This is a genomic window from Aliirhizobium wenxiniae, from assembly GCF_014201355.1.
Lineage (GTDB): Bacteria > Pseudomonadota > Alphaproteobacteria > Rhizobiales > Rhizobiaceae > Neorhizobium > Neorhizobium wenxiniae.
The window spans coordinates 1-212,051 of sequence record NZ_JACHEG010000008.1; the positions used below are offsets into that span (position 1 = coordinate 1).

Sequence of the window (212,051 nt, forward strand, 5' to 3'; positions counted from 1 at the left end):
GCTCCGTCCGACTGCCCAACTTCGCCATGCCGCCGCTGATGAACAACCACGGTAAGTATATCGTCTCGCTCGGCAATGTCTGTCGGTGGCTTGCGGGTAAGGCGGAAGAACTCGGTGTCGAGATCTATCCGGGCTTTGCCGCAAGCGAAGTGCTTTATGATGATGCAGGCAACGTTATCGGCGTCGCGACCGGCGACATGGGCATCGAGAAGAACGGCGAGCCGGGCCCGAATTATACCCGCGGCATGGCGCTCTTGGGCAAATATACGCTGATCGGCGAGGGCGTGCGCGGCTCGCTTGCCAAGCAGCTGATCGAGAAGTTCGAGCTGTCGAAGGATCGTGACTTCCAGAAATTCGGCATCGGCATCAAGGAACTCTGGGAGGTCAAGCCCGAGAACCATAAGCAGGGTCTGGTCCAGCACTCCTTCGGCTGGCCGCTCGACATGAAGACCGGCGGTGGTTCCTTCCTCTATCACCTGGAAGACAATCTTGTTGCCGTCGGCTTCGTCCTGCACCTGAACTACAAGAACCCCTATCTCTTTCCCTTCGAGGAGTTCCAGCGGTTCAAGACCCATCCGGCAATCGCGCCTACCTTCGAGGGCGCCAAGCGCATTTCTTACGGCGCCCGTGCAATCACCGAGGGCGGTTACCAGTCGGTGCCAAAACTGTCCTTCCCCGGTGGCGCGCTGATCGGCTGCTCGGCAGGCTTCGTCAACGTGCCGCGCATCAAGGGATCGCATAATGCCGTTCTCTCCGGCATGCTCGCCGCAGACAAGCTTGCTGCCGCGATTGCCGACGGCCGCGCCAACGACGAGCCGGTCGAGATCGAAAATGAATGGCGTTCGGGCCCGATCGGCAAGGACCTGAAGCTGGTCCGCAACGTCAAGCCGCTCTGGTCGAAATTCGGCACCGTCATCGGCATCCCGCTCGGCGGGCTGGACATGTGGACCAACCAGCTGTTCGGCTTCTCTTTGTTCGGCACGCTGAAACACGGAAAGACCGACGCCCAGTCGCTCGAACCGGCGGCAAAGCATAAACCTATCGACTATCCCAAGCCGGATGGCGTGTTGACCTTCGACCGCCTGTCGTCCGTCTTCCGGTCCAACACAAATCACGAGGAGGATCAGCCGGTCCATCTCAAGGTGAAGGACCTGGAGCTTCAGAAGCGCTCCGAGCACGACATCTATGCCGGTCCGTCTACGCGTTACTGTCCGGCAGGCGTCTACGAGTGGCGCGAGCAGAATGGCGAGGAGGTCTATGTGATCAACGCGCAGAACTGCGTCCATTGCAAGACCTGCGATATCAAGGACCCCAACCAGAATATTAACTGGGTACCGCCGCAGGGCGGTGAAGGACCTGTCTATCCGAATATGTGAGCTTGCCGGGAGTGCTGCCGTCAGGTTTCGGGATCGGCAGGCTCGTCCAGCATGACGCCGTAGCGGGTGAGGCTCTCTTCGAGATGCTGGCTCATGGCGCTGCGTGCCGCTTTTACATCCCCTTGCGTGATGGCCGACAGAATGGAGGCATGCTCCTTGTTGACCTGGCGGAGATAGGTGGAATAGGCGCGCGCCGACTGGCGGTGCTTCAGTAGCAGGTCGAAATTGATGCTGTCCATGACGGCTTCGAGGAAGCTCGGGAAATGCGGATTGCGGGTGGCGCGGGCGATGGCGAGATGGAACTCGAAATCGGCGCGGGCCTCTATTTGGGCATCGTCCGTCTGCAGGGCTTCGAGATTATCGTAGGCCCGGGCGATTTCCGCCAGAGCCTCCGGCGTGCGCCTTGCGGCCGCAAGCGCGACCGATTGCAACTCGACACCCAGACGCAGTTCGAGGATCTGCATGGCCGAGCGGATGTCCTCGGTGCGGCCGATCTCGTAAGCGATCGGCCGGGTTTCCTTCTCCGTGACGAACACGCCGGCGCCCTGCCGTGCCGTAACCCGTCCGGCGAATTTGAGCGAGGTCAGCGCTTCGCGAATGACGGTACGCGAGACGCCGAATTCCTCGCACAGCATGGCGCTTGACGGGATTTTCTCGCCGGCCGCGTAAAGCCCACTCTCGATCCGTTCGTTCAGCTTGGCAGTGACGATCTCGGCCAGATTGCCGCGTTGGGTAATGATCGACAACATATCCTCCAGCGAAATTCGCCTGATTAAATGGGTAAAGTCACATGTCACATATCATGTAATCCGGGGGCGACCATGTCATTCAAGGAGCGCTGCCAGGATTTCGAACGGATGAGGGATGCGTCTGCCCGCCATTTCCTTGACCTGTGACCGACAGGAATAGCCGGTCGCCATCGGCACATCGTCGGATCCCGCATTTTCCAGAGCCGGTTGCCAGCTCATGGCATAGAGCGTTTCCGATGTGCCGCGGTTCTGTGCCTGATGGCCGAACGTGCCGGACATGCCGCAGCATCCGACGTTGTCGGTGACATAATCCAGCCCGAGAGCCGCGAATATCGACCGCCATTGCCCGGCAGCGGCCGGCGCATTCGTCTGTTCGGTACAATGCGCCATCATCCGGTATCGCTTGCCTGTGCTGGGGGAGGTGCTGGTCGGCAGATGGTCGAGCCGGGCGGCGAGCCATTCCTGCGGCAGAAGGACGGCAGGTGTCTTCTCTGCGCCGGGAATGCCCTTGTATTCGCTGCGATAGGCAAGCGTCATTGAAGGATCGATCCCGACGATCGGAATGCCGGAACGGGCGATATCTGCGAGCAGGCTCGCGCCGCGCCGGGCAAGGCGGGCGAAGGGGCCGAGATAGCCATGCACATGCAGCGCCTTGCCATTGGCAAGCGGCGGCGCGAGTAGGGGATGAAAGCCCAGCCGCCGGGCAAGCCGAAGCGCGGCAAGCACGACTGAGGGATCGAAATAGCCGGTGAATATATCGGGCAGGAAAACCACCGCGCGGCGGCGATCCTTTTCCGAGAGGATCGCGATGGATGCGGCGCTGGCCACAGGAATGCCGAGCCTTTCTGCTTCCCGATAGAGGCGGGTCGAGGGCAGGGGCGGCAATGCGGTGAGGCCGACAAGCCGCGTCAGCCTTCGGCCGATCGCCGTGCCGACCAGAAGGTTGTAGGCGGGCCGCAGGCGAGACATCCACGGCAGTGTCGTCTCGATCGAAGCGACCAGTGGATCCCGCAGCGGCCGCAGATAGCGTCCGTAATAGAGTTCGAGGAATTTCGAGCGGAAGGCCGGCACGCTGACCTTGACCGGACATTGCCCGGCGCAGGCCTTGCAGGCGAGACAGCTATCCATGGCCTCCCGCACCTCATGGGAGAAGTCGTTGCGGTTGGCCGGGTTGAGGCTGTTGAACAGTCGCACGGGCAAGGTCGCAAGACCGTTCTTGCGGCGGAGGCTTTCTGCTTCGTGGCGCGCATCGACATTACGTTCCGCCAGAAGCCGCAGCCATTCGCGCATCAGCGATGCACGCCCCTTGGGCGAGAAGCGCCGGTCGCGCGTCGCCTTGTAGGAAGGGCACATCGGGCTCTGGGCGTCGAAATCGAAACAGGCGCCATTGCCGTTGCAGTAGGCGGCATTGTCGAACGCGCCACGTATTTCGTTGCCGAGGATCAGGTCATGGTTGCCACGTAGCGGCACCTCGTCGATCCTGAGAAGGGCGCCGCCTTCCGGTGAGGCGATCTTGCCGGGATTGAGGCGATTTTCCGGGTCGAAGGCGCGCTTGATATCCTGCAGGCAGGGATAGAGATCGCCGAAATAATCCGGCACATATTCCGACCGGACACCCTTGCCATGCTCGCCCCAGAGCACACCGCCATATTTGCGCGTGAGCGCCACGACGGCATCGGAGATATCGCGCACGAGCGGAACGTGATCGTCGCGGGTAAGATCCAGCGCCGGGCGGACATGCAGCACGCCGGCATCGACATGGCCGAACATGCCGTAAGACACGCCGGCATCATCGAGAAGCGCACGGAACTCGCGAATATAGGCCGCAAGGTTTTGCGGCGGAACGGCGGTATCCTCGACGAAAGGCACGGGCCGCACCGGTCCATCGACATTGCCGAGAAGGCCGACGGCGCGCTTGCGCATCGACCAGATCCTCTCGGCGTCGGCATGGCCTCGCGCAATCGTATAGCCCCTGTGCCGCCCGATGCCATCGGTATCGAGCGCATGGCTGACCTCAGCGAGCTTGCGGTCCAGCGTTTCGGCTTCATCGGCAAGGATCTCGACGATATTGATGCCGTTGGTGGCGCCGTCGGCATCCTCGGGGAAAAAGCGGGAAATGCCGCTCCAGACGATATCGTTCTTGGCAAGCCCGAGGACTTTCTCGTCCACCGTTTCGACCGAGGCGACTTTCAGTGCGGTGAGATAGCGGGCATCCTCCAGGGCGGTGTTGAAGTCGCTGTAGCGGATATTGATCAGCGCCACATGGGCCGGGATCGGCAGGAGATTGACCTCGACCTCGGCCAGCATGGCAAGCGTGCCTTCCGAGCCGCAGAGAATGGCGTTGAGATCGAAGAGCCCATCCTCGCGGCGGATATGGGCGAGGTCGTAGCCGGTCATGTAGCGGTTGAGTTTTGGAAAGACCTCGGCGATGCGTTCGCTCTTCCCGTCTGCGATGGAGGCGACCGTGCGGTGGATATCGCCGATACGGTCTCGGCGTTGCATGATGGTGGCAAGCGTATTGTCATCCATGGCGCGCGACCACCAGTCCGTGCCGTCGGAAAGCACGATCCGCAGGCCAAGCACATGGTTCGATGTCTTGCCGTAGAGACAGGAGCCCTGGCCGCAGGCGTCCGTCGAAACCATGCCGCCGATCGTTGCGCGGTTCGAAGTGGAGAGTTCGGGGGCAAAGAACAGGCCGTGAGCTTTGAGTGCCTTGTTGAGCTGATCCTTGACGACGCCGGACTGCACCCGCGCCACGCGCCGCACCGGGTCGATCTCGATAATTCGGTCCATGTGGCGGGAACAATCCACCCCAAGCCCGGATGTCAGGGACTGGCCGTTGGTTCCCGTTCCGCCGCCCCGCGGCGTGACTGGCAGATGAGCGAAGGCCGGTTCGGAAAGTACCCTTGCGACGATCTTGAGATCCTCGATGTCGCGCGGGAAAACCACTCCCGCAGGCTCGAACTGATAGATGGAATTGTCGGTGGAAAATACCGTCCGCGTGCCGGGTGTGGCGCCAATATCTCCGGTGAAACCCGCTTCGACCAGGCGCTCGAAAAGGCCCGCCGGCGGCAGCCTGGCAGGGTCATCGGAAGGGGCTTGTGGCAGAAGACGCGGAATCATGATTGCGACTTTCAGAAAGTGCTTGAGCTTCGCCAAACTTGGCATATAAGTGATAACATACAAATTGAATGGTGCAACGTTCATAAAGAGGTGGAACTTGAAGAACCAAACGACAGTCATCGTCGGTGGAGCATCCGGCCTTGGTCTCACCACGGCTAAGCTTATGATTTCCTACGGCGCGACGAAGATCGGCCTGATCGATCGCAACGAGGCGGCGCTTGCTGCCGCAGCGGAAACCCTGCGTGGCCTCGGTGCCGAAGTGGCGACCGCTTCGGCCGATATTTCACGGGCAGAGACGGCGCATGCGGGCTTCGCCACCGTCGCGGAACAGCTCGGCCGTATTCATGTTCTGGTCAACAGCGCCGCCATCTATCCCCGCCGTCCGATCCTCGAGATCACCGACGAAGAGTGGGATCTGGAAAACGCGATCAACGTCAAGGGCACCTATCACATGATGGTGGCTGCCATTCTGCACATGCGCCAGTTCGTCAATGCGCCGGAAGTCACCGGCCGCATCGTCAACGTGACTTCGGTTGACGCCTTCAAGGCGCATCCGCAGAACGCCCATTACGCCGCGACGAAGGCCGCCGTCGTCAGCCTCACCAAGTCCTTCGCGCAGGAATGCGCCAAGGATCAGATCCTCGTGAACTCTGTCGCGCCTGCCGGCTTTGCGACGGACCGCGCCAAGGAACTCGGCTTCCTGCCGGAACTTGCCAAGGCAAGCGCTCTCGGACGCGCCGCAGAACCAGTCGAAATGGCCGAGTGGATCGTCATGATGGCATCGAGCCGCAACTCCTATGCGACCGGCGAAAACGTCGTCGTCAGCGGAGGCTATATCTATGTCTGATGCATCGCGGGTGGCGGTCGTTACCGGTGCCACGAGCGGCATCGGCAAGGCGACCGTACAGGCCCTTCGCGGCAAGGGCCTGACCGTCTATGCGGTCGGCCGCAACGAAGAAGCGCTTTCCGAACTGGCGACGACATGCGGTGCCAAGACGATCCGCGCGGATGTGCGGGATACGGCGGCCATCGTCGCGGTGTTGAACGGCGTAGAGGTCGATATTCTCGTCAATAATGCCGGTATTCTCTCGACCCGCGCCGTCTTCCAGGACATCGATCCGGCAGAGATCGACGCGATGATCGACGTCAATCTCAAGGCGCCGATGCATCTGACGCGGGCGCTTTTGCCGGGCATGGTCGCACGCCGCCGCGGCCACCTGATCTTCATCGGCTCGATCGGCGGCCAATCGGCTTTCCCGAACTCTTCGGCCTATGGCGCATCGAAGGCCGGCCTCTCGCTGTTCTGTGACAATCTTCGCCTCGACTTGCTCGGTTCATCCGTGCGCGTCAGCGAGATCGTTCCGGGGCGTGTCGAGACCTCGCTCTATCGCACTTCGATCCCGGACAATCAGGCGAGCGCCGTGCTCTATGATGGCTACCGCTCGCTCCAGCCGGAAAACATTGCCCGCGTGATCGAAAACGTCATCGACCTCCCGGTCTTCGTCGATGTCGCACGCGTCGAAGTCTACCCGACGGACCAGGCGTCGGGCGGTGGCACGATGGTGAAGTTTCAAGCCTGATTAGCGGTTGCTGGACAAGCAATGGCCCGGGCAAGGAATACCTGCCCGGGCCATTTCTCGTTTTTATGTTGTGGCGATTAAATCAGCCCATCCAGGCGCTGACCGGCACGGCCGTGTCTTCGAGCGGCTGCGACAAGATATCGACGAGGACCGGGCCATCATGCTCGATAGCCTGCTTGAAGACCTTCGCGAGGTCGGCAGGATCGGCAACGGTAAAGCTCTTGACGCCGTATGCGGAAGCCACCTTGGCGTGGTCCGTGCGGTGGAAGTCCACCGAGTAATAACGCTCGTTGTAGCCGAATTTCTGGCTTGCCTTGATCCAGCCGAACACGGAATTGGAGAAGACGATCATCAAAAGCGGGATCTTCTTGCGGACGATCGTCTCCAGCTCGCCGAAGCTGCCGTCACCCATGACCGACACGACCTTGGAGGACTGCCGACCATACCATGCGCCCATGGCGGCCGACACCGAATAGCCGAGCGCCCCGTGGGCGCGGTTGGTGATGAAATGCCGGCCGGGCTCGAGGAAGTCGTAATAGCCGGAAAAATAGGGGCAGGGCGTGCCGGGATCGGCGACCACAACGGCGTCACGCGGCAGGAGCTTGTGCAATTCTTCGAGTACCCGTTCCGGGCGGATCGGGGTGTCGTTGCTGAAGGCAAGCAGTTCGAATTCCGCCCGACGCTTCGCCTTGGCTGCTGCCGTTACCGCGCGCCCGTCGATATCCGTTCACTTGGATCAGGTATTTTCAAACTCGACATGGACGACTGAAGCTGAGGTACGGCCAGAACGCGAACGGTAATGAGGCCATTGCTAAAACGGAAGGGTCCAGGCCGTACGTCGCTCGGCGAAGCGATGAGGCGGCAGATTGAAGGCATTTGGGAGATAATGCGTGGCGTCCGAGGCGAGCACAGAAGCTCACCGTGCGGCGTCTTTACCCGAACAAGTTCGGCCGGTGGCCAGGCAATTTGTGCATCGTAACGAGACTGACGGAGTTCCATAATTGTTATTATGACACTAAGTATCTGATTTAATTATCCTTTTTCAAACTTCGCTGTCATCCAGTTTAGAGATTAAGGTTGAACCACACACGCCTCTTCCCGCCGTTCTCGTCTGGGATATCGAAATAATAAGGATCTGCCCTGCGAGGGCGCGGTTGAGAGACTTTCACCTCGCAGCCACCTCCTGTCCAGTTGTCGCGATTGTTTTGTATCGGCGTGATGGTAATGCCATTAGGCGCATTCGCATTCTGATCGCCGTACTGGCTTTGGAATGCGGATCGATCCTGGCATTGGTTGACCACCTTGATACACTGGCTTAGCTCGGTGCCAGCAAAGCCATCACTGCCACGCCCATTCGGTGTTGCGGCCGGCGTCATGCCCGCGGGGCAATCCTCATATTCCTGATGACCGGGTTTTCCGGAATTGGCGGCATGGCATACCGGCCAGGAGAAATGCGGCTTCGACATTGCCGTGATCAGTCGCTTCATCGGCGGAACGCAGTAAGGGACACCGTGCCACGACGGGGACTGCGATGCGGCACACAGCAAGATCTGGCAGCCCCACTCCGCGTCTTCTGCATAGGTCGGTTGCGACATCGAGGCGAGGCCGGCGATAATGCCGGCGGCGAATGCCATCTGCTTCAAAGGAGCTCCCCTTCCATTCAAGTTCAAAATTCTGCAGACCGGGCCAACGGGGTCCCGATCTCCCGATCACCGCTCTATCGATCTGTTCTTTTCGGCTTGCTGCGTGCGTCGGCGAAGGGCGGCGAGATCTCGGTTTCCCGTTCGGCAAGCAAATTAAAGTCTGCCGGCGGATGCCGAGAGAGCGTCTTATACACGGCCTTGCGGCGCCACTCGTTCATATCAAGCACGTAAGTGGCCCACATGCCGTAGCGAGACGCCATGGCGTGGCTCTGAAGTGCCGCATACCGAGAATTGGAGCCGGTTTCCGCTACCCGCGCCCAGCCGACCCGAAGCATCTCCTCCGCAATGTCCCGGCCTCGAACCACGCACCGTCCTTGGGCGACGCCGTCTGCGCCATATCCAACGACACTGCATATCGTTGACCGGTTTCCGACCGTTCGCTTCAGCCACGCCTTCGCCAATGGCCCGCAAGGCACCGGTGACGGAGCCAACTGCTTGGCGCGGTCAACCCATTTTGGATCGAGCGCCCATTGCGGCAGTTCACAGGCATCGATACCCGCGAGGCGCAGCCTGACGCCCCCGCCAAGCCATCCGAACCACAGAGTTCGTCCGTCGATCACCGCGACCGGTCCCTTAAATGTCGGATATTGGACGCCAGAACTCGTATGCAATTTCTCGGCTACCCCAATTTTTCCTATAGGATCGGCAGCCATGACCGGCTGCACGAGTGTCATGCCGACTGCTGCAACGGCAAGGCGCTTGATCATCACTGATCTCCCTTCGCACGGTGATTGGCCTCGCGGCTTAGAAGTATGGCGGGGTGCTGGACGTCCGTGAATTGCCAAAGGCCAGCTTTCCTTCGCTGGGCCAGCTGCTCGGAAACGGAGTACGGCAGATGATAGGGCATCCCCCTGTTGTCGAGAGATGCGAAGGCATAACCGCTTGTCACCATCATGTTGGCGAGATCGAGCCGCTTCCCTCCGACGCTGGCGTAGCAGACGACATAGGAGAGGCCACCGGACTTCGCGACAGGTGCGCAGACTGGATTGGTGTCTTTGATGAAGGCGGCGAGCATCGCAAGAGATGCCTCCCCGCAATCGCGCGCGCGTCCACCCGCGCCCGTGTAGTTCGTCCCGCGCAAGCACGATTGGATCCCGTAGAGGCGAAACCGTTCGCCGTTTGACGTCCAGGTGTCCCCTGTCTCAAGCGTCACGCGTGCAGCGAGATCGAAGTACCCGGCGGGCGCGGCCTGCGCTCCACTTGTCACCAGCATCCCGATCACCAGCGCGGCCGCTCTCATTGGCCTTTGATCCGGGGATCGGCCCACATCCCATAAGAGCCTTTTCTGCCGATTTTTTCTGCCTCAGCCAGGTCGGGGCGATCGAGAGAGCCATCTGCCTTCTTTGCAAGGCGAACGGCACCAAGGGACAGCAGCTGCTCTTCGAGCATATCGACTGAATCCAGGCTTCCTGGGAAATTATAATAGCCGAAGCAAGTGACGTTCTGAGTGGGCGCATTCTGCTCGCTCAGGAAAGCCCGGCAGAACAGCACTTTCGGATTTTGCAGCATCACCTGCAGCTGACGCTGTGCGAAGTCAGAACAAGCGCCGGCGTAGTCTTCAGACCTGTTGACCATTTCACCCTTGCAAGCCTCGACGCCGTAAAGACGGAGCGTTGTCTTGTCGTCGACACGAAACTCGGTTGGCGAGATGGCCTTGAACCCGGATGCGCTGGCATAGCCCTTCCTATCCACGGGTTTCCCGCCACCGTCGTAATACTCGACCACAAGGACCGTCTTTCCGGGCGCAGCAAGCGATCGAATGTAATCCTTGTCGATCCCAGAAGCCGAAAGCGCCGGCGACGCGAACGCTGAGCCCACAATCCCCACCCCCACAATTCGCATCAGCATCGCAAACGACATCATATTGATTCCGCCCTTCAATTACAAAAATGGCTTTACACCGATTCAAAACCCTGTAAGCCTGCATCAAATCGGTAACATATTTGAACCAGCCTAATTGCTTTTTGCGGCGACCACAACAGCGTTTGTGAGACGGGGACAATGCTATCAGTGGGTAAAACTCATCGGGGCAGCGGTGCAAGGGTGATCGTTATCGCCTCTGTGGCGATACTGGAAAGCCTCCACCCCTCTATCGCGCAAGAAGTCGCCAAAACTCAGATAATTCCGAATATTTCGTCGGAAGATAGCAGCTCTGCGCACGGAGATCTGGCGCACAACTTCACCGAACGACGGCTCGGAAACAAGGGGCCTGTAGCAGAATTCACGATCGGATCCGATGGCGTCGCCAAGGAAAGCGAGCTAAGCGAAGCGGTACGTATCAACACAGACAATCAGAATCATTTTGATGCATTTTCCGATGAGGCGCGAACACAAGCAGCAGCCATCGACGCACCGACAGATCCAGAAATATCGCATCAATTTGATTCTATAAATGGGTTAGTATCGACAGATTTTTCCGGCCAAGAGGTCAGCGTGGCAAGATGCGGCCCCTCGCCTCTGGATCCAGAGGCTGTTCGATCGCTCGTCGCAACAACCGCTAAAGCCCAGGGGGTAGATGAAACGTTTGCTGTCGCCATCGCATGGGCAGAGAGCGATTTCGACCGTTCACGCAATTCACCCAAAGGTGCGCGAGGACCGATGCAGCTCATGCCCGCTACGGCAAGGCGGTTCGGCGTGACCGACGTCTGCGACCCAGCGCAGAATATCGCGGGCGGCATCAGGTATCTGCGGGTTCTCCTCGACCAATTCAAAAATCCCCTGCTCGCGGCTGCCGCTTACAACAGCGGCGAACAGCGCATCTATGAGTATGGCGGTGTTCCCCCCTTTGCGGAGACGGTCGGCTACGTCGCCAAGGTCGTCAATTTCCAGATGGGCCTGCCAATGCCGGCCCGAGGTCGGAAGGCGCCGTCAAGCAACAGCACGGCCCCCCTCATCACCAGCAGCAGAGGCGTCATTGCCGTCAGAAAAACCGCCGGGTTCGGCGGCGGCGTCATGCATTTTTAAAGGAGAGAGAAATGGACACACTGAATTCGGGTCGAAAGGGCCAGGTGCTCAAGACCGCAGTCGTTATCGGCACGCTCGCAGCCCTTCAGATCGCTGGAGCAGATTTTGCCGCGGCGGCGACCGGCGACGCAAGTGGCGCCTTTGCTCCGCTTCAGACAGCCGTTCAGATGATCGTCGACTTCATCACCGGTCCGTTTGGGCGTTTGCTGGCGATCATCGCTGTGATCAGCCTCGGCTTTCTTGCGTTCGCCGGCAGGCTCTCATGGTTTGCAGCCGGCGGCATCATCCTCGGCATAGGTCTCGTCTTCGGAGCGCCGACGATCGTGGACGAAATGATCTCCTCGGTTAGCGGCTGATGAGCGAGTTTTCGGACGAGAAGCCCGCGATGACGCCACTGGTGATCGGTCTCACCCGGTCACCCACCCTATGGGGCGTCCCGTATATGGCGGTGGTGCTGATCATCGGCGCCACGATCATCGGCTGGTTGGCGACGAACAGTCTGCTGGCCCTGCTGACCGCGCCGATCGCCTACGTGTTTCTATTCTCGCTCTGCACCTGGGACGCCAAAATCCTTGAGGTCCTTCAGGTCACGTCGCGCAAGACACCCCGCACTCGCAACAAGCGCTTTTGGGGCACAAACTCCTACGGACCCTGATCATGTTGAATGTCGTCAAGGAAGAACTGGGGTTCGGAAAGCAGGCTGCGAATGAGCGGCCGATGGCGGTCCATATTCCTTATCTCCGCCACGTTGCCGATACCATCGTGGGGCTTGAAAACGGCTCTCTCGTCAGCGTCATCAAGCTGGACGGGCTATTTTTCCAGACTGAAGATCAAGCCGAACTCAACATGCGATCCGTGGTCCAGAACACGATGATCCGCGCGCTTGGCTCAAGCCGGTACTCGCTCTGGTCGACCGTCATCCGCAGAGAGGTCGATCCGATCATAGGCGGCGAGTTTGACGAGCCCTTCTGCGACATCCTCAATTCCCGGTATATGGAGCAACTGCGCCGCAAGCGCATGTTCACCAACGAGATCTACCTGACGATTGTGCGGTCGGGCATGCGTGGTGCCCTTGGCATCAGCGACAGCCTGAAACGTTTGCTTGAGCGCGCCAACAAGGATGGCAGGGCCCAGGCCGCCCGGGAAGATATCACCGAGCTCGAAGAGCTTGTCGGAAACGTGGTCCGCGATCTGCACAAATATGGCGCCCGCCCACTCGGCATCACCTATCGCGGTCAGAGCGATCTCGCCGCAACCGATGATGGCCTGCCGAAGGGCGAGCCATATTCAGAGCCTTGCGAATTCTTCAATGCCATCCTGACAGGCGGAATATCCCGCAAGATGCGCCTCCCGCGTATGGCGATCCGCAATTACATCGGCACCTCACGTCTCCATTTTTCGAAGCGCACAATGCAGGCTCGGGCAGCCGTAGACGAAGAGACGCGCTACGGCGCGCTTCTCTCCATCAAGGAATATCCGCCCTTTACTGGACCGGGCATGCTCGACGGGCTTTTGCAGGTGAACCACGAGTTCATCCTGACCCAGTCCTTCACCATCGCCGACAAGCCGATCGCTCAAGAGCGGATCAGCCGCCTGCAACGACAGATCCGCGCCTCGGACGAGGCCGGCAGTTCCGTCGAGCAGGATATCGATTTCGCGCTGAACAGCCTCATGAACCAGGAGGCTGTGTTCGGATTTCATCATCTGACGCTGCTGTGCCTATCGCGCGATCTCGACGGGAACAGCCGCACCGTTTCAGAGCTTGGAGCCTGCCTGACCGACATGAATATCAACTGGCTGCGGGAAGATCTCAATCTCGAGGCCGGTTTTTGGGCGCAGCTGCCGGGCAATCATTCCTACATATCGCGCAAAGCAATGCTGTCGAGCGCGAACTTTTCCGGCCTGTCGTCCATGCACAATTTTGCATCTGGACAGGCCGACCGCACTCATTGGGGCGTGCCGATCACGCTCCTGGAGACGACGTCACAGACCCCCTATTCGTTCAATTTTCATCGCCGGGACATCGGCCACTTCCTGGTCACAGGTCCAACCGGATCTGGCAAGACCGTCGCATTGACGTTCCTTCTTGCGCAGGCGCGCCGCGTCTCTCCAGCGCCGAAGGCCGTCTTCTTCGACAAGGATCGCGGCGCCGAGATCTTCGTTCGCGCCATTGGCGGCGCCTATGAAGTTCTGTCGCCAGGAACACCGACGGGCTTCAATCCGCTGCAACTCGACAACACCGGCCCAAACCGCGAGTTTCTGGTGCGGCTGCTCAAGGCCATGCTTGGCAGCGATCGTCGTGACTTCACTCAAGAGGACGAGGACATCCTTGAGAGGGCGATCGTTCGGCTGATGCAAGAGCCGGTCTCCGAGCGCAACCTACCGAACTTTGCGGGTCTGCTGGTCGGTCGCTCACGGGCCGATGCAAACGACCTGCACTCCCGGTTACGCCCCTGGATCGATGGCGAGAAGGCCTGGCTGTTCAATGCGCCTCACGACGTGCTGTCGTTTTCCGGCAGGTCCGTCTTCGGCTTCGACATGACCAACATCCTCGGGAATGATGAGCTTCGAACACCGGCCCTGATGTATCTCTACCACCGCCTCGACGAGTTGCTGGACGGCAATCCCGTGATGTTCTTCATGGACGAGGGCTGGCAGTTGCTGATGGACGAGACCTTCAGCGCTTTCATTGTCGATAAGATGAAGACCATCCGAAAGCTGAACGGGATTGTCGGTTTCGGCACCCAGTCGGCCGCCGACATTGCAAAGGCGAAGGCCTCCCATACCCTGATCGAGCAGTCCTCGACCAACATCCACTTTCCGAATCCCCGCGCGGATGAGGAAAGCTACATCAAGCGGTTCGGCCTGACCGTCAAGGAATTTGGCTTCATCAAGAACACACCGCCGGAAAAGCGGACCTTCCTTATCAAACACGGCAACGATTCCGTCATCGCCCGGCTCGACCTCTCCGCAATGCCGGATCTCGTCAAAGTGCTGTCGGGCCGCAAGGAGACGATCGAGGAATGTGCCGCCTTGCGTGCCGAGCATGGGGATGAGCCGGAAAACTGGCTGGCCAAGTTCTGCGGCTGGGAGCCGGCCCAATGAGGAGGACCCCGACTTTCTGGCTTGTTGCTGCCTCCTTGTCCCTTTGCCTTCGGGCTCCGGCATTTTCCCAAGTGCCGGTTAAAGACGACAATCTCACCAATTCGGACGACGAGCGTGACACGACGACCTCCGAGATCAAGAAGACGGACAGCGATCGGTTCACCGTCTCGAAAAGCGTCACCTGCTCGATGTATCGGCCAGGCCGCAGCGGCGACGCGGCCTCGGCGGCAGAAGCGAACCCGGAGATCGTCGGCCTCGTGAAGCGCGTGGCCCAGGAAGAAGGCGTCGACGAGCAACTGTTCATGGCGCTGGTCTACCAGGAGAGCCGGTTTAATCCCTGCGCGCGCTCACCAGTCGGGGCTATCGGCCTATCGCAGCTGATGCCGGGCACTGCCTCTGGTCTTGGCGTCGATCCGCATAACATTGAACAAAATCTCCGGGGTGGAGCGCGCTATCTCAAGCAGCAGCTTCGCCGCTTCAACGGCGACACCAATCTCGCGCTTGCCGCCTACAATTCCGGCCCCGGCAACGTGCAGAAGTATGGTGGCATCCCTCCTTTCAAGGAGACGCAAGGCTATGTCGCCAACATTACGCAGAAATGGTTGCCGGCCTTCGGCGGGTCCGATGTCGCCAGTATTCCGGTCAATTATGGCGGCGGGTCTTCCTCCTATACCGGTATGCGGGATGCCACGATCAACTCGATTGCCACCACACAAGCCGTCAGCGAAAGCAGCGGAAATGTCTCGTCGTGGCTCCAACAGCTCGGCCAGATGCAGAGCGGCACCATTCAGGACAGCTGGGATCACAATTCCGGCGCGCGCAACGCCAATCTCGAAATGATGAACCAGGTCATTCGCCTCGGCAACACGATGGCCGAACTGATGAACACGAGAAACTCCGTAAACCTCAGCGCATTGTCGGGATCCTCCCAATCGAGCGACGTCAAGACTGGCGATGGTAGCGATCAGCCCCGCCAGACCACAGGCCTGTGCGATCCCCGAGAGGGTCTTGAATGGAGCGAGGTTGAGAAAGCCTGCGTTCAGAAGCGCGATAGCACCGCTGATGCCGGCCTATTGCTAACCCCTCAATGAGGAATGCTCCCATGAGAAAGCTGCTTGCAACATGCGCGTTTCTAGGTCTGGCGCCGGGGGCCTACGCCCAGGTTCCGACGATCGACAAAGCCAACCTGAAGGTTGCCGAGGAGACATCCAAGACCACCGACGAGATCCTCGACACCAATAAGAACGTGCTGAAGACGGTAGAGGAAACCTTGAAGGCCGTCACCGGCGACCGCGGGAGCGATGCCAACCAGATGCAGAACCTCGCGGTCGGCAATGGTTTCAGCGTGTCCTCGATGCCTTCTTTCGACAGCCTGATGAGTGGCGGTGTCCCGAACTTTGGCAGCATGGGCGGCGACGTCGGCAAAATCGCGACAACCTTCATCAACGGCTTGCAACTGGTCAAAAACCTGTCCGGGAAGGCTGATAGCGCTTTCTCTGGCGACAAATCCTACGAGGACATGGTCAACACGGTCCTCGGCGTCGCAGCACTCGTGACCGGATCGCAGCAGGCAGTCCAAACCCGCAAAACCTCCTTCGAACAGGCCGGACAGAACATCGGCCAGGCCAAGGACATCAAGGGCTCTATCGATCAGAACACCCAGCTGCAGGTCCAGTCGGGTCTGACGATCAACGAGCTGATCGGTGTGATGAACGGGGCGGTCTCCTCCATGCAGACGGAAAACCAGCGCCGCCTGACCGACATTTCCAATACCCAGAAGGCCCTCGATTACGATGACTGATAGCCAATCACTCGCCGTGAAGGCCGTTATCGCAGTGGCGCTGGCCATCAGTCTTACCGGCTGTGGAACTGCGGCCAAGGAAAAGACCGCACCCTGCAAGCGGCCGGCCAATCTCACGGCCTATGGGCCGGATCCCCGGCGCGACTGCCCATCGATGACCAGCGTCAACGGAAATCCGCCGCAAGCGCTGGCGGCGATCAATGCGCTGACGGCTCAATGAAGGCGGTTCCGTAGATGGAAGACTTCCTCGGCAAGCTGCTCGATCGGATCGAAGAAACCGGCACGAACTTTTCGGAGCGGGCATACCAGATCGTCGGCGATCAGGTATCGCCTTTGCTCAAGATCATGTTGGTGGCGTTTGTCGCCTATTATGGCCTGCAGCTTGTCATGGGCACCGCTCGCTTGAGCATCGGCGAGATAATCGGGCGCGTCGTCCGCATGATGCTGATCGTCGCCTTGGTCAGCAACTGGAGCTATTTCGACACGCTCGTCTATGCCTGGCTGAACAACACGCCTGAGGACGTCGGCCGAGCGATCCTGACCGCAACCGGGACCGGGATCACCGAACCGACAAATGGTCTTTCGATGATCTGGAATACCGCCAACAAGGCTGCCTCGGCCTTCGCTGCCCAGTCGGGATACCTCACCATCCTGCCATCTATGGTCGGCTTTCTCATCATGTTTGCGGTCGGCGTCTTCATTGCCGTAGCACTTGCGATCCTGCTCCTTGCGAAAGTAATGATGTGGGTTCTGGTCGGAACGGCCCCGATCTTCATTTCATGCTTGCTGTTTCAGCCGACGCGGCAAATCGGCATGGCCTGGTTTCAGCAAGTCCTGATGTATGCGCTCATTCCGATGTTCGTTTACGTCGTGGCGGCCTTTCTCATTTCCGCGATGGATCCCGAGCTGACAAAGGTCGCCAACGCGGCAGATGCCAAGCTCCTCAAGCTGAGCGACGTCTCCGCCTTCATCCTGATCTGCGGCGCCGGCGCCTTCGTTCTCTTCAACATCCAGGTCCTCGCGCAGGGCATCACCGGCGGGGTTGCTGCCGGTATTGGCCATGCCGCCAAGTTGGTTGGCGGAGCTGCGGGTGTCGCACTTCCGGCATTAGCAGTTTCGGGCGGCCGTACTGTAGCTGGCAAGGCCGGCACTCTCGGCATGGCGCTTCGGACCCGCACCCACGAGGGCATGAACGAAAACATCCGCAATGCCAGTGCCGAGGCCATGCAGAACCGCATCAGCAACAACAGCACACCCCGATGATTTCACCGATCGTCGATATTTAAGGGCTAGTTTGAATGGCAGATACCAAGGACGCCGCGCTCCGCAGCTATTTCCAGGATGGGGATCGTTGGGAACAGGAGATCGTCAAGAAAGCGAAGCGGTCCCGGACGTTTGCATGGTTCGTCACCATGATATTCGGGGTTATCACCCTTTTGTCCCTCACGGCGCTTGTCATGCTCGTGCCCCTGAAGAGCTTCGAACCCTACATCGTCGAGGTCGACCGGAATACGGGCTATATCGAAGTGAAAACCGGCCTCACCCGCCCGGCAAAGCTGACGGATCAGCAGGCAGTCACCCAGGCCAACGTCGTCCGCTACATCCGTTCGCGCGAAGGATATGATCCCTTTGCAATTCAGGAGAACTTTGGCATTGCCGCTCTCCTGTCGACCGGGGACGCAGCGCGAGAGCTTCAGGAACTCTACAGTGCCGCAAATTCACAAAATCCGGCACGCGTGTTGGGCAAGAACAAGCGCGTCACCGTCGACGTGAAGTCGGTGACTTTCTCCAATGCCAGCACAGCGCTAGTCCGTTTCTCCACCACCGAGAAATCTGATACCGACGCCGTCACCCGGCATTTCATCTCTGTCGTGCGATATCGATACACCGAGACACCTGCCACGAACGACTGGCGGTTCGAGAACCCCTTGGGCTTCCAAGTCTATAATTATCGCCGCGATCAGGAAACCGTGGCGCCGGGGGATGCGGGATGATCAGGCGCCTTTCGATAGCGGTCACTGCGGTGGCGACATTGATGACTCACGCCCATGCCGCACAGGCCCCTCGCCCCGGCAGTCTCGATGCACGCGTCACAAGTGTGGTTTACCAGCCGAACAACGTCGTAAAAGTGTCTGCGACCTATGGCATTTCGACCATGGTTATCTTTGACGAGGACGAGAAATTCGAAACGATCTCGCTCGGCGACACAGACAGCTGGCAGGTCGCCCCCTCCGAAAAGGGCAATATCCTGTTCATCAAGCCGATCGCCAAAGGCGTGTCGACGAACATGAACATCGTCACGTCGAAACGAATTTACTTCCTCGAGCTCAACGATTTCGCACCGACCGACGGTAAGGAGGTTTTCGGAATCCGTTTCGTCTATCCGGAGAAGGACCTCAATGCTTCGCTTCGCAAGGAGGCCGAACAGCGAGCCGCCAATCCGAACATGGCCAGCATCGACAAGGCCAATGTGAACATCGACTACTCCTTTTCCGGCGATCCGGAACTGAAGCCGACGATGATTTTCGATGACGGGAAGAAGACGTTCTTTAAGTTTCGGAGCCGTGCGCCTGCGATTTTCGCGGTGCAGTCGGACTTCTCGGAGACGCTCCGGAATTTTCGGAAAGAAGGCGAGTACATTGTCGTCGATGGGACGGCCACGCAGTTCACGCTTCGAGATGGCGACCGCTGGACCTGCATCTTCAATCTTCGGAAGCCCGACTTCGGCGCCCCCGATCCCGATATCATGGCGCCCAAACCGGACCCCGACGCCACAAAGCGTAGAAGGAGCGGCAACTGATGAAGCGCGCACCTGAGCTCGACGCAATGCTGTCCGCTGACGAGACCGATGTCAGCAACAAGAATACCAGGCGCAACCAGACAGCCGGAATGGTGGCCCTGCTCGCAGGCGGTGCTTTCGCTGCCTACCTCGTGCTCACCACGTCCGGCCAGCGTCCGCACGACAATCCTCAAACTGATGAGGAGTTTCGGACAACGACGTTCCGTCCGCCGTCATTTTTGCGCGATGGACAACAAGAAACTCCGCCGCCCGCGCAACCGGTCATCAACCTGCCACCGCCACCTCCCCCTCCTCCGGTCGAACAGAAGGCCGACACGACGACCTTTGAAGTTCCACCGCCCCCGGAGGTCGTTCAGCCCCCGCCCGAGGCTGCAGCACCGGAGGAGGAATTTCCGAAGCGCTTCCGCTCAAAGTTGCTCACCATGGACAGCAATCGGAACTCTGCAGGTGCAGGTAGCCTTGATGGGAGCGGCACTTCCACTGCGACGGTCGCCAGCGAAGACCGCAACAGCCAATACCTCTCCGCTGCGAGCGGGCTCGGCGACCGAAGTGCTAAGGCCCGCAAGATTGAGCGTATCGACGCGATGATCCCGGAAGGAACGTTGATCGCCGGCATCCTGGAAACCGCAATCGTCAGCGACCTCCCCGGACAGATCCGCGCGATCACATCGCAGGACGTCTATTCGTTCGACGGTCGGCGCGTCCTGATCCCGACTGGCACGCGTCTCATCGGCGAATATCAGTCGGAGGTTACGCGCGGGCAGAAGCGTATCTTCGTTGTCTGGACTCGCCTCATCCGTGATGATGGCGTGACGATCCGCCTGAATTCGATTGGTGCCGACAGTCTCGGTCGCTCAGGGTTGACCGGGCATGTCGACAATAAGTTCCGCGAGCGGTTCGGCGCATCCATCCTCTTGTCGATCGTGGGAGGTGGTGCGAGCTACCTCAGTGGCTACGGCAGCGATTCTTCCGGCTCGTCGAACAGCTCCAATTCAGATCGCGCTTCGGAACTGGCTCGAGAGACGATAGCCCGGACCTTCAGCGACATGGCCAACACTGTGCTGTCGGAGAACCTTAAAATTCCCCCGACGATCAGTGTGCCCCAGGGGGAACGCATTTTCATCTTCGTCCGCCAGGACCTGGATTTCAGCGCCATGTATGACGACCCGGTCACCGAAGCGATGAAGGAGATCAAGCGTGAACGCAGCGGCAGGTAAAGTGGCGGCCGCGCCGCGAAACCCACACTATTTTCTCGATCGCGCTCTCGAACCGCTACGGGGTTTTCTGGAAGATCCTCGCGTGGTCGAGATCGCCGTCAACAAGCCGGGTCACGTCTATGTCGAGCGGTTCGGCGCCGACCACATGGAGCACCATAGGGTGAACGCGCTGACCGGCGAGGAGATTCAGAATATCGGCGAGCGAGTGGCGGCGGCAACCAGCCAGTTCATCAGCCGAGCCGAGCCGATCTTAAGCGCCGCCCTTCCCACCGGGGAGCGGATCCAGATTGTGCTCCCGCCAGCTTCCGCCGACGGCGGATCGATCTCGATCCGAAAGCAGGTCGTGAACAACTTCACATTAGAGGAATATCGCGACAACGGTTCCCTGGATAAGGTCTCCGTTGCTGTCGGAGGCCTGAGTGATATCGATCGCGAGCTCATTACCCATCTTCGCGCCGGTCGGATTTATGAGTTCATCCACACCGCAATCATCAAACGCGTGTCGATCCTTATCAGCGGCGGCACCTCGTCAGGCAAGACCACGTTCCTGAACGCTTGCCTCAAGAGCATCGATCGGCACGAGCGCATCCTCACCCTGGAAGATACACGCGAACTGTTTCCGACCCAAGAAAACACCGTGCATCTCATCGCCTCCAAAGGTGACCAAGGCACCGCCAATGTCACGATCCAGAAGCTCCTCGAGTCTGCTCTGCGCATGCGGCCCGACCGACTGTTCGTTGGTGAAATCCGTGGCAGCGAGGCCTTCTCGTTTCTTCGGGCCATCAACACGGGTCACCCAGGCAGCATGTCGACCGTTCACGCCGACACCCCGATGGGCGCCTACGAACAGCTGGCCATGATGATGCAGCAGTCCGGGCTCTCAGCTGGCTTTTCCAAGCAGGATCTCATGTCGTATATCCAGATGGTCATTCCGATCGTCATCCAGCTACGGCGTGACGGCGGGACGCGCGGAGTTTCCGAAATCTATTTCGCGCGAGACGAGGCATGACCAAAGGGCTTGCCGCCTTCTACCTTATCTTTTGCCTGACGATTGCCTTTGCTGTCTGGATGCTCTGCTACGGCCTCGGCCTGCAGCTATTCTTCAAAGACGGCCGGATCCTGAAGACGACCATCACGAGCAATCCTTTCGCACCGGTCCAGCAGTTTTGGGCCTACAGCTCAAGCCCCGCCTTGCAGAAGGTCGCACTTGGTTCGATTGTTCCCTCAATACTGATCGCGGGTGTCGTAGCCTATATCGGGCTGAAGCCTGCCAGCAATCCTCTGGGTGACGCCTCTTTTCAAGACACGGCTACCCTCCGGCGAGGGAAGTGGTTTCGAGAACAGGGCCACATCTTCGGCCGCGTCGGCGGGAATGTCCTGCGGGCGAGCGATGATCGTCACCATCTCATCATCGGCCCGACCCGATCCGGCAAGGGAGCCGGCTATGTCATTCCCAACGCATTGATGCATTCAGGTTCGATGATTGTCACCGATCTCAAGGGTGAGGTATTCCGGGCGACCGCAGGTTTTCGGAAGCACAGCGGCAGTCAGGTCTTCCTGTTCGCGCCTGGCTCCGAAAAGACCAATCGATATAATCCCTTGGATTTTGTTCGCGCCGAACGCGGCAACCGCACGACCGACATCCAGAACATCGCGGGCATTCTGGTACCGGAGACGGCGGGCTCCGACAACTCGGTCTGGCAGGCGACCGCTCAGCAGGTGATGGCCGGCGCCATCAGTTACATCCTCGAAAGTCCCTTTTACAAGGATCGCCGCAATCTTGGCGAGATCAATTCCTTCTTCAACAGCGGGGCCGACCTCCAGGCACTGATGAAGCTGATCAAGGAGCGAGAGCCTTACCTTTCAAAGTTCACGCTCGACAGCTTCAATTCCTATCTGGCTCTATCCGAGCGAGCGGCCGCCTCTGCCTTGCTCGATATTCAAAAAGCCATGCGGCCTTTCAAGAATGAGCGAATTGTTGCGGCGACCAATGTGACAGACATGGACCTTCGCGCCATGAAACGGCGACCGATAACCGTCTATCTGGCCCCGAACATCACTGACATCACGCTGCTGCGCCCGCTCCTTACCCTGTTCGTGCAGCAGGTCATGGACATCCTGACCCTCGAACATGATCCCAATGCCCTCCCCGTCTTCTTCCTCCTCGATGAATTTCGGCAGCTGAAGCGGATGGACGAAATAATGACGAAGCTGCCCTATGTTGCCGGCTACAAGATCAAGCTCGCGTTCATCATCCAGGATCTAAAAAATCTCGACGAGATCTATGGTGAGACCTCGCGCCATTCGCTTCTCGGCAATTGTGGCTACCAGCTGGTGCTCGGGGCCAACGACCAGGCAACCGCCGAATATGCCTCACGCGCCCTTGGCAAACGGACAATCCGCTATCAGTCCGAGTCCCGGACCATAGAACTGCTTGGCCTGCCTCGCCGCACGAAGGTGGAGCAGATCCGCGAGCGGGATCTCATGATGCCTCAGGAAGTCCGGCAGATGCCCGAGAGCAAGATGATCCTCCTCGTCGAAGGGCAGCGTCCGATCTTTGCCGACAAGTTGCGGTTTTTCAACACGCAGCCGTTCAAGCAGGCGGAGGCATATGCGCAGGCTCACATCCCGTCAGTCCCCGAGATCGAGTACCTGCTATCGGCAGCCGTCCCGGCAACCACGCCAGAATATGAGCGAGCTTGCCGGATCGCTGAAAAAGAAGCGCACGAGCCTGGTCCGAAACAACCCAAGATACAATCTGCTGTGGAGGCACCAACAGCACCTGTCGCCAAGCCCAATTCAGAGGCCGGTGCCAGGCGCGTTGTGAATAGTGTCGCAATCGCACGGGTTGGTGCAGCAGTGCCGTTCAGAGCCACGAAAGATCGGGAACGGCTAAAGGAACTTGAGGGTGACCATTCCGCGGCAGCCGACCGACTGAAGGAAATCGTCGAGAAAACCGCAACCGGCAAATCGCCGGCCAAACGGAAGAACGTCATGGACGTGTTTCTGGCAACCGTTCCAGACTCGGAACCGGCTTCAACACCGAAAGACGCTTAATTGGACTCGGATGGCGGAAATAGCGCGTGGTCAGAATGGCCAGAAGCTTGTCAGGTAGTCCGCGGCATGGACCATCCAAGCCCCAGCAGCGTGATACCATCCAATGACTGTCGTATAGGCATAGGAAATTGCCGCCAAACCAGCGATCAGCGCCATTCCAGCCGCTATGAGCTTGCCCGCGGCTGCGTCGGCCTTCGAATTATCAGTCTGGATAACGAACTTGTTTTCAAACATGGTCACCGCTCCCGATCGTCCCGGTCGCGCTCCTTCTGCTCTTGCTGCTCACGCTCCAGCTCCTCCAACCGAGGAATATGCTGCTGAGCCGGATCGCTTCTCGTGGTATCGCCATTCCGCCCTGCAGTATCTCTTTCTCGGTTCGAACGATCAAGATGTCGATTGGTAGCATCGGCGGCGGCTGCCAGATCATGAGCCTCGCGTTCGCTAAGATCGTCCGCGCTTAGCTCGTCTGAGGCCTCTGCGGGGTTGCGCTGCTGCTCACCGACGGTATCGACGTCTGCCGAATTCGTCTGGTTGCTATCGTTAGTCTGGCTCTGCGGCTCTGCAGCCGCCTCACTTCGGTCGATGGCTGCTCGAAGGTCACGATCCTCCTCCGCCACTTCGCGCAGATAGCTATTGCCTTGCGCTACGAGCTTCGCAGCTTCTTCCAACGCGTGGGTTAGCCCGGCGCGATAAGCGTCCTCACTATCATTCGAGAAAGTCCCTGCTTCGACCTGATCAAGGGCCTCGCGATAATGCTCGATCGTTAGCATCGCCTCATTACCTGCATCGACGACCGCCTCGCCATGCCGCTCGACAGCGGCAGCCCACCGGTCGTTGGCACCATCGCGAGCCTGATCGCCTTGCCCTGATGCCGGACGATCGCTCGCCTCACGGTCGCTATCTCTTTCGTGGATTTCCAGAAGCTCGCGTCGAATATCCACGATGTCGCGGGCCGCACCCGAAACCTCTTCAAAGCTCGCACGCTCGCCAGCTTCGGCGCTCCGCTCAAGTTTGAACAGAGCGGACTCTACCGACTTTTCATAGGCCTCGAATTCTGAACGGGACTGTTGACGCAAATCTTGACCCTCCAAAAGCATGTTCTGGAGCGACATCATATTGGTTCGGAAACTAGATGTAAAATCGGGACGCGCCATTTCGGCATTTTCTGCCGATAAAGGCCTGGAAATGCCTTTTGATAGCGCGGCGTATCGGGATTCGGCAAAAGCCGTAATGTTTCCGTCTCCACCGACGGAAGCAATCTTCTGCCAAGTTTCCTGCACCATTTTGGTGTAGATAACGCTACGTTCACTGGATGCCACTGTCCGTCGCTCCCGACGTTTGGCGCCATATCGCGCCTGGGCGGGCAAGCTCGTGCCGACATGCTCGGTGCGACCGTCGAGGTTTACTGCCCGGACCTGGTTGCGAGTAAACGCCGGTGCGCTCGCGAATTCGCGTCTATCGGTCATCTCCATCTCGATGCCGTGTTCACGCGCCTTCTCCGCCATGACAGCCCGCCAGTGCCGAAACACCGCAGGTGTCGTTTCGATCCGATCACCAGCCTCCGATCGCATGGTGATGATCGCATGCGCATGCACGTGCGGCCGCTTTCCACCATCCGTCGCCTCTTTTGGGTCATGCTCTGCATCGTGCATGGCAAAGACATACCGGTGGCTTGCAAACTGCTGGGCGAGGAAATCCCGGACTGCGCCCTCAAATGCGGTTGCATCCGTGCCAGCCCTAGCCGACATGATCACATGCATCAGATCGCGGCCTTTTCGGCTATGCATCTCGCGGCGCCACTCCTTTTGCACCAGATCGCCGGCATCAGTGCCATTGGCAATAAGGCGCCCCTTCTCATCCTTCACCTCGGAGCCAACCTCCACGAGATCACGCAGCCGACTAACGCCATATTCGACGCCGTTCCCGTGTCCGGTAAATGTGAACATCGCCGACTTCGCGACACCGGCATCGCTTGCATCGTAACGGGCTTGCACGATCTCCGATGCCTTGGCATCCGCTGTCATACGCTCGCCCTTTCCGCTCCTAAGAACCACCACGCCCGACACCTTAGCCGAGCCATCCGGCCGCGAAGCGACCGCATAGGCGTATCGACGATCGCCAAACCCGCTCTGCAACACGTCATTGATATGGCCGTGCATATCGGCACCCGACGGCATTGCGGCAAATTCCACGGCAAAACTGCCGATATCTCGGCTCTCGGTTCGGTTTTGGAAGAGGTGATCCCAGTCATCCCGCACGCGAGCAAGCTCGTCGCGGCCACGCAGCGTCTCGCCGTTTTCGGTTTCGACTTTCAACTCGCCGCTTCGCGCCACATAGTTCAGCATCGCGCCCAGCCGAGCGCCGCCCCCGTATGAGGCCATCTTCACGACCGCCGGCTGGCTACCCTTGGCGATGCCCGTCAATCGAGCTTCCATCGAGCGACCAGCACCGCCCGAGAACATCCCGGCTGATGGCGGACCCTTTAAGCCGCGACCGAAATCCATCCAGATGGACCGGCCTTGGCCGCCGCCGCCGCCTCCGGAGCCGCCAAGCTGCTCAGCCCGGTTCAGGCGTTTCTCCAGATCATCGAACGCGGACCCTCGGCCGTTCGCCATATCCTGCAGCAAAGCTGCTCGTCGCTGCTCCCACTCACTGGTGAATGCCCCGAAAAAGAGCTCCATTCCTCAACCTTCCCCACGCCGTTGATGGCCAGCTCGCCGAGCGAGCGAACTTAGTTCGCTCATTACCGCTGCCTGAACGCGCTGAACATTGGCAAGGTTTATGTCGAGTTCGCTCGGATGAACGCCCTTTCCACTGTTCAGGGTACGGGCGACCTGGTTCAGGTTTATGCCGATCATTCGCATGTCTTCGAGCAACGCAGCCATGATCAGGCGATCCTCGCGGGTCAATACCGGCCGCACGCCAGCCCCCTCCAACAAGAGTGAGCGGAAGAAGCCAGAGACGCTCATTCCAGCGGCAGCAGCTGCTGTCTCGATTGCATCATGCTCGGCTTCGGTGACCCTAACGTGGACCGTTTTGCCTTTTCTGCCGGGCGCCTTTGGCGTCGCTGATGCTTTTTCATCCATTGGCCAAAAGGCCCTTTCGGAGCGTTGCGACGAAGATCGAGGACGCGTTCCTCGATCGCAGATAAAAATGTAGCACATTTTTACGTATCCTGCCATCCTTAACGTCTAGAAACTAACCTCACTTCAACCCAATGCGTCGAAAAACTTAAAGTTGAAAACGCTCACCAAGTTTCTCATCCAAGGCCGCTCGCGACTGCCCTTTCAGCCCTTCGTCCTCGCTCCCTAGAGACGCTCTCCTCTTCACCCTTGCGGTCTCCGGGCGACCGGCAAATTCGCCCGCACGCGGCTCCGCGGTTCACCGTCAAGCCCGACAGCGTGGGTCGAAGACACACCAAAAGTCCGTGTGCTCCCACGAGGTGAAATTCAGCCGTCATTGTTTCACACGACGAAAACCACCGCCCGAGACGATGGCAATCTCACACCATCTTCGCATATCTGCGATCGATGACTTCAATTCGTGTGATCGATCTTTCACACGCGCTAATCACACGACACGTTCCTACGATGTGATCGATTGGTCAGGGCGTTTGAAAAAGAGTGCAATCACGATGCCCCAAGTGCCGCCGGCACTTGCCGTTCAACCAGTGTTTGATTGCGCGAGTCCCGGCGGTTAGAACTGTCAGCGATATTTTTGAGGATTGAACACGGGATTATTCGATGACGATTTGCATTTCCGCCGTTAGCGGCAAAGGTGGTGCGGGAAAGACGACTGCAGTCATCCTGCTTGCTGGTGAACTCGCGCTCCAAGACAAGCGGGTCCTGCTGATAGACGCAGATGGCCGTCAGAATTTGCGAGAATGGTGGAAGCGCTCGTCTGACAAAGATAACCAGCCGGTCGGCATCGATCTCGTCACGGCCGCGCGGCAGCAGTCAATTCAGCAAATCCTCGAAAATGACGCTGAGAAATACGACGTCGTCATTATGGACTCCCCGGGACAAGACACCGTTCTCCGCGACACGATTATCGCAGGGTCCGACGTCGTGCTGACACCGATTCAGCCAAACCAGGACGAAATCCTTGCAGCTGGCCAGGCAGCGCAGGATATCGCGGACACGGCAGATAGGACCGGTCGGGCAATCCCTCATGTGAACTTTGTCACTCGGATCACGGTTCCGGCGCGCGCACTGGAGGCCTATCGGCTGATCCGGCCGTTCATCGCGAACTTGCAGGAAGGAGGATACGACTCTCACCTGCTGGAGACCGAGCTCTACGAGCGCAACTGCTACAGGGAGGTCCGCAATGGTTACGGAACAGTCCAGATGCTGGAGGTGACCGAGCCAGTCCGCAAAGCTCGGGTCGAGATCTTGAATCTGACCCAGGAGATCGGAAAATTTCTACCTCAATCTGCAAGGAGCTAAACCATGGCGAAAGGCCAGACGACGATCTCGGATTTCGCGGTCGCCCCACGTCGGGCACGCATCGATCCCGTTACGGAAACGCTGACACCCGAGAGGGAGACTCCTCCGCCAGACGAAGCCGAGCAGACAAGCGGCCCCAGCTTGATCGCGCCAGATTCTGAGACGCGCAAACGGCGCGCGACCGCGAGAGCGCTCGAACAGGAAGAGTCACGCGTCCGGCTGAGTGATCTCAAACGAGCCAAGGCGCGTGAGAGCAAGCACTATGTGAACTGCCCGCTCGATTACGATACGAAGAAGCGGCTCGAGCGCGCCGCCTCTGAAAATGACTTGAAAATGACGGTGATCATCAAGGCAGCGATTGATCAGTACCTTCGCGACAACGGTTATTGAGCTTGCGTCAGGGAGGATCAAGGTAACGGATCCTACGGAATCACACCCAGCGCGGCACAACTCCGCGCACCACGGCCTCGATCAACGTTACTCTCTTTGCTTGCATCCGAGGCGACTATACCTATTCATCGCAACCGGAGGGGCCATTGTCAGCCACGACCCCAAATAGGTTATAAAAGGCAAAAGAATCGCACGAAACGAATGATGCCAAAGTGAACCGATTTGGTGCATAGTATCCACCTAAGGGTGGGATAGGGAAAAAGACTGAAAATGCCGAAGTTGAAGGACCTTGATAAGTTCAAGAATGCCAAAGGCCTTGTAGAGACGACGGATTCCCAGTCTGAAAAGCCGCTATATCGCCGATCTGGTTTCGAAGGGATCGTCAGCTTCGAGACAATGGATGAGAGGATTTCATCCTATCTCACCAACGCCCGCGAACACGCTGGTATTTCGCGGGCCGATTTCGCGGCCATGATTGGGCTTGCGACTGCCGTCTACGGCCGTTACGAGCGCGCCGAATCTCGCATGACCGTCACGCGAATGATTCATCTATGCGAGTTGCTGGACATTCTCCCGATCGACATCATCAGCGTTGTGGCACCGCACCTTTACGGCCGAACACCGGAAGAGGCGAAAGACTACGTCGAACTGACGCACATCATCAGAAATCTGCCACACGACACCGTGCGCGATCTCATGGGTTTGTTAAAGCGGATGACCCCAGACACGACGGCCAGCGATCAAGCTTCCAACGGCTAAGAACCTCGTCAGCCCCCGGTGCGCCCATGCAAAAGGGGATCGCTTGGGCCTTGGCAGTCTCGGAGGAAAACCCGAGACTTGAGATTCAGCCTATAGGGCCGAAGCTCACCTGCTCATACCGAGCTTGTGGCCTTTGCACGGCACTTTAGGTGGCGTAGAAGAGCCGCAGCTCGACCGCAAATAACGGACATCCGTGAAGGCAGTCGTCCCGCTTCGGTTTACCACAAGACTTCGGCCGGCACTTCGGCGCAATTTGAATAAGCGCGTTCTGGCCTTCGTCTGCTGCGCCCACCCCTAAGGGTGGGCTACGGCCCTACGGGCTGGAAACCAAACCGGGCCAAAACCCGGTTCTTGTAGCCGCCCTTAAAACGGGGCGGCCCTGCGCTGATGATTGCGTCGAATGCAGCTTCTTCCGCGGCGTTCTGCTGCTCAGCTGCCGCTGACAGCGGGGACAAGTCCCCAATCGTCACAATCTCCTTAACGTTTTTTTGTTGAACTGTCAGGATGACGAAGCCTCCGAGACCCAGACCACTCCTTCGCGATACCGAGGCCCCGATCCGTTCGCGGCCGCGCGGTCATGCTGATCTGTGCGATGAACACAAGAAACTTAGCGCGCTTATGCACAATAACGCCTTGATATGATCCGTTTGGGGCTGGCACCGCCGGCAACACGAGGCCAGCCGCCTGAAGTCTCTGTCTAACGATACACATTTTCAGACCCTACGAGTGCGAAATGCTCATTTGAACGTCGCCTCCGATGAGGCACCCTATGGGCTTCCCTCCCGAGAACCCGAGCCGAGTAGTTCCGAAGACTTCGAGCTAGCGCATCGTCAAAGCCTCGCTGTTCGCTTTGTCAGATCCGGATGTCAAAGACCGCAATGTGCTTGAAGCCATCTATGGCCTTGCCATTACTTATAGGCTCTCGTCGCTCGGCGTCGAGGCGGACGCCCACGAGGTCGATGACGAGGATGATTCAGCGCCCTCCATATCTCAGGCGCTCAAAAAGAGGCTGGAGACAACTGCCTCGACAATCTCGTCTACAAATGCGGATAGGGCTCTGGCTGAGATGCCCAAAGGCGTTCACTGACAAGATTGCTGGAGCACTACTGCGGTCAGCCCTCATCTCGCGTGTCCATTGCAATGTGCCGGGCGGTTAATCCCCGCCGCTGCATCTTCTTCAACAGGCACTGAGCGCCCAGGCGATCTTGCCGACAACCACTGGTTCGAGGCCGGCCGCGACGAAGCATCGATGCCCTCCACCTACCACACCGGTCGTTTCGTCCTCCGGCTGACGGCTGACGTCATCCTCCGCATTTGTCGGCATCGTGTTAACATATGTGGTGGAGCGCCCTCGCCACGAGCATAGCTTGGACATGGCCGTGTGCTCGGCCAGGAGGAGCATATGCAGACTCACGCGCCCCTATGTCTTGTCGCCAAATGATCTCTCCAACGTGGCTCTCGCTCATCGCGGGGGCGATGGCGAGCCCAGCTGCGCCGATCTCGACCCCCGACGATGTCGCCAGGACTGCGCTCCGCTTTTACCAGATGGGACTCGACGACAGGAAAGTGGCCGACGCGAACAGGTCCCCCGCCCTCTCGCGGGTTGTACCAAGCTGAACCCCACTTTTAGCCAACGCCATCCATGCTCGAGAGGGGATGTCATGAGAAGCATCGGAACAGACGACGCCATCCAGGCAGAGATGGTCCAGACCATCCCCGCGCTGCGCAACTTCGCGACGAGATTCGTTCGTGATCGCAGCGAAGTTGATGACCTCGTCCAGGAAACGCTCACGCGCGGTCTTGCCAATATCGACAAATTCCAGCCGGGGACCCGGTTGCGATCATGGATGTTCACGATCATGCGAAACACGTTCTGTACCGGATATCATCGGGGACGTCGTGAGGTTGCCGGGTTGGACGACTGCGTCTCGTTGCAGGCCTCCGTGCCGCCCGCGCAGGAATGGGGCGTGCGGATGCAGGAGTTCTCGGAGGCTGTAGCTCGGCTTTCTCCCGAGCACCGCAAAGCTTTCAATATGGTCTTGATGGACGGCTTGTCCTACGAGACCGCCGCAAGCTGCTGCGGGTGCCCCGTGGGCACGATTAAAAGCCGCGTCAGCCGCATACGTCTTGCACTCGCCCAGCAAACGGGAGGCGTCTGGTAGAAGGACAGCAGCTCTTCCAATTGATGCACGGCGGTGCCGGTTAACTTATGTGCTGGCGTGGAGGAGTGTTGTCATGTCTAAGCGAGCGATCGACGGCATCCTTTAAGGCCAGCCGTTGACCGAGAGACGGTGCGCTCCCGCCAGGATCAGGAGCAACGCCACATGGCGCAGTATTTCTTTCATGTCATGAATGGCAAAGCCATCATTGACGACGTCGGTATAGAGCTACACGATATGGACCAGGTCCGCACTGAAGCAATCCGGGCCTCAGGTCAGATGGTTAGCAACGGGGAACACGCCTGGAAAGGTCAGGCCTGGCAGATGATCGTGACTGACTCGGTCGGTACGATTGTCTTCGGCGTCAATTTTTCGGTCGACCGTCACGGGCTTTGAACCGCTGGTAGCCCGTCATTTCGAACTGCCACCGTTCGCAAGACCTGGCCATCGGAGATGCAGGTAGGATGGATCGAAGTCGGAGTATTCCGCTAAACGTCGCACGTTCGGTATTACGATTCGCTCGTTTTTTAATGTCACCAAACCCGCTTCGCGTAATTCCTTCAGGCTTCGGTTGGCGTGAACGATCGACAGGCCCATCGTGTCGCTCAGTTCGGCTTGAGTCAGCGGGAGTTCAAATGAACCGTCGTTGGTCAGGCCGACGGCTTTCATCCTTTCATGCAGTTCGCAGAAAAGGTGCGAAATGCGGTGTGGCGCGGAGCGTTGGCCGAGGTTGACAAGCCATTCCCGCAACGTCGCCTCGTCCACCAGGGAACACATCCAAAGGGCACGGGCGAGCGACGGTCTGCGCTCGGTGAGTTCGAGTATCGTGGCGGGCGACAGGTAGGCGACGCGGCACGGGCTCAGCGTTGCGATGCTGTGGTCCATCTTCTTCAGCAAGGCGACGTGCGGGTCGCAGAAATCTCCTGGGATCAGATAGGCGAAGATGTGCCTCCGACCGTCCGAGGTCACCTTGTAGCGCATCGCGAACCCCTCGAGGATCAGCAACACGTTCTCGGGATTGTCTCCCTCACTGATGAGGTCCTTATCAGCATCCACGTCCCTCGTTCGGCTGGAGATCGACTTTAGCCACTCGCGATCATCGGAGTGCAAGGGTTCGAAACTGTCTAGCTTTCGCAGGAATGCGTTCGGCACGTTCAGCCTTTCCTCGGGTTGCATGACAGGCGAGCGGATGCACACTGCCACGTCCCGCTCTGGCAGCTCGCCAAGCCAGCCAGACCACCTCAAAATCCGATTGAATATAAACTATGTAAACCCGTGCGGCGGTTTCGACAATTATATCGTTTGAAGCTGCTTCTCAAAAATCAACGCCTCCGGTTTGTCCGAAACCGTACCAACCGCCTTATCTTCGATAGTCGTCGCAAGTCAGCTGGAACCAAGTCGTCCGCCTTCGACTTTCCTGGTCATCACAACCCGATGGAGGATAACGAATTGGCTGCGACCAAAACGCTCGATGACCTGTTTCTTGATACCCTCAAGGACATTTACTTTGCCGAAAAGCAGATCCTGAGGGCTCTCCCGAAGATGGCGCGTGCGGCGCAATCGGAAGAGGGAAAGGCGGGCTTCCTGCAGCACCGCGATGAGACTCAGGGCCAGATCGAACGCCTCGAACAGGTCTTCGAATTGCTGGGCAAAGCTGCTCGAGGCAAAACCTGTGAAGCGATCCAGGGGATCATCGCCGAGGGCGAGGAGATCATGGAGGAATTCAAGGGCTCTCCTGCACTCGACGCCGGTTTGATTTCGTCGGCTCAGGCAGTCGAACATTATGAGATTGCCCGTTACGGCACGCTGATTGAATGGGCAGGTCAGCTCGGACTTGCCGATGCTGTCCCGCTGCTGCAGGCCAACCTGCAGGAAGAAGAAGCAACGGACCAGAAGCTCACGCAGCTCGCCAAGGCGTCGGCGAACGACAAAGCAAAGGCCAAGAAATCCGCCTGAGATTCAAACGTTCAGACAACAAAGGTCGCCCAAGAGGCGGCCTTTTTGCGTCGCCTCGTTACCTCCGGCAGAGCTGGATGACCTAGAGCCCGCTGCAACGTAGCATCATCACCTCCACATCCCATCACAGGGTTCACTGCGCAATTCGCCTCTGTTAGTCGTGTCCCCGAAACCCTCACGCGGTTCCGAGTGCGTCGTGGGCTAGATGGTCACGAGAAAACTCTCGCACCGCGACCAAGACAGGCATGAGCGCGTGTCCCGCACGCGAAAGCCTGTACTCAACGCGCGGACGCTGCTCAGCGTAATCCTGTCGCTCGACAAGCCCGTCCTTCTCGAGGTCTCGCAGATGCTGTGTTAGCATTTTTTGCGAGATCCCTGGCATGTCTCGAAGGAGTTGCGAGCTGCGCATCGAGTGTGTCGCGAAGAGCCGGAACAGGATCGGTAACTTCCACCGTCCGCTCAATACCCTGAAAGCACGGCCAACGTGAGCAACAGAGCCATCTGGTCCAAGGCATATGGCTCGATCCTCATCTGCTATGGGCACTTTTAAGTGCGTAATTGTCTCGGCCATCACCCTTCCTCCATAACATTCTCGGCTCTTAACATGGGAATACCGCGATGGATTTGAAACTGGATGGAAAGATCGCGCTGGTGACGGGCAGCAGCAAGGGCATCGGCGAAGGAATTGCGCACGGTTTGGCACGCGAGGGCGTCGTCATCATTGTCCACGGACGTGATAAAGCGAAAACCGAAGCGGTGGCGCACAACATCATTGCAGAAGGAGGGCGCGCGCACGTGGTCCTTGGTGACCTGACGCGCGAGGAAGAAGTGCAGCGTCTGGTCGATGAGACCAAAGCCTTGGGAGCCGTCGAGATCGTCATCAACAATGCGGGCGGCTCCGGCGAAACGCAGACCTGGGAGACGACGCGACCCGAGATTTGGGCGGAAGGATATGATCGCAATGTGCTTGCAGCCGTCAGGATTACTACTCCCCTGCTGCCTGCCATGCGTGCGGCCAAGTGGGGCAGGATCATCAATGTTTCCAGCCTCGCGGGATTGATGCCCCCTGCTGGACGCCCTGACTACGCTGCCGCGAAAGCGGCAATGATCGCCATGACCGCGTCGCTCGCCAAAGCCGTCGCCCTCGATGGCATTACCGCAAATACCGTATCGCCAGGAACGATCCGCAGCATCAGCCTCGATGAGGCTTTTCGCAAGGCGGCGGTAGGACAGGGCTTGGCCCCCGACGCACCTTGGTCGGAAGTGGAGCGGCAAGTCCTGCCTCTTTTTGCTCAAGTCCCCGTAGGGCGCGTCGGCACGCTCGAGGAGATCGCTGACGCTGTCGTCTTTCTCGCAAGTCCCCGCGCCGGCTACATCACCGGCGTCAATCTGAGGCTGGATGGCGGCCTTTGGCCCGGGCTTTAGGAGTAGGCCAGCTGGTAGGCTTCCAGCAGAGCTTCCTCCAGATGCCGTCCCTCGCGGTAGGATTCAAGGGTGGTGGCCCGCTCGACGCCGGGTATGATGCGAGGACAGGGTTCGGGTGTGCCGATCACTGTGCGGATCGGCAGGCGTTCGGCATAGATAGGCAGCTCATAATCTTCCTCGTCATCGACGACGCCTCTAGCGCGAATTTTGGCTGAGGCCTTTTCGATCTCCATCGCAATTACGGCCGTCGCCTTCGTCTCCTGTCCAGTGGTTGGGCGCAGCAGAGCAGTCCTGTCTGGAAAGAAACGGTCCACCATCATCGTCAGCGCGCGGTCTTTCTCCACCAGATCCGTCACCAGCCGTGCTGTTCCGAAAGCCATGACCGAACGGTAGTCGGCGGAATGGTTGAAGCCGGACCGGGCTAGGACGATGCTGTCGAAATGTGTGACGGTAAGACAGGCGGGCTCCCCCTTTGAAAGATTGCGCAACATTCTGCTTGCGCTGCTGCCATGCCAATACAGCCGCGTACCTTCCCGCCAGAAGAGTGTTGGCGTGCAGAACGGGCGCTCATCGATCACGTAGGCTACATGCGCGAGCGCGGCAGAATCCAGCAGTGCATGCACGGTGTCATGATCATAAAAGCCGCGATCATGGCGACGCTTGACCTTGTTCGTCGCATCGACAGGATATTGATCTGAAGAGTGGTCGGGCATGATCTGGCTTCCTTCATAACTTGTTGTCATCATCTTCCACCAGTAACGTGGTCGCGAGTAGGTCCAGTTTTGAGCGATTTATGCCAACCACTTTTCAGGCCGAAAAATCTTCCATGTCGCTTGTGGCCGAAGGTGTTGGGCAGCTTCGTCTAGATACCTCGATCCGCAATCAGGCACAGCGAGTGCACAGTGCGCTTCGCCTGGCCATCCTCGATGGACTTCTGCCTTCTGGCACGGCTCTACCGTCCAGCCGGACACTGTCGCATCAGATCGGCATTGGCCGTAACACCATCGTAACCGCCTACGAGCAGTTATTGAGCGACGGGCTGGTCGAGGCCCGGCATGGGTCCGGCACCTTTGTTGCCGCCATTCCGCCGCCCCTGGCAAAGACCACAGCGCAGTTCGGTATCGGGGCTAAAGTACCTCCAGGCCCTAAAAGACCCTTCGCGCTTGGCCAGCCACGCGTCGAGGCGGCGCTACTCGCCCGCCTTGCATCTGCCAGCCGCCGCCGCATCTCTGAGGCCGACCCGTTGGATCTGGGATATGGTGATCCCCGCGGCAGCCTACATCTTCGTCGTCAGATCGCTGCCGCACTCGCAGTGGACCGCGGTTTACGTTGCGATCCCGACTGCATCGTCGTCGTCAGCGGAACGCAGCACGGTCTACGTCTTTGCGCCGACGCACTTCTTAAGCCAGGAGACAAGATCTGGATGGAAGAACCCGGATATGCGGCGGCACGCGCCACGCTTGCTGCTGCGGGAGCCGCCCCGGTTCCGGTTGTCGTCGACGACGAAGGACTGGACATTCGAGCCGCTCGCGAACGCGCGCCCGAAGCGAAGGCTGCCTATGTTACTCCCTCGCATCAGTTCCCGTCCGGCGTCACGATGTCTATGAGGCGCCGGGTAGAACTCCTCGAATGGGCAGAGAATGCGGGCGCCTGGGTGTTGGAAGACGATTACGATAGCGAGTTCCGGTATACCGGACGACCGCTGACCCCGCTTGCTGGCCTATCAACCACCCGGGTAATCTATCTCGGCACTTTTGCAAAAACTTTGTTTCCGGCATTGCGCATTGGCTACATGGTGGTGCCGCCAGACGCTCTCGGCCACATCCTGTCTGCCCGGGCCGCGATTGATCGTTTCCCGCCGGCCTTCATGCAGGACGCAGTCGCAGATCTCATGTCCGATGGCACCGTTTCCGCGCATCTGCGGCGAATGCGAAAACACTATTGCAACGCGCGCAATCAGATTGCGAAAATCATCACCGAAGACGCTGCTGGCGTTCTTATACCCGCCGTGCCGGCGCAGGGTCTGCATATGATAGTTCGCTTAGCGTCAGGCCTCGATCGTGATGCTGGGCAAGCGATCCGAGCTGCCGCCGAGGTGGACGCGATGCTGCTGTCTGAGACGCGAACGGAATCCGCAGGAACGGAAGGGTTCATCCTTGGTTTTTCCGGTTTTTCACCCGAACTCCTGTCGGAAGCGGCTATATCGTTAGCGCAAGCGGCGAGGAGATATGTGAGATGAGGCCCTGACCCAGGCTCGGCCAATGCACAGCACTCAGACTTCGCCGGAGGAAAATTTCCGCTACACAGGGTAAGGTAAGCTCTTGAACGGATACGAACCTAAAACCCGCGGCAGTAGATACTAAAGCTTTGGATTGTATTAATTTTTTAACACATCGGCGGCCGATACCCGATCGTCCACCTTACTGGGCCAAAGCGGGCGTCTGAGCATGTCAAGGAGTCCGCGTATCGGACTCTTCGCCTTGAGCGAAGCGATCATCCAGACGCATACATGAACACGGATCGTTCACGGTGGGAACGTTAGCGCCCCTAAGGGCGCTTGTAGGACAAACGCACACTTGGCAGTTAAGGCGTCGGCCCTATTGCGGCGAGAGATGTTATCTCAGAGAGAACCGCTTAACGCGCTGCGGTCGGTGAAGAATTTCGAGAAAACTCATTCTTCTCGCCCGCAATTTCCTTATGCCGCTCCACGACGGTACCGACAATCAAATGCATAAGATTTTCCACGAACTGTTGGTCTAAGTCTAAATTAGCAGCGATGTCTCGCAGCCGAACCATTTGTCGCCGCTCGCGCTCATTGTCAGTCGCCGGCATCTCGTGTCTTGCTTTTAACTCGCCAACCTGCTCGGTACACCGAAAGCGTTCAGCTAAAATATAGAGAAGAGCTGAATCCAGATTATCGATGGTCTTTCGATAGAATCCAAGTTGCTCCACCGCATTATATGTGGTCATAGGGCATCTTCCAAGTTGCCGTCGGCGATCGGACGCAGGGCTGAAAACTGGCAGCGGTAAACGAAGCCGCTGCCCCCGCTCCCTGCCTGTTAAGGGATGGTGCTAAGTTTTTTTGGTTGAACATGGAGCCATAATGCTCCCTGCGTTCAACGTACTTCAGTCCAAGATGGGGTCACTATTAAAGGTTACCATACAGCCGCCGTAAGCCACGACTGAGCGCTGCGCCCATGATCGATTCGTGGCTTTCTTCGGGAAAAACATGTGCTTCGATTGAAAACTGAGTGCCAACCCAAGGCTGCAGCAGGCGCTGCATGACGAACATGTCGCCCATCATATCGGCTTTTTGCATTGCGCTGGGTAGCTGGCTTTTGACAGCAGCGAATTGCGCTCCAAACCGGGCTTTGTTTTCGAGTTCGCCAATGCACATGTAAACAGTTGCGGATGGCGCCGGAAAAGTAACCGCGGCTCTCTCTGCCATTCGAAGCACAGCGCCGTCATCCCACCACAAGGATGGGCTGACGGCGAGATAACGTCGAAATGCATTCGGACGTCGAACCAGGGCACTGAGCACAAACAAGCCGCCAAAAGATTGGCCAGTCAAGGTGACGTCATCGGGATCAATAGGAAAATGTTCGGCGAGCGCAGGCCGAAGCTCTTCATCGATAAAGGCGAGAAATGCCTCGCCTTCACCTGTGGCGAAAGTTTCACTAAGACCTGTCAGACAAGGAGTTGCCGATGCAAAGGCAGGCCAGGCGGTCGGCGTCAAATCCCTGTTTCGTCTCAATACGAATGGGGGAGCTGCGTCCAGAGGGTAGCCGATGCTCACGGCCAATAAAGGAGGCAGATCAAGGCCCACGGCACAGCTACGTATAGTGCTGATCAATGCGCCTGCGCTGAGTTCTGCATCGGTCGCGATAACTGCACCGCAGCGCTTTCCCTCGGGCAAATAGCGGGGAGACGTGATGCAAATTCGCAGGATGTCATCAATGTGTTCCGGCTTGACCATCCATACTTCACTGCCGGCAACCAGAGAATCTTTGTGTCTTGAAACGATCAACATTTGTAGCTCTTGATGAATTAATTAAAGGTTGGGGCCGCAGCCGCATTCAATTAAAAACGGCGGCTACGGCGGGGCTCCGTTGCCATAGTGGCACTTGATTTCGGATCTTGATCGCAAGGGGACGATGCTCGTTAGTCAAATGAAGATGACGACGGGCGGAGATCGTTCAAACTTCTGATCCACTCTCGCGCCGTCGCGAGAGCGTCACGCTCAGCCATATTGCCGAAACCAGAAAATAGAATGCCCCGACACCAGCGTAACCGGCCACAGTTGAGATCGACGGTTCTTGAGGCATCTGCGCCTGAAGCAGGAAGAGCGCTCCCGCGACAGTTGACTGGCCACCGCTCAAGATCATCGCCCACTGACCGCCACTTGTTTTCCAGCGCCGGAGAGCGGTGCCAAGTTGAAGCAGACCCGAAAAGATCGCCCATAGGCCGAATGCGCGGAGAACCCAGTTCATGCTCATCGTCAGTGCCAAAATCACGGCAATCGTCATCACCGCGCTTGTTGTAACGTTGATCCCCTGGCTCCGGTTGACCGCCAGACCTCCGCTCCTTGCCGCATCGACCACATTGGCGGCAGCGTCCCAAGCCGGATAAATGATTAGCAGCGTGGCAGCCACCGGAAACGAATGCTGGCCGGCTGTCAGTGCAGCTGCGACCCACACTATCGAGAATGCTGCCCGGGCAAAATAATATTGCTTCAGCCATTGTTCGTTGCCGCTCGCGGCATAGGCATTTTGGTTGTCTGACATTGTTATCTTCCACATTCTTCAATGATGAAATTGCTTGCTCGGATTATTCAGAAGAAACCGACATGTTCGCCAAATGGCGTATTGTTGTTCCATTCACGTCGGCCGATCCGCTCGCTCTCGCCAGACAGTCTGCCGGATACCTCGTGTGAGGAGCCATCCTGTGTGCCGCCGCAAGACGCTGTCTTCGATCCACCCTGTTGGTTGCTCACTGATCGCATGCGTTCCTCGAAACCTTCATTGATCGCATCCTGCCGCTTCGCGACCCATCTGCCGTCCGGGTCGGAAAAGATCGAATTGGTTTGATCGATCTCGACCCGGCGTGGAGACGCTGTCGCTGAAATCGGCATGATTTTCTGAACTTTGCGACTGCTCATGAACTGTCCCGCTCGGTTCACCGGTCGACCGAATTAAATGCCGGCGTACCATTCGTATCCGCGGTCTTCCCAGTAACCGCCGTTTCCGCCCCAAAGGCCTGTGAAGCTGTCGACCAGTTCGACGCGCATGATGTATTTTGCTTGCTTGTAACCCAGCTGCCGCTCCACCCTGAGACGCAAGGGTGCGCCGTGGCCGACACTGAGGTCATCGCCATTCATCTGGTAGGCGAGGATGGTTTGAGGATGGACGGCGTCGATGAGATCGATGCTCTCGTAATAACGGCCGCTCCCATCGAGCGTCTGTTCCAGTTCATCGGCGCAATGCAGCACGACATAGCGCGCGGTCGGCTTGAGCCCGGTCAGACGTAACAGGCTCGCAAGTGGCACACCCTTCCATTTGCCGATGGCGCTCCAACCCTCGACACAGTCATGGCGGGTGATCTGGGTACGCGCTGGTAGCCCCTTCAGATCGGCAAGCGAAAACTCTCGTGGACGCTCAACAAGGCCGTCTACCTTCAATCGCCAGGCGGAAAAATTACCTTCGGCCAGTTCAAGATAGTCTTCGCTGTCAGGAGCGCTCGTTCCATTCACCCGAAACGAGGGGGATATGTCTTTTTCGTCAAACTCCCGCGCGAGGGCATCGCGACCCTGAAGAAATCTCTGTGCCTTCATGGTCAAGTGTTCGGCTGAGCGAAGGACGTTGGCGACATCTGCGTTTTGATCCAGCACATCACAACCGGAAAGAGCCAAGGCGCTAGCGCCCAGTGTGCCGCCGACCAGAAAGCGGCGTCTCGTAAAAAGCGTGCTCATGATTTCGGGCCCTTTAGCTGGATTGCATAGCGCCCGGTAATCATCGAACGGATGTTGTTCCAAGTACCGGACAGGACGACCATTGCCACATGAACGACGACGAAGATGACAAGCGCTGACGCCGTGATGAAATGGATGGTGCGCGCGGACTGGCGTCCGCCAAAGAGATCAACAAGGGCCGGAAACGCAGCATCCACTCCGGGTGACATGGTCAAACCCGTCAGGACCATAAGAGGCAGCAAAATAACGATGACGGCCAGATAGGTCAGTTTCTGAAGTGCATTGTAATGCCTGGCCTCATCCCCTTCAGGGAAGCGGAGCCTGGCGTGGTCAAGGACTTCACGACCAAGATGACGGGGTGAAAGCTCGTGCGTCGCTGGAGCGAGATCGCGCCGGAAATGCCCAGTCAGCAGGCTGAAGCCAAGGTAGAGAATGCCGTTGATGACAAACAACCAGGCAAAAAAGAAATGCCAGCGACGTCCGGCCGCGAGATCCTGGAACGACGGGATGGTAGCCCAGGACGGAAAAGCTCGTGCAAATGGTTCCCCATCGACATCAGAAACGCCCAGAACGCCGGTCGTAGGGATCTGAACCCCTCCGACACGCACGAAGCCGCTAGGCGTGCCACGATCATCGTCAGAGCCGATCGTCAGGACAGCAGGGTCGCCATTGGCGCCGTAGTGACCCCAGTAGAGCTCCGGGTGGGCATTGAATATCTGGAGTCCACTCAGAAGGAGGAAGCTCAGGCAAAGGACGTTTAGCCAGTGGGTAAGCCTGGTGACAACAGAGTGGCGGCGGATGAAGATCGTCCGGGGATATTGGACATTGTCATTGGAGGCGGATTCGCTCATCTCAGTGTCTCGTGTCTATGACGTCTCATGGCTGCAGAGCAGCAAGGATCCAGTTCCTGGCCGAAGCAGTGGGGCGGCTACTCCGGCCAGTGGCGACGTGGTTTACATCGGTGGAACCACGCCATCCTTGCCAACGACCACCTGGTGAGCGATCGGACCTGCTTCGGACTTCTCGGCGGTGATAAAGACCACGGCGCCTGGAATGAGGTCATCCTTGCTGGCCGCAGCAATGGTCACGACAGGGGTGCCATCAGGAATGGCGATTTTCTTTTCCTTGCCGTGATAGCTGACTGTGACGTTGCGGCCATCGACGCCTTTGACCGCATCTGCAACAGTCGCATTGGTCATGCTGCTTTCGGGTTTTAGATCCCAGCTATAGCTACCCTCTCCCGTGCCCTTCATTGCCGGAGGGAAAATCAGAACCTCCAGCGCACCATCACCACCATCAGCCTTCGGCAAGGACGCAATGCCGACGAAATCACCCGGCTTGATGTCGGTCACCTTGGCATTTGCTACGCCCGCCACCTTCCAGTCATCAGCAAGCGCAACATCGACGGTCTCACCTTCGCGTGTCTTCACCTTTAGCGTGGATCCGGCGTAGGTGACGATACTTCCGCGAACGTGGATCGGCGCGGCCTTCTTATCTTCAGCATGAACAGGCGCCGACAGGACGGCCGTAAGTCCGAAAGCGAAGGCAGTGATAATTCTTTTCATCGTATTCTTCCTACTAGTTGGTAGTTTCCAAAGGTGCAATATGACGCCGGTGGCGTAGCCATCGGCGGATTAATGAGAGATGGAGGGCGTTAGTCGGCTGAGGGCGGGCTGTAGTATTACTGCGAACACTTCAGGTTTGCCGTAGGCTCTTGCTGAGAGCATTGCTCCGTAGACTGTCGCCAAAAATGCCTCGGCCTCGATCTCAGGCGCGTTTGCAAGAATGAGCGTGCCCTGCTGGGAGCCCCGATCCATTACTGACGTGAGCCAAGACGAAATGAAGCGAAAGAATGCCGTGACCTCTGTTGCGACTTCCGCCGGAAGGGATGGCAGTTCGCTGGCGAGCAGCGCGCACACACAGTATGGCCTGCTGGCATCCTCGATACATTTTGCCCAATGGTTTGCATAGACGCTGAGGATGCCCAAAGCATCTGGCACATTTTGCTCAAGGGTGGCGACGTTCGTCTCGCCGTCTTCACGGTAACGCTTGACCAGCTCACGCACCAAATCGACCTTGCTCGGGAAATGGTGGTGGATACTTGCCTTGCGGATTCCAACGACTTCCGAGATGTCAGCGTAGCTAAATCCATTGTAGCCTCCGCTCATGATCAGGTTGCGGGCGGAGGCCAAGATTTCGTCAGAAGTGCTCGAAAGATTGCTCATAAATCTCATCTACCTTCTAGTAGGCAGAACGTCAATGGCAATCTTTTCGGAATTTTCAGATTAGCCGTCGGTGGAAACTGTAAGGGCCCTCCAAGCGTCGATCTCCTGCTGTAGACGATCGATCCGTGCCGTCACATGCTTGAGAGCATCGCTCCCGAGCAAAAGTTGCGGTGGAGGATTTTCGGACGCGATCAGCGTCAGTAACGCCGTAGCCAATTTTTGCGGATCGCCCAGTTGCTTTCCGCTGACTGCCTGGCGCGCCTCGCGGATCGGATCAAAAAGACTATCGTAGTCTGTAATCGAACGCTCTGTGCGCACCATAGAGCGCCCTGCCCAGTCTGTCCGAAACGAGCCAGGGCACAGCGTCGTCACATGAACCCCAAAGGGAGCCATTTCAGAACGCATGACCTCGGAGATACCCTGAAGCGCAAATTTGCTACCGCAATAATAAGCTATTCCAGGCATCGTGATCATGCCGCCCATCGACGTAACATTCACGATAAACCCGCGGCGGCGCTCTCGAAACCGTGGAAGAAAGGCCTTGGCCACCGCGACCGCGCCGAATACGTTCACGTCGAATTGGCGACGCATCTCCTCGATCGGCGATTCCTCAAGCACGCCCTCGTGCCCATATCCTGCATTGTTGATCAAAACATCGACTGGCCCATGTTCCTCTTCCGCCTGTTGGACCACCTCCGGAATGCGATCGAATTCGGTGACATCAGCAAGAACGGTATGAAGCGCGGGAAGCATTTTGGACAGCATGTCTCGCGAGGCTTCGGAGCGGACAGTCCCGATGACGGTGTGGCCCGCGTATGCCGCAGCCGTGGCAATGGCGAGGCCGAAACCGGAATTCGCACCGGTGATGAAGAAGGTTTTGCTCGACATCTCTGAAACTCCTTGATCAATCTTGCATATGACAGATATTCTAGGAGTGACGCTCGTTCGATTGCAGTTCCTCTCAGATCATTGCCAAATCCTATGAATGATAAGAAAAATCGATCCACGCGCGAACAGCTTTCCGCCTTCGCCGGGCAACTAGCTCCTCGTCTCGGCTACAATCACACCGCCCTCGAGAGCGTCCGTATTCTGCGGACAGAAGCGGTGCTCAATGACATTCCGGTTCTTTACCGACCGGGGGCAGTCTTCGTATTGCAGGGAAGCAAGCACGGCATTCTCGATGGGGAAATCTACCTCTATGATGAGGACCACTATCTTGCCGTGTCGGTACCCGTTCCCTTCCGGATGACGTCTACGGCCAGTCCACAGCGACCACTGCTGGCGGTGTACCTCCAATTCGACATGCAGATGGCCGCCGAGATTGCTTTGCAGCTCGAACAACACACCGATCCCAAAACGACCGAGCCGAGAGGCCTCTTCTCGAGCAGAATGGACAGCGATATCGAAGACGTCTTGCTGCGCCTCCTAAAGGCGTTCGGGCGCTCGGTCGATGTCGCCGTGCTCGGCGCTTCGATCCTGCGCGAATTGCACTACCGCATCATGGTCGGTCCGCAAGGCGGAGCGGTGATTGCGGCGCTTCAGCGCAAAGGAACGTCCGGGAAAATTACTGATAGCGTGACGTGGCTGCGAGACAACTTCGGCTCCGAAATTGCGGTCGCGGATTTGGCCCGAGATGCTGGCATGAGTGTTCCTTCCTACCACGTTCATTTCAAAAACCTGACCGGCTCAAGCCCGATGCAATATGTGAAGGCGATGCGCCTCCATCAGGCAAGACTTATGCTCGCCGGCCAAAGCGGGACCATCGCAACGGTGGCCGCTTCAGTCGGCTATGCCAGTCCGGCACAGTTCAGTCGCGACTTTAGGCGGCATTTCGGGCGCACGGCCTCGGAAGAAGTGAAATGGGTTCGACAGCACCTTGGAGAACAGATCTGATGCTGCCCCTTCGGCATTCTCGAGAGCGGAGCGCACGATCGCAATGGCTGGCTTCTCATTGCAAAGCAGCCTGAAGCGCAGCTTTGCAATGAACAAGGGTCGTGTCGAAGACGGGGACGCTCACATTATCCTGGCTTAGCAGCATGCCCACCTCGGTGCACCCGAGGATGAGACAATCGCACCCCCGGGCGATCAGCCGCTGCGCAATTCGTTCATACGCCAAGCGGCTTTCCTCTCGGATAATATCGCAGCAGAGTTCATCATAGATGATGCGATGGGTTTCCACACGATCGTCATCCTCTGGGATTAACGGCAAAAGTCCTTGAGCGACCAGTCGGTCGACATAAAAGTTCTGCTCCATCGTGAATGCGGTGGCCATCAGTCCTGGCCTCCGGAATCCGCGCTCAAGGATCGCTGTCGCGGTTGCATCCGCAATATGCAAGAACGGGATCGACACCCCGCTCAAGATCTGGTCGGCGACCTTGTGCATGGTATTCGTCGCCATGATCAGGATGTCGGCACCTCCCCGCTCCAGAGCGATGGCCTTTTCATTCAGGATGTTTGCCGCAGCGCCCCACTCAGAGGACGCCTGTAACCGTTCAATTTCGTCGAAATCGACAGAGCGTATGAGCAGCTCAGGAGAATGAAGTCCACCGAGGCTGTCGCGGGTAAGCCTGCACAATTCACGATAATAAATTTGGGTCGAGGCAGCAGACATTCCGCCCAATATTCCGATCGTCTTCAAATTCCAGGTCCGTCTTCAGATGTTTCAGTTTGCCGTCGCCAGCTCTGTCGTCAGGAGAACCCGACGACAGGGTGAGGAATGTAACTGATTTCAAGATCTCTGATTTCAGCAGCACTGAACCTGATGGTAAGCGCTGCGACAGCGTCATCCAAGTGATGCAATTTGGTCGCGCCGATAATAGGCGCCGACACTTCGGATTTCGCGAGAAGCCAAGCGAGTGCAATCTGCGCTCTGGGAACCCCTCTCTCCTTCGAGATCTTTGCCACAGCCTCAACCACGTGCCTATCGGCATCCTCGGTCATCGATGTGTAGAGGCCTTTTCCAATATCGTCGGTCTCAGAGCGATCACTTCGTGCATCCCAGTCGCGGGTCAGACGGCCACGTGCGAGGGGGCTCCACGGGATGACACCAATACCCTCGGCTTTGCAGAGTGGAAGCATTTCTCTCTCCTCCTCGCGGTATAGCAGATTTACGTGGTTTTGCATGGAGACGAAGCGCGTCCATCCATTAGCCGCGGAAATCGCGAGCATTTTCGAAAACTGCCACGCGTACATGGACGACGCTCCGATGTAACAGGCTTTTCCGGCTTTGACGACGTCGTGCAAAGCTTCGAGTGTCTCCTCGATCGGTGTGTGATGGTCAAACCGATGGATCTGATAGAGATCCACATAGTCGGTCCCCAAACGCTTCAGGCTTGCATCGATTTCCGAAAAAATGGCTTTTCGGGATAGCCCGGCGCCGTTTGGTCCTGGCTTCATCCGACCATTGACCTTGGTGGCAATGACGACGTCATCTCTCTTTGAGTGATCCTTGATGGCGCGGCCGAGAATTTCCTCGCTCGTCCCATCCGAGTAGACATTGGCGGTATCGAAAAAGTTGATACCCATTTCGATCGCTTGGCGGATGAATGGTCGACTTTGATCTTCCGTTAGTGTCCATGGATGACTTCCCCGATCGGGCTCGCCATAGCTCATGCACCCAAGGCAGAGCCGGGAAACCTCAAGGCCAGTGTTTCCAAGGCGCGTGTATTCCATGACTATCTCCAATTCTGCGGCGACTTTGTATGTTTTGGGGTCCTTTCAGACGGCGGATTGTCCCGCTCAAGCACTTATGCCGCCATCCACGAGAATGCCCGACCCGGTAATGTATGCTGCGCCCGGTCCGGCAAGGAAGGCTACGGCCTCTGCGACCTCGCGGGTCTGACCATAGCGGGCAATTGACAGACTTGGCAGGATCGCCGGTGCGAGAGCGCCATCGGCGGGGTTCATGTCGGTATCAATTGGGCCTGGTCGGACCAGATTGACGGTAATGTCCCGCGGGCCCAGTTCGCGCGCGAGACCACGGGTAAAGCTTTCCAGAGCGGATTTCGTTGCCGCATAGACAGCAATCCCCGCGAACGGAACAGCCAGACCCGCATTGCTGCCGGTACTGATGATGCGGCCGCCGTTCGGGATATGCTTTAGCGCCGCCTGCGTAATTAAAAACACGCCGCGCACATTGACGTTCAGCTGCAGGTCGATTTCCTCCAGTGGCTGTGTGGAAAAATCACCTGCGAACAAGACGCCGGCATTGTTGACCAGAATGTCGAGGCCGCCGAGGTCAGCCGCAGTCCGCTCAACCGAAGCTTTTGCGGCCTCTAGGTTCGCGGCATCAGCTTGAATGGCAATGGCATTGCGGCCCATCCCTCGAATCTCGGTGACGAGGGCTTCTGCCTTTTCTGCCGACTTATCATAGGTGATTGCGACGTCGGCGCCATCTTCGGCCAGTTTCAGAGCAATGGCCGCACCAATGCCGCGCGCCGCACCGGTGACAAGCGCTCGCTTACCAGCAAGCGGAGGAGTTTGAACTTTGCTCATGAGGTTACCTCAAAATGTTGCAATTCGATCAGCAGTGAAATGGATAGTCTGAGGGTGGGCCGACGAGAGGGAAATGTCACACCGTCAACGGACGAGCCGATGTCCAGGACTCACAACGTTTGCACTCATCGGTGGACGCCGTTGTTGAACGGAAGGTCGGCAGAAAGCCAACCTGCAACGAGAAGACAAAGACCAATCGCGACGGCCGCGACGCTATAGGCATGACCGATGGATCCCACATCGGATGATGAGCCCAGGATTGAGAAGAACAATCCGCCGATCAGCGCTGTTGCCAATGCGCCCCCTATCTGGAGCATCGAATTGACCAGGCCGGAGGCCAGACCGGATTTGGCCGGATCAACCCGCGCAACGACAGTCTTCACGAGATTTGGGAGCGCAATTCCCTGCCCGGCGCCAATGAAGAACAGGGCAACGAACAGGTACTCTGGTGCCCCGAATGAGATCAGGGCAGCGGTCGCGAACAACCCGGCCGCTTCCAGGGTCATGCCCGCGGCGGCAGAATATCTGCCGAAAAGGCGAAGGATGCTCCCGCTCGCGAATGGTCCCAGGACGAAACCGACCGCCGCAGGCAGGATTGCAACCCCGGCCTCGAAGGGCGTGCGCCCAAGGCCGCCCTGTTGGTAGACAGAGAATGTCAGCCAGAAAGCGGCAAACGCATAGAAGAACAGTGCTGAGAGTAGACCGCGCTTCAATCCCGGAACCTGGAGCAGTCTAGGTTCGACGATCGGATCTCCCCCGGCGGCCCCCACCTTCTGCTCATAGCGCCAAAACAGGAGAAGAAGCGGCACGGAAGCCGAAAGCATCAGGATAGACCAGTTCGGCCAGCCGTGCTCCCGGCCCTCGATCAGCGGCGAGATCAACGCAAACAGCGCAAGCGCGATCAGCGTTGCTCCACCCAGATCCAGTTTCCTCGCGTTCTCCGACCGGGTCTCACGCAACAATACAAGCGCGGCCGGCGCGGCTATCGCGATCACGGGCAGGTTGATGAGGAATATGGATCTCCATCCGAGACTGAAGACATTCAGTGCAATCAGCGTCCCACCGAGAAACAGGCCTGCCATCGATGCCACGCCAAATGTTAAGGCATAAAAGCTGAGTGCCTTCGACTTTTCGTGCTCGGGAAAAATTGCATTGATGGACGCCAAAGCTTGCGGCGCCATGATCGCTGCTGCGAACCCTTGGAGGATACGACCCGCAATCAGGACCGCGGGGGACCAGGCAAAGCCGCATAAGGCAGAGGCAGCGGCAAACGCGACCATCCCAGCCAGAAACACGTTTCGTCGACCATAGAGATCTCCAAGCCTGCCGCCTGTGATCAGCATGACCGCGTAGGTGGTGGCGTAGCCTGAAATAATCAGCTGCATGGTCGAGGCGGAGGCATGAAAGTCCTCCCGGATCGAAGGCAGCGCCACGTTGACGATGAAAAAATCCAAAGGCGGCAGAAAAGCGCCCGTTAGCAAGATGGCCAACGCCGTCCATCTGCGCGGATCAAGACTACCCTTGGCCTGATGGGAATGTGTCAAATCTCTCTCCATCTCGAGAAGTGAAACCGCTCAAGCGGGTTTCAAAAAGCGCTTATTTGGAACCTATTGGTTCCTAATTAAAGTCAGCCGAGCGGTTTTAGCGCGAAGTCGACCATTGCCTTGGTGGCGTCGCGAGCGGCTCCTGCCTTCCCTAGGACCCTCATGCCCTGGATCTGACACACGAGAAACCTTGCCAGCGTTCGCTCATCCAGATCAGGATCAATCTCACCCAACGCTTGGGCTCGTATTATTGCTGCCGCGTATAGGTCCTGCAGTCGCCGAAACAGGCGCGAAATTCGAGCGGAAACCTCTTCGTCCGCTGGAAGCATTTCGACAGCCGACAACACGACAAAACATCCACGCAGCCCCTCCTTGCCAGAGGACTCTTCCACCTGCCGCGAGAAGGCTTTTTTGATCGCGGCTTTGGGCGACGGGTTGGAATGCAAGATTTCGCCGAGCTTGCGAATGGCATCGTCGATGTAGACATCAAGCGCACGGAGATAGACTCCCCGCTTGTCCACGAAAGCTTTGTAAAAACTGCCTCTCGATAGCTCCATGCCTTCGAGAAGGTCGGGCAAAGACGCGTCGTGATACCCACGATCCCAGAAGACACCCATCGCCTTGCGAACTGCATCGTCAAGTTCGAATTCACGAGGACGGCCGGCCGATGGAGATGTCTGAGTGCTTTTTGCCATAACGGTAATATGGAACCATTCAGTTCCTATTGCAAGTGATATTTCCTGACGCTACGTAAATGGCCGTGATGTCGTGGCGACGCCCTTCTCGAATTGGGCCGCCTCTCTTTCAGGAAAAGGTGCAGTATTATGGATCGCGAAGTCATTATTCCGGAGGAAATGCGCGAAATTGTTGTCCGCGCTGGATATGCCCCGGCAGTTAAGGTCGGCGACACAATCTACGTCGTTGGGCAAGTTGGCCGCACGAAGGACTTGCAGGTGATCCAGGATCCGCACGAACAGTTCACGGCCATGTGGGAGAACCTCCGCATCGTCCTTGAAGCGGCGAACTGCACCTTCGACGACATCGTCGAGATGACCAGCTATCATGTGGAGATGTCGAAGCACATGGATGTCTTCCGGACGGCGAAGAACGAAGTGTTTCCAAAAGGAACATACGCATGGACACGCATAGGCGTTTCCGAGCTCGCACATCCTGGTTTGCTTGCCGAGGTGAAATGCGTCGCGGTGAAGCGATGAGAGATGGGCAACACTTATCTAGCAATGAGCGATGCACTCGATGAGCCGCGCCAGGGCGATAACGAACCGGAAGAGCCGGTCCCGAAGGTCTTGAAGGGATCAGGACCTTCGACCCGGTTATTTGAGGAGCGCTAACGCGCTGAATTCGCTCAGCGGCGCGAAGGTGATCAATGCTCTGAAAGACGCCGGCTTCGAAGTCATGTAGGCCAGGACGGCGGACGAAGCTTTAGATATTCAGCGAGCAAGCCATCCACTTCCTGTTCACTAACGTCCAGATGCGGGTTATGGCGACCGCGGTAGATCTTGCCCATGAGGTTGCCGCTCGATTTTTGGAGGCTGGCATCATCGGCGCTTCTGGCCGCATCCCACCAACGGAAATCGAGCTCCCGTTCTCGGCAGACGCCGATGCAAGACGGATGAATGACGATTAGATCGTCAGTCAGACGGAGAGACGGTTCCCATCGATGGTCAGCGTAACCTGAGCTCCGCTCAGTGTCCAGTTGTATGCTATCGTCCCACCTAGATGAGCGGACATCGTTCGCTTGAGCAGTCGGCTGCCATAACCGCCGTCCCCATCAGGAGCGACGACCTCCGGACCGCCCTGCTCTGTCCATGTCAAAACCACGTCCTCGCCGGCATTTTTGCCCGAGAGATCCAGCGTCCCAGTCGCTGACGATAATGCACCGTACTTCAGCGAATTGGTCGCGAGCTCGTGAATGACCAACGCCAGCCCTGTTGCCGCGCCTTCACCGACGCCCATGCGCGGAACCGCCACTCTGATGCGCCCAGAAAACGCAGCGGTCTCGTCGTATGGCGCAAGCAGGATCGTGATTAGATCTCCAAGCAGCGCCGCCTTCCCCTGACCGCCAGGTAATGGGCGGACAAGGTCATGGGCGCGCCCTAGCGCGGTCAGGCGCTGGGTTAGCTGGAAGGTCATATCCGTTATCGAGCTCGCGGACCGCGAGGTAATCTGTGTGAGCCCGGTTGCGATGGCGAGCAGGTTCTTCACACGGTGGCTCATTTCACCTGCAAGAAGCTCGTGTCCTTCTTCGGCCTGCTTGCGAGATGTCACGTCGAGAAAAATCCCGGTCATTGATCGGGCCAAGATGTCTTCGTCGTTTCCTTGTCCGCGCGCCGATACCCAGCGGATATCGAGGCCACATAGTATCCGAAAATCGATCTCATAAAGTCCAACGACCGCACGTGTTGCGATGAATGCCGCTCTTACCCGGTCACGGTCAGCCGGGTGTATTTTGTCCGACAGATCCTCAAAGGACAGGGTGCCATCAATCCTGACGTCCCAAAGTTCGTACCCGCGTCGATCCATCACGAACGCGTCGGTATCGACATTCCATGTCCACAAAGCCACCCCCGCAGCCTTTATGGCGCGCTGGAGTTGACTTGAATTCCACTCTGCGTTTTCGTCGTGATTGAGCAATGCCTAAACCTTGTAACTCCGTTCTGACGGCCGCGCTTCGCTGCCAAACCATCGGGAACAATTGCAATTTCGTATGCTTCCTTCGCCAGGCCTGCTTCCCGCAGCCGCACGGTATTTTGCCTCGCGATCCTGGACAATGGAGTCCAATTTCTCGATTGCTTAGTTACGTGCGAAAAACCGCGATTAAGTGTGGCTGAAGGCGATTTCTGCCTGATGCCCTGGATTTCAAATTGGTCTGTGCCATGGACAGAATCCTAGAGAGTACGCACTGAGTGTGAGCAACAAAAAAGGCCAGGCTATTCGCCCGGCCTCGTAGATAACTCGGTCTCGTCAGTGCCAGTACATCCGTGGTCACGGACGAGCCCAGTTATGATTAGGCGGCCTGAAGGTTGCAGGCCGACATTTTGCCCGACTTCACGTCGCGCTCGAGTTCGTAGCCAAGCTTCTGACCTTCAACGATTTCGCGCATTCCGGCGCGTTCGACGGCCGAGATATGGACGAAAGCGTCAGCGCCGCCGTTGTCAGGCTGAATGAAGCCAAAGCCCTTGGTGGAGTTGAACCATTTTACTGTGCCTGTGGTCATGATGATATAGCCTTTCACAGCATGATCGATTGACCGCGCAACAGGTGCGACGCGGATGGTGACAACGATGTTTTTGAAAGGAGGGTTCGCTCAAGACGCGGTGCCAATCGCGCGGTAACCAAAGCTCAGCAAGCAAAATATCGATAACCATAAATAGAGACGTCAAACATCAAAGTCAACCTTTAGTTTTAGCAGGTAGCTAGTGGGGCTTTTCCCCGCGCTATAACATCCGAACGAAAAAATGCAGATCGACGACCGCTACGAGAGGCATCGCTCGACTGTGGCAGCCTCTCATCGATCAAAGTACCCGATAAATTGCGATATCCGTCACGACTGCCAACCCTCTATAAAGGGTGAAGCCTTGCAATCGGATAAATTAGCACGACCTAGGGCTACACGAACTGGTTGTTTCCATGTCGCTGTAGCCAAGGACGCAGAACCTTGCTCTAGGCGAGGAGGACGGCATGTCTTCCAATCCAGCTGTTTAGTACAGATCGATTATGCCGGCTGCATGTTGGTCAGGTACGCCCTCAGGCCGGCGGTCTTCAGCAGTAGATGCCGATGCGAGTCCCGACATGGAACGTGACGCGTTAGCTGCCGTTGGCAGACAAAACGGTTAACGACCACATATTCGCCCTTCAAAACGAAAGGATTAGCAACATGATGTCAGTGAACGAGTGGCTAGACGATAAGTATGATGAAATGGCCACCACTCCAGGATTCTCCAGCGAGTTTGTTGATTTCGAGGAGCAGGCTCGCATCTTAGTTAGTAAGGCCCAGACAGACGGCTACACTGCTCGAGACCTTGCGGATCATTGTGGGGGCAATGTCACCGCTTACATTATGAACAGGGTCAACACGATGAACCGTGCCGAGGACCGCCGCGCAGTGGAGAACGCTCCTTACGGAGGGTGAGCATTGCAGCTGACTTAGGTCCCATTGCTTTTCTGACAGCGCCCGACGTCGGGTATAGCCCAACGATAACAGCAAACCATTCGGTGTTGTTCACATCAGCGACCGATGCTCGGGCTCAGTTCTGATGACTTCAGGTATCGCTTAACCTTTTGACAGGAGCAATCATGAGTAAAGACAAAATTGCGCAGGAAGCCATTGAGGAGACGGGAAAAGAGGTACCGATTGCCTCGCATAACCCCGCCGCAGGTCCTCATGCCAAGCAGCATTTGATGGACAAAAGCAAAACGCCGGGAACTGGTTCGTTGCCGGACGTTGAAGACGATAGCGTTTCGCCTGGCGGTGGTTGACGTTGAAGTGTCTCCTAAACACGAGAACGGGATCACTCAGCACATACAGCGAGCGCACCGCGCTTCTATTTTTTGACTGAATACAATTATTGTTCTCGGCGAACTTGGTCGGCTTCCTGCAGTTTGTCATGCGACCAATTAGCGACGGTCGTGACATCACAAGATATCGAGTCGGTGTCGTACTTCGGGACCTGCCAAGGGCTCGGAGGTCTGGCAATCAAAATGGCTTGGCAAACGGGGGGCTAAGCCCCCCGGTCTTTAGCGTGATGCTTTGTAAAGTTTCTCAGCAATCTCGAACATTTCTTCCGGGGCATAGTCAGGCGTAAACGCCGATGGAACCCCGATAAGCTGCTGGATTTTTCCGCCTTCAGGCATGCCATCGACGACCTCGAGCTCACCTGGTGGATCCGTAGGCAAAGCTACTTCGCCATTACCCCAGATTCCCGACATCTCCCTGTAATCGCCTGGGCTGAACGTATAAAGACGGCGGTGAGAGCCCTCATCCAAATATTTCTGGCACTCGGGAATCTTATCGAGCGGAATGTTCGGTGTCGGGAGGAATTTCTTCACGTCGACGCCGGTGATCTTTTCAAGCGCCAGTGCGTATGCGTGTGCGTGGACGGACCCACGCACAAGAAGATAGCCGCAGACTTCACGACCGGTCGGATCAGAGAGTGTCTCGTAGACCCGCAGCTTGTGAAGGCGCGCGCCGCATTCGAGGTGAAAGTTGTGCAGGAGGTCGACCACCACGTTGCCCGTGGTTGTGATGAAATCGTTATTCCATGAAACGCCGTTGCTATTGACGGGCATCGCACCGCCGCCACCAGACAGGAATGCCGCAGCGAGGCGAATATCTTTCATCCCTTCCCACGGAGCGCCAGAGATATCGCCTCCATCGCCTTCGTCACCGCCCGGAATGTCCGGACCATTATTGAGCATGGCAACGCCATTGCTAACGAGCTCGACGTGGCCAAGCTCCTCCGCCGTAATGCTGGCGACGAGGCTATAAAACGGCTTGAGCTTTTCCTTGCTGCGGAAATTGAAGCTTTGGAACATGTAGTTTCCGAGCGTGGACATTTCTCCGTACTTACCGCCGAGAAGCTCCTGTAGAGCGGCGGCGGCATTTGGGTCCGCGCGTGCTGGAGCTGGCAGGTTGGCCTGCAGCTGGTCTACTCTCATGAACATGTGCTGTTCCTTCTTGGTTGGATGAAGCCAACGAACAAGGCGACGTGGATCGAGTTCCCTAGCGCCAAAAAGAAAAAGGAAGGGTGGGCAACCATTGACGATCGGCGAACGCGCGCCTGCATCTCGTCAAATTGCACCAAAAAAGCGTGCGTTGGCATCCCATGCATATGGGCCTGGCGGCAAAATAGCATCGCGAACGTCCGTTTATCCTGGACAGCTCTCCGAATGGCCGACAAGTCTCGTCTCCGGTCGGAAAAGAAAGGACTTAAAGAAATAATGCAGGAACTCTTCCTGAGATCTCTTGTTCAGAATCCTCGGCTTGGACAGACGGGTCAGACCACCGACTCCTCGGTAACCAAGAAAATAACCGCAACGCCTGAGAGGCTGTCCGAGAATTGAGTTGAGTGATCGGGTCGATGATGATTCCAAGATGGTGTTTAAAGCCAGAATGGAAGAGCCATGTGGAACCCGACCACCCGGCGGCAGTATAGTCGCAAACAACCCCGATATGAAACCGATCTGACGGACAGCGAATGGGAGGTGCTCTCGCCGCTGTTTCCTCCGCCCGCGCGCAGAGGTCGCAAGCCAGTTTGGCCTGTGCGTGAGATCGTCAATGCCATCTTCTATGTTTTGCGCGGCGGCATCCCCTGGCGGCTTATCCCGAAAGACCTGCCGCCCAAGAGCACCGTGTTTGGTTATTTCTTCCGATGGCGCGATACTGGGCTGTTCACGCGGATCAACCGTCGCCTCGTCACAATGGATCGCGAGCGGATCGGACGGCAGGCCTCGCCGAGCGCCGCTGTTCTGGACAGCCAGAGCGTCAAGACCACCGAGAGCGGTGGCCCGCGCGGCTATGATGCAGGCAAGAAGATCAAGGGCCGCAAACGGCAAGCAATGGTGGACATGGATGGCCGTGCACTTATTCTCGATCCTCATCCTGCCGACATTCAGGACCGCGACGGAGCGATTCCTGTTCTGCGGGTATCCCGCAGGTCCTTTCCCTTCGTGGAGAAGGCGTTCGCCGACATGGGATATTCAGGCGACAGGCCGCAGAATGCGACGCTTGTCGATGTCGAGATCGTCCGCAAGCCCAAGGATCAGGTCGGCTTTGCCGTTCATCCCAAGCGCTGGGTCGTAGAACGCTTCTTCGCCTGGATCAGTCGAAATCGGCGACTGTGGAAAGACCCGGAGGCGACGATAAAGTCCGCCGAAGCCTTCCTCTATGCTGCATCCATCATGACGCTGACCAGACGCATCGCACGGTCATAATGAACTCTCGGACGGACTCTGAGTTTACCGCGAAACTGCAAATCCGCGAGACCATCGCATTCGAAACGAAGAAAGCGGAATTTGTGGAAAAATTGCTCATCCTGACAATTGGCCCGAACACGTTCGTTGACCGCGAAACGGTCTATGCGTGGCGGGAAGCAGGAGTCGAACTGATTGGTCCCGTTCTGTCTATTAGTCAGATCTCTCCTGTAGCAGTTGCCTTAGTCGTGGGCGCGATAATCGACCTAGACCTGGACATTGACGCGCTCATCCTCCTTACCGATCAATTGGATGGGCTGGGAATCCCGGCCATCTTTGCGGGATCGCAGACAGGGAAGGCACAAACTAGCGGCTTCTGCATGTCACGCGAGCGCGAGGCGATCGCGGCGATTATGGCTGCGCTTCTCGCTCAGCATAAAGTGACAAAGCATTAACATATGTAATTGAGCGGCCAATAGGAGAATATACGCTGAGTTGTACCGACCGCAAAGCCGAACAGGAGGAGCGATCAGTGCAGGCAAATCCCGAATTATTTCCAACGGTCTTTTACCCCTCGGATATCCGGGCAATGGCGGCCGCGTATCGAGTGGCCGTGACTCGTCCGATTTGCGCGGATGTCGACCCTGTATTTCTTGCAAGGGCGGTGTTGCATTTCTACGGCCGAGGCCTGGTAGACCCTGATCGCCTCAGCGAACTGACGTGCAGCCTTGTAGGCAAACGCCGCGATGAGGGCCGGGAGGCTCATCGCACAAGCACACCAAAGGCATCCGGTCTAGCACAGCCCGGGTCCCTTCCTGTCAAGGACGGCGCAACACGTGGAGGTGGTTCCAATGGATCGTAATACAGACGATGTTATACGCGCCGACATGATCAGGCTCATTCCTGAAATCCGGAATTTTGCGAAACGCTTCTCAAACAATCCCAACGACGTCGATGATCTCGTCCAGGAAACGCTCCTGCGCGGCCTCGCCAATCTCGACAAGTTCCAGCCGGGCACCCGCCTCAGATCGTGGCTGTTTACGATCCTTCGCAACTCGTTCTGCACTCGCTACCAACGAGGCGTGAGAGAAGCGCCCGGTCGTGAAGATTGTGTCTCGGTACAATCATCTGTTCCTCCCGCGCAGGAATGGGCAATCCGGATGCAGGAATTCAACAGGGCTGTCGCAAACCTTTCTCCCGAGCACCGAGGGGCATTTAATGCGGTTCTTGTCGACGGCGACAGCTACGAGGCTGCGGCTAAGAGATGTGGATGCCCGGTCGGCACTATAAAAAGCCGGGTGAACCGGGCTCGACTAGTGCTCGCGCAGCAAACGGGTGGCGCCACATGATTCTAGCCCCGTATTCTGCCCGACCTATCATATGTGCTGGTGTCCGCCGGGGTTCGCATATCTAATCATCGCATCACCCGCACCTTGTTGGCCAGCTCGTGACAGAGAGACAATGCGCTCCCGCCATAGCACGGGAGCCTAGCCATATGCCGCGATACTTTTTTCACATTCTTAACGGCAAAGCGGTCATTGATGAAATCGGCCTTGAACTTACGAACTTGGACCAGATGCGCACTGAAGCGATTCGAGCCGCTGGGCAAATGCTGAGTGACGGCCAGCACAGCTGGAAAGGTCAAGCTTGGCAGATGGTCGTAACTGATCTCGACGCAACGATCGTTTTTGGCGTGAACTTCTCAATAGACCGCCACGGTCTTTAGGTTGTCGGATAGGCTAAGAGGAGTTCCTGGCACCTTGTAGTGGCCATTTCAGATGAAGGTAGCTTGCATCGAACTCGGCGTAGTCCTTGAGAACCGCGACGTCCGGAATGATGATCCTCTCATTTCGAAGTGTGACAAGTCCTGCTTCTCTCAGCTCTTTCAAGCTTCTGTTAACATGCACAATTGAAAGGCCCATGGTGTCGCTCAATTCCGATTGCGTGAGCGGCAATTCAAACGAACCATCGTCAGTTAGACCGACGGCCAGCATTCTCTCGTGAAGCTCACAGAATAAATGAGAGATCCTATGGGGAGCTGATCTCTGGCCGAGATTTACCAGCCATTCTCGAAGCGTAGCCCCATCGACAAGCGAACACATCCACAGGGCGCGCGTCAGAGAAGGACTGCGCTCCGTCAGTTCAACGATCATTGCGGGCGTGAAGTGAGCGACGCGGCAAGGGCTGAGGGTGCCTATGCTGTGGTCCATCTTCTTCAGTAAAGCAACATGTAGATCACAAAAATCGCCAGGTATGAGATAGGCAAATATCTGTCTCCGACCGTTGGAAGTCAGCTTGTACCGCATTGCAAATCCGTCGATGATTACCAACACATTTTCAGGGTTGTCGCCTTCACGAATGAGGTCGCAATCTGCACTGACCTGCTTCGCTCTAACGGAAATCTCAAGAAGCCACGCCCTATCATCTGGGGTTAGCTGCTCAAATCGGTCCAATTTCCTGACAAACGCGTTCGACAACGAATGCTCTCCCTCAATTTCTGGCGCGACCGATCGTGACGCTCGACTGATCAGAAATCTCGATCTGTATTAACTATGTAAAGGTGGGACAAAGGTTCCAGAACTAAGGTGCGCCATATGCCCCTCGCAAGGGGCTGTACCGGCTAGAACTCGGGCAGGTCCCATTCTAGCAGATAAGGAACCTGCCGTATCCGCCGCAAGGACTGTTCGTCGTCTCGGCGTTGGGGTGGAGGAGCAGTGGGTCGCCTCGGGCGCGAGATGGCAGTCCAAGTCGTCATGAGAGATCGTCGCCGCTCTGAAGGAGATTGGGTTTGTGAGCAACCTCGCGGAGTACCGCGGAGACACAATGTCTCCCGACTTCAACTAACCATCGTGCCAGGTTCCGACTGTCACTGCTGATAAGGATTGAACGATGCATTACCCCCGTATACCAATGATAGCTGCTTTCGCCATCACCTACTCCTTCACAACCATTAGCATAATTCCGGCCTATGCTCAGGACGCTGCGAGCACAGCGTTCGCTCAAAAGGCTGCGCAGTCCGACATGTTCGAAATCGAAGCGGGCAAAGTCGCTATTGCGCGTGGCAAGGATGATGCCGCCAAACAGTTTGCCCGCGACATGGTGATGGATCACACCAAGTCTTCAACGGATTTGAAATCGGCTGTCGAGGCCGAGAAAATCGAGCTCCCAACGGGCCTGACACAGGAAAACACCGACAAGCTCGCCGCCCTCGAAGCGGCGTCAGATGTGGATTTCGACCAAGCGTATCTGGCAACCCAGGTCGCGGCCCACGAGGAGGCTGTCGCCATGTTTACCTCGTATGTCAAGGATGGCCCTGACGGTCCTATTAAAAACTTTGCGACCGCAACGCTTGGGACGTTGAGGACACATGCGATCAAGGTTCACGGTTTGACCGATAACAAATAATCGCGCTCAAAGAGGTGGAACTTATTACGCGGCTACGTGTTCGATGGCCGCAATTTCAACCCCAGCAACAATGGAGCCTATGATGGCAGAGAAGACTTTGGACGATCTGTTCCTTGATACGCTCAAGGATATATATTTTGCCGAGAAGCAGATCTTGAAGGCATTGCCCAAGATGGCACGTGCCGCCCAATCCACTGAGGGCAAGCAAGCTTTTCTGACCCACAAAGACCAGACAGAAGGTCAAATCGAACGCCTCCAACAGGTGTTTGAGCTGATCGGCAAGCCGGCGCGTGGCAAAACCTGCGAGGCGATCCAGGGCATTCTTGCTGAAGGCGAGGAAATCATGGAAGAATTCAAAGGATCGTCCGCCCTTGACGCAGGATTGATCGCATCGGCGCAAGCCGTCGAGCACTACGAAATCGCGCGCTATGGCACGTTGAAAAGCTGGGCCAATCAGCTGGGCCTCGCGGACGCAGTCCCGCTGCTGGATGCCAATCTGCAGGAAGAATTGCAGACCGACGAGCTGCTTACCCAATTGGGGGAGGCCTCAGCCAATCCCAAGGGCGCCAAGAAAGTCGCTTAGATACTCTTCCGACCTCACTGATCAAAGGCCGCCGCACGGCGGCCTCTCTTTTTTCTGAAGTGCGTTCGCTCAGAATCAAACTTGATTTCGAGGGCATGGAACTCCTTACTTGGCTGCATGTTAGCGAGCTCCGAATATCGATAGCGATCCAGGAGAATTCTTATGACAGTTCCCATTTCAGCCCATGATAACGATAGCGGCTTCGGCTCTGGCGTAGCGTTGTATAAAATATCCTGGGGAGCGGTTCTCGCCGGTGTTGCGATCGCTCTTGCCGCCCAGTTCTTGCTCAACCTCCTGGGCGTTGGTATCGGCGCTGCCGTACTCGACCCGACCACCTCCGATAACCCGGAAGCGTCCACTTTTTCGATAGCAGGGGGCATTTGGTTCGTGCTTGCCGGGATCGTTTCAGCCTTCATTGGTGGCTATATAGCCAGCAGGCTATCAGGGCGACCCAACAAGTCGACTGGTGGTTTCCATGGTCTGACGACCTGGGCTGTGACCACGCTAGTCGTCTTATTCATGTTGACCACGTCAATTGGCGCTTTGATCGGCGGCGCGTTTTCAGGGCTTTCGAGCGTTATCAGCGGAGCCGGACAATCGGCTGCGACCGCTGTGGCAGCAAGTGCCCCGGCGATTTCCAGCGCAAACGGTCCGATGGCCGGAATAGAACGGCAGGTCCGCGGATCGACTGGAAATGATCCCAAGGCCCTGCAAGACGCAGCAGTTGCTGCTGTCCAGGCGGCCATAACGGGAGATCAATCAGCGGGTGAGGACGCCCGGACACGCGCTGCCGATGCCGTCTCACGCGCCCAAGGTATCCCTGTGGATCAGGCCCGACTGCAAGTTGAACAGTATGAGAAGACCTACCACGACAACATTGAAGCCGCCAAAAAGCAGGCCGCGGAGGCCGCCGATATCGCTGCCACGACGGTAGCAACAGGCGCAATCCTTGGATTCCTTGCCTTGGCACTCGGTGCTGCCACGTCATGGTTTGGCGGGGTTTCCGGCACGAGGGCCATTTTGCGGACCGACGAAAAGCGTCACATCGCAGGCGTCTAATAGCAGGTTTCGATGCGAAGCATGGTTCTGCAGATGGCGCCGATCATTTGGCACATCCCCGACTTCCCGTCGGGTCTCCGCTTGCCAAACTCCACCATTCACTTGGTCGCACTCTCGTACCCACCCCGTAAATCCGCGCATTGGGCGCCGTTGGATCCAATGCTCAAAAGGAGACATTCAAATGAAGGCACTTTGCTGGCACGGTAAGGGCGATATACGCTGCGACAGCGTCCCTGATCCCAAAATTGAGGATGGCCGAGATGTTATCATCAAGATGACTGCTTGTGCGATTTGCGGCTCGGATCTCCATCTCATGGACGGATACATTCCATTTATGGAAAAAGGCGACATACTTCGCCACGAATTCATGGGTGAAGTTGTCGATGTCGGTCGGGACAACAAGAAGCTGAAGGTCGGCGATCGCGTCGTTGTACCTTTCACGATCTGCTGCGGCGAATGCCAGCAGTGCTTGAAAGGCAACTGGTCGGTTTGCGAACGGACCAATCGAAACGCCGACAATGCTACGAAGGCCTTCGGATATCCAACGGCCGGCCTCTTTGGTTACTCCCATCTCACAGGCGCATATCCCGGCGGCCAGGCGGAGTACGTCCGCGTTCCCTATGCAGATGTCTCGCCGATTATCATTCCAAACGGTATGAGCGATGAGCAGGCTTTATTCCTCGGCGATATCTTTCCGACAGGTTGGATGGCGGCAGCCAACTGCGAAATCGAACCGTCAGATATCGTTGCCATCTGGGGCTGCGGACCCGTGGGTCAGTTCTGCATCAAGAGTGCTCTGATGCAAGGTGCCGCTCGCGTGATTGCGATCGACAATGTCCCCGAGCGACTTGCAATGGCTCAGGAAGCTGGCGCCGAGATCATCAATTTCGACGATGAGGATGCGACCATTCCAGACAGGATCAAGGAATTGACCGGCGGCCACGGCGCCGACAAGTGCATCGACGCTGTCGGCGCTGAATCCCATGCCACAGCATCTTTCGACGCCGTGATCGATAAGGTAAAAGCCGCGACACTGCTTGGGACCGATCGTCCTCACGCACTGCGCGCCGCGATCATGGCCTGCCGTCCGGGTGGTATCGTCTCGGTCCCTGGCGTTTATGGTGGGTTTCTAGACAAAATTCCCTTTGGAGCAGCAATGAACAAAGGGCTGACCATTCGAACCGGGCAGACGCATGTCAATCGTTACTCGCTCGATCTCCTACGGCGCATCGAGGAAGGCGAGATCGATCCGAGTTTTATTATAACCCACCGTGCCAAACTTGAGGACGGTCCAGCCCTCTACGAAACGTTCCGGGATAAGAAGGATAACTGCATAAAAGTGGTTCTAACAGCATGAGCCGCGGTTCATGATGTATGATTGCCTGGTCATCGGCGGGGGACCAGCCGGTCTTACCGCCGCAATCTATCTCGCGCGTTTTCACTTACGTGTCCTGGTCATTGATCGTGGCCAGGGACGCGCCATGTCTATTCCGATGACACATAATCAGGCAGGTTATCCCGACGGGATCGCCGGCCGCGACCTCGTCATGATGATGCGCAGGCAGGCAACACGCTATGGCGCGGAGTTTCGGATAGGAAACGTTACCTCTCTCACGGCCGGTCCTTCTGGCTTCTCGGCCTTAACCGGCGGAAGACTTATCCATGCGCAATCGGTTCTTCTGGCGACGGGTGTCGTAAACCACAGGCCGGCCCTGGCGGAAAGCCTTCACGAAGAAGCTTTGTCGCGAGGATTGCTCCGATACTGCCCCGTCTGCGATGGATACGAAGTGACTGACACGGTCGTTGGTGTCATCGGTACCGGAGAGAACGGCTTCACTGAGGCGACCTTCCTTCGAAGCTACACTCAGCACGTCACATTGATCTCGCCGGAGGAGAACCATCTCCTATCCGACGAGCAGCTTTCGAGACTAGTTGCCTATAAAGTTAGACATGTGATCGGACCGATCAGTACGCTTGAGATCGAGGCCGACAGGATAGTCGCTGAAGTGTCAGGTCGAAAGCTGCCGTTTTCGTCGATATACGCGGCAATGGGATCGATGGCGCAATCTCAGTTGGCGAAAACTCTAGACGCTAGCCTCACCGATGCAGGCTGCATTCAGGTCGACTCTCATCAAAGGACGACCGTTGCTGGGCTTTATGCTGCCGGAGATGTGGTGCCCGGCCTTGATCAGATAGCCAGCGCCATGGGGCAGGCGGCGATTGCGGCAACAACCATTCGAAACGATATGAGCGCCTCGCGTACGCTGTTGAGGTAGATGACGAGACGCGGTTTTATCCGCTTTCGACCCCCGGAGTTCATGACCTGCGATCGAGCAAAGATATTTTCGGAAGCCGCGGAACTCGTGAACCAATGGGATGTTCGACGTCTCTAACGTGGAGATCGAAATATGAGCAACCCAAAAGACGATGCCAAGGGCCAGTACGCGCCCTCACAGGCAGACCGTAAAGCGACCGGCGTTCACAGTGCAAAACCTACCGTGATCACGGGTTCGGAAGATGCGACAGTTCATCGTGACCCACCCGGGAAAAAGCCTGAGAAGGATTTCGATCTGAACTACGATCCCGCCGAGCCAAACGAGCAGAATTCTCGCGGCTAGCAGTCATCATGAGCGGGAGCGAGAGCTCCCTTCTCTCCCCAATACCGTCGCAAGCCGTTACGGCGCTTCGCGCATGCCGCATGCGAACACGAGACGGGATGTAACACTGGCATCGTTGCGTATCGTAGTTGGACTAAACCGCACCATCTTTCGCACCGAGTAAAGTCTTGCGCGCTAAACGGAATTTCGTCCACAAACTGAGGCAATTTAATAATGAGTGCGACTAGCACATCAGATCTACAGTCAGGCTCAAATGAAAAAGCTTGGCTGAAGATCCTCGCAAAATATCGACAGCCGGATGTAGGTCGCGCCGTCTATGAGCTTGCAGTCACAGTCGTACCGTTCCTGCTGCTTTGGCTCGGGACCTGGTTTGCCTTCTATTTTGAGTTCTGGCCAGGCATGGTTCTGATCGTGCCGGCGGCCGGATTTCTGCTGAGGCTTTTCATGCTCCAACACGACTGCGGCCATGGCTCCCTCTTCGGTCGTCGTCGCTGGGACGACTGGACCGGAAGAGTGATCGGCGTCCTGACGTTGACACCTTACGATTACTGGCGTCGAGCCCACGCCGAGCACCACGCCTCGGCCGGCAATCTCGACGAACGCGGGGTTGGCGATATTACGACCCTCACTGTTCGCGAATATCATTCCCTGTCTGCACGGGGAAAGGTCGGTTATCGGCTCTATCGGCATCCTGCCGTAATGTTTGGTCTGGGCCCAGCATTCCTGTTTCTGTTCAAACAAAGATTACCTTTCGGACTGATGCGCTCAGGCGCCCTTCCCTGGGTGTCGACACTCGCCACGAACGCCGCTGTTGCAGTGGTCGCTGTCGTGGTGATCTGGGCGGTGGGACTTATACCTTTCCTCTTGGTTCATCTGCCAATCGTGTTGATTGCCAGTTCCGCCGGTGTCTGGCTTTTTTACGTTCAGCATCAGTTCGAGGATACGCACTGGTCGAGGCCGCCGGATTGGAATTTCCCTTACGCAGCTATGCATGGAGCGTCCTACTACAATCTCCCCGCGCCACTGCGATGGATCACCGGAAACATCGGAATGCATCATATCCACCATCTGTCGAGCAAAGTGCCCTTCTACAGATTGCCCGAAATTCTTCGGGATTACCCCGAACTGGCGAATGTGGGGCGGATCAGCGTTCGTGACAGCCTTGCCTGCGTAAAACTCGTCTTGTGGGACGAGAGAACACAGCGACTAATCTCTTTGAATGAAGCTCGCGCACAACAGACAGGTGCGCCAACAGCGTCGCCGCCTGAAGCTCCACGTCCCGTGAAAGGATGATAGCAATGCACAATCTGAAAGAATTTGCCACGAGTTCCAACGGTGACCGATGGTTCCTCGGACGTAACGAGCAGAGCAGTGCAGCATTTGTTCTCCATCGAGGCAATCCTGCGTCGGGGGGGCATGAAACACGAAGCACTGTCGATTCATTCTTGGCGCAAGAGCCGAGGGGACCACAACACGACAGGCTCGCCGCAGTTCTTGCAGCTATCGAAGCGCCAGAAACTGCGGACGGCGGGGAGGAGGAAAAGACTCCATCACTGAAATTGGCCGAGGAATATCTCCGGCTAGGCGGCAAACGGCGAGCTAAGGTCGACGACAACATCGTCAACACGCGGCTATGGGAGGACGAACCCAAGGAGGCTTCGGAATTCTGGGATATCAAGGTTGAGCCGATGGAGGAGAAGCAGCGCCGCGAGGTCGAACTCCATCTGCCCTCGATCAGCGATGACTGACGTCTCTATCCTGCTTTCTCGTTTAACATCTCCGCAAGGCGTTGCGCGTTCCTGATGGAATGGCCGTCGCGATCATTGTTGAAATACACCCAGACGGTTTTCGCAGACGAGCTCAATATTCGGTCCGACCAGACCAGCAGCTCTTGATCACTGTAGTCGTGCCGATACCACTGGCTCACACCGTGAAAGCGGACATAGATGTCATCGGCGGTTTTCACGAGTTCGTCCGGCAACCTCGGACCACTGCAGGAGCAGAAGATTACACCCGCGGACGAGAAGGCTTCGTACACCGTCGCATTCCACCAGCTTTTATGACGAAATTCCACGACATTGCGACGCCGCGGATCAAGCTGAGAAAGGATCGAGTGAAGAGTTTCGGCTGAATATCGAACGCTCGGCGGGAGTTGGAACAGGAAACACCCCATTTGAGGCCCGAGTATATCGGCGATGTAACCAAAATCCTGGATCAGGGTTTCCGTTTCATCGAAACGCTTGATGTGGGTAATGAGCTCACAGACCTTGATCGAGTAAACGAATCCCGGATCGGCCTGGCGGATCCACGTCTTAACCGCACCCACGGTCGGCCAGGAATAAAACGGCGCGTTCAGCTCGACCGTTTTGAAACGGCCCTGGTAGATCGAAAACCATTGGCTTGATGGCACGTCGGAGGGATACATGGCCCCTTTCCAATGCCAGTAATACCATCCGGAGCAGCCGATATGGACGCATCCGGATACCGGGTCAGACGCCACTGGTTCGAGCGTTGGCCGCAATATGCGAAGTTCGTGCATTCTGGCTGCGCGCGTGACATTGGCATCGCGCTGTTTTTGACGGCGCTCGGCTCGTCGGATGCGGCGCGCAGCGATCTCGTCTTCCGATAGTTCACTCACCGTGCTTCTCGCGGTCCGACAAGGCAAGAGCGGTCATTCGATATGATGACCCAGTGGGGAGTTGGCGTAATCCGACAACAACGCAGCGACGTCATCGTAGATGGCAATCGCGCCAGCATTCCGCAGGAGCACATCCGCAAATCCTCCGGACCGCAACGCCACTGTGGAAATGCCAATTTTGCGAGCCGCCTCGACGTCGTAGGGCGAATCTCCCACCACCATCACTTCCTCGGTCGTTACATCCTTCAATTTCGCCAGCGCGGTCGAAAAGATATCGGGAGACGGTTTGGTGTTTTCCACTTCGCCGCCACTTGTCGTGGCGGCCACGAGCTCCCTGATATTCAGTTCGTCCATATAGTGGCTGAGATCATCCTGCGAAGCCGAAGAGGCCAGCACGACCTGCTGCTGACACTCACTGGAATGTGCAAGCAGCTCGAAAGCGTGCCGGAACGGTTTGACAGACGCGCGATACTTGCGACGGAAAATCCCGCCCTGCAACTTTCCCAGTTCCTGACATGTCGCGGCATCAAGGTCCGGCTTGAGCGCGGGTATCAGCATATCGGCACCCTTGCCGATCTGAGCATGAATTTCCGGTTCTGAGAAGGTTATTCCGATGCTCTCAAATGCCTCGCGCCAGGCAAGCACGTGCAGGTCGTTGCTGTCCACGAGCGTGCCATCGATATCGAAAAGGATTGCCTTGACCAGCACTTGAGATCCCTATCATCTAATTTGTTTCAGATATCCGCGACGGTTGGCGTGACGGTTTCGCAACTGCGCAGACGGCTAGGCATGGCCGGCGCAAAAGTCGTCATCTTCAACGCCAGTGGAATATTTTGTCTTCGCTTGCCGTATTGAAGCGAGATGGACGGAGAGCGCTGATCTAAAAGCCAGTATCTCTTGCCGTCGTATGTGGGCCGCAGCAGCACGCAACAGCATTTTCGAACTTTCGTCGACCATGAGACCTTCTTGTCCACCAATCACGAGGGTAAATTTGAGCAGAGCTGTTCGTCTCAGGTGTGCATAGCCGTGGACAAATAACTTTGGCGGAGGGTTGATACCCATCTCGATACTAAGAAGATGAGGGTGGCTTTCTGCCCATTGCCCTGTCGATGCCCTTCTTCGCCTCCTCTGCGAGTTTTTTGCGATTTTCGTCAGCGTTCTCGCCAGTCCGGCCGGCATCACTTTCCGCGTCAGGCTTTTTATCGGTCATTGGTCCACCTTTCATTGCGGTGCGAACCGCCGCGGGCAGCCATAGTTCCACAAGGGCTCATGATATTTTGAGTTGAGGCGAGAAGTTTCGGCTGTTGAACACACATCGCGGAATCACAACAGCAGGTTGCTGAGCGTCTCGACCGGCTAGTGACTATCGGTCGGATCAACCCTCCAGCGAAAGTGACAACACCTCACGAGCTGCGGGTCAACTCTTGGGGAAGGTGAATATTGATATGAAGTCCACTGTCACGCCAGTTCCAGGCCACCTGCCCATGAAGTTGTCGTTCGACGAGAGTTCGTACAATCTTGGTCCCAAACCCTTCATTGGGTTTATCGCCGCTAAAAGGCTGGGTTTGCTCGGCCCAAGTTATATCGACGCTCCCACCCGGCTGAATGTCCCATGCGACGGCAACAGACCCCCTACCGACGGCCGCGGTCCCATGCGTCAGTGCGTTGGTTGCCAATTCATGGAAAGCGAGAGAGAGCGGCTGTACCGTGTCCGGCGTTATAAAAAGGACGGGCCCTTTGAATTCACAGAAATTCTGCTGGGGATCCGGAAACTGCGCCAGGATCAGTCTACGAAGGTCGACAGCTACCCAACCCGCTTCAGAAAGGAGAGTGTGCGCCGCTGAAATCGCATGAACGCGGCGCTGCACCGCCAGCGCATAAGCCGCCGGCTCAGTGGCTCGCCTCAGACGCACAATGCTTTCGACGATCGCGAGGGCATTTCGCGCTCGATGATCTACCTCCATGAGCAACCGACGCTCGGATGCCTCAAGTTCCTTCATCTTCCGGAAATCACTCACATCCAGCTGAGAGGCGAAGTAGTAGGCAAGCTGCTGATCGTCATCTCTGATCGGGCTGATATGCAGCTCGTTCCAGAACGACGTCCCGTCTTTCTTATAGTTCAGAATGTCGACCGTAGCCTCAAGCTCATCGGCTATGGCGTATCGAAGTTGGTCGACAACAGCTCGATCCGTATTCTCTCCCTGCAGAAACCTGCAGTTACGTCCAAGTACCTCTCTACTCTCATACCCCGTCAGATTGAGAAACGCCTTGTTGGCAAGAATGATCGGGTGATCGGGGTGGCGGGCATCAGTGAGCACAAGCGGCATACGCGTTCGCTCAAATGCAGAAGCGGATAGCTCCTTATAGTCACGAATCCCCTGTGGGGCAGCGGCCGTCGGCTTGTCGCCATGGACTGGGATATCTGGCACATGCAACCTCATTCAAATGCTGAGCGAGTAACTCCACAACGAGGTTATTGTTTCATGGGATATTTTAGGCCCACATCACCAGGAGTACCATTGCTCCAGCAAGACCCTTGGCCCAGGAATCAGCGTTGACTGCCAGTTAGGATCTGGTTGATGGCTTCGGCTCATGAGGATCGCAGCGTCACCGCCGACGCAACTGACTTGCTCTTGAACAGATTCGGGCCACTGTTATCCTTTAGAAAAGTCTAAGCGTCTGAGTTTGCAGGAATATATACCGCGTCAGTGGACTCGACGGTTGAAAGCTCCCGAGCACCTAAGGCTACTGTACGGTTTTAAAGGCTCGCGAGGCCTGAATTGCACCTGCAAAAATTATCCGGGAAATAAAAAGAAAGGGAGACATGAACGGACAAGCGGAACTTGCGGGTAGTAATCAGAACCGCGTCTATGTTAGCCGCATAGGAGATTGCGAACTTGTCGTAACCTGGATTTTCAACGCGCCGCCGAGCTTGGTTTACAGGGCTTGGAGCCAGCCTGATCTTTTCCAGCTCTGGTGGGTACCGAAATCCGCTTCCGGCGTTTCGCTTGTATCGTGCGCTATGGATGTCCGTACCGGGGGAAAGTACCGGCTGGAATTCGGCGCCGGTGGTTCGGACACCATGGCTTTCTACGGTAAGTATCTCGACGTGACGCCGAATGAGCGCATCGTCTGGACTAACGACGAAGGCGGAGAAGGTGCGGTCACCACCGTGTCCTTCTCGGACCAGGGCGACAAGACGCTACTGAGCTTCCACGAAGTCTACCCATCCAAAGAGACGCTTGAGAAAGCCATGCTCGGTTCTGCTTCAGCACTACCGGAACAGCTCGAACAACTCGCAGCATTGCTTTCAATCAATGCCGGGTAGCTGGCGACAAACAGACCCGCGAATTCCATGTTGTTGAAAGCCCAGCCCCACCTGCTCTCCGGCAGGTCAGATGCGTGAGGCTGCAATTCGAATGCGACGAGCGACCCAGCCTCCTTCTTATCGCGGTTTCGCTGGCGATCAATTACCACGACCCAGCCTTGTAATCGAATATAAATGCACGACTTACAGTGTAGTGACGGCATGTCTTCAGGGCGCTGTCGCCAAGGGTGCAGAACCTTGCCCCAACAAAGGAGGACAGCATGTCTTCCAATCCAGCAGCAATCACGCAGATCGAAAAAGCCGGCTTCAAGCTGATCCGGGACGTCTTGAGGACCGCCGGCCTTCGGGGTGTGGAAGCCGAGGCGAGTTCCGACATGAAGCGCGACGCACTGATTTTTCTCACCTCCGAATTTCGCGATGGGGTCAGGACCAAAGCCAGCCTTTTGGAAGCGCTCACGCGGCGGAGCCGACCTTCAACGGTCGGCGCCCGGTTCGGACGCTCGTCGAAGGAATACGCCATCGACCGGTGGCGGGATGAAGGTGGCCGTTGATGGGCGTCAGGTTTCCAAATGAAGCTCGGAGTTTTGATGACAAGAACCGATGCGTCCGATTCAGTGGCTATGACGGAATGTTCGAGGTAAAGTTCTATCTGGCGACCGAGGTATTCGCCTGTGAGAAATCGCACCGGAATGCCAGCGAGTGCGACTATCTGACCTCCTTCGACGCGTTGCGGCCCAGAATTCTGAAAGTGGCCGCGAGTGCTTACTCGAAAGCGCAAACAAGTGCCATCTCCCTGAGCTTACAGGATTTCCGTTGAGCAGACCGTCTTCTTAAAGGATATGATCATGCGTCAGCCAAGCATTCCAGGAACCAGAGTACCGAGCACAGGAAAAATGGTTCTCGTCAGCGACTTCGCCAGACGGTTTCGGCTCGATCGGGTCGAGGAGAATAGATTGCGGAAGCTCCTCGGTCCGATCGCCAAGGAAATTGACCTCCTCAGAAACGCAGGCCGATAGGCGAGGAGCGGTGGTTTCGCCCTTTCGGGATCAGTCGCATGTCCACTCTGGTAGCCGTGGGCTTTGATGACCCTACAGTGCCTCGTTACTGTTATCGCCCCTCCGACCCGATGGGTTGTCCGTGTTGTCGAAAAGGATCACGGTCATGAAAACCACTACGAAAAGCATCACCATCCTTCAACCTTTCCAGCTTGCAGGCATGCGTGAACCGCATGCGCCTGGTACGTTCGAGCTGCAGATCGATGAATATCCGATCGATGTTGTGTGGGAGGCCTACCATCGGACGATGACGCTAGTCTTGAGCTCGAATGGCCTGACCGAAATGTGGCCGATATCTGACGAGGAACTTCAAAGAATTTCAGGTGTCATTTCGCCGCCTTGATGAGGTATGAACCGAAGCACGTATATCGATGGCGAAGTGTCTGATTCTTTTCGATCCCCTGGTGGCGCTGGAGAATAGCGCTCTCCGTCACTTCAGAGTAGGTCGATCTGCCCCTGTTAAGCAGGCTTTGGCGTCACTGTTTGTTCTGCAGTTCGCTGAGAGGAACTGCAGCAGTGCATCGAAGGCCTGTCGGTTCGTAGTTAAGGCTCACCTGACTTCCCACGCCGAGGCCTGCCATGATTAGGCGGGACCCTGCGCCCCGCCGGCTCGGCTCGGCCACTTGTGGCCCGCCGATTTCCTGCCAAACAATTTCGAACACTGGCTCAGCCTCATCCGACACAGTCCACCGGATTCCGACCATACCTTCACAGGTCGATAAGGCACCGTACTTGGCTGCATTCGTTCCGAGCTCGTGAAGGATAAGCGAAAGGGACAGTGCTGAGCGCGGCGCGATCTCCACTTTTGGACCAGAAATCTTTAAGCGAGTATCGTCATAAAGAGCGAGCGTGTCGCCGACAATGTCCTCAACGTATGCATGTCCGGTGGCACCATGGATCAACATGTCATGCGCCTTACCCAAAGCACTAATGCGGCCATTGAGGGTCGTCGCTAGGGTTTCCATGTCGGTCGCGGATCGTAGAGTCTGGGACACGATCGCCTGAACCAGTGCAAGCTGGTTCTTCATGCGATGGGCGAGCTCCAGGCTCATCTCTTTCTGATAAGCATCGTTTTCAAGTAGCTGGACATTTTCGCGCTCCTTTGTGGCCGCAAGTGCTGCTAGCGCCTGTCGCTCCTGCCTTAGCGAAATCGATGTGACGCTGATCGTGTGGATAATGAATATGTCAACGCTGACGATGAACGCATAAAACAGCAGGGCCAATACAGACCCCGGGGTAAGTTCAAAGGTGTAGGCTGGCGCGATGAAGAAATACCATGACGCAAAACCACTGAGGATGGCGCTTATTATGCCGGGCCACAATCCACAAATGAGAGTCGCGATAATGACTGCTGGAAAAAACGTCAGATAAGGAAACCCAGAGGGAAGGTCGTCGTTTATGATCAGTCTCACGATGAGCGCCACTGCGAACAAGGTCAGGGCGAGCGTCCACCGAAACGGCGCAGACCTCTCGCGCGTCACGAGATCCTGCAGACGAACGATCAGTGACCTTCGCTGCAGTAGTTGGCTGACTTCGTTCAATCCATCACTCAAAACAACAATGTCTTTCTTATTGACCTGACTTTAATATGATCGCCTAGGGGTCATACCATGTGCCTGAGTGCCCTCTTGCAATTCATGCTCGGTTTCCGACGGGCTCACGTAGAGGCCCTGCTCTCGAGCTAGTCGCCGTCGACCAGAAATTGCGACGCGATTGTGTCTTGACCGTTCTGGCTTGCGCTCAAGCGGGACACATTTTCTTTCGGCAGACCGCCGCCCAGAATTATCGAGACCAACAACGCCCAATTCGCCTTTTCACGCATTGCCTTTGACTTCTTTTTAACGGATATCGGATCACGGTGGGCATCGCTTGATCTCAAGTATGACTTAAACGAACGGCTAGACCTCTTCGCCCTCGTTATTCTTCTCACTGCAGCCCTGCACCTTCATTCGGTCATCGGTTTGCGCGTCGGCGATAGCCTCGGCAAGGTTAGCCGCGTCGTAGGGCTTGGAAACAACAATCGCATCCTGTTCACCACGAACGGAGGACGGATCACCAGTGGCGTAGACGATCAGAGTGGATGGTCTAAGCTTCCTGGCCTCCGCAGCAAGCTCGGAGCCGGACGCACCGGGCAAGTTGAGGTCGGTTACAAGAACATCGATTGCCATAGTCTGAAGAGCGGCTTTGGCCTCCTCGGCACTGCCCGCTTCCACAACAATCAGCCCGGCATCCTGCAGCATCTCAGCGGTGTTCAAGCGGATGAGCGCGTCGTCTTCCACCAGCAGCACGGTCTGGCGTCCGACTTTCTCGGTACCAGGTGTCGCTGTCACTTCGAGCGACACATTGCGTGAGTGTGGCTCAGCAGGTGGAGCCACCGACGGACGTCTGATTATGGGACTCGAACGCTGTGCCTGATTGCCGAGGACGTGACGGAATTTCCGCGCCAGGGCTTCCCGCGTGTAAGGCTTCGACAGGAGTTCGACGCCGGCATCCAGCTTGCCGCCGTGAACAATCGAGTTTTCCGTGTAACCCGACGTGAACAGCACTGCGATATTCGGCAGCCGCTCTTTGGCTTTGCGCGCAAGCTCGGGGCTTTTCAGCGTGCCCGGCATGACGACGTCGGTGAAGAGGATGTCGATCGGTATCCCACTATCGATCACGGTCAGCGCGCTTCCCGCATCAACGGCTTTCAGCGTGCGGTATCCAAGATCGGTCAGTAGCGCGATGACGGTTTCGCGCACTTCCGCATCGTCCTCGACGACGAGTACCGTTTCCGTGCCACCGACGATGGGACCGTTATCGACGGCAACTTCGACGTCTTCCGCTTCGATTGCTCGTGGTAGGTAGAGCTTGATCGTCGTACCATGACCGACTTCCGAGTAGATTTTCACATGGCCGCCAGATTGTTTGACGAAGCCATAGACCATTGACAAGCCGAGACCGGAACCCTTGCCTTCAGCCTTGGTCGAGAAGAACGGCTCGAACACCTTTTCGATGATTTCTGGAGCCATGCCAGTCCCCGTATCGGTTACCGCCATCATTACATATTGACCGGGTATCACCTCGTCATGCGTGCGGGCGTAGGCGTCATCGAGATGGGCATTTGACAGCTCGATCGTCAGCTTGCCCTGCCCTTCCATCGCATCGCGGGCGTTGATGGCAAGGTTCAGCAACGCATTCTCGATCTGCGTCGGGTCGATAAAAGTATTCCAAAGTCCGCCGCCAACGACGGTCTCGACCTCGATTGCTTCGCCAATCGCACGGTGGATCATCTCGTCCATGTCACGGACAAAGCGACTGATGTTGACCACCTTCGGCTCCAGCGCCTGGCGCCGGCCGAATGCCAGTAGCTGGCTGGCGAGCTTGGAGCCGCGCGACACCCCTGCCATAGCATTATTGATCTTGGCCTCAGCCCGTAGGTTGCCGGCGACTTCCTTCGACAGAAGCTGGAGATTGCCGGATACCACCTGCAACAGGTTGTTGAAGTCGTGCGCCACCCCGCCGGTCAACTTGCCGACGGTTTCCATCTTCTGCGCCTGGGCCAATTTGATCTCGGCCTGGCGACGCTCTGCGATCTCCGAGATAACCCTCGTCTCCAGGTTCTCGTTGAGCAGCTTGAGTTGTTCTTCGGCGCGTTCACGATGGCGGACCTGCCTCGAAAGGTTCTCCGCCTGCTCACGCAGGGCTGCCTCGGCGGCGCGCTGATGAGTGATATCAGTGTGCACACCCACCCACTCGACGATGTCACCCTTCGAGCCGATGATCGGCAATGCCCGGATGGCGAACTGACGCCAGACACCGTCATCCCGACGAACCCGGTGCTCGTGCACATACATGGATTTTGCCTCGACAGCGGCATTCCAGGTTACGACAGACGCTTCCATGTCGTCGGGATGCACCGCTTCTGCCCAGCCAAAGCCTTGATACTGATCGAAGCTCTGACCGGTCAAAGCGGCCCAGCCCGGTTGCTCGCCGACCATTCGTCCATCGGCACTGTTTGTCCAAAGGACGCCGTGGACCGCGTTCATGGCAGTGTGGAAGCGGCTGTTGCTCATTTCGAGCTCGGCTTCGCGCACCGCTCGCTCTTCGATATCGATGCCAAGGATGTAGACACCGGGCACTGATCCATCTGCCTCGACGTGCGGTACGTAACGAATTTCCAGGCGCCTCGGCGCGCCACCTAGGACCGGCATATCGGTCTCAGCGGTAACGACCTCACCGGTGAGCGCAAGATCGATATCGGGTCGGCGGTTTTCGTACGGCCCATCACCGATCACCGCGGCGATGTGTTTACCGATCATGTCATCTGGGTTCATACCAAACCATGACTCGTAGGCGCCATTGGCAAAGCGGTAGACGTGGCTGCGATCAACATACGAGATCAGCATCGGCACGGCATCTGTCACCCGCCGGAGTTCACCCTCGCTGTCGCTGACACGCTTTTCCATCGCGACGCGGTCGCTGTTATCGACGACAGTGCACATCACGCCGCCAATCTTTCCGTCGGCCTCGTATACCGGCGTGTAGAAAAGATCGAAGATGAACTCCTCGGAACGACCATCCCGGATGAGCGTCATGCTTTGATCGTGGTATGAGCGAAGCTCGCCGCGGAGGGCGGCTTCGATCATCTCACGGTTCCAATCCCAGATCTCCGGCCAGACTTCTGCAACATTGCTGCCAAGAGCGCTTGGGTGTTTTTCTCCCGCGATCTTGGCATAGATATCGTTGTAAACCATGACATGGCCCGGTCCCCACATCAGCACCTTCGCGACGGGCGAATTGACGATGTTGGCGACCGTGGTGCGTAATTCGACGGACCATCCGATCATCGATCCGAGCGCCGTCTCCGACCAATCCTTTTCGCGGATGATCCTGCCGCATTCTCCGCCCCCGATCGGCCAGGCTTGCGCCTGCATCGTGGCTGGCTTCACCCCGTCACGCAGCATACGAAGCCCCGACCGAACTACCTCGCTGGCGTTACCGTAGTCGCCGGAGATCAGGCAGTCGGAGATGAAACCCTCAAGTTCAGGGGTCAGCGAAAAATTGCGTGTGAGACGTTTGGCCATGGCCGCTCGTCCCACAGAATAAGGCCTGTGTCAATCTGTGTCACACCGCGAGCAATGGCTCGGTCAATGCCGGCTCATACGGCATTAAAGAAAGGCTTAGGCGTCCCTGATCTTCACTTTCGACAATGGAGCGGCCAAGGTCCATGTCAAAACGTCATCGATGATCTTCCACTCGCTGACACCCCCAAGAGAAGAGGCTACGATCCGTCTCAACACGAGCGACCCGAAGCCATTGCCTTGCGCCAGGAGATCAGGATTTCGGATCGCTGTTTCTCTCCAGGCGAGTTGGAAGGTCGGCTCGTCGAGTGTGTCGCCCTGACAGGCTTCCCAAGTCACATCGACGCTTGATCGATCAATATCTGCGAATTGAACCCGGTTGATGATCAGCTCGTGAAGCGCCATCCCAATGTTGAGCACGGCGTTGGCATCGAGAAGCATATCGGGGCCGGACAGCCTGAACTCGCCGGCACCATTGAACGGCTTCACTTGATGGGAAAGCAGAGACCGCAACTCAACACCCGCCCAGTCGACGGAGGACAAAAGGTCGTGGGAATGCGAAAGTCCCATGATGCGCTCTCGCACACGTCTCTCAAACCCCTGGATATCATGGCTCCGAGCCGCGGTCTGAGAGATCACTGACAAGATCACGGCGTATTGGTTTTTGACCCGGTGATTGATCTCGCGCATCAGCAGGCGCAGCCGGCGTTCGTTTTCCTTGGCCTCGGAAAGATCTCTGGCGATCTTCGAGGCACCGACGATTTTCCCGCGCTTATCGGAGATAGGCGAGACCGTGATGGAGACCTGAACGGGTTCGCCGGTGCTCTTCATCCTCACGGTTTCAAAGGTGTCGATCTTTTCTCCCAACTTCAGTCGCCGGACGATGTCGACTTCTTCATTGTAACGGTCTTCCGGGATGATAATGTGGATCGACTGTCCGATAGCTTCATCAGCAGACAGCCCGAAAAGGCGTTCAGCTGCCTTGTTCCAACTTGCGATTGTCCCGTCAAGATCGTTACTGATGATAGCATCAAATGATGAGTCGACGATCGCCGCGAGCCGTGCGGCGCTATGGTTTTTCTGCCGACGCTTCGAAAGCTTCCTCTCAGACATTCACTCGACCCGCACTCCGTAAGCGGCTTCCTCCCCGCTGAATCGCATCTGCCGCGCAGATACCGCTCCAAAGAACTGATAATCGTTAAGAATGTTTCCTTGGCACGACGATGATCTCAGGTCAGATTAGACCTTATGCAGCGTGAGCCAGCTTTCTGATCGACGCCGAGACCTCTTCGAGATCGTACGGCTTCTCGTAGAAAACGGCGTTGCTCGGTAGCGTCGATCGCGCAACCCGCACCATGCCCGAGGCAATGATAATGCCGATCTCAGACTGCAATTCTCTCACCCGCTCGGCAAGTTGCAACCCATCCATAGATCCGGGCATGTTTACGTCTGTGAAAATGACGTCAACGTCGCTTCGCTCGGAAAGGATTTGCAACGCCTCATCAGCATTCGCAGCCTCCAAGGTGGTGATATCCGGCCTGGAGATATAATCCGCCACGTCCATGCGTATCAACGCATCGTCCTCGACGATGAGGACCACGATTGGCTTTTCATGCGTGTTCTGCTGCAATCGCTCTGCTCCTCAGTGTCCGACCGTGAGCTTTCTAGCTGCGCGTCAAAGGTCATAAAGAAAAGGCTCACCAACGGCGAGCCTTAGTTCGTGCTCAATTAGGAGGCTTCCTCCAGTTGTCCATAGCCAGGAAAGACGTTGGAGAACGAGATTCTCCGCGAAGTTCTTCCAAAGCCCACTCGATCCGAAGCGGTCATTTCTGGCGGCCGTAAACAAAGGTCGCTACCGCAACAAGTTGGATCGCCGCCGCCAGTATAAAAACGCCAGGTTCGGAGATTGTCCTGACGATGCCGAACACGGCGGGTGCAAGGGCATACGTCGCTTGACTAAGAGCCACGATCAGCGGCACGACTCGTGAAACATCAGCCTTGTCAAATTCCACCTGTGCGATGAGAGGCGGGAGCGAAGTAGCGTTGCCAATGCCCAGTCCGAAAAGCAGGACCCCGGCAATCATCGCCGCATGGTCTCCACCTGCCAGCAGAAGCGTGATGGAGCCGATCACCTGGACGCCGTAACTTGCGGAAGCGATAAGACGGCGGTCCGCCGAAATCGGCATGAACCAGCCGATGCCAGTGCGCCCCGCAACTGCAGCAGCGGTTGCGCCACCCATCATTACGCCCGCGCCTTGCGCACCAAAGACCGGAACAACAATCGAAAACAGATGTGCCAACAGTCCTATCTGCGCAAACAGTCCGGCGGCCATACCCGCTGAGAGCGTTATGAAGCGACGATCGCGCCACAGTAAACTGCGTGGCAGGGATGGAGCCGGCGAAGACGCTGCCAACGTCTCCACTTGGTTTGACTTCGCTCCGTCTGGAGACTGCCCCAAGGCTTCAGGCGATTTGGAAAACACCAGAGCAGACAGGACGGCGACTGTGGCGGTCATGGAAATCCCGATAATCATCGCAGCCTGTGGAAACCCGCTCCAAGCGATGAGAACGACCCACAAGGGCGAAAAAACTACGCCACCCACGCTCGCTCCATTGTAAGCCACGGACAATGCTGCCGGACGTTTGCGGATAAACCATGGAGCGACAATTGCATTCACCGCCGCAGCTCCCATGGCAACCCAACCTGACCCACTCAGGAGAGCGGCCGCAAAAAGGTGCCAGGGCTGGCTGGCCAGCGACCACCCGCCGACACCGATGGCAAGCACAACCGCTCCGGCAAACGTTGTCACTGGAACGCCCCAACGCCGATAAAGTCGAGGCAGGTTTGCGACGACGACCGCTCCAATGAGAAAATGCATCGTGACAGCGGCGGATACGAACGCGACCGGCCATCCAGTCCGCTGAACCACCATCAGCAAGTAGATGGGCGGTCCATAAAAACCGACACCCCAGCCAAACATGGCGACGAGGAATGTGGCGGCGACCACATGCCAGCCGAAAAATGATGAGGCTTTAGATGTCATGAAAGCGTTCCATTGGTTATTGAGCCCTTATCGCAGGCTCAACGACCAGAAGCTTCGGTCATGATCGAAGCGTTCGCGTTGATTCGCCATTGGCGCGATGACGAATGAAGACGCTTAACCGACATCCGAGGTTATGGTCTGGCGTGCCCTCTTCCAAAGTTGCGCAGGCCGACCTACTCAGCCGTCCGCTCTTACGCGAACGGAACAAACTCCCGTCAACACGAGGCCCGCTCTCAAGTCGGTCGCGGCGGCTTGACTGACCGACTCGGCCGCCCAGAGCGTAAGACGCCTTTTCAGAGCTTGCCTGTTGGCAGCAATTGGGCTCTCTAGGAACTAACCGCTTTGCAGGGGATGTGCTGAGCAAGTCCGCTAGTCGTCGTAAGGAGACACCGTTGCAGAGTCTTGAAAATGGACGGTGGCTCAATGAGCCCACAAAAGCAGAAGCGTCGAATACCGAACTTTCCGTAACGACCGACGCCAACACGGACTTTTGGCGAGAGACCCACTATGGCTTTGTGCGCGACAGCGGCCACTTCTACGCATTCCAGGCTCAACGCGATTTCACCGCCCAGGTTCGGATCCAGGCACATTTCAAACATCTTTACGACCAAGCTGGCCTCATGGTCAGGCTCGACGAAAGACGGTGGGTAAAGACCGGGATCGAGTTCTCGGACGGATATGGCTTACTCGGCAGTGTGCTGACTAATGAAACCTCCGACTGGGCAACGGGGCGATATGACGGCGACCCATCAGATTTTTGGATCAGGGTAACAGTCCAGAGCGGCGTTCTGAGAATACAAGCCTCATACGATGGGCAAGCTTGGCCATTGGTCCGCCTCTGCCCATTCCCAAAAGCGGATCATTACCTGGTTGGCCCAATGTGCTGCACTCCAGAACGTGCAGGTTTGGAGGTGAGATTTAGTGAGTGGCAATTGGGGCGGGCTTTGGGCAAAGACCTCCACGATCTGACGTAGCCACCAGAGCGCTCTATACTGAAGCCGAGCGTCTACTTATGTTGCGAAACCGACGATACTTAGCCGAGAATGATGACGGCTCTCAGAAACGGCAAAGGACGGCGTGTGCAGCTGGTGTGGAGGTGGAAAGCCACCGTCCAGCGTGAACGCCAGAGAAGCTTAAGCCATTTGCCCGGCGGGCGCCTTCGCCTTGAATTAGTGCGAACCAAAGGTCCGTTGTTTCTCAGCACCGAGAACAAAGTTTAGCTCGTTCACAAAGTGTTTGGCCATTCCGCACAAAACACTCTCCCGAACTTTTCATCGGATCGTGGATATCGATGGGATAGCGAGCTTCAGGCAGCGTCCGACCGAGACCCCGCCCAGATGCGGCACTGGATTTCATCACGGAGCACACCATCCATCTGCTGTTTACCGCATCCAGATGCCCGGCGAAAACACCGGTCGATTTCTCCCACGCAGTTGCCGAGCGATTTCCACGTGTCGGCATAATCGGCGCATCAGGCCGCCTGACGCCGCCGCATCGAACTGCCTGCTTCAGCGGACCTCTTTGCCAAGCTTCTATGATTTCTCGGCCATTATTCGTCGCCTTAACAACATGCCAGAGAGCCGCGGATAGACTTCAATCATGCGCGATCGTATGTGAAGGATGTTAGAAGCGTGGTTACGAAGCTGCTCGCCCGTTCCTTTACCAGAATCTCTGTCCACTCGGACGTACCTCGAAGCCTCAAATCCGTGTAGATGCTGTCGACGGCAGCCTCTTCTATCCGCTTGACGTGGGCGTTGAATGCAGTCTCCCCACTACCGTGGTACATGTCGCGGATGACCATCCGCAGTATTTCCTGGATCGCGATCTGCCAAGCCGTATTGATGACTTGCAGGTCTTTGGTGTCCGGTTCCATGATCGCGCTCCTGAGTATGTATAATCGAATGACGGGTGCGCTCTGATTAAGAGAGCAGCTGGATCGGCCGGTGGATAATCAGGCATCTTAAGGCCTAGGCCTGCTTCGCCTTGCGGTTGGCGTAGCGACGGTCACGTTCGGCCTTGCGGGCAGCCTCGTCTTCGACCACACGTGAGATACGGGCGTTCTCGGCTGTCATGCGTGCCTCTGTTTCCACCTTCGCTGCCGCCTCGATAGCTGCCTGCTTTTCAGCCACTTCCCTCTCGTGCCGGGTGCTCTCTTCAACCTTGAGACGCTCCCGTTCGACACGACGGGCTTCTCGCGCTTCAACCTGTGAGACGCGCTCCGCTTGCCTGGCGATGCGAAAAGGCTCGGCGGCCGTTTTCGCGGCTCGATAGGCGTCGAGAAGAGCCGCTTTTGCGCCCAGCGCGTCGGACTGTCGGTCGGCGAGTTCTTTATTTCTAAGTTTTTTCAATTGTGCATCCTTACAGTGGTAGACGGCAGTGATCAGCGGAACTTGATGCGCTTGGAAGCAAGCGTTGCGGTTGCAGTCGCTTGGTCAGCATGCTCCTTCGCAAGCCGCGCTTCGCGAAGCCGTAAGGTCTTGGCATCACGCGCCTTCTCGACCGACTGAAGTTCTTCCCGTGCGTTGTTTTTGGAAAAGAACTCGGTCCGGACCATGCCGAAAGCGGTCTCTGCGTCCTGACGAGTTTTGCTGTATTTTTCTGTCATTGTGCACCTCGATATTGGCGATGAGGCCGAAATGAAAAAGGCCAGGCAAACTGCCTGGCCTCAAACTGATAGCGTGCTTCCGGCGATGCCAGTACATCCGTGGTCAAAGGGAAGCAGATATCGATTACGCGGACTGCAGATTGCAGGCCGACATCTTGCCCGACTTCATGTCGCGCTCGAGTTCGAAGCCGATCTTCTGGCCTTCGACGAGCTCGCGCATCCCTGCGCGCTCAACAGCCGAGATGTGTACGAAGGCGTCAGCGCCGCCGTTGTCAGGCTCGATAAAGCCAAAACCTTTGGTGGAATTGAACCATTTTACTGTGCCTGTGGTCATGATGAACCCTTTCAAAGCATAGAGTGAGGAGCCGCGCAGCAGACGCCACGCGGATGAAAACCGACTATTTTTGAAAGAAAAGTTCGCTTAAAGCGCGGTGCCAATCGCGCGGTAGACAAAGCTCGGCAACAAAAGATCGATGACGCAGATCTACCGAGTAAAGAGCGCTGCGTCAACGTTTAGTTTTCAGAATGGCGCATTTACACCTTCAGGTTGCGCGATCTTTATCTCGGTCTCGTCAGTGCCAGTACATCCTTGGTCACGGAGGGACCCAGTTATGATCAGGCGACTTGAAGGTTGCAGGCCGACATTTTGCCCGACTTCACGTCGCGCTCGAGTTCGTAGCCAAGCTTCTGGCCTTCAACAATTTCGCGCATTCCGGCGCGCTCGACGGCCGAGATGTGGACGAACGCGTCAGCGCCGCCATTGTCAGGCTCGATGAAGCCAAAACCTTTGGTGGAGTTGAACAGATTCGAACCGTTGCGCTGACTTAGAAATAACTAAGCATCTGAATTGCGTACGAGTAACTGCCGACTATGATTTGAATTGCGCCGAGCAACCGGGCCTCCTTTTCATTCGCGGTTTCGAGGGCGATCAATTACCACGAGCCAGCCTTGTAATCGAATATATTAGCACGACTTATAGTGCAGCGACGGCTTGTCTTCAGGGCGCTGTCGCCAAGGGCGCAAATCCTTGCCCCAACTAAAGGAGGACAGCATGTCTTCCAATCCACCAGCAGCAGCGCAGATCGACAACGACGGCTTCAAGCTGATCCGGGACGTCTTGAGGACCGCCGGTCTTCGTGGCGTCGAAACCGATGCGAGTTCCGATATGAAGCGCGACGCACTGATCTTTCTCACCTCCGAATTTCGCGACGGGGTCAGGACCAAAGCCAGCCTATTGGACGCGCTCACTCGGCGCAGCCGGTCTTCAACGGTCGGCGCCCGGTTCGGCCGTTTTTCGAAAGAAGATGCCATCGACCGGTGGCGGGACGAAGGTGGGCGTTGATGGGTATCAGGTTTCCGAATGAAGCTCGAAGTTTCGATGACAAGAACCGCTGTGTTCGATTTAGCGGGTACGACGGGATGTTCGAGATCAAATTCTATCTCGCGACTGAAGTACTCGCCTGTGGGAAAGCGCACAGACACGCCAGCGAGAGCGACTACCTGACCTCGTTCGATGCGTTACGACCGAGAATTATAAAAGTGGCCACAAATGCTTACTTGAAAGCGCAATCGAGTTCTATCTCCCTGAGTTTGCGGGATTTCAGTTGAGCAGACTGTCTTCTAAAGGATATGATCATGCGCCAGCCAACCATTCCAGGAACCAGCTCACCCGGCACAGCGAAAATGGTTCTGGTCAGCGACTTCGCAACACGGTTTCGACTTGATCGGGTTGAGGAGAACAGATTGCGGAAGCTTCTCGGACCAATCGCCAGAGAGACAGATCTTCTCAGAAACGCGGGCCGATAGGCGCGGATTGTGATGGATTGGTTTGCCGTTACAGGACGGATCGCATTTTCACTTTGACAGCGGCGACTGCGATGACCTTGCAGGACTTCGTGATTGTCACGTATCGGGCTGGAAATAATTCCAATAAACCGGGCGCCTTGCAAACCATGAAGGCGCGATGCGGATCACGGCTTCACTAGACAGTTCCATCTCAAAACGGATCGCAGCCATGAAGACCACTGTAAAAACGGTTACCATCGATCGACCGTTCCAACTGCCTCGGATGGCCGAACCACATCTGCCAGGGACGTTCGAGCTTCAGATCGATGAGGAACCTCTCGATGTGGTGTGGGAAGGCTATCACCGAACGGTGACGCTTTTCCTGACCTCGGATGGCCTGACCGAGGCATGGCCGGTGTCTGAAGAAAAACTCGCCAAGGCGATGGCGTCGCATTGATTCTGACCCTCTGTTTTGGCCGCCTCGCACGAGACCTTTCGGTCGGCAGACCGAACCCGGCAAGCTGCGCGTCTGGGGTCGCGAACCGTCTCTGAAACTCTGGAAGGCATCCACGCCGTTCAGGTGAATTAATGGGGCGAGGCGTGGACGCCCGGTGCACTCTGCAAACAATACAAGCCGAACCTGGAAGGAAGTATGTCGGGCATTCCGACAGCGCTCTGACGGGCGCTGGCAGTCATTTTCTTAAACTCGTCGCGAATGAGTTAAGCGCAACAGATAATCATCTGCCGTGGGAGTTTAGTGTCGTTGGGCGGCCACAACATTAAGCCGCAATGAGAGCTTAGTCTCTTCAGCTCATGACGCCGCGCCGATGCGGCTGTGTCATTGGCGCGTTCGCCGGCATTCGTGGCACTCAATCATTCTCAGAAATAATTCCGTTTAAGAGGCAAGCCTTGTGAGGCTTGAAGTGTTCTTTTGAATTCATCACACCGAAATTCCCGCCCATCGACAATCAGGCCTGCAAAGGCTCGCCTGACCGCAACCGAAACTCCTAACTGGCAGAGCCTGACCAAGCGATATGAGCAATACCTCGCTCTGGCGCGGGAAACTGCCCAGGCGGGAGACAGAATCGAGGCGGAGAATCTCTATCAGCACGCAGAACACTTCTATCGGACGGCAGCCCTACAGAAAGCGCGTAAGCAACGATTAACGTGAAGTCAGCTGAAACCGGCCCGCAGGACTTTCAAGAAAAAGCTTGGCTACAGGTCCTCACGAGACATCGCAATCCGTATGCTGGCAACGGCATACACGAGGTAATTGTTACAGCTGCCCCTTTCGTCAGCCCCTGGACGCTGACTTAGCTGACGGTTGATTTCGTCTTCTGGTGGGGCATGACTTTGATCATTCCGGCGGCGGGGTTTCTGCTTCGGCTACTTATGATCCACTTGCGACCACTGTGAACTGCGCCTTCTTCGACCGCCGGCGCGTCAATGATTAAACAGGCTAAGTTCTCGGTATCGTCGTTCTCACGGCTTATGACTACGGATTGAGAGCCAAGGATGTTTATGGTGGCCAGAAACGCGAATATTAGGCTGCAAAGGCAGGTATTTCAGCGCACAAGCCTAGTCAAAACCGCCTGTCGCTCCATGTACTGTTTACGCTGTTCTTGTGCATTAGCAACGCCCTCGTGAGCGGATGCTGGCGGTCCTACGAAATATCTTGCTGGACTGGTGCTTAGCACAACAGAGAACGATCCAATGCGTATAGCGCAAGTCGCACCACTAGCGGAATCAGTTCCGCCCAAACTCTATGGCGGCACCGAGCGCGTCGTCTCCTGGCTCACGGAAGAACTTGTCGAGCAGGGTCACGATGTTACCTTGTTTGCCAGCGCAGACTCAGAAACCTCTGCTGAACTCGTGCGGGCCGTGCCTCAGGGCTTGCGCCTGGCGGGCATACGGGATCACACCGCAAGTCTCCTCGTGATGCTGGAAGAGGTTCGCCGCCGGGCTTCGTCATTCGACGTCATCCACTTCCATGTCGATTTGCTTCAGTTTCCCAGCTTTCGAGATTCTTCGACACGGTGTTTGACGACGTTACACGGGAGGCTTGATCTGCCGGATTTTCATCCGGTCTACCGCGCTTTTCCGGAGATGCCGCTGGTCTCCATCTCCAATGATCAGCGTTTGCCGCTGCCAAACGCAAACTGGCTTGCCACCATTCAGCATGGACTTCCACAAGGACCTGCGCCGAAAAATATGCCAAAGCGTGATTATCTCGCCTTTCTGGGCCGAGTAGCGCCTGAGAAACGGCCGGACCGCGCAATCGAAATTGCAAAGCGAACCGGAATTCCGCTGAAGATTGCAGCAAAGGTCGATCCAACGGACCAAGACTACTTCGATCACGTCATTCGTCCGCAGCTCGACCACCCACTGATCGAGTTCATCGGCGAGATCGGTGATCATGAGAAACGTGATTTCCTTGGAAACGCCATTGCCCTTCTCTTCCCAATTGATTGGCCTGAGCCATTCGGATTGGTTATGATCGAGGCAATGAGAGAAGGCACGCCGACCATTGCTTGGCGGCGAGGGTCAGTTCCAGAGGTTATGGATGAGGGTGTCACTGGGTTTATCGTCGAGACGATCGAAGAAGCTGTCACAGCAGTTCATATGTCCATAACTCTTGACCGCACGGCGGTGCGGAAGCGGTTTGAACAGCGGTTCACATCTACCCGGATGGCATCGAACTACGTCGCCGAATACGAACGCCTGTCGAAACCGTCGCCCACTATGTTTCCAAATCACCGTCCACCGGAATATGGTCTTCCGACACCCGTAGGGCCACTGACTGCCGCGACAAATCTTTCCGCTGGCGCTAGCTTGGCTTCTATTTACCGGTCCGTCTCATGACGATGGATAGTGAAGCATCGAAGAATTTAGCGGAGGAGCTCGACACCGCTCGGTACGATCTCGTTGTGGAAACCTCTCTTGTCGGTGAGTCGCTCCAAAACCTGAAGGATGGGGATAGCTTTGTTGTTTTAAACAGCCACGGAGATATTGGCAGCACAAATACCGCAGAAGGGCTATTCTATCGGGATACGAGATTCCTCTCGAAATTAGAGCTTCGCTTTCAGGGGCGTAAGCTTTTGCTGCTCAATTCGTCCAGTCATGATGACAAGGCGGCGCTCTCCGTTGATCTTACAAACCCCGAGATCCAAGATGATTTGGGGACGCTTCCCCGAGAAACGATATTCCTGCAACGCACAAAATTCCTGTTCAAAGGCGTCTTTTACGAGCGGCTCAGCTTACGGAACTTCACGACCTGCGATCGCAAGTTGACGATTGATTATAGGTTCGATGCTGACTTCCGCGACTTGTTCGAAGTCCGCGGCCTAAACCGGGAGAAGCGGGGACACGAGACGTCCCGTATAAGTCCGCCTGACAGAGTTGAGTTTCTGTACACGGGCCTTGATGACGTTGAACGGCAAACCTCGATCGCCTTCGCTCCTGTTCCGAAATTCCTTGAGGCAAACCGGGCAACTTTTGAGCTCGTACTAAGACCGGGCGAGAAGACTTCGATATTTTTGACGGTTGCCTGCATTGAAGGGGAACAGGCGCTTGTGCTGGATTTCTTCCGCGCCTACCGTGCGAGCCGTCGCGCCAGGCGAGCCCAAACACGTGATATTGCGACCGTGGAGAGTTCAAGCGAGCTCTTCAACGAGGTCGCATGTCGTGCAACCTCTGACGTCTATATGCTAACCACCTCAACCTCATTCGGCTCCTATCCATATGCGGGGGTTCCTTGGTTCAGCACGATTTTTGGACGCGACGGAATTCTCACTGCAATGTTCATGCTGTGGATGGATCCCTCAATTGCGCGGGGCGTCCTGCGCACCCTAGCTTTGATGCAGGCCAGTGAAGTGGACCGCTCGTCGGATGCGCAGCCGGGCAAGATCCTTCACGAGATGCGCCGTGGCGAGATGGCCAATCTTGGCGAGGTTCCATTCGGCCGCTACTACGGAAGTGTCGATTCAACGCCTCTTTTTATAATGCTGGCGGGAATGTATCTGGACGCCACGGGCGATTTGGAGACCGTAATCGAGTTGTGGCCCAACATCTGCGCTGCGTTGCGTTGGATGGACGACTATGGAGACCGTGACGGCGACGGTTATGTTGAATATCAAGCCGAGAGCAACGGTAGCCTTAAGAATCAAGGCTGGAAGGACTCCCACGACTCAATCTTCCACGAAGATGGTACCGACGCAGTTGGATCAATCGCTTTGTGCGAGGTTCAGGGCTATGTATTCGCGGCCAAGCGGTTTGCAGCTCAGATGGCTGCACGGCTCGGGCACCACGATATGGCTGCCGAACTAAAAGAAGCAGCTTCAAAACTGCGTCTCCGTTTTGAAGCTGACTTCTGGGACGAGGACCTTGGGACTTACGTTATGGCACTTGACGGGATGAAGCGGCCCTGTCGAGTGCGAAGCTCTAACGCCGGACATGCACTGTTTTCCGGGATCGCTTCGCTAGAACATGCCAAGCGAGTGGCGGCAACACTTTTGAGCAGGGATGGATTTAGCGGTTGGGGGATCCGGACGCTTGCTCAGGGTGAAGCACGATATAATCCTATGTCATACCATAACGGGTCCATATGGCCGCATGACAATGCCGCGATCGCAATCGGCTTTGCGCAATACGACCTTAAGGAGGAGGCGGCGCGCGTGTTCGAAGGTCTTTTTGACGCTGCCAAAGGGCAGGAGATGCGGCGTCTGCCTGAGTTATTTTGTGGCTTTATCCGGAAACCAGGTCGAGGTCCGACGCCATATCCGGTTGCCTGCTCTCCGCAGGCATGGGCCGCTTCAGCCACCTTCGGAATTCTGGGGGCGTGTCTTGGTCTCGAGCAGGCCCACAGTGAGAATGAAATCCGCTTCCGTAGACCGACCATGCCACGATTCTTGGATGAGATTGTCCTGCGGAACGTTAAGATCGGTTCATCTTCAGCCGATTTTCGAATGCATCGGTACGGAAACGACGTGGCAACCAATGTTCTGGATCGAAGGGGAGATGCTAAGATCCACATCGTTAAGTAGCGCGTTGGTAGTGGCATACTTTGGATCGTATTCTACCGGTCAGTGTGGTGCTGCTATCAAATGTAGCGGCAAGCGTGCAATCCTGATCACGGTAGAGCGATAAAAGCTGCCCCCTCCGTGAGGGGGGCGGGCAGCCCTTTGCGCAGACAATGCTGCAAGCTCTGGTCGCGACGGCAAGCACAATTCCCGGTTTATTTCGGAACGAAACTGCTCGGCAGAGGTTAGATGCTCACGGGTCTGTGAATACGGATTCGATACGAGAGGAAACTTCAGTGAAAAACATAATTCTTGCCGCGGCGCTCATCAGCGCGTCCGCTTTGTCTGCGCATTCCCAGACGACACCGGCCGCTAACTCCAGCGGTGACACCCCGGCCGTAGCAACGCCCGATACCAAGAATGCGACCGCACCCGTCGAGGGCGCCAATAGCTTCACCCAGGATCAGGCGAAATCCCGCATTGAGAAGGCAGGCTTCTCCGACGTCAAGAACCTGATGAAGGACGACAAGGGCATCTGGATGGCCACCGGCATGAAGGACGGAAAGTCCGTCAACGTCGCGCTCGACTACCAGGGCAACGTCGTTGCCAAATAATTCAACACATTCAATAGGAGATTTTGATCATGAAACCTGTAACAGGACTCTTCGATGACTATTCCGACGCTAGTGCCGCTGTCAGCGCGCTGGAATCCGCCGGCGTGCCATCCAAGGATATCAGCATTGTTTCCAACAATGTCGACAACCGCCATGCGGACACGTCGAACGCGGCAGAAAGTGCCGGCACGGGCGCTGGTATCGGCGCAGCCGTCGGCGGTGCGGGCGGTCTGCTGGCAGGTCTCGGCCTGATGGCCATTCCCGGTGTAGGCCCCGTTGTGGCGGCAGGTTGGTTGGCGGCAACCGCCGCGGGCGCTGTCGCGGGTGCGGTTGCCGGAGGTGCGACGGGCGGTATCATCGGCGCCATGACGAACTCGGGCGTGTCTGAAGAGGATGCGCATGTCTACGCCGAAGGTGTTCGCCGCGGCGGTTCGCTGGTAACCGCAAAGGTGGACGATGCACTCGCTCCCGACGCCGAGGTAATCCTAGAGCGGTCGAACTGGGTTGATCCGGCTGAGCGCCGCGCGTCCTATAAAGAGCACGGCTGGACCCGGTTTGACGATACGCTCGATCCTTACAAAGCCGACGAAGTCGAAGAGGAACGCGGTCGTTACCGCAACGCTGCACTCTGATCCAGATCGCGCCCCTTACGGGCGCGACATCTAGCATTCGTATAGATTTTCAACCTAAGGATACTCAAATGGCTACCGAAAAGACATTGAACGATCTCTTCCTTGATACGCTCAAGGACATCTATTTCGCCGAGAAGCAGATCCTGAAGGCTCTGCCGAAGATGGCGCGAGCCGCTCAGTCGGAAGAAGGCAAGGCCGGTTTCCTTACGCACCGCGACGAAACCCAGGGCCAGATCGAACGTCTCGAGCAGATCTTTGAACTCATTGGCAAGCCGGCCCGCGGCAAGACCTGCGAAGCCATCCAGGGCATCCTCGCTGAAGGCGAAGAGATCATGGAAGAATACAAGGGCACAGCGGCGCTCGATGCCGGCCTCATCTCTTCGGCTCAGGCCGTCGAGCACTACGAGATCGCTCGCTACGGCACTCTGAAATCCTGGGCCAAGCAGCTCGGCATGAAGGAGGCTGTCACCTTGCTGGACGCAACACTGCAGGAAGAGATCGCCACTGACCAGAAGCTGACGGTCCTCGGTGAAGGGAAAGCCAATGCCAAGCGCGAAGGCTCGTCCAGCGCCAAACCTGCGCTGAAGAAGGCCAGCTAAACTCCCTCCGCAAATGATCAGGCCGCTTTTCGAGGCGGCCTTTTTTGCTTTCGAAGTCGCCGTTTACCCCCTATCCGGGAGCTTGACCCATGGCCAAAAAACCAGCGACTGCGTCGGCAGAGCCGAAGCTTGTCACCCCGGCTATCCGCGATCAGACACGGAAACGTGGTGCGGGTGCCGGCTCAGACTACGTCCGAGCCAACCTCGTCGTTTTGCTCTAGAACCGCTGTGAACCGACGACCCGGCTGTTGCAAGTATTACCCAGCAGGCGGTTCTGAAGCAGCCATGCGTCCATCGCGGGAAGGAGCTCCGTGGGGGTGGTCTCCGACATCTTCAATTACATGCCAAGCCAGTGAGCTTTATTGCGAGATGACTTTTGATCTAGAATTTGGCTTTCAATATTCCGCATCGAAGCGGGTACCGCCGTCTTTACTGTCGAATCGGGCTGGGAACGTTCTCATAACCGCGGCGGAAAGACGGCAAAGCTATTGGTCCGATTTCGGACAGAAGCCCGTTTCCGGCACATCATACAAGTCTCAGCTTTTTTTAGCCTAGCACCTGCAGCGCAATATTAGCATTCACAAATACTCGCGTGAGTTGTTGCGAATGGACAGAGAACAAGAAACAAACAAACGGTGGATTAGGTGTTGTGCGATGTGCTTAACGTCGATTAATCCACGCCGGGCAACCTAGATCACCAACGTGCCGCCTGAACCAAATTTATTCTTTTGGCCGTCACCCTTCAATGTCCGTTATCGGACATTGAAGGGTTAGACCTTGCGTGCCTTTCTCTTCAGTGGACATACATCCGCCACGCTGGGAGCAAACGATGCGAGATCGTTCGTAACTGCGTGGCGCGAACGGCTAGGAGATTATCATTGCTCTTGCCCTCACTGAGGTTGAGAGAATGACCATCGTCCCACAATTAATAATCCGGAACAGACTTCTTTCCTCACTCGAGCCGCATGATTTTGCTCGGCTGGCACCGCACTTGGAAGCAGTGGAGTTGCCAAGGCTCTATGAACTGTCATCTCCTGGGAAGATCACTAATTACTGCTATTTTCTCGATACCGGCATAGGTTCGATCGTTGCTGAAACGAGTGGTGGGCACAAAGCCGAGATAGGTATTTTCGGGCACGAAGGAATGTCACCGACCTCTATCGTGATGCAAGTGCCCACGACACCCTTCGCAGCATTCATGCAGGTTTCGGGACGCGGCTACAGGATACAAAGCATCCAGCTGTCGCACGCAATCGAGGAGAGTTTCAATCTTCGCTCTTTACTGCTGCGATTTGCCCAAGTTATGTCTGTCCAGACATCCTATACGGCACTCTCTAACGCCACTGACAACATCGAGCAGCGTCTCGCCCGCTGGCTCCTGATGTGTGACGACAGATCAAACGGAGAGACGATCGATCTGACCCACGCGTTTCTCTCAGTTATGCTTGCGGTGCGCAGACAAAGTATCACTACATCGCTCCATGTCTTGGAAGGGAAACATCTCATATCATCGGGACGAAATCGTATAAGGGTCCGCGATCGAAAGGGCTTGGAAGGCTTCGCCAGCGGCACGTATGGTCCTGCTGAGGACGAATATCGTAGGCTGATAGGTTCATTCGGCAATTAGAAAGATTTGCCGCAGACATGAACAAGACCTATGGCTCCAAATTCGCAAATGTCCGGTACCGGACAAATATAATAGACGTTTCTAATTTTATGACGTATAAGAACTGGATCGTCAGCAAATCGTTTCAACAGGGCGCTGGCGGCTGAGAGCAACGCTCCCGCCTGCGAAAAACTGGCGGTCCTATGTCATCCAACATAACGAACACCCAATCCGCCTTGATATACCTTATGGTCCAGCTGCGCGGGCTAAAGCGGAACCCGAAAACTGAAAATTCAATACCGGCTCCCGACAAAATTCGTTAGCTTCGGCAATGGGCGAGGTTGTTGCGATATCCTTCTCATTGACGTGGACAAGGCCAGTCTATGTAGGCGAAGCGGATTTGCTTGACACCACAATCACCGGCCCAGCCGACGCGCTCCGATGGATGAACAGTCACTTCAAATCCAAGCACGGGCCAGCTCACTGGCGCGCACGTACTCTTTGTCACCACGCGCTTTTGAAGCAAGTAGACGTTGAATTCGCACGCCAGCCATTCCTGGACGCTTGGCTCGAAGAAAGTAACTTCTAAAGATTGGAAGTCACCAACACGCCCATTTGAATGTGCCGGATCAGCGCCCCTGAGACAGATTTGGTTTAATTGAGAAGAGAGGATTTTAGGCTCATCGTAGCTCCATCGAAGGAAGCGAAGATGAGACAGAAAACCAGGCCGCAGACATCGGCGGCTGAGAAGACGATCAAGGACATTCGCCGCGCGACGCGCAAGCAACATTCTGCGGAAGACAAAATCCGCATCGTGCTGGAAGGGCTGCGTTGCGAAGACAGCATAGCTGCGATCTGCCGCCGTAAGGGGATCCCCGAGAGCCTGTATGATAGCTGATCAAAGGAATTCCTCGAAGCGGGCAAGAAGCGGCTCGCGGGCGATACCGCTCGCTCGGCGACCAGCGACGAGGTCAAGGCGCTGCGCCGTGAAAGCCGCGCCCTGAAAGAGGCGCTGGCTGATCTTACCCTAGAAAACCGCCTACTCAAAAAAAGCATGTTCGCGGATGGGGGCGACGACGAATGAGATATCCCGCCACCTAGAAGCTTGAGATCATCCGGTTGGTCGAGCAATCGCACCTGTCGGCCAGACAAACCCTCGACCGGCTCGGCATTTCAAGGCCGACATTCTATCGCTGGTATGATCGTTTCCTGACCCATGTGTCAATCGGCGCGGAATATTGACCCCTTGGGGGTGCGGACGAAAACTTGGACTCACAGGAGATAGTTCATGTATTCGTACGAAGACCGCATGAGGGCTGTGCAGCTTTATATCAAGCTCGGCAAACGGGCGAATGCCACCATCCGTCAGTTAGGCTAACCGGACCAGTCCTGCAGCTATCCGAATGATCTTGTCGCGCAATCGCGGCTACATCGGCAACCTGCAGCAGCTCGGTCGATGGCGGGAAATTCAGATCCCGGAAGCGTTCGTCCGGTTTCGAAAGAGCTAGCCAGATCAATCAGCTCACTGTTCGATCGCAAGAGCGGCCTCCCCCTTACCAGATTGCCGCTGAGGCAAATGCGGATTGACGTCGGATGGCGGTAATTTAGGGGCCTCCTAAGCGCTTGTAACGAATGCCGCATTGCGTGCGACGGCAACTTCAGAAAGTCCCCCATGCCCGAAACCTCCCCCTCCCCGTCATCTCGCGCAGGCCGAGCTCCGTCACGATCCGCCGCGCCGCCTGCGGCGTGACGTCGAGCGTTTTCGCCACCATCCCGGCCGAGACGAGGGGACGTGCCATGACGAGCTCGACCAGTCCCGGCAGTTTTGAAGACGTTCGCCGTCCTTCGAGCTTTCTGTCCATCATCGTCTTCGCCAGCATCAGCCGGTCATGCTCTTTCATGCCGATCTCGGCGGCCGCCAGCAAACCATGGGCGATGGCGAGCAGCCGGGTTTCGTGGTCACGATGCCGGCGCCGATCGACGGGTATGGTTTTGAGGCCAAGGTTAATGGCAACGAGATGCGCGCCGGTGGTGAGGCCGGCCTGCCGAAGGATCGACGCGGCAAACAGCCGGCCAAGCCACGACGCGTGCTGCAGCACGGACAATTCGTTCCAAGCATCGAGGGCAATGATCGCCCGCGACACCGCTGGCAGATTTTCGGCCTGGCGCAGTACGCCACGCCATTCGTCGAGTCGGGTATCCTCGTCCCATTCCAGATCATAGATCATCGGGTCCTTTTCCGGACGGATGGCCGTCGCGCGGCCGCCGGCTCGGCCGGGACGTGTTGCGTCCGCGATCGCGGCCGACGATCGCGCCAGCGTCGCATCGATGGCGACATAGTCGACGCCCGGCAGATTTTTTTCGCTGTCATCATCATCGTCACCCTCCCCTTCCTGCCCGACCGGGACCGCGGTCCGAGAGACGCCGGCCGGCTTCATCGCCTCTATGCCAACCAGGTTGACGTCCGATGTCTGCCGGAGCGCGCGCAAACCGTCCGGCGATAGTGCCCAGTCCGGCGACTGCCCAGAAATCCGCCGACGGGTGCGCAGCACGTCGTGGGCGATGGTGAGTTCGTGGGTTGGGATGCGGGTATCGCGAAGGGCGTCGTGGAGGACGAGGTCTTCGAGATGGACGAGTTCGCCGTCGATCCACAGCGAGCCGCAGGCATCGGCGAAATTTTGCCGTTCGAGAAAGCCGGCGCCGACCGGCGAACGAGCAATGCGCTCATCGAGACGGGTGAGCGCAATGCCGGCGTCGAAAGCCGGCCGCATCAGGGCTGTCATGCTGATTTTCGCGAGATCGTAAGCCATTGAAATTATGGTAAACGATCTCCTAAGCGAACGCCATATCGATATTGCAGTTCGTCACATCCGACAAAGCTGCCCGCGGTGGCTCACCGCCGATAAGTATCGCTTATCGGAAGTGATTGATCTGGAGTCGCAAATCAGCGAGAATCGACCCACGACATGGCCTCAGCGCCGTTTGAAACCGCTCGATTTGGCCTCGGAAACGCACGATGGATCCCACCGTTCAACTCGCTACCTATCCCGTGCTCGACGAACGCATCATCATCCTGCGGGCGGGTGACGAGGTGGATGCGGTCTTCATCCGAACTGCGCGCTACAACGTGTTGGTCGATACGCTCGCAACGCCCGCCTTGTGCCGGCAGGCGCTTGGCCTGCTCGCCGAACACATGGCAGCCCGCCCTCTCCTGGTGATCAACTCGCATATGGACTGGGATCATTTTTGGGGCAACGCGGCGCTCGACCGGGGCGTGCCGATCATCGCGCATGCCACAGCTTCGGACCGGCTTCGCCAGCCGACAGCACGAAAAACCCTCGAAGAGAAAAAGCGGAAGCGGCGCTTTCAGGACGTCGAGATTTTTGCCCCGACGATGACCTTCACGGGTGAGATCATGACAGTTCATGGTGGCGACCTGACCCTGGAGCTCATTCATACACCGGGGCACACACCGGACCACGTCGCCGTCTGGATCCCTGAACTGCGCACCTGCCTGGCGGTCGACGCTGTCGAATTCCCGATTCCGGAAGTCTGGAGCAGCGATCCTGCCGACCTGCGCGCCCTTTGCGCTTCGCTGACGCGGATCCGTGACCTGCAGGCGGATTACGTCGTTCTCGCCCACGGCCAAAGCGCTGCCCCCGCTGTCGTCGATGCGAACCTCCGCTATTTTGCCCGGCTACGCGGCCGCGTTGCCGGCCTCTCGGATGTTCGGACCGATGCGTCGGTTCTTGCCGGCAGAGAAGGCTTTCGGCTGCAGGATATGGTCACCATGCCGACAGATATGCCGGACGAGACCCGCGCCTTCTACGAAGCCTGCCATCGATCAAACCTTGCAGCCGTCCTGCAGGCATGCAGGGCCGGTGTCGCATTTATCGGAGACGATTTTGATGCGTAAAAAGCTGACCGGGGTCGAGGCCCGCGCTGAAGAGCTTGATACCATCGCCGCCGTTCTGCCGATGGAGCGGCGTGACGAACTCGCCGAGTTGCTCACTGACCAGGATGTCGAAACGCTACGCCATCTCGTCAACGAAGGCATGGGCGCAAATACCCTTCGGGCACTCACGTCTGATCTCGCTTATCTCCAGGCCTGGTCGCTGGCGTCGACAGGAAAGTCTTTGCCGTGGCCGGCGCCCGAGGCGCTGCTGCTAAAGTTCGTTGCGCATCATCTGTGGGATCCGGCAAAGCGCGAAACCGATCCAGAGCATGGCATGCCCTCGGCCGTGGAGCAAAACCTCCGTGGCCAGGGGTTTCTAAAAGTGACCGGCCCGCATGCGCCCGATACGGTGCGCCGACGGTTGGCCACCTGGTCGACCCTGACGAAATGGCGCGGGCTGACCGGCGCCTTCGCCTCCCCTGCCCTCAAGTCCGCGATACGGCTCGCCGTTCGGGCCACGCCGCGGCCGCGAAAGCGAAAGAGCGCCAAGGCGGTCACCGGCGATGTTATGGCCAAAATGCTGGCGACCTGTGCGAGCGACAGTCTGCGCGATCTCCGCGACCGGGCGATCCTGATGGTGGCGTTTGCCTCTGGCGGCCGTCGGCGCAGCGAGATTGCCGGTTTGCGCCGGGAACAGCTGACCGTCGAACCGCCGATCGTTGTCGACGGTTCCCCTCCCCTCCCCTCTCTCGCCATTCATCTTGGCCGCACCAAAACCTCGGGCTCCGATCATGACGAGGTCGTCTATCTCACTGGGCGGCCGGTTGAGGCACTCGATGCCTGGATGACCGCAGCAAGGATCGAGATGGGTTCCGTGTTCCGAAAGGTCGATCGATGGGGCAATGTATCGAAGCGGGTGCTCGATCCGAAATCGGTCAATGATATCGTCAAGCAGCGCGCCGCGCTGGCCGGGTTGGAGCCTGGGGAGTTTTCGGCGCACGGGCTGCGTTCGGGATACCTGACCGAGGCTGCCAATCGCGGCATTCCCCTCCCCGAGGCTATGGAGCAATCTCGTCATCGCTCGGTGCAGCAGGCGTCGAGCTATTACAATAACGCGACGCGGCGAAGTGGGCGTGCGGCACGCCTTCTGTGATACGCGCCAAACGCTGCACTTTTGACCATGGGGCGGGGCAGCCGGAGAATAATTCTGCTCTTTTGATGCAGCGTAGAGAACGATAACTTCGAATTCTGGAGGCCCCGCCCTGGAGATCGGCGGGTTTCTGAAATCTACACAAAACTCCGCGCAATGTCGCGAACGTGCTTTCACGATCAAGGATAGCTGTCATTGGAAGAAATCATCGGTTCAACTGCGGTGTTTTTCATTTTGATCAGTGCGGCGTTCGGTGTCATGTGGCTTTGCCCGCGGCTTCCGGCTCACCACAGAGACGACGAGACAAACACCATCGTCAGGCTGATCGCGAATATTTTTGCGATTATGACGTCGCTGGTGTTCGGACTGATGATCAATTCATCGAAGGCGACCTACGAAACGATTGACCGCAATGTCCATTCCTACGCCACCCAGATTATCCTCCTCGATCGTAGCTTGCGGACGTATGGCTTGGGTGCTGTCCAAGCACGGCAAAGCCTGAAAGACTATTTAGCCGCGGCAATCGATGCGCCCGAGCGTGCCAACCAAGCACCGGGCTCCAGATCGGCTGAACAACGACTTGCAACGATTGGCGATCATCTCGCCATGCTCCAACCGACCGACGGGTATCACCTTTCCCTTGTAACCGATGCGCAGCGCCAGTATCGGCAGATCGTCGAGCAACGCTGGTCCCTAGTAGAGCAATCCGAGGGGATCATTCCTACACCGTTGGTCGTCATGCTGATCGCCTGGTTGACGTTGATCTTTGCGTCCTTTGGATATCGCGCACCATTCAACCCAGTGATAGCGGGCATGTTCGTGGTCTCTGCCGGTCTCATGGCGGCGTCAATCTATCTTGTCCTGGACATGGACGTTCCCTTTGCTGGCGCGATTCAGATTTCAGATGCTCCCCTCAAAAGAGCGCTTGTCCAGCTCGAGCTCTAATCGACGAGATTGCCGCGGAAATTGTCGCAGTGGGCCGGCAGCGATGCTCCGCTGGCGGGCGACCGGAACAATCAGTGTCCTACCGCTGTTTAGCTTATGTGCCGCTACAGCTGCCGTAGATTTCACATCATAGACGATTGAAAGAGGAGCCAACTAACGCGTTCATGCTGCCGTTGGACCCAAGCGCGTCAACCGCAGCACTGCATTGCCTCTGTCCTCAGCACCCTGTTGGGGCAGCTCTCACCGATAAGGAAGCCGGAATATGACTGACGGCAAAACATTTTCGCTCAGCGCCAATGGAGACAGCTGGTCGCTTGAAACCGATCCATCGACCGGTGAGGCGATGGTTCTTCACAGAGCGAACGCATCGTCTGGCGGACATGAGACCAGGAGCTCTATAGATCGGTTTCTCGAAGTCAGCGTCGGCAAGCCCTAGTATTACTCCCTCCTCCAAATCCTGGGCAAAACGGACGATCATGACCCGCAGCCGCTCGCCGACGAGGACCGACGGACACCATCTTACGATACGGCGATGCGATATCTGGAGTTAGGTGGCCGACGGTTGGCGAAAGTGGACGACAACATCGTCAATATTCGTGAGTGGGAAACGGACCCGATGGATGCGGAAGCATTCTGGCAAGCGAACGTCGAGGCCTTGGCCGAACGCGAGAAGCGTGAGGTCTTTCTGCATTTGCCGTCTATCAGCGATGCTGACATCGACGAAGGGCGTCACACGGAGCAAGGCCGTACGCAGCAGACACCCGACACATCAGCCGGCGGTGTGCAGCGACAGACGCAGTCCAGCGGCGGAGATGACAAGGCCCTCAAGAGAAGCGGTGAAGCGAGCGGGCCAGCCCGCGGGCGGCCCTGAAGCCGCCGAGCCTTCGCCCGAGTGACATAAAAATGGCCCGCATTTGCGGGCCATATCTCATTCTCCGGCTGTAACTATCAGGTCTTGTCGACGACCTTTTTCACCGCGTCCTTGGCTTCACCCTTGGACTGCTGTGCATCACCCTTTGCTTCCTGGGCGGCACCCTTTACCTGGAGCTTGTTGTTGTCGGTGGCGCCGCCGACGGCCTGCTTTGCCTTGCCGGTCATTTCATTCGCCTTGCCGGAAACTTTATCTGCTGTGGAACCCATAATGGGATCTCCTGTATCGAGCGGGCACGCACGGTCTTCCAAATCGCTATCCGGTCATATGCCGGGGAAGTCCATTGCCAGACAGTTTAACGATCCGCTTGATGAGAGAACCCTCGGGGAGACACATCGTTCCCGATTGAGCGGGCTATGCCGCCAAAGGCCGTCGGTTGGCGAGCTGCCGCCCATTGTTTGTTTACATGGACGAGCAACCCGAAACGCAATAGTCTGAGGAGACTTTCCATCCGAACGTCGAGAGGTGGCAAGATCCTCTTGATGGAAAGCCAGTGTCAGTTCTCAGCAGAAACAACGTAAAAGTCGCCGGCTCAGGCGATCGCACCATGGTCTTCGCCCACGGGTTTGGCTGTGACCAGGCCATGTGGCGGTTCGTGGCGCCTCATTTCAAGAAGAATTTCACAGTCGTAACCATAGATCATGTCGGTGCTGGCCAATCCGATCTGACAGCTTACGATCCTGCGAAATATGCATCTCTGGATGGCTACGCCGCAGACATCGTCGATCTCTGTCGTGAGCTCGAGATCCGAAATGGAATCTTCGTCGGACACTCGGTGAGCGCGATGATCGGCGCGCTAGCATCGCTCAAGGCCCCTGAAATCTTCGATACGCTGATCATGGTTTGCCCCTCCCCGCGATACATCAACGACGGTGAGTATGTTGGTGGGTTCGAGCGATCCGACATCGACGAGCTGTTGGCCTCGTTTGCCGACAATCCTCTCGCGTGGTCTGCGACCATGGCTCCCGCGATCATGGGTAACGCCGAGCGGCCGGAGCTTGGCCAGGAACTCACACAGAGCTTCTGCCGGACCGACCCGCAGATCGCGCTCCAGTTTGCGCGCGCCACGTTCACGTCCGACAATCGTGCCGATTTGCCGAATGTCACGGCGAAAACTTTGATCCTTCAATGTCGCGACGACATCATCGCCGGGGAAAACGTTGGCGAGTATGTTCGAGCCCACGTCGCGGGCAGCAAGCTCGTCCTTCTCGACGCCACCGGACATTGTCCTAATCTAAGCGCACCCAACGAGGTCACGAGGGCGATCATGGACTTCGTTGAAACACCGGCATGACGGAGCAGCTGGCTAAACTGAATTATAAGCAACTGTTCGACGATGCGCCATGCGGCTACCTTCTGGTCGCCCCAAATGGGGAGATTATCCATGCCAACAACTGGATATCGACACTCCTCGGATATCAATCCGGTGGGATAGATGGGAAGCGCCTGCGCGATATTCTCAGCATTGCCGCGCGCATTCTTTACGAGACCAATCTCGCACCGCTGCTGAGGCTGCAGCAGGCGGTAAGTGAGGTCACCATTGATCTCAAGAGACGCGATGGCAAGGCCATTCCCGTGATCATGTCTGCCTCGCAGACATATGATGCGGCCGGTCTGCCGGACACGACGCGTATTGCTTTCGTGCTGGCTGCCGAGCGCCGGTTGTATGAACGAGAGCTGGTCAGCCAGAGAGACAGTGCTGAGGAAGGATTTCGGCAGGAGCAAGCAGATGGAGTTCTTCGGGAGCAGTTCGTAGCCATTCTCAGTCACGACCTTCGAAATCCTGTTGCGTCGATCACTGCCGCGACACGTATGCTGGCCAAGGAAGCGCTCAGCGACCGCGGCAAGCAGGTCCTTGGACTGATGCAAGGCAGCGCGCTGCGGATGTCGAGCCTGATTGAAAACATCCTCGACTTTGCACGTGCCCGGCTAGGAAGCGGTATCGGCCTGAGCCTGCATACCGAACAGTCGCTGCAGCCCTTGATCGATCAGGTCGTTTTGGAACTGCGAGCAGTTCATCCTGACCATGGAATTCTCACGTCCTACGAGTTCCTCCAGCCGCTGACCTGCGATCCCCTGAAAATTGGACAGTTGGTATCGAACCTTCTCGGCAATGCCTTGACCCATGGGGACGAGACCAAACCCATTCGCCTTGATTGTCAAACGCGAGATGGCCAACTGCGCCTGTCCGTCACCAACGGCGGCAAGCCGATCCCGGATGCCGTGATCCCAACTCTCTTCGATCCCTTTGTTCGCGGGCAGCCTAACAGTTACACGAACGGCCTCGGCCTCGGACTTTTCATCGCCAAACAGATCGCAACGGCGCATGGCGGCGCTTTGGACGTATCCTCTGGAAAGGACGAGACCAGGTTTACCTTTACAATGCCGTTGGGAGGACCTGGCGGGTCGGTTGGGGAGAGATAACAATCTGCGGCAGTGAGCTCACCAAAAGGATTCAGGATTATTCCGGAACAAACACGCGGATGTCAGCTTATGACTCTACACAACCGAGGTCAAAGAGGACATTCAATGTACTCATCCTAGAAGATCAGGCACGGATAGCGATGGAGATTGAAGATTCCGTCCACTCTCTCGGCTATCATGTGGCAGCCGTCGCGGCTTCTAGGGCCGATGTCGCACGCGTGTCAGGGGTGCCGGACATCGCCCTCGTCGACGTCAATTTGCTTGACGGCGCGACGGGCCCGGAAATTGGAAGAAATCTCGTGCTCAATGGGTCCACCGTTGTATTCATGACCGCTAATCCCGAGGTCGTCGTGACGGCATAGAAGGCGCTGTCGGAGTGATGACCAAGCCTGTGAGGGATTTTGATCTGGTAATCGTCATCCAGTTCGCTGCCGATCTCCGCGCAGGGAGGGCAGCCACGCCACCGTTGGCTCTTCTGCCCTTCGCCTAACCGAGACAGCGAGCGGCGATGGCGCCATCCATATGTAATCATTGGCAAAAGTACGCCTTTGTACGGCTGACAACCTAATTTTACGGTAGCGTTTGGGTGCCGTCCTACTCGAAGCGGTCATGCCAACCTCCGCCCGCTGGTCTCATTTGCCCGAAGCAGCGCCATCAACATCGGGCCGAGAGAAAACTCCGCTCGTTCCGTGCGCCTTGTCAGGTCGCGCAGGTATCCCCCTGGTGAGTTGATGTGCCCTGCCCGCTCTAGTACACAGGCCATCGCGACCGCGGCGTTCTCCGGCCCCATCGCCTCGCAGGCCTCCTGATATGCCGACGGACTGACCCCGAGCATGCTGCGCACGACAACCGCAGCCGTCATCAGGTCGCGCCAATTCGATATTACGCCCCCCGACGCGTAATCGGAAATCTGCGGGCAAGCCCGAAGCACCATGCCCAATGGGAAAGCCTTTATCGGCACGGCAGGCGCCCTCGGCTTTTGCACCGCCCTCTCGCCCTGCTCTTTTCCAGAGCTAGGTTCAAGTTCATTTAAGGATTCGGTATTTGAATTCTGTATGTGATGACGATTTCCGCTATCATTGGTGTCGGATTCTTGAGGAATAAGCTGAACTTCCAGCATGTTGACGGCTTCTTCGCTCAGCAACGTCAGTTCGTCGAGGCAAGCCTCCAGCGAAACAGCGGTCTTTGCTGTCTTGAGGCGCGCTATGGCGGACACAAGGGCATCTTCGACCGACTGCCAGTTGCCCGCCGCACCCTCCTCCATTGCTGCTGAGATGAGCTTGCGGATATCACGACGCGTGATGGTGATCCGCTCTTTGATGACGCGTAGCCGCCGGCTCTCCTCGGCAACCTGGTGAGCCATGACCGCGAGTTCCTCTGAACGCGCAAGGAGCGGCGCCAGACTAAACCCGTATGCAGTTTCGATTCCGCCATCGTTGCTTTTGCGAGCGTAACGCTTGCCGTTGGGACTGTCGTTGCGCTGGATTAGTCCAGCCTGAACAAGGAGAGCCAGGTTTTCACGCAGGGTCGTGCCTGCGATACCGTTGGCACGGATCGCCAGCTGCGCATTTGACGGGAAGACAATGAGGTTGCTCTCCTCGCTCAGCTCTTGTTCGGGGTAGAACGTCAGCAAGGCGTTCAGGACCGCAAGCGCGCGATCACGTAGACCGAGCATCGCCCTCGCCTCGCAAGCGCTACGATAAACCTTCCACTTGTCGACGGATTTTCCCGCCTTGATGTTGGCCGTCGCTAGTTGACCTTTGACCAAGGCAAGCGTCATCGGCCGCCGCCCGAACGGCGTCGTCACATTTCCTGTTTGCATGTCCCTCTCACCTTTCTAAAGGCAAAAGAAATCCGCTCACCAAACTGGCGCCAAAGACTCTTGACTGCGATTCATGGAAATGCGATTCTCAAGCTGCTTAGGAATGAGGAAGGCTTCCACGACGGTGACGTTTGGGGGCCTTTTTCTTTGCCGCTATTTTCCTTCTGTTTCAGTTGCTTTCAGAAACTCCTGATGCAAACGATCAAGGTTTTCGGCAATGAACCGACCAAACCTTCCCGCATCATTTGCCTTCAGCGCGATCGAGTAGCTTTTACCGCTACCCTTGAACTCTGCCCGCACGCTCGAATCATCTGCGCGCCATTCGCTCGCGTTGCTCGGGCGCTTTGCGGGCTTCGCTGCTTTTTTGAACGCCTTCGCCAAAAGTTCGAAACGCGCATCGGACGTGAGCGAAGGGAATGCCGGATCGTCAACAAGGGTCCGCGCCAGTTCAAGCGTTGCCGGCCTCTCGATGTGCTGTGCGAATTCGGTCCAACGATCACGGCCGACGGATTTGGCCGCCCCGATCGCAGTTGCGATTTCCGCCGGAACACGACCCGACACCGACAGCATTCGCGTCAACATTGGTGCATCGACGGATAGCGCGGTTTGAATCGTCGAGCGATCGTAAGACAGCTCTACCAGCCGCTGAGCGAACATTGCCCGCTCGATAAACGAGAGGTTCTCACGCGCGGAATTTTCCTGCCCCTGGGCAATGACATGGTCTGCATCTGAGATTGCTTTGACCACAGCGCGGACCGGCCGGCCGAGATCCTTTGCCGCGCGCGCGCGACGATGCCCAAAGACAATTTGATAGCGGCCGTCGGCCGTCGGGTGAGGGCGGACCTGTATTGGCGAATCCTGACCGCGCTCCCGGATGGCTTCGAGCAGCTCGGCGTACGCGATGTCATCAACCCCCATTCTGTCCGAGACGAACGAGGAGTCGAGAAGCTCAGGATCGAGCTCGATGATCGTTTCGCCAGGAACATGTTGTTCCGCTTGCGCAACCTTATCCCGAAGCTCACTCAGCGAACTGATCATGGACCGCGAGGCACCGTGGGTAGCATAGCCTGGTGTGGCCTTGCGCTCGGTCACTTCGTTCGAAGGAGAAGTGATGTTGGCAAATACGTTTTTACGCGCCATGGGAGCATACTCCGTGTTCGACAACACAGCTGTTTTCGTTGGGAAATCTCGCGATCTGTACGGCTGACAATTGATTAGCCAATACGCCGCCCCCAAGCTTTCTGAAGCTGCTCGATAACTTCGTTGTTAACAGCATCCATCGACTCTCGGGCTCGATCATATGTCGTAGCCGTAAATTGGGCGCGCTCGACTTCATACAGGCTCTGCTTGGTCAGGCCCGCATCCGAAACCGCGGTCGACTTCACCATATGGTTCTTCATCATATGCTGAGCGAACATCGACTGCATGAACCCGACCATCTGCTGTTGCGGAATGTCAGTCGGTTCGTAGCGCGTAACCAGATAACGAAACCAATCAAGCGAAACGTCGACGCCCACGGCCTCGACGCTTTTCAGGATCTCGCCGAGCATCAAAAGAAACTGAGACATCGACATGATGTCGAGCATCTGCGGATGCACCGTGATGAGCACGGATGTCGCTGCAGTCAACGCGGTCAGTGTGAGATAGCCAAGCTGGGGAGGGCAGTCGACGACAACGACGTCATAGCGATCATCGACTTCCGCCAGCGCATCGCCAATACGGGTGTAGAACATTTTGCCGGCCGTGGAGTCCTTGCGCTGCATAGCGATCGGTGTCTCGTACTCATATTCCTGCAGTTCGAGATTGGCAGGCACGACATCGAGATTGGGGAAATTGGTGGGCTGGATCACGTCCTTGATCGACTTGCGCTCGTCGTCATATCGCAATGCCTCGTAAAAGGACTTCTTCTCGTCCAACTCTGGCTGGATACCGTAGAGCGCGGTGAGCGATGCCTGAGGGTCGAGATCAACGGCAAGCACCCGATAGCCCTTCAGGGCGAGGAACTGGGCAAGATGGGCCGAGGTTGTGGTCTTACCAGAGCCACCTTTGAAGTTGACAACTGCGATGACCTGAAGCTTCTCGTGGCCTTGTCGATGCGGCACGCGATCGAGAAGATGGCGAAGCTCGTTGACTTGGTCGGCGGTGTAATAGCGCCGGCCAGTCGAGGTCGTACTGGGCTCGACGCCTTTGCCCTGGAGGTGCAGCTTCTTGAGGTAGCTCTGCGACACGCCGACAAAATCAGCGACCTCCGCCAGTGAAAATTGGCGAAGCGTCTTCTGCGCGTTCGGCGGGAATTTTTCCAGCCGCAGCATGTCGAGCTTTGAGGATATGTCCCCGCCCTGTGCGAGGATTGTATCCGCGAAACTCGTCACTTTCTCCGAAGCGGCCATTTTCACGTTCATTGAGCTATTCGCCTTCAGTCACGATAATTCTGAGAATTTGATCTAATTATCGTGACAATTGCCCGATTCCCAGAGCGTGGCAAGGAATTTAGGGTAAACGAACCCTTAACAAGCGCTTGTTTCTGCAGCACTTCTCGGCCTTCCGCGATCGTAAAACCCAAGCGGAACAAGCGATTGCGGGGAATCGTCGCGAGCACCAAGGTATCACGAAAAAAGAGTCGAGAACTTTTAAGGCCGACGGATTCGCTTATCCCCTCGCGCTGCAGGAGCAGGAATCATACGACTCACCCCGTGGTGAGTCGTCTATTGCGACAGGGATTTGCGTCATGGGTAGGCCGCTGACCAAGGGCCATGCAACCCGAAGTGAGAGGCCGCTAAGCGGCCTCCACCCGATCCCCGCCAACGAGGCTTTGGAGGTAATCCGCCACGGCCTGAGCCTTTGCTGCGGCCGTGACGATCGCACGCTTGTCCGCCTTGAGGATCTTCAGCCAGCTGTCGATATAGCTGGCTGTATTGTCGCGTGGATCGTGAGCGATCCCAAGGTCTGCGCAGACGAAGGCAGCAGACATTTCTGCAACGAGCTCCTCGGCTGCGTAAGCTGCACTTCCGAACCGACCGGAGAGATCTCGATCGAGACGATGTTTGACGCCACTCCAGTGGCCAATCTCGTGAAAGATTGTGCTGTATAGATGGACCTCGTCGTGAAACCGCTCACGGGCAGGGATCAGAATGTCATCGAGTGCCGGCCGATAGCAGGCCTGCGTGCCGGTGTAAGTGACCGCCGCACCCGTCATTTCGATGAAGCGCTCGGCCCGGTCGTCGACCGGAACGGGCGCGGCAATAACCGGCTCGACCGGGGCGGTGAAGTAGTCCGGCAGGTTGTCGATCTGCTCGACGTTGAAGACCGTGTATCCGCGCAGATAGGGGATTGTCTGCTCGTCGTCTTCGCGTTCCTTCGGAGTGAAGGTTCCGTATTTGACGACGAGGGTGCCCTTTTCGCCCTTGCGGACCTGTCCGCCGTGCTCGGCCGCCTGACGATATGTCATCCAGGTGTTTTCGTCATAGCCGCTTAGCTGGCCGGACAGCCAGAGCATCAGGACATTGATGCCGCGATAGGCTTCGCCGCTCGCGCGCCGCGGGATCAGGGAGCCGCGGCTGTTGCCACGCCATGGCCGGATCCAGGGCTTGGTGCCGGCTTCGAGCTGTTCGATGATCGCGTCGGTGATGCACTGGTAGGTATCGTTGGTCTGCATGGCCGTCTCCTGTCTCTTGGTTGACGGCAAGAACCGGAGATAGCCAAAGCGATGCCGTTCACCCAAAGGGCCGCAACGGAGAGGAGGACCGCGCACGCGGTTGAACGGGGGAGGGGCTGTCGTAGCTTGACCGTCAAACAACCCAAGAGACAGGGGAGGGCGCAGACCAGTGGCTGCTGCTTTGCCGCCACTGAGCCATCATTGAACAGCTCGACGCCTTACCGCCATTACCGATCGAAGTCGTCGGCATCCCGGCCGCCGTCACGGCCCGCACCCGGCGCCCGGTTAGAAACGCTGTGCTCATCCGCAGCCTGCTCTGGCGCAACCTGCTGCTGGTGCTTTGCATCTTGGACCTGCTCTGCACAGCCGAGCGTGGAAAAGTCGGAGCGCGCCGTAAAGCGCACGACGTCCTCTTCGGAGGGAAGCTCGCCAGGGAGATCGGCGCGATTGGCCGCGACGATGCCGTGATCGGTCACAAGGGTCGCGACACGATCGTCGCGGCCCAGAACCTGGCCAGTGACTTCTTCACCCATCCGGGCCGTGCGTACATAGTGCTCCAACGGATCTTCGCCGGCCTCGTGGAGATCGGAAAAGGCAGCCTCCAATGCTTCGCGCCGGTTCGGCTCGATCGCATCCTCGAGAACATGCCTGAGCGCCGGGCTCGACGGATCATTGGTCGAGGCAATCGAGGCTTCGATCATGCGCGTCTTGCTGATGACGGTCAGATCGATGTCATGCCCGTACCGTGCCCCGAGCATGGTGATGAAGGTTTCCTGCGTGCGGCCATTGCCTTCGCGGAAGGGATGCACATAGTTCAGTTCGCCGAGAGCTTGCGCCGCCCGCGTCATGAATTCTTCCTGCGACGCATGACGAAGAACATTCGCATCGCTGATCGGCTTCAAGGCTTCATTGAGGCCCATCTCAATACGGGATCCGTGAAGGAAGGCGGTTTCTCCTTTTGAAAGCCCGCCGATCGGCTCGACACGATGGCCGTCGACCATTGGGCTTTCATTGCGGGTATGACCCGCCCATTCATAGACATCCTGAAAAATGTGGCCGTGGATCGCCTTCAGGTGAGCCGCGTCAAACCTGCCGACCGGGCCTTCGCCTTCGAGGATTTCAGCGATCCGAAACGCCGTTGCCCGATACTCGAATGTGCGCAGCTCCGCTTTCGACCGGATATCCTGCTTGTTGCGCAGCACGTCGCGTCTGTCGGGATCCTCGGACGTATTGGGATAGGTGTAGGACCCTGTCGGGCGATCTTCGGCCATTGCGCACCATCAAAAGAAAACCGCCCGCGAAACGCGGGCGGTCAACGCCACCTCGTGGTGGTGGTTGTCAGCGAGAGGATGCCGGCATGATGCGGGCGCGATATTCATCGCGTGTGAGATCGCCGGCGACATAAGACGCAGTGGCATCCTCAAGAAGCGGATCATGGACATAGCCTTGGCGAGCGTTCATGGCACGCGCCTGGTCGGTTGCGCGCTTACGGGCGGCAACTGCCTCCGGGGAACGATCCGGGCGAGGGGAATGAAGGTTCATCGGGCATACTCCAGTTCTGTGGCACACTATCATGAAGCGGGTGGAAAATCCACCATTGCGGGATTTACGATCGGGCCTTATGGCCCGACTGACGCCGGGCCATAAGTGTCATCAGGTCCGCGGTTCCCATTCGATAATCGCCTGCAGGGCGATGTCATCCTGGCCGGGATAGCGGCCCAGATTGGCATTGAAGCCAAGGCGCTTGATCGACAGCTGGTAATACGGCCGCTTTTCGGCATTGAGCTTCTTCCAGATGCCGCCGACCTCGATGTCGTGGCCGCGCGGAGACTTGGCGTAGACCCGATGCGTCGGGGCGTTTTCATTGGCGCTGTCGAAAGGCGTGACCTTGATGTCGAGATCGCGATCAATCGTCGAGATGAGGCCGGAACCGGTGGCGGTGTCGATGTCGTCGGCGGTGAACTGGATATAGTTGGTCATGGTCATGTGTTTCACTCCTTCTGGGTGGTTGCGATGATCGTTAGGCACGGCATAGGCGGTGCGCACCGAAGGCCAAAGCGAAGCGGAGGAGGCCAGACGCGAACCAAATTTGGCGCGCGAGGAGCCGCAAGGCGGGGAAATTTGGGCTCACGGCGGCATTGCGCACAACCGCGTAGCCGTGCGAACGGACATCAAAGCAACTGCCTTGAAGGGGAAAGCACCTGAGCAGTCCGGCACATCCGCCATTCATCGCCATACTGACACCGCCGCGTTTCGCATCATTATGATGTCGCAATTTCAGCATTTCAAGCGAATTTCACCACACATCGCCAGTAAATCGCACCAAATTGGTTTCGCCTATTCGTTGTCGCCAGCCGCTGTGGGGTGTATCGCGTGATGCTTTCGCCGATAAACCGCCGGCGGTTCCACGCTTGCAGCCCAAACGCCGCGCCGCGATCGACGGGCATTGTCCTCGGCCAGATGATATCCAGCGAGGTTGAGCGGATGTGATGGTGGCAGATAGCGCAGCAAGACAACTGCCTGTCCGAGCTTGACCATCTCGAGGCCGATATCCTCCCCTCCAATGAAGCACTGGCCGACAACCCGCCGATACTGATCGGTGTCGACTTGTACGCATCGAACGTGCCGGCCGTCGATCATTCTCGCAAGACTGCCGCGCGCCTCGATCCCGCATGCCCAGATCTGACCGTCCTTGAGCCCGGTCTGATCTCGTTCGCATGCGTCGATCGCTGCAATCCGGATGCGGGTCTTTCGAATGCTGAATGTGTCACCGTCGATCACACGTGCCCGGCCGGCAATGTCCGAAGACAGGGCAGGGGAGGCGAATGTAAACACGATGACGAGGAGGCTTAATATCGCTGATCTCAAGGGCATATCTCCATGCTGTTGCGGGCGGCGAGCCCAAATACGGATCGGGAAAGGTGAAGCCCACCGGAGGCGGCGCGCTTCGTCATGGCGCGCAGATAGCCGCCGGGCGAGCTGACCTCCTGGCGATGATATTTCTCGAAGGTGATCGCAATCGCCACGTCCGCCGCCTGCTGGCCCATGGTTTCGACCGCGCGCAATCGCGCGTCCTCCGAGACGCCGGCAATCCGGCAGGCCTGAGGCATAAGGCGCGCAAGATCAGACCAGTTGCGGAGAGGGGAGGGGAAATATGCAAACAGGGATGGCGCTGCCCGGCAGACATCGTCCAACCCGACCAGGGCTTGTCGCACGGCAGGTTCGTTGTTGCTTTCGCCGCAGCCTCGCCTCAGGCTTTCCTCCAAAGCCCCATTGCTGGCAAAGCCAGCCAGATCAGATTCCACTTGTTCGGCGTAAGCCGAACGCATTTTCGTATTACTCTCTTCAAGAGGATGAGGAGTTGTAATCTGTCTGTGCGTGTCGTTTCCGGCATTCGCGCATGTCATATCGTCGTCTGTTTCAGCACATCCTTGGCGATCTGCCCCCAGCAGTCTGGCGACGAGGCGGTCAAGAATAACCGTCGCCCTGCGAAGCAGATCGACGCCGGCTCTCGCGGCCATCCCAACGAAGTCCGCAATTCGATCGACCCGCCGGGCGAGCTTCGCAATCTTGCTGGCCGAAACCCCTTGCCCATTGGCAAGCGATGATCGAGCCCCCCGCAACGCGGCCCGAAACCGGCGGGCGGCCGCGTCGCAAACGCGTCGTTCCTGCCGGCTCTGCTTCACGCGGGCGGCAAGCTCCTCGTATCGCGCGATGAGAATGCGCAGATCAATTCCGCAGGCATCCGCTATGTCACCGTCTTCGTCACGGATCGGGTAGCGTTTCAGGTTGGCGCTGTCCTGCATTGTGATCATTCCGGCGTCGAACAGCCGAGACAGGATGCGGCTCACCCGACCGGGCGAGCGATTGATCTCGAAGGCGAGCTGGCGGTTCGATTTAAAGACGATCGGACGGCCGGACCGATCGAAGGCATCGGTGCGGGCGGTATTGATGATGACTGTCAGCAGATGGCTCTCAGTTGCTGTGATCAGCCCGGTGCAGGGTAGGCTCTGTGCAAGAATCGCCAACTGGCCGCGCGTCACCGATCCGACTTCCGTCGACTGCGCCAGTTGCCGGAACTCGGCTCGCTCGCGCGTCATTTTGCGGCCAGCGCGCCGCTTTGGTGCAAGGGTTTCTCCCATTGTCTCGTCTCCCGTCCTGGGACCAGACAAAGCTTCTCCGTTCACCGAAATGGCGTCACGATGTTGACATGGGAGGGAGGGTCTGCGAAAACAGTTTTGGCATATTTGTTATCTACAGACCCGCTTCCGGATTTTATTCGGGAGCGGTTTTGCTTTTCTGGGCCGGCTTCAATCTCCAAAATGAGTCACTGCGTGAGTCGCGAACCTCGATGTTCCCGAACCGTATTTACATAGCCCGAATAATCAAATTGGTGCAACATTTCCGAGGAGCGTTGGCGTCTCGGGCGAGAGAGGCCGGATCTTCAGCGCAAGTAACTTAGCATTTACAGTACTTTATGCGAAAATGTGAGACACCATTTCGGGACACAGCGACTGAGAAACGACGCCAATATGGTTCTATTTTTCCCATGGGTGGGGAGGAGAGTTTGAGAGGAAGGGGTTCGGGCTTCCTCTCAAGGCCGGCGAGCAGCAGCCCAAGAACCGAGACGACAAGCAAAAGGCCCGCCATGGTGAAAGCCATGACGGGCGGTGATACAGTGCTGACGGTTATGGGGCTAATATAGCTTCGTTGGCATTCGCGCGCGGCAGGCCAAAGGCGGTCAAGGCGATGTCGAGTGCCTTCTCGACCTCCGTCCACTCTACATCTGCGTCTCGTCTCAAATAGGCTTTTATGAGCTTGCAGCATCTCTCTGCCGCATCCGTAGGATCACACTCGTCGTCGACCATCGGACATCGTTTCTCGGATGGACCGGCCATGGCGCAGGCCACGACCGGCGATGGAACACGACCTATTCGGCCGCGACGGAGAATGCCTCGGACGCAACCGTGGCTGCAGCTTCGTCACCGAGGTCCTGCCCGATACGGACCATCGGCGGGAGCCAACCCGATCCTTTGATTGCACGTTCGGCATAGGCAGCGGCCTCCGCCTTTTTCATGCCCGCAATCCCAGCGGCATAATCTGCCCCCCGCACCTCGGCGACCGCCGCCTGAATGCTCGGACGGTTGAGATGCCCGAAATACGTCTCGGCGGTGGCCTCAAACCAATCCCCCATATCGACACCGAGCGCGCGGCCCAACTGGTTTGCCTGATCAAGCTGCTTGCGGTCGGTGAACTTCTTCTCCACGGCGTTCAGGCTATGCGCCGCCGCAAAGGCCATAAGCATCAGCAGCTCGTCGCGGCTCTGGTCGAGGCACCAATCGAAGAGATCAGCGGGGTTGCCCGGGATCGTATGGCTGTAATTCTCCCGCAGATTGTCGAAAGCGTCCGATGCGGTGCAGGCAGAGGGCTGCTTCATCAACCCTTCGACACGCTCATGGGTCAACGACAGCTGCAAGGCGGTCTGGTTGGCTACATAGCCGTCATAGGCGACACGCAGCAGCATGGAATGAACCACCCCCACCAGCGCGATATCAGGATTGTTGGCCAGCTCGACGCGCAACGCCGCCGTCTTTTGCGCGGTCAGATCCTCGATCAAGGCTCCCGAATGCTTGAGCCTCGATCTATCATCCTCTTCGACCACAGGGGCCACAGCATCGCCCGTCATGTGGTCGTCCAGACCTGCTTCCTCGCCATCCTCACCGGGCTTGACGATGCCCTGCATGGTCTCAACCTTGCCGTAGTAACCGATCACCACCACAACGCCGCTGCGTGCCTTGTCTTCGTCGGTAAAGGCCTGCTGCTTTTCATCCAGCACATCGAGCCGCGCATTGATGGCATTGATACGCTCGTTTGCATCCGCGTCGGCCGTCTCACCATCGACGGCTTCGACCAATGCGTCATGCTCAGCGCACAGCCGCAGGCGTTCGCTCTGCTCGTCGGCAGAAAGCTCCACTTCGGTCGGATAGACGCCCGGCACGCTGTAAATCCAGTCGGGACGCTCAAAGCCGACCTCGACGAAGCCCCAGCCCTGCGACCGGAAGGGTTCAGCTTCGGCTTCAAGCCGCTCCATCGCCAGACGATCGATCAGCGAGACATCCAGCGCATAACCACCACGGTTTTCATCGAAAAGATCGCGGCGGACAGTTCCCCCCGCCTTCTCATAGACGTCGAGGCCACCGATCAACTTGATCCGCTTGTCGCTGCTCGCCACCTCGTCGGTCACAAGCGCCGACTTGATGTGATGCGCGTGACGGCTCCAAGACCCGAGAGAGTTCCAGACTTGCTCCTGACGCTCGTGGTCGTCGGAGAGGGTGAAGGCGCTCAACTGCTCGAAGTCCATCTCGTCGTTGCGGAAGAGGTCCAGAAGGACCGGCGAGACTTTCGCCAGCGCCAACCGACGCCGCACGATGATCTCCGTCACCCCGAAACGTGCCGCAACATCGGCTACAGATTTGCCCGCATCGACCATCACTTTGAAGGCCTCGTACTGGTCGACAGGGTGCATGTCCTCGCGCATGACGTTTTCGGTCAGGCTGATCTCGGTCGCCTCATCCACATCCTTCACCAACGCATTGACCGGATGATCCATGGCGATCTGGTCCCGTTCTGCAAGAAGCTTCAACGCAGCGTGACGTCGGCCGCCAGCGGTGACGAAGAACCGACCTTTTGTCGCCTTCCTCACGACGATGTTTTGAATGATCCCGTTGGCCAAGATCGAGGCGGCAAGGCCCTCAACGCTCTCCGTCGAGTAGGTTTTGCGAACGTTCATCGGGTCGGTGTCGAGCTTGTTCAGGGCAATGGCAATGATGTCGGTCATGTTCGATCTCCAAGGTTTGTAAGGTCTTGGAAGCAAGTCCCGCCAGTGGGCGAAGCCTTTCAGCCTTCGGCTCCGAAGGATGTGCTCCCACATCCGGCGGAACGAAGGGGGAGGGCGCAGCCCGCTCCCGCCAGGTTTCCGGTCGGGTCATGGGACGTGATGCTGGAAAAACGGAAGATTTGGCGGCCTGACGCTGAAAGCCGTTTTTCCAGCAGCGCGACGGCGCTTGCGCGCTTGCCCATTGGCGCGATCGGAAGCCTGTCGTAAGAGCGGTAAGGAAATGGAAGAAATGTGCGTCCGGCGTCCGGGACGCGCTATGCGGAAGTGAACCGGCAGGCTGGTTCTCCATCGACTGATCTGCCCGCTGCGCTCCGAGTGATAAGCGCTCCGCGCCTCGGGCAGCTCGCTTTCAACTCGATCCCACCTGAGGAGCGGCGATCGCGCCGCCACCACCCGGATCAACCGGCGCAAGGCCGAGATCCGGGACAGAAGATTAAGAACATCGGAGAAATCAGCATAGCGCCGCGAAGCGGGATTTCGGGAATTCTCGACACGTCATCGGCGGATCGAGGGCAGCCGCAGGAGCCTTAGCATCGCGCCGCGGAAGCGGAAGGCGGGACCGACTGCCCCCGCAGAGGGCGTTCCGTGTTCCGGCGCGATAGCGCCTACCAGCCGAGATCCGTCTCAGCGAAATCGTCACCCTTGTAAGCGATCCTAGTGCGATAGGCTTTCGCGCAGGCGTAGGTGAAGCAATCGCCGAGATTGAGTTTGGCCGGGTGATTGACGATCTTGCCGTAAAGCTGGGCAGCATCGAGCGCTTTGGTTCCGACGTCGCCCGAAATCATCGCTTCGCGTGCTTCGAGGTCGGCGATAAATTGATCGACGAGCCGGCGGGCTTTCCCGACGATCTCCGGCGTTGCCGGCTTGTTGCGGCCCTGGGCTTCGGCCATCTGGCGGGTCAGCGCCAGCGTCGCCTCCATTCGTACCAGAGCGGAGACGTAAAAGGGACCGTCGTCATCGGACAGCCGATCCATCAGGTGCTCGGCATCGTCTTCCTGGCCGATGATCGCCACGATCACGGACGCGTCGATGAACAGCATCAGTCTTCGCCCCACATCTCGTCTGTCAGCTGCTTGTGATCGAGATGGACCATCGGCCCCGCCTCCTTCGCCATGGCGAGGGTCTTGGCGAGCCGTTCGCGAACCGGTAGCTTGTTTTTTCGGTTGGCAATTTCATGCCTGAGCGCCGCCTTGACCGCATCGACCTTGGACGTTTTCGTCAGCCTGATGAGTTCGGCGGTAAGCTTGTCGACTTCCGGGTCCTTGATATAGAGCGGCATGGCAGCATATCCTTTTGAGGATATTATAATATCCTATCGAGCATATGCTTGGCAAGGAATGCCTGCCTGTCATGGGTCAACATCTTCGGATCCATTGTACCGCTGTCCCTGGCCGCTAATGAGCCACGACACATCGACGTCATATCGGTCGAAAAGCGCCCTCAGCAGCTGCGTGGGCATCTCCTGTTGACCGGCCTCCCACGCGAGGTAATCCTGTTCAGTCGCGTCCACGCTGGCGGCAAACTGCGTGACTGGCAGGCCACTATCAGCACGAACCGTTGCCAGTCGTGCTCCCATTTCAGCGGTGAATGTCTGTGGCTGTCTCATGAGGAGTTCTCCTGATCGAAGGGTGGGGCGGGGAGCGCGAGGGGAGGGGGGCGGGCTCCCCTCGTCCAATGAAGCAGAGGCGACGTCGGGACGCGTTGGGTGACCGACCTCGCCGGGTGCCGGCATGGAACGCTCGATGTGTTCGATGCCGGCCATGTCTACCGCACGATACCAAGCCGTTCGCCGACGCTCGGTGGCGTTTGAATGCCTGCTTCCTTCGTCATGGCTATGATCGCGTCCTGCCCCAAGCCGCGAATTTCGAAACCCCGCGAACGGGCCATTTCGACAATTGCTTCGAGGCTGGGAAATTCATGAAGAGTCGCACCAAGCCATAGGGCGCAGGCATCGGTTTCCGGATCGGGAAACGCCTGCAGAAAGAAGGTCCGTAGGGGAGGATCATATCCAATGATGGCGTCCCGATCCGTCCGGGCTGGCCCTATCACGGTAACGATGTGACGGCTCATCTAGCGTCCACCTTCTTGTCAGCGGCCATTGCCTCGCCGGTGCGGGCGATGCGTTCGAGTGTGAGAATGATGGGCGATGCCTCCGCCGCAGCAACTGCGGCGAAAGTCGCGGCGACGGCGGTTGTCATCCGGCGTCCCCCTCAATCACGGTCGGCATTGTGCTTTCCAGACGGGTCTCAAACCCGTTCAACATGGTTCCGATGACAAAGGCGTCGGCGCGATCCTCATTGACGGTTGCGAACACCGGGTCGAGGACCGGCCGCACGCAGCGAAAGCGCTTCGCCGCGTCCTCAATCGAAATCTTTGGAGCGGCAAAGAAGTCGCCGTCATCTTCACCGACGAGGACGAGCTTTCCGGCCAAGGCCTGCGGGTAACCGTCGAGCATTGTAAAGGCAGAGATTCCATCATGCAGACCCTCCTCATCTACAATCAGCTTGTGATGGGTGTCGAAGGCGACCACCTCCACCAACCGGCAATCGATAAGCTTGTAGGTCTGAGAGAAAGCGCTGCGCGCTTCGATCTCAACGGCCTCGATGGTCGCAGATGCCGGATCAATCACGTAAACGGTTGCGGTCTTGGTCATGGTATTATCCCTTTCATGTCCGCGAAGCGGTCTTCTCGTGCCCCTCGTGGGCAGGAGCCCCGCCTCCTGCTTCCGAGTTCGCGCAGAGCAGCGGGAGAGAGGGTGGCAAGGGAAAAAGCGGAGGGGGTTCGCCCGCCCGAAGGCGCAGCCGACGGGTCGTCACCATGGTGGCGATCCTGCACGACGCACGCCTGGAAGAGCGGGCGGCGGAAGGACGGGGAGACCGCATTTTTCGCTTGTGAGGGAGAGAGGGCAGCGCCGTCTTTCCCTCCTGAAAAGGATCTGACCGGGCCGCGACCGCGGCCTCCGCTGGTGATCTGGACCAAGGTGTCACGGCCGTGGCGCAAGTTGTATACATCTGAGTTGGAGGGATCTCAGCAGATAGGCATTTTGGGCTTGTCCCTTTCCACTGGCGGGATCAAAAGTGGTTCATGGGTCGCGAGCGTACCTCGTGTCGCAATCAAATACGCCGCCAGATAGGTGAGTTTCAGCTTGGCTTCACGATCGCTTTGGGGCCGGTATCTGAGGACTGCCAGCCGACTGGCTTCCTCCTCCTCCACGACGTCTGACAGAAGGTTTGCGTAAGCAACGCTCACCGGTTGACCGGTTGCCCGTCGTTGATCCCAGGCTCGGACCGCATCCAACTTTTTCAGGTGCGCCGGAATGTGCCGATCGATCAGGTGGTCAAGGGACGTGTCCTCGACCTTGAAACTGTGACTTGGCTCTGACCAGAGCGCGCGATCGCTACCGAGAGGCCGAATTGGAGTACCCGCATCGGTGCGACGAGATGCAAACCGAGACGCCGGCAGCTCCGCCAAATGCTTCACATTGCCCAAGAGACCCTCCGTCCGTGAGTTGCACGCTGCGCACCGGGTTCGCTTCCAGTTGCGTCGGGTCGATAAAGCCTTGATTGAGAGGGAAGGCACGATAAAATACGAAACATTGAGAAATGAAACGAAATAAAATTTCACAAGATTTTGATTAAAAACAATAAAATATTCGTCCCGCCGCCGAACGGCGACAGCGACATCAAGGAATTGTTCAAACAGATCGCCGCGGCGGGAGCGGGGCGACCCCTAGATAATGATGGATTTCCGGCCGGACCATGGACGCCGGAACTTCTTTCTGAAGCGATTTTGCACGTCGATCCGAACCGTAACGGTGTGGATTTGCGGACCGTGCAGCTTTGGTTTCAAGACAATGACAAGGGAATAAGCACGACAAACATAAAGTGGCTGGCGAGGATTTTGGGGTGTGACGACCGCGAGGCGACCAACCAGTGGCAAGTGGAGCTTGTCGCAGCCCAAATACGCCTGACGGCCAAAAGACGAGATGCAAAAAAGGCCATGAATGCCGAGCCGTCGGAACCGCAAGACCCGGTTCCCGATGTGCCTCCAGATAATGTCACGCCGCCCTCAACGGCTCCGACATCAATCCCCGACACAGATATTGGCCGACCAACAGTCCGTCACGGTTTGGCCAGGAAATCTGAAGCCATCTTCACGCGCGGATCCCCCCTGGATTTGCCTGCTTCCGTGTTTGCGGGTGCCACCGCACTGGGATTTCTCTCTTTTATGGTCGGCATCCACGATGCCACCTACATGCGATCGGACGGCCTTGTTAAGCAGGTTGGCTTCTTCTGGGCACCGAACTGGACCATCCTCTTCATGGTGTTCCTGCCACTTTATTTTGCCTTCCTCGTCGAGCTACTGGCGTACTGGAAGAAGGACGGGCGCCTGAGGCTCGCAAACCCCGCCAGCCGTTGGGAAAGCGACGAAGCGTGGGCGAGAAACGTCGAGGCATCATCGAACACGTTCTGGGCGGTTTTCCTGATCTGCGTTTTGGTTGCCGGCATTGTCCAATGGATTGGGGTCAGCTTGATCCCGCTGATCAAGGGTAGCGGCAGCTACGCCATTGACTGGGGCAAACTGACCCTTGCCCGCCCTGAGGTCATATCCGTCCCGACCACCCTTTTCTTTACCGGCTTGGCATACCTCTACATGTGCTTCAGCTTCTATATCTTCTTCGCCGGGCTTATACTCCTCTACACGCTCGTTCAGGATCTCTGGAGGACGGCGCAAGCCGCGAAGGCAAATCCAGGGACAGAACACGAATTCGCCAAAGCGAGCCTACGGGTGATGAGCGGGGTGTTTCGATGTACGATTTTGGGGATCATCGTCGCCATCTGCATGAAGGCCCAGAGCGCCTATCTCGCATCGAATGGCCAAAATATCGTGACCTGGTTGGTCGATGATGGATTTACGCTATTCAGCAATGACGAGGATATTGGCAGGACATTCACGTACAGGATGCCGACACACTATAGCAGCCTCCTGATCGCTATCTCGACCTGCGTCGTTTTCGGGTACGCCGCCCTCCGGCTGGGCGCCACCTTCAAGTCCCATTTGCAGATGTGGAAAAGGTCAGCGATCGTGGGATTTCTCCTGGTTGCCTATCTGGTGATCGATGCATTTTCTGGCTTTTCGCTCCTCTTGGGTATAGCCGCGGTGCTCGCGGTTTACGGCCTTATAGACCCGGAGCTGCGGGCTTGGCGACCCACTACGGTAAAGGACCAACCCAATGTATTATAATTGGCTTGATCGTTGGGATGAGCGGCGAGCGCAGCGCGGAGAAGAATGGAAGCTGAAGACCAATTTTGCGCTTGGCGGCGAGCTTGCGTTTCCGGGCAAGGAGCCAAGCACAACGCTCTCGGAATTCTGTGATCTCGCAGATCAAGCCGTCGCTGACGCGGCATACTTTGCTGGTCCCATCAGCGGAGATGACGCGTTCGATAGGCGAGACGGCTGGCTTCGGTTTCGCTCCGATATCACGACTGACGTCGAGGAGAACAACGTTGTCGTGGCGAAGATCACGGACGGCGGATGCCAAGACCGCGCGCTGGTCGTGTTTCATCATTGGAATGCGACGTCATGGAACCATCAGCTTGCGAATTTTTTCGCAAAGCGTGGCATAACGGTCGTCGAGATTGCGATGCCCTATCACTTTGAACGCAGCCGTCCCGGGTCTCGATATGCCGATTTTATGCTCAGCGCCAATATTGGTCGGACCCTCGAGTCTATGAAGCAGGCCGTTCTGGATGGGCGAAAGCTCATTCGTTGGCTGGAGAGCCAAGGATATCGAGAAATTTCCCTACTCGGTATGAGCCTCGGTTCGTGGGTCGCCGGTTTGATCGCTGCACATGACAGAGCCGTGTCAAAGACATCACTACTCCTCACAGCCGGAAGCCTTGCGGACATGGTCTGGACCGGGCGCGCGACACGATCGATACGCAAAAGTCTTGAACCAGCAATTTCACTGTGTGATTTGAGGCAAGCTTGGGCCCCTTTGAACCTGGGGAACTATTCGAATGGTTTTTCCCGGCCAGATCTCAAACTTCAGGTGGTGCTCGCCACGCGCGACACGGTTGTTATCAATGACCTATCGCGTTCGTTCCTTCAGAGCTTGTGGGACGCCGGCGTAACGCCGGCAGTCTTGAAACTGAACTGCGGCCATTATTCGCTTGGCCGTCCACCATATATCGTGATAACCGCATTAAGTCTGAGGCGCTTCCTGGTCTCCGGTAGAACATGTCCAATTCACCGAGGTCCATGTCGCCGACATTAGACACCGTTTAAGTCGCAGCTTTGCCAAGATATCCGGAACGTCGTCAACGGGCGGCGCAACGCAAGCGGACTTATGGCGTTTCTGCCAACCTCATCCGATCACGGCTAACATAGTTCGATCGGCGAACTGAACGATGACAAGGCTGAAGCCAGCGTAATCGTCGAGTGCGACGCTGTCGCAACGCGTGAACGCAAGGTCGGCCAGCTCACCATGGAGCTGGATCTAACAAAATGATGTAGCCGACTGCTTGCTCAGGTTCATCGAGAAGGATCTATGATGCGACGTCCCTACTGGCTTTTTCTAGTTGCTCTTTCGATGTGACGTTCTTTGCATCCAGTTGTTCGATCCGGCTAAGTGCCTGCATGGCAAGCGTCAGTTCGGCCTCGGCGGCGTCGCGGTCGCTATCACATTCCAACAGCGTCGATTTAAGATCATCAGTCTCGAAGCGGAGAATGACGTCACCAGCCCTGACGCGCTCGCCTTCCCGAACAGCTAGGTCGAGGACCTTGCCGGCGCTTCTTGCCCGCATCACCACCCGGCTGATCGGCTGAAGCTCACCGCTGACGCGCAGACGCTCTGCCATCGAAACCGGCTCAACACTCGTCACTTCAGTTTGTGCCAGCTCAAGCGGTCCGCTTGCCTGCAATGCGGACGCGGACGCGACGATATCCTTGACTCGCTCGTTGGCATCGACCGTGCCACGGGTAGGATCGAGATACATAAAAAACAAGAGTGCAGCCGCCCAGGAGCATTCCTGACTTGGCAATTCTCACAGTCCATTTGAAGGCCATGATGCGCATCGTTCCTCATCGAGTTCAATACGGCCGCATCGTTGCGGCCTCGTCGCACATCTCGGCGACCGGTTGTTCTCATGATTAGGTCCCGACAATTGCACCAGCATTACCGGCTCCAGTCGGGGTTACGTAATTCTGCCGCAACGTTCACAATAGAAAAGAAGACGTGGAAAAGGCGGTGAGCAGGATGAGACTTCTACTGGTGGAGGACGAAAAGGAACTGGCTAATGCCTTGATGGCAGCGCTCAGCAAGCAAGGCATTGTCATCGATCATGCGATGCGGCTCGCAGACGCAGGTGAACTCTCCCGACAGAATACGTATGATGTAATCCTCCTTGATCGTCGTTTGCCGGATGGGGAGGGCCTCACGTTTATTCCAACGCTGCGGCGGGCAGCCGTGTTGACCCCCGTGATCGTCCTCACCGCCCGAAACGATCCGAAAGAGCGGATCGAGGGTCTCGACGGGGGAGCAGATGACTATCTCGGCAAACCCTTTCGCGTCGACGAACTGATGGCGCGTGTACGCGCCGTTCTTCGCCGTCCAGCTTCTGTCGTAGAGGCGCTGATCGTCGTCGGCCGCATGACGATCGATCCGCTCAATCTCACGGTGACCATGGACAAAAGTCCGTTTGATCTTCCGCGACGCGAACTGCTGGTGCTGATTGCGCTTGCCAAACGTCAGGGCAAAACCGTGCTGCGATCCGTTCTTGAAGCGGCCGTCTACAATTACGAGGAAGAGATCAAGTCAAACGCACTCGATGCGCATATCTCGCGGCTGCGCAAGCGCCTGGCGGATTGCTCTGCTGGCGTGTCCGTCCATAATATTCGCGGCGTCGGTTATTTGCTGAAGGATGAGGTTTGATGCAAACAACCCGCCCAAGCGCCTCACTCTGGTGGAAGTTGAGCTGGCAACTAAGCCTCGTTTTCGTCGCCGTGGTGGCAGCCGTAATTGTAGGATTGTGCGTCTACGGCGCAATGATCCTCTCGCCCAATGTCGGGCTGAAGGACAGGCTGACGCATGCGCTTGAGGGTTCGCTCACACGCGATCAACAGGGACGGCTCGTCATCAAAGAGAGCGCCCAACTTCGATCGTTCAAAACAGAGAACGACCGCCTATGGTTCGTCGCCGCCACTCAGGACGGGCAGTTGGTGAGTTTCGGCACCACTCCCGACTATTATCAAGGTCTAGCGCCATACGTTCGCTTGATCAGAGATGGCGACATTCGAGGCGCGAGCGGAACGCAGGATAAAGCCTCGATCGACGCCATCGAAACTCCTCTCGGTGAAGTCCGTCTCATGTACGGCGGCAATACCAGCACGACCGACAATATCCTGACGATGCTGACCAGCCTTGCGCCCATCTATGTACCGCTGCTGGCGATCGCCCTGCCGGCATTGTTTCTGACCATCCCGCGCATCGTCGGCCGGGGGCTCGCAGGCTTGAAAGACGTTGCGAAGATGGCTCCGGAAATCGATCCCCGCCGACCGGGGACGCGGCTTCCCGTCCGCAAGGTGCCAAAAGAGGTTGCGCCACTGATCGTTGCCTTTAACAGCATGCTCGAACGACTGGAAGAGCAGTTCCTGGCCAGGCAGCGCTTCCTGATCGACGCTGCGCATGAGTTGAGGACGCCGATCACCATCATGCAGACCCGCATCGAAGGCATGGATGAGGGCAGGGAGCGCCGGCGTCTGCTCGACGATGTTGCGCGGCTTGCCGACACGGCCGAGCAACTTCTAGCCTTCGAGCGCAACGATCAGACCGATGACCTGCAGGAAACCATGGATCTCGTCGACATAGCGCGCGCAGTGGTCGCAGATCTCGCCCCGGTCGCTATCGCGGCGGGCTATGACATCTCGTTCGAGAGCGAGATTGAGACGCTGAAGCGACAGGGCAGCCCATCAGCGCTTAGGCGAGCCATCACCAACCTCGTCCGAAACGCGATCGATCACGGAGGAAACACTGGCGCGATCGTCGTCTCCGTCACCTCCGATGCGGTGATTGCTGTTTCCGACGAGGGGGCGGGTATCCCGAAAGACCAGCAGGATCTGATATTCGAGCCCTTCTACCGGGTTACTCCCAAGAGCAAGGGAGCAGGCCTCGGTCTGGCGCTTGTCAGGCAAATCGTTTCAGGCCATGGCGGAAAAGTGACGATCGACAGTTCTTCTGCTGGGACCACGTTTGCAATCTGCTTGTAGCACGTCAACGGACCGAGCGCCGCAAACGATTGGCTAGGATGGAAGTGTTACCATTTCAATTCCTGTAATGTTGCCGCAATTCTTGTCGCGCATTCTCCGCCCTCTGCGATATGCAAGGGGACAGCATTGTGAACAACAGACACGGTCAGGAAGCGACGATTTCCGGAGCAGACAAATTGAGCAGGCGTCGCTTACGATTGGCGTGGCTTGTACTGCCAACGGCAGCTCTTCTCGCCGGCTGCACGTCCGTTCCTCTAAAGGAGGGCGGGACGTTGACGTCTTATAATCAGCTCAGCCCGCCGAAGGGCAAGTTTACCAAATCCCGCACCTTTGTTGATGCACGGGGCTTAGCTGGCGTGAGAACAGTCTCGATCATACCGACGACTTTCTCCTTTGATGCCACCTCGCGAATTAAGTCACCGCAAGACAGGGCACTGGTCTCCAACGCGCTTGACCGTGCCGTTTGCGTTTCGCTCAGCGATAGGTACCAGATCGTCCCCACGGGTCAGCCTGCCGATCTGACCGTTCGAACCGTCGTGACCGATATTGTCGCGACCAACAAAACCATGGCCGGTGTTTCTACCGCGGTTTCGCTTGGCAGCAGCCTTGCCCTGCCGGTGGGGATTCCGCGACTGCCTGTCGGGCTCGGCGGCCTTGCGGTCGAGGCCGAGGCGGTAGACATCAGCGGCACCCAACGGGCAGCTGTCGTCTGGTCGAAGGGCGCCAACTCGATCACCAACAATGCGCGCGTGTCAGAGGTCGGGGACGCTTACAGTCTCGCCGCTAATTTTGGAAAATACCTCTCGCGCATGCTCGTTAGCGGAAAAGAGCCGAAGGGTTTCGACCTGTCGTTGCCATCCGGGCAACGGATGAATTCTGCACTTGGCGGCAAGCCTAAATACGCGGCCTGTGATCTGTTCGGTCGGTCGCCGGGTCTCGCTGGTATCGTAGCCGACAAAGTCGGTGCGCCACCCGAGTGGACCGACAAGCAGCCGAAGACCCCGACACAACAGGCATCGAAATTCTGAAATCGGCCGGCTTTGCCGGGCGGTACGACGGACGGATCAAGGGCCAGTCCCCAGACCTTCCGTCCGTCTCAAAATCTCGGCCGCAATATCACCTTGTAAAGGTTCATTCGCGAAGGTGGAGTTGCCCCCAAAAGACCGGACATGCTCAGGTTTGAGATTGCGAGCTGATGAACTCGCGTGGGGACTGATATCCTAACGCGCTGTGCGGGTGAAGATTGTTGTAGTGCTCGAATTAAAACGGCAGTTGAGCGATGACGGTTTCAGCATCCGGGGTGGGATTGACCGAGACGTAATCGCGCTTGAAGGTTTTGACGAACGCCTCGGCCATGCCGTTCGATTGTGGACTGCGCACCGGCGTCGTGCACGGCTCCATGCCGATATCGCGAAGCAAGGATGCGGTGTCTCTGGCGACGAAGCAGGAACCGTTGTCGGTGAGCCATTCGATGGGCTCGGACAACATGTTGATGCGGCCGAAGCGGTTCTCGACGGCGGTGATCACGAGGTCCTGCACGTCCTGGCTCTTGATGCCCTCGGTGGTGGCGACATGGGCGATTGCTTCACGGTCGCAGCAGTCGAGGGCGAAGGCAACACGAACCTTCTCCTTGTTGTCGCAGCCGATCTCGAAGCCATCGGAGCACCATCTGATGTTCGAACGTTCGACGGCGACCTGGCCGTCGTGAAGGCGATCATCGACCGGCCCGGTATGACGCACTAGCAGCAGATTGTGTAGCTTCATCACCCGGTAGACGCGCTTGGCATTGGGCCACGGACGCCCCGGTTTCCGGGCATTCCGGCGCAGGATGGCATGGACACGCCGATAGCCGTAGGTGGGCGTATCGGCGATGACGGCCTTGATGTCCTCTACCAGCTCGCGATCAGGGAGTGGCGGGCGTCCTCTGGCTCTGGAAGGGAAGCCTGTGGCACGCGCGGCAATATTCGAGCGGGCGACACCCAAAGTTTTGCAGACGGCCTTCATCCCAAAATCCCCCTCGGAAGAGAGAGCGAGCGCAACATACGTTTTTTTGGGCTCCCGGCGATTTCGAGGGCTTCCTTGAGGATTTCGCTCTCCATCGTCTTCTTACCTAGCAGGCGCTGTAACTCCTTCACCTGGGCCTGAAGCGCCCGGTATTCGGAAGCGGGAACCACCTCTTCCTCAGCGGCCGTCGCTGTCAGTGCCCCTTGGGACGCCAGTTTGCGCCACGCGAACAACTGGTTCGGCTGGATGCCGTGCCGTCGCGCAACGATGCTCACCGTTGCGTCCGCCTCATAGGTCTCGTGAATGATCGACAGCTTCTCTGCCGTGCTCCAGCGTCGCCGACGTTCTGGGCCGGAGAGGACTTCCATCTTAAAATTGCTGCTAGTCATATTACCAACATTACTCCTACCCACTTAGCTAAGTGGTGGAGCATGTCCGGGCCTTTCGGGGGCTAATTCAGTTCGTTCGCGAAGGTTTCTCCGTAAGGTGATGCTTGGCGACGACCAACGCCGCCGCAACGTTTTGATCGTATCGATCGGCACCTCGAATTGCGATCAGCTTTTCCTAAGCTTCCTCAGCCAGCAGCGCGACGATACTATCAGTACTGGTGTATGTGGAATGCTTCACTTTGAGGCCGTTGCGTCAGCCTTTAATCCAATTTCCATCGCCTTGAGCATCGATGGATATATTGAACGTTTGAATGTGAGCGGCGATCATCCTGTAATACCCGATGACGATGATCGCGTCACTGAGTTCCTCCACAGAGAAGTGCTGCAGGGTATGTTTGAACAGGACGCCTGGCGCCTTCCCCTTCTGTATAATCGATTTGCCGAAACGCAGAAGAACGCGCTCACGTTCAGTAAAGGCTTCTGTATCATCAAGCCGACCCTCGGCAATTGCGACGAACTGATCTGGCCGAACGCCGGCAACCTGCGCGATGGTGATATGCTGCTCCCATTCATATGTCACGTTTTCATACGCGCCGACCATTAAAACCATCAGTTCCTTATGATAGTCCGAAATGGTCAGGTCCCTGAAGATCGCATTGGTAAGATCGATGACGGGAATGAACGCGCCGATGCTGTGCCCTAACATCTTGAAAAAATTGACCTTCGTCGGAAGGCTTTCGAATTTTTCCCGAACATGCGAAGGGGCCTTGGAGAAATCAGGGTATTCAACTGAGACGTTCGAACTAATGAGGTCATCTTTTTGCGATAGTTTAGGCATTAAAAACTCCATAGTCCAAACGAGACATGCTTGGAATGAGATCGACGGCAACTTGCGTCGAGTCTGTCAAGAATCCGATATCAGTTTGTTGAACTCGCGGTATCGAGATGGTCTGCGATCCAATGGTGCACAGACGGACGTTTTGGCAGCCAACCTAGCTCGGCCGCCCGAATGCTGCGAACTCTGCTGTTCGACGCAAGTGAATAACGCGCGCGAGCATGCCCCCATCGTGCCTCCGCTGCGTCAAGGGGCATTGAAATTGGCTCACCCAGGTTGAGCGCTTGCGCGATTGAAAACGCCATGTCTTTAAAACAAGCTTCTCCGCTTTCTACGAAAGTAAATGTTTTCGCAGGTGCTCGCTCGAGTGCAAGCAAGTACAATTCGACGACGTCGGCGATATGGACTGTTGACCAGCGATTAAAGCCTCGTCCTATGTAGGCGGCTTTGCCTGTTTCTAGTGCATAGTCAATCAACAACGGAAGCTGGACGCTGCGTGCTTCTGGTCCGAGCGCATCCCCAAATACGAGCGAATTACACAGAACAACTGAGCGAATGTCGGGGGCATCTAGTATTGCCTGGTCAAGAGCCACACGAGCTGCTTTATCCTTAGTTGGTTCAGGTAGGTGGTCCTCGTCGACGATGATTTCGCTTGGCTCACCATTGGCATTGTCCGCAACGATGCTACTGCCGCTAGTATGAAGCAGAACTTTACCGGAGCCGGTCATAACCGCCAGGATTGTGTCGATCGCTTGGCGATCGTCACTGCTTGCTGCGTTGACCACAGCGTCAGCGGACCTTGCTTCTGAGGCCAGGATGTCATGATCTTCGAGGTTGCCATGGACCGGCGTAATTCCGAAAGTCTCGCAAGCTTGGGCTTTTTCGGGTGATCGTACGAGACCTCGGACTTCGTGTCCTCGGCGGACCGCCTCAGCGGCAAACGAACCCCCTATGAAACCGCTTGCGCCGGTGACGAAAATTTTCACAGCAATTCCCCTATATCTAGATCATTCGAACACTGTTTCGGTGTGATCCACCAAAGGGGGGCTTGCAAAAAAGCTTCCAACAAGTTCGCGCCAACGCCTATGATCATCCGAATTACGGAACCCGACTATGTGATCCTCCAAAGTTTCCCAAACGATGATGATCAGGTACCGTTGCGGATTCTCGACTGACCGCTCCAGTCGGACGCTGCGCCAACCTTTCGCGCGTTCGAACAACGGAATAGCCGTTACGAAGTTTCGCTCGAACGGCGTTTCAGAACCCGGTTTGATCAGCACGGTGGCAATTTCGCGTATCATATCGCGTTGACCTCTGCTCTAGCTTGATGAGCAAAAGGTAGGCGGAAGCATCCCATATTTAAGGCCCCCGGAGGTCTACTTAGTGTAGCTCTGCAGGATACAAACGTACCTGCGGCTCCGAAAACATATCGAGACGGAATTTTACAACCCGCGGCCAGCGAAAATTCTACGGCCGTTATTTCATGAGCGTAGCGCTACCCCCGATTTAAAACGCAGTGCGAGTGGAAGATTTCGTGCCTCTTCAACGGCCCGCACGCCCTTTAGGGGCCTATTTTTCTGCTCCTTGGCTTTCTTTTCCAGGCGTTTCTTAGCTGGTCAGGACGGGCAGTAGGTTTTTGTGATCAGCCCCAACGACTGCCCTGCAACATCAAGGATCCCAATCAGAACATCAACTGGGCGCCCCTGCATGGCGTCGTGGGGCAGTTCACCAAATAGGTAAGGAGCGAGAGGCGCTTCTCGCCGGCGCGGGGACACCTCTCATTCGATCCACATCTGAGACATGGAGTGTCTCGAAATCCACAATTGCTCGCGATCAGACGTGATGGTCCTCTTAAACTACATACCGCAGCAATTGGGAGGAATACTATGCGCGAAGACATCTATTGGGTTTGTATCGTCAAGGTTAAGCCAAACTATTTCGAGGCTTTCAGGGAAGTGGTACGCCCGCTTGTTGAAGAAACTAGAAGGGAAGAGGGTTCGCTCGCCTATGAATACCACGTCGATGGTGGTCGAACGGCGATACATATCATCGAGCACTATCTCAGTTCGGCCGCCGTGGTCTATCATGTCACAAAGACGTTCTCGCAGTTCGCCGAACGCTTTACTGCGCTCGCTTCGGTATCCAGCTTTGTGGTTTATGGCGATCCGAACCTGGAAGCCCGTGCGATTCTCGACGGCTTCGGTGCCGTCTATCTCTCCAATTTCGACGGGTTCACCAAGTAGGAGCAAGCGTCATGCGCCCCGTGATGGGCGCATGACCCTTCTCAATCTTCCGCAGCCTTGACGACCCCCACCTTGATAAGTCGCTTTATCTCCGCTTCAGGATATCCTGCCTCGGACAACACATCTACCGTATCCGCCCCGAATTTTGGTGGCGCTGTGCGGACGCTTCCGGGAGTTCGGCTCATCCGGGCGGGAACGCCAGTTCCCCTGTAGTTTCCGACCGAGACGACCATCTGGCGGTGCTTCGTGTGCGGGTGTTCCAGCGCTTCGTTCACGTTGCGGACCACACCAGCGGGTACCCCGACCGCCAACAAGGCAGGCTCAAGCTCCTCCGCGTTGGCCACAACGAGCTTTGCGGTGATCGCCGCAGTCAGTGCCTCGCGATTGCGCAACCGTTCCGCGTTGTTGGCGAACCGTGGATCGCCAGCTAGTTCCGTCAGACCAAGATGCTCACACAATTTCGCAAACTGTCCGTTGTTACCCACAGCGAGATAGATGGGCTTCGTGCGCGTCTTATACATGTCGTATGGTGAGATATTCGGATGGCCATTGCCGGTGGATACCGGAACTTTGCCCGACATGAGTGAGTTCGCCGCCTGCGGATGGAGCATACTGATTGCGCTATCGAACAGCGGCACTTCAATGGCTTGTCCGAGCCCAGACCGGCCACGCTCAATAAGCGCCGCGAGGATTGCGTTGCAAGCGATGAGTCCAGTTCCGATATCGGCGATTGGGGTCCCCATACGCATCGGGCCACCGTTGGGGTCGCCATTGATACTCATTATGCCCGTCATAGCCTGGACGACGGCGTCGTAGCCTGGAAATCCGCCCAACGGCCCATCGGCTCCAAAGCCGGTGACGTGACAAAGGATCAATCTAGGAAACCGTTCTTTAAGGACCTCATACCCAAGATCCCACCTTTCCAGAGCGCCAGGCTTGAAGTTGTGCACCAAAACATCCGCATGCTCGAGCAAGCGGAAGATGATGGCGCGTCCATCGTCGCTGCCGACATCGACAGCCATTGATCGCTTGTTGCGGTTGGCGCCAGAAAAATAAGCGCTGAGGCCATCAATGAATGGCGGTCCCCACCCGCGCGTTTCGTCACCTTGAGGCGGTTCGACTTTGATGACCTCGGCGCCATAGTCCGCCAATATCTGGGTACAGTATGGACCGCCAAGAACTCTGCTGAGGTCAATGACCCTGATGCCCTTGAGGGCGCCACTTGCTGTGTTGGTCATCGTGATCTGTCCGTCGCTCACGCCGCTGCATCGCTGATCATGTTGCGTGCGATGAGAAGTTGTTGAATCTGCGAAGTGCCCTCGTAAATACGGAACAGCCTGACATCACGGTAGAACCGTTCGACTGCGTATTCCGCCATGTATCCAGCACCACCATGTATCTGGACCGCTCTGTCGGCCACGCGACCAACCATCTCGCTTGCCATCAACTTGCAGCAGGCTGCTTCCGTGGTGACCTTGCGCCCCGCATCCTTGCGACGCGCTGTCTCCTCGATCATGCATCGTGCACCGTAGGCCTCAGCCTTGCTGTCTGCGAGCATCGCCTGGATGAGTTGTTTGTCGGACAGGGGGCCGCCAAACTGTTTGCGGTCCATTGCGTAGGCAAGGCTGTCCCGGATCAGTCGTTCCGCTGCGCCGACACAGACGGCAGAGATATGCAGGCGGCCTCGGTCGAGAACCTTCATCGCGGTCTTGAAGCCTTGCCCCTCGGCACCCAAGATCGCCGAGGCGGGCACGCGACAATCGTCGAGGATGACGTCCGAAGTGTGTGATCCCTTCTGCCCCATCTTCTTGTCGATAGCTCCGAGCGATAGCCCCGGCGTGTCGGCCTCAATCAGAAAGGCGCTTACCCCCGCGGACGTCTTCGATGTCGGATCGGTTCGCGCAAATACGGTGAAGAGCCCGGCATGCGGTGCGTTCGTGATGAAGCGTTTCGTGCCGTTCAGGACGAAGTCATTACCGTCTCGACGTGCCGATGTCTTCAGCGATCCGGCATCCGATCCCGCGTCCGGCTCCGTGAGAGCGAAGGACGCAATCATCTCGCCAGTCGCCAGACATGGGAGGTACATCTGTTTCTGCTCAGGCGACCCATCGATGATGATGCCCTGCGAGCCGATCCCATTGTTCGTGCCAATCAAAGAGCGGAACACCGGGGATGCTTGACCCAGGATGAAGGCGGCGGCCACCTCCTCAGACATGGTCAAACCAAGGCCGCCGTATTCCTCTGGAATCGATAGACCGAAGAGGCCAATATCCTTGATTTCTTGAATCAGACCCATGGGGATTGCGTCCTCTTCGGCGACTTTGTGCTCGTTTGGAATCAGTCGTTCCCGAACGAAGCGGTCGAGCGTGTCGAGAAACTGCTCAAGGGTATCTGGGTCCAGGCTCATTTCTCCAAGTCTTCCTCATACTCTGGCCGAGACGACGCAGTCTCGGCCTACAGACTGTGTGGTCTGCAGAATTACCAATCCTTCGCGTCGCTGCGTACTGGCATAGTTGTATCAGCGCCTTAGGCGTTCCTTGTCGCAAAATAGACAGTTGCTCGAACGCGTTGCTACGCCTCAACAATCTATCAATTTGAAGAAGTCGGAGGCCCGCCGTGCAAGCGAACGAGTATCCCAAGATTGAGCTATTCGTCGGTGGCGAACGGGGTGGAACGAAGAGCAGTAAGGCAAGGCAGTTGATCAAACCAGCTCCCGACAAAAAGGCTGGTCGGCTGTCATGCGCCACGAACGATGGTCTCTTTAACGCTGCACCCTCCCCAACTTTCCAAGGTAGGTGATGACATGTGTCTACATATCGAAATCGAAGACGGTGTGGCTATCGTCACCGTCAACAACCCGCCGGTCAACGCGATCAACAAGAATGTCCGCTGTGGCCTACTGGAGGCAATGGACGTTGCTTTAGCCGGTAAGGCGAAAAGCATGGTCATCACAGGAAGGGGAAAGGCGTTCGTCGCTGGTGCCGACGCGAAGGAATTCGATGCGCCACCACAAGAGCCTCACCTAAATGATGTTCTATCGCGACTTGCGTCACTCCCCATTCCTACCATATGCGCTATTAACGGGGTTGCCCTTGGTGGAGGACTGGAAATTGCATTGGCCTGTCGCTACCGCGTCGCGTCTCCATCGGCCAGCCTCGGACTGCCAGAGGTGACTCTAGGTATTGTACCGGGCGCCGGCGGAACGCAACGGCTTCCACGCGCAGTAGGCCTAACCAAGGCTATTGAGCTTGTCGGCTTCGGGAAAGCGATCAGAGCGTCGGAAGCCTTGGCGATTGGGCTTATTCATGCCGTCGCAGACGACCCGGTGGCCTTTGCAAAGGCAGTCGATTTGACGGTGCTGTCAGAAATCGAGCCGCTCGATTTGATGCCCACGCCCACTAGCGATACCGCGACCGTCCAGCACGCCGTCGAACAGGTTGTTCGGAAGTCGGCCGGTCAAATCGCGCCAAAAAAAGCTGTTGATCTCGTTTTGCTCGCCGGATCGTGCGAAATCAGTGAAGGCCTAGCAAAGGAGCGGGCGACATTCCTGGAGCTCCGTGGCTCAGAGCAGGCCCGTGCCTTTCGACATGTTTTTTTCGCTGAGCGTGCGGCCGTATCTCGGGGAAGCAACTTCCCATCACCGGAGAGGGAGTTGCGAACCGCTCTGGTCGTCGGCGGCGGCAACATGGGCGCGGCGATCGCATATGCTTTGGCGTCCAGTGGCTTGAGTGTCACCATTTTGGAAACTGACAACGGCGCTTCTGCTAGGGCAAACGAAAATGCAGACCGGATTTTGGAGCAGGGCAGGTCGCGCGGTCTGCTAACCGATGGAGAAGCGCAGGCTCTGAAAGCGCGGATAAGCCACCGGGTCAGACATGAGAAACTCGAAGTGGTTGACATAGCGATCGAAGCCGCATTTGAGGACATGGCCGTAAAAAAGGCAATTTTCGCTTCGCTAATAGCTATCCTTCCGGATACCACGATCCTCGCGACTAACACGTCATATCTCGATGTCAACGAGCTTGCCTCGGAGATACCAAACCCGGGCCGTTTCGTTGGACTGCATTTCTTCAGCCCCGCTCACATCATGAAGCTTTTGGAGATCGTACGCGGAGATCATACGTCGCCTGAAACGCTCGGTGTCGCATACGCATTGGCCAAGGCCTTGCGGAAGGTGCCAGTTCTCTCTGGTGTTTGTGATGGCTTCATTGGCAACCGCATCCTAGCCCGCTATCGTCAAGCGGCCGATATCCTGCTCCTTGAGGGAGCAACGCCGTATCAGATTGATGAGGCCATGCGCGCGTTTGGTATGGCCATGGGTCCTTATGAGGCGCAGGACATGTCTGGCCTTGATATCGCCTACGCAAATCGTAAACGGCAAAATTTGCGCAAGCGGACGGACGTTCGCTATGTTCCAATTGCGGATAGGCTTGTTGAAAACCACAAACGACTCGGACGCAAATCTGAGGCGGGCTGGTACGACTACGAAGGGGGCAAGCCTGCTCAATCGCCTACAGTGATCGCATTGCTTGAGCGCGCATCGCATGAAGCGAGAGTCGAAAGGCGGGCTTTCAGGCTCTGCGACATTCAAGAGCGCACGATGATTGCGATGATCGCTGAGGCAGCGTCGATCTTGGAAGAGGGCATAGCCGAGAGATCCGAAGACATCGATCTTGTTTTGATGCACGGCTACGGATTTCCCCGCTGGCGAGGCGGGTTGCTACACTACGCCGACACTATCGGTTCGAAAAAGCTCTTGGCTCGAATGGAAGAGCTCTCAGCTCAAGACCCGATTAGCTGGCCGATCCCTGATATTATCGGGCGGCTCGCGTCGTCGAATTCGAGTTTCTCCGGCATCAGCGAGACAATCGTTTGAAACGGCAAAAGCCGAAGGCAGCACGCCTTCGGCTTCATTGGCAGTTCTGTCACAGTGGCTACTGCTTCAGGTCGATCAGTATCTTCAGCTGTGTTCCCGCCGGATCGAGTAGGGCGTCGAACCCATCCTTCACCGCATTATCAAGCGATACAGTTTTGGTGACGACCTTCCGGGCAGGGATTTGGTCGGAGGCTAGGAGACGCATCACACGGGGCCAAAGCCGACCGGGATAGGCCCATGACCCGCGAAGATCGATGTCTTTGAACACAACCGTGAACCAGTTGATCGGCGCTTCGCCCTTATGCAAACCGACCTGAACCACCACGCCCTGCTTCCGAACGGCGTCAACGCAAGTCTGCAGCGCGAGTGTGTTGCCAACGCATTCCAAGGCAACATCGCAACCTACACCGCCTTCGGTCGCCGCCCTAACGGCATCGCCGACGTCCTGATCTTTGGGGTTTATCGTAACCACATCAGGCAGGATTTCCTTCGCGATCGCCAACCGCGTAGGATTCACATCTGAGAGAAAGAGCTGAGCGGCGCCGGCTGCTTTTGCGGAAAGAAGCGTCAGGAGGCCAATTGGTCCTGCTCCGGTCACCAAGACTGCATCACCAGGCTTTATGCCACCCCTGTCGCAGGCATAGACCGCGACGGCAGTCGGCTCGACGAGCGCCGCATCTTCATCCTTCAATTGATCCGGAATCTTGTAGACGTTGTATCCCTTGAGAAGAGATTGCTGAGCCATTCCCCCGCCGATCCAACTCAGTCCGGCAAGCGCCATATTGTCGGAGAGCTGAAAGTCAGCGCGGTCCACATAATAGTCTCCGCCGCGAGGGGTGATGAACGGCTGGACCGACACACGGTCACCGACAGTGACATGTGTTACATCCTTGCCGACTTTGGCGACTACGCCGCCATATTCATGGCCCAGCACCTGCGGGCCAGCTGCCTTAGTGTATGGGTGAGGCTCGGTTGGAACGAAGATTGGCCCGTAGGCATACTCGTGCAAATCCGTTCCGCAGATACCAACGAATCGGTTTTCGATCACGACCTCGTCGTCTGCTGGCGTTGTGGGGTCATCTATCTCCTCCAGCAGCAATTTCTTTGCTTCATGAAAACGAAGAGCCTTCATCGACTTTCCTCCCTTTTGGTGACGACTATGACGATCGCGAGATGCTCCAATTCCTTCAGCCGCAAGCGTCCTCCGCTCATCAATAGGTTGTTCGCTTGGCTCGTTTCCATTGTCTCTTGTGAGACACGCGACATGCGCTCAGCTGGTTCATCTGGTCCAGTTTTCATGGCCTGACCAACTGATAATTTCCGGTATGCCGTAGCGATCACAGCGAGATGATTCCTGGTATCGCACGGAAATTAGAGGAGGTCGCCGTGATGATGGCACTTACTGGAGCGCCGGAAACTGTGAAGGAATCCTTCCGCGCGAGCATGCGGATCACGGCGGCAAGTGTCTCGCTGATCACCACTACCGATGGCGAGGGCGCCTATCACGGGATGGCCGTGACCAGCGCGGTTTCACTCTCGATGGATCCCCCGTCTATGCTCGTTGCGGTCAATCGTTCGGCTTCGATCCATCCGTTCATCGTGGACAACAGGCGGTTCTGCCTCAACCTGATGGGCGATACCCACTTCAACCTACTTGAGAGTTTCTCAAGAACCGATCTGCGAGATCGCCGCTTTCTCCCAGAGCATTGGCTCGAAGGTCCAGGCGGTATGCCTGTTCTCCGCGGTGCTCTCGCATCGCAGGTCTGCTCCGTAGCAGATGCGCATCACTACGATACGCACACCATCTTCGTCGGGATGGTCGAGCACGTCCTTCTGCCTACACCGAGCGAGGAACGGCTTGTGCCGTTGGTCTGGATGAATGGCTGCCGGGCATCGTTGGCCTCGTCCCAGCAATCGAAACCGTAATTCCATGAACGCCCCCGTAGGGCATCTCAAATCAAAGGGAGGTTACATTGAGACTAGGAACTTTCGCTATGCCGCTTCACCCAGCTTCACGTCCGCTTGTTGACGTGCTGGCTGAGAACACCGAAAAAATCATCCTTGCCGACAAGCTTGGTTTCGATGAAGCCTGGATAGGCGAACACATTTCATGTGTTACAGAGCCGGTGTCCGCGCCAATGATCTTCCTGGCGTCGCTTATCTCCCAGACCAAGAATATCAAGTTTGCGACCGGCGTTATCGCTCTCCCGAACCATCATCCTGCAATCGTTGCAGCTGAAGCGTCGTTGTTCGATCATCTTTCCAAGGGAAGGTTCATCTTCGGCGTCGGGCCGGGCGGCCTTGCGTCCGACATGGAACTCTTTGGAAATCTGGACGGCGACGTTCGCAATGAACGTATGGCAGAATCCATCTCGACCATTCTCACGATCTGGTCACAGGACCCGCCATACGACATTCCCGGCAAGCACTGGCCGATCAAACTCACGGAAATGATCATTCCGGAACTGGGCGTTGGCTCCATGGGCAAGCCCTACCAGAAGCCCCATCCGCCCATCGCGCTGTCGTCGATGTCGCCCGGCAGTGGAAGCGTTTCCTACGCCGCGAAGAAGGGTTGGATCCCGGTTACGGCGAACTTCTCTCCCGAAAGCACCGTGATCAGCCACTGGCATAAATATGTCGAGGGATGCGAGGCTGCCGGCAGGGAGCCGACAGGCAAGAACTGGACGGTGGCGCGTAATATTTTGATCGCGGAAAGCGACGCTCAGGCCGAGGACTGGTTGCTCGATCCAAAGGGGAGCAACATCTACTACTTTGATTATCTGTGGGAGGTGTTGAAGCGCGCGAACTACACCATCGTTGCCAAGCCCGATGTGAACATGCGCGATGAGGATGTCACGGTCGAAAGCATCGTCAAAGCGAGCGTCATTTATGGGTCTTCCAAGACCGTCGCAGAGAAACTTATCGGCCTGCGTGAGCGTTCGGGTCCGTTCGGCACGTTGCTCATGGCGGGGCTGGATGGGACGGGCGACAACTTGGAACGCGAGAAGCAGTCCATGACACGGCTCGCGCAGGAGGTTTTGCCGGTCGTGAATGCGGCCTGATATTGGCTCGAAATTAGGGAGAATTTCAATGCTAATGGATTGGGAGATTTCTCCCGCATCAAAAGACCTTTCTCCGCCCGAAAGGGCGGAGAGTTCATCCATCGATGACGCAATCGAGATCGTCGCATCTGGTGGTATGGTCATTGTTGTCGACGACCATGATCGTGAGAATGAGGGCGACCTTATCGCCTCGGCGGCGACGATTACGCCCGAAATCATTGCCTTCATGGTCAACCACTCAACTGGTATCCTCTGTGCATCGATGTCAGATGAGCACGCCGATGCATTGGCGCTTCCCCCAATGGTCGCGAGAAATGACGACCCTCAAGCGACCGCATTCACAGTCACATGCGATGCAAAAGCCAGTGGGACGGGTGTTTCGGCCAAGGATCGTGCCTTGTCCTTCCATGTGCTCGCCAAGCCGACGCCAGACCCCGCGCTTCTTCGCCGACCCGGACACATCTTTCCGCTTCGTGCTCGCCGAGGCGGTGTTTTCGTAAGGCAGGGCCACACCGAGGCTGCGTACGACATCGTCAGGCTGGCCGGCCACACGCCGGTGGGCGTATTGTGCGAGCTGGTGAATCCTGACGGATCCATGATGAGCGGGGTGAGATTGGACGAGTTCGCACGGAAATATGGGCTCCTCAAAGTGTCTGTCGGGCAACTGATCGACTGGCGTCGCACCAACAAGGATATCTGACCAGAGTGTCTCAACAGCCCTGTCTCAATTGAGACAGGGCTGAACCTGCTTGAGTTTCAGAATATACATGGAGTGGACCGTGGGCCCGCGATATAAGTGGGTTTGGGAGGAATGACATCTTCATGCAAATTGAGGTGACAAGATAAAGCGCGCCTAAAAAATTCGAAGTTTCAAAATCTTATCGTCCCTGCCTTCGAAAGGCTGGTGGTGTCTTGCCGCATGCGAAAGGTAGTCGATGGGACAGTCGCAGTGGTAGGGTTGTCGATGCGCTGGCAATTCGACTAGCTTTACGGCGCCTGTTATTACGTGTCTCACTGAGACAACGCCGCAATGTCTGCTTTGGGAGGAGCACATGTTGAGTTATGAATTCCGAGCCGAGGACAATCTCGTAAGAGAACCGGTTTTGGACGAGATCGCACGCCTGCGGCTTCTCAGAGGCTTCGAGCCGACCAGTCCTTTACCCAACATCGTTGCCGATTCATGGAAGCGTTGCCTTTCCGATTACCATCTGACGCCCGATCATGTGCCCCGAGCCGAGGTGCTCACGCACTACGAGTTCAGGTCTCTGGAACAAGACTACCAGGATCTGCTCGCCGCGGCTGAGCCAGAGGTAGAGAAGCTTTTTCTTCGCTTGGTCGACAGTGAATACCTGGTTTCACTCGCTTCGGCGCAGGGCGTTATGATGCTCTTCCGATGCGACCACCAGTTTTTGGGTGACATGTCCCGTCTTGGGGTTCTTCCGGGCTCGGTCTGGGCCGAAGAGCGGCAGGGGACGAATGGCGTCGGCACTTGCCTAACCTCAGGCAAATCGGTCGTCATCTCGGGCAAGCAGCATTACGGCCTGGCTGCACAAACTCTCTCATGCATCACTGCACCTGTCATGGGACGACGGAACATGCTGCAAAGCGTGATCAACGTAACCACCGCCAGAGACAGTGATGATCGGACCAATCGGGTGGTGCTCGATATTGTCGAGCGAACCGCAAGGCGGATCGAAAACCGGTATTTTGCGCGGACGCACCGCAACAGCAATCTTCTCCGGCTATATTTCGGCTCGGACGGCACTGATTTGGCCGAAGAGGGCAGAATTGCGGTGGATGATAAAGGTTTAATCATAGACGCCAGTTCGCAAGTTGCATCGCTAACGGGAATGCAGCCGGAGCAGCTCATTGGCAAAACGGCCGAAGATGTTTTTGCGATGGAGACGTCACTGGCGGACATCCGGCTAGATCGACCGTATCGACTGCCTGGCCGCGATCTGCAAATTGCGATCAGCGGCCGCGACGCAACGCCGTCCCATGGTCGTTCGACCGGCGTTCGTCGCGGCGCTGCGATGGCGGAAGCATCAATTTACTCCCCAATGATCGGCAGCAGTGCCTTTTCCGAGGACAACTTCCGGATCGACCCCATTTTGTCGCAACTGCTCGCTAGAGCGGAGCGGCTTTATCGCGCGGGTATTCCGCTCATCGTCAGCGGTGAGACGGGGACCGGCAAGACGGCATTTGCTCATATGGTAGCGCGTCGATGCCTCGGTGATGAAACCGAGACGCTTATGATCGATTGCGCGGCCGTGTCCAAGCAACAAGCCGGAGCTGCAGTCTTCACGAGCAATCTTCCGCTCCGCGGGACGACCTGCCTTATTTTGGATCGGCTGGAGGAACTCGACGACGAGGGCCAAATAGCACTTCAAGCGCTTATCGAGAACCGGAGCGCTCGCTCGGATCGACGCTTCGGCGTTATTGCGCTGACGGATAGCGAGTTCGACCAGCTTACGAAAAGTGACCGATTGAAAGCTAGCTTGCTCCATCGGCTCAAGGGTGGGACAATCTCATTACCGTCGCTGAGGACCCATCCCGAATTGGAAGAGGTCGTGTTTGGGTTGTTGAAAATGGAGTGTCTCGACTTAGGACGACCGGACATTCGGCTAAGCGATGACGCCCGCCTCGTGCTGCTGAATTACCACTGGCCGGGGAATGTTCGGGAGATGCGGAACGCACTGCGCCACGCTGTGGTTCTTTCGGATGCCGGTGCTATAGATCTTGAGCATTTGCCCCAAGACATGGTTTGCGAGATCGCCAAAACGGATTTGACGGCCCGTTCGAAATCTCAGGCCTCGCGCATTGAGGCGGCCCTTCGCCACAACGGCGGAAACGTTTCGCTGACTGCCCGGTATTTGGGCGTCTCTCGAGCGACCCTTTACCGAAAGATCCAGATACAAAATTCGAGAGAAAGGGTTTCCTGACCTCAAAGGATCAGAATGGATAAGGCCCGGGAGCATAACGTTCCCGGGCGATTTAAGCGTGACCCTAAAGTGTTGCTTTACAGGGAGAACCCTCCGTCAACCGCCAGCGCCTGTCCTGTCACATGTTCCGCAACGGCCATATAAACGACCATCTGCCCCATATCTTCAGGTGTCTGAGCCACACCCTGCGGTAAGAAAATTTCCTGGTGACGTGCCCAAGAAGCTTCCTCTGTCTCCCCAGGATCAGCCCAAAGACCGGAAAGACCGGTCTCGCCACGCCACATTCCAGTGCCGACGATACCAGGGCAAAGGGCATTCACCGTGATTCCGTCTTTTGCTACTTCCTTCGCAATAGCGTTGGTGAAGCCGATAACCCCAAACTTTGACGCGCTATAGTGAGCAAGATTGGGAAAGCCAACTTTTCCTGCAATCGACGACGAGTTGATGATGCGACCAAATTTCGCCTTCCTCATCAATTTGATTTCGGCCTGGCAGCTTAAAAACACGCCGCGCAGGTTGACGTCGATCACCTCGTTCCATTGCTCGAAAGTTAGCTCCTGAACACCGCCAAGGCTAACCACTCCGGCATTGTTCACCGCGATGTCAAGCCGACCGAACTCCTTCTCAACGGCGTTGATCATTGCTTCCACGCTATCCGGCTTCCTGACGTCGACCTTGATGGCCATCGACCGTCGGCCAAGCGCCGTTATGGCCGATGCGCCTTCTTCTGCGAGCTGATCGGTGTAATCTGCGACCAGGACGTTCGCGCCCGCCCGTGCCAGGCTTTGTGCAATCCCGGCACCAATCCCCCTGCCGCCACCGGTGACCAAAGCGATACGGCCGTCTAGTGAGAAGCTACCCATGTTTCATCCTCCTTGGGCTAAACTGCAAAGGATCGTAGATCCTTGCGTTCGAGTGAAGCATTCGGAAGCTTTAGATGACACTGGCTCACTTGCGTCGGAGCTATCGAACCATAGTGTCGCGGATGGGAGAGAGCTGCAGTTTTCGTCCCGCGGGCGTGTAAGCGCTATTGCGGTCACTGCGATCCGGCAGTTCGGTCAAAGCGGATTGAGACAACGCTATCGTGTGTCTCTTCGGAGAGGTGCAGATTAATGGTGGTGATCCTCTAAATGAGGGGCTTCGCCAATCTGCGTTTCTGTCCCGTATATCTATGAGACGCGAGATAGACTAATTTGAGAAGCATGCGACTGAGAAGTCCAGAAAACTGCGAAGCTTGGGTGTGAGGCGCCGGTCCGGCGCGTAGAGGACGTGCAATGGCCGTGTCGGAGCTGGATATTCGGGTAGCAACTCAACGAGCCTGCCGTCCAGTAGAAAGTCCTGAACCATTTCCAGCGGCTGCAGCATGATACCCAACCCCTGCAATGCGGCGTAGAGCAGTGGCTCGCCGTGGTCAACCATCAGTCTGCCGGCCACGGGCACAACAACGCGGCCTTCGGGGCCGTCAAAGGTCCAATGGGTCCTGAGCGCCGTGTGAGAAAACCCCAGGCACTCATGTTTTTGCAGATCCCACGGAGACATCAGCGTCTCGTGCGCCATAATATAGTCAGGCGAAGCACAAAGGATCAGTCGATAGGGTGCCAACCGTCGGGCAATCAATCCCGTATCCGACAACTCACCTACCCGGAAAACCGCGTCGAATGCCTCCTCAATGAGATCAACCGCCCGATTGGAAAGGCTGAGCTCTACGGACACGTCGGGATACATTTTCATATAGTCGGGGAGGCAGGGGGACAGCGTTCGCATCCCAAAACTGACCGGCGCATTGATCCGAAGGCGACCACTGGGAACCGCACGCGTTTCCGCCGCCATTCCCTCTGCCGTCTCGACCTCCGACAGGATGATCCTTGCCCGCTCGTAGAACGTACGGCCAAAATCGGTCAGGCTCTGGCGGCGCGTCGAACGATGCAGCAATTGTATGCCAAGGTGCTGCTCCAGCTTCTGTACATGCTTGCCCACAAGCTGCGACGACATCTGAAGGGTCTCTCCGGCAGCACTGAAAGAGCCGCTGTCGACGGCGCGAACAAACACCTCCATGGCTGTCAAACGATCCATTTGAAACAATCCGTTTCAGGTGACGCGATGTCATCGCGATTTATCTTGTTTCATTTCAAGGTCAATATCTCCTCGACCGAACAATGAAGGAAAAGACAATGAAAATCGCTGTTATCGGAACAGGAAATATGGGCGCCGGCTTCGTACGCGCATTTGCTGCTGCTGAAGGTACAGAGGTTGTCGTCGGCCATCGCGATCCGGCCAAGGCAGCAGCGCTCGCCGCCGAGATTGGAAATGGCGTTGAAGGTGGCGGCATCACTGCCGCCATAAAGCATGCAGATGTCGTGCTGCTTGCCCTGCCTTATGAAGCCGTCGCCCCGGCACTGGGTTCAGCCGGAGATCTTGCCAGCAAGATCCTGATTGACATCAGCAACCCGATCACCGCCGACTACAAGGAATTGCTTTTGGGCCACACGACCTCGGCCGCCGAGGAAATCCAGAAGGCGTTCCCCGCCGCAACCGTGGTCAAGGCTTTCAACACGATCTTTGCGGGCCTGATCGGTCCGGAAGCGCGCGCCGACAAGACTCTTCAGGTCTTTGTCGCCGGTGATGACGAGGCCGCAACCGCCAAGGTGCGGGCGCTGGCTGAAAAGCTATCGTTCGAAGCCATCAATGCCGGCCCACTCAGCAACAGCCGTTTCCTCGAGCCGATTGGCGAGATGAACATCCAATTCGGCTTCTTCCTCGGAATGGGCCCGACTGTCGCCCCATCCTGGGTCCGCGTATAAGCCAGAAACAAAGGGGTGGCCCCGCGCCGCACCTTACGACGGAGTAAGATACATGAGAAAGAATTTCGTCCTCACAACTCTGGTGGGTGTGATGATGTCGATGACCAGCCAGGCGTTTGCCGCACCGGCAATCGATGTTCTCGGCCGCGATTTCACGTTTCCGAACAGGATCGAAGGACTTCCCGCCAAGCTTTCCGACTTCAAGGGGCTGCAGATCAACAGCTTCGAGACCAATGACGGCGTAAAGCTGAGCTATTGGGAGGCGGGCGAAGGCAAGCCGATCATCTTCGTTCCCGGATGGGGCGCAAATGGCGCCGAATATGTCAACGTGATGTTCCTGCTTGCCAAGAAGTATCGGATCCTCGTTCTTGATCCGCGTAATCAGGGCCTGTCAGAGAACGTCCCCTACGGCACGCGTCTTGCGCGCTATGGCATGGACCTCAAGGAATTCGTCGATCATCTGGGCGTGGAGCAGGCGGACTTCTGCGGCTGGTCCATGGGGGCTTCGGTCATCTGGAGCTATATCGACCTGTTCGGCACCAAGTCGATCCGCAAGGCGGCATTCATTGACGAGCCGATCTCGATCTACACGCATGCGGACTGGACGGAAGAAGAACGTCTGAACGCCGGCGGCATGACCACGTCGGCTGAGCGAATGATCGCCGCCTTCGGTGGCGCCCCGACCAACGAGCAGGTCGTCGACATGAACGTCATGCGCCGGGCCATGGAAAAGGGAACTGCGCATTTCCAGAACTCGGAAGCGTTCGCGCGCGAATTAGTCAAGAACGATCCCAAGTTCATGAGCCTTGTCCTGTTCGACCATGCAACCAATGACTGGCGCGACGTCATCAGCCACAAGATCGACGTTCCGACCGCCATTTTCACCGGCGATCACAGTAACAACGTGCCGAGCCAGAAGTGGATGCAGTCGCAGATCAAGGGATCGGAACTGTTCGTCTACTCGGCGGAGGAAAGTGGCGACCATTTCCTCGCCTTCAAGAATCCCGTCAAGTTCACGACGGACCTGAGCACCTTCCTCGAGCGATAGCTCGCCACGCAATGCAAACGATACGGCCGGCACCATCCAGACATCACCACTCTGGCGATCTCAGTGCCGGCTTCTTCCTCAAGCCAAAGGAGACAGATCATGGGCGTGATCAAGGCATTCCCCCTGACGCTCGGCATATTGCTGGCGGCCGAAGGCCATTCGTTCGGTACGTCTCAAGGTGCCGCAACCACCGATTTCCGCCTCTCGGGCGTCTCGCTGGAAGAGACCCGTTATCAGGGGCAAGCGGCATTTAAGATGACGATGCCTTCCGACAAGATACAGGACCCCGCCAAGGAGGCGCTGGCCGACCGGGATTTCATGGCCTGGCTGCCGGTGGATTTCACGGATGGTACGATCGAAGTGGACGTCGCAAGCGAACTCGTTGCCGCCGCGCCGGCCTATGCCCGAGGCTTCATCGGCCTAACGTTCAGGATCGACGATAAAGGCCGGTTCGAAAGCATCTATTTGCGGCCGACCAACAGCACCGCCGATGACCAGGTCAGGCGCAATCACAGCGTCCAGTACGTTGCCTACCCGGACTTCAAGTTCGACAGGCTGCGCCGGGAATCTCCCGAAGCCTATGAGACTTATGCAGATCTCGACCTCGCACGGTGGACGCACATGAAGATCGTGGTCGCCGGCGACAAGGCAAAGCTTTATCTCGACGGCAAGCCGCTACCCGCTCTCATCGTCAACGACCTCAAACTCGGCGCAAGCCAGCGCGGCGGCGTCGGCGTCTGGCTGGAATCCGGCACGATCGCCTATTTCAGGAACCTGGTCATCACGACGGCGCGCTGAGGGAACATACTTTGTTGAAGGGAAGGCGCTGCCTTAAGCGGCACCGCCAACCAACTGGGCCGCATGCGACCTGCCCGCAATCCATCCTTGCAGGAGATTAGATTACGGGCACCAAGTGGCCTCAAAATGCACCGTTCGATCGCCGAAGCGGGTTAGAAAGGCCTGGGTGTCCAATGGCACCACTGCTTTGGTGCAGTCTTCGCCCGCGAATGCAACGATCGTTTCCATAGAATCCCACAAGGTGATCTCGACCAACTCGACCTCGTTGTCTCAAGCGTGCGACGCATGAAATACGATCCCTTGTAGCCGTCGATCCGGTGGAGTGCCGGCAGCGTTTCGGTCGTCAAGAGCTTTTCATACGCGTCCGCGGTTTCAGGCTCTGCCCAACCGCGCCGTACACGACCAATCATCTTCAGTTCCTTTTCTGTGGGAGAGGGGGTGAGTCTGCAAGCAGCGTCAGTCGCTCAGCGGGTATGGAAAGTTCAAGCTTTTCACCGACCTCGAACAACCGATCGGTGGGTACGAGGCGTCTGACCGTCTGTTCGCCAAGATCAACGACATATCGGCGCGCGACTCGAGGAAGACCCGGGTCAGGACGTGCCGGTGAGGCCGTTGTTTGCCCCCGAAGGCAGAAGCCTAATATCCTCTTGCCGGACCATGACCGTCCTTGGACCGCGGCTCGCAGCCTGTTCGGCCAATGCGATGACCTGGCCGCTCTTGAGGAGGGCTATGCCGACGCCGGCATCCTGGCCCAACTGTATCTCCAGCAGATTGGTCGATCCCATGAATGACGCAGCAAACCGCGTGCGCGGTCGGGCGTAGAGTTCCGAGCGGGCTGCCGCTTGTTCGATGTTGCCTGCATTCAGGTGAACAATCCGGTCGGAGAGACTGAGTGCTTCCTCCTGGTCGTGGGTCACGAAGACGGTGGTCAGGCCGTCTGGCGATGCAGCTGGATCAGCTCTTCCTGCATGCTTTCGCGCAACCGGGCGTCTAGGTTGGACAACGGCTCGCCAAGCGGGACTTGCGGCTGGGAGACCACAGCGCGCGATGGCGACGCGTTGCTGTTGCCCACCAGAAAGCTGAACGAACGATCATGGCGAGATGCCGAGGTGATGCGCAGGCGAGCAAGCTCGCAGACGTCGGTTACAGCATTGTGGTGCGCGGCAGTACCGGATAAGCGTTCTAGCCTGCAAAAAAAGCCATGGGTTCTGCTTTACGGAATAGCGCGACGTTTGGTCTTATCGGTAAGACGGAAGGTAAGATTGATCCGCTCTCCAACGCTCTCTGTCCGACGAGCAATCCCGTGCTGCCAGTTTTTCTGCGTGCCGCCGCCCATTATTAAAAGGCTTCCATGCTCAAGAAAGATGCGCGCAACCTTCGAGTGATCATCTCGACGCCGCAAGTCGAAACGCCGCTCAGCGCCGAGGCTGATCGAAGCGATCACAGGCTCCGGCCCCAGTTCTGGCTCGTTGTCTGAATGCCAGCCGATCTTGTCACCGCCGTCACGATAAAGATTGGCGAGCATCGAATTGAAACGGGAGCCTGTAATGCTTTCGAGGCGCTTTCGTAGCGCGTCCAATATCGGGATAAATGGGTGCGGCTGGAGAACATTCGCGAGGGTTGAGTAGGTGTGAACAACATCACCATACCAGCTGCTCAGCCGAGGCTGCGGTATAATGCGGTCCTCGATGCGAATGGAATGCTGCTCCCAGATGACCTCCCTGCGAAGAGTCTGAAACAGCTCGTCCGGCGAAATCCCAATATCGGGCCTAGGATGATATACAACGTCCGCGTCTTTCAACGGAAGCCGGCGTGGTTCGCTGAAAAGATCCATCGTTTGTCCTCTCTGGCCCTGCTCGATACAACTAACACCCGGATCGGAGTAAAACGGGAACCGTATCTTTTGCAAGGCGCAGGCGCTGAGCCGATCAGCATTGGGAACCGCGCGAATTCCGCCTGCCAAAGCTTCTGGAGTATTCCAGCGAGAATGCAGTCGTCCTCGATCGTTTGCAGGTAGAAAGAACTTCGACTTGAGACCAGGAAGGGCGAAGCACATGCGGCCTGATCAAGATTCTTTCTGGAAACGTCGCCTGCCAGAAAGCGGCTCACCCGTTTTGGGTCAGTCGCTTGGCATGCCACCGGACATGATCGACAATAAAAGTCGAGATGAAAAGGTACCAGTGATCGTAGCCTTCTCTCATGTTGAGGGTAAGGGGAATCCCCGCGCTATCGCATGCTTGCTTGAGAAGTTGCGGGCGCAGGCCGGTTTCCAGAAATGGGTCTGCTGTGCCTTGATCGACGAGAATTTCCTTTACGCGGTAGCCGTCTTCGATCAGCAGCGTGCTATCATAGGCGCGCCACGCGGCCTGATCCGTTCCGAGATAATTTTCGAGCGCCGGGCGAGACCAGTCGGCCGTGGACGGCTGGGCGATCGGGGCAAAGGCCGAGACCGAGGCAAAACCCACCGGGTTTTTCAGCGCCAAAGTGATTGCGCCATGGCCGCCCATCGAGTGACCGAAAATGCTCTGGCGGCCGAAATCGAGTGCGAGGTCGCTATCATCGAGAAGTAGCGGAAGTTCCTCGAGCAAATAAGTCTGCATGTTGTAATGCCCGAGAAGGGATCCTGCGTGGCATCGAGACAGAAGCCCGCGCCCTTGCCGAACTACCAGTTGTCGGGCTCGTCTGGAACGTCTTCGCCGCGCGGACTGGTGTCTGGGCAGATGATGGCGATACCAAGTTCGGCGGCAACCTAGCGATATTCCCCCTTGTCCATCACGTTCTGATGCGTGCAGGTCAGGCCCGAAAGATACCACAGCACAGGCACTTTGGCGTTTCGGCCTGGGGTGGCATGAAGACGGCAAAGGTCATGTCGCCTCGGCATGCGTCGGACGCATGCGAGAAAACGTATTGCGTGCCGCCGAACGATTTGCTGGCAGAGATTTGTTTCATCACGGCCTCGGGGATTGGCAGGGTAAGGCGGGCCACGGAGGCGGCCCGCCCTATCCATCAGGCGGCGAGAACGCCGGCCTTCTTGGCGGTCCAGGTGGCAAGGAAGTCCATCAGCGCCGGCGACAGGCAATCGTAGGGCTCAAGTCCGATGTCCTTGAGCTTGGCGCGGATGCCGTCCATTTCGGAAGGATCGACGCCGCCTTCGATGACCGACGAGACGAAGGCGGCAAAGCCGGGGGCCGGCCAGCCACTAATTTCAAACAGTTCTGGATGGATGAAGGACAGGCCCTTGAAGGCGTGATCGCGTTCGACCGGGCCGTGCATGTGGGTGCCGCATTCGGTGCAGGCATGCCGCTGAATCAGTGCCGAGGCGTCGACCACGGCGAGCTTGTCACCGTTTTCGAGGATAGTCACGTTTTCGCTCGGCGCAACCGCCACGACCGAGAAGGCCGCGTCCGCGGGCTTCCAGCATTGGGTGCAACCGCAAGCGTGGTTATGGGCGATGCCGCCCGATACCTTCACCTTGACCGGACGACCATGGCACTTGCAGGTCAGAACGCCGCCGGCAGACGCTGCCCTGCGTCAGGCCGTTCTGAATGGACGAATGGAGAAGTCTTGTCACTGGTCTCTTCCTTTCTGGTCGTAGCCAGGCGCCCGCGGTCGTTTTCGCGACCCCGTTTGCGGGCATCTGCGTTTGACCGCCCGTACGGGTATTCAGAACTCGATGACGGAGCGGATAGACTTGCCTTCGTGCATCAGATCGAAGGCCGTGTTGATTTCCTCAAGCGGCATCTTGTGGGTGATCAAGTCATCGATGTTGATCTTGCCATCCATGTACCAGTCGACGATCTTCGGCACGTCAGTGCGGCCGCGCGCACCACCAAAGGCCGATCCCTTCCAGACGCGGCCGGTGACCAACTGGAACGGCCGGGTGGAGATTTCCTTGCCGGCTTCGGCGACGCCGATGATGATCGATTCACCCCAGCCGCGATGGGCGGCTTCCAGCGCCTGGCGCATGACATTGACATTGCCGGTGGCATCGAACGTGTAGTCTGCACCGCCATCGGTCAGGTCCTGGATCGCCTGAACGACCTTGTCGTTGCCGACTTCCGTCGGGTTGATGAAGTCAGTCATGCCGAACTTCTTTGCCATCGGAACCTTGGCGGGGTTGAGGTCCACGCCAATGATCTTGTCCGCCCCGACCATACGGGCACCTTGGATGACGTTAAGCCCAATGCCGCCCAGACCGAACACGACGACAGTCGAGCCTGGACGAACCTTGGCGGTGTAGATAACCGCTCCAATGCCGGTGGTGACACCGCAACCGATGTAGCAGATCTTGTCAAAGGGCGCATCTTCACGAATCTTCGCCAGCGCGATTTCCGGCAGGACGGTAAAGTTCGAGAAGGTCGAGCAGCCCATATAGTGGAAGATTTCGCCGGCATCGCAGGAAAAGCGCGAGGTATTGTCCGGCATCAGGCCCTGGCCCTGGGTCGAGCGGATCGATGTGCAGAGGTTGGATCGCTGCGACAGGCAGGTTTTGCACTGGCGGCATTCCGGCGTGTAAAGAGGGATGACGTGATCCCCAACCTTCAGCGAGGTGACACCCGCGCCGACTTCCCGCACGATGCCGGCACCCTCATGGCCAAGAATAGCCGGGAACTTGCCTTCTGAATCGAGACCGGAAAGTGTGTAGGCGTCGGTGTGGCAAACACCCGTGGCCATCACCTCAACCAGCACTTCTCCGGCCCTTGGACCACCGATCTCGATGGTCTCGATGGTGAGGGGCTTGTTGGCCTCCCAGGCGACTGCGGCTCTGCTCTTCATCTCGCATATCCTTTCAACTCTGCTGCCTACTTCAAATAGGCGCGCAGGATCTTCATTATGTCATCCATCTGATCTTCGGCGACGGATGAGGTACGGTTCTCGGGAACGGCCATCGTCTCGCGTAGATGGATTTCTATTACTTCGGCCATAAGCCCACCGGCAGCGCCACGCATCGCGGCGATCTGCTGGAGGAGAAGTTTGCATTCCAAGCCCGCATCAACGGCGCGCTCCAAAGCCTCGACCTGACCTTTGATACGCCTTAACCGCGTCGTCGCCCGTTTTTTGTCTTCGATTGAGTATGGCATGCAGTCTCCTGACGTTGAGAAAGACATACTGGGTGGAGTATGTCAATATACTGGTGGCAGTATCAAAATGAGTGGTTCGTATGTTGAGTTTCCTGGTATATTCCTTGAATGGCGCGAAGTGCCTCGTCCTCAGTCTCCTTCGGTGTACTGCGGTGTAACGGAAATCCCAACTGTAGAGCTCTGGGATACCCTTAGTTGCCTGACACGCTATTTATCCCACGAAATCTTGCCGTTAGCAGTTAGCTCGGTCGCCGTCTCCAGCATCATCATGTTAGGAACGCGTCTGCGCAAATGGACCGAACGCCGCCCTTTTTACGCTCACAATTCCTGCAACGCGTGAGCGTCCTCGGTTGGCCATCCTCAACACCCAAGGGACGAACCAGATCGCCTATGAGGAAGCCTTTGCTGGACGTGTTCGCGATACTGAACGGGGGGGAGAGCGGTTAGCAGGTCGGAGGCGGATCCTTTTCGGCGGCAGGCTCGGGGAGGCGGATTTGCGCTTGTTCACGACACTCGTGCGCTTCGATGCGGGCTATAATGGCCTCTTCAAGTGCAATCTTTGTCGCCTGGCCGACTACACCGCGCTCAGCCGTTACGTCCAGAACGTGATCGAAACGCCCGGCGTTCGCGAGACAGTCAATATCGATTATATCAAACGCGGCTATTGCTCGATCACGGCACGCAATCCGAACGGAATCGTGCCGGTAGGCCCACAGCTGCCCTTCGTCGCGGCATAAAAGGACACAGGATCATGTCGAACATCGCAACCAATATTCTCGTCATCATGCTTCACGGCGTCGGCTCCAACGGCGCTGATCTCGCGCCGCTCGGAAATGCCTGGAAAAGCGTCCTGCCGGATGCCGTCTTCGTTTCGCCGAATGCACCCGCCCCCTCAAGCTTCGGGTCGGGTTACCAATGGTTCAGCGTTGCCGGCGTCACGGAAGAAAACCGCAGCGACCGCATCAAGGATGCACGGGCTGCCTTCGACAAGACGATTTCCACGATCATCGAGGAACACGGCTTTTCCGATAAGCTCGACAGGGTCGCTTTTGTCGGCTTTTCGCAGGGCACGATCATGTCGCTCGATGCCGTCGCTTCCGGTCGCTGGCCGGTTGGCGCGGTGGTCGGCTTTTCCGGCCGCCTTGCCTCGCCGCTACCGCTTTCACCCGCCACCGCAACACCGATCCTGCTGATCCACGGTAGCGCCGATCCGGTCATCCCGGCCGCGGAGACGACCAAGGCTGCCGCCGCGCTCGAAGCGCTCGGCATGAAGGTCGAAACGGTGATCCAGCCCGGCCTGCCGCACACGATTTCCGGCGAAGGTGCGGCCAAGGCCGGCAGTTTCCTGGCCGAAATCCTGAAATAAAAGCAGACTGGACGGAAGCGATACCGCCATGGAAATCGGACTTTACACATTCGGCGATCTGCCGATCGGAACGCGTGGCCCGGAAGCCTCGCGACGCCGCCTTTCCGAGATCGTCGAGACGGCAAAACTTGCGGATCAGGCGGGGCTGAGCGTCTTCGGCATCGGCGAGCATCACCGTCTCGACTACACGATCTCGGTTCCGGTCGCCCTCATGGGGGCGATTGCCGCTGTGACGAAGAATATCAAGATCACCACGGCAGTCACCATTCTCTCCTCTTCCGATCCCGTGCGGATCTTTGAGGAACTGGCGACGATCGATCTTCTGTCGGGCGGGCGTGGCGAACTGACGGTCGGCCGCGGAGCCTTCATCGAGTCTTTCCCGCTGTTCGGTTACGATCTCTGCGACTATGACGCGCTTTACGAAGAGAAGCTGGCGCTGCTGCTGCAGATTGCCGAGAGCGACGATGGTGTGACCTGGCGCGGCCGTTTCCGGCCCGCCTTGGAAAATGCCGAGATCGCACCACGCCCTTACGTCGAAAATCCGCCGATCTGGATCGGCGCCGGCGGCACGCCCGAGAGTGCGATCCGTGCGGGCAGAGCCGGTGTGCCACTCAACTTTGCCAATATCGGCGGCGAGCCTGCACGGTTCCGGCCTTTCATCGATCTTTATCGCCGCAGCTTTCGCGATGCGGGCCATGACATCGCCACGATGAAGGTCGGCATATCCAGCCATCTCCATGTCCAGAAGGACAGCCAGACGGCGCTCGATGAATTCTACCCCCACTATGCCAGTTATATCGGCCATAACCTGCCGAACGGAGACAATGGCTGGAAGGTCTCGCGCGACGATTATCACCGGCTTGCCGGTCCCCGTGGCGCTCTTTTCGTCGGCAGCCCGCAGCAGATCATCGACAAGATCCTCTACGAACATGAGATGTTCGGGCACGACCGTTTCATGGCTCAGATCGACATCAGCGGCCTGCTGTTCGAAAAGGTTGCGAAGGGCATCGAGCTTCTTGCGACAGAAGTTTCGCCTGCTGTCCGTAAGGCGACATCCGTCTCCAGGGAGACCTGATCATAGATCGAGCCTGACGGAAAATGTCCGCGGGCTCGATCCAATCCGGTCCGTTCAAGCTTTCTAAACGAGAATGACGATTTTTCCCTCGGCAGCGTTCGCCTCCATGCAACGATGGGCATCGACGATTTCGTCGATGGAAAACACGCGACCGATCTTGATATTGAGACGTTTGCCAGCGATATCGTCCAACAGATCCTGAAGCGGCATGGCCATGAAGTCCTCCGGTTCGCCGCTGTATGACGTCAGTACAACGCGGTTGGGAATGGCATCCATCGGTGCGAAGTTCGGCATGGTCCAGGTGTTTCCGACGATGCCGGCCATGCAGACGAGGCCACCACGATCCGCACATAACAGCGAATCCTCCAGCGTCGTTGCTCCGACAAGCTCCAGGATCCTGTCGAACCTGTTGCCCGATTTCGACAGGTCACCGTCATCGATCAGCACGCGATCAGCGCCCAGCATTTCGAGCAGTCCGCGCCGGTCCTGGCGTCGTGTCGTCGCTGTGACATCGGCTCCGGCTCGTCGCGCCAGGGCGATCGCCGCCATGCCGACGGACGTCGTGCCGCCTCGAACCAGAAGGCGATGTCCCGCCTGGAGGTTCAGGGATGAGAATAGAGCTCCCCAGGCCGTCTGCAGCATTTCAGGAAGCGCGCCGAGAACTTCCCAGTCGAGCGTGGATGTCAGGCGACGAACCTGCGTTGCGGGTACGCAGGTGAATTCGGCATAGCTGCCGTCGAACTGCCGTCCCATTCCACCCATCACCGTGGCGACCATGTCGCCCTGCGCGAACTCGCCGCCAGGCGCTGCATCCACGATGCCGACAGCCTCGATACCCAGAATGCGGGGGAAAACGACGCTGGGTGAATGTCCCTGGCGGGTGAAGAGCTCCGACCGGTTGAGGCCGAATGCCTTGACGGCGATACGCACCTCACCTTTGCCGGGTACGGGCATCGGTCGACTTTCCAGCTTGAGGACCTCCGGCCCGCCGGCCCCATGAACCACCACAGCCTTCATCATCTCTTCTCATCTCCTGCCGGGCCGCCAGATCCGCTGCGGCCGATTGCATGGCCTGCCTTGATACTAGAGCCCGCTGCTTGCGCTCAGCAATGCACAAAAGCCCGACCGGCTGCGTGCCGGTCGGGCTTTTGTGATCATGACCGATTAAAGGATCAGGCAGCGATCGTCGGACGTGCAAAGCCCGCGAGAGGCGCCATGAAGATGGCATTGAACGATGCGAGCTTTGCCTTCATGTCTGCCGGCGGCTCGCCATAGACATAAAGCGTCTCGATCTTGGCCAGCTTGAGGAAGCGGTCGGCAAACGGTCCGAACGTTTCCTCGATGTGCGGCAGAACGCCTTCCGTCAGGTACCGTTCGACGATGTGAACGGTGCGGCCATCTTCGCCAAGCGAGTATTCATAGATCAGCGTGCCCGGCTCCTTGTTAGCCAGCGCGATGATTTCAGCAATCAGGCTCTTGAATTCTTCGAGAGCCGCAGGCTCGACGGTCATGTGGAATACGTTGGTGATGTAGCTCATCGGGAATGTCTCCATGTTGATGTGATTTTCGGGATATGCTGGCCTTGCGACGCCGTTTCAGTCGGCACCGGCCTCATCGAGGCGTCTGACTGCGTCATGGGACAGTGAAAGGCCGGCGGCATTGATCAGGCCGTTGACCTGCGCGATGCTCGTGGCGCTGGCGATCGGCGCAGTAACCGCACTCTTGGCCAGAAGCCAGGCGAGCGCGACCTCTGCCGGCTTTGCGCCACACTCGATTGCGACCTGATCGAGGGCTGCGAGAATACGAAGCCCCTTGTCGTCGAAGTATTTGAGCAGCCCCTCCCACCGAGGACGTCCTTCGACATCCGCTCTGGACTTGTATTTCCCAGATAGAAAACCCGAGGCCAGGCTATAGTAGGTGATGACTGCGACATCTTCCGTGGCGCACAGATCGGCAAGCGAACCTTCAAAACCTGCGCGATCGTAAAGGTTATATTCCGGCTGCAGCACATCATAGCGGGAAAGGCCGTTCGACTTTGCAGCATCCATTGCATCCTGCAACTGGATCGCATCGAGATTTGAACCACCCGAAGCGCGGATCTTGCCCTGCGCCTTCAGTTTTTCGTAGGCGCTCAGCGTGTCTTCGTACGGTGTCTCGGGATCATGCCAGTGCGACAGATAGACATCGATGTAATCCGTCTGCAGGCGGCGCAGGGACGCATCGACCGCCTCCTGGATATAGGCAGCCTTCAAACCCTTTTTGCCGTCGCCCATGTCCGAGCCGACCTTGGTGATGAGGACGACCTTGTCGCGGGAAACATACCCCTGCTTCAGCCATTTCCCGATGATCACCTCGGACTCGCCACCGGCATTACCCGGAACCCAGGAAGAATAAACGTCGGCGGTGTCGATCGTGTTCAATCCGGCGTCGAACGACGCATTCAGAACGTCGAAGGATGCCGCTTCATCAATCGTCCAACCGAAGACGTTGCCACCGAGAATGACCGAGGAAACCTCAAGGCCCGTTTTTCCCAGACGTCTTTTCTTCATAGCGATCTCCGTGCAAATTAGTTTCAGGTGAAATTCGCGCTAGCCGTGACGGTCGAAGACGTCGATTCCCGGTCCGGAGCCACTTCACAAATGGTCAACCGGGATGCGCGCGGCGGTATCAAGGATACGCGCAGTGAAAACCACGCATATCCTGGAAACCGGACAGTCGGCGTCAGGAGGCGTCCGTCTCTTCTCCGAAGATCTTTCCGGCACCAGCCCAATCGGACGGCGCAACGTCTTCGAAGATGACGTAAATGTAGTTCGGATCGGTTCCGGTGTTCTTGACGATGCTCTCGGTGATCTCGGCAGCGACAGCCTTCTTGGCCTTAGCATCCTTACCGCTGAACCAGCTTACACGTACGACAGGCATGACAGTCTCCTTGATTGGCGGCGGTTGGCCGCAATGGTTTGATCTTCTCGGCAACCACCCAATGAGATTGCTTGCCTTGAGACTTTCCCTACTGTAAATCCGAAAAGCGATAAACAAGCTGAATAATACGCTGAGTAGAGGAAATTTCTACAATGGCTCATCTGGAGCAACTGAATGGGATAGTCAGTTTTGTGGAAGCGGCGACCTTGCTAAGTTTTACGGCAGCTGCGGAAAGCCTGGGTGTAACCAAATCCGCCGTCGGCAAAAGCGTTGCGAGGCTCGAGGAAAGGCTCGGCACCAAACTTCTGCACCGCTCCACCAGAAAGCTGACGTTAACCCCCGATGGGGAAGCGTATCTCGCCAGCTGCCGCCACGCTCTGGAGGAGATCGGAGGTGCCGAACAAGTGCTTCTCGCCAAGAATCAGCAGCTCGGAGGACGACTACGTGTTGATGCGCCGGCGGCCTGGGGTCGACAGATCCTGTTACCACTATTGGCCAATATCGCGAAGGAACATCCCGGACTGACGCTGTCGCTGTCCCTGACGGACCGGATCATAGATCCGGTGGAGGAGGGTGTGGATCTGGCGATCCGGTTCGGCGAGACAAAAGATACGAGCGGCCTGATCGTGCGCAAACTGACCGAGCAACGTGCATTGATCGTTGCTTCGCCAGAATATCTTCTGGCACGTGGCACGCCTCAAACCGTGGAGGACATACAGGACCACGACTGTATCGTGGGTTTCCGCCGCGACATCCCGAATGCATGGCGCGTGCGTAACTCCGAGGGAGCGGTATACCGGGTTACGCCACCCGCCACCCATGAAATCGGCGATGGAGCGGCAATCGTCGATTCGGCCATCGCCGGGCTCGGCCTTGCGCAAATGCCAAGTTCTCTCGTGAATGATCACATCAGGAGCGGCCGGTTGATTGCGGTTCTTGAACAGTTCACCGGAGCAAAGATCGACATCTCTGCAATCTGGCCCACGACCAGGCACCTTCTTCCTCGAGTTCGCCATGTGGTCGAGGCACTGGCAAACGAAGGCCGTCGCGGTGGTTTGGGCAGTTAGAGTTCTCAATGTAGCAAGGGGCACGATCATGTCGATCATGCCCCTTTTTGAATTTGGACCAGTTACGCAGCGAACTTGCGGCGCCCGGGCGCCGACGCGCCGACCGGGGAATACCCGTGTTCTTCCGCACGTGCCATCAACGTAAATTTGGAGAGATAACCGTCAAGCGCCACACACTCTTCGGCCAGCCCGGAGCCGGCGGCACTCATTTCCTCCACCATTGCAGCATTCTGCTGGGTGGTCTGGTCGAGATGATTGATTGCAGAGTTCACCTGAGTCAGGCCTGAAGATTGCTCCTGTGCCGCGATGGCAATGGCTTCCATATGGTCGTTCGCTGCCCGCACAAGCGTTTCGATCTCCGCGAGGCAGGAGCCGGTGCTATCGACCAGATTGACGCCCTCCCCGACTGCAACCTCAGACGTTGCGATAAGTTGCTTGATCTCCTTGGCAGCAGTCGCCGAGCGCTGTGCGAGTTCGCGCACCTCCTGCGCCACAACGGCGAAGCCCTTGCCGGCGTCTCCGGCGCGAGCCGCTTCGACCCCTGCATTCAGGGCGAGCAGGTTCGTCTGAAACGCGATCTCGTCGATGACGCCTATGATCTGTCCGATCTGCTGCGAAGAGCGTTCGATGCGCGCCATCGCCGACGTAGCGTCCTGAACGACAGCGCCCGACTGGTCGGCCTTCAGCTTGACGTTGCGAACGACCTCTCTTGCATCTGCCGCACGATGCGACGTCGACTTCACGTTCGAGGTGATCTGCTCCAGTGCCGCGGCAGTCTCTTCAAGCGAGGCTGCCTGCTGTTCGGTGCGACGTGCCAGATCGTTGGATGCCGTGGAAATCTCACCGGCGCCGGAGCTGACAGTCGTAACCGAGCGCTCGAATTCGACCAAAGTTGTTCGCAATTGCGTGACTGAGGTGTTGAAGTTGTGCCGCAGCGCCTCGAACTGAGGGGCGAACGGCTGGTTGATCTCGCAGAGCATGTTGCCGGCTGCGAGCGCCTTCAATCCTTCGGCAAGTGCTGCGGTTGCCTGGTTCAGACGACGATCGGCATCTTCCTCGGAAATACGCTGCATCTCGATCCGATCGTTTTCGGCCTTGGTGCGGTTGGCTTCGGCTTCCTGTTCAAGCTGCCTGTTCCTGATCGATGCCTGTCTGAAGATTTCGACTGAACCAGCCATCTCACCGATTTCATCGCTACGACCAAGTCCGGGCACATCAATGCCGGAGTTGCCGTTGGAAAGCGCGACCATGCAGTCCGTCAGAGCGCGGATGGGGCGAAGGACACGAATGACGATGATGGCGGTGCCACCCAGTCCGATCGCCAGTGCAAGGATTGCTCCGAGCGACATCAGGACGGCATTCATGGTTGCCGCGCTGCGCATCTGCGCGGCCGTGTCATCCAGTTCGGCCATTGCCGCCAGTGCGACCTGAGCAACAACGCCGAGGGCGGCGTTGGATGTCATCTGCCAATCATCGACCGTAAATACCGTCGAGGGTCCGGTCGAAAGGTCGCGGAGCAAAACTTCGCGCCTGTCATTGAATGCACCATCGAAATAGGCGGAAGTGCCGGCCGCATACTTGGCCTTGATGTCGGCAGACGTGCTTTCATGCGCAACCAGCCCGCCGACCGCGTTCCAGGCGAAACTTGTAGCCGCATCGGTTTTGAGAAGGGCCGCACGCTCGTCGGACGTCAACGCCCGGTTTGCGCCTATAAGGGACGTGACCGTCACAGCAGAAGTGCCGCCATTGTTACGGGCCGCCCATGCATAGGCACGCATTTGGATCAGGCCGGTGAAAGACTGGTCGAGCGTCCGCACACGATTTTCGAGTGCCGTCGAGGTCGCATCGAAAACCGCAAGGACATTATTTCCGAAGGTCAACACCTCGTCGCGAAGGCCAGGCTCTCGCTGTGCCATCTCACGCGAAAAATTGGAATCGACGCGGGTGCGCAGGGCCTTCAATGCCTCGTAGGCATCGATCGCCTGTTTCAGATGCGGCGTGATGCTGCCGTTGCTCACGGTTGCGGCTTCCGCGTCAAAGCGTTGCATGGCCGCATCGATGACGGTACGGGCTGTCTCGACGCTTTTTCTTGATACAGCGCCGGCAGCAGGCGACTGGACGAGCGCTGCTGCACTGTTTCCGCGTTCAGAGCGAAAATTGATGAGCGCTTCGAACATGGCGCGATCCAGCGATACCAGTGATGCAACCTCCGAATATGACCGGTAGTCTTTCACGGATGAGACAGCCAACGTGGCCATGACCACCGCCAAGGGGAGGCTCACGACAAGAAAGAGAAAAATAAGAATTGTTCGCAGTTTAAACGTCATAGCCCCAGCTCCAAAAATCGATGCGCGAAACATGATTTCCAATTGTGAACAATCCGAAAATGTAATCTCGCCCAATGGGTGTGGCTGACATGGTGACGGATGTTGAATGCGCGTCCGGTCTTGCTTGCTTCCAATCCGAGAAAAACGCTCAGTGCGTGTATTCGTGATGAAAATCGACGTCAGAAGTGTCCCGCTCGCGACGAGCGAGAGCGGTATTCAACGCGTGAAAAATCCGCGGACGCCAATGAATTCATTGTCTTTGAGTCACAGGCGAGTCCCGGTAGGCATTTCATAGGCCGGTCACGTCACCAGCTCTAGGTTGCTACTGCGACGATTGGTCGTCAAGACCGCTCTTCGTCTCGCCACTGATGACGACTGGCCTGCCGAGCTCAAACGAACGCATGGATTCCTGCCGCTCTACGCTGTGTTTCCGTGTGCTCTACAATAATTTCGAAACTTCCGACAACGTCGGCCGTAAAGCTAATTTCAGCCCGCACTGTGGCGACGAAAACGAAAAAGACCGGCAGGCTGCCCTACCGGTCTTTTCGATCCATCATGCAAGTACCAGGAGATTTAAGGGGAATTGGCCCCGCCGGTATTGCCGCTCCTGGGCAGTGCGAAGGCGATGATATAGTCACCGAAGTCGGGTGCTGCACGCGCGCCATTGGCGGTCACGACAACATATTGCCTTCCATCTTCAGGCGATATGAACACCAGCGGTGTCGAGCCTGCTCCCACAGGAAGCGGGCTCTTCCAGACGACTTCGCCAGTCGCCACATCGACTGCGCGCAGATAGTAATCCGAGGTCGCGGAGAAGAACACAAGGCCGGATGCCGTCGGCGTCGCACCACCAAGAGTCGGCATGCCAAGCTCGATAGGAAGGTGCGTCTTCATGCCGAGCGGGCCGAACTGTTCGGGCGTGCCCATCGAGCGATGCCACAGAATTTTCTGGGTCTTCATGTCGACTGCAGCCATCGTGCCGAAGGGAGGCGTAGTGCAAGGGACGCCAAGGAAAGACTGAACCATGCCGCGCTCGGCACCGTAGGGTGTCTCTTTCATCGGAACCACACCACCGGTGCTGTGCGAACCCTTGCCCGAGGCCTTCGTGCGGGCAATCTCGTCCTCGCGGCTCAGAAGGCGGCCCTTCATCGCAACGCGCATGTCGTTGACGATCATGATGTCCCGGCTTTTGTCGATCGCCTGGCCACCCCAGTTTGTTGTGCCGTACCAAGACGGGTTCTGGAGATACCACTGCATCTGCGGCGGTGTGTAGTCGCCGACATAATAAAGGCTCTTGAACTGGATTCGGCAATTCAACTGATCGATCGGGGTTATGCCCCACATTGTCTGCTCGGTCAGGACGTCATCGCGGAAAGAGGGCATGCCAACCGAGTAAGGCTGCGTGGGCGAGAGCTTCTCGCCGGGGACGCCATTGGTCGGGACAGGTCGTTCCTCGACGGCAGTGATCGGCTTGCCGGTGCGACGATCAAGAACGTAAATTTCGCCGTTCTTGGATGCCTGGACCAGAGCTGGAATGCGGCCGCCCTTGCCGTCCGGCATGTCGTAAAGCACAGGCTTGGACGGGAGATCGAGGTCCCAGACGTCGTGGTGAACAAGCTGAAAGGTCCAGCGCTCTTCGCCCGTCGTGGCATCGACTGCGACGACAGAGGAGCCAACACGATCGGTCTCCGGCGAGCGCTGGCCGCCGAACAGGTCCGGCGTTCCATTGCCGGTCGGAAGATAGACCATGTTCAGCTTCGGGTCATAGCTCGGCGTGGCCCACATGTTCGGGGTGCTGCGCGTATAGCTCTGGCCGTCGGCTGGGGGATTGGGCTGACCAGGACGGCCGACATCCCACGCCCAAACGAACGCTCCAGTCGTTGCGTTGAAGGCGCGCACCACGCCAGAAGGCTCGTCGGCAGACTGGTTATCCATCACCCAGCCGCCGATGATCAGGTTCTCGCCAGCGAGGAGCGGACCAGAGGTTGGATTGTAAAAGCCTGGGATAACGGCGCCCATGCCGGTGGCGAGGAATACAGTGCCCTTGTCACCGAAGGATTCGACCGGCTTGCCGGTGGCAGCATCAAGGGCGATCAGGCGCATGTCGCCGGTGGACACATAAAGACGCTTCTTACCCGGTGCATCCTCGGCAAGGCCTGGAACGTCGTAATAGGCGAGAGAGCGGCAGCGCATCCAGTGCGCGGTGGCATCCGGCTTCACGCCCGGATCGAAATGCCAGAGCTGTTCACCGGTATCGCCGCGCACGGCGAACACCTGGTTGGTCGGTGTGCACGGGTAGAGAATATTGCCGATCTGCAGTGGCGTATTCTGATTCTCGCTTCCGTTTCCTGTGATGTCGCCGGTGTGAAACGTCCAGGCGATTTCAAGGTCCTTCACGTTGCTCCGGTTGATCTGGCTGTAGGGGGCAAACTGCTCGCCGGACGGCGTGCGACCGAAGCCGACCCACTGATCGGGTTCGCTTTCAGGCTTGTAGTCTGATGCAAGAGCAGGCGTCGATGTTGCCTTGACCAGCCAGATCGGACTGAAAGCACTGATGAAGGCCGCAATGACGCCGACAGCCAGCACAGCCGAAATGCCGTAAGATACCGGCCGGATGCGATTAATCCCAGAAGCACCGCGCAGACTTGGGACGCTAAGACCGATCAAGAGCCCAATGACCGCAAACATGCCGAGCCTTGCCGCAAGCGGCCAGAATTGTAGCCCACTTTCCCATAAAGCCCAGACGAGTGTCACGACGAAGAAAGCTGCGTATAGGTAACCCGCACGGACATCCGCACGGGCAAGGAGGTATGACGTCGTGATCAGCACGATGCCGGCGACGAGATAGTAGAACGACCCCCCCAGCACCATCAGTTGATAGCCGCCGTAGAGGAAATATGCTCCTAATGCGAGCAGGGCGAGACCAATGAGAAGGGCGAACAATCTCGCCCCTAGAGACACTTGCGTGCTATTGATGCTTGATACGGGCGACAAGTTACCCTCCTTTGAGCAGCGATGAAGGGCAAGCACGACGAAGCATCCGATCAAGCGGGCATCGCCAGTCGATGCTTTCGGGCATTGCCAGAAATGTGGGCGTGAAAGGTTAGGCAGGCTGTCCAGTCGCGCAGACGCGTGCCGTGCACATAGGTGTCCGGAGCCAGCGGCCGCGATTGAGCTACTGCCAAAATGTCGCAGAATATATGGGCCACGAGGCTACGGAGTGTAGCCTCAGACTCTACAATGAAACTCATTTCTAGCAGATGTGCCGGAGCTTACCACTTTTCCGATCCCGTCATCCCGTGTAATTGCTCCACCTAATAATAGGAGATGACGGCATCTGAAGACTTGATGACGTGGCATCCAAGGAAAGGTTTGTCATGCCTCGTGCCAATAGAAACGCAGAAAAGGGTGAGCTTACACGTTCCGCGATCCTTAAGGCTGCTGTCGAGCTATTTGGCGAGAATGGCTTTCGCGCGACGACAATGAACCAGATCGCTAGCCGTGCAGGTGTCGTTCAATCGGCATTGCACCATCATTTCGGGGGCAAGGATCAACTTCTCGATGCCGCCTTGAAGCTGCATTATCCGCCAGCAGCAAGTCGCCCAGATATCGAGGCGGTGGCGGAGGGCAAATCCAACTTCGTCGACGAAGTCCTACGAGCTGCCAATCGGAACGCACAAGATAGGGATCTCGTGCGGTTTTTCTCAGTCATGACAGGGGAGTCTCTGACAGGCGATCACCCCGCTCATGAGTTCTTTGTCGCGCGCTACGAGCTGGTACGACAGGGATTTGCCGATGCTATTGCAAAGGCAAAGGGCGTCGAGAGTGAGGAGTCCAGACGGCTAATATTGTTGCTCGTTTCAATATTGTTCGCTGCTTCGGATGGGCTGCAAATGCAATGGCTCCGCAATCCTTCCTTCGATTTCACAGGCGCTATTGAACTTGCTGCCGCACTCACACGCGAACAGCTCGATGCCATAAACTGAAAGTTAGTTCTTGTCGGAACATCCGCCATTCGCTATTAACAGGTCGGTCAGCCGACCTGTCTCTTGATCAAGTGTTAGTGTAGGCTAGATCATCAACTGTCATCACCTTGGAGGAGGGAAAGATGCTTCAGTCCGTAGACCCAATATCAATCCAGGCCGAAACCACACCGGAACGTCACATGCGGCTTACCGGCCAGTCGATCGACGGCCTTTTCGTGGTTCGCTATATCGCGGCCATAATCGGAATTTACGTCGCTCTCATCACACCGGCATCGGTAACGATCGCCCTGAGGGTCGGCCAGATCGATCCTGACGGGAAAGCAAGCTCATTTGCTTTAGTATCCAGCGTCGGCGCAGCCGCCGCACTTATCTCGAATCCCATTTTCGGAATGCTGAGCGACCGGCTCTCATCACGATGGGGACAGAGGAAGCCGTTCCTTTTGGGCGGCTTCCTTGCTGGCGCGTTGGCGATATATTTGATTGCGATCGCCACAACTATACCTATGGTCGCTCTAGGTTGGGCATTGGCGCAGGCAAGTTTTAATGCCGCGGTTGCCGCAACCATAGCCATCTTGCCTGAGCGAGTGCCGCTAGCATTGCGCGGCCGTGTGTCGGGCCTGATGGGAATGACCGGGCAAGTTGCCGTCGTGAGTGGTGTTTTCCTGATCCAACTGGTGGGTACCGATGGAATAGGGATGTTCATGTGGCCAGTTCTTCTTGGCGGACTGCTTGCCGCCCCATTCCTGTTCACGTTGCGGGAGGCACCGCTCCAATCGGCTCCCACCAAGCGCCTGACGCTGACTAGCCTTCTGGGAGCGCTGTGGATCAACCCGTTCGTCAATCGTGATTTCGGGCTCGTTTGGATGGGCAGGTTTCTAGCCTGGACATCTCTCTACTTGCTGACAACCTACAAGACTTACTTCCTGATCGACCGTCTCGGCTATACCACGCAGACGATTGCGCCTATCCTGACGGTTGCTATGTTCGTTCTGGCAGTCGCGGTTGCCATTGCCAGCATCGGTGGCGGTTGGCTTTCAGACTATTTCGGTCAGCGCAAGCCATTCATCCTGCTCGCATCACTATTTTTCGTCATAGCGATGGGGATTATTGCCTTCACTCACAGCGTCGAGATGTTTCTTCTCGGCATTGCCATCGCAGGGCTTGGCAACGGTCTTTATCTGGGCGTCGACTATGCGCTCGTCTCCGAGGTTCTGCCGGATAAGGACAGCTCCGCGGGTAAGGGAATGGGTGTCTTTAATCTCTCAAGTACAATTCCGCAGACCGTAGCGCCCATTCTTGCGCCGGCATTGCTGCTCATCGGCGCAAATGGTCACGGAGGCAACTATACCAGCCTCTACCTGTTTGCCGCCGCCCTCGCGATAGTGAGTGCAATCTTTATCCAATTCATAAGAGGTGCCAAATGAACGAACATGTCGGTTCGCAAAAAGGGATGACCCCTTTAATTGAAGAGGCCTTGGCCCTGACAACCGGTGTCGACTACTGGACCACGCTCGATGCGCCCGCCAATGGAATTCGCTCGTTACGCTTCGCCGATGGTCCGCACGGATTGCGTGTTCAGGATGACGAAAATCCCGACCACCTCGGCTTGGAACGAAGTGCACCTGCGACCTGCTTTCCGCCTGCAGTGACACTGGCTTCTTCGTGGGACATGGAGCTTACGGCAGCGGTCGGAGAAGCCCTTGGACGCGAAGCACGAAAGGCTGGCGTCGATGTTGTTCTTGGTCCAGGCCTCAACATAAAACGAAGCCCGTTATGCGGGCGAAATTTCGAATACTATTCTGAAGACCCGTTTCTCGCCGGCATGCTTGCCGGAGCCTCCGCGCGCGGTATTCAGGCACAGGGCGTTGCAGCCTGCCTCAAGCATTTCGCCGCCAACAACCAGGAGACCGACCGACTGCGTGTTAGCGCGAATGTCGATGAGCGGACTCTGCGTGAAGTCTATCTGCGCGCGTTTCAGATCGCTCTGCGGGAATCGGGCGCGTGGTCCGTAATGTCGTCGTACAATCGCATCAACGGCCTCCACGCTTCGGAGAATCGCTGGTTGCTGACCGAGATCCTCCGCGACGAATGGGGCTTTGACGGTGTCGTGGTCTCGGACTGGGGTGCCGTCCGCGATCCGGTCGAGGCACTTGCGGCTGGCCTCGATGTCCGCATGCCCGGGCGTCAGGATGATCCGCGTGTTCGGGATGCTTTTGCGAATGAAAAGCTGAACGAAAAAATCGTCACCAGCATGGTCGAAAGACTGCGCCTTCTGGCCGCCCGAACTACCCATCATAGCGATGCAGAAGCTATCGATTATGAGGCGCATCACCAGCTCGTTAGGAAGGCAGCCTCAGACTCTGCGGTGCTGCTAACGAACGATGGCAGCTTGCCGCTTTCACTGTCTTCCGGTCTTCGTGTCGCCGTTGTCGGCGAGTTGGCCCGGACCCCACGCTACCAGGGAGCCGGCAGTTCGCGCGTCAACGCGGTTAAGGTCGTCAGCGGCCTTGATGCTCTTTCAGCCCGTGCCAAGGGAGCCGGCGCATCGCTAGCGTTCGAGCCCGGTTATTCCCTTTCCAAAGGCGTCGATACGGCGGTCATGATCGAAAACGCAGTGAACCTTGCGAAGCGATCCGACGTCGTGGTCATCTTTCTCGGACTGCCAGGTGAGTACGAGGCGGAAGGCCGGGACCGAACCAACATCGATCTGCCGCCGGACCAGCTTTCGTTAGTGGACGCGCTCCGTGCCGCCGGCAAGACGACGGTCGTGGCGATGAGCAACGGCTCTGCCGTGACGACGGCCGCGTGGCGGGGTTCGGTCAATGCGATCGTCGAGTTTTGGCTCACGGGACAGGCACACGGCGATACGATCGCTGATGTGTTGCTTGGCGATACCAATCCCGGCGGCAAGCTCGCGGAGACCATTCCCCTGGTTCTCGAAGACACTCCTTCGTATCTCAATTTTCCAGGCGCATACGAAAACGTAACTTACGGCGAGGGCATTCACGTCGGCTATCGATACTACGATGCCCGGAAAATGGCAGTCGACTATCCGTTCGGCCACGGCCTTTCCTATACGACATTCGCCTATTCCGATTTGGAGCTTAAGGTACGACCTTTGGCCGATCCAATCGCCTTCGATGCCAAGTTCACCATTCGCAATACAGGCACGAGACATGGCAGTGAGGTCGTGCAGCTGTACGTGCACGATCACGGCGAAGTCGTCATCACGCCTCCGGTGGAATTGAGGGGGTGGAAGAAGGTCAACCTGGCGCCGGGCGAGGCCCAAACCATAGAGATCACGGTCGCGCGCGATGAGTTGAAGCACTGGCATGAAGGCACCCAATCCTGGATCTTTCCGGGGGGCTCGCTCACTGTGCACGTTGGTGCATCGTCCCGCGATTTTCGCCTTGAAGCGACCGCTGAGATTCCAGGAGAAGCCTTGGTCATCTCCCTCAACGCATGGTCGACGCTCGGTGAATGGCTGGACCATCCACATCTCGGTCCCCGCCTTCTTGGTCTTTTCAGCGCGCGGGGCGGTGTTAAGGGTCGCGTTGGCGATCTCCTCGCTGATGAAGCAGGTCAGGATTCAGTCCGCGGCATTCCACTAGGAACAATCGCTGATTTCCCCGGCGTACCGCTTGAGATGTCGGATATCGAGGACCTGTGCGGTCAGGCTGCCTGACCCACGACTGGTCGGTAGCGTTGAGCGATGGCCTGGCGCTCGTTACTTTTGCGAGGAACAGATTGATGCACGATATGCCTTCGCTGGAAGAGCTGCAGGAGGAGCAGAGAAGCCTCGAGCTTCCTGAGTTCCACTATGATTTCGTATGGCAGCTCGGCAGCCGCCTCTATCAGCGAGCACGGGAAAATCACTTTCCGGTGGCTATCGAGATACGTCATGGCTCCGATCTTGTCTTCGCCATGTTGGCGCCGGGTGCAACCATCGATAATTTTGACTGGACGCGCCGCAAGTCTGCTGTCGTTCACCGGTTTCACCGCAGCTCACTCTTCGCGAAGCTGGAAGCACAGAGCAAAAATTACGATTTCAACACCCGATTTCGGTTGCCGCCCGGGGATTTCGCCGCGGGCGGCGGTGGCGTTCCGCTCATTTTGAAGGGCGGCGTCTTTATCGGTTCGGTCGGCATCAGCGGCTTGCCGGACATTCAGGATCACAAGCTCGTAACTGGTTGTCTGGCGGAATTGCTGGCGGCTTAAAAAGCGGCGCACGATGCCTGCCATCGCGTCAGGCGCAGCGCCTCACATAGTGGCGGAGAATATAGTATGAAACCGGTCGTCATTGGAATTATCGGGTGCGGCGTTATCAGCGACGCATATCTCAAGGGGGCTGAGGGCTCCAGCCTCATTACGGTCAAAGCCGTTTCCGATCTTCGGCAGGATATCGCTGAAGAAAAAGCAAGGACCTACGGCTGTGAAGCAATGTCGGTCGATCAGCTCCTAAGCGACCCGGATATCGAGATCGTTCTGAATCTGACGATCCCGGCGGTCCATGCAATAGTTGCCCTCGATATCCTGGAGGCTGGAAAACATCCTTATTCGGAAAAGCCGCTAGCGATCTCGATGAAGGAAGCAGACACGGTAATCGAAAGAGCAAGTGCGCTGGGCTTACGTGTGGGTTGCGCGCCCGACACCTTCTTCGGCGCCTCCCACCAGATAGAACGAAGGATCGTCGATGACGGCACATTGGGGCGGATCGTCGGGGGCAGTGTCACGATCGCATCGCGTGGCATGGAACACTGGCATCCAGATCCGCGCTTCTTTTATCAACCAGGCGGCGGCCCGCACGCGGATGTTGGCCCCTACTATATTACTCAACTAGTGAACCTGCTTGGCCCGGTTCGATCGGTATCAGCCTTTGCAACCAAAGCCTTCGATCAAAGGACGATCACGAGCGAAAAGCTGAATGGGACGACATTCGAGGTGGCCGTTCCCACCACCATCAACGGCACGCTTCTCTTTGCATCTGGCGCCAATGTGTCTCTAACAATGTCTTGGGACATATGGGCATCGAAGCGACCCAAATTCGAGATTTATGGGAGCGAAGGAAGCCTTCAGGTCGCCGATCCGAACCACTTCGGTGGGGTGCCCGAAGTCTTAATCCGCGGGGGCAACTGGGAGCCAATTTCGATAGATGATTTCGCCTTCGGCGCAGTTAACCGCACGACAATATTCGGCCACGAAATTGCCGACTACCGCGTCGTCGGCTTAATCGATATGGCCGTGGCCTTGAGGTCAGGGCGCCCACACCGGGCAAATGGTGAACTGGCATACCATGTCCTCGAAATCATACAGGCGCTTGAATTGTCGAGCACCGCGGGAAATCATATACGATTGAAGAGCACCTGCGTTCGCCCGGCTCCCCTGATGCCAGGTAAGGACGAGGCTGTCCTGCTCGAGCCCGCTGCCTGATTTAGATTGCGAAGGGAATCTAAAGCTTCCATCGGTGAGGGGTCGATCCACAGCACCTTTCGCCATGAACGCCATCTCCATCATTGGAGGACCAAATGACAACCCACGTCAAATCCAGCCCCGCCACTGAGCTGGCAGTAAAAAACTATGGCAGACAGCTTGTTCCTGGGCAGCGCTCGCTGCTGGCCATTCACGATCTCGCAACGGGCACGCGGCGGGTCATTTTGGAGACCAATCATCTGATTGAAGCTCCAAACTGGACACCTGACGGCGAACAACTGATTTTCAATGGCGGTGGCCAACTCTGGCGTATCGGACTCGATGGCTCGGACCTGCAGTTGATCCATACAGGACTGCTGGCTGACCTCAACAACGATCATGTGCTTTCGCCGGACGGCCGCTCAATCTATGTCAGCTCCAATGACGGCCATCTCTACAAGATACGCTTGGATGCGGGCGCGCCGGTAAGGGTGTCAAATCAGCATGACAAACCTTTCCGCTATTATCTTCACGGCGTGTCACCAGATGAGCGCGAGCTTGCGTTTGTCGGCATTGAAGGGTCGGGGCCGGAAGCGCGTAGGAACCTCTATGTCATAGCATCCGAGGGCGGGACCGATCGGCGTCTTCTCGACTCGGCCAAGCCGAGCGACGGACCTGAATATTCGCCGGATGGCAGATGGATCTATTTCAGTTCCGAACTTCGCTCGTCCAAACCTGGCCATGCGCAAGTATTCCGCATGGACCGAAATGGCGGCGAAATCCGCCAATTCACTTTCGACAACCGAGTTAACTGGTTCCCGCATATCTCGCCGGATGGCAGTACAATCGTCTTCCTCAGCTATCCCGCCGGTACTATCGGCCACCCGCCCGACAAGGATGTCATCATCCGGTCGATGACGCCAGAGGGCGAAAATGTCACCGACGTGGCGGCGTTCTACGGCGGGCAGGGAACGATCAACGTCAACAGCTGGGCGCCGGACAGTCGACGCTTCGCTTATATCGAGTATCCGATAGGGAGGAGCTAGCTTATGCAAGGTGGCGCACTAGAGGTGCGAACTGAGCTGTTGTCGCACACGTTCCAATGCGAGCGCTTTAAGTTGGCCAACGCCGTTGCAGATGGTGGCAAGCAGTCGCCGGCTACATGAAGTGCCGGATCCAGCTCCCCCGTCCCGGCCATGCGCGTGCCGGACATGCCATGCGAATAACCGAGCGCGATCGCCTTTTTATTGCGGTTGACATGCTCCGCGTCCTCGGGAACGCGCGAGGTCGCGGCGCACGACGGTGACGTGGCAGGCAGTCTTCATTCATTTCTACATGAAGAAATCCTGAGACACCCGCTGCCGCGTGACTTAAAATGCACGCGATCGGCGTGCTGTCGAATTTCCTTCCGGCTACTTTGAAAGCGATGACCAGGCGGAGCCCGTTATTGATGCCGGATGCATCGCCGGCGGGCGCTGTACCGCCCTCGATCTTGTCTATCGGCTTGACGTCACCAGCGCCTTGAAGCTGGTTACGCGGGGGTGACGGCAAAGACCTCATCCCCGCACAACAAGTCTTAAGCAATCGCTAAGTTATCGCAACTTTCCGGCACGGAACCGACGCCGTATTGGTCCCTCATCAGCGGATTCGCAAAACGCCAGCCGCTCGCCGTGTCGGAGATTTAGGCATTGCCCGTGAACTTCGACGCCACTCAAGTTCACCTACCGCGATAAACGAATGCTGGCGGTTCTGCTAGGCTGTCTGCATCGGCCTGTTCGCTCAGCAGCTGCCGAAGTGGCGAGCGGATGCAGACCGGATCGGTGGCCGACGCATCGCCGGTCAGAGCCATGGCCTGGCAGCGGCAGCCGCCGAAATCGATCGCCTTGCGGTCGCAGCTGCGGCACAGTTCCGGCATCCAGCTATCGCCGCGATAGGCATTGAAGGCTTCGCCTTCGTACCAGATCGCCTCAAGCGTTTTGTCGCGGACATTGTCGAAGCGAAGCGAAGGAATGGTTTCGGCGGCGTGGCAGGGCAGAACCTTGCCGGACGGCGTGATGTTCAGTCCCGTGCGTGCCCAGCCGCCCATGCAGGCCTTGGGATAGGAGGCATGATGGTCGGCGCCGACATAGTCGATGACGATGATGCCTTCGAGGCGCTTGCGGGCTTCGGCAACAAAGGCGTTTGCCTTGAGAAACTGTTCCCTCGTCGGCATCAGCGCCTGACGGTTCCTGTCTGCCCAGCCGTGGAACTGCACGGTGGCGATCTCGATACGCCGCGCACCGAGCCGGACCGCTAGGTCTAGCATATCGCCCATCTGGTCCATGTTCTGCTTGTGACAGACCGCATTGACGGTGAGCGGAATGCCGGCGGCATGGGTCCATTCTGCAACAGCGATCTTGCGGCCGTAACCTCCCTTGTAGCCGCCGACCTTGTCGGCAAGCTCCGGCGTCGCTCCTTGAATCGAGAGCTGCAGATGATCGAGCCCAGCCTCGGAGAGCTCGGTGATCCGCTTTTCGGTCAGCCCGATACCTGAGGTGATGAGATTGGTGTAAAGGCCCGCCTTGGCAGCGGCCGCGGTCAGTTCAACCAGGTCGCGACGAGCCGCCGGTTCGCCACCGGAAAGATGCAAGTGCAGCACGCCAACCGATGCCGCCTGCTGGAAGACGCTGATCCATTCCTCGGTCGATAGCTCGGTCTCGACGCCTTCCAGTTCCAGCGGATTGGAGCAATAGGGGCAGGCGAGCGGGCAACGATGTGTCAGTTCGGCAAGCATGGCGATTGGCGCCGGAATGCGGATGCGCCGCACAACCCCGTCCTGATCCGTCCATTCGCTTGTCGGCCGCACTGTCACATGCTCGTTCAAGATTTCAGCTCCAGCATTCTGCGTTTGGAAAACTCGTCGACGAAGGCGATGACGTCCGCGAGGATCTGGTCCTTCGGCGCGTCGAATTTCGAGGCGAAGTCGGAGGCGATCGCATCGAGGTCGCGTTCGCCGTCCAGCGCGTTGACAATCATGACGGCTATGTCATCCAGTGCCAGCGCCCGCTCGGGTGCCAACAGCACGTTCAGCCCCCGCACGGGGTCTTCCCGCAGCCGGACGCCACGCGCCAGTTTGGCAACGGTGCTGCCCGTCACGGTCACGGCAACAGGTTCGCTCATATGGCTGCTCTCTGTACGTCCTGCTTCAAGGCGGGCTGGTCGAGATCGCCGATCACGCCTTCCTTGCCGTCCCAGCCACCCGGCGGCAGCAGGGCAGGTGACACGTAGGCATGGTGCAGTGCATCGAGCTGCGCCCAGAGCACATCGGTCTTGAAGGTAAGAGCCGCCGCCGCCGCATCCTGTTTTTCCCTCGTGTCGGCATGGTCGAGCACGTAGTTGAGGCCGAAGGCGACATCGACCGGCGCCTCGTCGAGACGGTTGCGGAAATAGGACAGTGCCTGTTCGTTGGCGAAGGCGTAATGCTCGATCAGCCCGGCAATACGGTTCTTGTGGATCGCCGGGGCGAAAAGCTCGGTCAGCGAGGCTGCCACCGCATCGACCATCGGCATGTCGCGGACAAAGCGGACATAGGCGTCGCAGGCAAAGCGCGTACCCGCAAGCACGCCACGATTCGAGGCGACATAATCCGGATCGAGGCCGACGGCTTCGGCAAGCTTCAGCCAACGACGAATACCACCGCCTTCTTCGACACCGCCATCATGGTCTTCGATACGCTTACGCCATGCGCGGCGGATCGAAACGTCTTCGCAACGTGACATGAAGGCCGCGTCCTTCACCGGAATACGGCTCTGGTAATAGAAGCGGTTGATCACCCAGGCACGCACCTGTGTGATATTGCAATGTCCGCCATGCAGCATGCCGTGAAAGGGATGTTTGTCGTGGTAACGCGCATCGCCGATGGCGCGCAGCCGTGCTTCGAAATCGGTACGGTTTTGAGCGGTGTTATGAATATCAGGCAAGTTCGATCTCCATGCCGTCACATCCGACGGCAAAACCGGCCGCCTCGACGGCCGCCCGCTCTGGCCCATTGCGCCAGATCGGATTGGTGTTGTTGATATGGACATAGACAAGCCTGCCTATGTTCAGGCTGGATAGTTGCGCCAGACTGCCATCCGGTCCGTCGATCGACATGTGGCCCATGCGCTGTCCGGTCTTGGCGCCGGTTCCTGCTTTGACCATCTCGTCGTTGGCAAACAGGGTTCCGTCGAAGAAAACGAGATCGGCGCCGCGGATACGCTCAGCCAGCCAGTCGGGCAATGTGGCGCAGCCGGGAATGTAATAGGCCCGCTTGCCGCCGGCCGTGAATTCGACGCCGATCGTCTGTTCGCCTTCAAGACCGAGCTCGGGTTCGCCCTCTTCCAGAAACAGGGCAACCTTGCCGGGAACGGCGAAAATGCGCACCTGCAGACCTTCGAGCGGAGAAAAATCGCTGTCGAGCCTGATCGTTTGGCGCGTCACGTGATCGGGATCGAGAACCCTGAAGATGGGGTTGCCGTCGAGTACCTTTTCGATTGCGGATGTCGCAAAGAGCTTGAACGGCTGCTTCTCCCGGACGGTCAGAAGACCGCCGATGTGATCGACATCGGCATTGGTGATGACGATGCTGCGGATCGGGCTTTGGCGAAGTGCCTTCGGGTGGAGCTGCGGCGTTTGTTGGATCTGCTGGCGTATATCCGGCGAGGCGTTAAAGATCGCCCAGTTGTCCCCGTCGACGCTGACCGCGAGCGAGGATTGCGTCTGTGGTGAAAGTCCCGACGAGGGATCGCGGGCTGCGGCGCAATTGGCGCAGTTGCAATTCCATTGCGGCAGTCCACCGCCGGCGGCTGCGCCAAGCACGAGAAAACGGATCTTGCTCATCGGACCTATTGCCGGGCCGCCGAGGCCGGCTGGAATTCCGTCTCGATGATGACCGTGACTTCTTCGCCCGCCGACTTGATTTTCGGTGCCAGTCCCCATTCGCTTCGCTTGAATTTGAGGATGCCGGAGAAACCGATCTTCGGGCTTTTTTCCATTGGCTGCTCGGCCATTGAACCGTTGAATGTCACCTCGATCGTTGCCGGGTGGGTCTCGCCGCGCAAGGTCAGGTCACCCGCGACAATGCCCTGGTTCGCTCCGGTGATCTTGACCGAAGTGGAGGTGAAGCTGATGGGCTTGCCGGCCAGGAACGGCTCGGACGTGCCGATCTTCTTGTCGAAATCCTCTTTCTCAGGAAAAGGAAAGTCGGTTCTGACCGACGTCGGATCGATCGTCGCTGTGATCCTGGATTGCTCAGGATGCTCGGCATCCCAGGCCAGCTCTGCGGTCATCTGCGTAAAGCGCGCGGTATAGTTGGAAAGGCCAAGGTGAGTAACTTTCCACAACACACTCGAATGAGCAGGGTCGGAAACATAGGCTCCAGAAGGCGCAGGATTACTGGCACTCCATGCAGGCAACGCAAAAAGAGCGGCAAACGCGAGAGGCGGCAGGCACGCTCGAAAAAACGGGATCGGCATTCTTTTCCTATCTCGGTTCTCTGCGATGCAGAGGGCACCTGGATGCTAGGTGGTTACAGGCCTATCTCAGGCTGTGATGTTTTCGTTCGCGCGCGGGGCGAACTGCGTGCCGGAACATTAGCCGGCGGCAACAATCAGCTCGATCATATCGCTGCCACCGACTAAACAGCTTGCACAAGAATTTAGACCGTTAAGGGACCGTCCTTGCTAATGCTGATCAAAACAGGACGGGTTCATCCCCATCTGACTGCGCGTAACGGTTGATTTCCATTCCGCAGCTGACTTCAATAAATTTGGGGGCTGACCATTTCATGTCAATCTTCCTTTCTAAGTGCGCGGCTTTGCCGCTGGCTGAAATATAGGTGTCGGCCACCTTGCTAGAACCGACCCTCACGAACAAGTTACGCAACGACGACATAACTTGGGTTGATGCGGAGGGTGATGGCCCATGAAGCATGGGCGATCCGACCTCCGCGACCGCTCGGCGACATCGCCACGCAGCATTCCTTAATGGGAGACGTGAAATCCCCGGGTTCAGCGAAGGCAACACTCATGGCAATTTGTAAGCCATGATATAATCGCCAGCTTTGGTGCCAACCGATCCGTGTCCCCCAGCGACGATCACGACATATTGCTCACCGCCGGTAGTATAGGTCATAGGAGTAGACTGACCGCCTGCGGGGAGGCGGGTTTCCCAGAGCTGTTCGCCACTTGTGACGTCATAAGCCCGGAAGTAGTTGTCGACGGCGGCCCCCAGGAAAGCGACGCCCGAGCGCGTGATCATGGGGCCGCCGATACCGGGGACGCCAAGCTTGATTTTCAGGGGCAGCGGCGTCATGTCGCGGACGGTTCCGTTGCGTAGCTTGTAGACAACATTCTCACTTCGAAGATCGGCGCCTGCCACATAGCCCCACGGTGGAGCGACGCAGGGAACCCCCAGTGCAGAGAGGAACGGTCCCATAAATACGCCATAGGGTGCCCCATCGTTGCGGTTCAGGCCCTGCTCACTGGCTTTTTCATCCGCACCCTTGGGCGGAATGGTGCTGGCTGGGACGAGACGTGAGGTAAACGGGAGATAGGTCGGCATGCCGAACATGATCTGGCGTTCTGGATCGACCGCGACGGAACCCCAGTTAAAGGTGCCGAAATTACCCGGATAGACGAGCGTGCCTTTCAGCGACGGCGGCGTGTACTGGCCTTCATAGTCAAGCGACTTGAACTGAATTCGGCATGCGAGCTGGTCGAGCATTGTCGCGCCCCACATGTCGGATTCCTGCAGCGTCTTTGGTCGGAAAGTCAGCTTGCTGACGGGCTGTGTTGGAGAGGTCCAGTCTCCCGCGACGGCACCACCAGGAGCGGGCAGCTCCTCCTGCGGCGAAAGCGGCTCGCCTGTGCGGCGGTCGAGCACCCAGATGTCGCCCTGCTTGGTAGGGCCCACAAGAGCGGGAACCACTTTGCCTTCACGGGTCAGGTCGATGAGTACAGGCTGTGCGGGAACGTCCATATCCCAGAGGTCATGGTGCACGGTCTGCCGTACCCATCGCTTCTGGCCGGTGCGGATGTCCAAAGCGACGATGGCAGCGGAGTGTTCCTCCACGGCTTGGGATCGGTCCATGCCCAATTGGTCAGGAACACGGTTGCCCATGGGCACGAACACCATTCCAAGTGCCTCGTCATAGCTGAAAACAGACCAGCTATTGGGCGAGTTCGTTGTATAACGCTCGCCAGCGGCGACGTTTATCGGGGTGGTGACGTCAGGATTGCCGCTATCCCAGTTCCAGACCAACTCACCGGAATCCACGTCGAAGGCGCGGATGACCCCGGAAGGCTCTTTCGTTGAGAAGTTGTCGTTAACAGCACCGCCGATGATGAGCTTACCGTCTACAGCGACCGGAGGCGAAGTCGAGTAGTAGTAACCAGCAGGATTGAATTCCATCCCGGACTGCAGATGCAGCGTGCCATTGTCCGCGAAAAACGAGCAAACCTTGCCATTGTCAGCGTTCAACGCGATCAGGCGCGCATCGGCAGTAGGAAGGTAAACGCGGCGCGGGCACTCGACCAAGGCCCGGTCGTGCAGGGCGATTTGCTCAGGTGTAGAATCGGTAGGAGCAGCAACCGGCGTCTCCCACCATGTGACACCGCGGCATGTCTGGTGCTGACGATCGGGATTCATGCCCGAATTGGCATCATAGCGCCAGTTCTCGCTGCCACTCGCGGCGTTAAGCGAAATGGCCAGATTATGTGGGGTGCAGACGTAAAGATTGTCACCGATCTTGATTGGCGTAACCTGATAGGTCGTTTCTCCGACATCATCGGGGCGGCGAACGTCACCCGTCTGGAACTGCCAGGCAAGCTCTAGGCTTCCAACATTTTCTGGTGTCACGAGAGAAAGCGGTGACCAACGCTGACCATAGCCAGTGCGACCGTACTGACGCCACTCGCCGTCACCAGCCTCATTGCCGGAATTGACAGAAGCGCGCATCGGAAACGCGACATCTTTCGTCAGCTCACCGTGGATAGCCGACGGATCCTGGAACACAGAATAGCCTGCCACGGCGCCAGAGGCAGCGACAACGCAGGCTAGCACCCATGGGAAGCGCGCGGCCCTTTGACCATCAAGCTTTTTCCAGACTGCCGGCAGAAGCATGACGATACCGAGAAGCACCGGAATTCCACCGCGCGGTCCAAGTTGCCACCAGTCGAAGCCGGCTTCCCAAACTGCCCAAACGAGAGTGCCACCCAACGCCAGCGAAAACACCGTAAGTGCAGACTGCTGTCTGCGCATCAGAAGGATTCCGGTAAGGATAAATACTAACCCAATTAGAAGATAATAAGGGGACCCGCCGAGGGACAAAAGCCACACACCGCCTGCGGCTAGTGCGATGCCAAGCAACGTGACGATGAGGCTTAGAACAGTAACTACCATTGCGGTGTTACTCCTTTCATGGATTTTTGGTTTTGGAGGCTAGCCGGGGTGAAGCCAACAAACTAATTCGAGTTCTGATGAAGCACGCTGGACCGCACTATATTGCCGGCTAGTTCTCAAGAGGCGTTGTTCACAGCGACGCTCATCGGAAATCCTCTCGAAACCACCTTCAGCAAATGGCCGACCTAGGTCAAACCATGGGCAACAGCAATTCCATTTCCATGACGTCGGGGCGTTTGACGCTAGCACTCCAAAGCACAACAATGGTATCGGTAGTTACCATTGTGCAACAATCTGTCAAGCGCCGATATGTGAACAGTTCGTCCTGCAATCAGTGCCAGCGAAAAAACTACATCGACGTGGCTAGGGTCACGCTCCGGGCAAGAAAGGAATTTGATGTGACAAGAAATAATAAGGGTGCAATGTCCTCTCGGACGACCCAGCCTAGGAGACTTTTGCCAGTGGCTCAGCAAAAGGATGTGATCGTATCGATTGCCTCAGAGCTGTTTCTTGAGCGCGGGTTTGATGCTGTCACGATCGGAGCAGTAAATGCCATTGCTGGGGGATCCCGACGCGATATCTATGCACTGTTCGGCGACAAATCGGGGCTGTTCGCCCGATGTGTCGAGCTGCTTGTCGCTGAGCGAGCAGCATCACTTGGGCCGATCACGCCCACGGACGATCTTCGCTCTTGCCTCGTATCAGTCGGGAAGCGGATCCTTGACCTGTTTGTTGACCCTCGAACGCTGGCGCTGCACAGACTGATCGTCTCGGATGTCGCTCCTTTGTCGGACGCTTCACGATCTTTTCTTGTCGGAGGCCCGCAACGCGTCTTCGACGAGGTTGTTTTGCTTCTCAATTACTATGAAAATCTTGACCTTATCCATGTTGACAACATCGAGGTGTCGGCCAAAATCTTCGTCGGTGCACTGACCTCGGATCTGCAGGTGCGGGGCCTCTTAGGAGAGGTAATAACCGAGATGGAACGAGAGGAGAAAGTGGACGCAACAGTGGAGCACTTCCTGTACGGGGTTATGCCGAGGCTAAACGTAGATCGAGAACAAAGAGCAAAACTAGGATTCTAGGCGGCGGGATTACCACGGGGATATCATCAGCGCTCCGGTTCGCGGTCACTGGCGTGAAATTTGAGCCGTATATCCTTGATTGCACCCGCGTTTGTCCGGCGTACTGCTATTGCAATAAGCAGCCCGGATATCTCTTTAGTCAGTCTCGTAGCGGAAAGGCTACACGATTGCAGAGCAAACGGTTTCGAGCAGCTGTTGCGGAGGGCAGCCTCACGAAGGACGACGACGGATCTCGCCATGTCGCCAATTTCATCACCTCGCTGCGCACCGGGCACGCTGACATCCAGCTTTCCCTGAGACAGGCTGACCATGCACTGGGTCAGCGCGCTAAGTGGCCGGCTGACACGGAACACTATAATCGCAGTCCCGCCAATGCCGACGAGAGGCGTCACCAGAAGGATGCCTGACATTGCAATGGCCGACTAGGTGGCGGCGTTCTGAGCGTCCGCCGCCTGAGTGTCGAGTTCATCATGGCGTAGGTGGCGACGGCCGCGAGGTTGCCGAGTGCGTTGTTGGACGTCGTCTGCCAGTCGTCGATATCGAAGACCGTAGATGGTCCGGCAAGGAGCCCCTTGACCAGTTTTTCACGGCGCGCCGCGAACGAACCTTTAAAATAGGCGGATTGACCCTGCGCATACATGGCCTTCAACGACGGCGACGTGCTTTCATGCTTGATCAGCCCGCCGACAGCAGCCCAGCTCGATTTCGTGACGGCATCATAAGAATTGACAAACGATCGTTCTTCGTCCGTCAGGGCGCGCTTTTCCGACAGTGCGCCGCTGATCGAAACACTTGCCGTGCCACCATTGTTGCGCGAGTTCCAGGCATAGGTCCTCACCTGGATGAGGCCACTCAGGACTTGGTCGAGTGTACGGATCCTACTCTCAAGCAGAACGGACGTATCGTCGAAAGTCTTCAATGCCTTGGAGCCGAAGGACAAGACTTCTTGATCCAGGCCTGCAGGTCTGTCGCTAACGGCCATCGTCAGGCTGGCATCGACGCGCCCGCGCAGTACCTTCAAATCTTGATAGACATTCTGAGCCTCCGCAAGGGCGTACCTGATATCGGCATTGTCGATATCAGGTATGCCTGCTGGGAATGTCGCCATGGCCGCGTCGATCGCTGCGCGGGCGCTGGTGACGTTGCCGACAGCGGACGTGGCTGCTTGCGCGGCCAATTTCAATGCCGCCCCACTGAAGCCCCGTTCGCCGCGAAACTTGGACAGTGCTTCAAACATCGCCTTGTCAAGCGATACCAGTGCTGCGACCTCTGAATAGGCCCGGTAATTCCATAGGCGGAGACTTCCGCGTCTCCGGCCAATGCCGCCAGTCCTACGCTCACCGCAAGAACAGGCCACCTAAAATTCTATGAAGGTTGAAAAACATACTTCGCCCCAAAAAAACTCACACGCGAAATATGTATTTCATATTTAAAAGCCGTGATAATAACCGATGATACATTCAACCGTTAGGGGATAAAAAGGCATGGCGGTTGAAGAGGGGGCGCCCCGATAATAAAGTAGGTTTATCGACGCCGCGGCATCGTTCCCGACATGCTTGTCAAGCTCGCTCGAGGACTATTGCAATGCCCTGTCCCACGCCGATGCACATGGTCGCGAGCGCATATCTGCCCTCGCCAAGCGAAAGCTCCAGGGCCGCGGTGCCTGTGATGCGTGCGCCAGACATGCCGAGCGGGTGGCCAAGCGCGATGGCGCCGCCATTGCGATTGACGCGGCTGTCGTCATCGACAATGCCGAGTTCCCGAAGCGTGGCAAGGCCCTGCGACGCGAAGGCCTCATTGAGTTCGATCACGTCGATCTGGTCTTGCGTCATGCCAAGCCGCATCAACAGCTTTTGCGAAGCGGGGGCGGGTCCGATACCCATAATGCGCGGTGGAACACCCGCCGAAGCGCCGCCGAGCACGCGCGCGAGCGGTCTCAGGCCGTATTTGTTCACGGCGGCTTCGGAGGCGATAATCAGCGCGGCGGCTCCGTCGTTGACCCCCGAAGCATTGCCTGCCGTCACAGTCGCGCCATCGCGCCCGTTGACCGGCCCGAGCTTGGCAAGCGTTTCCAGGCTCGTCAGTCTCGGGTGCTCGTCTTTTGTGACGATCACCGGATCACCCTTGCGTTGCGGCACGCTGACAGGCGTGATCTCGCGGGCCAAACGACCACTTTCCTGGGCTGATGCCGCTTTTTCCTGCGATCGGACGGCAAAGGCATCCTGATCCGCGCGGGAGATACCGTATTCTACCGCCACGTTGTCGCCCGTATCTGGCATCGAGTCGACCCCATAAAGCTTTTTCATCGAGGGGTTGACGAAACGCCAGCCTATGGTCGTGTCGTAGATTTCGGCGTTGCGGGAAAAGGCCGTCTCCGCCTTTGGCATGACGAAAGGCGCACGGCTCATGCTTTCGACGCCACCTGCAATCATCAGGTCCGCTTCACCGGATTTCACGGCACGAGCAGCGGTGATCACGGCATCCATACCGGAGCCGCAGAGCCGGTTGATTGTCGTTCCCGGCATTGAGACAGGCATTCCGGCAAGCAGAAGCGACATCCTGGCGACATTGCGATTGTCTTCGCCAGCCTGATTGGCGCAACCGAAAACCACATCGCTGAGGGCTTCCCAATCGATAGCTGAGTGGCGCTCCATCAGGGCTTTGAGCGGAATAGCTCCGAGCTCGTCGGCCCGAACGGCAGACAGGGCGCCACCGAAGCGGCCGATCGGGGTGCGGATGTAGTCGCAAATGAAAGCGTCGGGCATATTTCCTCCTCCTTGTATGTCAATCAGGCTCGTGTCATCCGGCGGGTCCGCTGTGTGCCTGAGGGCCAGTGCGGGTCAGGACCGAGTGCGGAATGAATGGCTGTACCCGTCGCCACGAGATCGCCGATCAACTCGTGATCGATTCCGATCTCCTCGAGAATTTGCAGTGTCTCCCAACCCTTGGGCTGGGCGGGGCCTCGCGGAGCGGCGTAAGCGTTGTCACTGCGGATCGTCGAGCGGATCACCGCCACCTCGCCCTCGGTGGGGTGGCTTTCGGACGATATGAGGCCAACGGCGCGGATATGCTCGTCCGACCTGAGGGATGTCAGCGTGTGGCAGGGCATCGCAGCGATGTCTGCAGCCCGGAAGATATCGAGCCATTCGGCCGTCGTCCTGTCCGACAGGGCAGCTCCGCGCACCTCGAACCATGCTTCGACGTTTTTCGCCCGCGAAGCCACCGTTGCGAAACGTGGGTCGGCCAGAAGACCGTCTCGCCCGACAGCCGTCAGGAATGCGCGGACCTGCGGATCGGTATTAATCGTCACGGATATCCAGCCATCGGCCGTCTTCAAAGGCTTGTTATGGGAATTGAGCAATCTCTTGTCTCCGGCGGTTCCGACCGGGGGATTGAAGGATTCTTGTGCGAGATGTTCCTGCAGCACGAAAGCCGCCATCGTTTCGAACATCGGGATTTCGAGACTGCCGCCGCCGCCGCCGGCATTTCTCTTCAGCACAGCCGCCAGGATCGCGCCGGTAGCGATCTCGCCGACGACGTGGTCGCAAACGACCAGAGGCACATAGGCAGGCGTGCCGTCCCTACCAGCGAACAGCCCGCCTATGCCGCTAACACCCTGAACTACGCTGTCATAGGTCGGTCGGCCTGCATACGGTCCGTCGGTGCCATAGCCGGTGATTAGGCAATGTATCTTCGAGGGGTGTTTCGCCAGAATGCTGGCAGCATCGAGGCCGAGACGCTCTAGCGCCTTGGGCCGCATATTGGCGACGACCACATCGCACCACTCCACAAGTTTCTCGATGACATCCGCCGCACCGGGCTTCTTGAGGTCCAGGCAGATATTCCGTTTGCCTCGGTTGAGGTGGAGATAGGTTCCGGAATGCTGGCCGGTGGGGGAAAGCCCACCCAGTCCCCGCATCAGATCGCCTTCGGGCGACTCCACCTTGATCACCTCGGCGCCATACTGCCCCAATCGCCAGGTGCAGGTCGGTCCGACCACAACACTTGTCAGATCGAGAACGCGAAGACCGCTCAGTAATCCGTCAGTCATAGAAAAAACCTCCCATTTCCATCTTCAGCCAAGGCCTCCCAGCCTCAGGATGCTCATCAGATCGTGCGCTGCCATCGACGAAAGGCACTGCCTGTCCCGAGGTGACATTGGTAGATCGCCAACTGATTTTCGTCAATAAATAACTCGCATATGAAACGTTGACATCACATATGAAATTGATAATGATCAATCGCATGGAGTTCTGGAGGAGCTTTCCAAATGCTATTGAAAGATAAGATCTGCGTCATAACCGGCGCAGCGTCGTCACACAGTATTGGGCGGGCGACAGCGATTTTGCTGGCCGAGAACGGCGCAAAGATTGCCGTGCTGGATGTGCATGGCGGGGTAGTCGATGCCGCTGCTGCGCTTGCCGAACAATATCCCGCGTCGGGGTGCATGGCGCTCCAATGCGACATCACTTCACAAGAAGAATGCGAGGCAGCGCGAGATGCCGTGATTGCGAGGTTCGGCCGCGTCGATGCGCTGATCCATTCCGCGGGAATCATGAAACCCGCCAAATACAACGAGATATCACCCGCCGAATACGAACTGGTGATGGGTGTGAACCTGCGCGGCACGTTCAATATCGTTACCGCATTTGCAACCACGATGGCTGCGCAGAAATCCGGATCGATCGTCAATGTCGCCTCGGTCGCTGCCCAACGCGGTGGCGGCCTGTTCGGCGGAGCGCACTATGCGGCGTCAAAGGGCGGCGTTCTCAGCTTGACAAGGACACTTGCAAGAGAACTCGGCTCCGCCAATGTCCGCGTCAATGCCATCTGCCCATCGCTGATAGCTACTGATTTCGTCTCCGAGGCGATGTCTGCCGACCGTCTCGATGAGCTTTCAACGGCTATCCCGCTCGGGCGGCCGGGGCGCCCCGAAGAGGTTGCCGGTGCATGCATGTTCCTTGCATCTGACCTTTCGACCTACATGACTGGCGCGACGCTCGACGTCAACGGCGGCATCCACATTCACTGAAATTGACGCTTCGGCGTGATGTGCCGCCTTCCATTGGGTGGCCGATAAAAGGAGGAAGATTATGGCTACGCGTTTTCACCACGTAAACTTCACTGCCAAGGATGTCACCGACCTTGAGAACTTCTACAAGGATGTCCTCGAGCTGGATCAGACCTATTACGGTGGGCACGATGCCGCGGACCAGATCAAGGATCGCGGTTACGGCGGTCATGTGACTTTTCTGACCGATGGATCGACGGAAATGCATCTCGCGACACGCGACCTGAACGTTGCGTTCAAGACGGGCAAGGGCGTCAACCCGCTCGACCGCGGACATATTGCATTTCGCACGGATGACATCGAAGCCATCAAGAAGCGACTGACCGAACGTGCCGTCCCTTATGCCGATTACGGTCAGTGGGCGATCAAGGGATGGCAGCAGATCTTCTTCCAGGACCCCGAAGGCAATGTCGTCGAGGTGCACGAGATCAAGGGCGACGCCGAATAAGGCGTCGGGGGCAACCCCGGTCGGCTGTCACCGTGCAGCCGACACCTTCCGCTCTAGGGTGACGCGGAAGATTGGCGTGTCTGGCGAGAGCTACGGACGCGCCTCAGGATGGAGGAAACATCGTGGTATCTCCTGAAGACAAGGCTGATTTCGCCTTCACGACCTCGTATGCGGTTGGCGAAGTAGGCGTCATCGTCATAAACAACGCGCCGCTCAACCGGCTTGATCGCGCGGTCGTGGACGGCGTGCTACAAGAGGTAGTCCGGCTGGACGCCCGGTCCGATATTCAAATCATCGCCGTTTGCGGGATCAATGGCGTTTTCGCGACAAGTCCCGCGGATAACGATGGCAACTACGATAACGCTGTAAGCATTTCGCCGGTGCTTCAGGCCATTGCTTCGGCCGGCAAGCCGGTGCTGGCCCTAATCGACGGAAAAGCCGAGGATGGCGGCCTAGCGCTGGCGCTGGCATGTGACTGGCGTATCGCATCGGCACGTGCCACCGCAGCACTCCCCTGTACCTTGCTCGGGATCGTTCCAGGAGGTGGCGTGACCCAACTGCTGCCACGCCTAACGGGAACGATCGATGCCATCAAAATGGTGGCGCAGCCGGCGATCTCTGCCGCAGCGGCGTTGCAGTCGGGCCTTTTCGACGAGGTGCTCGACACATCCGATCTGGTGGCATCCGTCGTCGCAAAGGAACCGGTCTGGCATAAGCGGCATCTCCCTGACGTTACGATAAAGCCGGTCACCGTGACGGACATAGAGACGGCGTCCAGAGATGCCGTCAAGCGCGGCAAGGGCAGCAATGCGGTCCTGCAGACAGTTGATCTGATGCGCTCCGCAACCGCGTTGACGTTCGCCGAGGGGCTGGAACGCGAAGAATTATCGCGTAGGCAATCGCTGGCATCCGAAGAGGCCAAAGCGCTTCGATATCTCGTGCGGGCGGAGGTGGAGTCCGCAAGGGGGTTCGGCGGCAGCCATGCGGATGCAAGGCCCGTCAAACGGGTCGCCGTGATCGGTGGCGGCACAATGGGCTCCGGCATAGCGGTCGCGTTGGCGGTCGCCGGCCTGCAGGTGGATATCATCGAGCAAAGCGCCGAAGCTGCGTCCGCAGGCAATGACCGGGTGGAAGCCATCCTCCAGTCTCAGGTCAAGGCCGGGCGCGTGAGCGAAGAAAAGGCTGAGGCGGCAAGAGGCCGGTTCGAGGCTAGTGATGTGTGGGAGCGTGTCGGAAACGCGGACCTCGTCATCGAGGCGGCTTTCGAGGACATGGATGTCAAGCGCACGATCTTCGAACGTCTCGACATGCTCGCCAGACCGGGCGCCGTTCTTGCGACCAACACTTCATATCTTGATGTCGATGCGATTGCCGCCATGACGGAGCGTCGCACGGACGTTTTGGGGCTGCATTTCTTTTCGCCTGCCCATGTCATGCGCCTGCTCGAAGTGGTCAAGGCGGACGCGACTTCACAAGACGTCTTGGCAACGGGCATGGCCCTGGGGCTCAGGATCGGCAAGCTTCCGGTCGTTGCCGGTGTCTGCGATGGCTTTATCGGCAACCGGATTTTTTCGACCTACAGACGTCATGCCGAATACCTGCTCGAGGATGGAGCATCGCCGGGCGACATCGACGCAGCGGTCGAGGAGTTCGGTTTCGCCATGGGGCCATTCGCCGTCGCCGACATGTCGGGTCTCGACATCGCATGGGCCATGCGCAAACGCCGTGCGGCCACCCGCAATCCTGGCGAACGGTATGTCGCCATTCCCGACCGCCTGTGTGAAATGGGACGGTTGGGTCGGAAGGCCGGAAAAGGCTGGTACGATTATCCGAATGGCAAACCGTTGGCCTCTGACGAGGTCTCGGCAATAATCGTCACCGAACGCAAGCGTTTGGGCCGCCCGATCCAGGTGTTTAGCTGCGACCAAATCCAATTGCGTCTTCTGAGCGTTATGGTCAACGAGGGTGCCAAGGTTCTAGAGGAGAAGATCAGTCCGAGAGCCTCCGATATCGATCTCGTCTTCGTCAACGGATACGGTTTTCCAAGGTTGAAAGGCGGACCGATGTTCACCGCCGACAGGATCGGCCTGCCGCAAATACTCGAACATGTGATCGAAGCATCTGCCGTCGGCGGCGCCGGGTCCGAGCCATCGGCCCTTCTCGTCGAACTGGCGACGTCGGGCCGCAGTTTCCAGGACTGGCAGAATGATCGCCAGGCGTCGAGTGACCAGCAAGGGAGAGTGCTTTGACTACCGACCAACCTGAATATGGCAACTTGGTCACGCGACAGGAGACCTGTGCGCTTGCCACGGTGCGGCGGGTGGCGGCGATGCTGGATGTCGACCCGAATACGTTCGCCAATGGAGACAGCCTCCCACGCGGCTGGCAATTCATTCTTCTGGCGGCTGACAGCCGACGGTCGGAGATCAGATCGGACGGATTTCCCGGACTGGGCGTGCCATTGCCTGACCTCGGTCTGCCGCGGTTGCTGCTCGGCGGACGTTCGGTCGAATATCGACGCGACATTCCTATCGGAAGCAACCTGCTCCGAAAGAGCCGCATCCAGAAAGTCTCGCACAAGGAGACACTAAGCGGTCAGATGGCGATCGTAACGATCGAGCATGAATTGAACACGGTGGACGAGCCGGAGCCAGCACTTGTCGAATTCCAGACCTATATCATGATGAGTGCCGCGACGAACAGAACTCCAACGGCCCCGGCGGAAGGGGCCCCTCCGGCCGGTGCCGTGTCTGTGACGCCGGACGATACGCTGCTGTTCCAATATTCCGCTCTTGGCTTTAACTCTCACAAGATCCATCTGGACCGCGCCTATGCGCGGGAAACCGAGGGGTTTACAGATCTCGTGGTCAACGGTGGGTTGGCCACTCTGCTTTTCACCGAACACTTTCGCAAGGAGGTGGGGCAGAAGATGACGACCCTTAGGACAAAGCACCTCGCGCCATTATTCTGCGCCCGCCCGATCTCCATTCTCATGGATCGCGATGGAGAAAGCTGGCGCCTGGAAGCATTCGACGATCGAGGCGTGAGAGCCATGGAAATGCTCGTGACGACAGCTTGAGAATACTCTTGACTATCATCAAGTTTTATATTTGAAATTTGTGTTGTACCTGTCAAATGACAAATGCTGGGAGGAGTGCTCGGTCAGAGCAACCGGCATGGGACATTAGCTCCATGAGAAGGGGCTGATGAGAGGATTTCGCGGAGCAAGTGCTTCGCGACGGTGCGTGCGGGAGGAATTGCATGGCACATGCAGCAGATGACGACTTCTTCGCTGAAACCCAGTCGGAGGTGATCGACGCCAGGCCCGGATCGAGATTCATGCGACCGGTCGAAATCGTGTCGGCCGGACTTCTGATCCTGATCGTCGGGCTGTTGCTCGGGGGCGTCTTCAGTCGCTACGTGCTCTCTACCCCAATTTTCTGGATCGACGAAGTGGTGTCGATCGCGTTTCTGTGGCTTGCCATGCTCGGATCCTCGATTGCGATCGACCGCAACGAGCACCTGCGGCTGACGGTCGTTCTTCTAGCGCTGCCCCCACGGGCCCGCAGCTTTGTAGAGACTTTGGCACTCGTGCTTGTCGGCGTCGTGCTAGCCTCTCTTCTTTGGCCGGCAATCGAACATGTCCAGCAGGAAGCGCTCGTGCGCTCGGTTTCGCTCGGCATATCGCTGGGCTATCGCGCCTCCGCGCTGCCGGCGGGTATCTCATTGATGGGCCTTACGCTTGCCGTCAGCCTGTGGCGGAGCGCATCCTCGAAGGATTTTGGTCTTTCCGTTCTGATCGTCGCCGTCGTCGGGGGGCTGTTCTGGCTGGTTTCGGACCGGCTGGAGGATCTCGGAGACCTCAATATCCTGATCTTCCTCGTCGGCTTTGTGGGAATATTCCTGCTTCTTGGCGTGCCGATCGCCTTCTGTTTCGGGCTGGGTACGCTCAGCTTCCTTCTCTACAGCACCTATATACCGACCGTGGTTATGATAGGCCGCATGGACGAGGGCATGTCCTCGCTGATTCTTGTTTCGGTGCCCATCTTTGTTCTCCTCGGTTGCGTTCTCGATGCCACCGGTATGGGCAAGGCGATCGTCGATTTCATGGCGTCTTTTCTCGGGCATGTTAAGGCCGGAATGTCCTACGTGCTGCTTGGCTCGATGTTCCTAGTATCTGGCATCTCGGGATCGAAGGTTTCCGACATGGCGACGGTGGCGCCGGCTCTGTTTCCAGAAATGAAACGCCGCGGGCACAAGCCGAAGGAAATGATCGCGCTCCTTGCCACCGGCGCCGCCATGGCAGACACGGTTCCGCCATCCATCGTTCTGATTGTGCTCGGATCGATTGCCGGCGTATCGATCGCGTCGCTTTTTACCAGCGGTTTCGTGATCGCCATGGTCCTGCTGATCGTGCTGGCAATCCTTGCCAGATGGAAAGCCCGCGACGAAGACATGACAGGCGTGCAACGCCCTTCGCTCAAGCTCATACTTCGCTATTCATTGGTGGCTGCTCCGGTTTTGCTGCTGCCTTTCCTGATCCGCGGTGCGGTTGGCGGTGGCATCGCAACAGCCACGGAAGTGTCAACCATTGCCGTTCTCTATGCGATGATCATCGGCATAGTCCTCTACGGGGGAATTCGCCCGACCAAGATCTACGCGATGCTGGTGGAAACCGCGGCATTGTCCGGTGCCATTCTGGTGATCCTCGGCACTGCCTCGGCCATGGCCTGGGCCCTGACCCAAACCGGCTTTGCCGGACATATAGCAAACCAGCTGACCGAACTTCCGGGTGGGGCGTTTATCTATCTTCTTGCTACGATCCTGGTGTTCATGATCCTCGGATGCGTGCTCGAAGGCCTGCCCGCGATCGTGCTGATGGCACCGCTGATGTTCCCGATCGCCCGCCAGCTCGGCATCAATGACGTGCATTACTCGATGGTCGTCGTGACCGCGATGAATATCGGCCTCATGACACCGCCGATCGGTATCGGTTTCTACATTGCCTGCAAGATCGGCAATGTTCCACCCGATGAAGCCATGGGGGCGATCTGGCCTTACCTGCTGGCACTGCTCATCGGATTGTTGGCGATTGCGGCCGTACCTGCACTGACCACTGCATATCTCTGACCCGCCGTCAGGGATCAGGCGCAATACCGTTCAAGGTGAGACCTGCGTGATCGCACAGGCGGCGAAATCCTGCCTGGAGGTAGGTATTGCAGGTCCGACTAATCTGAAATCAGAAGCTACGCGCATTTCGCGCTTTGGAGGGAGGAAGACATGAAAGACATCGAAAACAAAAAAATGGCAGGAACGGTCGATAAGGCTCGCCGGCGGACATTGAAGATCATGGCGGGCACTGCAGTTGCCGGCATCGCCGGACCAAGCGGGTTGTTCTCGCCGGGTATCGTGCATGCGCAACAGAAATTCCGATTCAAACTCGGGATATCTCTGCCGGCAGCTCACCCCAATCCGAAGAACCTCAAGCTCGCCGCAGAAAAAATCCTCGCGGCTACCGATGGCCGGCTTTCCATCGAGGTGTTTCCGGCCGGCCAGTTGGGGAGCGATACGGACATGCTGTCGCAGGTTCGCTCCGGTGCGCTCGAGATGTTTTCCACTGCGGGTGGCGTCTGGGGGACACTGATCCCGGCCTGCTCGATCAATGGCGTGGCCTTCGCATGGCCCGACGAGAAGACCTTGTGGGCCGCCTATGACGGTGACCTCGGTGCTTATCTGCGCAAGCAGTTTGAGCCGCTCGGCTTGGTTGCCCAAAACAAGATCTGGGATCACGGTTTTCGCTTCATGACCACAGGAGCCAAGCCGATCACAAAACCCGATGATCTGGTCGGCATGAAGTTCCGTGTGCCGAATTCGCCTTTGGCCGTTTCGCTGTTCGAGATGCTGGGCGCCTCTCCGACCAATATCAATTTTGGCGAACTCTATACCGCCCTCCAGACCGGTCTTGTCGATGGTCAGGAAAACCCTGCCGTTCTGATCGAGACGGGAAAACTTTACGAAGTCCAGAAGTACTGCGCCCAGACCTCACATATGTGGGATGGTTTCTGGATTGTTTCCAACAAGCGCCGGTGGGACAGCCTGCCCGACGATCTTCGTAGCACCGCATCTCGGATCTTCGACGAGCAGGCGGTGCTCGAGCGCAAGGAGCATGCGGAACTGGCTGTGTCGACCGTCGAAACCCTAAAGGGCCACGGCATGGTGTTCAACCAAGTCGATCCGATGCCTTTCCGCGAAAAGCTCAAGTCAGCCGGATTCTACGCCAACTGGCAGAAGAAGTTCGGTGAAGAGGCATGGGGCCTGCTCGAAAAATATGCGGGTAAGCTGGGTTGACCCTCGAAATCTCACCGGCTTCAAGGCGAAGCCGGTGGCGTTCCATGCGACATCCGCAGCGGCGATCAACGCGCCGCTGCGGACTACCGCACCCGGAGAGCCTGATGAATGCCGATATCGTAAAACTCGTCGGGGATGCGCAAAGACTGGGTTTGCGCCGTAATGAGGAAATAACGCCGGGGGAGGCGCGAGCAGCCTTTGCCGGCGGCTGGCATCGTCTGCAGGTGCCGGCACGTCCGACCGCCTCGGTTAAAGACCATACAATAGGGACGAGCCGTCACGCTTTAGCCTTGCGGATCTCTCGTGGGGAAGGCACGCGAGACGAAGTACAACCGGGCCTGCTGTTCCTTCATCGCGGCGGCTGGATGCTGGGGAACGTCGAGAGGCACGAGCGGATGTGTCACATTCTCGCCACTCTGGTAGGTATCGCCGTGGTCGCGGTCGATTACAGGCTCGTGCCCGACCATCCTATCCCCGCCGCGATCGACGATGCAGCTAAGGCGTTGCGCTGGCTATCGGGCAACGCCCGAGAGCTTTCGATCGACCCGGATCGGACTGCGGTCGGCGGCGATAGCGGGGGCGGAAACCTTTCCTCCGTTCTGGCGATCATGGCGCGTGTGGACAGGTTCCTGCTGTCGTTTTTCAGGCATTGGCCTATCCGGCTCTCGATCAAGCGGCGCAAAGCGCCTCTTATGAAGCGTACACGCAAGGGGTGCCGCTCACCGCGCATACGATGGGCTGGTTCATTCAACTGCTTATCCGACGACGCGGTCGGGCTCGACTGGCGTACCTTCCCGATCCCTGTTGCATCGGTTGCGGGTCTGGCGCCACTGCTGGTGATCACCATGGGCAATGATCCGCTCAGGGATGAAGGCCGCGACTATGCAAAAATTCTGAAATCCGTAGGTCCTTGCTCGAACGTGTTGGAACTGCACTGAAAATGTACCTCCCGCGCGCTCATAAACCTGACAGGAAAGGTGAACACCGATGATGGAATGTGGGTTCACGGGATGCTAGATGTTCACGAGGGCAATTATGAATGCGACTGATCGAATGGATTTTCCCGTGGCGCAGAACGACGACAATAACGATGAAGCTATTGTAAGCGCAAAGGTCTATTCTGCGCCCGCTCTCGAAAAGGGTCTCGATATCCTTGAGGTCCTCAGCAATTCGGAGGTTGCGCTCACGCAGAAGGAGCTCTCGGTTCTTCTCGGACGCAGTGTCAATGAATTTTATCGCATGCTGACCTGCCTCGTTCGACGGGAATATGTCTCAAGCTATCAGGACAAATTTTCCGTCACCACCAAGATGTTCCGGCTCTCCCAGATCCATCCGCCCATGCGCAGATTGCTCACCGAGGCGATGCCGATGATGCAGGACCTGGCCCGGCAGGTGAATTTTTCATGCGATCTGCGGGTATATAATCAGGGGAGCCAGACCGTGATTGCTTCCGTCGAGGCTCCAAGCGGTATCGGGTTTGCCGTCCGGGTCGGATCGGAAATCTCTGTCGGCCCCACGGCATCCGGCCGGGTCCTGATCGGATTTCAGGCCCCAGAAGTGATGGAACTTAGGATTCGGGAAAGTCTGGCTAATAGCTCCGCAGCCGAAATGAAGGCCTTTCGACGTGATGTGCACGAGGCGGCGGTTAAGGGCTTTGCCTCGATCGACAGTCATCAATACGCCGGTGTTCATGCCGTTTCCTTCCCGGTGCTCGATAACAACCGCCACGCAATCGCAGCCGTCACCGTCCCCATGCTACCTCGCGTCGACGGCCAGCCGCAACTGTCCCAGCGCGAGGTCGAGCAGATCATGCGCCAGTGTGTATCCCGGCTGAGCGAAAGGGTCGGCTAGCCCGGCAGACTCCAATCTCCGCATAACAATATATGCGCCAGTCGTAGGCGCGCTCATGCTGACGGGTGAGCGATCGTTCCTGCCGCCGGTGGATGCCAGCGATCATCAGTAGCCCAGTGGCCGTTTGGAGTGAATTCAAGGAGAAAGTCTTGATTGCTGCGTTTTTGATCGTCATTCCGATTTTCGCGTTGATCTTTGCCGGGTGGGGCGCTGGCAGGGCAGAGATACTTGGTCCGAACGCGTCGCTGGAGATCAATAAATTCGTCGTCTGGCTGGCTGTTCCTGCGCTGCTGTTCGATGTCATCAGTTCCGCGCGACCGCAGGATCTGGCGCAGTCAGGTTTTATCGGCGCATTCGGCGTCAGTACAATCATCATTTTCGTGATGGCCACGCTTGTGGCGACAAAGGTTCGCGGCAACTTGGCGGATGGTGCGATCGACGGCTTGAACGGAGCCTATTCTAATATCGGTTTTGTCGGATTGCCGCTGCTGATCATGGTTCTCGGCCGAACGTCCGTTATCTTCACGACACTGGCACTGCTGATTACCATGTGCCTCGTATTCGCGGCAGCGATCGTCCTTGCCGAACTGTCGATCAATGCCCGCGGCTCAAATGCCCGCCAAATCGCCGGCAAGGTGTTCAGAACGCTGATCCGCAATCCGATCCTGCTATCCTCGCTGGCCGCGCTTCCCTTTCCCTTCCTTGGCTTGTCCTTACCGGGGCCGATTAAGACGTTTCTGGAATTGCTTAGCGCTGCGGCGTCTCCCTGTGCATTGGTGGCACTGGGTCTGTTCCTGTCGCAGCCGCGTCCTTCGCGCGGCCTCGACATGCCTTTCATCGGATTTCTAGTGCTGACAAAACTCGCTATCCACCCACTTCTGGCATGGGCGGTCTCGACCTTCGTTTTCGAATTGCGAGCGCCGGAAACCGTCGCCGTGACCTTGCTCGCGGCACTTCCCGCGGGAACCGGTTCCTTCATGGTCGCGGGTTTCTATGCGCGCGATGCGACCGTCACGACCTATGTGATCATTGTCTCGACCGTCGTTTCAATTCTAACACTTGCTATTCTAATTTCCGGATTGCCGGTTAGCCTTTAGGGTGAGATCCCGAGTCGCTACGCGTGAAACTACTTGCAGTTTCCGCATGGTCCCAGAATACGTCCGTAAGAGAATCGAGCACCCACCGAACCTTCAGAGGCAGCAGTTTGCGTGTCGGGTAGACAGCATAAACTGTCAGTTCGGTCGTCTCCATCTCCGGAAAATCTCGATCAGGCGGCCGTTCGCGATATTCCATTGACCATGAAGTCCGGCTGCATGACGACGCCCCGATGCGCCAATCCCTGGCGTCCTGCATGTATCGCCGTTGTTGGCGAAGATTTTGGGTCGCGTCGTCACCGTCATGGCTTTCCCGTCTCTGGACGTGAAGTTGAGTCGGTTCTGCCCGTTATCAGCCTGGCGATCGTAGAACTAGGTGGAGCACTCGTCCAGGAGCCCCGCTTTATTCCTTTCGACGAGCCATTCGACGGCGTCAATCCCGTCCTCATCGAAGAGCTTTGGACCCTTATAACCGAGCTTTGAAAACGCGGGATCGGTTTCCTAATCATCGAGCACATCCCGCATGGTGGCTCTAGACGGCGGGCGGGTGATTGGAGACGGGCTCGCCACAAACGGTGCTGTCCTCAGAGAGTGTCAGAATGGCTTATCTCGGAGAGGGCGCGTAATGCTTTTGCTACTTAAGAACCTTGTTGCCTGGGACGTTGATGTCGATAACGTTCGCGGCATTGATCTGACGGTATCCGAGCGCGAGATCGTAACCATCGCCGCTGGGAACGGTGCGGGAAAATCGACCTTGGTTAAGGGTATCATGGGCTTGCTGCCGAGAGTTTCGGGAGACCTCAGCTTCGATGGTCAAGACTTACTGAGCTCTCCTTTAGAGAACGGGCCGGATTGGGTATAGCTATTTCCCGCAGGTATTTAAAGTGTTTGGAAGTCTTACGGTAACAGAGAACTTCAAGGTCGTCGATGCTCGCGGAAGTCAGCGGCATCAACTCGACCACATGTTCAGCGTGTTCCCGGACTTGTCGTCCCGACGTAAGACATTAGCACGCACTTTGTCGAGAAGAGAGCGTCAACAGCTCGCATTCGCACGAGCTTGATCACAAATCCGAGGCTTATAATCCTCGATAAACCGACCGCTGCACTATCTCCCGGTCTTCGCACACAGTTATTCGGTCGGGTCGCGGAACTACGAGCGCATTCGGTGGCGGTGCTCATGATCGAACAACGAGCGCGTAAAATTCTTCGGATCAGGGGCTACATTCTGGATAGCGGAAAGGTTGCCACGACGGGCCGTGCGAATGAGTTGCTTGGCGGTGCCACGATGACTGACCTCTCTCTGGCTATTCATGACGGACACTGATGCAGGTCGAAAAGATATTTCAAGGAATTTCAGGACGGTCTTAGACGTGAGCTGCAGCAAACATTTTCGACTAGCAGTCAACCGTTAATCGTTCAGACGCCCGCGGAAGCTATTGCCTCGGGTAAGCCGCGCGGGCTTGAACTTCAGGCCAAGGGTCTCCTGTCACCATACATTGCCTTCTCATTCGCCCCCGACGACATCGCGACCGCGCATGTCGGCTGTATCCTCAGGCCGGATGGACTGACTATCGGCCTTCATCTGGTTGAACCTCATATCCAAAAGCGAGGGCTGCTCTAACCGGCGTGAGCCTCGCCGTCGGTCTGCATCTTCACGATGTGCCCCAACTCAAGGAACTCCAACTCAACTTCGAATTCGCGCAATCCGAGATCGGATTCGAAGAAGCCTGCGCAAAGGTGAAGCTCCTTCGCATCGTTCTAAGGGAGCTTTTGAATAACGATCGGCTCTTGAGATTTTGCAGGAACGCGTTTCCGAGTCGTTCGGTATCAATGACTAGCGGGGCAAGGTCGATAGATGGATTGGAGGTGACGCGACCTCGGATGATGGCTTCGATCAGTCCAAACTTTTTTTCGGCACAGAAGCCAGAGCGCACGCGTCCAAGAGACTTTTCATCAATCCGGCCCTCAGCGCCAGCAACACGAGGCGCGGCCCGCCGCGGCTGGTGTATCGCGGTCAGAAACAAGCATTACTTGTCGAAACCTTTCCTTTTCTTGATATCGCCTGTGCCCGGCTATGGGCATCATCCTCACAAAGATGAGGGCGATCAATGTCGAGGGCACTTGTAACAGGAGCAACTAGGGGAGCAGGCCGGGCGGTGGCAGCAGCGCTCGCCCATGCTGGTTACGAGACCTGCGCTCTCGGACGCGACAGGCTGGTGTTGGACGAGTTACGCAGCGATTTCGGCGTGCTTCCCATGGCGATCGACCTGACCGATCGCGACGCGGTTCGCATGATCATCGAGGGCATGCGCCCCGATATCGTTGTCCATGCCGCCCTGCGCTGGCCCGCCGAAATGGCGTTCGAAAAACTTACAGAAGCCGATATCGACATGGCACTGGAGGTTAATCTCTCTGCAACCTTGCATCTGACTCGTGTGGTACTGCCAGTGATGAAGCAGCGCCGACAGGGCGCGTTTTTTGTCATATCGCCCGGTTCGGGTGAAGGCGGGCCGCTCATCGAAAGGACGGTCACAGGCGCAAGCCAAACCTTTGCCAGAGCCCTCCAGGATGAGGTTGCGGGTGAAGGTGTCGTCGTGGAACACTTCTTTGCCGGCGAGCCCCCTTTCACTTCGGTGGTCGCATCCATTCATAACAAACTGAAAACGGATAGGCTGATGCCTGTGGGACATACTCAAAACCATCGGGGAACTCACAATGCTACGTAATGGTGGCCAGCTATTGGTCAAATGCCTTTTGGCGCTCGGCGCGCAAAAAGGATTCGGAGTGCCGGGCGAGAGTTATCTTGCCGTGCTCGACGCGCTTCATGATACGGTCGGCAAGCTCGACTATGTCGTGTGTCGCAACGAAGGTGGCGCGTCCTTCATGGCGGCGGCCTATGGCAAGTTGACCGGTAAGCCAGGCATCTGCTTCGTCACGCGCGGCCCCGGTGCCACCAATGCCGCGATCGGTGTGCATACGGCCATGCAGGATTCCTCGCCGATGATCCTGTTCGTCGGGCAGGTTGGCACCGACATGAAAGGCCGTGAGGCCTTTCAGGAAGTGGATTACAAGGCCACGTTCGGCACGGTCGCCAAATGGGCCGTCGAGATAGACCAGGTGGAGCGCATCCCCGAGATTGTCTCACGAGCTTGGACGACCGCGATCTCCGGCCGTCCCGGTCCGGTCGTCATCGCGCTTCCGGAGGACATGCTAACCTCGCTGACCGAAAAGGAACCGCTGTCCGGTCCAGCCGAACTCATCGAGGCCGCGCCATCGGCTGCCGCGATGCAGCGCATGTCCGCGATACTGTCGCAAGCCCGCCGCCCTGTCATACTTTATGGGGGCTGCAACTGGGCGGAAGGCTCGGCCAAGCACCTTCAGGCTTTCGCGGAAGCGTCGGATATCCCGGTCGTCTCCGTGTTTCGCTATCAGGATCAGTACGACAATTCCTCCGTCACCTTCTGCGGTGAGGCCGGGGTCGGAATGGCTGCCTCGGTCAAGGAGCTGCTACGCGATGCTGACGTAATCCTTGCGATCAACAACCGCTTCGGTGAAAATTCTACCAATGGCTACACGTTGTTCGATGTGCCGCAGCCGCGCCAGCGGATCATCCACGTCCATGGCTCTGACCTGGAGATCGGCAAGGTCTACCGGCCCGAACTCGGCATCCATGCCGGTCCTAACGCTTTTGCGGAGGCGCTTGGCGCGCTTGCGCCGGCCAAGGGGCCATGGGCTGATTGGCGGGCGAAGGGCCGTGCCGCCTATGAGGCGGGTTTCGAACTCAAGGATCTGCCGTCGCCGGTGGATATGGGCAGGATCACCGCGCATCTTCGCGCTATCCTGCCGGACGATGTGATCCTCACCAATGGTGCCGGCAACTTCACCGTCTGGCCGAACAAGTTTTTCAAGTTTGGACCCAAGGCCCGCCTTCTGGCGCCGCAATCCGGCGCAATGGGATATGGCGTGCCGGCGGCCGTTGCCGCCAAGGTCGCCTTCCCGGAGAGAACCGTCGTCTGCTTCGCCGGTGACGGCGATTTCCAGATGAACTGCCAGGAACTGGCGACGGCCTTGCAGCATGGCGCGCAGCCGATCATTCTTCTCTTGAACAACGGTATTTACGGCACGATCCGCGCCCACCAAGAGCGTCACTACCCGGCCCGCGTTTCGGGAACGGAAATGGTCAACCCGGATTTCGTGGCGCTCGCCAGGGCCTATGGCTTCCATGCCGAACGGGTGGCGGCGACGGCTGATTTCGCCGCGGCCTTCGAGCGGGCGCTGGCATCCGAAACCGGCGCGCTGCTCGATCTCGATATCTCGCCGGAAGCCCTGACGCCCCAACAGACCCTTTCCGAAATGCGCCAGGCCGCGCTTGCCAAGAAGGAAAACGCATGACCATCGGAAACGACATCCGCCTGGGCGCAGATATCGGCGGCACTTTTACGGATATCGCGCTGGACGTGCGTGGGGCGCTGTATTCGACCAAGGTTCTGACAAACTATTCCGCGCCTGAACAAGCCATTCTCGACGGGATCGACGTCGTGATCCGCGATGCCGGTATCGAGATTTCGCAGATCGACCTGATCATCCACGGCACGACGCTTGCCACCAACGCCCTGATCGAACGGCGCGGCGCACGCACGGCGCTGGTGACGACGGAAGGCTTTCGCGATGTCATCGAGATGCGCACAGAGAACCGTTTCGAGCAATATGATCTCGATCTTGTACTGCCGAAACCGCTGATCCCGCGTGAGGATCGGTTTCCGGTCAAGGGTCGTATATCGGCGCAGGGCACGGAATTGCAGCCGCTGGACGAGCAGACGCTGGAAGAGATTGCCAAACGCATAGCTTCTGAGGATTTCGGCGCCGTCGCCATCGGTTTCATCCATTCTTACATGAACCCGGAGCACGAACGCCGCGCCCGTGACATCCTCGCCCGCACACTTGACCTGCCGATCTCGATCTCCAGCGAAGTCTCGCCGCAGATGCGCGAGTTCGAGCGTTTCAACACAGTCTGCGCGAACGCTTACGTGCGGCCACAGATGGCCGATTATCTCAACCGGCTGCAGGTCCGCCTCAAGGAAATGGGGTCCAATTGCCCAGTTTTCATGATCCATTCCGGCGGCGGTCTGGTGTCTGTCGAAACGGCTGCCGAATTTCCGGTACGTCTGGTCGAATCCGGTCCGGCCGGTGGCGCGATCTTTGCCGCAGATGTGGCGCGCCGTTTCGATCTAGACCGTGTGGTCTCCTACGACATGGGTGGAACCACGGCAAAAATCTGCCTGATCGAGGATTTCCAGCCGCAGACGGCGCGGAGCTTTGAGGTCGCGCGCACATATCGCTTCTGCAAGGGCTCGGGCATGCCGATCTCCATCCCCGTCATCGAGATGATCGAGATCGGCGCGGGCGGCGGTTCAATTGCATGGGTCGATGCCATGGGCCGCATTCAGGCTGGGCCTGAATCGGCGGCGTCCGAACCCGGTCCGGCCTGTTACCAGCGTGGCGGCGAACGTCCGGCAATCACCGATGCCGATCTCGTGCTCGGTAAACTCGATCCCGACAATTTCGCTGGCGGCAAGCTCAGGCTGTCGACCGAAAAGGCATCCGCCGCGATTGCTCGCTATGTCGGTGACAGGCTGAAGCTTGAGCCTCTTTCTGCAGCCTTCGGCATCGTCGAGGTTGTCGACGAGAACATGGCGAACGCTGCCCGCGTGCATGCGGTCGAGAACGGCAAGAATATCTCGGAAAACACCATGATCGCCTTCGGCGGCGCGGCTCCCCTGCATGCCGCGCGGCTTTGCGAAAAGCTCGGCGTCGATCGTTGCCTTATCCCGCAGGGTGCGGGCGTCGGCTCGGCGATCGGCTTCCTCAAGGCTCCCTTCGGTTATGAAGCCGTTGGATCGCAGATCATGAGCCTGTCGGTCTTCAACACGAGCCGGTTGAACACTCTGCTGGACGACCTGAAGCAGACGGCAGAAGGTTTCGTACGCGCCGGCACCGCCGGTGAGATCAGCCGCGAGATCGTCGCCTTCATGCGCTATCGCGGGCAGGGCTGGGAAATCCCGGTGAGCCTGCCGGATCGGCATTTCGAGGCGTCCGACCGCGCCATGATCGAGGAGAACTTCAAGGCACGGTATGCCCAGTTCTTCGGTCGTGCCGTGGAAGGGCCGGAAATCGAGTTCGTCACCTTCTCGGTCAAGGCACAGGACGTGCGGCCCGGCGGCGAGCGCCATGCGCTGATCGCGACAGACGATGCGATTGAACCTACGGTCAAGCGCGCTGTGTTCGATCCGGCAACGGGCGCTGCCCTGGAAACGGCCATCGTCGAACGCTCGACGATCAAGGTCGGCCAGCGCGTCATCGGTCCGGCGGTGATCGTCGAGCGCGAGACATCCACCATCGTCACATCGCCCTTCGATGCCATCGTCCAGACGGACGGCACCATCCTTCTGATCCGAAAGGGATTGTAATCCATGAGCCAGCTTGACGAAATCCGCATGCAGGTGATGTGGAACCGGCTGATTTCCGTTGTCGAGGAACAGGCAATGACGCTGTTACGTACCGCGTTTTCGACCTCGGTTCGCGAGGCAGGCGACCTTTCCGCCGGTGTCTACAATGCCAAGGGCGAAATGCTGGCGCAGGCCGTCACCGGCACGCCGGGACATGTCAACACGATGGCGGAAGCCGTGCTGCATTTTATCGAGGAAATCCCCCGCGACGAGATGTATCCGGGTGATACCTATGTCACCAACGACCCCTGGAAGGGTACCGGCCATCTTCACGACATCACCATGGTTTCTCCCTCCTTCAAGGGAGAGGAACTGATCGGCTTCTTTGCCTGCACGGCGCATGTGGTCGATGTCGGAGGTCGTGGTTTCGGCGCTGATGGCAAGTCGGTTTACGAGGAAGGCATCCAGATCCCGATCATGAAGTTCGCCGAGCGCGGGGAGGTGAACAAGGATCTGCTGAGAATCCTGCGCCTCAATGTGCGCGAACCGAACCAGGTGATCGGCGACTTCTTCTCGCTTGCCGCTTGTAACGATGTCGGCCATCGCCGCCTAGTCGAAATGCTGGACGAAATCGGCCTTCCCAATCTCGATACGCTCGGCGCCTTCATCCTGTCGCGCACCCATACCGCGATCATGGAGCGAATTGCGGGCTTGCCCAAAGGCGCATGGAACAACGAGCTTCTGACCGACGGCTACGATCAGCCGATCAATCTCGCTGCGGAAGTGACCATCGGCGAGAAATCCGTCGATGTCGATTTCACCGGCACTGATGCGATGAGCCGCTGGGGCATCAACGTACCGCTGATCTATACGAAGGCCTATGCCTGCTACGCGCTAAAATGCGTAGTGGCCCCCGACATTCCGAACAATGCGGCGTCGCTTGCCGTCTTCAACGTCTCTTCCCCGGTCAACATTCTCAACGCGGAGCGGCCGGCACCGGTCTCTGTTCGCCATGTGATCGGCCATATGGTTCCCGATCTCGTGCTTGGCGCGCTTGCCAAGGCGCTGCCGGGAAAAATCCTCGCCGAAGGCGCGGCGGCGCTTTGGAATATCCATATTTCCGCTCGGCCGGCGGCTGGCGCAAAGGGGCGTCGCGCGGAGGTGCTGATGTTCAATTCCGGCGGCATGGGCGCGCGGCCGGGCCTTGATGGACTGTCTGCGACGGCCTTCCCCTCTGGCGTCCACACGATGCCGATCGAGGCGACGGAACATACCGGACCGATCGTCGTCTGGCGCAAGGAATTGCGGCCGGATTCCGCCGGCGCCGGCGAATATCGCGGCGGTCTCGGCCAGGTCATCGAGATCGCCCCGGCTGATGGTCACGAGTTCGACTTTTCCGCCATGTTCGACCGCATCGGAACGCCTGCAGCGGGCCGCGATGGCGGTGAATCCGGCAAGCCCGGCAAGGCCATGCTGGATGACGGAACGCTGCTGCGGCCGAAAGGATGGCAGCATGTGCCCTCCGGGCGCAAGCTGGTTCTGCATCTGCCGGGTGGCGGTGGCTTCGGCGATCCAAAGAAGCGCAGCGAAGCGGCGAAGGCAGAAGATGTCCGCAAAGGTTATGTGACGGAGACGAAATGATGACGAGGATTGCAGGCCGTCTTGCGGCGGTGAAACCTTCGGCCTCGATGGCCGTATCCCAGGCGGCCAAGGATCTGGCCACCACTGGTGTCGACGTAATCGATCTCGGTTTGGGCGAACCCGATTTCGCCGCCCCGGCGCATGTGACCGAAACGGCATTTAAGGCCGCGCGCGAAAACCGGATGCTCTATACGCCGGCACCCGGCACCCCGGAACTGCGCCGTGCCATCGCGGCCAAGTTCAAGCGCGAGAACGCCCTTGATTTCGCCCTTGACGAAATCGCCGTTTCCAACGGCGCCAAGCAGATCATCTTCAACGCCTTGATGGCAACCGTCAACGACGGCGACGAGGTCATTCTTCCCGCGCCCTATTTCGTCTCCTATCCCGAAATGGTGAAGCTTTTCGGCGGCGTGCCAGTGACCCCGGCCTGTGGTGCCGAAGACGGTTTTCACCTGACGCCCGAGGTGCTGGAGGCGGCCATCACGCCGAAGACGAAATGGCTCTTTCTCAACCTGCCGGGCAACCCGTCCGGCGCGGTCTATAGCGAGGAACAGCTTCAAGCGCTTGGCGCAGTTCTCGCCCGCCATCCGCATGTGCTGATTCTGTCCGATGAGATCTATGAACACATCATTTTCGATGGCCGCGCTTTCGTCAGCTTCGGCAAGGCCTGCCCGGACCTGCGCGACCGCAGCCTTATCGTCAACGGCGTTTCCAAGGCCTATGCGATGACCGGCTGGCGCGTTGGTTACGCAGCGGGTCCGAAGGATCTGATCAAGGCGATGTCGACCGTCCAGAGCCAGTCCTGCACCTCGGTTTCTGCGGTAGCGCAGATCGCGGCCCAGGCTGCCCTTGAAGGACCACAGGGAGAAGTTGCACGCTTTCGTGAGGCGTTCGAGCGCCGCCGGGACCTCGTCGTGAGCGCAATCTCCGCGATCGACGGCCTGACACTAGATCCTCCCGAAGGCGCGTTCTATGCCTACATCGGGTGCGCGGCTGTTATCGGGACCACGACGCCGGACGGCGCGATGATTGCCAATGACAGTGATTTCGCTACCTATCTTCTTCGCGAAGCCCATGTCGCGGGCGTGCCGGGTGCTGCCTATGGCCTGTCGCCTTTCTTCCGTATTTCCACCGCGACATCCGAAGCCGTTCTTAAGGATGCCATCGCCCGTATTGCGGCCGCTGTCTCCAGACTGAAACGTTGAGAGTACTCCAAGGACCCCCCATGACGAAACCCTTCAAGACCATCCTGATCACCGGTGCAGCCGGCCGCCTCGGTACCGAGCTGCGCAAGGGTCTAGCGCATTTGGCCAGTACGCTGCGCCTCGCTGACCGGGTCGCCATCGAGAATCTCGGCTCCAACGAAGAAGCGCTGACATTTGAGCTTTCGGACGCGGTTGCCGTCTCGAAGGCTGCCGAGGGCGTCGACGCCATCGTCCATTTTGGCGGAGCGCCGCTTGAGACCGGTTGGGCTACGATTCTCGATTCCAACATTCAGGGTAGTTACAACATCTATGAAGCTGCCCGCCAGAACGGTGTAAAGCGCGTTGTCTATGCCTCATCGGTTCATGCGATCGGCTATCATGAGCTGGAAGCCCATATCGATGTCGACGCGCCGGTGCGCCCCGACAGCCTTTATGGCGTGTCGAAATGTTTCGTCGAGGCGTTAAGCCGCTTCTATTGGGACAAGTTCGGCATCGAATCCGCTTGTTTGCGCATCTTCTCGTCCTTCCCAGAACCGGCAGACCGGCGCATGCTCTGGTCGTGGCTCTCGTTTGGTGATTGCGCCCGGCTTGTCGAAGCTAGCCTGACAGCGCCGCGCCTTGGTCATACGATCACCTTCGGCTTATCCGACAACAAGGTATCGCCGGTGGACAATTCGCGGAGCGGACATATCGGCTTCAAGGCGCAGGACAGCACAGAGAGCTACCGTGCGGCAGTTGAGGGCCGGACGGCGCCGAACGACGCTAAGGCGCCCGCCACCCGCTGTCTCGGTGGCTGGTTCGTCGATCTCGGACATCCTGACGATGAGGTTTCCCAGTGAAAGACACATATGACGTGGTGATCGTCGGCGGAGCGGTCATCGGCTCAGCCGTCGCCTATTATCTTGCCGCCAATCCTGACTTCAATGGCTCCATTCTGGTGGTGGAGCGCGACCCGACCTATCTCACGGCATCGACATCGCTGTCTTCGTCCTCTATCCGCACGCAGTTCTCTAATCCTATCAACGTCAAGATCAGCCAGTATGGATCGGAGGTGATCCGCAATTTCGGCGAAATCATGCAGATCGGCGATGACAAACCGGATCTGGCATTTCATTCCGGGGGCTATCTTTTCCTGGCCGGCACGCCGGATCAGGTGGGGGTTCTGCGTGAAAATCATGTGGCGCAGAAGGCCTGCGGGGCGGACGTGGTACTGTGGAGCAGGGATGAGCTGGCCGAGGCTTTCCCGCATCTCAATGTCTCTGACATCGAGCTCGCCTCTTATGGCAGATCCGGCGAAGGCTGGTTCAATAATACCGGCCTGATGTACGGTTTCAAGAACAAGGCTCGCTCGCTGGGTGTTGAGTATATCACCGACGAAGTCGTGGCAATCGGCCGCAATGGCGATGCCGTGACATCGATCACGCTGAAATCCGGCGCGGTGGTCAAAGCCGGAACGATCGTCAACGCATCCGGCCCCCGCGCCGCGCTGACGGCGCGCATGGCTGGCCTCGACATTCCCGTCGAGCCGCGCAAGCGCACGCTCTTCGTCTTCGATTGCGCAAAGACGCCAGAAGGCACGGCGACGGTCAACCAGGGCCGTTTGCCGCTGATGATCGATCCGAGCGGCGTCTTCTGCCGCCCGGAAGGCCGCTTCTTCCTGACCGGCTGCCCGCCGGTCGAGGATCCTGCCGCGGACTGGGACGATTTCGAGCCGCGTTACGAGGAATTCGAGGAGATCATCTGGCCGGCTCTTGCCGAACGCTCTCCCGCTTTCGAAGCTATCAAGGTGGTCAACCAGTGGGCCGGACATTACGATTTCAACACGCTAGACCATAATCTCGTGGTCGGCCGCCATCCGCAGGTGCGCAATTTCGTCTTTGCCAACGGCTTTTCGGGACATGGCCTGCAGCAGGGACCGGCTACGGGACGCGGCGTTTCCGAACTGATTGTCTATGGCGAATACCGCTCACTCGATCTCTCGGAAGTCGGCTTCGAGCGCATTGTTGAAAATCGCCCTTTCCTTGAAAAGGCGGTCATCTAATATACGAGGCCTATCCGGTCGCCGACAACCCGGATAGGCATCAGCATCCAGTCGGCGCAGCGGAGCAGAAAATTGGTCGGGCAGCATACGAGACTTCCCCCCTTGAACGCGCTGCGCGCCTTCTGGGCCGTTATGCGACAGGGTAGTTTCAGAAGCGCCGCGGACGAGTTGCTGGTCACGCCGCAGGCTGTCAGCCAGCAGATCAAGCTGCTTGAGGACATTCTTCACGTCCCGCTTTTCGAGCGCAAGGCGCGGGTGATTGAACCGACGGAACAGGCGATCGTCCTTTCTCACTTCATCGAAGCGGGCTTTGACGAATTCACCGAAGGCATCCGGCGCGTCACCAATTCCACCTATCGCAACCGCATCAATATCAATGTCAGCCCGTATTTCGCCACCCGCTACCTGATGGAGCGGCTGGAGCGGTTTCGCGAACTGATGCCCGGTGCGGATATCCGCATGACGACCATGGTCAGCATTCGCGACTTTGCAGCCGACGAAGTGGATGTCTGCATCCAGTGGGGCTTCGGCGCCTGGAAGGATTACGATAGCCAGCTCCTGGTGCGCGATCCGAAAATCATCTGCTGCGCACCGGAGCTTGCCGAGCGGATCCGTGAGCCGAAAGATCTCACTACGCTGACGCTGCTGCATCCAGTCATGGCGCGCAATCTGTGGGGCAAGGTGCTGCGGCATCTGGAGCTGGAACCGACCGAAATCGCCGGAGAAATCGAGTTCCAGGACGCGGCCACGATGCGTCGTGGTGCGGTATCGGGCCTGGGAATCGGGCTGGTGTCGAGAATGGATGCCCTGTCCGACATCAAGGCCGGCCGGCTCGTTGCGCCTCTGGGAACTGACATGCTGGACGGCATGGACGAACGGGACGTCCCGGGCTTCTATCTCGTGGTGCCGCGCGCTCATAAGCGCGTCAAGATCATCTCGACATTCTGCGACTGGATCTGTGCCGAGGACTGGTCCACTAGGCGTGAATTAGACTGACCGTTTCCTATTGTAATCCTAAAGTCTGAGCATCGCCGAAGGCGGTTTCGTCGTTGCGCGTGCATGAGCGGCACTGAAAGTAAATCTTGTCTATCCCCGTTGTTTCTTGGTTTGGGCTTGGCGGCAAGTGATGCAGTCTTTCTCTTGGCCGGACGGACGGATTTCGAAGTAATCCCATCTCAAACGAGCCCTCGACAAATTTTATCTGCCCGCGAAGCCAGTCATGAGGCGCCGTGGCGGGTGACTGTCGCAATAAAGAAAAGAACAGATCTATAGGCATCTAATGATCACTCAGCCTAAACAGAGGGATAAACAATGGGTTCTATTTCGAAGATTCTCACGGGTGCCGCCTTTGCTTCGGCGCTCCTCGTCTCCGGCGCTTATGCCGCTGACACGATTAAGATCGGCGTTGCCGGCCCGATGACCGGTGCCAACGCGACGTTCGGCGAGCAAGTCTGGACCGGTGTCTCGGCCTACGTCAAGAATGTCAACGACGCGGGCGGCATCGACGGCAAGAAGGTGGAATTGGTTAAGGGCGATGACGCCTGCGAACCGAAACAGGCCGTTGCGGTTGCCAACCGTTTCGTAGATCAGGACAAGGTTCAGGCGCTCGTCGGCCATTTCTGCTCGTCCAGCACCATTCCCGCATCGGAAATCTATAACGATGCGGGCATCCTGATGGTCACCCCGTCCTCGACCAACCCGATCGTCACCGATCGCGGCTTCGAGACGGTATTCCGCACTTGCGGCCGTGACGACCAGCAGGCAGTGGTTGCCGGCACGTTCATCCTCGACACGCTGAAGATCGACAAGATCGCCCTTATCCATGACAAGGATACCTATGGCCAGGGTCTCGTTGATGCGCTGAAGAAGACGCTCGCCGACCGCAAGGTCGAGCCGGTCCTCTATGAAGGCCTGACGCGCGGCGAACGCGATTTCAATGCGCTGGTCACCAAGATCAAGAGCTCGGGCGCCAAGGCGGTCTATTTTGGCGGTCTCATTCCTGAAGCCGGCCCGCTGATCCGCCAGATCCATGAGCAGGGCCTCGACGTCGCCTTCGTCAGCGGCGACGCGCTTGCCCAGGCAGAAATTGTCACCGCCGCCGGCGGACCGCGGAACCTCAAGGGCGTCTATTATTCGTCCGCCGCCGATCCGAAGGAAGACCCGGCATCCGCAGATGCCCTGGCCGACCTGAAGAAACAGAACATCGCGCCCGATAACTACACCCTGTTCGGCTATGCCAGCGCCCAGACCATCGTTGCCGCCATCCAGGGCACCAAAGACGGCAAGATCGAAGATCAGGTTGCGTGGCTTCACGCCAACAACGTCAAGTCTGCTGTCGGCAACCTCGCCTGGAACGAAAAGGGCGACGTGAAGGACTTCAAGTTCGTCTTCTATTCCTTCGACGACAAGGGCACTCCGGTTCGCAACTGAGCGATCCTGACAAGAGGGGCGGGCCGGCATGGTCGAGCCGGCCCCGCCTGCCCAATCAAAAAAACAATCTAAAAGGGGTTCGCCATGGATTTCTACATCTTGGCGCAGCAGCTGATCAACGGGATCACGCTGGGCACCATCTATGGTCTCATCGCCGTGGGCTATACCATGGTCTATGGCGTCATCCGGATGATCAACTTCGCCCATGGCGACGTCTACATGGTCTCCGCCTATGTGGCTGCGATCGTGCTCGCCGTCATCAGCTTCTTCGGTATCCAGTCGGTACCCTTCGCGCTGATCTCCATCCTTATCATCACCTGTTTCGTCACGGCCGTTTACGGCTGGGCGATCGAGCGGGTCGCCTACCGGCCTTTGCGCGGCTCCACCAAGCTTGCACCGCTGATCTCGGCCATCGGTATTTCGCTTATGCTGCAGAGCTATGTTCAGATTGCCCAGGGTGCGCGTGACCAAGGCGTTCCGATCCTGATCCAGGGCGCCCTCCGCTTCGGCGGCGAAGAACACTTTGCCCAGATCACCTATATGCAGGCCATCATCCTGATCGCCTCGCTGGTTGCCATGGGCATTCTCACCTATGTCATCAACCATACCCGGATCGGCCGCCAATGCCGCGCCACCCAGCAGAACCGGCAGATCTCCGCGGTGCTGGGCGTCGATACCGACCGCATCATTTCCACCGTCTTCGTCATCGGCGCATCTACGGCCGCCGTCGGCGGAACGCTGGTGACGTTCAATTACGGCTCGTTCAATTTCTTCATCGGCTTCGTAATGGGCATCAAGGCGTTTACCGCCGCCGTGCTTGGCGGCATCGGTTCGCTGCCCGGTGCGGTTCTGGGCGGCATCCTGCTCGGCCTGACCGAAGCGCTATTCGCCGGCTATGTCAGCACAGACTACAAGGATGTCTTCGCCTTCGGCCTGCTGATCGTCCTCCTCTTCTTTCGCCCCTACGGCCTGCTCGGCCGACCTGAAATTCAGAAGGTGTGAGGAGACCAAAATGAACACGCATGAAAATCTGTTCCCCAAGCTCGGCAAGGAAGCCCTGCTGACCTTCTGTGTCTCACTCGTGCTGGTCGGGCCGATTTCCGGACTGGTGCTGGAAGGCTTCACGTTCCGCAACGAGCTCGTCCATGCCGTGCTGATCGCTGCGGTCATCACCGCCGGCAGGCTGGTTCTTTCGGCAGTAATGGTGACGCCCTTCGGCCGGCGCATCTCTGGCGTGCTCAGCCGCAGCGGCGGGGGCGTGACCGTGCGTTCCGGCAAGGAGCGTTCGTCCCTGCCGCTTCTGGCTGTCCTTTTCCTTGCCGGGCTCGCGCTGCCATTCGTCGCCGACAAATATTTTCTCGGCATCGCCATCCTGGCGCTGATTTACTGCCTGCTCGGGCTTGGGTTGAACATCGTCGTCGGTCTTGCCGGATTGCTGGACCTTGGCTTCGTCGCCTTCTATGCGGTCGGTGCCTATCTTCTGGCGCTTGGTTCGCAATATCTCGGCCTCGGCTTCTGGAGCGCGCTGATCATCGCGCCGTTCCTCGCCGGCCTGTTCGGCATGGTCCTCGCCTTCCCGGTGTTGAAGATGCATGGCGACTATCTGGCCATCGTCACCCTCGGCTTCGGCGAAATCATCCGCCTCGTGCTCAATAACTGGCTAGCCTTCACTGGCGGCCCGAACGGTGCTCCGGTCCCGCCGCCGACCCTATTCGGCTTTGAATTCACCCGTACGGCGCGCCAAGGCGGCACGCCCATCCATGAGGCGCTCGGCATTCCCTATAATGCCGACTACAAGTTCTGGTTCATCTATCTGGTCCTGTTCCTGGTTGTCTGCGCGGTCATCTATGCGGTGCAGCGCCTGCGTGTCATGCCGCTCGGGCGCATGTGGGAAGCCCTGCGCGAAGACGAGATCGCCTGCCGTTCGCTTGGCGTCAATCACGTATTCACCAAGCTGTCCGCTTTCATGCTCGGGGCTTCCACCGGTGGCCTGGCAGGCGTGTTCTTCGCCGTTCATCAGGGTTTCGTGAACCCGACCTCATTCACTTTCTTCGAATCGGCGCTGATCCTCGCGATCGTCGTGCTCGGAGGGCTCGGCTCCACCGTCGGTGTCGTGCTTGCAGCCCTGGTGCTGACCATTCTTCCGGAACTGCTGCGCGATTTCGCCGAGTACCGCGTCTTCGTCTTCGGCGTGCTGATGGTGGTGATGATGATCTGGAAGCCGCGCGGTCTCGTTCGCGTCACCCGTCCGGCCTTCTTCCCGTCGAAATCTGCCGAACCGACGTCTTCTCCCGTTCCTAGCGCCAATGCGGAGGTAAGCCGATGACCGCACCGCTTCTCGAAGTCAACAACGTGACGATGCGCTTTGGCGGGATCGTGGCCAACCGAAACGTCAACTTCTGTGTCGAGAAGGGAAAGATCACCGCGCTGATCGGCCCCAACGGCGCCGGCAAGACGACGATGTTCAACTGCATCACCGGTTTTTACCGAGCAAGTGAAGGTAATATCCTCCTGCATGGCGAGGACGGCACGCAGGATATCGGCGGGTTGATCACCCGCCCGATTACCGGCGGTTCGCATCTGGCGACCCGCGCCGGCATTGCCCGGACGTTCCAGAATATCCGCCTGTTCCGCGAAATGTCGGTGGTGGAAAATCTTCTCGTTGCCCAGCACCGGCAGACTGCCAACAATCTGTTGAGCGGCGTCTTTTCGACTCCCACCTATCGCCGTGCAGAACGCGAGGCGGTCGATCGGGCATACTACTGGCTGGAGCGCATGCACCTTGCCGGAGATGCGAACCGGCTTGCCGGCGAGCTTCCCTACGGCCGTCAGCGGCGGCTGGAGATTGCCCGGGCCATGTGTACGTCGCCGAAGCTGATCTGCCTCGACGAACCGGCCGCCGGCCTCAATCCGGCGGAAACAAGGGAACTTTCCGAAGTGCTGCAGATCCTGCGGGCCGACCACGATCTGACCGTTCTGGTCATCGAACACGACATGGGCCTGGTGATGCGTATTTCGAACCATATCGTCGTGCTCGACCACGGCGAAGTCATTTCCGACGGCACACCAGAGCATGTGGCGAACGATCCCGCCGTGATTGCAGCCTATCTCGGCGTCAGCGAAGAAGAAGTCCAGTGATGCAGGAAAACGCACTTCTCGAATTCGTCGGCGTGCATGCCCATTACGGGCCGGTCGAGGCATTGAAATCCGTCGACGTGCATATCCGCACCGGCGAGATCGTCAGCCTGATCGGCGCCAATGGCGCCGGCAAGACGACGCTTCTGTCGACCATCTTCGGATCGCCGCGGGCGACCGGTGGCCGCATCCTGCATCGCGGCGAGGATATTTCCCGCCTGCCGACCAATCGCATTGCCCGCCGCGGCATCGCGCTGGTGCCGGAAGGTCGGCAGATCTATCAGGACATGTCGGTCGAGGAAAACATAATGATGGGCACGACGCCCATCGGCATGGAGCATTTCAACGAGGACCGGGCGACGATGTTCGAACTGTTTCCGCGCCTGAAGGAACGCCGCAACCAGATGGCCGGCACGATGTCGGGTGGTGAACAACAGATGCTGGCGATCGCTCGCGCGATGATGGCACGGCCGGAACTGATCCTCTTTGACGAACCTTCGCTCGGCCTCGCGCCTCTGGTCGTCAAACGGGTGTTCGAAGTGCTGTCGGAGATTGCCGCCATGGGCAAGACCATTTTCCTGGTCGAGCAGAACGCCAACCATGCGCTTAAACTGTCACAGCGGGCCTATGTGATGGTCAACGGACATATCCATCTGTCAGGCGAAAGCGCTGCACTTCTCGACAATGAAGACGTCCGCAAGGCCTATCTCGGCCTGCATTGAACGGAGACCGACATGCTGCACAAGAACCTGATCGCCGGAGAGTGGATCGCCGGTGATGTCTCCGCCAACATCAATCCCTCGAATACCGCCGAGGTCGTGGGGGAATACGCCAGCGCCAGCGCCGAGGATGCGCGTAATGCCATTGCGGCCGCAAAGGCGGCCTTGCCTTCATGGTCGCGTTCGCCCGTTCTCGAACGCCATGCCATATTGAAGCGTACCGGCGACGAAATCCTTGCCCGCAAGGCAGAGCTAGGCGAGCTGCTGGCCCGCGAAGAGGGCAAGACGTTGCCGGAAGCGATCGGCGAGGTGATCCGCGCCGCGCAGATCTTCGATTTTTTCGCCGGTGAGGTGCTGCGGCTTTCCGGTGAGCTTCTGCCGTCCGTGCGGCCGGGCGTCGGTGTCGAGATCACCCGCGAACCGGTCGGGGTCGTCGGCATCATCACGCCATGGAACTTTCCAATCGCAATTCCGGCTTGGAAAATCGCCCCGGCGCTTGCCCATGGCAATACGGTGGTGCTGAAGCCTGCCGATCTGGTGCCCGGATGCGCCTGGGCGCTGGTCGAAATCCTGCATCGGGCCGGCACACCTGCGGGCGTCATCAATCTCGTCATGGGACGCGGCAGCGTCGTCGGCCAGACATTGCTCGACAGCCCGGATGTCGATGCGCTGACCTTTACCGGATCGACCGGTACGGGCAAGCGCGTAGCGCTCGCCTCGGTCGAACACAATCGCAAATCCCAGCTGGAGATGGGCGGCAAGAATCCGTTCGTCGTGCTGGACGATGCGGATCTCGGTGTCGCCGTCGAGGCCGCCGCCAATTCCTCCTTCTTCTCCACCGGCCAGCGCTGCACCGCGTCGTCGCGGCTGATCGTTACCGAAGGCATCCATGACCGCTTTGTCTCAGCCCTGACAGAGCGCCTCAAGGGGCTAGTCGTCGACGACGCGCTGAAAAGCGGCACGCATATCGGACCGGTTGTGGACGAGAGCCAGCTGAAACAGGATCTCGATTATATCGATATCGGGCTCAAGGAAGGCGCCAACCTCGTCTTCGGCGGCGAACGGATCGAACGCGACACGCGTGGCTTCTATCTCCAGCCGGCGTTGTTTACCGAAGCCACCAACGACATGCGGATCTCCCGCGAGGAAATTTTTGGTCCCGTCGCCTCGGTAATCCGGGTGAAGAATTACGACGAAGCACTTAGCGTAGCCAATGATACGCATTTCGGCCTGTCTTCCGGCATCGCCACGACCAGCCTGAAACATGCGGCGCATTTCAAGCGCAATTCGGAAGCCGGCATGGTGATGGTCAACCTGCCGACCGCCGGTGTCGATTTCCATGTGCCCTTCGGCGGGCGCAAACGGTCTTCGTACGGTCCACGTGAACAAGGCCGCTATGCTGCCGAATTCTACACGACGGTCAAAACCGCCTACACATCTGCCTGAGGATAATGCCATGAAAATTTTCGTGCCGGTCAAGCGAGTCGTCGATTACAACGTGAAGATCCGCGTCAAACCGGATGGCACGGGCGTTGAACTCGCCAATGTGAAGATGTCGATGAACCCGTTCGACGAAATCTCCGTCGAAGAGGCTCTGCGGCTGAAGGAAGCAGGCAAGGCGGAAGAAGTGGTGGTCGTGTCAATCGGACCGGCCAAGGCGGAAGAAACGCTGCGCACGGCGCTCGCCATGGGTGCCGATCGCGCCATCCTGATCGAGACCGACGATGCCGTCGAGCCGCTCGCCGTTGCCAAGATCCTGAAGGGCGTCGTCGACGCTGAAGCGCCTGGCCTGATCATCGTCGGCAAGCAGGCGATCGACGACGACAGCAATCAGACCGGCCAGATGTTGGCGGCTCTGCTCGGCTCTGCACAGGCAACCTTTGCCTCCAAGATCGAGATCGCCGGCGACAAGGCGACCGTGACCCGCGAGGTCGATGGCGGCTCGCAGACGATCGAGGTCAAGCTTCCAGCCGTCGTCACCACCGATCTGCGCCTCAACGAGCCACGCTACGCTTCGCTGCCCAACATCATGAAGGCGAAGAAGAAGCCGCTCGACAAGAAGTCGCCTGCCGATTTCGGCGTCGATACCGCGCCGCGCCTCAAGGTGCTGAAGACCGAAGAGCCGGGCGGCCGCAAGGCTGGCATCAAGGTCGGGTCGGTTGAAGAGCTGGTTTCCAGCCTCAAGATCGCCGGCGTGATCTGAGAACGGAAGACAGGAGACAACAATCATGACCATTCTTCTTCTGGCAGAAAACGACGCATCTGGCCTTTCGGAACAGACCGCCAAGGCGCTCACCGCTGCATCGAAAATTGGTGGCGACGTGCATGTTCTGGTCGCCGGCGCAGGTGCAAAGGCTGCTGCCGACGCCGCCGCCAAGCTTTCCGGCGTCTCCAAGGTTCTCGTGGCCGAGGATGCGAGCCTCACCAACAATCTCGCGGAACCGCTGGCCGACCTGATCGTCTCGCTTAGCGCTTCCTATGACGTGATCGTCGGACCGGCCACGACGTCCGCCAAGAACGTCCTGCCGCGCGTTGCAGCCCTGCTCGACGTGATGCAGATCTCGGAAATCGTCGAGGTCGTCTCGGCTGACACGTTCAAGCGCCCGATCTATGCTGGCAACGCCATCCAGACCGTCCAGTCCACCGATGCCAAGAAGGTCATCACCGTGCGCACGGCATCGTTTGCCGCAGCAGGCGAAGGCGGTTCGGCAGCGGTTGAAACCGTTTCGGCTGCCGGAAATCCGGGTGTATCGAGCTTCGTCTCCGACGCACTCGCCTCGTCCGAACGCCCTGAACTGACCTCGGCCAAGGTGATCATCTCGGGCGGTCGCGCGCTCGGATCTTCGGAAAAATTCCAGGAGGTCATCCTTCCGGTCGCAGACAAGCTGGGTGCAGCCGTCGGCGCATCACGCGCCGCGGTCGATGCCGGTTACGCCCCGAACGACTGGCAGATCGGCCAGACCGGGAAGGTCGTCGCTCCCGATCTCTATATCGCGGTCGGCATTTCCGGTGCGATCCAGCACCTCGCCGGTATGAAGGATTCGAAGGTCATCGTCGCCCTCAACACGGACGAGGAAGCCCCGATCTTCCAGGTCGCAGACTACGGCCTCGTCGGCGATCTGTTCGACATCCTGCCGGAATTTGAGAAGAAGATCTGAGGACATGACCGGGGAGGAACTACCCGAACGGGAATCGATGCAATTCGACGTCGTGATCGTCGGCGCCGGCCCGGCCGGCCTGTCCGCAGCAATCCGGCTGAAGCAGATCAATCCTGATCTTACCGTCGTGGTGCTGGAAAAGGGCGCGGAAGTCGGTGCCCATATTCTCTCCGGCGCGGTGGTCGATCCGGTCGGCATCGATGCGCTCATGCCGGGTTGGCAAGAGGAAGAGGGGCATCCGTTCAAGACCAAGGTCACCGACGACCAGTTCCTGTTCTTAGGGCCAGCAGGCTCCGTCCGACTGCCCAACTTCGCCATGCCGCC

At 57.7% G+C, this 212,051-nt stretch carries 215 protein-coding genes and 4 pseudogenes; 121 read left to right on the plus strand and 98 right to left on the minus strand.

Going from position 1 to position 212,051, the window contains the following annotated elements; all coding sequences use genetic code 11:
* On the plus strand, positions 1-1,376 hold a 1,376-nt coding region (locus HNQ72_RS24210; protein WP_183996137.1), incomplete at its 5' end, for an electron transfer flavoprotein-ubiquinone oxidoreductase.
* 20 nt (positions 1,377-1,396) lie between these two features.
* On the opposite strand, the gene HNQ72_RS24215 is transcribed toward HNQ72_RS24210, so the two are convergent.
* Both HNQ72_RS24215 and ydiJ read right to left on the minus strand, forming a co-directional pair.
* Entirely contained in the window at positions 1,397-2,122 is a 726-nt protein-coding gene (locus HNQ72_RS24215) for a FadR/GntR family transcriptional regulator (protein WP_183996139.1), read from the minus strand.
* Positions 2,123-2,200: 78 nt separating this feature from the next.
* On the minus strand, positions 2,201-5,248 hold the full coding sequence (gene ydiJ / locus HNQ72_RS24220) for a D-2-hydroxyglutarate dehydrogenase YdiJ (protein WP_183996142.1): 3,048 nt from the start codon (positions 5,246-5,248) through the stop codon (positions 2,201-2,203).
* A 97-nt stretch (positions 5,249-5,345) separates the two neighbouring features.
* On the opposite strand from ydiJ, the gene HNQ72_RS24225 reads away from it, so the two are divergent.
* A complete protein-coding gene (locus HNQ72_RS24225; protein ID WP_183996144.1) occupies positions 5,346-6,095 on the plus strand; it encodes an SDR family NAD(P)-dependent oxidoreductase in 750 nt (249 codons plus the stop codon).
* Positions 6,088-6,828, plus strand: coding sequence for an SDR family oxidoreductase (locus HNQ72_RS24230; protein WP_183996146.1), 741 nt, complete (start codon positions 6,088-6,090; stop codon positions 6,826-6,828). Before HNQ72_RS24225 ends, HNQ72_RS24230 begins: the two co-directional genes overlap by 8 nt.
* 82 nt (positions 6,829-6,910) lie before the next feature.
* Here HNQ72_RS24230 and HNQ72_RS24235 read toward each other — a convergent pair whose 3' ends face one another.
* Positions 6,911-7,438, minus strand: a complete 528-nt coding sequence (locus tag HNQ72_RS24235; protein ID WP_244654532.1) for a thiamine pyrophosphate-dependent enzyme — start codon at positions 7,436-7,438, stop codon at positions 6,911-6,913.
* On the opposite strand from HNQ72_RS24235, the gene HNQ72_RS30435 reads away from it, so the two are divergent.
* A complete protein-coding gene (locus HNQ72_RS30435) occupies positions 7,433-7,597 on the plus strand; it encodes a hypothetical protein (RefSeq protein ID WP_210319701.1) in 165 nt (54 codons plus the stop codon). The genes HNQ72_RS24235 and HNQ72_RS30435 overlap by 6 nt on opposite strands.
* 295 nt (positions 7,598-7,892) lie before the next feature.
* Here the strand turns inward: HNQ72_RS30435 and HNQ72_RS24240 are convergent, their stop codons facing one another.
* The 4 genes from HNQ72_RS24240 to HNQ72_RS24255 form a co-directional block, all read right to left on the minus strand.
* Entirely contained in the window at positions 7,893-8,462 is a 570-nt protein-coding gene (locus HNQ72_RS24240) for a hypothetical protein (RefSeq protein ID WP_308422366.1), read from the minus strand.
* Positions 8,463-8,545: 83 nt separating this feature from the next.
* Positions 8,546-9,235 carry a thermonuclease family protein gene (locus HNQ72_RS24245; protein WP_183996498.1) on the minus strand — a complete coding sequence of 230 codons (690 nt, stop codon included), beginning with the start codon at positions 9,233-9,235 and terminating at the stop codon, positions 8,546-8,548.
* A gap of 2 nt (positions 9,236-9,237) precedes the next feature.
* Positions 9,238-9,771 carry a thermonuclease family protein gene (locus HNQ72_RS24250; protein ID WP_183996150.1) on the minus strand — a complete coding sequence of 178 codons (534 nt, stop codon included), beginning with the start codon at positions 9,769-9,771 and terminating at the stop codon, positions 9,238-9,240.
* Positions 9,768-10,373: a hypothetical protein gene (locus HNQ72_RS24255; protein ID WP_183996500.1), complete on the minus strand. Its 606-nt coding sequence runs from the start codon at positions 10,371-10,373 to the stop codon at positions 9,768-9,770. The genes HNQ72_RS24250 and HNQ72_RS24255 overlap by 4 nt, the downstream gene beginning before the upstream one ends.
* Positions 10,374-10,541: 168 nt before the next feature.
* Between HNQ72_RS24255 and HNQ72_RS24260 the strand changes: the two genes are divergently transcribed.
* Genes HNQ72_RS24260 through HNQ72_RS24320 form a run of 13 tightly spaced genes read left to right on the plus strand, consistent with a single transcriptional unit; the run spans position 10,542 to position 23,475 of the window.
* A complete protein-coding gene (locus tag HNQ72_RS24260) occupies positions 10,542-11,495 on the plus strand; it encodes a lytic transglycosylase domain-containing protein (RefSeq protein ID WP_244654533.1) in 954 nt (317 codons plus the stop codon).
* Positions 11,496-11,506: 11 nt separating this feature from the next.
* Positions 11,507-11,851: a TrbC/VirB2 family type IV secretion system protein gene (locus HNQ72_RS24265; RefSeq protein WP_183996153.1), complete on the plus strand. Its 345-nt coding sequence runs from the start codon at positions 11,507-11,509 to the stop codon at positions 11,849-11,851.
* On the plus strand, positions 11,851-12,150 hold the full coding sequence (locus HNQ72_RS24270; RefSeq protein ID WP_029869729.1) for a VirB3 family type IV secretion system protein: 300 nt from the start codon (positions 11,851-11,853) through the stop codon (positions 12,148-12,150). Before HNQ72_RS24265 ends, HNQ72_RS24270 begins: the two co-directional genes overlap by 1 nt.
* A gap of 2 nt (positions 12,151-12,152) precedes the next feature.
* On the plus strand, positions 12,153-14,600 hold the full coding sequence (locus tag HNQ72_RS24275; protein ID WP_183996155.1) for a VirB4 family type IV secretion/conjugal transfer ATPase: 2,448 nt from the start codon (positions 12,153-12,155) through the stop codon (positions 14,598-14,600).
* The gene (locus HNQ72_RS24280; RefSeq protein ID WP_183996157.1) at positions 14,597-15,691 is read left to right on the plus strand and encodes a lytic transglycosylase domain-containing protein; all 1,095 of its coding nucleotides are present in this window, start codon (positions 14,597-14,599) and stop codon (positions 15,689-15,691) included. The genes HNQ72_RS24275 and HNQ72_RS24280 overlap by 4 nt, the downstream gene beginning before the upstream one ends.
* An 11-nt stretch (positions 15,692-15,702) precedes the next feature.
* On the plus strand, positions 15,703-16,401 hold the full coding sequence (locus HNQ72_RS24285) for a type IV secretion system protein (RefSeq protein ID WP_183996159.1): 699 nt from the start codon (positions 15,703-15,705) through the stop codon (positions 16,399-16,401).
* The gene (locus tag HNQ72_RS24290; RefSeq protein WP_183996161.1) at positions 16,394-16,621 is read left to right on the plus strand and encodes a hypothetical protein; all 228 of its coding nucleotides are present in this window, start codon (positions 16,394-16,396) and stop codon (positions 16,619-16,621) included. The genes HNQ72_RS24285 and HNQ72_RS24290 overlap by 8 nt, the downstream gene beginning before the upstream one ends.
* Before the next feature lie 14 nt (positions 16,622-16,635).
* Positions 16,636-17,664 (plus strand): TrbL/VirB6 family protein, encoded by a 1,029-nt coding sequence (locus HNQ72_RS24295; protein ID WP_183996163.1) that lies wholly within the window; start codon positions 16,636-16,638, stop codon positions 17,662-17,664.
* 35 nt (positions 17,665-17,699) lie between these two features.
* On the plus strand, positions 17,700-18,395 hold the full coding sequence (locus HNQ72_RS24300; protein ID WP_183996165.1) for a VirB8 family type IV secretion system protein: 696 nt from the start codon (positions 17,700-17,702) through the stop codon (positions 18,393-18,395).
* Positions 18,392-19,201: a TrbG/VirB9 family P-type conjugative transfer protein gene (locus HNQ72_RS24305; protein ID WP_183996167.1), complete on the plus strand. Its 810-nt coding sequence runs from the start codon at positions 18,392-18,394 to the stop codon at positions 19,199-19,201. Before HNQ72_RS24300 ends, HNQ72_RS24305 begins: the two co-directional genes overlap by 4 nt.
* Positions 19,201-20,418 carry a type IV secretion system protein VirB10 gene (gene virB10, locus HNQ72_RS24310; RefSeq protein WP_183996169.1) on the plus strand — a complete coding sequence of 406 codons (1,218 nt, stop codon included), beginning with the start codon at positions 19,201-19,203 and terminating at the stop codon, positions 20,416-20,418. Before HNQ72_RS24305 ends, virB10 begins: the two co-directional genes overlap by 1 nt.
* Positions 20,399-21,427: a P-type DNA transfer ATPase VirB11 gene (gene virB11 / locus HNQ72_RS24315; protein WP_183996171.1), complete on the plus strand. Its 1,029-nt coding sequence runs from the start codon at positions 20,399-20,401 to the stop codon at positions 21,425-21,427. The genes virB10 and virB11 overlap by 20 nt, the downstream gene beginning before the upstream one ends.
* Positions 21,424-23,475: a type IV secretory system conjugative DNA transfer family protein gene (locus HNQ72_RS24320; RefSeq protein ID WP_183996172.1), complete on the plus strand. Its 2,052-nt coding sequence runs from the start codon at positions 21,424-21,426 to the stop codon at positions 23,473-23,475. Before virB11 ends, HNQ72_RS24320 begins: the two co-directional genes overlap by 4 nt.
* A 30-nt stretch (positions 23,476-23,505) precedes the next feature.
* Here HNQ72_RS24320 and HNQ72_RS24325 read toward each other — a convergent pair whose 3' ends face one another.
* The 3 genes from HNQ72_RS24325 to HNQ72_RS24335 are packed head-to-tail and all read right to left on the minus strand — an operon-like array spanning position 23,506 to position 26,561.
* On the minus strand, positions 23,506-23,709 hold the full coding sequence (locus HNQ72_RS24325; protein ID WP_183996174.1) for a hypothetical protein: 204 nt from the start codon (positions 23,707-23,709) through the stop codon (positions 23,506-23,508).
* A 2-nt stretch (positions 23,710-23,711) separates the two neighbouring features.
* On the minus strand, positions 23,712-26,156 hold the full coding sequence (locus HNQ72_RS24330; RefSeq protein ID WP_183996175.1) for a conjugal transfer protein TraA: 2,445 nt from the start codon (positions 26,154-26,156) through the stop codon (positions 23,712-23,714).
* 3 nt (positions 26,157-26,159) lie between these two features.
* Positions 26,160-26,561 (minus strand): plasmid mobilization protein, encoded by a 402-nt coding sequence (locus HNQ72_RS24335; protein WP_183996502.1) that lies wholly within the window; start codon positions 26,559-26,561, stop codon positions 26,160-26,162.
* A gap of 657 nt (positions 26,562-27,218) precedes the next feature.
* Here HNQ72_RS24335 and HNQ72_RS24340 point away from each other — a divergent pair.
* The 4 genes from HNQ72_RS24340 to HNQ72_RS24355 all read left to right on the plus strand — a co-directional run bounded on the left by HNQ72_RS24340 (position 27,219) and on the right by HNQ72_RS24355 (position 30,156).
* Positions 27,219-27,920: a ParA family protein gene (locus HNQ72_RS24340; RefSeq protein WP_183996177.1), complete on the plus strand. Its 702-nt coding sequence runs from the start codon at positions 27,219-27,221 to the stop codon at positions 27,918-27,920.
* A gap of 3 nt (positions 27,921-27,923) precedes the next feature.
* Positions 27,924-28,310 (plus strand): hypothetical protein, encoded by a 387-nt coding sequence (locus HNQ72_RS24345; protein WP_183996545.1) that lies wholly within the window; start codon positions 27,924-27,926, stop codon positions 28,308-28,310.
* A gap of 270 nt (positions 28,311-28,580) precedes the next feature.
* A complete protein-coding gene (locus tag HNQ72_RS24350; protein ID WP_183996179.1) occupies positions 28,581-29,069 on the plus strand; it encodes a helix-turn-helix domain-containing protein in 489 nt (162 codons plus the stop codon).
* Positions 29,070-29,949: 880 nt separating this feature from the next.
* A complete protein-coding gene (locus HNQ72_RS24355; RefSeq protein ID WP_183996181.1) occupies positions 29,950-30,156 on the plus strand; it encodes a hypothetical protein in 207 nt (68 codons plus the stop codon).
* A 90-nt stretch (positions 30,157-30,246) separates the two neighbouring features.
* On the opposite strand, the gene HNQ72_RS24360 is transcribed toward HNQ72_RS24355, so the two are convergent.
* Complete coding sequence (locus HNQ72_RS24360; protein ID WP_183996183.1) at positions 30,247-30,393, minus strand: hypothetical protein; 147 nt, start codon at positions 30,391-30,393, stop codon at positions 30,247-30,249.
* 337 nt (positions 30,394-30,730) lie between these two features.
* On the opposite strand from HNQ72_RS24360, the gene HNQ72_RS24365 reads away from it, so the two are divergent.
* Both HNQ72_RS24365 and HNQ72_RS24370 read left to right on the plus strand, forming a co-directional pair.
* On the plus strand, positions 30,731-31,231 hold the full coding sequence (locus HNQ72_RS24365; protein ID WP_183996185.1) for a sigma-70 family RNA polymerase sigma factor: 501 nt from the start codon (positions 30,731-30,733) through the stop codon (positions 31,229-31,231).
* Positions 31,232-31,393: 162 nt separating this feature from the next.
* Complete coding sequence (locus HNQ72_RS24370) at positions 31,394-31,624, plus strand: DUF6894 family protein (RefSeq protein ID WP_183996187.1); 231 nt, start codon at positions 31,394-31,396, stop codon at positions 31,622-31,624.
* 15 nt (positions 31,625-31,639) lie between these two features.
* On the opposite strand, the gene HNQ72_RS24375 is transcribed toward HNQ72_RS24370, so the two are convergent.
* Complete coding sequence (locus HNQ72_RS24375; RefSeq protein WP_183996189.1) at positions 31,640-32,380, minus strand: Crp/Fnr family transcriptional regulator; 741 nt, start codon at positions 32,378-32,380, stop codon at positions 31,640-31,642.
* 297 nt (positions 32,381-32,677) lie between these two features.
* Between HNQ72_RS24375 and HNQ72_RS24380 the strand changes: the two genes are divergently transcribed.
* Positions 32,678-33,184 (plus strand): YciE/YciF ferroxidase family protein, encoded by a 507-nt coding sequence (locus HNQ72_RS24380; RefSeq protein WP_183996504.1) that lies wholly within the window; start codon positions 32,678-32,680, stop codon positions 33,182-33,184.
* A gap of 175 nt (positions 33,185-33,359) precedes the next feature.
* Here the strand turns inward: HNQ72_RS24380 and HNQ72_RS24385 are convergent, their stop codons facing one another.
* Entirely contained in the window at positions 33,360-33,755 is a 396-nt protein-coding gene (locus HNQ72_RS24385; RefSeq protein ID WP_183996191.1) for a winged helix-turn-helix transcriptional regulator, read from the minus strand.
* A 47-nt stretch (positions 33,756-33,802) separates the two neighbouring features.
* Here HNQ72_RS24385 and HNQ72_RS24390 point away from each other — a divergent pair, with 47 nt between their 5' ends.
* A complete protein-coding gene (locus HNQ72_RS24390) occupies positions 33,803-34,609 on the plus strand; it encodes an SDR family NAD(P)-dependent oxidoreductase (protein WP_183996193.1) in 807 nt (268 codons plus the stop codon).
* Here HNQ72_RS24390 and HNQ72_RS24395 read toward each other — a convergent pair.
* The gene (locus HNQ72_RS24395) at positions 34,606-35,352 is read right to left on the minus strand and encodes a pyridoxamine 5'-phosphate oxidase family protein (protein ID WP_425503160.1); all 747 of its coding nucleotides are present in this window, start codon (positions 35,350-35,352) and stop codon (positions 34,606-34,608) included. The genes HNQ72_RS24390 and HNQ72_RS24395 overlap by 4 nt on opposite strands.
* 50 nt (positions 35,353-35,402) lie before the next feature.
* Here HNQ72_RS24395 and pdxR point away from each other — a divergent pair, with 50 nt between their 5' ends.
* Positions 35,403-36,848, plus strand: a complete 1,446-nt coding sequence (pdxR, locus tag HNQ72_RS24400) for a MocR-like pyridoxine biosynthesis transcription factor PdxR (protein ID WP_244654534.1) — start codon at positions 35,403-35,405, stop codon at positions 36,846-36,848.
* Positions 36,849-37,243: 395 nt separating this feature from the next.
* On the opposite strand, the gene HNQ72_RS24405 is transcribed toward pdxR, so the two are convergent.
* The 9 genes from HNQ72_RS24405 to HNQ72_RS24445 form a co-directional block, all read right to left on the minus strand.
* Positions 37,244-37,579, minus strand: a complete 336-nt coding sequence (locus tag HNQ72_RS24405; RefSeq protein WP_183996196.1) for a chorismate mutase — start codon at positions 37,577-37,579, stop codon at positions 37,244-37,246.
* Positions 37,580-37,757: 178 nt separating this feature from the next.
* The gene (locus HNQ72_RS24410) at positions 37,758-38,639 is read right to left on the minus strand and encodes an alpha/beta hydrolase (RefSeq protein ID WP_183996198.1); all 882 of its coding nucleotides are present in this window, start codon (positions 38,637-38,639) and stop codon (positions 37,758-37,760) included.
* 166 nt (positions 38,640-38,805) lie between these two features.
* Positions 38,806-39,393: a DUF308 domain-containing protein gene (locus HNQ72_RS24415; RefSeq protein ID WP_183996200.1), complete on the minus strand. Its 588-nt coding sequence runs from the start codon at positions 39,391-39,393 to the stop codon at positions 38,806-38,808.
* Positions 39,394-39,440: 47 nt separating this feature from the next.
* Positions 39,441-39,767 (minus strand): hypothetical protein, encoded by a 327-nt coding sequence (locus HNQ72_RS24420; RefSeq protein WP_244654535.1) that lies wholly within the window; start codon positions 39,765-39,767, stop codon positions 39,441-39,443.
* Positions 39,768-39,800: 33 nt separating this feature from the next.
* Entirely contained in the window at positions 39,801-40,577 is a 777-nt protein-coding gene (locus HNQ72_RS24425) for a molybdopterin-binding protein (RefSeq protein ID WP_183996202.1), read from the minus strand.
* Positions 40,574-41,428, minus strand: a complete 855-nt coding sequence (locus HNQ72_RS24430) for a cytochrome b/b6 domain-containing protein (protein ID WP_183996204.1) — start codon at positions 41,426-41,428, stop codon at positions 40,574-40,576. The genes HNQ72_RS24425 and HNQ72_RS24430 overlap by 4 nt, the downstream gene beginning before the upstream one ends.
* A 102-nt stretch (positions 41,429-41,530) precedes the next feature.
* Positions 41,531-42,142, minus strand: coding sequence for a hypothetical protein (locus HNQ72_RS24435; RefSeq protein WP_183996206.1), 612 nt, complete (start codon positions 42,140-42,142; stop codon positions 41,531-41,533).
* 69 nt (positions 42,143-42,211) lie between these two features.
* Entirely contained in the window at positions 42,212-42,802 is a 591-nt protein-coding gene (locus HNQ72_RS24440) for a TetR/AcrR family transcriptional regulator (RefSeq protein ID WP_183996208.1), read from the minus strand.
* Between the two features lie 60 nt (positions 42,803-42,862).
* Complete coding sequence (locus tag HNQ72_RS24445; protein ID WP_183996210.1) at positions 42,863-43,690, minus strand: oxidoreductase; 828 nt, start codon at positions 43,688-43,690, stop codon at positions 42,863-42,865.
* 93 nt (positions 43,691-43,783) lie between these two features.
* Here HNQ72_RS24445 and HNQ72_RS24450 point away from each other — a divergent pair, with 93 nt between their 5' ends.
* Entirely contained in the window at positions 43,784-44,695 is a 912-nt protein-coding gene (locus HNQ72_RS24450; protein WP_183996212.1) for an AraC family transcriptional regulator, read from the plus strand.
* Between the two features lie 55 nt (positions 44,696-44,750).
* Here HNQ72_RS24450 and HNQ72_RS24455 read toward each other — a convergent pair whose 3' ends face one another.
* From HNQ72_RS24455 to HNQ72_RS24475, 5 genes are all read right to left on the minus strand, one after another.
* Positions 44,751-45,440: an aspartate/glutamate racemase family protein gene (locus HNQ72_RS24455; RefSeq protein WP_183996214.1), complete on the minus strand. Its 690-nt coding sequence runs from the start codon at positions 45,438-45,440 to the stop codon at positions 44,751-44,753.
* Positions 45,441-45,490: 50 nt separating this feature from the next.
* Positions 45,491-46,474: an aldo/keto reductase gene (locus tag HNQ72_RS24460; protein WP_183996216.1), complete on the minus strand. Its 984-nt coding sequence runs from the start codon at positions 46,472-46,474 to the stop codon at positions 45,491-45,493.
* 66 nt (positions 46,475-46,540) lie between these two features.
* Entirely contained in the window at positions 46,541-47,296 is a 756-nt protein-coding gene (locus HNQ72_RS24465) for an SDR family oxidoreductase (RefSeq protein ID WP_183996218.1), read from the minus strand.
* A gap of 125 nt (positions 47,297-47,421) precedes the next feature.
* Positions 47,422-48,840 (minus strand): MFS transporter, encoded by a 1,419-nt coding sequence (locus HNQ72_RS24470; RefSeq protein ID WP_244654536.1) that lies wholly within the window; start codon positions 48,838-48,840, stop codon positions 47,422-47,424.
* An 83-nt stretch (positions 48,841-48,923) separates the two neighbouring features.
* The gene (locus HNQ72_RS24475; RefSeq protein ID WP_183996221.1) at positions 48,924-49,457 is read right to left on the minus strand and encodes a TetR/AcrR family transcriptional regulator; all 534 of its coding nucleotides are present in this window, start codon (positions 49,455-49,457) and stop codon (positions 48,924-48,926) included.
* A gap of 207 nt (positions 49,458-49,664) precedes the next feature.
* Between HNQ72_RS24475 and HNQ72_RS24480 the strand changes: the two genes are divergently transcribed.
* Positions 49,665-50,054 carry a RidA family protein gene (locus HNQ72_RS24480; RefSeq protein ID WP_183996223.1) on the plus strand — a complete coding sequence of 130 codons (390 nt, stop codon included), beginning with the start codon at positions 49,665-49,667 and terminating at the stop codon, positions 50,052-50,054.
* Positions 50,055-50,493: 439 nt separating this feature from the next.
* On the opposite strand, the gene HNQ72_RS24485 is transcribed toward HNQ72_RS24480, so the two are convergent.
* Both HNQ72_RS24485 and HNQ72_RS24490 read right to left on the minus strand, forming a co-directional pair.
* The gene (locus HNQ72_RS24485; protein ID WP_343061599.1) at positions 50,494-51,423 is read right to left on the minus strand and encodes a sensor histidine kinase; all 930 of its coding nucleotides are present in this window, start codon (positions 51,421-51,423) and stop codon (positions 50,494-50,496) included.
* A gap of 442 nt (positions 51,424-51,865) precedes the next feature.
* Complete coding sequence (locus tag HNQ72_RS24490; RefSeq protein ID WP_093002983.1) at positions 51,866-52,075, minus strand: cold-shock protein; 210 nt, start codon at positions 52,073-52,075, stop codon at positions 51,866-51,868.
* A 660-nt stretch (positions 52,076-52,735) separates the two neighbouring features.
* Between HNQ72_RS24490 and HNQ72_RS24495 the strand changes: the two genes are divergently transcribed.
* Complete coding sequence (locus HNQ72_RS24495; protein ID WP_183996231.1) at positions 52,736-52,990, plus strand: hypothetical protein; 255 nt, start codon at positions 52,736-52,738, stop codon at positions 52,988-52,990.
* Between the two features lie 164 nt (positions 52,991-53,154).
* Complete coding sequence (locus HNQ72_RS24500) at positions 53,155-53,337, plus strand: hypothetical protein (RefSeq protein WP_183996233.1); 183 nt, start codon at positions 53,155-53,157, stop codon at positions 53,335-53,337.
* A 258-nt stretch (positions 53,338-53,595) separates the two neighbouring features.
* Here the strand turns inward: HNQ72_RS24500 and HNQ72_RS24505 are convergent, their stop codons facing one another.
* Positions 53,596-54,522 carry a manganese catalase family protein gene (locus HNQ72_RS24505; RefSeq protein WP_183996235.1) on the minus strand — a complete coding sequence of 309 codons (927 nt, stop codon included), beginning with the start codon at positions 54,520-54,522 and terminating at the stop codon, positions 53,596-53,598.
* A 459-nt stretch (positions 54,523-54,981) separates the two neighbouring features.
* Between HNQ72_RS24505 and HNQ72_RS24510 the strand changes: the two genes are divergently transcribed.
* The 4 genes from HNQ72_RS24510 (at position 54,982) to HNQ72_RS24525 (ending at position 57,496) form a co-directional block, all read left to right on the plus strand.
* On the plus strand, positions 54,982-55,791 hold the full coding sequence (locus HNQ72_RS24510) for an IS5 family transposase (protein ID WP_183996237.1): 810 nt from the start codon (positions 54,982-54,984) through the stop codon (positions 55,789-55,791).
* The gene (locus HNQ72_RS24515; RefSeq protein ID WP_183996239.1) at positions 55,791-56,225 is read left to right on the plus strand and encodes a hypothetical protein; all 435 of its coding nucleotides are present in this window, start codon (positions 55,791-55,793) and stop codon (positions 56,223-56,225) included. Before HNQ72_RS24510 ends, HNQ72_RS24515 begins: the two co-directional genes overlap by 1 nt.
* A gap of 396 nt (positions 56,226-56,621) precedes the next feature.
* Positions 56,622-57,119 (plus strand): sigma-70 family RNA polymerase sigma factor, encoded by a 498-nt coding sequence (locus tag HNQ72_RS24520; protein WP_183996241.1) that lies wholly within the window; start codon positions 56,622-56,624, stop codon positions 57,117-57,119.
* Positions 57,120-57,265: 146 nt separating this feature from the next.
* Entirely contained in the window at positions 57,266-57,496 is a 231-nt protein-coding gene (locus tag HNQ72_RS24525) for a DUF6894 family protein (RefSeq protein WP_093003386.1), read from the plus strand.
* A 13-nt stretch (positions 57,497-57,509) separates the two neighbouring features.
* Here HNQ72_RS24525 and HNQ72_RS24530 read toward each other — a convergent pair whose 3' ends face one another.
* Entirely contained in the window at positions 57,510-58,247 is a 738-nt protein-coding gene (locus HNQ72_RS24530; protein ID WP_183996243.1) for a Crp/Fnr family transcriptional regulator, read from the minus strand.
* A 412-nt stretch (positions 58,248-58,659) separates the two neighbouring features.
* On the opposite strand from HNQ72_RS24530, the gene HNQ72_RS24535 reads away from it, so the two are divergent.
* From HNQ72_RS24535 to HNQ72_RS30725, 8 genes are all read left to right on the plus strand, one after another.
* Positions 58,660-59,175, plus strand: a complete 516-nt coding sequence (locus HNQ72_RS24535) for a DUF4142 domain-containing protein (RefSeq protein WP_183996245.1) — start codon at positions 58,660-58,662, stop codon at positions 59,173-59,175.
* 82 nt (positions 59,176-59,257) lie between these two features.
* Positions 59,258-59,758, plus strand: coding sequence for a YciE/YciF ferroxidase family protein (locus HNQ72_RS24540; RefSeq protein WP_183996248.1), 501 nt, complete (start codon positions 59,258-59,260; stop codon positions 59,756-59,758).
* 162 nt (positions 59,759-59,920) lie between these two features.
* Positions 59,921-60,817 carry a PhnA-like protein gene (locus HNQ72_RS24545; protein ID WP_183996250.1) on the plus strand — a complete coding sequence of 299 codons (897 nt, stop codon included), beginning with the start codon at positions 59,921-59,923 and terminating at the stop codon, positions 60,815-60,817.
* 181 nt (positions 60,818-60,998) lie between these two features.
* Entirely contained in the window at positions 60,999-62,174 is a 1,176-nt protein-coding gene (locus HNQ72_RS24550) for a zinc-dependent alcohol dehydrogenase (protein ID WP_183996252.1), read from the plus strand.
* A 10-nt stretch (positions 62,175-62,184) separates the two neighbouring features.
* Positions 62,185-63,093, plus strand: a complete 909-nt coding sequence (locus tag HNQ72_RS24555; protein WP_308422364.1) for an NAD(P)/FAD-dependent oxidoreductase — start codon at positions 62,185-62,187, stop codon at positions 63,091-63,093.
* A gap of 132 nt (positions 63,094-63,225) precedes the next feature.
* Complete coding sequence (locus tag HNQ72_RS24560) at positions 63,226-63,435, plus strand: hypothetical protein (RefSeq protein WP_183996254.1); 210 nt, start codon at positions 63,226-63,228, stop codon at positions 63,433-63,435.
* Between the two features lie 213 nt (positions 63,436-63,648).
* Positions 63,649-64,728 carry a fatty acid desaturase gene (locus tag HNQ72_RS24565; RefSeq protein ID WP_183996256.1) on the plus strand — a complete coding sequence of 360 codons (1,080 nt, stop codon included), beginning with the start codon at positions 63,649-63,651 and terminating at the stop codon, positions 64,726-64,728.
* A 5-nt stretch (positions 64,729-64,733) separates the two neighbouring features.
* Positions 64,734-65,183 carry a hypothetical protein gene (locus HNQ72_RS30725; protein ID WP_244654539.1) on the plus strand — a complete coding sequence of 150 codons (450 nt, stop codon included), beginning with the start codon at positions 64,734-64,736 and terminating at the stop codon, positions 65,181-65,183.
* A 5-nt stretch (positions 65,184-65,188) separates the two neighbouring features.
* Here HNQ72_RS30725 and HNQ72_RS24575 read toward each other — a convergent pair whose 3' ends face one another.
* The 4 genes from HNQ72_RS24575 to lov form a co-directional block, all read right to left on the minus strand.
* Positions 65,189-66,073: a DUF72 domain-containing protein gene (locus tag HNQ72_RS24575; protein ID WP_183996258.1), complete on the minus strand. Its 885-nt coding sequence runs from the start codon at positions 66,071-66,073 to the stop codon at positions 65,189-65,191.
* A 33-nt stretch (positions 66,074-66,106) separates the two neighbouring features.
* Positions 66,107-66,781, minus strand: a complete 675-nt coding sequence (locus HNQ72_RS24580) for an HAD family hydrolase (protein ID WP_280518287.1) — start codon at positions 66,779-66,781, stop codon at positions 66,107-66,109.
* A gap of 361 nt (positions 66,782-67,142) precedes the next feature.
* Entirely contained in the window at positions 67,143-67,283 is a 141-nt protein-coding gene (locus HNQ72_RS24585; protein WP_183996263.1) for a hypothetical protein, read from the minus strand.
* 193 nt (positions 67,284-67,476) lie between these two features.
* A complete protein-coding gene (gene lov / locus HNQ72_RS24590) occupies positions 67,477-68,502 on the minus strand; it encodes a blue-light-activated histidine kinase (protein WP_244654540.1) in 1,026 nt (341 codons plus the stop codon).
* Positions 68,503-68,897: 395 nt separating this feature from the next.
* Here lov and HNQ72_RS24595 point away from each other — a divergent pair, with 395 nt between their 5' ends.
* The 4 genes from HNQ72_RS24595 to HNQ72_RS24610 all read left to right on the plus strand — a co-directional run bounded on the left by HNQ72_RS24595 (position 68,898) and on the right by HNQ72_RS24610 (position 70,799).
* Positions 68,898-69,401 carry an SRPBCC family protein gene (locus HNQ72_RS24595; protein ID WP_183996268.1) on the plus strand — a complete coding sequence of 168 codons (504 nt, stop codon included), beginning with the start codon at positions 68,898-68,900 and terminating at the stop codon, positions 69,399-69,401.
* A gap of 260 nt (positions 69,402-69,661) precedes the next feature.
* Complete coding sequence (locus HNQ72_RS24600; protein ID WP_183996271.1) at positions 69,662-69,952, plus strand: hypothetical protein; 291 nt, start codon at positions 69,662-69,664, stop codon at positions 69,950-69,952.
* Positions 69,952-70,218, plus strand: coding sequence for a DUF1488 family protein (locus tag HNQ72_RS24605; RefSeq protein WP_183996273.1), 267 nt, complete (start codon positions 69,952-69,954; stop codon positions 70,216-70,218). Before HNQ72_RS24600 ends, HNQ72_RS24605 begins: the two co-directional genes overlap by 1 nt.
* A 344-nt stretch (positions 70,219-70,562) precedes the next feature.
* Entirely contained in the window at positions 70,563-70,799 is a 237-nt protein-coding gene (locus tag HNQ72_RS24610) for a hypothetical protein (RefSeq protein ID WP_093002955.1), read from the plus strand.
* Between the two features lie 133 nt (positions 70,800-70,932).
* Here HNQ72_RS24610 and HNQ72_RS24615 read toward each other — a convergent pair whose 3' ends face one another.
* The 5 genes from HNQ72_RS24615 to HNQ72_RS24635 all read right to left on the minus strand — a co-directional run bounded on the left by HNQ72_RS24615 (position 70,933) and on the right by HNQ72_RS24635 (position 78,563).
* Positions 70,933-71,997 carry a sensor histidine kinase gene (locus tag HNQ72_RS24615; protein ID WP_183996275.1) on the minus strand — a complete coding sequence of 355 codons (1,065 nt, stop codon included), beginning with the start codon at positions 71,995-71,997 and terminating at the stop codon, positions 70,933-70,935.
* Between the two features lie 357 nt (positions 71,998-72,354).
* The gene (locus HNQ72_RS24620; RefSeq protein WP_183996278.1) at positions 72,355-75,522 is read right to left on the minus strand and encodes a PAS domain-containing protein; all 3,168 of its coding nucleotides are present in this window, start codon (positions 75,520-75,522) and stop codon (positions 72,355-72,357) included.
* 96 nt (positions 75,523-75,618) lie between these two features.
* Positions 75,619-76,632, minus strand: coding sequence for a sensor histidine kinase (locus tag HNQ72_RS24625; protein ID WP_183996281.1), 1,014 nt, complete (start codon positions 76,630-76,632; stop codon positions 75,619-75,621).
* Positions 76,633-76,765: 133 nt separating this feature from the next.
* The gene (locus HNQ72_RS24630) at positions 76,766-77,149 is read right to left on the minus strand and encodes a response regulator (protein ID WP_280518288.1); all 384 of its coding nucleotides are present in this window, start codon (positions 77,147-77,149) and stop codon (positions 76,766-76,768) included.
* Between the two features lie 193 nt (positions 77,150-77,342).
* Positions 77,343-78,563, minus strand: coding sequence for an MFS transporter (locus tag HNQ72_RS24635; RefSeq protein ID WP_183996284.1), 1,221 nt, complete (start codon positions 78,561-78,563; stop codon positions 77,343-77,345).
* Positions 78,564-78,955: 392 nt separating this feature from the next.
* Between HNQ72_RS24635 and HNQ72_RS24640 the strand changes: the two genes are divergently transcribed.
* Positions 78,956-79,537, plus strand: coding sequence for a DUF1349 domain-containing protein (locus HNQ72_RS24640; RefSeq protein WP_183996287.1), 582 nt, complete (start codon positions 78,956-78,958; stop codon positions 79,535-79,537).
* 623 nt (positions 79,538-80,160) lie between these two features.
* Here the strand turns inward: HNQ72_RS24640 and HNQ72_RS24645 are convergent.
* The 5 genes from HNQ72_RS24645 to HNQ72_RS24665 all read right to left on the minus strand — a co-directional run bounded on the left by HNQ72_RS24645 (position 80,161) and on the right by HNQ72_RS24665 (position 81,972).
* Complete coding sequence (locus tag HNQ72_RS24645; protein WP_183996289.1) at positions 80,161-80,436, minus strand: hypothetical protein; 276 nt, start codon at positions 80,434-80,436, stop codon at positions 80,161-80,163.
* 94 nt (positions 80,437-80,530) lie between these two features.
* Positions 80,531-80,911 carry a DUF6481 family protein gene (locus HNQ72_RS24650; protein ID WP_183996291.1) on the minus strand — a complete coding sequence of 127 codons (381 nt, stop codon included), beginning with the start codon at positions 80,909-80,911 and terminating at the stop codon, positions 80,531-80,533.
* A gap of 32 nt (positions 80,912-80,943) precedes the next feature.
* Positions 80,944-81,168 carry a hypothetical protein gene (locus tag HNQ72_RS24655; protein ID WP_183996293.1) on the minus strand — a complete coding sequence of 75 codons (225 nt, stop codon included), beginning with the start codon at positions 81,166-81,168 and terminating at the stop codon, positions 80,944-80,946.
* Between the two features lie 124 nt (positions 81,169-81,292).
* A complete protein-coding gene (locus HNQ72_RS24660; RefSeq protein ID WP_183996295.1) occupies positions 81,293-81,502 on the minus strand; it encodes a cold-shock protein in 210 nt (69 codons plus the stop codon).
* A gap of 281 nt (positions 81,503-81,783) precedes the next feature.
* Complete coding sequence (locus tag HNQ72_RS24665; protein WP_183996520.1) at positions 81,784-81,972, minus strand: cold-shock protein; 189 nt, start codon at positions 81,970-81,972, stop codon at positions 81,784-81,786.
* 247 nt (positions 81,973-82,219) lie between these two features.
* On the opposite strand from HNQ72_RS24665, the gene HNQ72_RS24670 reads away from it, so the two are divergent.
* From HNQ72_RS24670 to HNQ72_RS24725, 13 genes and pseudogenes are all read left to right on the plus strand, one after another.
* Entirely contained in the window at positions 82,220-82,510 is a 291-nt protein-coding gene (locus HNQ72_RS24670) for a hypothetical protein (RefSeq protein WP_183996297.1), read from the plus strand.
* The gene (locus tag HNQ72_RS24675; protein WP_183996299.1) at positions 82,510-82,776 is read left to right on the plus strand and encodes a DUF1488 family protein; all 267 of its coding nucleotides are present in this window, start codon (positions 82,510-82,512) and stop codon (positions 82,774-82,776) included. Before HNQ72_RS24670 ends, HNQ72_RS24675 begins: the two co-directional genes overlap by 1 nt.
* 406 nt (positions 82,777-83,182) lie before the next feature.
* Entirely contained in the window at positions 83,183-83,410 is a 228-nt protein-coding gene (locus HNQ72_RS24680; protein WP_183996301.1) for a hypothetical protein, read from the plus strand.
* A 474-nt stretch (positions 83,411-83,884) separates the two neighbouring features.
* Positions 83,885-84,124 (plus strand): DUF4167 domain-containing protein, encoded by a 240-nt coding sequence (locus HNQ72_RS24685; protein ID WP_183996303.1) that lies wholly within the window; start codon positions 83,885-83,887, stop codon positions 84,122-84,124.
* 542 nt (positions 84,125-84,666) lie between these two features.
* Positions 84,667-85,815: a glycosyltransferase family 4 protein gene (locus tag HNQ72_RS24690; RefSeq protein ID WP_183996305.1), complete on the plus strand. Its 1,149-nt coding sequence runs from the start codon at positions 84,667-84,669 to the stop codon at positions 85,813-85,815.
* Positions 85,812-87,995 carry an amylo-alpha-1,6-glucosidase gene (locus HNQ72_RS24695; RefSeq protein ID WP_183996307.1) on the plus strand — a complete coding sequence of 728 codons (2,184 nt, stop codon included), beginning with the start codon at positions 85,812-85,814 and terminating at the stop codon, positions 87,993-87,995. The genes HNQ72_RS24690 and HNQ72_RS24695 overlap by 4 nt, the downstream gene beginning before the upstream one ends.
* Before the next feature lie 272 nt (positions 87,996-88,267).
* Positions 88,268-88,585, plus strand: a complete 318-nt coding sequence (locus HNQ72_RS24700) for a PepSY domain-containing protein (RefSeq protein WP_183996310.1) — start codon at positions 88,268-88,270, stop codon at positions 88,583-88,585.
* 29 nt (positions 88,586-88,614) lie between these two features.
* Positions 88,615-89,217, plus strand: a complete 603-nt coding sequence (locus tag HNQ72_RS24705) for a general stress protein (protein ID WP_183996311.1) — start codon at positions 88,615-88,617, stop codon at positions 89,215-89,217.
* A 68-nt stretch (positions 89,218-89,285) separates the two neighbouring features.
* Positions 89,286-89,816 (plus strand): YciE/YciF ferroxidase family protein, encoded by a 531-nt coding sequence (locus HNQ72_RS24710; RefSeq protein WP_183996313.1) that lies wholly within the window; start codon positions 89,286-89,288, stop codon positions 89,814-89,816.
* Between the two features lie 89 nt (positions 89,817-89,905).
* Positions 89,906-90,037 carry a hypothetical protein gene (locus HNQ72_RS31000; RefSeq protein ID WP_280518289.1) on the plus strand — a complete coding sequence of 44 codons (132 nt, stop codon included), beginning with the start codon at positions 89,906-89,908 and terminating at the stop codon, positions 90,035-90,037.
* Positions 90,038-90,723: 686 nt separating this feature from the next.
* The gene (locus HNQ72_RS24715; RefSeq protein ID WP_183996315.1) at positions 90,724-91,443 is read left to right on the plus strand and encodes a Crp/Fnr family transcriptional regulator; all 720 of its coding nucleotides are present in this window, start codon (positions 90,724-90,726) and stop codon (positions 91,441-91,443) included.
* A gap of 310 nt (positions 91,444-91,753) precedes the next feature.
* Positions 91,754-92,011, plus strand: coding sequence for a DUF982 domain-containing protein (locus HNQ72_RS31375; protein ID WP_373289487.1), 258 nt, complete (start codon positions 91,754-91,756; stop codon positions 92,009-92,011).
* A 120-nt stretch (positions 92,012-92,131) separates the two neighbouring features.
* A pseudogene (locus tag HNQ72_RS24725) lies at positions 92,132-92,631 on the plus strand (helix-turn-helix domain-containing protein); the annotation flags it as partial.
* Positions 92,632-93,080: 449 nt separating this feature from the next.
* On the opposite strand, the gene HNQ72_RS24730 reads toward HNQ72_RS24725, so the two are convergent.
* Positions 93,081-94,232, minus strand: coding sequence for an RHE_PE00001 family protein (locus tag HNQ72_RS24730; protein ID WP_183996318.1), 1,152 nt, complete (start codon positions 94,230-94,232; stop codon positions 93,081-93,083).
* A 206-nt stretch (positions 94,233-94,438) separates the two neighbouring features.
* Here HNQ72_RS24730 and HNQ72_RS24735 point away from each other — a divergent pair, with 206 nt between their 5' ends.
* The 5 genes from HNQ72_RS24735 to HNQ72_RS24755 all read left to right on the plus strand — a co-directional run bounded on the left by HNQ72_RS24735 (position 94,439) and on the right by HNQ72_RS24755 (position 98,283).
* Entirely contained in the window at positions 94,439-95,338 is a 900-nt protein-coding gene (locus HNQ72_RS24735) for an MBL fold metallo-hydrolase (protein WP_183996320.1), read from the plus strand.
* The gene (locus tag HNQ72_RS24740) at positions 95,331-96,470 is read left to right on the plus strand and encodes a tyrosine-type recombinase/integrase (protein WP_183996322.1); all 1,140 of its coding nucleotides are present in this window, start codon (positions 95,331-95,333) and stop codon (positions 96,468-96,470) included. The genes HNQ72_RS24735 and HNQ72_RS24740 overlap by 8 nt, the downstream gene beginning before the upstream one ends.
* Before the next feature lie 192 nt (positions 96,471-96,662).
* Complete coding sequence (locus HNQ72_RS24745; protein ID WP_244654541.1) at positions 96,663-97,412, plus strand: bestrophin-like domain; 750 nt, start codon at positions 96,663-96,665, stop codon at positions 97,410-97,412.
* A gap of 262 nt (positions 97,413-97,674) precedes the next feature.
* Complete coding sequence (locus HNQ72_RS24750) at positions 97,675-97,848, plus strand: hypothetical protein (RefSeq protein ID WP_183996324.1); 174 nt, start codon at positions 97,675-97,677, stop codon at positions 97,846-97,848.
* A gap of 126 nt (positions 97,849-97,974) precedes the next feature.
* A complete protein-coding gene (locus tag HNQ72_RS24755; RefSeq protein ID WP_183996547.1) occupies positions 97,975-98,283 on the plus strand; it encodes a hypothetical protein in 309 nt (102 codons plus the stop codon).
* 77 nt (positions 98,284-98,360) lie between these two features.
* Here HNQ72_RS24755 and HNQ72_RS24760 read toward each other — a convergent pair whose 3' ends face one another.
* A complete protein-coding gene (locus tag HNQ72_RS24760; RefSeq protein WP_183996326.1) occupies positions 98,361-98,552 on the minus strand; it encodes a CsbD family protein in 192 nt (63 codons plus the stop codon).
* 284 nt (positions 98,553-98,836) lie between these two features.
* On the opposite strand from HNQ72_RS24760, the gene HNQ72_RS24765 reads away from it, so the two are divergent.
* The 3 genes from HNQ72_RS24765 (at position 98,837) to HNQ72_RS24775 (ending at position 101,129) form a co-directional block, all read left to right on the plus strand.
* Positions 98,837-99,637 carry an alpha/beta fold hydrolase gene (locus HNQ72_RS24765; RefSeq protein ID WP_183996328.1) on the plus strand — a complete coding sequence of 267 codons (801 nt, stop codon included), beginning with the start codon at positions 98,837-98,839 and terminating at the stop codon, positions 99,635-99,637.
* Positions 99,634-100,767, plus strand: coding sequence for a PAS domain-containing sensor histidine kinase (locus HNQ72_RS24770; protein WP_183996330.1), 1,134 nt, complete (start codon positions 99,634-99,636; stop codon positions 100,765-100,767). The genes HNQ72_RS24765 and HNQ72_RS24770 overlap by 4 nt, the downstream gene beginning before the upstream one ends.
* A 140-nt stretch (positions 100,768-100,907) precedes the next feature.
* The gene (locus HNQ72_RS24775) at positions 100,908-101,129 is read left to right on the plus strand and encodes a hypothetical protein (RefSeq protein WP_183996332.1); all 222 of its coding nucleotides are present in this window, start codon (positions 100,908-100,910) and stop codon (positions 101,127-101,129) included.
* A gap of 245 nt (positions 101,130-101,374) precedes the next feature.
* Here HNQ72_RS24775 and repC (HNQ72_RS24780) read toward each other — a convergent pair whose 3' ends face one another.
* The 7 genes from repC (HNQ72_RS24780) to HNQ72_RS24810 all read right to left on the minus strand — a co-directional run bounded on the left by repC (HNQ72_RS24780) (position 101,375) and on the right by HNQ72_RS24810 (position 108,230).
* Positions 101,375-102,589: a plasmid replication protein RepC gene (gene repC, locus HNQ72_RS24780; RefSeq protein ID WP_183996334.1), complete on the minus strand. Its 1,215-nt coding sequence runs from the start codon at positions 102,587-102,589 to the stop codon at positions 101,375-101,377.
* A gap of 153 nt (positions 102,590-102,742) precedes the next feature.
* A complete protein-coding gene (gene repB, locus HNQ72_RS24785) occupies positions 102,743-103,729 on the minus strand; it encodes a plasmid partitioning protein RepB (protein ID WP_183996336.1) in 987 nt (328 codons plus the stop codon).
* 74 nt (positions 103,730-103,803) lie between these two features.
* Entirely contained in the window at positions 103,804-104,991 is a 1,188-nt protein-coding gene (gene repA / locus HNQ72_RS24790) for a plasmid partitioning protein RepA (protein WP_183996338.1), read from the minus strand.
* A 374-nt stretch (positions 104,992-105,365) separates the two neighbouring features.
* Complete coding sequence (locus HNQ72_RS24795; RefSeq protein WP_183996340.1) at positions 105,366-106,244, minus strand: ArdC family protein; 879 nt, start codon at positions 106,242-106,244, stop codon at positions 105,366-105,368.
* Positions 106,245-106,471: 227 nt separating this feature from the next.
* Positions 106,472-107,515 carry a Fic/DOC family protein gene (locus tag HNQ72_RS24800; RefSeq protein ID WP_183996341.1) on the minus strand — a complete coding sequence of 348 codons (1,044 nt, stop codon included), beginning with the start codon at positions 107,513-107,515 and terminating at the stop codon, positions 106,472-106,474.
* A 67-nt stretch (positions 107,516-107,582) separates the two neighbouring features.
* A complete protein-coding gene (locus HNQ72_RS24805; RefSeq protein WP_183996343.1) occupies positions 107,583-107,786 on the minus strand; it encodes an antitoxin VbhA family protein in 204 nt (67 codons plus the stop codon).
* Positions 107,787-107,897: 111 nt separating this feature from the next.
* Positions 107,898-108,230, minus strand: a complete 333-nt coding sequence (locus HNQ72_RS24810; protein ID WP_183996345.1) for a DUF736 family protein — start codon at positions 108,228-108,230, stop codon at positions 107,898-107,900.
* Between the two features lie 52 nt (positions 108,231-108,282).
* On the opposite strand from HNQ72_RS24810, the gene HNQ72_RS24815 reads away from it, so the two are divergent.
* On the plus strand, positions 108,283-108,621 hold the full coding sequence (locus HNQ72_RS24815) for a hypothetical protein (RefSeq protein ID WP_183996347.1): 339 nt from the start codon (positions 108,283-108,285) through the stop codon (positions 108,619-108,621).
* On the opposite strand, the gene HNQ72_RS24820 is transcribed toward HNQ72_RS24815, so the two are convergent.
* From HNQ72_RS24820 to HNQ72_RS24860, 10 genes are all read right to left on the minus strand, one after another.
* On the minus strand, positions 108,582-109,112 hold the full coding sequence (locus tag HNQ72_RS24820) for a thermonuclease family protein (protein ID WP_373289490.1): 531 nt from the start codon (positions 109,110-109,112) through the stop codon (positions 108,582-108,584). The two genes, HNQ72_RS24815 and HNQ72_RS24820, sit on opposite strands and share 40 nt — an antisense overlap.
* Positions 109,109-110,386 (minus strand): plasmid replication protein RepC, encoded by a 1,278-nt coding sequence (gene repC, locus HNQ72_RS24825; protein ID WP_183996351.1) that lies wholly within the window; start codon positions 110,384-110,386, stop codon positions 109,109-109,111. The genes HNQ72_RS24820 and repC (HNQ72_RS24825) overlap by 4 nt, the downstream gene beginning before the upstream one ends.
* 788 nt (positions 110,387-111,174) lie before the next feature.
* Positions 111,175-113,082 (minus strand): ParB/RepB/Spo0J family partition protein, encoded by a 1,908-nt coding sequence (locus tag HNQ72_RS24830; RefSeq protein WP_183996353.1) that lies wholly within the window; start codon positions 113,080-113,082, stop codon positions 111,175-111,177.
* 665 nt (positions 113,083-113,747) lie between these two features.
* Positions 113,748-114,182 carry a type II toxin-antitoxin system VapC family toxin gene (locus tag HNQ72_RS24835; protein ID WP_183996355.1) on the minus strand — a complete coding sequence of 145 codons (435 nt, stop codon included), beginning with the start codon at positions 114,180-114,182 and terminating at the stop codon, positions 113,748-113,750.
* Positions 114,182-114,421, minus strand: coding sequence for a type II toxin-antitoxin system VapB family antitoxin (locus tag HNQ72_RS24840; protein ID WP_183996357.1), 240 nt, complete (start codon positions 114,419-114,421; stop codon positions 114,182-114,184). Before HNQ72_RS24840 ends, HNQ72_RS24835 begins: the two co-directional genes overlap by 1 nt.
* A 69-nt stretch (positions 114,422-114,490) precedes the next feature.
* Positions 114,491-114,748 (minus strand): helix-turn-helix domain-containing protein, encoded by a 258-nt coding sequence (locus tag HNQ72_RS24845; RefSeq protein WP_183996359.1) that lies wholly within the window; start codon positions 114,746-114,748, stop codon positions 114,491-114,493.
* A 158-nt stretch (positions 114,749-114,906) separates the two neighbouring features.
* Positions 114,907-115,212 carry a hypothetical protein gene (locus HNQ72_RS24850; protein ID WP_183996361.1) on the minus strand — a complete coding sequence of 102 codons (306 nt, stop codon included), beginning with the start codon at positions 115,210-115,212 and terminating at the stop codon, positions 114,907-114,909.
* Positions 115,209-115,340 carry a hypothetical protein gene (locus HNQ72_RS31005; RefSeq protein ID WP_280518290.1) on the minus strand — a complete coding sequence of 44 codons (132 nt, stop codon included), beginning with the start codon at positions 115,338-115,340 and terminating at the stop codon, positions 115,209-115,211. The genes HNQ72_RS24850 and HNQ72_RS31005 overlap by 4 nt, the downstream gene beginning before the upstream one ends.
* A complete protein-coding gene (locus tag HNQ72_RS24855; RefSeq protein WP_183996362.1) occupies positions 115,337-115,795 on the minus strand; it encodes a DUF3846 domain-containing protein in 459 nt (152 codons plus the stop codon). The genes HNQ72_RS31005 and HNQ72_RS24855 overlap by 4 nt, the downstream gene beginning before the upstream one ends.
* Before the next feature lie 374 nt (positions 115,796-116,169).
* Complete coding sequence (locus tag HNQ72_RS24860; protein WP_246450551.1) at positions 116,170-116,631, minus strand: hypothetical protein; 462 nt, start codon at positions 116,629-116,631, stop codon at positions 116,170-116,172.
* A 141-nt stretch (positions 116,632-116,772) separates the two neighbouring features.
* Here HNQ72_RS24860 and HNQ72_RS24865 point away from each other — a divergent pair, with 141 nt between their 5' ends.
* Both HNQ72_RS24865 and HNQ72_RS24870 read left to right on the plus strand, forming a co-directional pair.
* Positions 116,773-118,386 (plus strand): RcgA family putative transporter, encoded by a 1,614-nt coding sequence (locus HNQ72_RS24865; protein WP_183996364.1) that lies wholly within the window; start codon positions 116,773-116,775, stop codon positions 118,384-118,386.
* The gene (locus tag HNQ72_RS24870) at positions 118,376-119,419 is read left to right on the plus strand and encodes an alpha/beta hydrolase (protein ID WP_244654542.1); all 1,044 of its coding nucleotides are present in this window, start codon (positions 118,376-118,378) and stop codon (positions 119,417-119,419) included. Before HNQ72_RS24865 ends, HNQ72_RS24870 begins: the two co-directional genes overlap by 11 nt.
* 271 nt (positions 119,420-119,690) lie before the next feature.
* On the opposite strand, the gene HNQ72_RS24880 is transcribed toward HNQ72_RS24870, so the two are convergent.
* Entirely contained in the window at positions 119,691-120,149 is a 459-nt protein-coding gene (locus tag HNQ72_RS24880) for a hypothetical protein (protein ID WP_479683727.1), read from the minus strand.
* A 251-nt stretch (positions 120,150-120,400) separates the two neighbouring features.
* On the opposite strand from HNQ72_RS24880, the gene HNQ72_RS24885 reads away from it, so the two are divergent.
* The 3 genes from HNQ72_RS24885 (at position 120,401) to HNQ72_RS24895 (ending at position 123,437) form a co-directional block, all read left to right on the plus strand.
* Positions 120,401-121,075, plus strand: coding sequence for a response regulator transcription factor (locus HNQ72_RS24885; protein ID WP_183996366.1), 675 nt, complete (start codon positions 120,401-120,403; stop codon positions 121,073-121,075).
* Positions 121,072-122,409, plus strand: coding sequence for a sensor histidine kinase (locus HNQ72_RS24890; RefSeq protein ID WP_183996368.1), 1,338 nt, complete (start codon positions 121,072-121,074; stop codon positions 122,407-122,409). Before HNQ72_RS24885 ends, HNQ72_RS24890 begins: the two co-directional genes overlap by 4 nt.
* Positions 122,410-122,519: 110 nt before the next feature.
* Positions 122,520-123,437 carry a DUF3313 domain-containing protein gene (locus HNQ72_RS24895; RefSeq protein ID WP_183996370.1) on the plus strand — a complete coding sequence of 306 codons (918 nt, stop codon included), beginning with the start codon at positions 122,520-122,522 and terminating at the stop codon, positions 123,435-123,437.
* 145 nt (positions 123,438-123,582) lie between these two features.
* Here the strand turns inward: HNQ72_RS24895 and HNQ72_RS24900 are convergent.
* The 4 genes and pseudogenes from HNQ72_RS24900 to HNQ72_RS24915 all read right to left on the minus strand — a co-directional run bounded on the left by HNQ72_RS24900 (position 123,583) and on the right by HNQ72_RS24915 (position 126,938).
* A pseudogene (locus HNQ72_RS24900) lies at positions 123,583-124,802 on the minus strand (IS3 family transposase).
* A gap of 253 nt (positions 124,803-125,055) precedes the next feature.
* Positions 125,056-125,640, minus strand: coding sequence for a carboxymuconolactone decarboxylase family protein (locus HNQ72_RS24905; protein ID WP_183996372.1), 585 nt, complete (start codon positions 125,638-125,640; stop codon positions 125,056-125,058).
* Positions 125,641-125,720: 80 nt separating this feature from the next.
* Positions 125,721-126,623, minus strand: coding sequence for an NAD-dependent epimerase/dehydratase family protein (locus HNQ72_RS24910; protein ID WP_183996374.1), 903 nt, complete (start codon positions 126,621-126,623; stop codon positions 125,721-125,723).
* 21 nt (positions 126,624-126,644) lie between these two features.
* Positions 126,645-126,938 carry an antibiotic biosynthesis monooxygenase family protein gene (locus HNQ72_RS24915; RefSeq protein WP_183996376.1) on the minus strand — a complete coding sequence of 98 codons (294 nt, stop codon included), beginning with the start codon at positions 126,936-126,938 and terminating at the stop codon, positions 126,645-126,647.
* Between the two features lie 585 nt (positions 126,939-127,523).
* Between HNQ72_RS24915 and HNQ72_RS24920 the strand changes: the two genes are divergently transcribed.
* The gene (locus HNQ72_RS24920) at positions 127,524-127,880 is read left to right on the plus strand and encodes a putative quinol monooxygenase (RefSeq protein ID WP_183996378.1); all 357 of its coding nucleotides are present in this window, start codon (positions 127,524-127,526) and stop codon (positions 127,878-127,880) included.
* 41 nt (positions 127,881-127,921) lie between these two features.
* Here the strand turns inward: HNQ72_RS24920 and HNQ72_RS24925 are convergent, their stop codons facing one another.
* A complete protein-coding gene (locus HNQ72_RS24925) occupies positions 127,922-129,118 on the minus strand; it encodes a CaiB/BaiF CoA transferase family protein (RefSeq protein WP_183996380.1) in 1,197 nt (398 codons plus the stop codon).
* 17 nt (positions 129,119-129,135) lie between these two features.
* The gene (locus HNQ72_RS24930; RefSeq protein WP_183996382.1) at positions 129,136-130,287 is read right to left on the minus strand and encodes an acyl-CoA dehydrogenase family protein; all 1,152 of its coding nucleotides are present in this window, start codon (positions 130,285-130,287) and stop codon (positions 129,136-129,138) included.
* Positions 130,288-130,683: 396 nt separating this feature from the next.
* Between HNQ72_RS24930 and HNQ72_RS24935 the strand changes: the two genes are divergently transcribed.
* Entirely contained in the window at positions 130,684-132,756 is a 2,073-nt protein-coding gene (locus HNQ72_RS24935) for an FAD-dependent oxidoreductase (protein ID WP_183996384.1), read from the plus strand.
* Positions 132,757-132,814: 58 nt separating this feature from the next.
* Here HNQ72_RS24935 and HNQ72_RS24940 read toward each other — a convergent pair whose 3' ends face one another.
* Positions 132,815-133,888 carry a 2,3-butanediol dehydrogenase gene (locus tag HNQ72_RS24940; RefSeq protein WP_183996386.1) on the minus strand — a complete coding sequence of 358 codons (1,074 nt, stop codon included), beginning with the start codon at positions 133,886-133,888 and terminating at the stop codon, positions 132,815-132,817.
* 257 nt (positions 133,889-134,145) lie between these two features.
* Here HNQ72_RS24940 and HNQ72_RS24945 point away from each other — a divergent pair, with 257 nt between their 5' ends.
* From HNQ72_RS24945 to HNQ72_RS24960, 4 genes are all read left to right on the plus strand, one after another.
* Positions 134,146-134,682: a flavin reductase family protein gene (locus HNQ72_RS24945; protein WP_183996388.1), complete on the plus strand. Its 537-nt coding sequence runs from the start codon at positions 134,146-134,148 to the stop codon at positions 134,680-134,682.
* 68 nt (positions 134,683-134,750) lie between these two features.
* The gene (locus HNQ72_RS24950; RefSeq protein WP_210319705.1) at positions 134,751-135,818 is read left to right on the plus strand and encodes an LLM class flavin-dependent oxidoreductase; all 1,068 of its coding nucleotides are present in this window, start codon (positions 134,751-134,753) and stop codon (positions 135,816-135,818) included.
* Between the two features lie 34 nt (positions 135,819-135,852).
* The gene (ribB, locus tag HNQ72_RS24955; RefSeq protein WP_210319706.1) at positions 135,853-136,518 is read left to right on the plus strand and encodes a 3,4-dihydroxy-2-butanone-4-phosphate synthase; all 666 of its coding nucleotides are present in this window, start codon (positions 135,853-135,855) and stop codon (positions 136,516-136,518) included.
* A gap of 352 nt (positions 136,519-136,870) precedes the next feature.
* Positions 136,871-138,760: a sigma-54-dependent Fis family transcriptional regulator gene (locus tag HNQ72_RS24960; RefSeq protein ID WP_183996392.1), complete on the plus strand. Its 1,890-nt coding sequence runs from the start codon at positions 136,871-136,873 to the stop codon at positions 138,758-138,760.
* A gap of 77 nt (positions 138,761-138,837) precedes the next feature.
* Here HNQ72_RS24960 and HNQ72_RS24965 read toward each other — a convergent pair whose 3' ends face one another.
* On the minus strand, positions 138,838-139,623 hold the full coding sequence (locus HNQ72_RS24965; protein ID WP_183996394.1) for an SDR family NAD(P)-dependent oxidoreductase: 786 nt from the start codon (positions 139,621-139,623) through the stop codon (positions 138,838-138,840).
* 325 nt (positions 139,624-139,948) lie between these two features.
* Complete coding sequence (locus tag HNQ72_RS24970; RefSeq protein ID WP_183996396.1) at positions 139,949-140,833, minus strand: LysR family transcriptional regulator; 885 nt, start codon at positions 140,831-140,833, stop codon at positions 139,949-139,951.
* A 98-nt stretch (positions 140,834-140,931) separates the two neighbouring features.
* Here HNQ72_RS24970 and HNQ72_RS24975 point away from each other — a divergent pair, with 98 nt between their 5' ends.
* The 3 genes from HNQ72_RS24975 (at position 140,932) to HNQ72_RS24985 (ending at position 143,407) form a co-directional block, all read left to right on the plus strand.
* Positions 140,932-141,561 carry an NADPH-dependent F420 reductase gene (locus tag HNQ72_RS24975; protein WP_183996398.1) on the plus strand — a complete coding sequence of 210 codons (630 nt, stop codon included), beginning with the start codon at positions 140,932-140,934 and terminating at the stop codon, positions 141,559-141,561.
* 52 nt (positions 141,562-141,613) lie between these two features.
* Positions 141,614-142,609: an alpha/beta fold hydrolase gene (locus HNQ72_RS24980; RefSeq protein ID WP_183996400.1), complete on the plus strand. Its 996-nt coding sequence runs from the start codon at positions 141,614-141,616 to the stop codon at positions 142,607-142,609.
* A 99-nt stretch (positions 142,610-142,708) separates the two neighbouring features.
* Positions 142,709-143,407 carry a LamG domain-containing protein gene (locus tag HNQ72_RS24985; RefSeq protein ID WP_210319707.1) on the plus strand — a complete coding sequence of 233 codons (699 nt, stop codon included), beginning with the start codon at positions 142,709-142,711 and terminating at the stop codon, positions 143,405-143,407.
* 590 nt (positions 143,408-143,997) lie between these two features.
* On the opposite strand, the gene HNQ72_RS24990 is transcribed toward HNQ72_RS24985, so the two are convergent.
* The 6 genes and pseudogenes from HNQ72_RS24990 to HNQ72_RS25015 all read right to left on the minus strand — a co-directional run bounded on the left by HNQ72_RS24990 (position 143,998) and on the right by HNQ72_RS25015 (position 148,488).
* On the minus strand, positions 143,998-144,324 hold the full coding sequence (locus tag HNQ72_RS24990; protein WP_183996402.1) for an ATP-binding cassette domain-containing protein: 327 nt from the start codon (positions 144,322-144,324) through the stop codon (positions 143,998-144,000).
* A gap of 296 nt (positions 144,325-144,620) precedes the next feature.
* Positions 144,621-145,241 (minus strand): alpha-ketoglutarate-dependent dioxygenase AlkB family protein, encoded by a 621-nt coding sequence (locus tag HNQ72_RS24995; RefSeq protein WP_183996404.1) that lies wholly within the window; start codon positions 145,239-145,241, stop codon positions 144,621-144,623.
* A 271-nt stretch (positions 145,242-145,512) separates the two neighbouring features.
* Positions 145,513-146,356 (minus strand): annotated as a pseudogene (fghA, locus tag HNQ72_RS25000) (S-formylglutathione hydrolase).
* Positions 146,357-146,413: 57 nt separating this feature from the next.
* Positions 146,414-147,044: pseudogene (gene gfa / locus HNQ72_RS25005) on the minus strand (S-(hydroxymethyl)glutathione synthase).
* 26 nt (positions 147,045-147,070) lie between these two features.
* Positions 147,071-148,183, minus strand: a complete 1,113-nt coding sequence (locus tag HNQ72_RS25010) for an S-(hydroxymethyl)glutathione dehydrogenase/class III alcohol dehydrogenase (RefSeq protein ID WP_183996406.1) — start codon at positions 148,181-148,183, stop codon at positions 147,071-147,073.
* A gap of 26 nt (positions 148,184-148,209) precedes the next feature.
* The gene (locus HNQ72_RS25015; protein WP_183996408.1) at positions 148,210-148,488 is read right to left on the minus strand and encodes a metal/formaldehyde-sensitive transcriptional repressor; all 279 of its coding nucleotides are present in this window, start codon (positions 148,486-148,488) and stop codon (positions 148,210-148,212) included.
* A gap of 350 nt (positions 148,489-148,838) precedes the next feature.
* On the opposite strand from HNQ72_RS25015, the gene HNQ72_RS25020 reads away from it, so the two are divergent.
* The 3 genes from HNQ72_RS25020 to HNQ72_RS25030 are packed head-to-tail and all read left to right on the plus strand — an operon-like array spanning position 148,839 to position 150,929.
* Entirely contained in the window at positions 148,839-149,225 is a 387-nt protein-coding gene (locus HNQ72_RS25020; RefSeq protein ID WP_373289491.1) for a glutathione S-transferase C-terminal domain-containing protein, read from the plus strand.
* 14 nt (positions 149,226-149,239) lie between these two features.
* Entirely contained in the window at positions 149,240-149,854 is a 615-nt protein-coding gene (locus tag HNQ72_RS25025; protein ID WP_183996410.1) for an alpha/beta hydrolase, read from the plus strand.
* A 28-nt stretch (positions 149,855-149,882) separates the two neighbouring features.
* The gene (locus HNQ72_RS25030; protein ID WP_183996412.1) at positions 149,883-150,929 is read left to right on the plus strand and encodes an LLM class flavin-dependent oxidoreductase; all 1,047 of its coding nucleotides are present in this window, start codon (positions 149,883-149,885) and stop codon (positions 150,927-150,929) included.
* Positions 150,930-150,992: 63 nt separating this feature from the next.
* Here the strand turns inward: HNQ72_RS25030 and HNQ72_RS25035 are convergent, their stop codons facing one another.
* The 4 genes from HNQ72_RS25035 to HNQ72_RS25050 all read right to left on the minus strand — a co-directional run bounded on the left by HNQ72_RS25035 (position 150,993) and on the right by HNQ72_RS25050 (position 153,848).
* Positions 150,993-151,949, minus strand: a complete 957-nt coding sequence (locus tag HNQ72_RS25035; protein WP_244654544.1) for a zinc-binding alcohol dehydrogenase family protein — start codon at positions 151,947-151,949, stop codon at positions 150,993-150,995.
* 152 nt (positions 151,950-152,101) lie between these two features.
* Positions 152,102-152,467: a putative quinol monooxygenase gene (locus HNQ72_RS25040; RefSeq protein WP_183996414.1), complete on the minus strand. Its 366-nt coding sequence runs from the start codon at positions 152,465-152,467 to the stop codon at positions 152,102-152,104.
* Positions 152,468-152,524: 57 nt separating this feature from the next.
* Entirely contained in the window at positions 152,525-153,478 is a 954-nt protein-coding gene (locus HNQ72_RS25045) for an aldo/keto reductase (protein ID WP_183996416.1), read from the minus strand.
* A 172-nt stretch (positions 153,479-153,650) separates the two neighbouring features.
* On the minus strand, positions 153,651-153,848 hold the full coding sequence (locus HNQ72_RS25050) for a tautomerase family protein (protein ID WP_047512848.1): 198 nt from the start codon (positions 153,846-153,848) through the stop codon (positions 153,651-153,653).
* A gap of 152 nt (positions 153,849-154,000) precedes the next feature.
* Between HNQ72_RS25050 and HNQ72_RS25055 the strand changes: the two genes are divergently transcribed.
* On the plus strand, positions 154,001-154,915 hold the full coding sequence (locus HNQ72_RS25055) for a LysR family transcriptional regulator (RefSeq protein ID WP_183996418.1): 915 nt from the start codon (positions 154,001-154,003) through the stop codon (positions 154,913-154,915).
* A 62-nt stretch (positions 154,916-154,977) separates the two neighbouring features.
* On the opposite strand, the gene HNQ72_RS25060 is transcribed toward HNQ72_RS25055, so the two are convergent.
* Together HNQ72_RS25060 and HNQ72_RS25065 are read right to left on the minus strand one after the other, a co-directional pair.
* On the minus strand, positions 154,978-157,173 hold the full coding sequence (locus HNQ72_RS25060; RefSeq protein ID WP_183996420.1) for a methyl-accepting chemotaxis protein: 2,196 nt from the start codon (positions 157,171-157,173) through the stop codon (positions 154,978-154,980).
* A 642-nt stretch (positions 157,174-157,815) separates the two neighbouring features.
* The gene (locus HNQ72_RS25065) at positions 157,816-160,185 is read right to left on the minus strand and encodes a membrane-bound PQQ-dependent dehydrogenase, glucose/quinate/shikimate family (RefSeq protein WP_244654545.1); all 2,370 of its coding nucleotides are present in this window, start codon (positions 160,183-160,185) and stop codon (positions 157,816-157,818) included.
* Positions 160,186-160,619: 434 nt separating this feature from the next.
* On the opposite strand from HNQ72_RS25065, the gene HNQ72_RS25070 reads away from it, so the two are divergent.
* The 6 genes from HNQ72_RS25070 to HNQ72_RS25095 all read left to right on the plus strand — a co-directional run bounded on the left by HNQ72_RS25070 (position 160,620) and on the right by HNQ72_RS25095 (position 167,683).
* On the plus strand, positions 160,620-161,228 hold the full coding sequence (locus HNQ72_RS25070; RefSeq protein WP_183996424.1) for a TetR/AcrR family transcriptional regulator: 609 nt from the start codon (positions 160,620-160,622) through the stop codon (positions 161,226-161,228).
* 179 nt (positions 161,229-161,407) lie between these two features.
* A complete protein-coding gene (locus HNQ72_RS25075) occupies positions 161,408-162,652 on the plus strand; it encodes an MFS transporter (RefSeq protein WP_244654546.1) in 1,245 nt (414 codons plus the stop codon).
* Positions 162,649-164,913, plus strand: coding sequence for a glycoside hydrolase family 3 C-terminal domain-containing protein (locus tag HNQ72_RS25080; RefSeq protein WP_183996428.1), 2,265 nt, complete (start codon positions 162,649-162,651; stop codon positions 164,911-164,913). The genes HNQ72_RS25075 and HNQ72_RS25080 overlap by 4 nt, the downstream gene beginning before the upstream one ends.
* A 65-nt stretch (positions 164,914-164,978) precedes the next feature.
* The gene (locus tag HNQ72_RS25085) at positions 164,979-165,446 is read left to right on the plus strand and encodes a heme-degrading domain-containing protein (RefSeq protein WP_244654547.1); all 468 of its coding nucleotides are present in this window, start codon (positions 164,979-164,981) and stop codon (positions 165,444-165,446) included.
* A 66-nt stretch (positions 165,447-165,512) separates the two neighbouring features.
* Positions 165,513-166,658 carry a Gfo/Idh/MocA family protein gene (locus HNQ72_RS25090; RefSeq protein WP_183996430.1) on the plus strand — a complete coding sequence of 382 codons (1,146 nt, stop codon included), beginning with the start codon at positions 165,513-165,515 and terminating at the stop codon, positions 166,656-166,658.
* A gap of 95 nt (positions 166,659-166,753) precedes the next feature.
* On the plus strand, positions 166,754-167,683 hold the full coding sequence (locus HNQ72_RS25095) for a TolB family protein (protein ID WP_183996431.1): 930 nt from the start codon (positions 166,754-166,756) through the stop codon (positions 167,681-167,683).
* 671 nt (positions 167,684-168,354) lie between these two features.
* Here HNQ72_RS25095 and pqqE read toward each other — a convergent pair.
* The 7 genes from pqqE to HNQ72_RS25130 all read right to left on the minus strand — a co-directional run bounded on the left by pqqE (position 168,355) and on the right by HNQ72_RS25130 (position 175,055).
* Positions 168,355-169,443 (minus strand): pyrroloquinoline quinone biosynthesis protein PqqE, encoded by a 1,089-nt coding sequence (gene pqqE, locus HNQ72_RS25100; protein ID WP_244654554.1) that lies wholly within the window; start codon positions 169,441-169,443, stop codon positions 168,355-168,357.
* A 53-nt stretch (positions 169,444-169,496) separates the two neighbouring features.
* Positions 169,497-169,796 (minus strand): pyrroloquinoline quinone biosynthesis peptide chaperone PqqD, encoded by a 300-nt coding sequence (gene pqqD, locus HNQ72_RS25105; protein ID WP_183996433.1) that lies wholly within the window; start codon positions 169,794-169,796, stop codon positions 169,497-169,499.
* The gene (gene pqqC, locus HNQ72_RS25110; RefSeq protein WP_246450555.1) at positions 169,793-170,596 is read right to left on the minus strand and encodes a pyrroloquinoline-quinone synthase PqqC; all 804 of its coding nucleotides are present in this window, start codon (positions 170,594-170,596) and stop codon (positions 169,793-169,795) included. The genes pqqD and pqqC overlap by 4 nt, the downstream gene beginning before the upstream one ends.
* On the minus strand, positions 170,589-171,494 hold the full coding sequence (pqqB, locus tag HNQ72_RS25115; protein ID WP_183996437.1) for a pyrroloquinoline quinone biosynthesis protein PqqB: 906 nt from the start codon (positions 171,492-171,494) through the stop codon (positions 170,589-170,591). The genes pqqC and pqqB overlap by 8 nt, the downstream gene beginning before the upstream one ends.
* Before the next feature lie 5 nt (positions 171,495-171,499).
* Positions 171,500-172,129 carry a YceI family protein gene (locus tag HNQ72_RS25120; protein WP_183996439.1) on the minus strand — a complete coding sequence of 210 codons (630 nt, stop codon included), beginning with the start codon at positions 172,127-172,129 and terminating at the stop codon, positions 171,500-171,502.
* Positions 172,130-172,346: 217 nt separating this feature from the next.
* Complete coding sequence (pqqA, locus tag HNQ72_RS31380) at positions 172,347-172,502, minus strand: pyrroloquinoline quinone precursor peptide PqqA (protein ID WP_244654548.1); 156 nt, start codon at positions 172,500-172,502, stop codon at positions 172,347-172,349.
* A 177-nt stretch (positions 172,503-172,679) separates the two neighbouring features.
* On the minus strand, positions 172,680-175,055 hold the full coding sequence (locus HNQ72_RS25130; protein ID WP_183996441.1) for a glucose/quinate/shikimate family membrane-bound PQQ-dependent dehydrogenase: 2,376 nt from the start codon (positions 175,053-175,055) through the stop codon (positions 172,680-172,682).
* Positions 175,056-175,516: 461 nt separating this feature from the next.
* Here HNQ72_RS25130 and HNQ72_RS25135 point away from each other — a divergent pair, with 461 nt between their 5' ends.
* Positions 175,517-176,140 (plus strand): TetR/AcrR family transcriptional regulator, encoded by a 624-nt coding sequence (locus tag HNQ72_RS25135; RefSeq protein ID WP_183996443.1) that lies wholly within the window; start codon positions 175,517-175,519, stop codon positions 176,138-176,140.
* A gap of 26 nt (positions 176,141-176,166) precedes the next feature.
* Here the strand turns inward: HNQ72_RS25135 and HNQ72_RS31385 are convergent, their stop codons facing one another.
* From HNQ72_RS31385 to HNQ72_RS25155, 4 genes are all read right to left on the minus strand, one after another.
* Positions 176,167-176,550, minus strand: coding sequence for a HAMP domain-containing protein (locus HNQ72_RS31385; protein ID WP_183996445.1), 384 nt, complete (start codon positions 176,548-176,550; stop codon positions 176,167-176,169).
* Entirely contained in the window at positions 176,529-177,377 is an 849-nt protein-coding gene (locus HNQ72_RS25145) for a hypothetical protein (RefSeq protein ID WP_183996447.1), read from the minus strand. Before HNQ72_RS25145 ends, HNQ72_RS31385 begins: the two co-directional genes overlap by 22 nt.
* A 322-nt stretch (positions 177,378-177,699) precedes the next feature.
* Positions 177,700-178,905: a 3-oxoadipyl-CoA thiolase gene (gene pcaF, locus HNQ72_RS25150; RefSeq protein ID WP_183996449.1), complete on the minus strand. Its 1,206-nt coding sequence runs from the start codon at positions 178,903-178,905 to the stop codon at positions 177,700-177,702.
* A gap of 23 nt (positions 178,906-178,928) precedes the next feature.
* Positions 178,929-180,191, minus strand: coding sequence for a CaiB/BaiF CoA transferase family protein (locus HNQ72_RS25155; protein ID WP_183996450.1), 1,263 nt, complete (start codon positions 180,189-180,191; stop codon positions 178,929-178,931).
* A 219-nt stretch (positions 180,192-180,410) separates the two neighbouring features.
* Between HNQ72_RS25155 and HNQ72_RS25160 the strand changes: the two genes are divergently transcribed.
* From HNQ72_RS25160 to HNQ72_RS25290, 27 genes are all read left to right on the plus strand, one after another.
* Complete coding sequence (locus HNQ72_RS25160) at positions 180,411-181,172, plus strand: SDR family NAD(P)-dependent oxidoreductase (RefSeq protein WP_183996452.1); 762 nt, start codon at positions 180,411-180,413, stop codon at positions 181,170-181,172.
* Positions 181,173-181,233: 61 nt separating this feature from the next.
* A complete protein-coding gene (locus tag HNQ72_RS25165; RefSeq protein ID WP_183996454.1) occupies positions 181,234-181,659 on the plus strand; it encodes a VOC family protein in 426 nt (141 codons plus the stop codon).
* Positions 181,660-181,781: 122 nt separating this feature from the next.
* A complete protein-coding gene (locus HNQ72_RS25170) occupies positions 181,782-183,908 on the plus strand; it encodes an FAD-dependent oxidoreductase (RefSeq protein WP_183996456.1) in 2,127 nt (708 codons plus the stop codon).
* Complete coding sequence (locus HNQ72_RS25175) at positions 183,905-184,738, plus strand: FAS1-like dehydratase domain-containing protein (protein ID WP_210319708.1); 834 nt, start codon at positions 183,905-183,907, stop codon at positions 184,736-184,738. Before HNQ72_RS25170 ends, HNQ72_RS25175 begins: the two co-directional genes overlap by 4 nt.
* Positions 184,739-184,920: 182 nt before the next feature.
* On the plus strand, positions 184,921-186,789 hold the full coding sequence (locus HNQ72_RS25180; protein ID WP_183996458.1) for a TRAP transporter large permease: 1,869 nt from the start codon (positions 184,921-184,923) through the stop codon (positions 186,787-186,789).
* 150 nt (positions 186,790-186,939) lie between these two features.
* Positions 186,940-188,007, plus strand: a complete 1,068-nt coding sequence (locus HNQ72_RS25185) for a TRAP transporter substrate-binding protein (RefSeq protein WP_244654550.1) — start codon at positions 186,940-186,942, stop codon at positions 188,005-188,007.
* Positions 188,008-188,111: 104 nt separating this feature from the next.
* Positions 188,112-188,945: an alpha/beta hydrolase gene (locus HNQ72_RS25190; protein WP_183996460.1), complete on the plus strand. Its 834-nt coding sequence runs from the start codon at positions 188,112-188,114 to the stop codon at positions 188,943-188,945.
* A 97-nt stretch (positions 188,946-189,042) separates the two neighbouring features.
* The gene (locus HNQ72_RS25195) at positions 189,043-189,858 is read left to right on the plus strand and encodes an IclR family transcriptional regulator (RefSeq protein ID WP_183996462.1); all 816 of its coding nucleotides are present in this window, start codon (positions 189,043-189,045) and stop codon (positions 189,856-189,858) included.
* A 149-nt stretch (positions 189,859-190,007) separates the two neighbouring features.
* Entirely contained in the window at positions 190,008-190,955 is a 948-nt protein-coding gene (locus HNQ72_RS25200) for an AEC family transporter (protein WP_183996464.1), read from the plus strand.
* Positions 190,956-191,577: 622 nt separating this feature from the next.
* A complete protein-coding gene (locus HNQ72_RS30440) occupies positions 191,578-191,814 on the plus strand; it encodes an ATP-binding cassette domain-containing protein (protein WP_210319709.1) in 237 nt (78 codons plus the stop codon).
* Between the two features lie 1,246 nt (positions 191,815-193,060).
* Positions 193,061-193,678: an SDR family NAD(P)-dependent oxidoreductase gene (locus tag HNQ72_RS25210; RefSeq protein ID WP_183996466.1), complete on the plus strand. Its 618-nt coding sequence runs from the start codon at positions 193,061-193,063 to the stop codon at positions 193,676-193,678.
* Positions 193,668-195,344, plus strand: coding sequence for a thiamine pyrophosphate-dependent enzyme (locus HNQ72_RS25215; protein WP_183996467.1), 1,677 nt, complete (start codon positions 193,668-193,670; stop codon positions 195,342-195,344). Before HNQ72_RS25210 ends, HNQ72_RS25215 begins: the two co-directional genes overlap by 11 nt.
* Positions 195,341-197,419 carry a hydantoinase/oxoprolinase family protein gene (locus HNQ72_RS25220; RefSeq protein ID WP_183996469.1) on the plus strand — a complete coding sequence of 693 codons (2,079 nt, stop codon included), beginning with the start codon at positions 195,341-195,343 and terminating at the stop codon, positions 197,417-197,419. Before HNQ72_RS25215 ends, HNQ72_RS25220 begins: the two co-directional genes overlap by 4 nt.
* A gap of 3 nt (positions 197,420-197,422) precedes the next feature.
* The gene (locus HNQ72_RS25225) at positions 197,423-199,039 is read left to right on the plus strand and encodes a hydantoinase B/oxoprolinase family protein (protein WP_183996471.1); all 1,617 of its coding nucleotides are present in this window, start codon (positions 197,423-197,425) and stop codon (positions 199,037-199,039) included.
* Complete coding sequence (locus tag HNQ72_RS25230; RefSeq protein WP_183996473.1) at positions 199,039-200,244, plus strand: pyridoxal phosphate-dependent aminotransferase; 1,206 nt, start codon at positions 199,039-199,041, stop codon at positions 200,242-200,244. Before HNQ72_RS25225 ends, HNQ72_RS25230 begins: the two co-directional genes overlap by 1 nt.
* A gap of 20 nt (positions 200,245-200,264) precedes the next feature.
* Positions 200,265-201,083, plus strand: a complete 819-nt coding sequence (locus HNQ72_RS25235) for an NAD-dependent epimerase/dehydratase family protein (RefSeq protein WP_183996475.1) — start codon at positions 200,265-200,267, stop codon at positions 201,081-201,083.
* The gene (locus tag HNQ72_RS25240) at positions 201,080-202,285 is read left to right on the plus strand and encodes an NAD(P)/FAD-dependent oxidoreductase (protein WP_183996476.1); all 1,206 of its coding nucleotides are present in this window, start codon (positions 201,080-201,082) and stop codon (positions 202,283-202,285) included. Before HNQ72_RS25235 ends, HNQ72_RS25240 begins: the two co-directional genes overlap by 4 nt.
* A gap of 102 nt (positions 202,286-202,387) precedes the next feature.
* On the plus strand, positions 202,388-203,281 hold the full coding sequence (locus tag HNQ72_RS25245; protein WP_244654551.1) for a LysR substrate-binding domain-containing protein: 894 nt from the start codon (positions 202,388-202,390) through the stop codon (positions 203,279-203,281).
* Between the two features lie 315 nt (positions 203,282-203,596).
* The gene (locus HNQ72_RS25250; protein WP_183996478.1) at positions 203,597-204,715 is read left to right on the plus strand and encodes an ABC transporter substrate-binding protein; all 1,119 of its coding nucleotides are present in this window, start codon (positions 203,597-203,599) and stop codon (positions 204,713-204,715) included.
* Between the two features lie 84 nt (positions 204,716-204,799).
* Entirely contained in the window at positions 204,800-205,717 is a 918-nt protein-coding gene (locus HNQ72_RS25255) for an ABC transporter permease subunit (protein ID WP_183996480.1), read from the plus strand.
* A 10-nt stretch (positions 205,718-205,727) separates the two neighbouring features.
* Positions 205,728-207,041, plus strand: coding sequence for a high-affinity branched-chain amino acid ABC transporter permease LivM (gene livM / locus HNQ72_RS25260; RefSeq protein WP_183996482.1), 1,314 nt, complete (start codon positions 205,728-205,730; stop codon positions 207,039-207,041).
* Entirely contained in the window at positions 207,038-207,853 is an 816-nt protein-coding gene (locus tag HNQ72_RS25265) for an ABC transporter ATP-binding protein (protein ID WP_183996484.1), read from the plus strand. Before livM ends, HNQ72_RS25265 begins: the two co-directional genes overlap by 4 nt.
* Positions 207,853-208,572 carry an ABC transporter ATP-binding protein gene (locus HNQ72_RS25270; protein ID WP_183996486.1) on the plus strand — a complete coding sequence of 240 codons (720 nt, stop codon included), beginning with the start codon at positions 207,853-207,855 and terminating at the stop codon, positions 208,570-208,572. The genes HNQ72_RS25265 and HNQ72_RS25270 overlap by 1 nt, the downstream gene beginning before the upstream one ends.
* 12 nt (positions 208,573-208,584) lie before the next feature.
* Positions 208,585-210,015: an aldehyde dehydrogenase family protein gene (locus tag HNQ72_RS25275; RefSeq protein WP_183996488.1), complete on the plus strand. Its 1,431-nt coding sequence runs from the start codon at positions 208,585-208,587 to the stop codon at positions 210,013-210,015.
* A gap of 10 nt (positions 210,016-210,025) precedes the next feature.
* A complete protein-coding gene (locus tag HNQ72_RS25280; protein WP_183996490.1) occupies positions 210,026-210,772 on the plus strand; it encodes an electron transfer flavoprotein subunit beta/FixA family protein in 747 nt (248 codons plus the stop codon).
* Between the two features lie 25 nt (positions 210,773-210,797).
* A complete protein-coding gene (locus HNQ72_RS25285) occupies positions 210,798-211,727 on the plus strand; it encodes an electron transfer flavoprotein subunit alpha/FixB family protein (protein ID WP_183996492.1) in 930 nt (309 codons plus the stop codon).
* 4 nt (positions 211,728-211,731) lie between these two features.
* The coding region (locus HNQ72_RS25290; protein WP_183996494.1) for an NAD(P)/FAD-dependent oxidoreductase at positions 211,732-212,051 on the plus strand (320 nt) is incomplete at its 3' end.

Bases quoted from the DNA above. Each gene is read 5' to 3' on its own strand.
- ydiJ (WP_183996142.1), bottom strand. From the start codon at position 5,248: ATGATTCCGCGTCTTCTGCCACAAGCCCCTTCCGATGACCCTGCCAGG.
- HNQ72_RS24230 (WP_183996146.1), top strand. From the start codon at position 6,088: ATGTCTGATGCATCGCGGGTGGCGGTCGTTACCGGTGCCACGAGCGGC.
- HNQ72_RS24240 (WP_308422366.1), bottom strand. From the start codon at position 8,462: ATGGCATTCGCCGCCGGCATTATCGCCGGCCTCGCCTCGATGTCGCAA.
- HNQ72_RS24250 (WP_183996150.1), bottom strand. From the start codon at position 9,771: ATGAGAGCGGCCGCGCTGGTGATCGGGATGCTGGTGACAAGTGGAGCG.
- HNQ72_RS24255 (WP_183996500.1), bottom strand. From the start codon at position 10,373: ATGCGAATTGTGGGGGTGGGGATTGTGGGCTCAGCGTTCGCGTCGCCG.
- HNQ72_RS24265 (WP_183996153.1), top strand. From the start codon at position 11,507: ATGGACACACTGAATTCGGGTCGAAAGGGCCAGGTGCTCAAGACCGCA.
- HNQ72_RS24270 (WP_029869729.1), top strand. From the start codon at position 11,851: ATGAGCGAGTTTTCGGACGAGAAGCCCGCGATGACGCCACTGGTGATC.
- HNQ72_RS24275 (WP_183996155.1), top strand. From the start codon at position 12,153: ATGTTGAATGTCGTCAAGGAAGAACTGGGGTTCGGAAAGCAGGCTGCG.
- HNQ72_RS24280 (WP_183996157.1), top strand. From the start codon at position 14,597: ATGAGGAGGACCCCGACTTTCTGGCTTGTTGCTGCCTCCTTGTCCCTT.
- HNQ72_RS24285 (WP_183996159.1), top strand. From the start codon at position 15,703: ATGAGAAAGCTGCTTGCAACATGCGCGTTTCTAGGTCTGGCGCCGGGG.
- HNQ72_RS24290 (WP_183996161.1), top strand. From the start codon at position 16,394: ATGACTGATAGCCAATCACTCGCCGTGAAGGCCGTTATCGCAGTGGCG.
- HNQ72_RS24295 (WP_183996163.1), top strand. From the start codon at position 16,636: ATGGAAGACTTCCTCGGCAAGCTGCTCGATCGGATCGAAGAAACCGGC.
- HNQ72_RS24300 (WP_183996165.1), top strand. From the start codon at position 17,700: ATGGCAGATACCAAGGACGCCGCGCTCCGCAGCTATTTCCAGGATGGG.
- HNQ72_RS24305 (WP_183996167.1), top strand. From the start codon at position 18,392: ATGATCAGGCGCCTTTCGATAGCGGTCACTGCGGTGGCGACATTGATG.
- virB10 (WP_183996169.1), top strand. From the start codon at position 19,201: ATGAAGCGCGCACCTGAGCTCGACGCAATGCTGTCCGCTGACGAGACC.
- HNQ72_RS24320 (WP_183996172.1), top strand. From the start codon at position 21,424: ATGACCAAAGGGCTTGCCGCCTTCTACCTTATCTTTTGCCTGACGATT.
- HNQ72_RS24325 (WP_183996174.1), bottom strand. From the start codon at position 23,709: ATGTTTGAAAACAAGTTCGTTATCCAGACTGATAATTCGAAGGCCGAC.
- HNQ72_RS24330 (WP_183996175.1), bottom strand. From the start codon at position 26,156: ATGGAGCTCTTTTTCGGGGCATTCACCAGTGAGTGGGAGCAGCGACGA.
- HNQ72_RS24335 (WP_183996502.1), bottom strand. From the start codon at position 26,561: ATGGATGAAAAAGCATCAGCGACGCCAAAGGCGCCCGGCAGAAAAGGC.
- HNQ72_RS24340 (WP_183996177.1), top strand. From the start codon at position 27,219: ATGACGATTTGCATTTCCGCCGTTAGCGGCAAAGGTGGTGCGGGAAAG.
- HNQ72_RS24345 (WP_183996545.1), top strand. From the start codon at position 27,924: ATGGCGAAAGGCCAGACGACGATCTCGGATTTCGCGGTCGCCCCACGT.
- HNQ72_RS24350 (WP_183996179.1), top strand. From the start codon at position 28,581: ATGCCGAAGTTGAAGGACCTTGATAAGTTCAAGAATGCCAAAGGCCTT.
- HNQ72_RS24360 (WP_183996183.1), bottom strand. From the start codon at position 30,393: ATGCCGACAAATGCGGAGGATGACGTCAGCCGTCAGCCGGAGGACGAA.
- HNQ72_RS24365 (WP_183996185.1), top strand. From the start codon at position 30,731: ATGAGAAGCATCGGAACAGACGACGCCATCCAGGCAGAGATGGTCCAG.
- HNQ72_RS24370 (WP_183996187.1), top strand. From the start codon at position 31,394: ATGGCGCAGTATTTCTTTCATGTCATGAATGGCAAAGCCATCATTGAC.
- HNQ72_RS24385 (WP_183996191.1), bottom strand. From the start codon at position 33,755: ATGGCCGAGACAATTACGCACTTAAAAGTGCCCATAGCAGATGAGGAT.
- HNQ72_RS24390 (WP_183996193.1), top strand. From the start codon at position 33,803: ATGGATTTGAAACTGGATGGAAAGATCGCGCTGGTGACGGGCAGCAGC.
- HNQ72_RS24395 (WP_425503160.1), bottom strand. From the start codon at position 35,352: ATGACAACAAGTTATGAAGGAAGCCAGATCATGCCCGACCACTCTTCA.
- pdxR (WP_244654534.1), top strand. From the start codon at position 35,403: ATGCCAACCACTTTTCAGGCCGAAAAATCTTCCATGTCGCTTGTGGCC.
- HNQ72_RS24405 (WP_183996196.1), bottom strand. From the start codon at position 37,579: ATGACCACATATAATGCGGTGGAGCAACTTGGATTCTATCGAAAGACC.
- HNQ72_RS24410 (WP_183996198.1), bottom strand. From the start codon at position 38,639: ATGTTGATCGTTTCAAGACACAAAGATTCTCTGGTTGCCGGCAGTGAA.
- HNQ72_RS24415 (WP_183996200.1), bottom strand. From the start codon at position 39,393: ATGTCAGACAACCAAAATGCCTATGCCGCGAGCGGCAACGAACAATGG.
- HNQ72_RS24420 (WP_244654535.1), bottom strand. From the start codon at position 39,767: ATGAGCAGTCGCAAAGTTCAGAAAATCATGCCGATTTCAGCGACAGCG.
- HNQ72_RS24425 (WP_183996202.1), bottom strand. From the start codon at position 40,577: ATGAGCACGCTTTTTACGAGACGCCGCTTTCTGGTCGGCGGCACACTG.
- HNQ72_RS24430 (WP_183996204.1), bottom strand. From the start codon at position 41,428: ATGAGCGAATCCGCCTCCAATGACAATGTCCAATATCCCCGGACGATC.
- HNQ72_RS24435 (WP_183996206.1), bottom strand. From the start codon at position 42,142: ATGAAAAGAATTATCACTGCCTTCGCTTTCGGACTTACGGCCGTCCTG.
- HNQ72_RS24440 (WP_183996208.1), bottom strand. From the start codon at position 42,802: ATGAGCAATCTTTCGAGCACTTCTGACGAAATCTTGGCCTCCGCCCGC.
- HNQ72_RS24445 (WP_183996210.1), bottom strand. From the start codon at position 43,690: ATGTCGAGCAAAACCTTCTTCATCACCGGTGCGAATTCCGGTTTCGGC.
- HNQ72_RS24450 (WP_183996212.1), top strand. From the start codon at position 43,784: ATGAATGATAAGAAAAATCGATCCACGCGCGAACAGCTTTCCGCCTTC.
- HNQ72_RS24460 (WP_183996216.1), bottom strand. From the start codon at position 46,474: ATGGAATACACGCGCCTTGGAAACACTGGCCTTGAGGTTTCCCGGCTC.
- HNQ72_RS24465 (WP_183996218.1), bottom strand. From the start codon at position 47,296: ATGAGCAAAGTTCAAACTCCTCCGCTTGCTGGTAAGCGAGCGCTTGTC.
- HNQ72_RS24475 (WP_183996221.1), bottom strand. From the start codon at position 49,457: ATGGGTGTCTTCTGGGATCGTGGGTATCACGACGCGTCTTTGCCCGAC.
- HNQ72_RS24480 (WP_183996223.1), top strand. From the start codon at position 49,665: ATGGATCGCGAAGTCATTATTCCGGAGGAAATGCGCGAAATTGTTGTC.
- HNQ72_RS24490 (WP_093002983.1), bottom strand. From the start codon at position 52,075: ATGACCACAGGCACAGTAAAATGGTTCAACTCCACCAAGGGCTTTGGC.
- HNQ72_RS24495 (WP_183996231.1), top strand. From the start codon at position 52,736: ATGATGTCAGTGAACGAGTGGCTAGACGATAAGTATGATGAAATGGCC.
- HNQ72_RS24500 (WP_183996233.1), top strand. From the start codon at position 53,155: ATGAGTAAAGACAAAATTGCGCAGGAAGCCATTGAGGAGACGGGAAAA.
- HNQ72_RS24505 (WP_183996235.1), bottom strand. From the start codon at position 54,522: ATGTTCATGAGAGTAGACCAGCTGCAGGCCAACCTGCCAGCTCCAGCA.
- HNQ72_RS24510 (WP_183996237.1), top strand. From the start codon at position 54,982: ATGTGGAACCCGACCACCCGGCGGCAGTATAGTCGCAAACAACCCCGA.
- HNQ72_RS24515 (WP_183996239.1), top strand. From the start codon at position 55,791: ATGAACTCTCGGACGGACTCTGAGTTTACCGCGAAACTGCAAATCCGC.
- HNQ72_RS24520 (WP_183996241.1), top strand. From the start codon at position 56,622: ATGGATCGTAATACAGACGATGTTATACGCGCCGACATGATCAGGCTC.
- HNQ72_RS24525 (WP_093003386.1), top strand. From the start codon at position 57,266: ATGCCGCGATACTTTTTTCACATTCTTAACGGCAAAGCGGTCATTGAT.
- HNQ72_RS24535 (WP_183996245.1), top strand. From the start codon at position 58,660: ATGCATTACCCCCGTATACCAATGATAGCTGCTTTCGCCATCACCTAC.
- HNQ72_RS24540 (WP_183996248.1), top strand. From the start codon at position 59,258: ATGGCAGAGAAGACTTTGGACGATCTGTTCCTTGATACGCTCAAGGAT.
- HNQ72_RS24545 (WP_183996250.1), top strand. From the start codon at position 59,921: ATGACAGTTCCCATTTCAGCCCATGATAACGATAGCGGCTTCGGCTCT.
- HNQ72_RS24550 (WP_183996252.1), top strand. From the start codon at position 60,999: ATGAAGGCACTTTGCTGGCACGGTAAGGGCGATATACGCTGCGACAGC.
- HNQ72_RS24555 (WP_308422364.1), top strand. From the start codon at position 62,185: ATGATGTATGATTGCCTGGTCATCGGCGGGGGACCAGCCGGTCTTACC.
- HNQ72_RS24560 (WP_183996254.1), top strand. From the start codon at position 63,226: ATGAGCAACCCAAAAGACGATGCCAAGGGCCAGTACGCGCCCTCACAG.
- HNQ72_RS24565 (WP_183996256.1), top strand. From the start codon at position 63,649: ATGAGTGCGACTAGCACATCAGATCTACAGTCAGGCTCAAATGAAAAA.
- HNQ72_RS30725 (WP_244654539.1), top strand. From the start codon at position 64,734: ATGCACAATCTGAAAGAATTTGCCACGAGTTCCAACGGTGACCGATGG.
- HNQ72_RS24585 (WP_183996263.1), bottom strand. From the start codon at position 67,283: ATGACCGATAAAAAGCCTGACGCGGAAAGTGATGCCGGCCGGACTGGC.
- HNQ72_RS24595 (WP_183996268.1), top strand. From the start codon at position 68,898: ATGAACGGACAAGCGGAACTTGCGGGTAGTAATCAGAACCGCGTCTAT.
- HNQ72_RS24600 (WP_183996271.1), top strand. From the start codon at position 69,662: ATGTCTTCCAATCCAGCAGCAATCACGCAGATCGAAAAAGCCGGCTTC.
- HNQ72_RS24605 (WP_183996273.1), top strand. From the start codon at position 69,952: ATGGGCGTCAGGTTTCCAAATGAAGCTCGGAGTTTTGATGACAAGAAC.
- HNQ72_RS24610 (WP_093002955.1), top strand. From the start codon at position 70,563: ATGAAAACCACTACGAAAAGCATCACCATCCTTCAACCTTTCCAGCTT.
- HNQ72_RS24620 (WP_183996278.1), bottom strand. From the start codon at position 75,522: ATGGCCAAACGTCTCACACGCAATTTTTCGCTGACCCCTGAACTTGAG.
- HNQ72_RS24625 (WP_183996281.1), bottom strand. From the start codon at position 76,632: ATGTCTGAGAGGAAGCTTTCGAAGCGTCGGCAGAAAAACCATAGCGCC.
- HNQ72_RS24635 (WP_183996284.1), bottom strand. From the start codon at position 78,563: ATGACATCTAAAGCCTCATCATTTTTCGGCTGGCATGTGGTCGCCGCC.
- HNQ72_RS24645 (WP_183996289.1), bottom strand. From the start codon at position 80,436: ATGGAACCGGACACCAAAGACCTGCAAGTCATCAATACGGCTTGGCAG.
- HNQ72_RS24655 (WP_183996293.1), bottom strand. From the start codon at position 81,168: ATGACAGAAAAATACAGCAAAACTCGTCAGGACGCAGAGACCGCTTTC.
- HNQ72_RS24660 (WP_183996295.1), bottom strand. From the start codon at position 81,502: ATGACCACAGGCACAGTAAAATGGTTCAATTCCACCAAAGGTTTTGGC.
- HNQ72_RS24670 (WP_183996297.1), top strand. From the start codon at position 82,220: ATGTCTTCCAATCCACCAGCAGCAGCGCAGATCGACAACGACGGCTTC.
- HNQ72_RS24675 (WP_183996299.1), top strand. From the start codon at position 82,510: ATGGGTATCAGGTTTCCGAATGAAGCTCGAAGTTTCGATGACAAGAAC.
- HNQ72_RS24680 (WP_183996301.1), top strand. From the start codon at position 83,183: ATGAAGACCACTGTAAAAACGGTTACCATCGATCGACCGTTCCAACTG.
- HNQ72_RS24690 (WP_183996305.1), top strand. From the start codon at position 84,667: ATGCGTATAGCGCAAGTCGCACCACTAGCGGAATCAGTTCCGCCCAAA.
- HNQ72_RS24695 (WP_183996307.1), top strand. From the start codon at position 85,812: ATGACGATGGATAGTGAAGCATCGAAGAATTTAGCGGAGGAGCTCGAC.
- HNQ72_RS24705 (WP_183996311.1), top strand. From the start codon at position 88,615: ATGAAACCTGTAACAGGACTCTTCGATGACTATTCCGACGCTAGTGCC.
- HNQ72_RS24710 (WP_183996313.1), top strand. From the start codon at position 89,286: ATGGCTACCGAAAAGACATTGAACGATCTCTTCCTTGATACGCTCAAG.
- HNQ72_RS31000 (WP_280518289.1), top strand. From the start codon at position 89,906: ATGGCCAAAAAACCAGCGACTGCGTCGGCAGAGCCGAAGCTTGTCACC.
- HNQ72_RS24715 (WP_183996315.1), top strand. From the start codon at position 90,724: ATGACCATCGTCCCACAATTAATAATCCGGAACAGACTTCTTTCCTCA.
- HNQ72_RS31375 (WP_373289487.1), top strand. From the start codon at position 91,754: ATGGGCGAGGTTGTTGCGATATCCTTCTCATTGACGTGGACAAGGCCA.
- HNQ72_RS24730 (WP_183996318.1), bottom strand. From the start codon at position 94,232: ATGGCTTACGATCTCGCGAAAATCAGCATGACAGCCCTGATGCGGCCG.
- HNQ72_RS24735 (WP_183996320.1), top strand. From the start codon at position 94,439: ATGGATCCCACCGTTCAACTCGCTACCTATCCCGTGCTCGACGAACGC.
- HNQ72_RS24740 (WP_183996322.1), top strand. From the start codon at position 95,331: ATGCGTAAAAAGCTGACCGGGGTCGAGGCCCGCGCTGAAGAGCTTGAT.
- HNQ72_RS24750 (WP_183996324.1), top strand. From the start codon at position 97,675: ATGACTGACGGCAAAACATTTTCGCTCAGCGCCAATGGAGACAGCTGG.
- HNQ72_RS24760 (WP_183996326.1), bottom strand. From the start codon at position 98,552: ATGGGTTCCACAGCAGATAAAGTTTCCGGCAAGGCGAATGAAATGACC.
- HNQ72_RS24770 (WP_183996330.1), top strand. From the start codon at position 99,634: ATGACGGAGCAGCTGGCTAAACTGAATTATAAGCAACTGTTCGACGAT.
- HNQ72_RS24775 (WP_183996332.1), top strand. From the start codon at position 100,908: ATGGAGATTGAAGATTCCGTCCACTCTCTCGGCTATCATGTGGCAGCC.
- repC (WP_183996334.1), bottom strand. From the start codon at position 102,589: ATGCAAACAGGAAATGTGACGACGCCGTTCGGGCGGCGGCCGATGACG.
- repB (WP_183996336.1), bottom strand. From the start codon at position 103,729: ATGGCGCGTAAAAACGTATTTGCCAACATCACTTCTCCTTCGAACGAA.
- repA (WP_183996338.1), bottom strand. From the start codon at position 104,991: ATGAACGTGAAAATGGCCGCTTCGGAGAAAGTGACGAGTTTCGCGGAT.
- HNQ72_RS24795 (WP_183996340.1), bottom strand. From the start codon at position 106,244: ATGCAGACCAACGATACCTACCAGTGCATCACCGACGCGATCATCGAA.
- HNQ72_RS24800 (WP_183996341.1), bottom strand. From the start codon at position 107,515: ATGGCCGAAGATCGCCCGACAGGGTCCTACACCTATCCCAATACGTCC.
- HNQ72_RS24805 (WP_183996343.1), bottom strand. From the start codon at position 107,786: ATGAACCTTCATTCCCCTCGCCCGGATCGTTCCCCGGAGGCAGTTGCC.
- HNQ72_RS24810 (WP_183996345.1), bottom strand. From the start codon at position 108,230: ATGACCATGACCAACTATATCCAGTTCACCGCCGACGACATCGACACC.
- repC (WP_183996351.1), bottom strand. From the start codon at position 110,386: ATGGGAGAAACCCTTGCACCAAAGCGGCGCGCTGGCCGCAAAATGACG.
- HNQ72_RS24830 (WP_183996353.1), bottom strand. From the start codon at position 113,082: ATGACCGACATCATTGCCATTGCCCTGAACAAGCTCGACACCGACCCG.
- HNQ72_RS24835 (WP_183996355.1), bottom strand. From the start codon at position 114,182: ATGCTGTTCATCGACGCGTCCGTGATCGTGGCGATCATCGGCCAGGAA.
- HNQ72_RS24840 (WP_183996357.1), bottom strand. From the start codon at position 114,421: ATGCCGCTCTATATCAAGGACCCGGAAGTCGACAAGCTTACCGCCGAA.
- HNQ72_RS24845 (WP_183996359.1), bottom strand. From the start codon at position 114,748: ATGAGACAGCCACAGACATTCACCGCTGAAATGGGAGCACGACTGGCA.
- HNQ72_RS24850 (WP_183996361.1), bottom strand. From the start codon at position 115,212: ATGAGCCGTCACATCGTTACCGTGATAGGGCCAGCCCGGACGGATCGG.
- HNQ72_RS31005 (WP_280518290.1), bottom strand. From the start codon at position 115,340: ATGACAACCGCCGTCGCCGCGACTTTCGCCGCAGTTGCTGCGGCGGAG.
- HNQ72_RS24855 (WP_183996362.1), bottom strand. From the start codon at position 115,795: ATGACCAAGACCGCAACCGTTTACGTGATTGATCCGGCATCTGCGACC.
- HNQ72_RS24870 (WP_244654542.1), top strand. From the start codon at position 118,376: ATGTATTATAATTGGCTTGATCGTTGGGATGAGCGGCGAGCGCAGCGC.
- HNQ72_RS24885 (WP_183996366.1), top strand. From the start codon at position 120,401: ATGAGACTTCTACTGGTGGAGGACGAAAAGGAACTGGCTAATGCCTTG.
- HNQ72_RS24895 (WP_183996370.1), top strand. From the start codon at position 122,520: ATGCAAGGGGACAGCATTGTGAACAACAGACACGGTCAGGAAGCGACG.
- HNQ72_RS24905 (WP_183996372.1), bottom strand. From the start codon at position 125,640: ATGCCTAAACTATCGCAAAAAGATGACCTCATTAGTTCGAACGTCTCA.
- HNQ72_RS24915 (WP_183996376.1), bottom strand. From the start codon at position 126,938: ATGATACGCGAAATTGCCACCGTGCTGATCAAACCGGGTTCTGAAACG.
- HNQ72_RS24920 (WP_183996378.1), top strand. From the start codon at position 127,524: ATGCGCGAAGACATCTATTGGGTTTGTATCGTCAAGGTTAAGCCAAAC.
- HNQ72_RS24925 (WP_183996380.1), bottom strand. From the start codon at position 129,118: ATGACCAACACAGCAAGTGGCGCCCTCAAGGGCATCAGGGTCATTGAC.
- HNQ72_RS24930 (WP_183996382.1), bottom strand. From the start codon at position 130,287: ATGAGCCTGGACCCAGATACCCTTGAGCAGTTTCTCGACACGCTCGAC.
- HNQ72_RS24935 (WP_183996384.1), top strand. From the start codon at position 130,684: ATGTGTCTACATATCGAAATCGAAGACGGTGTGGCTATCGTCACCGTC.
- HNQ72_RS24940 (WP_183996386.1), bottom strand. From the start codon at position 133,888: ATGAAGGCTCTTCGTTTTCATGAAGCAAAGAAATTGCTGCTGGAGGAG.
- HNQ72_RS24945 (WP_183996388.1), top strand. From the start codon at position 134,146: ATGATGGCACTTACTGGAGCGCCGGAAACTGTGAAGGAATCCTTCCGC.
- HNQ72_RS24950 (WP_210319705.1), top strand. From the start codon at position 134,751: ATGCCGCTTCACCCAGCTTCACGTCCGCTTGTTGACGTGCTGGCTGAG.
- ribB (WP_210319706.1), top strand. From the start codon at position 135,853: ATGGATTGGGAGATTTCTCCCGCATCAAAAGACCTTTCTCCGCCCGAA.
- HNQ72_RS24960 (WP_183996392.1), top strand. From the start codon at position 136,871: ATGTTGAGTTATGAATTCCGAGCCGAGGACAATCTCGTAAGAGAACCG.
- HNQ72_RS24965 (WP_183996394.1), bottom strand. From the start codon at position 139,623: ATGGGTAGCTTCTCACTAGACGGCCGTATCGCTTTGGTCACCGGTGGC.
- HNQ72_RS24970 (WP_183996396.1), bottom strand. From the start codon at position 140,833: ATGGATCGTTTGACAGCCATGGAGGTGTTTGTTCGCGCCGTCGACAGC.
- HNQ72_RS24975 (WP_183996398.1), top strand. From the start codon at position 140,932: ATGAAAATCGCTGTTATCGGAACAGGAAATATGGGCGCCGGCTTCGTA.
- HNQ72_RS24980 (WP_183996400.1), top strand. From the start codon at position 141,614: ATGAGAAAGAATTTCGTCCTCACAACTCTGGTGGGTGTGATGATGTCG.
- HNQ72_RS24985 (WP_210319707.1), top strand. From the start codon at position 142,709: ATGGGCGTGATCAAGGCATTCCCCCTGACGCTCGGCATATTGCTGGCG.
- HNQ72_RS24995 (WP_183996404.1), bottom strand. From the start codon at position 145,241: ATGGATCTTTTCAGCGAACCACGCCGGCTTCCGTTGAAAGACGCGGAC.
- HNQ72_RS25010 (WP_183996406.1), bottom strand. From the start codon at position 148,183: ATGAAGAGCAGAGCCGCAGTCGCCTGGGAGGCCAACAAGCCCCTCACC.
- HNQ72_RS25015 (WP_183996408.1), bottom strand. From the start codon at position 148,488: ATGCCATACTCAATCGAAGACAAAAAACGGGCGACGACGCGGTTAAGG.
- HNQ72_RS25025 (WP_183996410.1), top strand. From the start codon at position 149,240: ATGTCGAACATCGCAACCAATATTCTCGTCATCATGCTTCACGGCGTC.
- HNQ72_RS25030 (WP_183996412.1), top strand. From the start codon at position 149,883: ATGGAAATCGGACTTTACACATTCGGCGATCTGCCGATCGGAACGCGT.
- HNQ72_RS25035 (WP_244654544.1), bottom strand. From the start codon at position 151,949: ATGATGAAGGCTGTGGTGGTTCATGGGGCCGGCGGGCCGGAGGTCCTC.
- HNQ72_RS25040 (WP_183996414.1), bottom strand. From the start codon at position 152,467: ATGAGCTACATCACCAACGTATTCCACATGACCGTCGAGCCTGCGGCT.
- HNQ72_RS25045 (WP_183996416.1), bottom strand. From the start codon at position 153,478: ATGAAGAAAAGACGTCTGGGAAAAACGGGCCTTGAGGTTTCCTCGGTC.
- HNQ72_RS25050 (WP_047512848.1), bottom strand. From the start codon at position 153,848: ATGCCTGTCGTACGTGTAAGCTGGTTCAGCGGTAAGGATGCTAAGGCC.
- HNQ72_RS25055 (WP_183996418.1), top strand. From the start codon at position 154,001: ATGGCTCATCTGGAGCAACTGAATGGGATAGTCAGTTTTGTGGAAGCG.
- HNQ72_RS25060 (WP_183996420.1), bottom strand. From the start codon at position 157,173: ATGGCCACGTTGGCTGTCTCATCCGTGAAAGACTACCGGTCATATTCG.
- HNQ72_RS25070 (WP_183996424.1), top strand. From the start codon at position 160,620: ATGCCTCGTGCCAATAGAAACGCAGAAAAGGGTGAGCTTACACGTTCC.
- HNQ72_RS25075 (WP_244654546.1), top strand. From the start codon at position 161,408: ATGCGGCTTACCGGCCAGTCGATCGACGGCCTTTTCGTGGTTCGCTAT.
- HNQ72_RS25080 (WP_183996428.1), top strand. From the start codon at position 162,649: ATGAACGAACATGTCGGTTCGCAAAAAGGGATGACCCCTTTAATTGAA.
- HNQ72_RS25085 (WP_244654547.1), top strand. From the start codon at position 164,979: ATGCACGATATGCCTTCGCTGGAAGAGCTGCAGGAGGAGCAGAGAAGC.
- HNQ72_RS25090 (WP_183996430.1), top strand. From the start codon at position 165,513: ATGAAACCGGTCGTCATTGGAATTATCGGGTGCGGCGTTATCAGCGAC.
- HNQ72_RS25095 (WP_183996431.1), top strand. From the start codon at position 166,754: ATGACAACCCACGTCAAATCCAGCCCCGCCACTGAGCTGGCAGTAAAA.
- pqqD (WP_183996433.1), bottom strand. From the start codon at position 169,796: ATGAGCGAACCTGTTGCCGTGACCGTGACGGGCAGCACCGTTGCCAAA.
- pqqB (WP_183996437.1), bottom strand. From the start codon at position 171,494: ATGAGCAAGATCCGTTTTCTCGTGCTTGGCGCAGCCGCCGGCGGTGGA.
- HNQ72_RS25120 (WP_183996439.1), bottom strand. From the start codon at position 172,129: ATGCCGATCCCGTTTTTTCGAGCGTGCCTGCCGCCTCTCGCGTTTGCC.
- HNQ72_RS25130 (WP_183996441.1), bottom strand. From the start codon at position 175,055: ATGGTAGTTACTGTTCTAAGCCTCATCGTCACGTTGCTTGGCATCGCA.
- HNQ72_RS31385 (WP_183996445.1), bottom strand. From the start codon at position 176,550: ATGTCAGGCATCCTTCTGGTGACGCCTCTCGTCGGCATTGGCGGGACT.
- HNQ72_RS25145 (WP_183996447.1), bottom strand. From the start codon at position 177,377: ATGTTTGAAGCACTGTCCAAGTTTCGCGGCGAACGGGGCTTCAGTGGG.
- pcaF (WP_183996449.1), bottom strand. From the start codon at position 178,905: ATGCCCGACGCTTTCATTTGCGACTACATCCGCACCCCGATCGGCCGC.
- HNQ72_RS25155 (WP_183996450.1), bottom strand. From the start codon at position 180,191: ATGACTGACGGATTACTGAGCGGTCTTCGCGTTCTCGATCTGACAAGT.
- HNQ72_RS25160 (WP_183996452.1), top strand. From the start codon at position 180,411: ATGCTATTGAAAGATAAGATCTGCGTCATAACCGGCGCAGCGTCGTCA.
- HNQ72_RS25165 (WP_183996454.1), top strand. From the start codon at position 181,234: ATGGCTACGCGTTTTCACCACGTAAACTTCACTGCCAAGGATGTCACC.
- HNQ72_RS25180 (WP_183996458.1), top strand. From the start codon at position 184,921: ATGGCACATGCAGCAGATGACGACTTCTTCGCTGAAACCCAGTCGGAG.
- HNQ72_RS25185 (WP_244654550.1), top strand. From the start codon at position 186,940: ATGAAAGACATCGAAAACAAAAAAATGGCAGGAACGGTCGATAAGGCT.
- HNQ72_RS25190 (WP_183996460.1), top strand. From the start codon at position 188,112: ATGAATGCCGATATCGTAAAACTCGTCGGGGATGCGCAAAGACTGGGT.
- HNQ72_RS25195 (WP_183996462.1), top strand. From the start codon at position 189,043: ATGAATGCGACTGATCGAATGGATTTTCCCGTGGCGCAGAACGACGAC.
- HNQ72_RS30440 (WP_210319709.1), top strand. From the start codon at position 191,578: ATGCTTTTGCTACTTAAGAACCTTGTTGCCTGGGACGTTGATGTCGAT.
- HNQ72_RS25210 (WP_183996466.1), top strand. From the start codon at position 193,061: ATGTCGAGGGCACTTGTAACAGGAGCAACTAGGGGAGCAGGCCGGGCG.
- HNQ72_RS25215 (WP_183996467.1), top strand. From the start codon at position 193,668: ATGCTACGTAATGGTGGCCAGCTATTGGTCAAATGCCTTTTGGCGCTC.
- HNQ72_RS25220 (WP_183996469.1), top strand. From the start codon at position 195,341: ATGACCATCGGAAACGACATCCGCCTGGGCGCAGATATCGGCGGCACT.
- HNQ72_RS25225 (WP_183996471.1), top strand. From the start codon at position 197,423: ATGAGCCAGCTTGACGAAATCCGCATGCAGGTGATGTGGAACCGGCTG.
- HNQ72_RS25230 (WP_183996473.1), top strand. From the start codon at position 199,039: ATGACGAGGATTGCAGGCCGTCTTGCGGCGGTGAAACCTTCGGCCTCG.
- HNQ72_RS25235 (WP_183996475.1), top strand. From the start codon at position 200,265: ATGACGAAACCCTTCAAGACCATCCTGATCACCGGTGCAGCCGGCCGC.
- HNQ72_RS25250 (WP_183996478.1), top strand. From the start codon at position 203,597: ATGGGTTCTATTTCGAAGATTCTCACGGGTGCCGCCTTTGCTTCGGCG.
- HNQ72_RS25255 (WP_183996480.1), top strand. From the start codon at position 204,800: ATGGATTTCTACATCTTGGCGCAGCAGCTGATCAACGGGATCACGCTG.
- livM (WP_183996482.1), top strand. From the start codon at position 205,728: ATGAACACGCATGAAAATCTGTTCCCCAAGCTCGGCAAGGAAGCCCTG.
- HNQ72_RS25265 (WP_183996484.1), top strand. From the start codon at position 207,038: ATGACCGCACCGCTTCTCGAAGTCAACAACGTGACGATGCGCTTTGGC.
- HNQ72_RS25270 (WP_183996486.1), top strand. From the start codon at position 207,853: ATGCAGGAAAACGCACTTCTCGAATTCGTCGGCGTGCATGCCCATTAC.
- HNQ72_RS25275 (WP_183996488.1), top strand. From the start codon at position 208,585: ATGCTGCACAAGAACCTGATCGCCGGAGAGTGGATCGCCGGTGATGTC.
- HNQ72_RS25280 (WP_183996490.1), top strand. From the start codon at position 210,026: ATGAAAATTTTCGTGCCGGTCAAGCGAGTCGTCGATTACAACGTGAAG.
- HNQ72_RS25285 (WP_183996492.1), top strand. From the start codon at position 210,798: ATGACCATTCTTCTTCTGGCAGAAAACGACGCATCTGGCCTTTCGGAA.